Raw genomic sequence first — 175,977 nt, 5'->3', positions numbered from 1 at the left:
GTGAAATTTACCATCCGGCCGAGCCTCTGGACGTGCCGGATGGTAAATTTCACGTGAAACGTCGCGGGGTAGGTAGCGGCGGCGAGGAGGATCGACAACGGGCGCCGGCCCGGATCTCGGCGCGCCGTCCCGCCGGTGCGTAATTCGGATCAGGTGTCGTTCAGGCAGCGACCGCTATCTCGGCCTCACGAACACGAGAACAAGGTTCGAGGAGACCGACCGGTGAAGCGCTTCACGCTCGCGGCTCTCGCCGCACTGACGCTGGGAACCACCCTGGCCGCCGTGCCGGCCAGCGCGCAGTACTATGACGACGGACCGCGCCGCTGGGACCGCGGCTACGAGGACCGCTACGAGCGCCGCCGCCGGGACGACTATTACGAGGACCGCTACGAGCGCCGCCGGGATTTCGGCCGGCGCGGCGGCAGCATCTGCGTGACCTCGCGCGGCAATTGCCCGACCCGCCCCGCTCCGTTCAACGCGCCCTGCGGCTGCGAGATTCCGGGCTTCGGCTTCAAGCGGGGCGCGATCGGCGGCTGAGACGATCCCGGTTTCAGAGGGTTCGGAGAGGCGCCCGATCGCTCGGGCGCCTCTTCTGCTGTCTCAGGCCCGCACGCGCTCGATCCGGGCACCGCAGCGGCCGAGCTTGGCCTCCAGCGCCTCGAAGCCGCGGTCGAGGTGATAGACCCGGTTGATCTGGGTCTCCCCCTCGGCGGCGAGCCCTGCGATCACCAGCGAGACCGAGGCGCGCAGATCCGTCGCCATCACGGGCGCGCCCTTAAGGCGCTCGACGCCCTCCACGATCGCCGCGTCGCCGTCGAGGCGGATCTTCGCGCCGAGGCGGGCGAGCTCCTGCACGTGCATGAAGCGGTTCTCGAAGATCGTCTCGCGGATGCGGGAACTCCCCTTGGCGAGCGTCATCAGCGCCATGAACTGCGCCTGCAGGTCGGTGGGGAAGCCTGGGAACGGGTCGGTGGTCACGTCCACCGCCGCGATGCCGGCGCCGTTGCGGCGGACCCGGATGCCGTCCGGCACCTGCGTCACCTCGGCGCCGGTGGTCGCCAGCACGTCGAGGGCCGCGTGCAGCAGGTCGGCGCGGGTGTTCTCCAGGACCACGTCGCCGCCCGTCATCGCCACCGCCATGGCGTAGGTGCCGGTCTCGATCCGGTCGGGCAGCACCTCGTGGCGGGCGCCGTTGAGCCGCGCCACGCCCTCGATCTCGATGCGCGGCGTGCCCGCGCCCTTGATGCGCGCGCCCATCTTGGTGAGGCACTCGGCGAGGTCGACCACCTCCGGCTCGCGGGCGGCGTTCTCGATCACGGTGGTGCCGTAGGCGAGCGCGGCCCCCATCAGGGCGACGTGGGTGCCGCCGACCGTGACCTTCGGGAAGCTGATCTCGGCGCCGCGCAGGCCGTTCTTGGTCTTGGCCACCACGTAGCCGCCATCGATCTCGATCTGGGCGCCAAGACGCTCGAGCGCCATGATCAGCAGGTCCACGGGCCGCGTGCCGATGGCGCAGCCGCCCGGCAGCGAGACCTTGGCCTCGCCGAAGCGGGCGAGCAGCGGCGCCACCACCCAGAAGCTCGCCCGCATGGTCGAGACCAGCTCGTAGGGCGCGGTCGTGTCGATGACGTTCGAGGCGGTGAGCCGGATCGTCTGGCCGGCCTCGGTGGTCTGGCCCGGGCGCTTGCCCACCACCATCTGGTCGACGCCGTGGTTGCCGAGGATGCGGGTCAGCGCGTTGATGTCGGCGAGCCGCGGCACGTTGACGAGCTCGAGCGTTTCGCCGGTCAGCAGGCTCGCGATCATCAGCGGCAGCGCCGCGTTCTTGGCGCCCGAGATCGGAATGGTGCCGTGCAGCTCGGTGCCACCGGTGATGTGGATGCGGTCCATACTCGTTCCCTGGGCCGCCCCGCGGACTCGCGCGGCGCCTGTCGTCCCGTCGGGCGCGACAGTGCGCCCATGCTTGGCCGCAGGCTATAGTCCAGTTTTGTCGGAATCGGGACCGGTCCCGGACGCATCGCCGCCCAGCGAATCATCCGCGGCGGGCGGGGCGGCCCCGGCGGCGGCTCGGCCCTGCTCTTTTCCGCGCTCCTGCGCCTTGCGCCGCCGCAGGTTGTCGCGCAACGCCGCTTTCAACCGCTCCGCGCGGCTTTCGCCCGTATCCGCCATCGTCATCCCGTCATCGCGCGGCTTCGGGCGAGATTCGCGCGCGGCGCATCGTCACCCTGGCGCGCGCTTCCGCCCTGCACAGGGCAGGAATGTTAGAACTCACCTTGAACCCATTCCAGATCCGCCTGTATCTTCCGCCTCGACAGCGCCCGAAGACGCTGCCGCAAGAACGCTCAAGGAAACCGCCAGCCCGCGTCCGGGACCTCCTAGGGTTCAGAGGACGTCAATCCAAACGTCCGATGCTCGCCGGAGACCCGCGTCGGTCTCGCGTGCCGAACGATCCCGCGCATCGACGGCCCGTCCGTCCCTGCCAGCCACCCGAAGGATCCTCATGCCCGTGACCCGGATGCCCGCTGCCCCGAAGACCGCATCCTCCGGACCCGGCATCAAGACCGACTTCGAGGGCTACTTCCGCGCCGCGCTGGACAAGCTGCACGGCGAGCGCCGCTACCGCGTCTTCGCCGATATCGAGCGCGTGGCCGGCCGCTTCCCGCAGGCGAACTGGCGCCGCCAGGACGGCTCGATCCGCGAGATCACCGTGTGGTGCTCGAACGACTATCTCGGCATGGGCCAGCACCCCGAGGTGGTGAACGCCATGACGGAGACGGCCAAGCGCTGCGGCGTCGGCGCGGGCGGCACCCGAAACATCGCCGGCAACAACTCGCCGCTGGTCGATCTCGAGCGCGAACTCGCGGATCTGCACGGCAAGGAGGCGGGCCTCGTCTTCACCTCGGGCTACGTCTCGAACCAGGCCGGCATCTCGACGATCGCCCGGCTGATCCCGAACTGCCTGATCCTGTCGGACGCCTTCAACCACAATTCGATGATCGAGGGTGTGCGCCACTCGGGGTGCGAGAAGCGCATCTTCCGCCACAACGACCTCGCGCATCTCGAGGAACTCCTGATCGAGGCTGGCGACCGGCCCAAGCTCATCGTGTTCGAGTCCGTGTACTCGATGGACGGCGACGTCGCGCCGATCGGCAAGATCTGCGACCTCGCCGACCGCTACGGCGCCATGACCTACCTCGACGAGGTCCACGCGGTCGGCCTCTACGGCGAGCGCGGCGCCGGCATCTCCGAGCGGGACGGCGTGATGCACCGGGTCGACGTGATCGAGGGCACGCTCGCCAAGGGCTTCGGCTGCGTCGGCGGCTACATCACGGGCACGAGTGCCGTGCTCGATGCGGTGCGCTCCTTCGCGGCCGGCTTCATCTTCACCACCGCGCTGCCGCCCGCGGTAGCGGCGGCGGCGCGCGCCTCCGTGCGCTACCTCAAGCGCTCGCAGGTCGAGCGCGAGGCGCACCAGCGCCAGGCGGCGCAGACCAAGGCGGCTCTTGAGGCGGCGGGCCTGCCGGTACTGCACACCGAGACCCACATCGTGCCGGTGATGGTGGGCGACGCGGAGCTGTGCAAGGCCGCCGCCGACCACCTGCTGGAGTGCCACGGCATCTACATTCAGCCGATCAACTACCCGACCGTGCCCCGCGGCACCGAGCGCCTGCGCATCACGCCCTCGCCGTTCCACGACGCGGCGCAGATCGAGAAGCTCACCGCGGCGCTCGCCGAGACCTGGGACGCCCTCGACCTGCCGCGCGCCGGTACGGTCTTCGTCGAGGCGGCGGAGTAGAACGCCGGGCGCCCTCTCCCTCTGCGGGGGAGGGAGGGCGACGGGCTCACAACTCCAGGACGAGCCCGTCCTCCGCCGCGATGTAGCCCTCGGCCGGATGGGCGATCATCTCGGGGCTCATGTGGGTGAGCATGAGCCGCCTCGGCGCGATCTCGGGCAGGTTGCGGTTCAGCGTCGCCCAGTCGAGGTGGAACCTGACGGGGCGCTCCACCGTGTAGCCCTCGGCGATCATCAGGTCGGCATCGCGGCCCGCGGGGATCAGCGCCTCGACCCACTGCGTATCGCCCGTATAGGTCACGACCCGGCCCGCATGGGCGAGTCGCAGCGCGTGCGCGGGCGCGCCCGAGGGGTGCTCGACCGCGAAGGCCTCCACCTCCACTCCGCCGAACGCCCCCGGCTCACCGGCCACGATCTCCCGCACCGCGACTGTGAAGGCCCGCTTCGCCGTGCTGGAGCCGGGGAACAGCACCTCCATGGCGGCCGGCAGCCGCTCCCGGATCCCGGGCGGCCCGACGATGGTCAGCGGTGTCCGCCGATGGCTCACGAGCTGCCCGTCGAGGATCAGCCAGGGCAGGCCGCCGAAATGATCGCCGTGGAGATGGGTGAGGAACACCGTATCGATCCCGTTCGGATCGACGCCGAAGCGGCGCATCGCGATCAGCGCCGAGGCGCCGCAATCGATCAGGAATCCGGTGCCGTCCCCCGCGACATGGAAGCAGGTGTTGAGGCGCCCGCCCGAGCCGAAGGCGTCGCCGCAGCCGAGAACCGTCAGTCGCATCGTCGAACCCTCCCTGCTCCAAAACCAACGCGGCGATGCGCGCCCGTGCTCCCCCGACTCCCCCTTCGGCGGTTGCACCGCCGCACGGGATGCGCTGTAGCTCCCCCGCTCAGGAATCAGGGGGATCGGGCATGTCGGGCGGTCACGGGGCGGTCGAGGGTTCGAACAAGCGGGTGGCGCTGCTGATCTCGGTGCTGGCGCTGTTCCTGGCCTTCAGCGAGACGCTGGGCAAGGCAGCGCAGACCGACGCCATCGGCTCCAATATCGAGGCCGCCAACCAGTGGGCCTTCTTCCAAGCGCGGACCATCCGCAGCACGGTCCTGAAGACCGCCGACGAGATGGTCGCGCTCACGCCGCCGGGGCCGAACCAGGAGGCGGTGCAGGCCAAGCGCGCCGAGTGGGCCAAGACCATGGCACGCTGGGACTCGGAGCCGGCCACCGGCGAGGGCCGCAAGGAACTCGCCGAGAAGGCCAAGGCGAACCAGGAGAAGCGCGACCTCTCGCTCCACCGCTACCACCATTACGAGCTTGCCTCGGCGGCCTTCCAGATCGGCATCGTGCTGGCCTCGGCCCAGGTCATCACCGGGATCGTGGCGCTCGCCGTCGCGGGTGGCCTGCTCGGCGCGGCCGGCGCCGTGATGCTGGGCTTCGGCTTCCTGGCGCCGCACGCGCTGCATCTTTTCTGAGACGGCACGCGCCCACAGCAACCGGGGGCGGCTTTAACGAACCCTTCATCGGCCTGAGGCGGCATGGACGGATGACCCGAACCGCATCCGGATCCCGCCTCATGCGCACGCGTCGCGCTTCGGCCCTTCTTCTGGCGGCCTGCACCTCCGCCACGGCGGTCCAGGCCTCCCCGTTCCGCGACGCCCTCGCGGCGAACGGCGGCTGCGGCCGGCACCGCGCGCTCGCCGCCGACCAGCTCGGACCGCTCGAGGGCGGCCCGGGCCCGCGCACGGGGCGGGACGCCGACCTGTTCGGCAAGCCAGCGGGTGCGTGGAGCGAGGCCGAGATCCGCGACGCCCGCGCAGTCTTCGCGGCCTGCGAGGCACGGGCGTCCGGCGCTCCCGCCGATCCCGAGCGGATGCGCCGATTCGAGACGGCCCTGCGCCGGGCCGTGGTCATCGCCCGAGCCCGCGAACCCGCCGAGGAATCCTCCGAGGTCCTGCAGCAGCGGGCTTCCGACGGGAGCGCCCGGACGGCGGCCGGCACGGGCGGACGCGGCCTGCTGCGCGAGGGGCCCGCCTTCATCCCCGCCAAGGCCGGCTCCGCCAAGGCAGGCCCTGCCACGGCCGGGGCGCCTGCGCGCGAGCCGGGACAGCAGGCCGCGGAGGTCTTCCGGGACGCGGAGCGGATCGAGCGGGCCGGAGCCGTGGCGGCAATGCCGGTCGAGATGGCGGTCGCCGCGCCGGAGGCGGGGAGAATGTCGGCCGGGGCAGGCCGGGAGCGCGGCGAACGCCTCGCCCTCTCGGCGGCCTTCGGGGCGCCGCGGGACGCGGCCTTCGCGCCGGATGCCGGCGCGTCCCGGCCGGCCGGGAGTCCGAACTGCGTCGTCAACTTGCGCAGCTTCGAGCTGCTTCAGGCGGACATGCGGATGCCGGAGGTCGAGAGCTTGCTCGGCTGCCGCGGTGCGAGAGACGGCAGCACGACGATCCCGGGACTCGGCGCCTTCGAGACCTACAGCTGGACCGACCGCGGCGGCACCTTCTCGGTGACGCTGGTCTTCCAGGGCCAGCGCCTGAAGTCGAAGGTCCAGCGCGGGCTCGTCAACTGATCATCGGCCCCGCGGCTTGCCCTCGGCGGCCCGGCGCAGGGCATCGGCCAGCGCGCCCGCCGGCTCGGGCCTCGACGCCTGCGGGCGCTCGGCCTGGGGACGCGGCGCCGGCCGGCCCGGGGCCTGGGCGGGGCCATCGCGGCGCGCGGGCCGTGCCGCCTCGTCCGAGCGCATGCTGAGGGCGATGCGCTTGCGGGCGGCATCGACCTCCACCACCCGCACCTGCACCACGTCGCCGGGCTTCACCACCTCGCGCGGATCCTTCACGAAGCGGTCGGCCAGCATCGAGATGTGCACCAGCCCGTCCTGATGCACGCCGATGTCCACGAAGGCACCGAAGGCCGCGACGTTCGTCACCACGCCCTCCAGGCGCATTCCGGGCCGCAGGTCGCCGATCTTCTCGACGCCCTCCGCGAAGGCCGCGGTGCGGAAGCTCGGGCGCGGATCGCGGCCGGGCTTCTCCAACTCGGCGATGATGTCGGTCACCGTCGGCAGGCCGAAGCTCTGGTCCACGAAGGCGCTCAGTGCGAGGCCGCGCAGCGTCGCGCCGTCGCCGATCAGGGCCTCGATCGGCTTTCCCGTCGCCGCCAGGATCTTCTTGACCACCGGGTAGGCCTCGGGGTGGACGCCGGAGGCGTCGAGCGGATCCGCGCCGCCGCGGATGCGCAGGAAGCCCGCGGCCAGCTCGTAGGCCTTGGGCCCGAGCCCCGGCACCTTGCGTAAGTTCGCCCGCTTGGCGAACGGCCCGTTGGCGTCGCGGTGGACGACGATGTTGGAGGCGACCCGCTCGGAGAGGCCGGAGACCCGGGCGAGCAGTGGGGCGGAGGCGCTGTTCACGTCGACGCCGACGCTGTTCACGCAATCCTCCACCACCGCGTCGAGGGAGCGGGCGAGCTTCCCCTCCGCCAGATCGTGCTGGTACTGCCCGACGCCGATCGCCTTCGGCTCGATCTTCACGAGCTCGGCCAGCGGATCCTGCAGGCGGCGCGCGATCGAGACGGCGCCGCGCAGCGTCACGTCGAGGTTCGGCAGCTCGGCGGAGGCGTAGGCCGAGGCCGAGTAGACCGAGGCACCGGCCTCTGAGACCAGCACCTTGGTGAGCTTGCGGTCGGGGAGCTTGGCGACGAGCTCGGCGGCCAGGCGGTCGGTCTCGCGGGAGGCCGTGCCGTTGCCGATCGCGATCAGCTCGATCTTGTGGGCGAGCACCAGCTTGGCGAGCGCGGCCAGGGCACCGTTCCAGTCGCGTCGCGGCTCGTGCGGGTAGATCGTGTCGGTCGCCACGACCTTGCCGGTGGCATCGACCGCCGCGACCTTCACGCCGGTGCGGTAGCCCGGGTCGAGCCCGAGGGTCGGTCGCGCGCCGGCGGGCGCCGCGAGCAGCAGGTCGCGCAGGTTGCGGGCGAAGACCGTGACGGCGCCCTCCTCGGCCACCGTCCAGAGGCGGCTGCGGAGATCCGTGTCGGTGGCGGGTTTCAGGCGCTTGCGCCAGCACTGCCGCACCGTCTCCATCAGGAAGCGGTCGCCCGGCCGGCCCCGATCCGCGACGCCGAGCGTCTGCGCGATGCGGGCTTCCTGCCATCCGAGCGCGCCGGGCCGCGGCTCCTCCCCGTCCGTGATGTCGAGGTCCAGCACCTCCTCCTTCTCGCCGCGGAACAGGGCGAGGATGCGGTGCGAGGGAAGCTTGGTCAGAGGCTCGGAGAAGTCGAAATAGTCGGCAAACTTTTCGCCGGCCTCGCGCTTCCCCTTGCGCACCGCGGCCGTCACGTGGCCCCGTTGCCAGCCGGTCTCGCGCAGGGAGCCGACGAGTTCCGCGCTCTCGCAAGCGCGCTCGATCAGGATGGCGCGCGCGCCCTCCAGCGCCGCATCGGCGTCCGAAATACCCTCTTTGCCGGCAAACTGGCCCGCCTGCACGGTCGGGTCGAGGTCGGGCCGGGCGAGCAGGGCGTCGGCCAGCGGCTCGAGCCCGGCCTCGCGGGCGGCGAGCGCCTTGCTGCGGCGCTTGGGCCGGAACGGCAGATAGAGGTCCTCGAGCCGCGCCTTGGTGTCCGCCCGGGCGATCTGCGCGGCGAGCTCCGCGTCGAGCTTGCCCTGCTGGCGGATGCTGTCGAGGATCGCGGCGCGGCGTCCTTCGAGGTCGCGCAGATAGGTGAGGCGCTCCTCCAGGGTCCGCAACTGGGCGTCGTCCAGCGCGCCCGTGGCCTCCTTGCGGTAGCGGGCGATGAACGGCACCGTGGCGCCGCCGTCGAGGAGATCGACCGCCGCCTTGACCTGGCTCTCGGCCACGCCGAGTTCCGCCGCGATGCGCCCGTTGATGCCGGTCATGGTCCCTCCTGGCTGGAGCGTGGGTGTGGCGCCGGCCTCGGGGATGCGTCAAGCAGGTGTCAGTTGAGGCGCAGGATCGCGGCGTTGAGCAGGCTCGCGAAGGCGACCCAGCCGGCATAGGGCACGAGGAGCCACGCGGCGATCCGGTCGAAGCGCCAGCTCAGCCGGATGGTCCAGAGCACCATCACGAGGAGCGCCACGACGACGACGAGCGCCGCGCCGACCGCGTGGGCGGTGAAGAAGACCGGTGTCCAGACGGCGTTCAGCGCAAGCTGGACCGCGAAGGCGAGGATCGCGAGCCACCAGCCCTGCCGCGAGGGCCCGGTGCGCGGCATCGTGCCGAGCAGCCGCCAGGCCGAGAGCGCGATCATCGTGTAGAGGATGGTCCAGGCGACCGGGAACACCCAGTTCGGCGGGTTGAAGCTCGGCTTGTTCAGGCCGGCATACCAGCCGGGGATCTCCGCCTGCGTCGAGGCGGAGCCGAGTGCGGCGGTGGCGGCGACGGGCAGCACGGCCGCGGCGAGCCGCAGCCAGGGCCGCAGGGCTGGCTCTTCGGGAACGTGAAGGGCGGTGCTCATGGTGTGCCGCTCGCGAAAGGTCGTCTCGGGCGCCCGCCTTGCCGTCCCGGGGCGGATCGTGTCAGGCGCCGTCCCTGCCGCCACCTAGCGCGCCGACCGCCGCTCGGGCAGGGGCCGACATCGAGACAAGGATCGACGGGAGACCGCCATGTCACGGACCAACGCACCTGCCGACCCCTCGGATGCGGGCGAGCCGGCGCAGGCATTCTCCCGCCGCAGCCGCGCCGCGCAGGCTCTGGGCCGGATCGATCCGGTCACCAGGGGCGTGGTGCCGCCGCTGCACGTCGCGACCACGTTCATCCGCGACCCCGACAACGCGTACTCGTCGGGCTTCTCCTACGCGCGGCCGGACAACGCCACGGTGCGGGAGGCCGAGGCCGTGCTGGCGATGCTGGAGGAGGCGGGGGCGGGCGCGCTGCTGTTCGGCTCCGGCATGGCGGCCGCGACCGCCGTGTTCGGGGCGCTGGAGCCCGGCGACCACGTGGTGGCGCCCAACGTGATGTACTGGGCGCTGAAGCGCTGGCTGCGCGAGGAGGGCCCCCGCCGCGGCCTCGCGGTCGACTTCGTGGACGCCGAGGATTCGGAGCGGCTGCGCGCCGCCGTCCGGCCGGGGCTGACGAAGCTCATCTGGATCGAGACGCCCGGCAACCCGCTCTGGACCGTCACCGACATCGCGGCGGCGGCGGAGATCGCGCACGCGGCGGGCGCCCGGCTCGCGGTCGATTCGACCGCCGCCTCGCCGGTCCACACCCGGCCGCTCGCGCTCGGCGCCGACATCGTGATGCACTCGGGCACCAAGATCCTGAACGGGCACTCGGACGTGGTCGCGGGCGTGCTCGCCGCGCGGGAATCCGACGCCTTCTGGGCGCGGATCGGCGCGATCCGGGCGAGCGGCGGCGCCATCCTCGGGCCGTTCGAGGCCTACCTGCTCATGCGCTCGCTGCGCACCCTGCACCTGCGGGCGGAGCGGCAGGCGGCGGGCGCCATGGCGCTCGCGACCCGGCTCGGCGCGCACCCGCACGTGGCCCGCGTGCTCTATCCCGGCCTGCCCGACGATCCGGGCCACGCGGTCGCCGCCCGGCAGATGGCGGGCGGGTTCGGCTACATGCTGTCGATCCGGGTGCGGGGCGGGGAGGGGGCGGCGATCGCCACCGCCGCCCGGGTCGCGCTCTGGAAGCGGGCGACCTCGCTCGGCGGGGTCGAGAGCCTGATCGAGCACCGCGCGTCGGTCGAGGGGCCGGGCACGCCCTGCCCGCCGGACCTCCTGCGCCTCTCCACCGGCATCGAGGATCCGACGGATCTGTTCGCCGACCTCGACGCGGCGCTCCGAGCGGCCCACGGCTGAGCCGGGAGCGCCGGACCGGTCAGCGCCGTTCCAGGCGGCGGCGCGCCTCCGAGCGCCCGTGCGCCTCCGTGGCGAACAGGGTCGCGCCGGCCACCGCGCCGAGCGCGGCCGCGAGGCCGAGCTTGAGCCAGCGCGGGCTCGCGGCTGGGACCGCCTCGCGCGAGCGGCTGTCGAAGCGGCCGTGCGCGCCGGGATCGGTGTCGACCGGCTCGTAGAGGTTGTCCGGACGGTTCCTCGCGGCGCGCATGTCGGTCATCTCCCCGTGATAGCCGTGCCGGGCGAGGTAGTGGTCGATCCAGCCCGGGATCAGCATGTTGCCGACGATCGCCTTCCAGGCCGAGGCGCCGATCCAGAGCTCGCGCGGTGCTTCCCGAGCGGCCCGGTAGACGTGCCGGGCGATCGCCTCCGGCTGGTAGATCGGCGGTACCGGCTCGAGCTTGCGCGGCAGGCGCGAGCGGGCCCAGTCGAATTGCGGCGTGTTCACCGCCGGCAGTTGCACCATGGTGAGCCGCACGTGGGCGCCGTCGTGCAGCAGTTCGCTCCGCAGGGAATCCACGAAGCCGCGCACGGCGGCCTTGGCGGCGCAGTAGCTCGCCTGGAGCGGGATCGAGCGGTAGGCCAGAGCCGAGCCGATATACACGATGGTGCCCCGGTCGCGCGGCCCCATGTGCTTGAGCGCGGCGAGCGTCCCGTGCACCTGCCCGAGATAGGTCACCGCGGTCGTGCGCCGGAACTCCTCGGGCGGGGTCTCGCGCACGGGCGCGTAGACCGTGACCATCGCGTTGTTCACCCAGACGTCGATGCCGCCGAAGAACGCGGCGATCTCGTCCGCCGCCTGCTCGACCTGATCCGCCTCGGCGACGTCGACCGCGAAGGCCAGCGGCGTGCCGCCCGCGCGTCGCACATCCTCCGCGGCCCCGCGCAGGCCCGCCTCGCCGCGGGCGATCAGGCCGACATTCCAGCCGTGGCGCGCGAATTCGTGGGCGATGGCGCGCCCCACGCCCGCGCTCGCCCCCGTGACCACGACGGTGCGTCCCCTGGTTCGTCCCGACATCGGATCTCCCCGCGACCCGGATGGCCGCTCCGGAGCGGGAACGTCCGGCGCCTGCATTCTTTCCGTCCGCCGCCGATCACCGGCGCGCGAGGCGCCCCGCATGGCCTCGCGCGTTGCCTCCCCGAGGAGCGCCGGCCTATAACCTGCGGATCCGCACTCGTGCGGCGTCGAGGGCCTCGTTCTCTCCGCCGCGGCAGACAGCCTGAAGAGACATGGCCGGCCATTCCCAGTTCAAGAACATCATGCACCGCAAGGGCCGCGTCGACGCGGTCCGCTCGAAGGTGTTCGGCAAGCTCGCCCGCGAGATCACGGTGGCGGCCAAGCTCGGCACGCCGGATCCCGCGATGAACCCGCGCCTGCGGGCGGCCATCCTGGCCGCTCGGGCCGAGAACATGCCGAAGGACAATATCGAGCGCGCCATCAAGAAGGCGGCGGGCGCCGAGGGCGAGAACTACGAGGAGATCCGCTACGAGGGCTACGGCCCGGGCGGTGCCGCGCTGATCGTCGAGGCCCAGACCGACAATCGCAACCGCACCGCCTCGGACGTGCGCTCGGCCTTCACCAAGTCCGGCGGCAGCCTCGCGGAGACCGGCGCGGTCGCCTTCATGTTCGACCGGGTCGGCGTGATCGCCTTTCCCGCCTCGGTCGCCGACGCCGACACGATGCTGGAGGCGGCGATCGAGGCGGGTGCCGACGACGTGCGCTCGGACGAGAACGGCCACGAGGTCACCTGCGCGCAGGACGCCTACGGCGAGGTCGGCAAGGCGCTGGAAGCCCGCTTCGGCGAGCCCGCGCGCACGGGCCTGGTCTGGAAGGCCCAGAACACGATCGACGTCGACGACGAGACCGGCGAGAAGCTGGTCCGCCTCGTCGAGGTGATCGAGGACCAGGACGACGTCCAGAACGTCTACGTCAACTTCGCGCTCTCCGAGGCGCTGATGGCCAAGCTCGAGGCCTGACCGGGGAGGGCCGCTCGCAGCCTCTTGGACGGTCTGCGAGCGGTTCTGAACGAGGGGTAGGCCCCTCTCGCCCTCCGGGCTTCGCGGATCCGATGCCGGTCGGAGGGACACGCTCCTCCCACGGGGAAGGAGAGTGCGTCGCTTCGTGTGAGAGGGTTCGGTGGGGCGGCGGGAGCGCCTCCGCCGGGCCTTCCACGCTTGTATTGTCCGCAGGCGCGCGACCGCCGGTTCTGCCGAGCTGGGACCGGAAGCCTGCCTGAGGATGCAGGGCCGGCGATTCCTGGACGTCCAGGATTGAATCCCGTACGACCGAGATGTTCTGCGACCCGATCGGCCCCCGATGGAGCTTCGCCATCTCCGCTACTTCGTCGCCGTAGCCGACCGCCTCAGCTTCACCGCGGCGGCCGAGAGCCTCGGCGTCTCCCAGCCGCCGCTGAGCCAGCAGATCCGCGACCTCGAACGGGAGATCGGCACACCGCTGTTCCGGCGCACGAGCCGGCGCGTGGCGCTGACCGAGGCGGGGGTGGTCTTCCTCGGCCACGCGCGCGCGATCCTGGCGCAGGTGCGCCAAGCCGCCGAGGCGACGCGCTCGGTGGGGGAGGGGCAGACCGGCGTGATCCATGTCGGCCTGACCGGCTCGGTCCTCACCGGGCCGCTCGGGGGGGTGATCCGCGCCTTCGAGGCGCGCTTCCCCGAGGTCGAGGTGCGGCTGCATCAGGCCCCGCCCGAGGAGCAGCGCGCGGCCCTGCACGCGGGGCGGATCGATCTCTGCCTGATGCGCGGGCCGCCCGAGGATCCGGAGCTCGCCGCGGTGCCGGCTTGGTCCGAGCCGGTCGGCGTCGCGCTGCCCGCCGCACACCCGCTCGCCGCGCGGGACAGCCTCGTCCTGAGGGACCTCGCCGGCGAGCGCTATCTCTCGCTGCGGCGCACGGATTCCCACTTCGCCAACCTGCTCTGGGCCGCCTGCCTCGCCGAGGGCTTCGTGCCGCTCCTCGCGCACGAGGTGGTGGAGGCGCAGGCGCTCCTCAGCCTCGTCGCCGCGGGGCTCGGCCTCGCCCTGGTGCCGGAGCAGGTAGGCCGGCTCGCCCATCCGGGCGTCGCCTACCGGCCGCTCGCCGGGCCCGTCCCAGCCGCCGATGTCAGCGCCCTGCACCGGAGCCCGGCGAGCTCCCGGGTCGCGAACTTCCTCGCTGTGCTGCGCGCCGAGACCGGCGGGCTCTGAGGTTCCTCAGCCGGCCGCCCTCCGCGCCTGTGGCGGGCCAGCGTCGAGGCCGTCCGCGTAGCGGTTCAGGGCCTCCAGCGTGGCCGCGAAGGTCGCCGAGACGCGCTCCGCCGTCCCGCCGGGGGGCAGATCGCCCGCCTCGCGCGCCGCGCACTCGATCCGGCCAAGATCGGCCGCGAGCGCCGCCGCGCCGATATTGGCGCTCATCGACTTGAGCCCGTGCGCGGCGCTGGCGACCGCCCGCGGATCCCCAGCGGCGAGGGCCTGTTCCAGCGCCTCCAGCGCCGCCGGACCCTGACGCGTGTAGAGGCCGAGCACCCGTCCGAAGAAGGCGCCGTCGCCCATCTCGCAGAGGCCCTGCAGAACCTGCGCGTCGAGGAGCGTGTCGGGCGTGGCCGGGCCTGCCGCGCCCTCGGCCGCGCTCGGCTCGGGGAGGGTCCGGACACCGGGGGCCAGGATGCCGCCGAGCAGCTCGGCGAGCTGGGCCAGGGTGAAGGGCTTGGCGAGTGCCCCGTCCATGCCGGCCTCGCGCCAGGCCACCGCACCGTCGCCGACGACGTGGGCGGTGAGCGCCACGATCGCCACGCGGGGCAGGCCTCTCGCCGCCTCGCACTCGCGGATGGCGCGCGTGGCCGCGAAGCCGTCGAGCAACGGCATGTTGCCGTCCATCAGGATCAGGTCGAAGGGCGCCTCGGCCTGCGCCAGCACGGCCGCCGCGCCGTCCTCGACGGTGACGACCGCTGTGACGCCGCAGCGCGCCAGCGCCTCGACCGCGACCTCGCGGTTGACCGCGCTGTCGTCGGCGACGAGCACCCGCGCCCGCGGGAATTGCGGCAGCGCCTGCGCGGCGGCCTGGGCGCCCTGGGCTGCTGCCCCTTGCGCGAAGGGCTCGCCGGTCGCGAGCGCCGCGAGCGCGGCGCGCCACTCGGTCTGCACCACGGGCCAGCGCATGAGCTCGTCCGCGAGGCCGGCCCGCAGCACCTGGGAACCCGCCGGCTCGCCCATCGGGCAGAGGGCGATCACCCGGTTCGCCCCGCTGGGCCGCGAGCCAGCGCGCAGCAGGGCCTCGGCGTCGGCGATGCGAGCGGGGGCGTCCGCCGGGCCGGGCACGAAGCCCGCAGCCGCGAGGCTCTCGGCGAGCGCCGCCTGCGTGGCGGACCCGAGGCCGACGAGCGCGACCGCTTCCGGCACGGTCTCGCCCCGCCGGATCAGGGGCAGGCCTTCCGCCTCCGCGACCGGGATCCGCGCCCAGAAGGTGGAGCCCGCCCCGACCTGGCTCTCGACGCCGACAGCGCCGCCCATAGCCTCGATCAGGCGCTGGGCGATCGAGAGGCCGAGGCCGGTGCCGCCGAAGCGGCGCGTCGTCGACTGGTCGGCCTGCGAGAAGGCCGCGAAGATCGTCGGCAGCTTGTCCTCCGGGATGCCGATGCCCGTATCCTCGACGCGGATGAGCAGGGTGCGGCCGGCCTCCTCCACGCCCATCCGCACCAGCACGTGGCCGCTTTCCGTGAACTTGAGGGCGTTCGACACGAAGTTGCCGAGCACCTGGCCGAGCCGCACCGGATCACCCAGCATGCGCCGCGGCACGTCGGGCGCCACGCTCGCCGCGAGGTCGAGGCCGGCGCCGCGCGCGCGCTCGCCGAACAGGGTCACGACGGTGTCGGCGACCTCGCCCGGATCGACCGGGATCCGCTCCAGCTCCAGCTTGCCCGCCTCGACCTTCGCGAAATCGAGGATGTCGTTGATGATGGCGAGCAGGGACTGCCCGGAGCGGGCGATGACCTCGGCGTAGCGGCGCTGGCGCGGCGGCAGGTCGGTGCCGGCGAGCAACTCGGCCATCACCAGCATGCCGTTCATCGGCGTGCGGATCTCGTGGCTCATCGTGGCCAGGAAGGTCGATTTGGCGGCGTTGGCCGCCTCGGCCGCGAGCATCGCGTCGCTGAGGTCGATGGTGCGGACGCGGACCTCCTCCTCCAGCCGGGCGCCGTGCTCGGCCAAGCGCCGGTCGCGCTCGTTCACGGCCCCGAGCAGGGCGTTGAAGGTGCCGGCCAGCGCCCCGACCTCGTCGTTGCCCGCCACCGCTGCGCGGCGCGTGTAGTCGTGCTGGAGGCGCACAGCGTCCATGGTGGTGGCGAGCTCCGCCAGCGGGCGCGTCACCGAGCGCTGGAGCCGGGCCGAGACGGCGAGGCCGAAGACGAGGGCGAGCAGGCCCGCGAGCGCGGCGCTCAGCGCCACCCCGCCGACGCGCTCGGCGAGGTCGCCGGTCTGCGCCACGAGGACGACGCGCCCGACGGCCCGGGCGTTCTCCTTGACCGGCGCGCTGATCCGGAGCGAGCGGGTGAAGAGGAGGTCGTGGAGGCCGACATCCCGCCCGTCGAGATCAATGTCGCGGGTCAGCCGCAGGCCGATGCCCTGCTCGGCGAGCACCGCGCCGTCCAGGCGCTCGACCGCCGCGTAGACGATGGTCGGCGTATGGGCGATCGCCCTGATCACGGTCTCGGCCGCCCGCGCGTCGCCCGCCGCCACCGCCTCGGCGCTCGAATAGGCGAAGACCTGGGCCAGCGCGCTCAGCGAGGCGCGCTTGTCGGCGACGTAGCGGTCGACCTCGCGCCAGACGGAGAGCATCGTGGCGAGCACCAGCGCCGCCGCCACGGCGCCGACGACCGCCCAGGCGAGGCGTCCGGCGAGCGAGCGCCGGGGACTGAGCGAACCGAGGCGCATCGATCGGTGTCCCTGCTTCGAATGATGCGGCCGGTCAGGCCGCGAGCCTGCGGCGGCACTGGTCCTCGACCTCGTCCCAGCCTGCCAGGAAGGCGTCCACGCAGGCCGGGTCGAAATGCTGGCCGGCCTGCTCGCGCAGGTACGCCTTCGCCCGCTCCAGCGGCCAGGCCTGCTTGTAGGGCCGGTCCGAGACGAGCGCGTCGAACACGTCGGCGACCGCCACGATCCGGCCCGGGAGCGGGATCGCCTCGCCCTTCAGGCCTGCCGGGTAGCCCTGTCCGTCCCAGCGCTCGTGGTGGCTCGCGGCGATCTCGGCGGCCAGTTGCACCACCTCGGAGGTGCTGCCCTCCAGGATGCGGCGCCCGCGCTCGGCGTGGGCCTGCATCTCGACCCGCTCCTCCGCCGTGAGGGGACCGGGCTTCAGCAGGATCGCGTCCGGCACGCCGATCTTGCCGACGTCGTGCATGCTGGCGGCGAGCTGGAGCGCGCGCACCGCCGCGGGATCGAGCCCGAGGCGCCCGGCGATGATGCCCGTATAGGCCGAGACGCGGGCGACGTGGCTGCCGGTATCGGTGTCGCGGTGCTCGGCCGCCCGCATCAGCAGCGCGATGATCTCGCGCTCGCGCGCCTCGATCACCGCGACGGCGGCGGCGACCTCGCGCGCAAGCCAGGCGGCCCGGTCCTGCTCCTGCCGGTGGGCGGCCGAGATCTTCATCAGGTTCGTCACCCGAGCCCGGATCTCGACCGGATCGCAGGGCTTGCCCAGGAAGTCGGTCGCGCCCGCGGCCAAGGCTGCGCGGCGCAGGCTCTGCTGATCGAGGCTCGTCACCATCACGATCGGCACGTGGGCGAAGCCCTCGACCGCCCGGGCGGCCCGGACGACATCGAGACCTGTCAGGCCCGGCATCTCGTAGTCGGTGATTACGATGCCGATCCGCTCGACGTTCTCGCGCAGATAGGCCAGCGCCTCCACGGGGCAGGTGAAGGCGACCGGTGCGCAATCGGGGACGGCCTTCAGCGCCTGCATCATCAGCAGGTTGTTCATCTCCGAATCGTCGAGGATCAGGGCGAGCATCGGGGTTTCCGGCGGACGATCGCTACTGGCTCAGCATCAGCTTGCCCGAGAGCGGACCGACGCCCTTGGGCACCGGCACGCTCGTCTGGTCGTAGTTCGCGTTCAGGTAGAGGTTCGGCCCTTCATAGAGATTGACCTGCTGGGCCACCACGACCGTGTAGGCGGACCGGTGCCCCACGGGCTTGTTGGCATCGACCACGAGGCGCCCGCTCGGCAGATAGATCGTGCCCAGCATGGTGCGGGCGTTGTCGCTGATGATGCGGTAGACCCGCATCGGCTTGCTCATGCCGAGCGCCTCCGGCGTCGGCGGCGGCGGCGGATCCTCGAGAAGCGTGGGGTCGCTGGCGAGATCGGTGAGGTTGTCGAAGGCGCCCTTGAACAGATCGCGCAGGATCTGAGCGGGATCGACCGGATTGTTCACGGCGCGGTCCTCGGACATCAGCAGCCCCGCCATGACGCCGCCGGTGGGTGCCGCGAGGCTGACCGTGCTGCCCTTGCTGAACAGGAGGCCGGCCCGGTCGCCGGTGAAGTAGAACCCCACGCCCTCTCCGGTGAGCGATCCCTTCAGGTCGACGATCAGCGGCCCATCCTTCATCACGTAGATCCCGGGCCGCAGCGTGACGACGGCCTTCTTGGTGATGCGCAGGCCGCCGCAATAGGTGCCGGGCTCGAGCGTGACGCTCTGGTTGACCTCGTTCTTGCTGGTGTCGCCCTTCTTGTTGGCGGAAGCCGGGATCGCGGTGCAGGCGCCGACCGGCGGGGCGGGGCGGTCCTTCAGCGGGTCCTCGATGACGGGGCAGCCGGTCTGAGGTGGGGGCGCGAAGTTCGCTCGCAGACCGAGATAGCCGCCCGCCGAACAGATCGTGTCGGCCCGCGCCATCGCGCTGTCGCCGCCCACCATGCCGGTCGCGTTCGTCGAGTTCGAGTAGAGCGAGCAGGCGTTGGCGGTGACCTGGGCGCTCTTCTGCAGGTTGAAGGCGCCCGTCGCCGACGGATCCAGGGTGAGCATGCAGAGGCGTATCTTACCCACCACGTTCACCCGCGCCTGCGCCGCGATGGTCTGCGTGCCGAGCCCGACGAGGCCGCCGAAGCCGAGGCGGATCGTCTCCTCGGCGCGGGCGAACACGCTGGTCTTCTCCGCCGGCACCTCGACGCGCAGGCCGAAGGCGCGCTCCGGCGGGGACTTGGCGGCGTCGCGGATCGTCTGCTCGGTCACGCCCCGGACCGACTCCGTGCTGGAGGCGGCGAGCTTCAGCGCGTTGCCGCCGGCCAGCACGCCGGCATCGACCGCCGCCTGAAGCTGGCTGCGGCGCATCGAGATCCGGGCGTAATCGATGCCGCCACCCACGAGCCCGACCAGCACCGTGGCGCTCAACCCGAAGATCAGCGCGACCGAGCCCCGGCGGTCGGTGCGAAAGGCCGCGAGGGCGCCGCGTGCGCGATCGCCCCGCGCCCTCCTGTGCAGAACCCCCCGCATCACATCGTTCGCCCGCACGCAGATCTTCGCAGGCGACATCATTAGGGCCGGGCCGGTTAATGAACCGCGCATCCTTGCCAGGTTGCGCAGATCTGCGGTCATGCAACTCTTGGTGCAGTAAACGCGGGCGCCGACCGCGCAATCGCCGCGGGAAAATCTCACGGGTTGTAAAGGGTGGCCGGCGTAGAACTGCCGATCATATCCGGCGGCCCGATGGGACGACCCACCGGATCCCGCAACCGGCCCTCGAATATGCCTGCCCCACGCGGACTTCCCGCCTTCCCGTCGCGAGGCCGATCGACACTCCTGCTGGCGCGCCTGCTCGGTGCCGGCCGCGGCTTCGCGCGGGCCCGCTCGGGAGCTGGGGCGGTCGAGTTCGCGCTGCTGGCGGTGCCGTTCCTGCTGCTGCTCTGCGTGGTCGTGGAAGCGGCGATGATGACCCTGTCGCAGCAGACGCTGGACAGCGCGGTCGATCGCGCGACGCGCGCGCTGCGCACGGGGGCGTTCCAGGACGCGGCTGATGGCAACGACCCGGCCGGCCGCCTGCGCCAGGTGATGTGCGGCCGCGCCGCGGTGCTGTTCCGCTGCCAGGATCTCAAGCTCGACGTGATGCGGGGAACGAGCTTCGCCTCGGTCCGCCCGGCCGAGCCCTACGACAGCCAGAGGAAGGACTGGGCCCCGAGCTTCGGCAGCACCTTCCAGTGTCCGCTCGGCGGCGACATCGTCGCCCTGCGGGCGGCCGTACCCGTGCTGCGCCTCTTCAACGCGCTCGACTTCACTCGCCATCCGATGGGCGCGAACAGCCAACTCCTCGTGGCCACGGCGATCTTCTCCACCGAGCCCTATAGCGGGAAGAGCTGCCAGTGAGGCCGGGTCCGTCCATCCGGCGCTTCGGCCGGGCGTGCTCCGGCGCCAGCGCGGTCGAGTTCGCCATCATCGTGCCGATCCTGCTCGGCCTGTTCATGGCCGCCGTCGAGTTGCCGCGAGCGTTCTCGACGGCCAAGCGCCTCGATCTCGCGTCGAGCACCATGGCGGACCTGATCTCCAGCACGAACCCCTCGCTCGACGAGGTCTACGCGGCGGCGCAGGCCGTGGCGACGCCCTACGACATCCGGGCGGCGGGCATCGTGCTCACGGCGGCGGGCGTCTACCTGGAGGGCGGCGGCGCCGTGGCGCGGGTCTGCTCGAGCGCTGCCCAGAAGGACCAGGCCCGCACCGTCGGCTCGGTGATCGGACCCGCGCCGACGGGCACGGCGGCGGGCGCCCGCTACGTGATGGCGGAGGTGCGGATGCGCTACGCCGCCCTGTTCCGGGTGTTCCCGACCCTCAGCAGCTGGACCTTCTCCTACACCACCGTCTGGCCGGTGCGGGAGGGCAAGACCTACTGGGGCAATGCCGAGGTCGTGCTGCCCGGCGGGCAGCCCTGCCCGCCGGTCTGAGCGGCGGAGCGCCGGTCCGAGCCGGCCTCCGACTTCGGGCGGCGTGCGCTCTAGCCCGGCGGCAGCACCTCGATCTGCAGGCCGCCGTAATAGGCCGCGAGGTTGTCGATGTCGGCGTCCGTGAGATCCTTGGCGACGACGTTCATCACCGCGTTGCTACGCGTGCCGTCCCGGTACTCTCGCAGGGCCTTGACGAGGTAGACCTCGACCTGGCCGGCGAGGTTCGGCGCCTCCGGCAGCTTCGAGAGCCCGTCGAGCCCGTGGCAGGCCTGGCAGGCCGCGGCGCGCTTGCGGCCCGCCGCGGCATCGCCCCCGGCCGTGGCCGGGAGCGCGCCGAGGACCAGCGCCGCGAGGGCGAGGCCGACAGCCTTCTTCGGCCCCCTCATTTGTCCCCAGCCTCGTAGGAGATGCGGTAGACCGCGCCCGCGGTATCGTCCGAGACGAGGAGCGAGCCGTCGAGCAGCACCGCCACGTCGACGGGGCGGCCCAGATACTCGCCATCCTTCGTCAGCCAGCCCTCGGCGAAGGGCTTCACCGAGGCGACCTTGCCGTCGGCTCCGAGCGTCGCGAACATGATGCGCGCGCCAACCGGCGTGGTGCGGTTCCACGAGCCGTGCTCGGCGATGAAGATGCCGCCCTGATAGGCCTTCGGGAATTGCTTGCCCGCATAGAAGGTCAGGCCGAGATCGGCCGCGTGTGGCGGCAGCTCGGCCTGCGGCGCCACGACGCCCGCGGGCGGGGTCTGGTCCTTGTACTCGGTGGTGCGGATCTGGCCGCCGCCGTACCAGGGGAAGCCGAAATTCTCGCCCGCCTTGGTGGCGCGGTTCAACTCGCCCGGCGGCGTATCGTCGCCCATGCCGTCGACTTGGTTGTCGGTGAACCAGAGACTCTTGTCGGCGGCGAAATCGATGCCGACCGAGTTGCGGATGCCGGTGGCGAAGACCTCGCGGTTCTTCCCGTCCGCGTCGACCCGGATGATGCCGCCGATGCCGGTCTTCGCGTAGAGGTCGAGCTTGTCGGCGGGCGGCACGTTGTAGGGCTGGCCGAGCGCGATGTAGGTCTTGCCGTCCGGCCCCACCCGGCAGACGCGTGCGGTGTGGTTGTAGCTTTCCTCGGAAGTCGGGATCAGCTCGCCCTGCTTGACCACGATGCCGGCGGCGACGTCCGGGTTCTCGTAGAAGAACTCCGCGGCCGGGAAGGCCAGCACCCGGTTCTGCTCGACGACGGTCAGCACGCCGTCGCGCGAGAAGCAGACCCCGTTCGGCACCTTGAAGCCGATGCCGGGCGCGAAGGCCCGCACCTCGTCGGCCACCCGGTCCTTGTCGCGGTCGGTGACGGTGTAGACCTTGCTCTTGCGAGTGCCGACGAAGAGTACGCCGGCATTGGGGCCGACCGCGATGGAGCGGGCATCCGGCACCACGGCGTAGAGATCGATCTTGAAGCCCGCCGGCAGCGTGATCTTGGCGAGCGTCTTGCGGATGGCGTCGGCGCGGCGCCCGGTCTGCGGCACCTCGGGCGCCGGCTCCGTGCCCGTGCTCTTGAAGGCCTGGAGCTTCTCCAAGTCGTCGGTCTTGCCCTTGGTCTCGCCGGGATGGGCACCCTGCGCCAGCGCGCCGACGGTGAGGGCCGCGCTCGTCAGGAGCGCGGTGAGGATCTGGGATCGCATGGGCTTCTTCCCCTGGGCCGCCCCGTGATCGGGCGTTCGGGGGCAAGTCTTGCGCGCGAGACAGCCGCGCGCAAGATGATCCTGTGACGGCCGGACGCCCCTGTCCGCGCGGGGGCGACGCCCTCGCGGATCCGTGACGGCGGCCCGGCTCAGGCCACCTTGCGCGGCACCAGCCGCTCGCTCCCCAGGGCCGCCTCGGCACCCGAGATTCCGGCCTCGGTGTACTCGGCATCCTCGTTGACCCGCCAGACGTCGTGGCGGCGCTGGCCGGCCAGGATGTTCTCGACGGTCAGCATCGCCGTCATCATGGCGTGGTCCTGGTTGTTGTACTTGTGCATGCCGTTGCGGCCGACGAGGTGCAGCGTCGGGAAATCCCGCTCTAGCTCCATGCGAACCATCGCGACGTTCGAAGCGTAGGTCTCGTCGTAGACCGGGTAGGCCTTGGGCTGGCGCACCACGCAGGCATCGACCACGTCGGCCGGATCGATCAGGCCGATCTTGCCGATCTCGGCCTTGGCGAGCGCCACGAGATCGGCGTCGGAGCTGTTCCAGAGCCCGTCGCCCTCGAAGCAGAAATATTCGAGCCCCAGGCAGGTGTGCCCCTCGTCCGGCACCATCTCGGGCGACCACGACAGGAAGTTCTGCACCCGGCCGACCTTCACGGACGGGTCGTGGATGTAGATCCAGTTGTCGGGGAAGGTCTTGTCGGACTTCGCGATGAGCGCGACCGTGAGGAAGTCGCGGTACTGCAGCGCGCGGGCGTGGAAGGTGCTCAAGGGCCGCGGGCGGATCGCGTCGACGAGCTCGCGCACGGGGGCCGAGGAGACGAGGTTGCGGGCCGTGTAGGTCTCGCGGCTGCCGTCGCCCATGAGCACGCTCACCGTCCAGATGCCGGTGGCGGGATCGTAGCTCAGCCCATCGACGCCGCGGTCGAGCAGCACCCGGCCACCCTGCGCCTGGATCTTCGCGGCGGCCGCCTCCCACATCATGCCGGGACCGCGGCGGGGATAACGGAAGGACTCGATCAGGGTCTTGATCACCGGCTCGTCGGTCTTGCCGCCTGCCTTGCCGCCTGCCTTGGGCTTTCCCCGCAGCCCGAGCGAGCGCATGAGCGCGTCGCGGATCGCGGCGCCGAGGTCGAGCCCCTTGATGCGCTGGGCCGCCCAGTCGGCCGAGATCGCGTCGCAGGACATGCCCCAGACCTTCTCGGTATAGGTCTTGAAGAAGATCGAGAATAGGCGCTCGCCGAACTGGTTGCGCACCCAGTCGTGGAAGCTCCGCGGCGTCTCGATGGGCTTGGCGCGGGCGTACAGGTAGGAGAGCACGCAGGCCGTGCTGGTGAGGAGCCCGAGGTTCCGCAGCGCCTCGAAGGCCTTGAGCGGGTAGGCGTAGTACTTGCCCTGGTAGTAGATCCGCGACAGGCGCGGGCGCTCGATGAAGTCGTCGGGCAGGATCTCGTCCCAGAGATCGACCACCGCCTTCGACTTGGAGAAGAAGCGGTGCCCGCCGATATCGAACAGGTAGCCGTTGTGGGAGACCGTGCGGGAGATGCCGCCGACCTGGGCGGGATCGCGCTCCAGCACCGTGACGGAGCGGCCGTGCTTCGACAGCAGGTAGGCGGCGGTCAGCCCCGCTGGCCCTGCGCCGACGACCAGCGTCTCGGTGTGATGGCTCATTCCCGGCTCCGGCGGGGCGATCCCCCCATCAGGTCCGCCCGAATGCGCCAGAGTATCCCCCCGAAGGGTTAACGAGCGCTGTCCCGGGAGCCGCTCCGGGCGCGAGCAGGCGCCACGCGGTGGCGAACAGGGCACCCGGAACCAGCGCGCAGAGGATCGGCTGGTCGAAGGTGATCAACACGAGGGCGAGGGGGATCAGGAGCCATACGGCAATCGCGAGCGGCGCGGCCGGGCGGCCGAGCGCCACGAGCGTCAGGCCCGGCGCGACGGCGGCGAGTTCGTAATGGCTCGCGTAGGGCTGCATCACCACAGGCGCGAGCAGCACGACGAGGAGCGCCACCGGATCCAGAGGCCGCGCAGGGCCCGGACCGCGATCCGGATCCGCCCGGCGTAGGACGAGCACCGCCGCCGCGAAGGCCAGGGCGGTCACAGCCCCCTGGATCGCCCAGGCCAGGGCCGCCGGCACGCCCAGGAAGCGCGCGCCGAAATAGGGCGTGACGGCGTGCGCGATCCAGCCCGCCTGGAAGGTGGTGATGAAGGCGCTGTGAGTCGGCATCGTCGTGCCGACGAAGCGTGCCCAGGCCTCCACGCCGAAGAGCGCGGCCGAGAGAGCCGCGAGGGTGGCGGTGCCGAGCAGCGCGGCCGGCATCCAGCGCCAGCGGCCCGCGCCGATGAGGATCAGCCCAAGCGCCAGCGCCAGCTGCGGCTTGATCGAGAGCGCGGCGAGGCAGAGCCCGGCGATCCAGGGGCGGCGCCGGCTCTCCAGCACGGCGAGTGTGCCGGCCAGCGCGATGAGGCCGCCGAAATGGCCGCAGAGCACCATCGCGCCGACCGGCGGCGCCGTGCAGACCACCAGGACGAGGCCGGGCCGCGCCGCCGGGCCGAGCCAGAGGCGCGTGGCGGCCGCGAGGGCGGCGAGGTTCAGGGCCGTCCAGGCGAGGAGCCCGGGCAGGAAGGGCAGGGCCGCCAGGGGCGTCAGGAAAAGCAGCGCGTGCGGTGGGTAGACGAAGAGCAGCCGCGGGTCGCGCGGAAGCGCGAAGGCGGCCATGACTGCGTCGCGATAGGCCGCGATGTCCGCGACGACGGCGCCCTTTCCGGCGAGGAACAGCCGCGGCGCCATCCAGAAGTTCACGAAGTCCCGCCCGAACGGGGCGCCGATCGTCCAGCCCTGGAGATCCCAGGGCCGGACGCTGAGCCACGCCAGCAGCGAGAGGAGGCCGCCGAGCGCCACGAGGAGGCGCTGGCGGGCCGAGAGGGAGGAGGGGACCATGACCGGGGCTCCGCGGAGCCGCAAGGTTAGGCCGGTCTGCCTGCCGGCCCCTTAACGCCGCCCGCGGCCCGGCTTGACCCGGCGTTAAGCGGCCTGCGCGATGCTGGCGGACGGTGCGGCCGTTGCGGGGCAGGGGCGGGATGGCGACGACTGGGATCCGGGCCGGGGCACCCGCGGCGGCGCGCGTCGACGTCCAGCTGCTGCTCTGGCTCGCCGTCGGGTTCTCGGTGCTCACCCTCAATGGGTCGGCCGATCTCTGGGACACGATCACCCGCCTGCGGGTGGCCGACCCCGACGACGCGATGCGCCTCGTGGGCGTGCGCGACCTGCTCGCCGGACAGGGCTGGTACGACAACACCCAGTACCGTTTCCTGCCCCCCGGCGGCGTGCCGAGCCACTGGTCGCGCCTCGTCGACGCGCCCATCGCTGGGCTGATCCTGCTGCTCACCCCCCTGGCCGGCCGGCCGCTGGCCGAGGGGCTGACGGCGGTGCTCTGGCCGCTGCTGCTGTTCGGCCTGTTCTGCCTGATGGTCCATCGGGGCGTGCGCCGGAGCTTCGGCCCGCGCGCGGCCGTTCTGGCGGTGTTCGCGGCGACGCAGACCTTCGGCATCCTCGTCCAGTTCCATGCGGGCCGGGTCGATCACCACAACCTCCAGATCCTGGCGGCCTTCGGCCTCGCCCTCTGCATCGTCCGCGGCGGCCTGCGCCCCGGCCTCGTCGGCGGAGGGCTCGCCGCGCTCTCCCTGGCGATCGGCCTGGAGGCGCTGCCCTACATCGCGCTCGGCGGCCTCTTCCTCGTGGGCGACTGGGTGCTGCGCGGCCGCTCGGCCCTGCCGGCCTTCCTGGGCTTCGGCCTCGGCCTGTCGGCGGCCTTCCCGCTCTTCGCTGCCCAGACCGCGCCCGGCCTGTGGGGGACGTCCTACTGCGACGCCCTCTCGCCGCCCTGGCTCTGGCTCGCCGCCGGCGGCTGCGCCACCGCGCTGGTCTGCGCGGGCCTCGACCGGCGCCTAGCCACGGCGGGCGCCCGCCTTGGGCTCGCCGCCCTCTGCGGCGGCCTCCTGCTCGCCGGGTTCGGCGCCCTGTTCCCCGCCTGCCTCGGCGGTCCCTTTCCGGGGATGACGCCGCTGGTGCGCGAGCACTGGCTCCACACCGTCAACGAGATGGCCCCGTTGTCGAAGTTCCTGGCCAGGCGGCAATGGGAGATCCTGGCCTTCTACCCCATCCTCGTCGTGGCGGCGGCTGCGGCCTCGGGCCTCGCCCTGCGCGGGCCCGAGCGGCGCCACTTCGGGGTCGCCGCCCTGTTCCTCTGGCCCGGTGTTGTGCTCGGCTTCTTCCAGCTGCGCGGCATCTACGTTGCGGTGGCCTTCGTGCCCCTGGTGGCGGGCCCGGTGATCGACCGCGCGCTCGCGGCCGCGCCGTCCTTGCGGGGCGCGCGCCTCTGGGGGGCCTTCGCGCTCAGCGCCGGCCTGATCGGCTCGTGCTGGACGGGGCTCGCCCTGCTGGCGGGAGCGCTCACGCCGACGGCCGGCAACGGCCGCGACCCGGCGGGCGCAGTCAATTGCCATGCGGACGCCGCCGTGGCGCCGCTCGCCGCCCTGCCGCCGGGCACGGTGCTGGCCTCCATCTTCATCGGCCCCTCGATCCTGCTGCGGACCCCCCATTCCGTGGTGGGCGCGCCCTATCACCGCGCCATCCCCGGCCTGTCCGCCGTCATCGAGGGTCTTGGCGGGACCGAGGCCGACCTCCTGCGGCAGGTGCGGGCCCACGACGTCCGCTATCTGGCGACCTGCCCGACGCGGCCGGGCGACGACCTTCAGGCCGAGACCGCCTTCGCGACGCGCCTCACCCGCGGCGAGGTCACCGTGCCGTGGCTGGAGCCGGTGGAGCTTCCGGGCAGCGCCCTGCGGGTCTGGCGGGTGCGCTAGAGCTGTTCCGACGCGCTCGCCTGCGCCGAGCCGGCCGCCGCTTCGGCAGAGAGTGCTCCGGTGCGCGGCTCAGGGTCCCTACGACTTCACCACCCGGTCGAGCCGGTTGTTGACGAAGAAGTAGAGCTCCTTCGCGCCGGGCTCAGTATAGAGCACCTGCACCTCCCGGCCCGCACGGCCCTCGCCGATCAGCACGTCGGTCGGCGCGCGGCCCTTCAGGCGTACAAGCTCGCACTCGCCGATGCCCGGCTCAATCTCCGCGGCGGCGCCGGGCACCGCCCCCGTGCAGCCACCCTCCGGCGTCAGCACCGGGCCGGTGAAGCTCGGCGGCGGTGCGGGCGGGCGCGGCGGCACAGGCGCGATCTCGCTCGGCGTCGGCGGCGTCCGGTCGGCGACGGTGCAGCCCGCGAGCGCGGCCACCGCGAGGACGGCCGCGAGGGCGAGATCGGCCCGGTTCATCGGGCCGCCTGCCCGCCGGCCGCCTCGCGCGCCTTCAGCGCGGCGGAGAACAGGGCGGCGGCGTCGCGCTTGAACGCCGCGCGCGAGTCCGGGCGCGAGTAGAACATGTGGCCGCCCGGATAGACCGCCAGACTCAGGCGCGGTCGCTCACCGTAGGACGGTATCTGGTCGATCAGCAGCTTCGAGGCGAAGTAGGGCGTGACGAGATCGGTGTAGCCGTGAGTGACCAGCACCCGCATGGTGCCGTCGAGCGCCAGCACGCTGCGCAGCTGCCCGAGCGCTTCCGGAGCCGAGCGGCCGGAATTCCAGCCCCAGCTCCGGTTCACCGCGCCGTTCAGGAGCTCGTAGCGTAGGTTCGGCACCCGCCAGTTCAGGCGCTTCGTGTAGAGGTCGATCATCGCGCTGGTGAGCGGCGCCTGGAGCGCGGTCAGCAGCGGGTCGTCGAAGCCCGAATGCGGGGCGGTCGGGTCCGGATCCCAGCCGGTCACCCCCGTGTCGTAGGCACTGGCGACGCGGCCCGCGGCCCGGTCGGCCTCGCGCTGGACGGTGCCGGTGGACAGGCGCCCGGCCTGCTGCCGCACGAGGGTGGGATCGAGCCCGGTGAGCGCGGCCACGCGCTCGGTGAGGCGGGCGACGGCTTGCGCGTCGTTCGGACCCTTCAGGAGGTCGGCGAGGTAGGGGCCGGTGGCGTAGCTCTCGGCGTCCCGCATCAGGTCCGGCGTCGGCCCCCGGCCCGAGCGCTCGAGGGCCGCGGCCGCGAAGGAGGGCAGGCGCAGCACGTGGCCCCAGGGGTTGGCCCGGGGCTGCTGCAGCCACGCGAAATCGAGCACCGGCGAGAGCAGCACCATGCCCGACAAGCCGACGCCAATATCCTCTTGGAGCTTCGCCGCGATCAAGGGCCCGCGGAAGCCGCCGTAGCTCTCGCCGACGAAGAATTTCGGGCTCGCCATGCGGTCGTTGGTGCGCAGGTACCGGGCGATCGCCGCGGCGAGCACGGAGCTGTCGGACTCGACGTTCCAGTAGGACTTGCCGTCCCCGTCCGCCGCCCGGCTGTAGCCGGTGCCGACCGGATCGATGAAGACGAGGTCGGTGAAATCGAGCCACGTGCCGTCGTTCGGCACCAGCGCCACGCTCTGCGACGGGCTGATGCTCGGCCCGTCGGCGGGCAGGCGCCAGGGGCCGATTGCCCCAATGTTGAGATAGGCCGAGGCCGCGCCGGGCCCGCCGTTGAGCGCGAAGGTGACCGGGCGCTCTTGGCCCGCCTCGGCCGGCCGCGTGTAGGCGATGTAGGCGATCTCGGCCTGGAGCTTCCCGGATTCGTCGACCAGCGGCAGGCTGCCGGCGGTCGCGGTGAAGTCGAGGTGCTTGCCGTCCGGCAGGGTGACGCTCTGCTGCGTCACCGCGTCGGCGGGCAGCTTGCGCCCCTCGCGCGATTCGGCCGCCGGGCGCTCCGGCCCGCGGCGGCCGCCCTCCCCACGCCCGGCTTCCTGGGCGTGCAGGGGCGCCTGCAACGGCGCGAGGCCGACGAGGAGGGCTGCGAGCAGCGCGGCTGTGCGTCCGGTCAAATGCGTCACGCCTTCTTGTTCCAGCGGCCGTCCTCGTCCTGCTGCCAGTAGGCGACCGCGTGGCCGGCGGCCTTGGCCTGGCGCCACTGCTCGCGGGCGCGCAGCAGCGCGTCCTGGTCGGTGCCGTCGAACAGGATGCAGATGCGCGCGTAATCGGCCGCGTCGGGGGGCAGGTCGGCGCCCTCCACGAGGAAGCGGATCGAGGCGCCGTTCGGGTTGAGGTCGCGCAGGGTCAGAACGACGGGCTGCGTGCCCGCATCGGGGTCCCGGTCGGTGCCGTGGGGCAGGAAGCTCTCGTCTGCGTAGGTCCAGAGCCCGTCGTCGAGGGCGGCGAGCCGCTCCTCGCTCACGGCCTGGATCGCGGCCTGCCAGCCGCGCTCCAGCGAGCGCTCGACGAGGTTGGGCAGCACCCGCTCCAGGGGCTGGCGCTGCATGTGGTAGAACAGGATCTCGGTCACGGCCCGCTAGAGATAGGCGCGCGCCCGCGGAGTGCGAGCGCGCCCGGGCGTCACACCGGGATCCGTCACACCAGACGGCTCTGCTCGATCGCCGCGCCGATGAAGCTCTGGAAGAGCGGGTGCGGCTCGAAGGGGCGCGACTTCAGCTCCGGGTGGTACTGCACGCCGATGAACCAGGGGTGGCCGACATGCTCCACGGTCTCCGGCAGGAGGCCGTCCGGCGAGGTGCCGGAGAAGCGCAGGCCCGCCGCCTCCAGCCGCTCGCGATAGGCCATGTTGACCTCGTAGCGGTGGCGGTGGCGCTCGGAGATCTCCGTGTCGCCGTAGATCTCGGCGATCTTGGTGCCGGCCCCGAGGCGGGCCTGATAGGCGCCCAGCCGCATCGTGCCGCCGAGATCGCCGGCGGCCGCGCGCTTCTCCAGCTCGTTGCCCTTGAGCCACTCGGTCAGCAGGCCGACCACCGGCTCGGAGGTCTCGCCGAACTCGGTCGAGTTCGCGTCCGCGATGCCGGCCAGCGCGCGGGCCGCCTCGATCACCGCCATCTGCATACCGAAGCAGATGCCGAAATACGGGATCTTGCGCTCGCGGGCGTAGCGGGCCGCGCGGATCTTGCCCTCGGCGCCGCGCTGGCCGAAGCCGCCCGGCACCAGGATGCCGTTGATGCCTTCCAGGAACGGCGCCGGATCCTCGCGCTCGAACACCTCGGACTCGATCCACTCGAGGTTCACCCGGCAGCGATGGGCGATGCCGCCGTGAGTGAGCGCCTCGGTGAGCGACTTGTAGGCGTCCTTCAGCCCCGTGTACTTGCCGACGATGGCGATGGAGACCTCGCCCTCGGGGTTCCGCACCCGCTCCGAGATGGTGCGCCAGCGGGTCAGGTCCGGCTCGTCCTTCGGCTCCAGGCCGAAATGGGCGAGCACCTCGCGGTCGAGGCCGGCCTCCCGGTAGGAGAGCGGCACGTCGTAGATCGAGGCCACGTCGCGCGCCTCGATGACCGCCGATTCGCGCACGTTGCAGAACAGGCCGAGCTTCCTCCGCTCGTCGGCCGGGATCGGCCGGTCGCAGCGGCAGAGCAGGAAGTCGGGCTGGATGCCGATCGAGCGCAGCTCCTTCACGGAGTGCTGGGTGGGCTTGGTCTTCAGCTCGCCCGCCGACGGGATGTAGGGCAGGAGCGTCAGGTGCATGAAGGCGGTCGTGCCGCGCGGCAGCTCCTGGCCGAGCTGGCGGATCGCCTCGAAGAAGGGCAGGCCCTCGATGTCGCCCACCGTGCCGCCGATCTCCACGAGCACGAAGTCGTAGGCCTCGTTGCCGTCGAGCACGAACGCCTTGATGGCGTTGGTGACGTGCGGGATCACCTGGATGGTCGCGCCGAGATAGTCGCCGCGGCGCTCCTTGGCGATGATGTCCTGATAGATCCGGCCCGTGGTGATGTTGTCGGCGCGCGTGGCCGGCAGGCCGGTGAAGCGCTCGTAATGGCCGAGGTCGAGGTCGGTCTCGGCGCCGTCGTCGGTGACGAAGACCTCGCCGTGCTGCGTCGGGCTCATCGTGCCCGGATCGACGTTGAGGTAGGGGTCGAGCTTGCGCAACCGCACGCGGTAGCCGCGTGCCTGAAGCAGAGCCGCGAGAGCGGCCGAGGCGAGACCTTTGCCGAGCGAGGAGACCACGCCGCCGGTGATGAAAACGTACCGCGTCATGGGCCTCGGTCCATAATCAAAGCGTGAGACTTTGCCAAACGGAACGCGGCCCGCGCCCCCCGTTTCCTGTGCTCGGGCGGCGCGGGACCGGGCCGCGTCGGCGGCATGGGTCTAGGTGGTGTCCGGCGGGCGCCTCGGCCCACCGGTCGTCGCTGCGCCGGTGCGGGCGGCGCCTCAGCGGGATTGCGGCGCCTCGGGCGGGCCGGCGGGCTGGCTCGGGGCGGGCGCCGGCGCGGCGGGCGCGCCCGGCGCCGTGGTCTGGTTCTGCTGCTGGCGCAGGGTGTCGAGCAGGTTGTCCGCGCCGCCCGGCTGCTGGCGCGCCGGCTGGCTCGTGCCGGCCCCGTCGAGGATCGAGCGCGGGCCAGCGGCGCGGTGCGACATCACGGCGAGCGTCATGCTGGTGACGAAGAACAGGGCGGCCAGGACCGCGGTGGCGCGGGTAAGCGCGTTGGCCTGGCCGCGGCCGGTCATGAACCCGGAGACGCCGCTGCCCCCGCCGCCGAGCCCGAGCCCGCCCTCGGAGCGCTGCAGCAGCACGACGCCGATCAGCGCGAGCACGATGATGAGGTGGACGACGATCAGGACGGTCTGCATCGGGGTTCCGGGGTCTTACCTGTCTGGCGCCGATCCCGAGAACGCTCGCGATGCTCAGGGATCAGAGGCGGGCGCGCCGCCGGCCGGTGCTCCAGCGCGCCGCCCGCATAATCGGCCGGGCCATACACCAGAAGCGGGCGCGCGCCAACAGGAAGCCGCTTGGCGCGTCCGCTTCGCGGGATACCCGCCAAGGCTTGCTGCGCGTCTCAGGCGTAGGCGTTGCAGATGCCCAGGAAGTCCTCGGCCACGAGGCTCGCGCCGCCGACGAGCGCGCCGTCGACGTTCTCGACCGCCATCAGCTCGCGCGCGTTGCCGGGCTTGACCGAGCCGCCGTAGAGGATGCGGATCTTGGCCGCCTCCTCGCCGACGAGCTTGTCGAGCATCTCCCGCAGGCTCGCGTGGACCTCGGCGATCTCGGCCGGCGTCGGGGTGCGACCGGAGCCGATCGCCCAGACCGGCTCGTAGGCGATCACCGTGTCCTCGGCGGTCGCGCCCTTGGGGATGCCGATGGCGAGCTGCGCCCGCACGATGCTGAGCGCGCGGCCCTGCTCGCGCTCCTCCATGGTCTCGCCGACGCAGATGATGCCGCAGAGGCCCGCGCGCCGGGCGCCCAGCGCCTTGGCGTGCACGCCGTCGTCGGTCTCGTGGTGGTAGGCGCGCCGCTCGGAATGGCCGACGATGACGTACTTGGCGCCGAGATCGGCCAGCATCTCCGCCGAGATCGAGCCCGTGAAGGCGCCGCTCGGGCGGGCGTGCAGGTTCTGGCCGCCGATGGCGATGGGCGAGCCGTAGGTCGCGGCGACGCAGGAGCCGATCAGCGTCGCGGGCGGGCAGATCAGCACGTCGATCGCCTCGACCAAGGCCGGCGAGAGCCCGTCGCGGATCGCCTCGACGGTCGCGAGCGAGGCGCGCGTGCCGTTCATCTTCCAGTTGCCCGCAACCAGAGGACGCCGCCCCGAACCCGCCATGCCCGTTCCCTCGATCGTGTCGTGCCGCCCGGATGGGGCGGGCCTAGCAGAGCAAGCTTGGGCGCGCAAACCGATCCGGTGACGCCGCCGCAGCCGGCGTTGCGGCTTCATCGGTAACTTGGCGAGGCGCCCGCGGATGGGCTATCGCGAATGCAAATGCGCGCACGCACATGAACGAGCAAGCGCGCGAACGGGTGACGGCCCCTGCGGCCCACGGGCGCGGGGAGGACGCGGGACAACGATGCTCCAGAACATTCGCGACGCCAGCCAGCACTGGCTCGGCAAGATCGTCCTGACGGTCATCTTCACCCTGCTGATCGCAGGCATCGGCATCTTCGGCGTCGAGGAGTTCTTCCGCGGCGGCTCCAGCACGACGGTCGCCACCGTCGGCAAGACGCAGATCGGCGCCGAGGCGGTGCGCAGCGCCTACCAGAACCAGCTCCAGCGCTTCCAGGCGCAGTTCCGCCGCAACATCACGCCGGACCAGGCCCGCGCGCTCGGCATCGAGCGGCAGGTGCTGCAGCAGCTCGTCACCGAGGCGGCCCTCGACCAGAAGACGAGCGATCTCGGCCTCGCGGTGTCCGACGCCGCCGTGCTGCGGGCGATCCAGGAGGAGAAGAGCTTCCAGAACGCGGAAGGCCGCTTCGACCGGGCGCAGTTCTACCAGACCCTGCAGCGGGCGGGCCTGAACGAGCAGCTCTTCGTGCGCGAGCAGCGGGCCGTCATCGCCCGCCTCCAGCTCGCCGAGGCGGTCTCGGCGGATCTGCCGGTGCCCCAGGCGATGCGCGAGGCCGTGCACCGCTACTCGACGGAGCGGCGCGCGGCCGCCTACCTCATCCTCACGCCCTCCGTGGCGGGCGAGATCCCGGCCCCGAGCGAGGACGATCTGAAGGCCTATTACGAGGCCGGCAAGGCGGCCTACCGTGCCCCCGAGACCCGCGCCGTGAACCTGCTGGTGCTCGACCCCGAGGCGCTGGCCAAGCCCGACGCCGTCTCGGCCGAGGAGGTGCAGAAGATCTACGACGCCCAGAAGGGCACGTTCGGCAAGCCGGAGCGTCGCACCATCCGGCAGATCGTCTTCCCCGACGAGGCCTCGGCCGAGGAGGCCCGCAAGGCGATCGAGTCCGGTGAGAAGAGCTTCGAGGCGGTGGCCAAGGAGCGCGGCACCGATGACAAGGACCTGACGCTGGGCACGCTGACGAAGGCCGAGCTGTTCGACCCGGCGGTGGCGGACGCCGCCTTCGCGCTCCAGCAGGGCAAAGTCAGCCAGCCGGTGAAGGGCCGCTTCGGCACCGTGCTCCTCGACGTCACGGCGATCGAGCCCGGCACGGTGAAGCCGCTGAGCGAAGTCGAGGGCGAGATCCGCCGGCAGGTCGCCCTGACCCGCGCCCGCGAGGGCATCGACAAGACCCACGACGCGGTCGAGGACGAGCGCGCGAGCGCCAAGCCGCTCGCCGACATCGCGAAGGAGCGCGGGCTCGCCCTCGTGACCGTGCCGGCCGTCGACGCGCAAGGGCGCGACCCGGCGGGCGAGAAGGTCGCGGGCATCCCGGAGACCGAGACCACGCTGCCGGCCGTGTTCCGCGCCGAGATCGGCGGCGACAACGAGCCGCTGCGCACCAAGGCCGGCGGCTACGTCTGGTACGACGTCACGAAGGTGGACGCCGCCCACGACAAGCCGCTCGAGGAAGTCCGCGACGCGGTCGCCGCCGGCTGGCGGGCGGCCGAGGTCGAGAAGCGCCTCCAGGCCAAGGGCCGGGAGCTCGCCGAGCGCCTCGACAAGGGCGAGACCATCGAGGCCCTGGCCACCGAGGCCGGCCTGAACCCGCACACGGCCGAGGACATCGCCCGCAACCAGCCCAAGGACCAGCTCACCGCCGACGTGGTGGCTCGCGTCTTCGCCACGAATGTCGGCAAGGCGGGCTCGGCCCAGGCCGGCGAGAACCGGGCCGTGTTCAAGGTCACGCAGGCGACCATGCCGGCCTACGTGCCGGGCAGCCCGAGCGACAAGACCGTGGAGGGCAACTTCCGCACGGCGATCGCCGACGACGTGCTCGGCGCCTACATCGCCGAGGTGCAGAAGAGCGCGGGCGTGAGCGTCAACCAGGCGGCGCTCCGCCGGGCCATCGGCGGCGAGTACTGATGTCCTCGCCCAGCGACTTCGACACCGTCCGGGCGGCCTACGAGGCGGGACGCCCGACGCTCCTCAGCCTGACCCTTGTGGCGGACCTAGAGACCCCGGTCGCCGCCTTCCTGAAGCTCCGGGCCGGGCATCCGGGTCCGGCCTTCCTGCTCGAATCCGTCGAGGGCGGCGCGGTGCGCGGGCGCTACTCGATGATCGGCCTCGACCCCGACTTGATCTGGCGCTGCCGGGACGGCCGGCCGGAGCGCACCACTGGCCCCGACCTCGCCCGGTTCGAGCCCGACGAGCGGGCGCCGCTGGCGAGCCTCCGGGCGCTGATCGCCGAGAGCGCCATCTCCGACGAGGGCGCGGATCTGCCGCCGATGGCGGCCGGCCTGTTCGGCTATCTCGGCTACGACATGGTCCGGGCGATGGAGCGGCTCCCCGAGCCGAACCCCGACCCGCTCGGCGTGCCGGACGCGGTGATGATCCGCCCGCGCACCATGGTGGTGTTCGACGCGGTGCGCGATCTGATCACCGTGGTCTGCCCGGTGCGGCCCGCCGAGGGCGTGCCCGCGCGCGCGGCCTACGAGGACGCTCTCGCCCGGCTCGACCGGGTGGCAGCGGCCCTCGAAGGGCCGCTGCCGATCGAGGCGCGGATCGACCTCTCCGAGGTAGCCCCTCCGGAGCCGGTCTCGAACACGCCGCCGGCCGATTACGCGGCGATGGTCGCCAAGGCGAAGGAGTACATCGTCGCGGGCGACATTTTCCAGGTGGTGCTCTCGCAGCGCTTCGAGGCGCCGTTCACGCTGCCGGCCTTCGCGCTCTACCGGAGCTTGCGCCGCACGAACCCGGCGCCGTTCCTGTGCTACCTCGATTTCGAGGCCTTCCAGGTCGTCTGCTCCAGCCCCGAGATCCTGGTGCGCCTGCGCGACGGTACGGTGACGATCCGGCCGATCGCCGGCACGCGCCGCCGCGGCGCCACGCCCGCCGAGGACCGGGCGCTTGCCGAGGAGCTTCTAGCCGACCCGAAGGAGCGCTCCGAGCACCTGATGCTGCTCGATCTCGGCCGCAACGATGTCGGCCGGGTCTCCAGCATCGGCAGCGTGCGGGTCACGGACTCGTTCTTCCTCGAGTACTACAGCCAGGTGATGCACATCGTCTCGAACGTCGAGGGCGACCTGGATCCCGCCCACGACGCGCTCTCGGCGCTGGCCGCGGGATTCCCGGCCGGCACGGTCTCAGGCGCCCCGAAGGTGCGGGCGATGGAGATCATCGACGAGTTGGAGCGCGAGAAGCGGGGGCCCTACGGGGGCTGCATCGGCTATTTCGGCGCGCGCGGCGAGATGGACACCTGTATCGTGCTGCGCACCGCGATCGTGAAGGACGGGCGCATGCACGTTCAAGCGGGCGCGGGCATCGTCTACGATTCGGACCCGGCCTCCGAGCAGCAGGAATGCGTCAACAAGGCCAAGGCCCTGTTCCGGGCGGCGGAGGAGGCGGTGCGCTTCGCCGCGCAGGCGCGGCGGGGACAGTAGGGCGCAGGACCCGCCCGTTCCCATCGAGCGGATCCGATCCCATATCCAGCCCGCTCGCAGCGCCGGTCCCGAGGTCTCGAATCCGCGTTCCCGTTGTTCGGGCGGAAGATGTGAGGCGGTGATGAGTGCGAGCGATCTTGCCGAGACCGGTCAGCCGGTCCGCACCGGCCTGATCCGGTCGATGGGCCGTGGCTTTCTCGGGCGCTGCCCGCATTGCGGCGCGGGGAAGATCTTCGGCCGCTTCCTCAAGGTGCGCCCCGCCTGCGAGGCCTGCGGGCTCGAATTGCACCACCATCGGGCCGACGACCTGCCGCCCTATCTGGTGATCTTCATCGTCGCCCACCTCGTCGGCTACCTGATTCTGGAGCTGGAGATGGGCTACGACGTGCCGCTGTGGTTCCAGCTCAGCTTCTGGCCGGTTGTGACGCTCGGGCTGGCGCTCGGGCTGCTCCAGCCGGTGAAGGGCGCGGTGGTCGGGCTGCAATACGCACTTGGCTTACACGGTTTCGCCGGGCTACCCGGAGTGCGCTCCGCGACGGAGGGAGGCCCAGCCATTGGACAGAACGGCGCCGGACAGGGCGGACACGGACGGGCCGATCTCGGCCGCGCCTGAAACGGCGGAGGCGCCCCCGGCGGCCAAGCCGCGCGCGCTGCGCCCGCGCGACGCCGCCACGCTGATCCTCATCGACCGCCGCCGGGGCGGTCCCCGCGTGCTGATGGGCCGGCGCAATCCCGGCCTCGCCTTCATGCCGGGCAAGTTCGTGTTCCCGGGCGGGCGCACGGAGCCCGGCGACCGGCGCATGCCGGTGGCGCACGCGCTGCCGGACTACGCCGAGGCCGCACTGGTGCGGCAGGTCTCGCGCCCGCCGCAGGATCTCGGGCGGATGCTGGCGCTCGCCGCCATCCGCGAGACCTTCGAGGAGACGGGCCTCGTCGTCGGCACCACCGAGTACGGGCCCCCCGAGACGGTGCCGCAGGGCTGGGAAGCCTTCGGCCGGCACGGCGTCCTGCCGGATCTGGAGGCGCTGCACCTCGTCGCCCGGGCGATCACGCCCCCGAAGCGCGTGCGGCGCTTCGATACCCGCTTCTTCACCGCCGAGCGCGGCGCCGTCGCGGCCGAGGAGCCGGGGCGGATCGGTCCGGAGGCCGAACTCGTCGAACTCGAATGGCTGCGGCTCGACGCGGCGCGCAAGCTCGACCTGCCCTTCATCACGCGCGCGATTCTCGACGAGCTCGAGGCCCAGATCGCGGTCGGTTTCGCGCCCTATCGCCAGATCCCGTTCCACTTCGAGCGCCATGGGAAGCGGGAGCGGGTGGCCCTGTAGAACGCTGTGGGTCTTGACCCAAGGGGCCGGATCGGGCATTGACCCGCGCGTATTCCGGCCGGGGGCAAAGCCCGGCCCTTTTCGTTTTCGCGTTTCGCTTACGCGGAATGCCGCGAAGCTCAGGAGCGCCTCCCCATGGCCAAGGCCGTCACCGTCAAGATCAAGCTCGTCTCCACCGCGGACACGGGCTACTTCTACGTCACCAAGAAGAACTCGCGCACGCAGACCGAGAAGCTGACGATGCGCAAGTACGATCCCGTCGCGCGCAAGCACGTCGAGTTCAAGGAAGCCAAGATCAAGTAATCCAGGCTTCTTCGTCAGACGCTTTCGAGAGCCGCTCCGGGCACGGGGCGGCTCTCTTCGTTCGGGGATCCCGAAGGACCTCGGGCCTTTTGGCCGCGCTCCGAGGTCACAGCTCCTGCGGAAACCCGTAGACTGTGCCGTCAAGCGTCGGGTCGAGCGTCCGGGTCAGGCCGCGGGCGATGGCCACGAGGGCGGTGACCATCGGGGTCGAGGGCTCACGCTTGGCCGCCACGAGGCCGATCGTGTGCTCCAGGCTCGGCGCGGTGATGGGGAGCGCCCGCACGCCCTCCATCGGCCCGAGCGCGTCGATCAGGATTTCCGGCAGCACGCTTGCCCAGCGCAGCGTGCGCACATGGGTCATCAGGACGATCATCGAGTTCGATTCTAGGGTGGTCGAGGGCTCCTGGCCGGCGGCCCGGATCTGCTGGTCGATGATGCGCCGGTTCTGCATGTTGGGTGTCAGCAGGCAGAGCGGGATGCGACCGACTTCCGCCCAGGTCACCGAGGCGCGCTCGGCGTAGGGGCCGCCTGCGGAGGTGAGCAGGCGGTAGCGCTCGCGGTAGAGCGGCACCGCAATGACGCGTCCTAGGGGCTCGTTGTCGAGGTAGGTCAGGCCGGCATCGGCCTCCAGGTTCTCGATCAGCGAGAAGATGTCCGTCGAGGTGGTTGACTCGACCGTCAGCCGCACGTCCGGATGGCGGGCGCGGTAGGGGGTCGTCAGGCTCGCCGCCATCGGCAGCGCCGTCGGGATCGCGGCGATGCGGAGATGCCCGGTCAGACCCTTGCGCAGCGCCGAGACGTCCTCGTGCATGGCGCGGGCGTCGGCCACGATCCGGCGGGCCCATTCGAGCACCCGCTCGCCCTCCGGCGTGAAGCCCTGGAAGCGCGAGCCGCGCAGCACGAGCTGCACCCCGAAGCGGTTCTCGAGCTGCTTCACCCCGGCCGAGAGGGTCTGCTGGGTCACGCCGCAGACCTCGGCGGCGTGACCGAAATGCTGCTCGCGGGCAAGGGCGAGCAGGAAGTCGAGCTTGTCGATCACGGGGTCTTCCGGCCGGCGCGCGGAGGGGCGCCGAACGCAGGGTAGTCCGCCAAGTCCTGGCCCTCAACCGGAGGGCATGGACGGCCTCAATCGAAGAGCGGCGCGAAGTTCTTCGCGAGCGGGAGCGAGGCCGGGTGGATCGGCCGGTAGCGCCCACCGTCACGCGCGGGCCGCCCGCGCCGCCGCACCACCTCGCGCTCGAAGGCGATGAAGGCTTCCGGCGTCCCGTCACGCCGCCGCAGAGCGCGCACGTCGATCTCGCAGAGATAGGCCTCGCCGTCCTTGCGGTAGTTCTGGAGGCAGCCCATGAAGCGGCCCTCGAGGCGCAGCGCCCGCTGGATCTGCCGGGTTGCCTCGCGGCTGGTGCCCGGCCCCTGCAGCACGCGTGGGGAGCGCCCGAGCACCTCGTCCGATCCGTAGCCGGTCATCCGGATGAAGGCCGGATTGGTGTACAGGACCGTCGGCCCGGGGCGATCGAGATCGATATCGGTCAGGACCACCGCGACATCGAGCGGCTCCGCGAACAGGCGGACGAGTTCGATGATGTTCATGGCTCCTTCCCCTCTCGGCGAGCCTATATCATGGTTAAGCAAATCCAAACAAATCGTTAACGACCCTTTATTCGGAGCGATTCCGTCGAGCAAGATAGAAGTAATTTGGCTGGAAATTCTGCCGTGGTGAGCGGATTATTCCGTGCCGCCAACCGGATCGATGCATAGGGGTTGACATTACTTTTGGTTGAATGGGTCTTGCGCAAGTGTATCGCGCAGCCTGCGGGGGCGACCATGCGGTGATCGGCATCGCGACCCGCCGCCCCGAGGCATGACGTTGCGTGCCCGTGCCGGCCCTTGCGGCGACGCCCGGACGTGGTCGGCGGGCACGCGGACACGGCAAAGCCCGGGCTCCTCTCGGGGCCCGGGCTGCGGATGTCGGCGGATGCGGCGCGCGTGCGCGTCAGCCGGCGTCGCTGGCGCCCGCGCCGAGAAGCTGCGGGTCGCGGGTGGCTGCGCGGACCGGGCTCTCCGCCCGCGGCTCCGCCCCGGTGAGGGCCCGGACCACGAGCTCGTCGACCCGCTCGCCCTGATCGGGCAGGGCGTTCTCCAGATGGGCGATCATCTTCGGCGTCCAGAAGGCCCGGATGTGCTTGTCGATCCCGGCGACCGCCTCCTCCTCCGGGTAGGAGCGGAAGAAGGCGGCGATCTGGTTGGCCATGCGGACGAGCTTGTCCGCCTGCGTGAGGGCGCTCATCCGGGCTTACTCCGCGGCCTTCAGCGACTGGGCGATGCGCGTCAGCGAGAAATCCTCCTCGTAGAACTTCGCCTGCCAGTCGGACGGCCGGTTTGTGCGCCGCACCTGCACCGCCGTCACCTTGTATTCGGGGCAGTTGGTCGCCCAGTCCGAGTAGTCGGTGGTAATGACGTTGGCGCCGGTCTTGGCGTGGTGGAAGGTGGTGTAGACCACGCCCGGCTGCATGCGCTCGGAGACCTTGGCCTTCAGGGCGATGTCGCCCGAGCGGCTCTCCAGGGCGACGAGATCGCCGTCCACGATGCCGCGCAGCTCCGCGTCGAAGGGGTGGATCTCCAGCACGTCCTCCTCGTGCCAGCGCGAATTGTGGGTCCGCCTTGTCTGCGCGCCGACATTGTACTGGGAGAGGATGCGGCCGGTGGTGAGGATGAGCGGGAACTTCGCCCCCGTGCGCTCCTCGGTCGGCACGAACTCGGTGATCATGAACCGGCCCTTGCCGCGCACGAAGCGGTCCACGTGCATCATCGGGGTGCCGAGCGGCGCCTGCTCGTTGCAGGGCCACTGCACGGAACCCAGCTCCTCGAGCTTGGCATAGGACACGCCCGTGAAGCTCGGGGTGAGCGCCGCGATCTCGTCCATGATCTCGGACGGGTGGCTGTAGTTCATTGGGTAGCCCAGCGCGTTGGAGAGCAGCACCGTGCCCTCCCAGTCTCCGTAGCCGCCCATCGGGGACATCACCTTGCGAACGCGGCTGATGCGGCGCTCGGCGTTGGTGAAGGTGCCGTCCTTCTCCAGGAACGAGGCGCCCGGCAGGAAGACGTGGGCGTACTTGGCGGTCTCGTTCAGGAACAGGTCCTGCACGACGATGCACTCCATCGCCATCAGGCCCGCGGTGACATGGTGCGTGTCGGGGTCGGACTGCGCGATGTCCTCGCCCTGGATGTACAGGCCCTTGAAGGCGCCATCGACGGCCTCGTCGAGCATGTTGGTGATGCGAAGCCCCGGCGCGTTGTCGAGCTTGGCGCCCCAGAGGGACTCGAAGCTCTCGCGGGTGGCGTCGTCCGAGACGTGGCGGTAGCCCGGCAGCTCGTGCGGGAACGAGCCCATGTCGCAGGAACCCTGCACGTTGTTCTGGCCGCGCAACGGGTTCACGCCCGCGCCCAGCATGCCGATATTGCCGGTGGCCATGGCGATGTTGGCCATGCCCATCACCATGGTGGAGCCCTGGCTGTGCTCGGTGACGCCGAGACCGTAGTAGATGCCGGCCGCGCCCCCGGTGGCGTAGAGGCGGGCGGCACCCCGCACCTGCTCAGGATCGAGGCCGGTGAATTGCTGCTGGTTCTCCGGTGCGTGGCGCTCGTCGGCGATGAAACGCGCCCAGGACTCGAACTCGGCGAGGTCGCAGCGCTCGCGCACATAGGCCTCGTCGATCAGCCCCTCGGTGACGATGACGTGCGCCAGCGAATTGATGAAGGCGACGTTGGAGCCGGGCTTCAGGGGCAGGTGATAGTCGGCCTTGATGTGGGGCGACTTCACGAGGTCGATCCTGCGCGGGTCGGCGACGATGAGCTTGGCGCCCTCGCGCAGGCGCTTCTTCATGCGCGAGCCGAAGACCGGGTGGCCGTCGGTCGGGTTGGCGCCGATCACCAGGATCACGTCGGAATGCGCCACGGAGGCGAAGTCCTGCGTGCCGGCGGAGGTGCCTAGCGTCGACATCAGGCCGTAACCGGTCGGCGAGTGGCAGACGCGGGCGCAGGTATCGACGTTGTTGTTGCCGAAGGCTGCGCGCACGAGCTTCTGGACGAGGTAGGCCTCCTCGTTGGTGCAGCGCGACGAGGTGATGCCGCCGACCGAGTCTTTTCCGTACTTCGCCTGGATGCGCTTGAACTCGGAGGCCGCGCGCTCGATCGCTTCCTCCCAAGAAACCTCGCGCCACGGATCCGTGATCTTCTCGCGGATCATCGGCTTGGTGATGCGGTCCTTGTGGGTGGCGTAGCCGTAGGCGAAGCGGCCCTTGACGCAGCTATGGCCCTCGTTGGCCTTGCCCCCCTTGTAGGGCACCATGCGGACGACCCGGTCGCCCTGCATCTCGGCCTTGAAGGAGCAGCCGACGCCGCAATAGGCGCAGGTCGTCACCTCGGCGTGCTCGGGCTGGCCGAACGCGTGGATCGACTTCTCCTGAAGCGTCGCGGTCGGGCAGGCCTGCACGCAGGCGCCGCAGGAGACGCACTCGGATTCGAAGAAGTTCGTCGGACCCGCGGCGACGCGCGAGTCGAAGCCGCGACCACTGATCGTCAGCGCGAAGGTGCCCTGCACCTCCTCGCAGGCGCGGACGCAGCGGTTGCAGACGATGCACTTCGATGGATCGTAGGTGAAGTAGGGGTTGGACTCGTCCTTCGGCAGGTACTTCTCCGAGGTCGGCCGGACGTGGTTGTCGCCCTCGTAGCCGTAGCGCACGTCGCGCAGGCCCACGATTCCCGCCTGGGTCTGCAACTCGCAGTCGCCGTTCGCCGCGCAGGTCAGGCAGTCGAGCGGGTGGTCGGAGATGTAGAGCTCCATCACGCCCTTGCGCAGACGCGCGAGCTTGTCCGACTGCGTGCGCACCACCATGCCGTTCTCGGCGGGCGTGGTGCAGGAGGCGGGCGTGCCGCGCCGCCCCTCGATCTCGACGAGGCAGAGGCGGCAGGAGCCGAAGGGCTCGAGCGAGTCGGTGGCGCAGAGCTTCGGGATCTGCGTGCCCGCGTTCATCGCGGCCGCCATCACCGAGGTGCCGGCCGGGACCGTCACGGACATGCCGTCGATGGTCAGCGTCACCGTCTGCGCGCTGACGCGGATCGGCGTGCCGTAGTCGATTTCCTTGATCAGGCCCATCGACGCCTCCTCACTCGGCCGCCACCGGGAAGTCCCCGGCGCGCCTGAAATCCTCGGGGAAATGGGTGATCGCGCTCATCACGGGCATCGGGGTCAGCCCGCCCATGGCGCAGAGCGACCCATCGGTCATGACCTCGCAGAGATCCTCGACCAGCTTCAGGTTCTGGTCCGGCCGGATGCCGGAGATCACCTTGTCCATCGTCTCGACGCCGCGGGTCGCGCCGATGCGGCAGGGGGTGCACTTGCCGCACGATTCCGCGGCGCAGAACTCGAAGGCGAAGCGGGCCTGTTTGGCCATGTCGACGGTGTCGTCGAAGACCACGATGCCGCCGTGGCCGACGAGGCCTTTCTTCGCCGCCATCGCCTCGTAGTCGAGGGGCGTGTCGAGGAGCGCGTCCGGGAAGTAGGCGCCGAGCGGGCCGCCGACCTGCACGGCCCGGACCGGTCGGCCGGAGCGGGTGCCGCCGCCGAAATCCTCGATCACCTCGCGCAGCGTGATGCCGAAGGCCACCTCGATCAGGCCGCCGTGCCGGATGTTGCCGGCGAGCTGGATCGGCAGGGTGCCGAGCGAGCGGCCCATGCCGTAATCGGCGTAGGCCTTGGCGCCGTGCTCGAGGATCCAGGGCACGGCCGTGAAGGTCATCACGTTGTTGACGAGCGTCGGCCTGCCGAGGAAGCCCTTCAGCGCCGGGATCGGGGGCTTGGCCCGCACGATGCCGCGGCGGCCCTCCAGGCTCTCCAGCAGCGAGGTCTCCTCGCCGCAGATATAGGCGCCGGCGCCGAGCCGCACGTCCAGGTGGAAGGCCTTGCCCGAGCCCATGACGTCGTCGCCCAGCACCCCGGCCTTCACGCCGTTGGCGATGGCCTCCTTCAGGGTCTCGAAGGCTTGCGGGTACTCGGAGCGCAGGTAGATGTAGCCCCGCGTGGCGCCCGTCGCGATGCCCGCGATGGTCATGCCCTCGATGAGGTTGAAGGGGTCGCCCTCCATCATCATCCGGTCGGCGAAGGTGCCGGAATCGCCCTCGTCGGCGTTGCAGACCACGTATTTCTGGTCCGCCTCGGCGAGCATCACGGTGTTCCACTTGATGCCGGCCGGGAAGCCCGCGCCGCCGCGGCCGCGCAGGCCCGACTCGCGCACCTCGGCGACGATGCCCTCGGCGTTTGTCTTCAGCGCGGCCTCGAGCCCGCGATAGCCGCCATGGGCCCGGTAATCCTCGACCGAGACGGGATCGACCACGCCGCAGCGGTGGAAGGTTAGGCGCTGCTGCCGGGCGAGGTAGGGGATCTTTTCCGGATCGCCGAGGCGCAGGGCGTGCTCCCCACCCGTCGTGATGCCGGCCTCGAGCAGGGCATCAACGTCCTTGGGGGTGACCGGTCCGTAGGCGACCCGGCCCTCCGGCGTCTCGACCTCCACCATCGGCTCAAGCCAGAACAGGCCGCGCGAGCCGGTGCGCTTGATGGCGACGTCGAGGCCGCGGCGCTCGGCACCGGCGAAGAGGGTGCGGGCAACCTTGTTGGCGCCGAGCCCGAGCGCGACGGCGTCGCGCGGAACGGTGATCGTGACGCTCACTGGCGCACCTCCGTCAGGGCGGCCTCGAGGGCGTCGGCGGTCAGGTGGGCGACCGGCTCGCCATCGACGAGGGCGGCCGGACCGTTGGCGCAGAGGCCGAGGCAGTAGACCGGCTCGACGGTGCAGGAGCCGTCCGCCGTGGTGCCGTGCCACCCGGTGCCGAGCCGCCGGAGGATGTCGGCGTGAAGGCTGTCGCATCCGACCGCCTGACAGGCCTCGGCGCGGCAGAGCTTCACCGTATGACGGCCCGCCGGTGCGCTGCGGAAATCGTGGTAGAAGGTGATGCAGCCGTGGACCTCGGCCCGCGACAGATTCAGCGCGTCGGCGATGAGCGGCACGGCACCCGCATCGACGTAGCCGAAGGTCTCCTGCAGGGCGTGCAGGATCGGCAGCGTCGCCCCTTCGAGATGGGTGTGCTCTGCGATGATCCCGGCGGCGCGCGGGGCGCTCCAGGGCTCGAAACGCGGCATCGTTTCCTACCTACATTGTTCCTGTTCTAAGCCCTGAGAGGAACAGAAATGCAGGTCGGCTTCAATCAAGCGCTCGGGTGGTCCGACAAAGGACGCCTGTCGAGGTGTAACTTCCCAATTTGCTGAGCCGCTCTGGAAGGTTGCTGCCAGAGCTGGGCGATGCGTATGCGCGTCACCTCAGCTTCGCGCGTCGATCAATCGCGCAATAAAATGCAGGTTGGTCCCGGGGGCCGGCAGAACCGGCCGCCCGATCAGAATTCCATGTCGAGTTCCTCGATCTCGTCCGGCTCCTCGGCGGCGGCCTCGGCCCACTCCATCATCAGGGGCCAGCGCAGGATCGTGTCGCGGTAGGCGCTCGCGCGCGGCGGCAGGGCGACATCGTAGGTGCGGAAGCGCGTGCAGACGGGGGCGTACATGGCGTCGGCCAGTGTGGGACGCTCGCCGAACAGGAAGGGACCGTCGTAGCGGGCCAGGCAATCGTCGAAGATCGTGACGATGCGCTCGATGTCGGTCCTGGCGCCGTTGAAGATCCGGAAGTTCGGGTGGAAGGCCTTCAGGTTCATCGGCAGGGCCGAACGCAGGTTGATGAAGCCGCTGTGCATCTCGCCCGCGATGGAGCGGCAATGGGCACGCGCCGCCCGATCCTTCGGCAGGAAGCCCGCGTCGGGGAAGGTCTCGTTGAGGTACTGGGCGATGGCGAGCGTGTCCCAGACCACGATGCCCTCGTGGCGCAGACGGGGCACGAGGAACGAGGGCGAGAGATGGAGCAGTTCGGCCCGGCTGGCGGCGTCGTCGCCGGCCAGGATCTCGGTCGCGAAGTCGAGTCCGGCCATCCGGCAGACCAGCCAGCCGCGCAGCGACCAGGACGAGTAGTTGCGGCTGGAGATCGTCAGCGTCGCCGTCATGATCGTCGCCTCCCGGATGATCGGTTCTGTCCGATTCGCCGCATCCAAAAGTCGTGCCGGAGCGGCCCTCCGGGCAAGCGGGCCGGGCGCGTTGTGCGCAGATGTCATGGATTCCAGAGGTCGAGACCTTTGGCGGGTGCAGGGCAGAGCCTGCTGCTTGGCTGCGCCAAGGATGTGGCTGCGCCACCCCGGGGCTTCGCGCCCCGGACCACGCCCAAGGGGCTTGCCCCTTGGGGATCCCGGGATCAGTCGCGCCTGAGCAGCGCGGCGACCTCCGCCTCCTCGGCGGGGCTCAGGCGGCGCTCGGGCGGGGGCGCCCGACGGCGGGCGAGGCGCCAGATGCCGAAGCCGCCGAGCAGCACGGCCAGCAGCGGCGTTGCCCAGAGCAGCAGCGTGTGCAGGCCGAAGACCGGGCGCAGCAGCACGAACTCGCCGTAGCGGCGGACGATGAAGTCCTCGGCCTCCTGGTTGGTGTCGCCGGCCTTCAGCCGGTCGCGCACCAGCACCCGCAGGTCCTTGGCGAGCGGCGCGTCGGAATCGTCGATCGACTGGTTCTGGCAGACGAGGCAGCGCAGGCCCGCCGAGATCTCGCGGGCGCGATGCTCCAGGGCGGGGTCCTTCAGGACCTCGTCCGGCTGAACGGCGAGCGCCGGGCTGGCCGCGAGAAGCGCCGCGAGGATGAGGGCCGCGCGCCTCATTCGGCCGGCACCGCGTTGGGGAGCGGCTTCGCCTTCGCCCGCACCGGCGCGCCGACGCGCATGCGCCGGTCGGTGAGCGAGACGCCGCCGCCGAGCGCCATGATCACGGCACCGATCCAGATCAGCAGCACGAAAGGCTTGTAGTAGAGCCGCAGGCCGACGCCGTCCGGTTGGATCTCGCCGAGGCTGGCATAGACCTGACTCGCGCCGACCGTGAGCAGGCCCGACTCGGTCACCGCCATCTGCCGGCTCGGGTAGAAGCGCTTGCCGGTATCGACATGGCCGATCACGTCACCGGCCCTGTTGCGGATGGTCAGGAAGGCCGCGGTCTCCTCGTAGTTCGGGCCAGGCCGGGGGGCGACCCGGTCGAGGGTCGCGACGTAGGGACCGGTGGCGAGGGTGCCGCCGGGCTTCAGCGTCGCGAGCCCCTCGGTCGCCCAGCCCTGCGCGGCGATGCCCAGCACCGCGACGCCGACGCCCGCGTGCGCCAGCGCCGTGCCCCAGGCCGAGCGCGGCAGGCCGGCGGCGCGCCGCCAGATCAGGCCGGCGCCGCGCACCCGGTTCGCGCCGTAGCCGCGGGCGCGGGCGACGATCTCCAGCGCCGACCCGACGATCAGGTAGGCGCCGAGCCCGACCCCGACCGGGGCGAGGACCGGCCCGCCCCAGGTCAGCGCCAGCGCCGCGAGCCCGACCACGAGGGCGGCGGCCATCGCGACGAACAGGCGCTGGCTGGCTGCGAGCACGTCGCCGCGCTTCCAGGCGAGCGCCTGCCCGAAAGGCACGATCAGGAGGAGCGGGATCGCCAGCGGGATGAAAGTGGCGTTGAAGAAGGGCGGACCGACCGAGATCTTCTCGCCAGTCAGCATCTCAAGGAGCAGCGGGTAGAGCGTGCCGACGAAGACGGTCGCGCAGGCGGCCACCAGGAACAGGTTGTTGAGGACGAGGCTGCCCTCGCGCGAGATCGGCGCGAACAGGCCGCCCTGGCGCAGCAGCGGCGCCCGCCACGCGAACAGGGTCAGCGAGCCGCCGATGAACAGGACCAAGATGGCGAGGATGAAGACGCCGCGGGTCGGGTCGGTGGCGAAGGAGTGCACCGAGGTCAGCACGCCCGAGCGCACGATGAAGGTGCCGAGCAGCGAGAGCGAGAAGGTGAGGATGGCGAGCAGGACCGTCCAGACCTTCAGGGCGTCGCGCTTCTCCATCACGACGGTCGAGTGCAGCAGCGCCGTGCCGGCGATCCACGGCATCAGCGAGGCGTTCTCGACCGGGTCCCAGAACCACCAGCCGCCCCAGCCGAGCTCGTAATAGGCCCAGTACGAGCCCATCGCGATGCCGAGAGTCAGGAAGCTCCAGGCGATGAGCGTCCAGGGCCGCACGGCCCGCGCCCAGACCGCGTCGATGCGTCCGTCGATGAGGGCGGCCACCGCGAACGCGAAGGTGATCGAGAAGCCGACATAGCCGACGTAGAGCAGCGGCGGGTGGATCGCGAGGCCGGGATCCTGCAGCAGCGGGTTGAGGTCGTTGCCCTCCAGCGGCGCAGGAGTGACCCGCGTGAACGGGTTCGAGGTCGTGATCAGGAAGAGCACGAACACGAAGGTGACGAAGCCCTGCACGCCCAGCGTGTTGGCGCGCAGCACCGGCGGCACGGCGTTCCGCGCCACCGCCACCAGGGCCCCGAACAGCGTGAGGATCAGGATCCAGAGGAGCATCGAGCCCTCGTGGTTCCCCCAGACGCCGGAGAGTTTGTAGATGAAGGGCTTGGCGGTGTGCGAGTTCTGCACCACGTTCAGGACCGAGAAGTCCGAGGTGGCGTGGGCGTAGGTCAGCGCCGCGAAGGCGAAGAGCACGCAGGCGAAGCTGCCGAGCGCGGCCTGCACGGCGACCTGCCGCAGCGCGGGCTCGCACACGCGGGCCGCCCAGAGCGGCATCACCGCCTGGACGAGGGAGAGCGCCAGCGCCAGCGCCAGCGCGAAGTGACCGGTCTCGACGAGCACGGGCTTCTAAAACCTTCTGTTGTGTCGCGGCCCGCTCAGCGCTCGCTGCGCGGTCCGAGCGTCTTGTCGGTGGTCGTGGCCGCCTGCGGAACGGTCTTCGTGTCCGGAGCCGCCTTGCCGCCCCCCTCCTGCCAGCGCCCCTGCGCCTTCAGCGCGTCGGCGACTTCGCGCGGCATGTAGGATTCGTCGTGCTTGGCGAGCACGGTGTCGGCCCGGAACAGGCCGCCGGGCTCGAGGCGCCCCTCTGCCACCACGCCCTGGCCCTCGCGGAACAGGTCGGGCAGCAGGCCCTTGTAGTGCACGGGCACCGTCGCGTTGGTGTCGGTGACCGTGAAGTCGACCGTCTGGTCGGGTCCGCGCCGGACCGAGCCCGCCTCGATCAGGCCGCCGAGGCGGAAGCGCACGCCGGGGCCGACGCCCTGCGCCGCCACGTCCGAGGGGGAGCGGAAGAACACGATCGACCCGCTCATCGCGGTGAGGATCAGGCCCACGGCGAGCACGAGGACGCCGCCGCAGACGCAGATCAGGATCAGGCGGCGGCTCTTGCGGGTCACGGCTCCATCCCCTCGCGTGGCCGGGCTTCGGCCGGGCTCCGACGCCCGGCGCGACCGCGGCCGTTCTGAATTGCTCTAAACGGTGTCGGCTCCGGCGCCGCCGGGGTCAAGCCCGCCTGCCGGGACCGATTGTCAGGGGGAGTGGGGGCCGCCCGGAACGGGTTCAGGGCTTGCCGCGCACCGGCAGCCCGAGTTCCCGGGCGAGCCCGTCGAGCCGCCCCGTACTCCCCGCATCGGCGGCGAGCGCCATGCGGGCGCGCTCCAGAGCCTGTGCAGCGTGGTCGCGGTCGCCGAGCGCGCTGTAGGAGCGCACCAGCCGCATCCACTCGTCGGCGCTGCCGCCCTTGGCGGCGAGCCGCCGGTCGAGCCCGGCCACCATGGCGCGAATCGCCGCATCGCGCTCGGCCGGCGGCATCGCCGTGACGGCGGCGATGGTGGACTCGGTGTCGGCCCGGGCCGCGGGCTCGGGCACCGCAGCCCGCGGCCCGAGATCGCGCGCGCCCGCCTCCAGGCGCTCCAGCGCGGCAGGATCGTCCTTCAGCGCCTTGCGGGCGCGCTCTAAGGCCTCGTGGGCGCGGTCGCCTTCGCCCAGCACGGCGCGGGACCGGGCGAGGCGCAGCCACTCCTCCGGCGTGCCGCCCGTCTCGGAGAGGCGCCGGTCGAGCCCGTCGACCATGCCGCGGATCGCCGCCTGCTGGTCCTCGGGCCGGGCGCCCTTCGGCGCGGCGGCCTCTTTCGGAGGGGCCGGCTCGCCCTTGAGACGGGCGAGGCTCTCGCGCACGAGGCCGAGCCAGGGCGCGTCGGCGGGGCTCGCCTCCTCGATCGCGGTGAGCTGGCGGATCGCCTCGTCCGTGTCGCCCGCCTGCTCGGCGGCCCGGGCGAGATAGAAGCGGGGTTTCGGCGTCTTCGAGTCGAGGGCCAGCGCCCGCTCGAAGATCGGCTTGGCCTCCGGTGTCACGGTGCCGTTGGCGGCCGCAACCAGCGCCTCGCCCCAGTCGGAAAGGGTCCCGGACGTCTCGCCCTTGAGGCGGGCCACGGCTTCGTAGGCGTGGGCGGCGTCGGTGAAGCGGCCCAGCCGCATGTAGACGGGGGCGAGCACCGCCCATCCGCGTGCATCGCCCGGATTGCTCGCGAGCTTCGCCTCGATCTGGCCGATCGCCTTCATCAGATCCTGGTTGCCGGCCTGTTGGGCGTGGCGCTCGGCCTGTGTCTGGGCGGGCAGGTCGGGCGAGCCGTAGAGCCCGTAGGCCAGCAGCGCGACGAGGGGGATCATGGAGAGGGCGAAGGCGGAGGCCGCGCGGCGCTGGCGCAGGCGGGGCTCGGCCACGCCCGGGTCATCGCCCGCCTGCGCGGCCCGGTTGGCGCGCAGGAGCCGGCGCGCGGCCTCGGTGCGGGCGGCCTCGGCCTCGTCGGGCGCGATCAGCCCGCGGGCGAGGTCCCGCTCGATCTCGGCGAGCTGGTCCTCGTAGAACCCGGTCTCGGTCGACGCGGTGCCGGCCTCGCCCTGCCCGGTCCGGATGCGTCGGGACATCGGCCAGAGCAGCGCGAGCACCGCCGCGGCGGTCATGCCCGCCATTATGAACCAGATCGGCGTCATCGGACCCTGTCGACCGGGCCCCGATCGGGCCCCTCTTCAAGGGTACGTACGGTCGGGTAGGCCCCGGCACGATCCCCTGTTCTGGCGGCACGGTGTCACGCAAGTTCGGGCCCATGACAAGAGCGGGGCCCTCGGCACCGTCCTGGGCGGAGCCCCCGTGCTCAGTGGCCCGCCGCGCCCGCCGGCGCGTCGCCCGGCACCTCCAGCACCGCGCGCAGGCCGCCGAGCGCCGCCTCCTCAAGGCTGAAGCGCCCCCGGTAGAGCGCGGCGAGATCGGCCACGATCGACAGCCCGAGACCCGAGCCAGGCTTCGACTCGTCGAGGCGGCGCCCGCGCCCGAGCACCGCCTTGCGGGCATCCGGCGGCAGGCCCGGCCCGTCATCCTCGATCGACAGGAGGAGATGCGGGTAGTCGTCCTTGGCGACTGCCTCGGCCCGGATCGCGACGCGGCCGTGCGCCCATTTCGAGGCGTTGTCGACGAGGTTGCCGACCATCTCCTCGAAATCCTGCCGCTCGCCGCGGAAGCGCAGGCCCGGCGGCACGTGGACCTCGTAGGCGATGTCCTTGTCGCGGTAGATCTTGCCGAAGGTGCGCACCAGCCCGGCCAGCGCCGGCTCGACCTCGGTCGAGGTGCCGAGCGTGCCCGCGAGCGCGGCGGCGCGCGCCCGGTCGAGGTGGTAGTTCACCTGGTCGCGCATCACCGCGGCCTGTTCGCGGATCTTCTGGCTGAGATCCTCCGGCGCGTCGGCGGCGCCGACCTCGTTCACGATGATCGAGAGCGGAGTCTTCAGGGCGTGGGCGAGGTTGCCGACCTGGGTGCGGGCGCGTTCCAAGATCTCGCGGTTGGTCTCGATCAACAGGTTGATCTCGCCCGCGAGCGGCGCGATGTCGCTGGGATAGGCCCCGGTGATCCGGTCGGCCTCGCCGCGCCGCACGGTGCCGAGCGCCGCCCGCATCTTCTTCAGGGGCAAGAGGCCGAAGCGGATCTGCAGCAGGGTGGTGAGCGCCAGCGAGAGCCCGAGCAGCCCGAAGGTGACGTAGAGGGAGAAGCGGAAGCGGTCGACGTCGTTGACGATCTCGTCCGCCGGCCCCGCCACCCGAACGGTGTAGCGGCCCTCCTCGCCGAGATCGACGTCGCGCTCGATGATGCGCAGCAGCCGGTCGTCCTGTCCCTTGCCGTAGCCCTGGCGGATCTGGCCGATTCCGGCCTTGTTGTCCGGGTCGGTCGCGGGCTTCAGCGGCACGCCGACGAGCGAGCGCGAGGTACGCAGGTCCCGCGGGCGCGCGTCCGGCCGGCCGACCTGCCAGTACCAGCCCGAGAGGGGCAGATCGAAGCGCGGGTCGCCGAGCGAGAAGGAGCGGCTCTCCGGGTCGCTCGGCGAGACAAGGTCGGTGGCGAGGTTGTTGGCGAAGACGAGCAGCCGGCTGTCGAAGGCGCGCTCGGTGTTCTCCCGGTAGAGCGTCGTCAGGATCCAGGCCGCGATCAGCAGGATCGCCGAGGAGGCTAGGAAGGCCGAGACGGCGAGCCGCACCGCGATCGAGCGGCGGCGCAGGGAGAGGAGCCGGAGGAGGGCGGTCATGGATGAAGAGCCACGCGTGGACTGCATCTGTCTTTCGGAGGGCAGATGATCTGTGTAGAATGACCGGACATGCCGTGTACACGCTTCAGGCGGGCAGAACAGCGATGGCTTTGCATATTCGGGACGCAGAAGCGGATCGCCTCGTTCGAGACTTGGCCGACCGCAAGCGCATCCCTCTGACCGAAGCGATCAAGTTGGCGGTCCGCAACGAACTCCGTCGCGAGGACGAGAAGAAGAGTCTGTGGGAGCGCTTGAAACCGCTCCACGAGCGTGTGGCCGCCCGTCCCGAGACAGGCCTTCCTGCCGACAAAGCCTTCTACGACGGCCTGAACGACGAGTGATGTTCATCGCCGCCTCCGCCCTCGTCGCCATCACGCTCAACGAGCCGGAGGGCGCGGCGCTGGCAGCCGAGCTGGATGCAGCCACCGACCCGATCACGACGCCGCTGGCCATCTACGAGGCTGTCCTGGCGGTCGCCCGAAAGCGACAAGGTGGCCCGCAGGCCGCACGCGCCGACATTCAGTTCCTTCTCACCGAAGCACGCATCCGGTGTGTGCCCATCGTGCCGGAGGACGGCGACGCGGCCCTCGAAGCCTTCGGGCGCTACGGCAAAGGGCAGGGCCATCCGGCACAGCTTAACCTGGGCGATTGCTTCGCCTACGCAGTCGCGAGGCGGTACCGTGTCCCACTCTTGTTCACGGGTGACGACTTCTCGCGGACCGACGTGAATGCCGGCTCCGCCTGATGCGGTGCCCTACACCCGCGCGGGCGGCTGGTTCGGATCCACCAGATAGCCCAATCCCCGCACGGTCTGGATCAGGTCCACGGCGAGCTTCTTCCGGAGCCGTCCGACGAAGACCTCGATCGTGTTCGAGTCCCGGTCGAAATCCTGGTCGTAGAGGTGCTCGGTGAGCTCGGCGCGGGAGACCACGCGGCCGGTATGGTGCATCAGGTAGGAGAGCAGCCGGTACTCGTGGCTCGTCAGCTTCACCTGCGCGCCGTCCACGAACACCTTGCCGGAGCGGGTGTCGAGCGTGACCGGCCCGCAGGCGATCTGGCTGGAGGCGTGGCCGGCCGCGCGGCGCAGCAGCGCGCGCACCCGGGCCAGCAACTCCTCCATGTGGAAGGGCTTGGTCACGTAGTCGTCTGCGCCCGCGTCGAAGCCGTCGACCTTGTCCGACCAGCGGTCGCGGGCGGTGAGGATGATCACGGGGGTCTTCACGCCCGCGCGGCGCCACTTCTGCAGGACGCTGACGCCGTCGGCCTTGGGCAGGCCCATGTCGAGGATGATCGCGTCGTAGGGCTCGCTCTCGCCGAGATAGCCGCCCTCCTCGCCGTCGTAGGCCTTGTCGGCGACGTAGCCGGCCTCCTCCAGCGCGGCGACGACCTGCCGGTTGATGTCCTTGTCATCCTCCACGACGAGCAGGCGCACGACGCGACTCCCTCAATATTGGCCTGCAACCTGGCCAGTCTTGGCATCCACCATCACGTGCACGAAGTGCCCGTCCCGGCGCAAGGCCGTCAGCATGTAGACGAGCCCGTCCTCGTGGCGGCACAGGCTGGCGCGCTGGATCTCGGCGCGGGGAATCACCGTGCGGGCGGCGCGGATCGCCGCGACCGGTTCGATGACGCGCTTCTCCGAGACCTCCTCGCGCAGGTCGGCGGCCGAGAGGCAGGCGTCGAGCCGCGGCGGCGGTCCGGCGGTGGCCTGTGCGAGGCGCGGGGCGCTCTCCGCGGGTTCCTCGGCCATCGTGCCCGGGCCGCCCGCGACGAGCGCCGCCGCGGTCAGGCTCAGGGCGAGAAGGGCGAGGGCGTGGCGCATGGGCAGGACTTGTGGTCCGGGGGCACTGAATGCGCCCTGAATACCATCGCCGGGCAACGCTGCCGACCGCCGTCCGGGCGGGGCGGCCACGCTGCGGGCGCGGTCCGGGAGGCTGGTATCGCGGCGGTTCGTCATCGGTGGTGCGGCGGAACGCGACAGGGTGGCGCGGGCGGGGTTCGGAGCGGGTGTGGCGAGCCCTTACATGCGAGCGGCCCCGCGGTTCCCGCGCGGCCGCCGGTTCAGCCGGGACAGATCGGATTCGCCGCCCGTTCCGGGCCCGGCTCCGCCCGGTGGCGCGCCCCGGCCGTGTAGGAGGCGACGCCGCAGGTGGCCAGGAACAGCCCGGCCGCGACGAGACGGCAGAGATGGGCCAGCCGGCGCCGGATGGCCCGGCGGCACGGGACGGGGGCCGGACTCGTCCGCATCGCAGCCCTGATCGCAGCCCTCATCGCAGCTCCCCCCGTAGCAGGCGCCAGACCTGGCGCACGACCGGCAGCCGGTCGATCCCGAACTGGGCCACGGCGAAGCCCGCGACCGTGATCGCCACCGCCGCGTTGCGCACCCGCCGGTAGAAGCGGGCGAGCGCCCGGCGCTCGATCTGCCCGTCGATCAGCGCGTCGAGGGCGGCGAGCCGGTCCGGATTCTGGCGCCGGATGAAGGTCCGCCACTCCGTACCGAAGCGCACGACGAGGCGGTCCTCCTCGGTCTCCTCGCCGGGCTTCTCCCCCAGCGCGCGCCGGACGAGGCTCTCGCCGAGCCCGTCCGCGGGCGGGGGCAGGGCGCGCCCGACCTCGCGGCCGAGCGCGTCGAGGGCCGCCCGGGGGCAGGCGGGGCCCGGCGGCGTTCGCGTGGTCTGCATGGCGCTCCTCCGGGCCGGGTGTTCGGATCCGCGACCGCCGCGCGCCTAGCGCCGCGCCCGCCCGCGGTCCACGGCGTCGAGGGCGGGCGCCAGGGTGTTGGCGGCGGTGGCGCCCTCCTCCAAGTCGAGGCGGCGGAACACCCGCTCGGCGAGGCCCGGCAGGCCGCCCGCGGCCCGGATCACGAAGCCCGGCACCTGATCGGCGGCCCGCTGCACGGCTGCGGCGATCACCGCCGAGCCCACCGGCACAGTCAGCACCCGCCCCTTGGCGGCGCCCGCGACGGCGTTCAGGGCGTAGTCGGTGACGCGGGCGACCATGCCCTCGACCATGCCGCGCGAGACGACGTAGCTGAGGAGCGGCGCGAAGCGGGCGATTAGGCCGGTGACGAGGCCGATGAGCATCGGCGTCAGCACCGCCTGCAGCGTCTGGGCGAGGGCGATGAGCCAGTCGCCCCAGGGCAGGATCACCGCGGCGTCGGCCGCCAGGGCGGCCGTGGGCAAGAGGACGAGCGGGGCGGACAGGCCGGCGAGCGCGGTCGCCGCGAGCGTGAGCGTGCGGGGCATGGAATCCTCGGCTGTGATGGGGTGCGCGGCGGGCCCGGCCGGCTCGGGAGACGTGTCAGGCGCGGCGCGGACCGATCCGGAGCGCGTCGAGCCGGGCCATGAGGCGCGCGAGCAGGCCGGGTGGGGCGGCGACCGGCCGGAGGGCGGGCGTCGGCATCGCGGGATCCGACACCGCCGCTGCCGCGACCGGACGGGCGCCCGCCACCGGCCGGGGCAGCGCCTGCGCGTAGGGCGTGACGAGCTGCTCGGCTTCCGCCGCGCGCCGGCCGCGGATCGCGGCGGGCTTGTCCCACCAGAGCAGCGCCGCGCGGGCGCCCGGGAGGTCGCCCGCGTTGAGCCGCTTCAGGAAGGTGGAGCGGGCGAAGGCCGCCGGGCCGATGTTGAAGCAGACCGAGACCAGGGCGTCGAAGGCGTGCTGGCCGACCGCGCCGGTCAGGCCCTCCCGTACGGCCGCGACGTAGGCCTCGACGTCGCGCGCGAAGAGGGCGTCGCTCTCCGCCGCCGTGATGGTGAGGCCCGGCACGACGCGCGGCGGCCCGGCCGAGGAGGTGTGGCCGATGCCGATCGTCCAGACGCCGACGCTGTCGCGGTAGGCGGCGAGGCGCCGGCCCTCGCGCGCGACGAGGACGGCCTCGCCGATGGGGCTGAGGTTCATCGGTCTCTCCGGAGATCTGGACCGGGGGATCAGGGCAACTGGGCGCCGTGGAAGGCGGACTCGGCCGCGGCCGCGTAGCCGTCCGCGCCGGTGAGGCGGGCGAAGACCTCGACCGTCTCGCCCGCCGCCAGCGGCAGCACGGCGTCGAGCCGGAGCCCGGTCACGCCGTCCGCGAGGGGGCCGGCCGCCGCGGCCCGGCCGTGCCCGGCGGGAGTGCCGCCGCGGTGGAAGCGCGCCTCGAACAGGCTCGGCTGGCCCGTGCCGTTGCGGCGGTAGGTGAGGGCCGCCCCGAGCCGGTAGAGCCCGGCCTCCGGCGCGACGAAGCGGTTCTGCGCCGCCCGGAACGCGCCCTGGTCGTTGCTGACGGCCTCGTTGAAGGCGATTCGGGTCCAGGTCCCGGCCGGGACGTAGTTGTCGTAGTTCGTGCGGGCGGTGAACTTCGCGAGGTTGGCGATCCGCGCCCACCGTGCGCCGTCGAACCACTTCAGCGCGCCGTCGGTGCCGTTGACCGCGACCTGCCCGAGCGCGCCGCCCGCCGGGTCGGCGGCCTCCGGCACCAGCGCGAGGGCCGAGAAGCGCCCGGCGGCCGGGTCGGCGGCGCCGACGGGCGTGCCGTCGAGCCCCGCGGGCAGGCGCACGCGCCCGCTCGCCGCCGCGACGGTGAGCGCGGTGACGAAGGCGGCACCGTCCGCGGAGACCTTCAGGGCGAGGTCGTCGTCCCCGAGGAGGCCCAGCAGCGCCCGGGCCGAGAACCCGGCCTGGAAGCTCAGCGCGGCGTCGCGCCCCGCCGCCCGCTTGTTCAGCGCGAGCCGGACGTCGCCCGCCTCCGCCCGGGTCTCGTCCCAGGAGAACAGGGCGCCGTCCGCCTTCACGGCGAGGCGGTTCTCCGCGTCCGGCACGGTGTTGACGCCGAGCCCGGCGAGATCCCGCAGGGTGCGCAGCGTCGCCGCGAGCGGCGTCCACCCTGAGCCGGTGAACAGGTAGGCCTCGCCTTCGTCCACGAGCCAGGCGAGCCAGCCGGGGCGCGGCGCGAGCCCGATCCACACGCCGCCCTGGAAACAGGCGATCTGTCCGCCAAGGCCGGTCCAGGCGCCGCCGGGATCGGCCGGCACGAGGTATCGGTCCCCCTCCGCCGGGGCCGATGGAGGTTCCGACCTGTCCTTGTCGAGGCAGGCGATCTGCACCAGGGCGTCGAGGAGCCCCAGCGCCTCGTTGTGGGTGACGTGCTTCTGCGCCTGCGCCGCCGCGATCAGCGGCAGCGCGAGGTTGCGGGTCGTGGACATCGGGGTGGACATCGGGGGCTCCTGGGGGTGACCGGATGCATGGGGTGCGTCGACCTCCGCGCCGATGCGGGGGCGTCGGACCGGGCCGGGCGAGGGCGGTTCAGCCCGCGCGCACCGGCACCCGCGCTTGGGCCGGCGCGCCCGGCCCGGCGAGTGCGCCGGCCTGCTCCACCGCGACCGTGAGCGCCGCCTGGGCTGCGCCGAAATCCGCGCTCTCGTCGGCGGCCGGGTAGAGCAGCGCCGGCTCGGCGGTCGCAACCGCGCGCAGGGTGCGGCCGTCCGGCCCGAGGATCGCGACGCGGTAGGCCTCCGGCTCGTCCAGCGGGATCTCGGCGGGCTCCCAGCTGTCGGAGGCGCCCCGCGCCCGGCGGATCCAGGTGAGGCGGATGCCCGCCGCCTCCCGCCGCGCCCGGAGATGGACGGGGCTGAGCGGTCGGAACGCGCCGAGTCCCGCGCTCGCCGAAACCTCCGCGAAGGCCGGGTCGCCGGGATCGCGCGCGGCCGGTCCGATCCGGTAGCGGAAGCTGCGCCCCGCCTCGTCGAGCCGGTCGACCAGCGGGACCACGGCGCCGCCGTCGAGGCGCACGATGAGGCTGCCCGCGGGCGCGCCGCGCGCGGCCGCGGCCTCGCTGTTGCCGAGCCCGCGCAGCATTCGGGCGAGCCGCCAGGTCTCAGGGCCGGTCAGGGGCGCCTCGGCCGCCGACAGGATCTCCACTGTGCCGTCCGGCGCCACAACCGCGAAGGTGTTGCCGCCGGAGAGCCACGCGGCCTCGTCCAGGCTCGCCAGCGCGCCCGCGTGGCGGAGCGTGACGTCGAGGCGCGCCGCCCGGTCGATGCGCCAGAGTGGCCCCGGCGGGAGCGCGGACAGGGTGCGCCCGAGGCAGGCCGGATGGTCGAGGGTGCGGTGGAGGGCGAGCGGGCCGTCCGCGCCCGCGCCGCGCCAGACCGCGACCGCGCCGGGCCAGGGATCGGCCGCGACGGCGAGCCATTGCAGGGCGGCGGGCTCGCCGCGCTCCGCCGGCAGGTCGAGCACCGCGCAGAAGGGCCGCCCCGGGAGCGCCGGGGCCGGCACGCTGCCGCCGAGGCGCACCGCTGCGCGCCGGGCCGGGCCGGCACCGTGCAGCGGCACGCCCCGCGTCTCGAGGCGGCGGCCCGCCGGGCCATCGTCGATGCGGGTGACGCGCTGGAGCGCCGGCCCGGCCGCCCGCGCGGCCGGCAGCGCCACGAGATCGCCGGGCTCCAGCGCGACGAGGCGGGGGCTCAGCGTGAGGCGGGCGGTGTCGCGGCCCGCGATGGTGCGGTCGAGCAGGGCCTCCGTCAGCGCCTCCGCGCTCGCGCGCCGGGTGACGATCGCCGCCTCGATCCGGCTCTCCCGGCGCCGCCCGCCGGCCGGGCGCGACGCGGCGGCGGTGGCGCGCCGGTAGCCGGGGCTCTCCGAGTCGGTGAAGCCGAGCTCGACGCTGCGGGGCAGGGCGCTCTCCTCCGCCCGGACCTGGGCGAGGGGCGCCTCGGTCTCGGCGAGGCGCACCAGATCGTCCTCCGACAGCGCCAGCGCGGTCTCGCGGCGCGGGCCCCGCAGGCGCAGGGTGCCGGCGACCGCCGAGACGTCGAGCCCGTAGAGCTGGGCCAGCGGCTCCAGCGCGGCGCGGGCCGAGAGCGGGCGGTCGATCACGTAGCCGTCGAGGAAGGCGGCCGCCTCGATCCGGGCGGTCGCGTCCACGCCGAGATCGGCCAGGATCGCGGCGACCAGCCGGTCGAGGTCGCAGCCCTCGATCCGGCCGGTGATCCAGTGCCCGACCCGCCAGTTGCCGGTGTCGGCCCAGACCGCGTCGGTCTCCGGAAAGGCCGGGAAGGGCCGCGCGTCCCAGGCCCAGACGAAGATCGCGGCCGGATCGACCATGCGCCCGCCGTAGAGCGGCGAGACCGGGTTGTGCGCCTCGGAGAACCCCGGCGCCGCCGGGTCGAAGCGCGTCAGGATCGCCTCCAGGCCGCGCAACTGGATCAGCTCGTCGCGCGTGCCCGCCGAGCCCGGCGGGGCGGCGCTCTCGGAGGATTTCGGGTCGGGGAAGACGTTCGGCCCGTTGGTGCCCTTGTCGACCGCCGGCACGCCGATCTCGGTGAGCCAGATCGGCTTTCCTCGCGGCACCCACGGCGTCGGCCCGGTCTCGACGCCGCCGACGCGCTCGACATGGCGGTTCGACCACCAGCCGACGAGGTCCTTGGCCCGGTAGAGCCACGGCTTCCCGTAGCGGCCGTCCGTGATCGGGACACGGCTCTGTGCGGCGCGGGCCTCCGCATCGGGATAGTACCAGTCGAAGGCCTCGCCCCGGCCGCAGGATCCGGTGAGGTAGGCGCGGTCGTGGATCGTGTCGGCGAGGGCGGCGTCGGCGTGCCCGGGGGCGTTGCGCCAGTCGGTCAGCGGCGGGTAGTAGTCGATGCCCACCGCCGCGATGTTCGGGTCGGCGAAGAGCGGGTCGAGGGGGAAGCGGATCTCCGCGCCGCCGTCGCGGACATGGGCGCCGTACTCGGTCCAGTCGGCGGCGTAGACCAGGGGCACGGCAGGCCCGAGGATCGCCCGCGCGTCCGCCGCGAGGCCCCGCAGCGCGTCGACCGCCGGGTAGCCGGCGGCGCCCCGCACTCGGGTCAGCCCGACGAGTTCGCTGCCGATCACCAGCCCCGCGAGCGGCGTGCCGGCGGCGGCCCAGCCGGCGGCGAGGGTCGCGTAGTGCAGCACCTGCCGCCGGTAGCCCTCGGGGCCCCCGAAGAAGGCCGCCACCTGGGCCGAGGCCGCCGCGGTGCCGTCCGGGCTCCCCGGCGCGCCCGGGGCCGGGTGGCAGGTGATGCGCCCGCGCCAGGGATAGGGCGGCTGCCCGGCGGCGGCCGCGTCGTGCGGGTCCGGCAGGCCGTTGCCGTGGGGGATGTCCATCATCACGAAGGGGTAGAGCACCACCGCCAGGCCGCGGCGGGCCAGTTCCGCCACCAGCCGGGTCAGGCCGGCATCCGAGGGGGTACCGCCGAAGGCCGGCGTGCCGTCCGGGGCCCGGCTCATCACGGCGGCGCCCGCGCGGGGGATGCCCGCCACCTGCCAGAGGTCGCCGGTCGTCGCCCTGCCGCCGTCCTCGACCTTCGGCACCACCCGGCAGGTGCCCGCCCGCAGGTCGTCTCCGAACCAGGACACCACCACGGCGACGCGGGCGAGATTCGGGCAGAGCGCCTGGAGCGCGTCGAGCGAGGCGGTGACGTCGGTCGCCGCCTGGACCTGATGGCGGTTGGCGGGCCGCGTGCGGCCGAGGCCGAGATCGACCGTGACGAGGTTCGGATCGAGCGCGAACTCGCTCGCCCCCGGAATCAGGTCGACCGCGCGCACCAGCGGCGCCAGCCCGTTGACCGGCCGCACCACCTCGAAGGCGAATTGCGGGATGCGGTTGCCGAAATCGGCGAGGGGCAGGCCCTCGAACACCACGTAGGCGAGGCCGCGATAGCCGGGCGCGTTCTCCGGCCCCTCCTTGGCGACGACGAGCGGGTCGGGCGCCTGGTCCGTCCCGCCCCGGTGGACGCGCAGCGTCAGGCCGGTCTGGTCGAGTTCGCGCCCGTCCGCCCAGATCCGGCGGATGCAGGCGATCTCGCCCTCGCAGAGGCCGACCGCGAGGTTGGCGAAATAGGCGTAGGCGGTGCGCACCGTGCGCTGCCCGCCACCGCCCTTGGCACCGGCACCGGCGCGCTCGACCGCGGTGTTGGCGACCTCGAGCGGCCGCGTCGCCCAGATCAGGGTGCCGCCGATGCGGGCGCGGCCGTAGACCCGGGGCACCGGATCGCCCTCGGTCGAGCCGAGGCCCGCCACGTCGGCGAGCCGCGGGCCCGCGACGTGGCGCGGTCCGGACCGGCCGCCGAGCAGCGCCCCGTCGATCGCCCCACCCGCCGCGGCGCCGAGCGTCTGCCCGATGACGCCGCCGATCGGCCCGCCGAGCGCGGTGCCGACGACCGACCCGGCCGTGGACAGGATCAGCGTTGCCATGGGGCGCTCCGGGCAATGAGAGACGAGACCGGCCGTATCCGGATGCGCCACCACAAGGAGCAGGCACAATCCAGGGTAGGCAGGATCGAGTACTGAACCAGAAATCTCAGGCTAAAGCCGGCGTTAACGCAGGATGCTGTAGCTTTTAGGCTCTGTCAGAACATCGCCGGCTACCTTCGATGAACCTGCTTTCACGCGTTCGGATCTTGCATAAGATTGCGGCAGTCGTTGCCCTGATCGGCGTCATCGTCGGCGCCTGCATCTGGCACGCGAGCGCCCGCATGGGCGCGATCGGCGAGAGCTACGACCGCTTCATCGCGCACGACGCGCGGGCGGCGGCGAATGCGCGGCGCATCAACCGGCACATCTACGAGATGTACTACGCGGTCTACCGCACGATCGCCGAGACCGACGCCGAGGAGATCCGGAAGGCGTCGGCGCAGTTCGAGGGGACGGTGCCGGGCCTGCGCCAGCTCTTCGCCGAGATCGCGGCCGACATGCCGGCCTTCGCCGGGCGGATCGAGGAGGTCCGCGCCCGGGCGGAGAGCTTCGTGTCCAACGTCTCGGAGGCGCGCTCCCTCGGCGAGGCCAACCTCAACGCGGAGGCGCTCGCCCTCATCCACCGGGACGTCGATCCGAGCTTCACGGCGCTCACCGGCAGCGCCTCGAAGCTCGGCGCCGACATCGCGGCCAGCATGGAGGCCGGCGCGCAGACCCTTGCCCGGGAGAGCGCGTCGACGCGCCTCAGCCTCTGGCTCTTCAGCGGGCTCGGGCTCCTCGCCGGCATCGTCGCGGCGGCCCTGGTGGCAATCCTCGGCATCAGCCGGCCGCTCGGCCGTCTGGTCGCGGTGCTGCAGCGGATGGCCCGCGGCGAGATCGAGGCGGAGATCGCGGAGGCGCGGCGCGGGGACGAGATCGGCGCGGTGGGCCGCGCCGTCGAGGGCATCAAGGCGATGGTGGCGCAGAAGGCCGCCGAGCAGGCCGAGATCCGGCGCATCGCGGATGCGGCCGCCGCCGCGGAACGCCGCCGCACCATGGTCGAGCTCGCCGACGGCTTCGAGCGCGCGGTCGGCGGCATCGTCGGCACCGTCTCCGCCTCCGCCACCGAATTGCAGGCCACCGCCCAGACCATGAGCGCGACGGCCGCCGAGACGGCCGGGCGGTCGATGACGGCCGCGACCGCGGCCGAGGAGGCCTCCGTGAACGTGAACACCGTGGCGGCGGCGGCCGAGGAGCTCGGTGCCTCGGTCGGCGAGATCGGCCGGCAGGTCGACGGCTCTGCGGACCTCGCCCGGCGGGCCGTCGGCGAGGCCGATCAGACCGCCGCCCTGGTGCAGGCCCTCAACGGCTCTGTCGCGCGGATCGGCGACGTGGTGGCGCTGATCTCCTCGATCGCGGGCCAGACCAACCTGCTGGCCTTGAACGCCACGATCGAGGCGGCGCGCGCCGGCGAGGCGGGCCGGGGCTTTGCGGTGGTGGCGGCCGAGGTGAAGGAGCTGGCCGCCCAGACGGCGCGGGCGACGGAGGAGATCACCCAGCAGATCGGCCGGATTCAGGGAGCGACCGGTCAGGCGGTCGGTGCCATCGGCGACATCACGGGCCGGATCCGCGAGATCTCGGGCGTGGCGACCTCGATCGCGGCGGCGGTAGAGGAGCAGGGGGCGGCGACCCAGGAGATCGTGCGCAACGTCTCCCAGGCCTCGGCCGGCACCGGCGCGGTGACGCAGAACATCGCGGGCGTGGCGGGCGCCGCCGAGGAGACGGGCGCGGCGGCGAGCCAAGTTCTCGCCGCGGCCTCCGAGCTGTCGCGCCAGTCCGAGCATCTCACCGGCGAGGTCGCGCGCTTCCTCGCCACCGTCAGGGCGGCGTGAGCCCGCGGCGTGCCGGGAAGCGAAACACGCCCGCGAGGTGGCGCCGCCACCAGGGCGTGAGCGCGACCTCAGCGACGCGGGCGCGGTCGTGGGCGTGGATCATCCGGTCCGGCCCGGTCGCGATGGCGCAGTGCCGGGCGGGCAGGTGGGCGCGGAAGCGGAAGAGCAGCACGTCGCCCGGCGCCGCCCGGTAATCGGCGAGCGGCCCCGGCACGGGGACGAGGTGGCGGGCGGCCGCCTCCAGAAGCGGCTCGCCGCCGACCGGGGTCGACTCGGCCCAGGTGCCCGAATAGGGGGGCGGCGCCTCCGGCTCGGGCCCGAGCATGCCCTGCCAGACGCCCCGCACCAGCCCGAGGCAGTCGCAGCCCACGCCCCGCAGGGCGGCCTGATGGCGGTAGGGCGTGCCGAGCCAGAGCCGCGCCTCGGCGGCGACGTCCGCGCCCGCGATTTCCGCGCCCGCGATCGTCGGGCTCATCGGAACAGGCTCCCGCCGTCGAGGCCGGCCTGAAGGGTGCCCGCCACCACGAAATCGTTGCCCGGCATGTGGGGGAAGCCCTGGAAATTGACCGCGTTGGCGAAGCGGTCGCGGCAGGTGGCGAGGTGCTTGTCGCAGCCGGCGGTGAGCCGGAAGGCGTCGCCGGGCGCGACCGGGCGGGCCGGCGCCTCCCAGAGTTCGAGGCGGGCGCCGGCCTGGAGCCGCACGTCCGCGACCGCGCCCCCGTTGGCGCCCGACGTCCAGGCGAGGCGCCCGCCCGTGAACAGGCCCTCCGCGAAGGCGCCGTCGAGCGCCACCGCGAGGGTGCCGGGTTCCGCCAGCGCCGCCACCGTGCCGCGGGTGCCGAACGCCACGAGATCGACGCGGCAGCGCGCGTCGCCGAGCTCCGCGCCGCAGGTCGCCCGGAAGCTGCGGCCGCGCTCGGCGTCGAGGCGGTCGGCCAAGCCCCGGAGCTCCGCCACGAAGGCGTCGCCCGCGCGCCGGATCTCGCCCAACGTCGCCACGTCGAGGAGGAGGCGCGTCTCCGGCGCGCGCCAGTCGACCAGCCAGGTCTCGACGGAGGCGCCGTCGTAGAGGCCGCCCGCGATGTCCGCCTCGGTGAGGCCCAGCGCGGTCAGCGCGCCCGCCACGTCCCCGCCCGAGACGGCGAAGCCCAGCTCGGCGCTGGCCTCGGCGGCCTCCAGGCCGGTGCGGGCCGCGTGGGTCAGGCCGTTGAGGACGAGGTCGCGGTCGTGGTCGGTGAAGCCGAGGCGCATCCCGTCGCGGCGGGCGAGCGTCCAGCAGCGGCAGAGGGTGGTGACGCCCTCCGCGAGGTGGGCCGCGAAGGCGGGGGGCAGGTCGCGCAACGGAACCTCCTTCAGGGCACGATCTCGACCAGCGGCACCCGCGGGATCTCGCCCGCCGTGAAGGCTTCGAGGTTCACCGTGAGATCGTCGGTGTCGAAGCGGACCGGCACGTCGAAGGCGAAGCCGGCCGTGACGGCGGCGCCCGGCGCCGGGGCCGCCGTCAGGGTGACGAGGCCTGTCATGGGATCGCAGGTGAAGTCCCCGGCCGCGAGCGCGCGCCCCGCCACCGCCACCCGCACGCTGCCGGCGACCGGCTTGGCGATGAGCCGCCGGTAGGCGGACGCGCCGGTGCCGTAGGTCTTGGCAAGGGGGAACGCCGTGCGGGCCCCGTCGCCGAGACCGAGGGGCTGGTCGGTGGGGCCGGGCTCCCGGCTCGGCGGGCCGGAGCGCCCATCGACCCGGTCGCGGTAGCGGAAGCCGTGGAGCCGACCCCGGCGCTCCTCGAAGAAGGCCAGCACCGCGTGCAGCGCGTCGAGGCTGCGCACCCCGAACCCGGCATCGTAGCGGCGACGCGAATCCGCCCAGCGGCTGTTGCGGTGCTCGCGCCCTGAGGCCAGCGCGACGATCTCGGTGAGCCGCACCGGGCCGCCGCTGCCGCGCACACTGACGTCGAGGGGGAACAGCACCTCGTGGAACTCGGCGGGCATGGGCGTCCCCTTCAGAGCGCGCGCTGGCCGCGGGCGACCGCGCGGGCGAGCTGGGCGGCGACCTGCGCCTCGGAGCGGCGGAAGGCGTTCGGGTCGGGCGTCGCGATGGTGACGGTGACCGAGACCGGCCGGGCGGAGCCGCCCCCCGCGACGCCGAGACGCCCGTCGGGCCCCCGGCGGAGCGGCAGGATGGCCTCGGGTCCGGCCTCGCCCATCAGGCCGGTGCCGCCGCGCATCGGGAAGTAGGTGGGCGCGGCCACGATCCCGCCCTCCGCGAAGGGGCGGACCCGTCCTGCCTGCACCACGCCGCCCCGGGCGAAGGCCGTCGTGGACGTGCTGAGCAACTGGCTGACGAGGCTGGCGAGGCCGCTCTCGACCGGCTTCAGCGCCGCCTTCACGGCCGCGCCCGCGAGCTTGGAGCCGAGCGAGCCCAGCAGGCTGTCGAGCTGGCGCCCCGAGCCGAGGCTGCCGGCGAGCGCCGTCGAGAGGCTGCGCCCGAAGCTCTTGGCCAGCCCGTCGAGTTTTTCGAGTTGCCGGATGCGGCTCGCATTCGCCCGGTCGGTGTCGTCCTCGGCCATGGCTCAGCCTCCTCAATCGCTGGACGTGTCGGGATGGGCGGCGATCAGCCGGTCGAGGGCGCCCCGGTCGAGGGCCGCCGGGGGGCGCGGCAGGGTGGCGGCCAGCTCGCGGGGGGTGGCCGCCCAGAAGTCGCGCGGGCGCCAGCCGAGGCGTCCGAGCCCCAGCGCCAGCGCCGCGTCCCACGGGAAGGCGGGCCAAGGGGCGGACCCGGGGCCCGGCGCGCTCCCGCCCGTGGGGGTCAGGGGCGGGGCGGACCCTCCTCCGGCTCTCCGAAGGCCGCCACCAGGGCCTCGCCGAGGGCCCCGGTGACGGCCTCCAGACGCCCGGCGAGCGGAAGGCGGGCGACCGCGCGGTCGTCGAGGTCGTGGCCGCCGCCGCGGAGCGCCGCGCCCAGCAGCGCGATCAGATCGCGGGCGGCGAGCCGTCCGCCGGAGAAGCGCTCGGCGAGGCCGGCGAGGTCGCCGGCCTGCAGGGCGTCCTCAAGCTCGGCGAGGGCCCCGAGCGTGAGGCAGAGGGTGTAGCGCTCACCCCCGAGATCGAGCGGCACCTCGCCGCGGCGTCGGTTGGCCATCGGTCAGGCCGCCGAGAAGGCGAGAAGGCCTGCCGAATCCAGGCTCATGTCGAAGGTGACCTCACCCGCATGGTCGCCGCGGTACTCCAGAGCCGTGATCTGGAACGGACCCTCGATCGTGCCGAAGCCCGGCACCACGACTTGGAACGCCTCGATCAGCCCCTCGAAGAAGAGCTGGCGCAGGCGCAGGTCCGAGGCCTGATCGCGGAACACGCCAGCGCCCGAGATCGCGGCGCGCCGCACGCCCGCGCCGGCGAGCAACTCGCGCCAGCGCCCGGCGGAATCCGCGTTCGTGACGTCCACCGTCTCGGCGTTGAAGGCGATCTGCCGGGCGCGCAGGCCCGCCACCGCCGCGAACCCGCCCGCGCCGTCCCCGGCCCGGATCAGCAGGTCCTTCCCCTTCTGCGCACTCATCGATCTCTCCAGGTGATGGGGACCCCCACGGGCCTCAGGCCCTTTCGGCGCCCAAGGGCGCTGTGGACGAGGCTCGGGAGCCGACAGCAGGGCTCTGCCCTGCACCCGCGAAAGGCCTCAGGCCTTTCGAAACCGGGACGGGTGGTCCTCAGGGCGTTTCCGTGACGGCCTCGAGCGTCAGCGTCGCGCGGGCCTCGCCCGAGCGCTCGTCGCGGCGCACCGCGATGCCGGTGGCGTGCAGGAGCACCAGCGTGTGGCCGGCAGGCCGGGGTGGGCGCTCCGCGACGAGGGCCGCCATGCGGTCGGCGACGTCGAGGGCGGTGCGGGCCGAGCCCGGACGGGCGACGAGGATCAGCGCGTGGCTGTGCCGGTGGCGCAGAGCGCCGTCGGCGGAATCGTCCCGCACCGCGGCCTCCCCGAACAGGGCGTAGACCGGCGGCGCCCCGGGAGGCGGCTCGTCGTGGATGCGGACCCGGCCGCCCATCAGGCGGGCGAGCTCCGCGTCGGCCGCGAACAGCCCGATCAGGGCGGCGCGCAGCGCGAGCAGCGGGCCGCTCACGGGGCGCTCCCGATCGCGGTCCGGTCCTCGACCAGCTCCTCGACGTGGCAGACGAGGTCGCGCGCGCCGGTCTCCACATGCCGTACGGCGAAGCGGCGGGGGCCTGCCGCGAGCCGCGCCGCCGGGGAGACGCCCAGGCGCGCACGCAGGGTGATGCGGTGGGTCGGCAGCCGATCGGCTCTGCCGCCCCGCAGGCGCTCCGCCGCGCCGACCGGGCTGATCGCCCCCCAGAGCACCGGCCCGGCGACGTAGCGCCGGAGCACGCCGCCGAACCCGTCGGGCTCCTCGACCGGGAGTTCGAGCACGAAGCGTCGCCGCCGCGCCCCGAGGGGCGGACGGGCGTCAGCGTGAGCCATGGATCTCTCCGGGGAACGTCAGAGGCGCAGGCGGCGGAAGGGAGCGGCGAGCCCGGCCGGGTCGGGCGGGTCGGCCTCGTCGCCGCGGTGCTCGTAGCGGGCGGCGGCGAGCCGCAGGATCGCGAGACGGAGCGGTTCGGGCAGCGCCGGGCCGTCGCCCCCGTAGCCCGCCGCGACCTCGATCAGGATGGTCCGCCCGCCGGGCTCGGGCGCGGCCGCATCGACAGCGAGGCAGGGCGCCTCGACCGGATCGGGCCCGAGGCGCAGCAGCCCGGATTCCAGCGCCTCGACCGCGCCGTTCGGGCCCGCGAGGCCGAGGCGGACGATGCCGACGAGGGGGCTCAGCGGCAGCGCGATCCGCCGGTCGCGCGGCCAGGCGGCGAGCACCACCCGGAAGCGGGCGGGCTTGAGGAGGCGCCACGTCTCGGCCTCCAGGCTCGCCCGCGCGGCAGCGATCAGGGATGCCACGAGGGCGTCCTCGCTCGCGTCGTCGGGGTCGAGCCGCAGGTAGAGCCGCATCTCGGCGAGCGTCACCGGCTCCGGCGCCTCGACGCCGCCGGCCTCCACGCGTATCGGCACCATCGGGCCGCTCCTCGGTTCAGCTTGCTTAAGGGTTTGTCGAATGGCCCGGACCACGCGCCGCCTCGCGCCGCCGCTCAGCACGGGATTCGTGATCGCGGCGCTGGCCTCGGTGCCCGCCGGGGCGGTGGTCGGCGGCGCCGAGGTGCCGACGGGGAGCGCCGTGATGGTGCTGTCCTCGAACGGCAGCCTCTGCACCGGCGTGGTCGTGGCGCCGGACGCGGTGCTGACCGCCGGCCACTGCGCGGCGCCCGGGCTGGAGCAGCGGGTGCATTACCGGGACGAGGCCGGGCAGCCGGTCCTCGCCGAGCTGAAGGCCCGCGCGGTCCACCCGGGCTACGATGCGGGCGCCATCGCGGGCCGGCGCCGCTCGATCGACCTCGCGCTCGTGCGAACGGCCGCGCCCCTGCCCGCGCGCTTCGTGCCCGCCACCTTGAGCGCCGCGATGCCGCGGGCCGGCGAGAGCCTGGATCTGGCGGGCTACGGCGCCGCCAAGGCCGGCGATCCGCGCTCCACCGGCACCTTCCGCAGCGTAGCCCTGCCGGTGGTCGAGCCCCACGGGCCGAGCCGCATCCTGGTCTGGCTCAAGGCGGCGGGCGCGCGGGCCGGCGCCTGCGCGGGCGATTCCGGCGGGCCGATCGCGGTGTCCGGCGGCGCGGTCGTGGCGGTGAGCGCCTGGATCGGCGGCGCCTGCGGCGGTCTCACGCAGGGCGTGCTGCTCGGTCCCCAGCGCGACTGGATCGACCGCACGCTCACGGGCTGGGGGCTCGCCGCGCGCTGGCAGGCGTGAGCGCTGCGGTGCGGAACCCCAGCTTGGCCGGGGAATTGGCTTGGGCTAGGCTCGACGACCGATCCCCGGGGAACGCCTGATGCTCGCCACCACCCTCCGCACGGCCGCGCTCGGCGCCCTGCTCGGTCTGCTCCCGGGCACGGCCCAGGCGGTGATCCAGGGCGAGGTCTCGCGCGACCCGAACGGCGCCCGCGCCTTCGTGGTTCGGATCGAGAGCACGCAGGGCGAGATCTGCTCCGGCACCCTCATCGCGCCCGACCTCGTGCTCACCGCCGCCCACTGCGTGATGCACCGGGCGGGCTACAGCGTGATCGCGGTCGATCGCGCCTTCCGGCAGCGCCGCATCGGCGTCGTGGCCGCCACGATGCATCCCGAATTCGTGCCCGGCACCACGCCGGAGGAGCAGCCCGGCGTCGATCTCGCGCTGGTGAAGCTCGCCCAGCCGCTCGGGGCCGACTTCATGCCGCTCGATCCGCGCGGTGCCGGCTCGATCGGCACCGGGGACGCGGTCGACATCGCGGGCTTCGGCGTCGTCGCCGAGAACCGGCGCAACACCGCCCGGACGCTGCGCCAGGCGCATCTCGTCTCGATCGGCTCGCTGCAGGTTGCCAACCGGGTCACGGTGGTGACCGACCGGCGCCGCTTCGCCGAGACGGCGGGCGCGGGGGCGTGCCTGGGCGATTCCGGCGGGCCGATTCTCAGCGGCGGCCCCGGCGGCTACCGCATCGTCGGCGTGGTGAGCTGGTCGAGCGGCGCGCTGCAGCAGAACGGCCGCCGCCGCACCGCCTGCGGCGGCTTCACGGCGGTGACGCCCGTGGCCGAGCACACGGGCTGGATCTCCGCCCGCTCGGCCGAGCTCTCGCAGGTGCAGGTCGGAGCCGCCGAGCCGGCGCGCGGCAACCGGTCCGACTGGGCAGCCCGGCCGCCGCGGCGGCGCTGACGCAAGGCTCGACGCCGCGCTGCACCCCCGACGCGCGGGGCGCCGAGGCCGCTCCGCCCCGGACGCCGCGTCAGTAGCTGACGGCCGCCGTCGCGACGCTGACTTCGACGTCGAAGTTCTGGAACTTGGCCGGAAGATTCTCGGCCGCGCTCGGCGAGTGCGCGAAGACCTTGACCGCCCAGTGCTCGCCCGTCTCGTCGAGGCCTAGCCCGACCGATCTGTCCGGGCGGCCCGTCGCGTATTGCGAGGTGAAGGCCTCTTTGGCGGCCAGGGCCGCTGGTTTGGAGGCCAGCAAACGTTCGCGCTGTTCAGACATGCGAACCTCCTGAGGAACCAGTGTAGAGGTCGATCTCAAGCGCATCAAGGACCGCCTGGATCGGGTTGGCGAAGGTTATTCCGTGTCCAAAATCGCCGCCGGACGAAGCACCGGCAAACAGGAGGCCGACCGGATTGCCGTCCTTGATGTAGATCAACGAGCCGCTGTCGCCAGGCTTCGAGAAACGCCGCTCGACGCCGCTGATGGCGATCTGCCTATGAAACAGAGCGTAGCGTGATCTCGGGCCGGATTCCATTTGGACGGTGAGGTTATCCACGCTGATCGCCTGGACGAAACCTTTTGTCGGGCCGGTCGTGCGGCCCACCTTGCGGACTTCGACTCGGTCGAAGATCAGTTCTTCGCAAGCGCCCATGGGCTGGTCCGGCTCCGACCGGTCGAGTGGCCCGATCGTGCTCCCGTCGTGCCCGGGTGATCCGGCCAGCGGCGCGAAGGCGCAATCGACGTAGTTCGGCGCATTCGGAGTAAAGTCGATCGGCACGAACGCGCCCAGGCTCGCGATGCGGTTCAGGCTGCGGCCGTCGCGGACGCCGTCGATCCGGCCCGGCTGCAGCACGTCGTCGCCCGCGGCGGCCTGGTTGGAACGGGCCAGCACGTGGTTGTTCGAGACGAGGCCCACCATCCCGCTCTTCCGGCAGATCGCGAAGCAGCCGATCGTGCCGGCCGTCGCCCGGTGATGACCGACCGAGGCGCCGATGCGCAGCGGGCGGCAGCGGCCGGTATTGGCGGCTTGGCCACGCACCGGTCCGGTGACGATGATGCGGACCTCGTCGCGTGCGATCCGCCGGGCCGCTTCCACAATGCGGTGATCGATCAGCCTCTTGCGTTGGACGAAGATTCCGATCTCGGCCGCCCGGCCTCGCCGGTCGGCATCCCGTGGACGCAGGATGCCGACCGCGATCTGCTCGGACCGCGCCAGCGTTCTCTGCCGCCGGGCCTCACGGATCCGCTCGCCCGCGGCACTGTCCGGCGCGGCCTCGAAGATCGGCGCGCCGTCCTGCGCGTCCTGCGCGCCCGGCACCTCCGCGTAGCCGAAGGCGCGCTGGAAAATCTCCGCCTTCGCGTTCTCGGCGCCGTCCCTGTCCATATCCGCCCCCCCTTTTAAACCTGAACGATATTTATCGGCGGTTTGAACGCCGTTGAGAAGCTTCAGGTTGCCGTCTGGATCGGAAAAGGTAGGATTTCTGGCTCGATCGATCGCGTGAAGGTTCGGGTGTGGCCGCCGGAGCGCAGGTGCCTCCCCTTACGGCCATCGCCCGAGAGCAGCACAAGGCCGGTGCGTCAGCCGTGCTGCCGCCGATCCGTGCCGATGCCACAGCCGGATTGAACCTCGGGCAAGAAGTTATGTCGCCGCCCGGTCAGGCTAATCCCTCAGGCTGGATCAATTCCAGACTGAAGAGCGTATTGCAATACACCGTCCTTCGAAGCCGGCGGTAGGTGCTGAGTTTGGGCTGTTCGTTGCTGCGGAGCTACGTTACCTTAGCGTGCGGACCCGGCTTCTCCGGGCGGCTTGAGCAGTCCCGGACGACGTGCCCCGATGACCGACCGATCCTTTCCCCCCGCTCTGGAGGCGGCGGGCATCATCGGCACATGGCAGACCGACGTCGCGGCCGGCCGGTCGATCCTCGACGACGGGGCCGCCGCGCTGATGGCGGGCGATGCGGGCTTGGCGGGCAAGCCGCTCACCCTCGACGTCGCGCTCGGCCGCATCCACCCGGACGACCGGGACTGGGTGTTCGCGCAGATCCGGCGGGCCCGGCGCGCGGGCGGCCCCTTCGCCGCGGAGTTCCGCGTGCAGGCACCGGGAGGCTCCGTGCGCTGGGTGCTGAACCAGGGCCGCCTGCCCGAAGAGGGAGCGGGCGGGTTCGGCTACGGCACCTACATCGACACCACGCACCGCCACCGGGATCCCGCCGAGGCGCCGGGCGGGGAGAGGCGCGACTGGCTGGAGGTCGCGGCCGACCACTGCATCGCCGCGCGCGAGGCGATCGACCGGAGCGGCAAGCCGTTCCTGCGCCTCCTCATCGACGCGCTGCTCCTCGAGATCGGCCGCCACCTGGTGCGCCGCCGCTCGCACTGAGCGGTTCCGCGGCGGCGCCGCGCCCTCAGGCGAACTTCAGGAGCTTGATCGCCGCGAAGTCCTGCACCCCGCCGCCGACCCGCTTCGTGGTGTAGAACAGCACGTAGGGCTTGGCGGAGTAGGGGTCGCGCAGCACCCGGAGGCCGGCCCGGTCGACCACGAGGTAGCCGCGCCGGAAGTCGCCGAAGGCCACCGCGAGGCTGTTGGCCGCGATGTCGGGCATCGCCTCGGCCTCCGTGACGGGAAAGCCCATCAGGGTCGCCGGCGTGCCAGCGGTGGCGGGCGGCTGCCAGAGGTAGTTGCCGTCCCCGTCCTTCAGCTTGCGGATCGCGGCTTGCGTGCGCCGGTTCATCACGAAGCCCGCGTTCTGGCGGTAGCCGCCTCTGAGCGCGTAGACGAGGTCGATCAGCACGTCGGCCGGGTTGGCGCTCGGGAAGGCGCCGGACGAGCCGGTGCCGACGAGGCCGAGCTTGCCCGGAACCCAGGCGGCGTTGGCGACCGTATCGTAGGCGAGGAAGCCCTTCGGCCGGCTCACCCCGTTGCCGGTGATGAAGGCCGCGCTCTCCTGCTCGGCGAAGGCGGTCTCGACCTCGTCGGCGAGCCACGCGTCGAGATCGACCACCGCGTCGTCCAGCAGGGTCTGGGTCGCCGCCGGCATGGCGTAGAGCTCCATCGCCGGGAAGGCGATCTCGGTGAGCCCCGCCCCGGCGGTCTCGGGGCGCGGCGCGGTCTCGGCGACCCAGCCGGCGCCCGGCGCCGCGGTCGCGACCGCGCGCCGGTAGGAGCCGCCCGAGATGGTGCGCTGGCCGGCGATGGCCCGGATCGGCGAGCGCTCGGCGAGCCGCCGCAGTACCTCCCGCTCGACCGTCTCGGGCACGAGGTAGCCGCCGTCGGGCCCCGAGCCCGCCGACATCGCCTTCGCCTCCAGACCCTTGAGGCCGCCGCTCTCGCCGGCCCGCACGTAGAGGTCGAAGGCCGCCTTGTGCTCCTCGGCGATGCCGTCGCCGCGGGGTGCGCCGCCGCCGAGCAGCGGGGGGCGCGCCCGGTCGAGGCTGAGCCAGTCGAGGCGTGCGCGGGCCTGGTCGAGGGCGGCGTCGATGCGGGCGAGCTTCTCCTCGGTCAGCGGGTCGACGCCGGTGCGGCGCTCGATCTGACCGAGGCGGGCGTCGTTCTCCGCCTTGAAGGCATCGAAGGCGCGGGCGAGGTCGTCGAGGGCGCCGTGCGCCTCGGCACCGGGGAGCACGGCCTTGGTCTCATACGGGTTCATCGGGACGTTCATCGGGGCGCTGGTCTCGGCGTGCGTCATGCTCTCTCTCCGGTGAGGCTGGCGGGCGCGATCCGCCGGGCGAGGTCGCGCATCTTGAGACCGAGGGGGGCGTCGAGCCGCGCCCCCGGCTGAAGCGGGAAGGTGACGAGCGAGATCTCCCAGAGATCGACCGCTCGCAGGTGCCGGAAGCCGGCCCGGTCCGGCGCGGCGCTCCGCGTGCGGAAGCCGATCGAGAGCCCGTCCAGCGCTCCCTGGCGGATCAGCGCGTCGAGCTCGCGGGCGCGCCGCACCGCCGGGTTGAGCCGGCCGGCGACGCGCAGGCCCCGCGCATCCTCCCGGATTGCGAGCCAGATTCCGACGGGCTCGGCCGGATCGTGCTGGAACAGCATGCGCACGCCGGCAGGCCCGCGCGCCCGCAGGCTCTCCGCGAAGGCGCCCGGCGCAACGATGTCGCGGCCGAGATCGGGCTGACCGAACAGGCTGGCATAGCCGGTGACGTGGCCGTCGGCGTGCAGCCTCATCACGGCGCCTCCCCGCCGGCGGCCGGCCCGTAGCCGACTGCCTCGCGCTTCTCCTCGGCCGAGAGGAACGCGGCCGCACCCACCCGCCGCCAGAGCGATTCCCGCTCGGCGGCGAGGGCCTCGATCCGGTCGAGGTCGGGCTCCAGGCCGGCCGCACCGAAGGCGGGCGCGAGCCAGTGCGCGAGGCTCTCGGCCGTGCGGCGCACCAGCGGGATCAGGGTCTGGCGGTAGAAGGCACGGTTGGCCTCGGCGTAGTTCGCGTGGGTGTTGTCGCCGGGCAGCCCCAGCAGGAGCGGGGGCACCCCGAAGGCGAGTGCGATCTCGCGGGCGGCGGCGTGCTTGGCCTCGACGAAGTCCATCTCCTTGGGCGAGAGCGCGAGCGGCTTCCAGTCGAGCCCGCCCTCCAGCAGGAGCGGCCGGCCGGCATTGGCGGCGCCCTGGTAGTTCGCCTCCAACTCGCCCTTGAGCCGGTCGAACTGCGTCTCGGAGAGATGGGCCTGGCCGCCGAAGACCAGCGCGCCGGAGGGCCGGGCGGCGTTGTCGAGGAGCGCTTTGTTCCAGGCGCCCGCGGCGTTGTGGATGTCCAGCGCGGTCGCCGCCGCCTCGATCGGCGCAAGGCCCAGGAGGTCATCCTCCGGGTTGAACAGGGCGAGGTGCAGGATCGGCGGCACGGGCCCCGTCTGCTCGTAGCGGCGGGCCCGGGCCCCGTCGCCGTAGAGGTAGGCCGCCGGCCAGCCGTCCGGACCCGGCAGCGCCCGCACTCGCTCGGGCCGCAGGCCGAACAAGGCGCGTGGGCTCCCGTCGAGGCTGACCTGCTCCAGATAGGCGTTCCCGCCGAGCAGCAGCCGGGCGTAGAGCGTCTCCAGGAGCCGGGTGCCGCCCTCGCGCGGGTTCGGCCGTGCGACGAGGGCGGCGAGCGCGTCGCCCCCTTCGCCCGTCGGCACCAGCGGCACGCTCGCGGCGCTCTCGGCGACGAGCCGCACCGCGCGGTGCACCACAGCGTTGCGGCCGTAGCCGGCCCGGGCGAGGGCCGTGGCGTCGCGGGCGGTCCATGAGGGCCGGCCGCCGCCGTAGAGAGCGACCTGCGGGCCTGCGAGGGCGGCCCCCTTCGTGACGAGGGTGTCGGGCGCGGCGCGTGCGGGGACGTAGCCGGCGGCCCGCGCCAGCCGGGTGAGCAGGGTAGGCATGCGGGTCTCGACCTCTTCGGTTGGGCGGAGCGAGGCGCTGGGCGGGCCGCCGATCGCGCAACCGTGACGGGTTGCCGCGCTGACCGGCCGGATCCTTTGCGCGCGATCGATGTTCTCGGTCCGGGCGCGCGCGGAGACTGAATTCCTCCGCGGCCGCAGACGTGAAAGACCCACCGATGAAGATGATTCTCCTGGCCGCCGTCGCCGCGGCCTCTCTCGCCACGCCCGCCTCGGCGCAGGCGGTGATCGAGACCCCGACCGGCACCGCGGTTGTCGTCCCGCCCGGTGCGCCGGGCGTGGTGACACGGCAGACCGGCTCGACCGGCGAGCCGGGCGTGATCAACGTCTCGCCGACCGGCCAGCCGGCGGACGTGATCTCGAACGACTCGGCAGCGGCCGGCAATGCCGGTCAGCCCTCCCGCGTCGCGCCGCAGGGCGGCGGCGGCGGGCGCTGAGATCCAGGCGGGCGCGGCCGCTGCGCCGCGCCCCCTGACCTGTTCTGGCCGAGAGTTGATAGCGAGCGCAGGCGATGCCGTGAGAACGACCGTGCCGTGCGCCTTTTAAAATAAAGTTGTGTAAATATAGAACACTTCATCGCACGGTGTAAGAATATCTTTCAGGATCTGCTGAACCTGTATAGGTTTCGGTGTTAAATATCGAAGCGTATAGAGGTTCATCAATATCAGATTATGCAAGATGCGTATCGTGTCGGTGAGGGCGCGGTTGATCGCGATCATTTCCGTTCGGGGCGCCTTCGCTCTCTTCACGAGCTATCGTGACCTGTACGACGCCTACACGCGCTGGCGCGGGCCTCGGCGGAGGAGCAGCGCAAGGCCGGCATGCGGCAGATGGCCGACGGCTTCGAGGCGGCGGTCGGCGGCATCGTCGGCATGGTCTCCTCGGCAGCCAGCGAGCTGCAGGCCACCGCCCAGAGCATGAGCGCCACCGCCGGCCAGACGGCCTCCCAGTCCACCAGCGTGGCGGCCGCCGCCGCCCAGGCGGCGGCCAACGTCAACACGGTGGCGGCCGCGGCCGAGGAGCTCGGCTCGTCGGTCCAGGAGATCGGCCGGCAGGTCTCGGGCTCGGCCGATCTGGCGCAGGCGGCGGTGGCGGAGGCCAACGCCACGGCGGGCCTGGTACAGGATCTCGCGCAGGCGGCCAGCCGCATCGGTGACGTGGTGGCGCTGATCTCGCAGATCGCCGGTCAGACCAACCTGCTGGCGCTCAACGCCACGATCGAGGCGGCGCGCGCCGGCGAGGCGGGGCGGGGCTTTGCGGTGGTGGCGGCCGAGGTGAAGGAGCTGGCCGCCCAGACGGCGCGGGCGACGGAGGAGATCACGACGCAGATCGGCCGGATCCAGGGCTCGACGGATCAGGCGGTCGGCGCGATCGGCGGGATCGGCACGCGCATCCGGGAGATCGCGGGTGTGGCGGCCTCGATCGCGGCGGCGGTGGAGGAGCAGAGGGCGGCGACCCAGGAGATCGTGCGCAACGTCTCCCAGGCCTCGGCCGGCACGGGCGAGGTGACGCGCAGCATCGCGGGCGTGGCGGGCGCGGTCGAGGAGACGGGTGCGGCCGCCTCCCAGGTGCTCGGCGCGGCGTCCGAGCTGTCGCGCCAGTCCGAGCACCTCTCGGCCGAGGTCAGCCGCTTCCTCGCGAGCGTCCGCGCCGCCTGAGCGGGGCGCGGGGTCCTTTGCCGCCGTGGCGGGTCCTTGCCGCCGTGGCGGGTCCGATCCATCGTGCGGCCTCGCGAACCTGCGGGATGGGAACGACCATGGCGGCACCCCTGCGCTTCGGCATTCTGATGTTTCCGGACCTGATGCAGCTCGATCTGGCGGGGCCGGCCGAGGTGTTCGGCGCAGTGCCGGGCGCCGAGCTGCACCTGATCTGGAAGACGCTCGCGCCCGTCACGAACAGCGCGGGCTGGGGCATGGTGCCGACGACGACCTTCGCCGATTGCCCGCCCCTCGACGTGATCTGCGTGCCGGGCGGGCGCGGCCAGGTCGCGCTGATGGACGACGACGAGACGCTCGGCTTCCTGCGACGCCAGTCGGCGGAGGCGCGTTTTACCACGTCGGTCTGCACCGGCTCGCTGGTTCTCGGCGCCGCCGGCTTGCTGCGCGGCTACCGGGCGGCCTGCCACTGGATGTCGCGCGACCAGCTCGCTCTGCTCGGCGCCGTTCCGGTGGCCGAGCGCGTCGTGCGCGACCGCGACCGGATCACCGGCGGCGGCGTGACGGCGGGCATCGATTTCGGCCTCGCCGTCGTCGCCGAACTCTGCGGGCCCGAGACCGCCAAGCTCGTGCAGCTCGGGCTGGAATACGATCCGGCCCCGCCCTTCGCGGCGGGTTCCCCGGAGGGCGCTGGCCCGGCCCTGGTTGCGGAAGCGGAGGCGCGGGCAAGAGCGCGCCAGGAGCAGCGCTTGGCCGCGACGCAGGCCGCGGCGGCGCGTCTGGGCGGCTGAACGACGCGGGGCCGCCGGCCGGGGTCAGGCCGCGGCGCAGTCGCTCCGGTCGTCGGCCGTTCCTGCGGCCGCAAACCCCGCAGCGGCCCGCGCCGAGAGCCGCGCCACCCGCTCCGCGTCGCGCGGGTGCGGTTGAGGGCGGCCGAGCAGGTAGCCCTGGACCTCGCTGCAGCCCTCCGCGGTGACGAGGGCGAGGTGCGCCTCCGTCTCGACGCCCTCGGCCACCGTGGTCACGCCGAGGCGGCGGCCGAGATCGGCGACCACGCCGACGATCGCCGCGCAGTCCGGGCGGCTCGTCGCGTCGCGCACGAAGGATCCGTCGATCTTGATCTTGTCGAATGGAAAGGCGCGCAGATGCGCCAGCGACGAGAAGCCGGTGCCGAAATCGTCGAGCGCGATGCGCACGCCGAAGCCGCGGATCCGGCGCAGCTCGCCCAGGCAGTCGACGTGCTCGCTGAGCAGCGCGCTCTCGGTCACCTCCAGCTCCAGGCGCTGCGGCGGCAGGCCGCTCGCCACCAGAGCGGAGAGCACCGCCTGGGTCAGCCGGCCGCTGCCGAGCTGGCGCGGGGAGACGTTCACGGCGACCCGTGCCCCGTCCTCCCAGCCCATCGCGTCCGCGCAGGCCCGCTGCAGGACCCAAGTGCCCATCTCCTCGATCAGCCCGCTCTCCTCGGCGATCGGGATGAAGTCGCCGGGCGGGATCCAAGAGCGTACCGGGTGGTGCCAGCGGATCAGCCCCTCGCGTGCCGTGACCCGGCCGGTGCGGATGTCGGTGATCGGCTGGTAGAACAGGAACAGCTCGTCCTCGCGCTCCAGGGCCCGGCGCAGCTTCGCCTCCAGGCGCACGCGCTGCGTCATCCGCCGCTCCATCTCGGGCTCGAACAGCCGGAAGGTGTTCTTGCCGGCGGCCTTGGCGGCGTAGAGCGCCATGTCGGCCCGCGACAGCAGCGTCTCGGAATCGCTCCCGTGCAGGGGCGCCACGGCGACGCCGATGCTCGCTCCCACCTGCAGGCGCCGCTCGTCCGCGACGTGGAACGGCTCCACCAGGGCCTCGACGAGGTCTCCGGCGAGCCGGGTCGCGGCCGCGCCGTCACCGTCCTCGATCAGGATCGCGAACTCGTCCCCGCCGAGCCGCGCCACCATCACGTCCGGGGCGCCGCAACGGTCGCGCAGGCGCTCGGCGACCCGCTGGAGCAGGGCGTCGCCGACGAGGTGGCCGTTGGCGTCGTTGACGAGCTTGAACCCGTCGAGGTCGATGAAGAGCAGGCCGAGGCGGGGCTGCGCCCGCTCCAGGACGGCCTCGAGGTGCTCGCGGAATGTCGCCCGGTTGGCGAGCCCGGTGAGCGTGTCGTAGTGGGCGAGCTGCTGGATGCGCGCCTCGGCGGCCACCTGCTGGGTGATCACCGACCATGTCAGCATCGGGCCGATATAGTCGCCCTCCGTCCCGGTGACCGCCGAGACCTGAAGGTCCAGCACCTCCGGCCCAAGCTTGATCCGGGCGCGGTGGGGCAGGTTCTCCGGGGAGGCGAGCAGCCGGCGCTGATGCTCCGGGTTGCGGTGGAAGATGTCGATCGACGCGCCGAGCAGCGCCTCCGGCTTGGCCGGCAGCAGGGTCTCGATCTGCGAGAGCGTGCGCTTCGAGGTCTCGTTCAGGTAGGTGATCGCAAAGGTCGTGGGATCGACCGTCATCACCGCCACCGGCATGTCGTCGATCATGCGCAGGAGCTTGTACTCCTCGTTCTCCTTGGCCACCTCCGCGGTCGCGATCGCCCAGACCAGGAGCGCGCGCACCACGCGGCCCTGCGAATCCGGCAGCGCGTGGATGTGCAGGTCGAGCCACTCGTCGCCGAAGCGGATGCGCGCCTTGTGGGGCAGGCTCGCCGGGTCCGAGAGCAGGCCGCGCTGGTAGCCCGGGTGGCGGTGGAACACGTCGATCGAGGTGCCGACGATCCGTTCCGGATCGATGCCCAGGCTGTCGCGGATGGAGTGGAGCAGGCGGATCGAGCAGGTATTCGCGTAGTCGATCGTGAAGGTGCGCAGGTCGCAGGTCATCGCGCCGACCGGCAGCACCTCCAGCATGGTCTCGAACGAGAGCGGCTCGATCGTTTCCGAGGCGGGAATGGAGCAGGCCAGGTGCGGGCAGGACGGCATGGTTGTGGGCCCATGTGGTGGCCGGCGTGTATCGCGGCGATATCGCCTCTGCCGGACCGTTATTGGGATGGGTGGTATCGATCCCTCCTGAAGGCATGGTTAATGATGTACGTTCTGACGAAGATCTTGTGATTGTTGTATTGGCGAATAGCAATCATCGGTTGCATACTTGGAGGCCGTACGCCCCTCACAGGCGCCGGATTCGCGGTGAATCCGTGCCGGACAGCAGCAGCGCCGTCACCGCCCAGACCAGGGCGTCGAGCCTGTCGGGCGAGCGGCCCCCGCCCAGGCCCTGCGGTCCGAAATCGCAGAGTTCGTCCTCGAGCGCCGGAAGCGCGCCCACATGGTGGACGCGGCCCTGGCCGTAGAGCAGCGAGACGGGCTCGGCACGCAGGAACTTGCCCCGCATCGCCCGCACGGGCGTGATCGGGACGGCTGGGTCGCACTGGCGCAGCACGGCTGCCGCCATCTCGCCGCCCTGATTCACCTCGACCACGAGGGCATCCGCCGCGAGGCGGTGGTAGAGCGCCAGCGCGGCGCCTGCCCAGGCTTCGGGCGTGGCCCGCCGCAGGCTCGCGTCGGCCAGCACGTAGGCGTGGCCGTTCGCGGAGCCTGAGGCCACCCCTGCGGCGACGATCCCACAGGCGTCCGAGCGCGCGCCCGAGGTGGCCGGCGGATCGACCGCCACCACGATCCGGGCGAGTTCCGGCGCCTCCGTCACCCGGGCGGCCTCGATCCTGGGCCGGCTCCAGAGGGCGTCGGGCCGGTCCTCAATCAGCTCGCCGTCGAGTTCCTGCCGGCCGAGCCGGGTGCCGGCGTAGCGCGCGACCACCGTCTCCAGGAAGGCGGGGGCGAGGTTCTCGGCATTGTCGTGGGTCCGGGCGCGGCTCACCGCCGTGCGCGGATCGGCGAGCAGGCGCCGCAGCAGGGGGATCGGCCGCGGCGTGGTGGTGACGAGGGTGCGCGGGTGGGTCCCGAGGCGCAGGCCGAACTGCAGCATGTCGAAGGCGGCCTCCGGATCGGGCCACTTCGCCAGCTCGTCGCACCACGCGGCGCCAAATTGCGGCCCGCGCAGGGAATCGGGATCTTCCGCGGAGAAGCCCTGCGCCACCGCGCCGTTCGGCCAGGTGAGCCGGCGCCGGCTCGGCTGCCAGCGCGGGCGCGGGCCCCTGGCCGGGATGCCGAGCAGCCCCGACGGCCCCTCGACCATCACCTCGCGCAGGTCCGCGAAGGTCTCGGCCACCAGAGCGATGCGCCCGACGGGCTCCGCCGTGAAGGCCGGATCGCCCCGGGCCAGCGCGTCGACCCACTCCGCCCCCGTGCGGGTCTTGCCGCAGCCGCGCCCGCCGACGACCGCCCAGAGTGTCCAGGGCGCGGCCGAGGGCCCGTGATGGCCACAGGGAGGCAGGCAGGGGGGGAGCTGGTCGGGTCGGGCCTGGAACAGCCAGTCACGCGCCAGCGCCCGCAGCGCCGGGGGCGGCAGGGCCCCGAGCGCGCGGGCGAGGTCCGCCTCGCCGAGATGCGCCGGCCAAGCGGCGCGCCAGTGCCGCGCGCAGGGCCGGCAGGTCGTCGGCGCCACGCTCGCCGCCATCGCCGTCCTCCCGCTCAAGGCTCAGTTCGTCGAGGAGCCGCTTCAGCCCGCCGAGGTCGCGCAGGACCCGGGCCGAATCGACCACCGCCGCGCCTTCCCCGGAGAGCGCGGCATCGAAGGCCGCGATCTGGCGGGCGACGTGGCCGCGCAGGGCGGCCCGCAGGGCCGGCCCATCGACCGCCGAGGTCGGATCGAGCGGGACGGGGGGCGCCGCCCCGGCCCTCCGGCGCCGAACGCCGAAGCCCAGCGTCCGGAAGAATGCGGCGGCCGAATTTCGCCCGACTCCCAGCGCCCGCGCCAGATCCGCAGGGGCCACGCGGGGCTCGTCGTAGAGGCGCGCCACCGCTTCGCGGCGGGCCTGCGGCCAGTTCGTCGGGTTCAGGTGCGCGAGCCGCGGCGGCACCGTGCGCCAACCCCCGCAGACGTTCCAGCGCCCCAGGGTGCTGGGCGGGAGGCCGAGTTCGCGCGCGATCGAGAGCTGCGTCCGGTCGGTCTCCCGCATGAGGCGCTCGGCCTCGGCGCGAAGCTCCGGCGCGTAGGGGCTGTCCAAGCGCATCCCCGCCTCTTGTCACACTTCTGGAGAATGCCTGAACCCTACCCTGGGAGCGTCGCGCTGTCAATGACTATTTTCTAATAATAGGTCTTAAAGCCAGAGGCGCAGGTGCGTCTGGTGGCGCAGGGGGGACAGGAAGCCTCAACCTATGTTAGGATGAGTGCCGCTTGTGCCGGCGCGGGCGGTGCGGGGAACGGGGCTCCCCCCGGGACGTTGACCGGCGCCCACCCCGCTCATGCCGGTCTGGGCGCGGGCGTCCGAGTCGGGAACAGCATGACGGTCGAGACATCAGGAGGCGCGGGGTCCGGCGAGGCCGTCGCTCTGAGCGACAGCTTTCGGCGCTTCGCCGATTCGGTGCCGCTGATGATGTGGCGCTCCGACGCCGATGGCCGGGCGATCCATCACAACGAGTGCTGGCTGGAATTCACCGGGCGCAGCCTCGACGAGGAGCTGGCGCGGGACTGGCGCCAGGGCCTGCACCCGGACGATTTCGAGCGCCATGCCCGGGTGGTGGCGGACGCCTTCGCGTCGCGAAAACCGTTCACGGTGGAGTTCCGCCTGCGCCGACACGACGGAGCCTACCGCTGGCTGCTCGACACGGCGCGCCCGCTCGTGGAGGAGGGCGGTTTCCGGGGCTATCTCGGCTCCTGCTTCGACATCACCGACCGCAAGCACGCCGAGGAGCATATCGAGCACGCGCTCGCCGAGAAGGAGACGCTGCTGGCGGAGGTCTACCACCGGGTGCGCAACAACCTTCAGGTGATGGTGAGCTTGATCGGCCTCTACGGCCGGGCCGCGCCCGATCCCTGCCGCGGCTCGTTCGAGGCGCTCGGCCAGCGCGTCCGCGCGATCGCGCTGGTGCAGCAGCACCTGCACGAGGCGCCGCACATCGCGAGCATCGATCTCCGGGACTACCTCCACCGACTGGCCTCGGGCCTCGGGCAATTGCGGCGCGCGGGGCGGATCGGCGTGCAGGTCGGCGGCGCCGGGACCGGCCTCGTCGAGCCGCGCACCGCCAACGCGCTCGGCATGATCGTGGCCGAGATCGTGGCCGAGTGCCTGGACGCGACGGCGGAATCGGTCGCCTGCGCGATCGCCATCGACATTCACGCGGAGGCCGGCGGGCCGGTGCGGCTCTCGATCGTCTCGGGCGCCGGCGAGGGGGACGAGCCCGGGCGGCCCAACGTGCCCAAGCTCGGGCCGCGCCTGATCACCGCCTACGCGGCCCAGGCCGAGATCGCCGTCACGGGCAGCGCGACGGCACAGGATCCCCTGCTCCTGCAACTGCCCGAGGCGCGCGTGGTGACCTGACCCGGTTCGCAGCGGACGCGGGCCGCCTATATAGGTCCCGACCCCCGCAGGACGACGCAGGCCCGGATGCTTCCCCCGATCGCGACGATCATCGAGAATTTCGAGTTCATCGAGGACGACTACATGCGCCTCGAATACCTGATCGAGCTCGGTCGTGCCCTGCCCGACATGCCGGACGAGTTGCGCCGGGAGGAGAACCGCGTCCACGGCTGCGAGAGTCAGGTCTGGATCGACACGGCGGTCGCGGACACGCCGGAGGGGTCGCGCCTCGTCCTGCACGGCTCGAGCGATTCCTTCGTGGTGAAGGGCTTCGTGGCGCTGATGGTCGCCCTCTACACCGGCAAGAGCCCGCGGGAGGCCGCCGAGATGGACGGGTTCGACCTGTTCCGGCAGCTGCATTTCGGCGCCCACGTGACCTCGAAGCGCTCGAACGGCGTGCGCGCGATGGTCGAGCGCATCAACCGCGACGCGGCGCGGCTCGCGGCCGCGTGAGATGGAAAACACGTCATGGCGCATCCGGTGGAGAGAGAGGCGATCTCATCTGGCCGAACAGGCCGGATTGCGCTGAGGGCAGTCCGGACACCGTAGAAGGCGCGGGTCCCCTCTCCTGTCGGGAGAGGGGGCGCGGCGCGGCTCAGGTGCAATCCGCGGCCAGTGGCCCACATCCGCGATTGCCCTGGCCGCAGAGGGGGGAGGGGCACGCTCTGTCCGCCGGCCCTTGAGGATCCTCAGGCGGTCTCCCGCCACAGGCGCATCCGGGCGCGGTCCGGGCCGGTGGCGGCGCGCTCCAGGCCGTAATGCTCGGCAAGCCGGCCGAGAGCGATGCGCGCCACCACCTTGGCGGAGCGGGCCGGCCAGCGCCGCTCGGCCTCGATGCGCTCCAGGCCCTTCAGCTCGCCGCAGAGGTCGATCAGCAGGTTGGCGAGGTCGCCCCCGACCGCGTCGAGCGCGCCGCGCACCCGCTGGCGGGCCGCGACCACCGCGTCGGAGGCCGAGGCCGGGTCGCGCGGGCCGGATCCGTCGACCCGCTCCGAGCCCCAGGCCACGCCGAGCCGCGGCGTCATCCGGGCCACTGTGATGTCGCGGCGCAGGCGCTCGCCCGCCTCGAAGGCGGCCGGCTCGATCAGCGGCCGTCCGTCGCTGCCGCGGCGCCGGGCCATCCAGGCGACCGGGCTCTCGGAGGCGTCGCGCAGGCGGGGCGCCTCGGGCGTCCCGTCCGCCGCGCCGTCCGGTGACTTCTCGGGTGCTTCCTCCGGCACGAGATCGAGATGCTGGGCCAGGAAGGCGCTTCCCTCGGGGCCCGCCTGCCGCCGCAGGCGGGCGCGGCCGGCCGGGCTCAGCACGAGATGGCGGCGGCCCCCCGGCTCGGTCCGGACCAGGTCCTGGGCCAGGAGCTGCTCCCCGGCCGAGACCGGAAAGCGCCCGCCGCCAAGCGAGATGCCGGCCCGCCCCGCCCGCACGATCAGCGCGGATCCATCGATCGGGTCCGCGAAGGCGTAGGCGCCGGGCTGCGCGAGTGCCGCGAGCAGCCGTTCCGCCGCCCGGGTGATCTGGCGCTCGGCCGGCAGGGCCGGGCCCCGGGCGGGCCGGCAGCCTCGATCGACGGTTCTTTTGTTCATGTTTTGTTCCAAAGCAGAACGCGCTGTGTGGGCGACCGTAGGTTGCTGGAAGGTCGTCCCAAGTCAAGACTTGACGCATTCCGGTTATGCACAGGCGCGCTGCCGAAGGGGGATCTGGAGTTGCCGGACTTGGCCGGGAAGGGATGGAGGAGCAGAGGCGGCCCCGGCCGTTCTCAGGTGCAGATCTCCGGCAACCTCAGCGATACGGAATCCTGAGGGCAGACCGCTTTCCGTCTCCGTTCACAGCGCAGGCTTTCCCGGACGCCCGGAGCGCCGGCGGAGGGTGATCCGGGAGCCAGAGCACGATGGCACGCAGCGTCAAAATCCTGCGACGGCGCCGACGGTCGCGCCGCTCCGCGGCCCTTCATCCTCTGGGTCCCGGGTCGCATTCCGCTCGCGCTCCATGCGCCCCGGAAAGGTGGTGCGTCATCCATCGGGGTCGGCGAGTCCGGCGGCGACCAGTGTTCCGTCCGCCCCCTTCCTGAACCCAACCGCCCGCTCACATCTTGTCCTCGGGCGCGGACGGGTTCACCTCTCGGGCTCCCGCATCCGGATCCGGTGAGCGACAGCCCAGCATGGCCCCGACGACCTCAGCCTTCCCGCACCGCGCCGACGCGCCCGTCGCCGAGCGCCGGCCGCACACCTACGCGGTGCACGGCCGCCAGATCACCGACGACTACGCGTGGCTGAAGGCCGAGAACTGGCAGGCGGTGCTGAAGGACCCGGGGGCGCTGCCCACCGACATCGCCGCCTATCTCAACGCCGAGAACGCCTACGCGGAGGCGATGCTGGCGGACGCCGCCGGCTTGCGGAAGACGCTGGTGGCCGAGATGCGCGGGCGCATCCGCGAGGACGACAGCGGCGTGCCGGACCCGGACGGGCCCTGGAGCTACTACACCCGCCACCGCGAGGGCGGGCAGCACCCGCTGGTCTGCCGCCGCCCGCGAGACCCGGCCCGGCCGGACGATCTCGGCGCCGAGGCCGACGAGGTGATCCTGATCGACGGCGACCGCGAGGGGGCGGGGCTCGCCTTCTTCGAGATCGCGGCGGCCGTCCACGCCGACGATCACGGACGTCTCGCCTGGAGCGCCGACACCAAGGGCTCCGAGCTCTACACGATCCGCGTGCGCGACCTCGGGGCGGGCCGGGATCTCGACGACCGGGTCGAGGCGACCTCCGGCGAGGCCGTGTGGGCGGGTGACGGAGCAAGCTTCTGGTACGTCGCGGTCGATGCCAACCACCGCCCCGCCAAGGTGATGCGCCACCGGGTCGGCACGGCGCAGTCCGAGGACGAGACCGTCTACAGCGAGCCGGATCCCGGCTACTTCGTCCATATCGGGCAGACGCAATCCGGCGCCTATCTGGCGGTGACGGCGAGCGACCACGAGACCTCGGAGGTCCACCTGCTCGACCGGCACGCCGCCCACGCCCCCCTGACGGTGGTGCAGCCGCGCGAGCCGTTGCTGATCTACTCGGTCGAGCACCGGGCGGACGCGCTCTACATCCTCACCAACGCGGACGGGGCCGAGGACTTCAAGATCGTCACCGCGCCGCTGGCCACGCCCGGCCGCGCGCACTGGCGCGACCTCGTGCCCTACCGGGCCGGCGTGATGATCCGCCATCTCCACCTGCTGGCGGACCACCTTGTCCGGCTGGAGATCGAGAACGCCCGGCCCCGCATCATCGTGCGCGACGTGACGACGGGCGAGGAGCACGCCGTCGCCTTCGCCGAGGAAGCCTACTCGCTGGGGCTGCAGTCCGGCCACGCCTTCGCCACGCCGGTCATCCGCTTCGTCTACTCCTCGATGACGACGCCGGCCGAGACCTGGGACTACGATTGCGCCACCCGCGAACGGACGCTCCGCAAGCGCCAGAGCGTGCCGAGCGGCCACGACCCGGCGGCCTACGTGACGCGCCGCCTTTTCGCGACCGCGCCGGACGGCGCGCAGGTGCCGATCTCGCTGCTGCACCGGCGCGATCTCCCCCTCGACGGCAGCGCGCCGCTGCTGCTCTACGGCTACGGCTCCTACGGCACGCTGATGCCGGCCGCCTTCCGCACGAACCTGCTCTCTCTGGTCGACCGCGGCTTCGTCTACGCCATCGCCCATGTCCGCGGCGGCACCGAGAAGGGCTGGCGCTGGTATCTCGACGGCAAGCGCGAGAAGAAGCCGAACACCTTCTCGGATTTCGTCGCCTGCGCCCGCGCGCTGGTCGAGGCCCGCTACACATCCGAAAAGAGCATTGTGGCGCATGGGGGTAGCGCGGGCGGCATGCTGATGGGGGCGGTCGCGAACCTCGCCCCCGAGCTCTTCGCCGGGATCGTCGCCGACGTGCCCTTCGTGGACGTCCTCAACACCATGCTCGACGCCGACCTGCCGCTGACCCCGCCCGAATGGCCCGAATGGGGCAATCCGGCCGAGAGCGAGGAGGCCTTCCGCACCATCCTGTCCTACTCGCCCTACGAGAACGTCGAGCCGAAAGCCTATCCGGCGATCCTGGCACTCGGCGGCCTGACCGACCCGCGCGTGACCTACTGGGAGCCGGCCAAGTGGGTGGCGCGCCTGCGCGCGACCATGACGGGGGGCGGTCCCGTCATCCTGCGCATCAACATGGAGGCCGGCCACGGCGGGGCTGCCGGGCGCTTCGACCGGCTGGAGGAGGTCGGCCTGATCTACGCCTTCGCGCTGATGGCGGTCGGCAAGGTGTGAGCCGTCACGGCTGAACCTGCGCCGGGCTGCCCTCCGGCACGGCCTCGGCCGGCGGGCTCACCTGGCTGCGCCGGGCGGCCTCCCGGGCTGCTTCTTCGGCCTCGCGGGCCCGCGCCTGCCGGGCGGCCTCCTCGGCGGCCGCCTGCTGCGCCTTCGCCCGGGCCTGGCGCGCGGCCTCCTCGGCCTCGGCTGCGGCCTTGAGGGCGGCGGCGCGGGCCTGATCCAACTCGATGCGGGCGCGGCGGCGCTGGCGCTCGACCTGATCGGCCTCCAGAAGCTCGATCCGCTCAAGCTCGCGCTGCAGCACCACGGCCGCGAGGCCGGTCGCGAGCGGGCCGGTATCGAGGGAGCGCTCCGGTGCGCCGAGCGGTCCGGCCAGCCCGAACCCGGCCACGGGCGTGCCCGCGCTCCAGCCGCGGGGGGGCGCGCCGCCCGCGAGCGTGCCGCGCGCGTCGAGCCGGCCGGCGCCCAGGTCGTACGCGAGGCTGCCGCTCCAGCGCGCCGGTCCGAGATCGAGGTCGAGTGGACCCGCCCGCACGATGCCGCCGATGATCGTCGCGGGTGCGGAGACCGACCCGCGCGCCTGGGCGGCGGCGCGGCCCAGCTCCTCGCCGACGATCTGGGGGAGGCGGCCCTCTCGCAGGGGGTCGTCCGCCTCAAGCGCCCGGCCGAGCGCCCGCCCGAGGGCGGCCGGGTCGGCGTCCGGCACGCTGAGATCCGTGAGCGTCAGCGTGCCGGATCCCGCGAGGTTGGCCGCGAGCGCCGCCGCATCCGCGCCGGACGTGCCGAAGCGGAGCTTGGCCGAGAGCCGCCCGCTGAGCGGGCCGCGGGCCAAGGCCTGCAGGCTCGCATCCTCCAACGTGCCCTCGCCCGAGACGGCGAGGCCGCCCGCGCGCCGCGCGAGGGAGGCGGTGCCCGTGAGCCGTCCCTCGGCGAGGCGCCCGCCGAGGTCGCGCAGGCCGAGGTCGCCATCCGCGTAGGCGAGCTTGAGCCCGGCTCCGGTGAGGCTCAGGCCGCGGCCGAGATCGAGCGCCTCGACCCTGAGGTCGAGGTCGAGGGGCGGCGCGGGCACGGCACGGTCCGGCACGGGCAGCGCGGCGGCGAGTTGCGGCAATGAGAGCCGCGCGAGGCTGACGCTGCCCGTCACCGGCCCGTCGTCGGCGCGCCGCAGGTCGGCGCTGAGGCTCGCGCCGGCGATCTGTCCCCTCAGGCTGGCCCGCAGGCCCGCCGCGTTGTCCGCGCGCGCCAGCGCCAGGGTCAGCTCGGCAGGCCACGGACCGGGTGCCAGCGCCGCGGCGCCCGCGAGCGTCAGGAAGGGGCCGAGATCGGCCCCTGCCGCCCGGAGCTCGCCCTCGTCCGGCCGGCCCTCCGGGTCGAGCCGGAGCGGGCGGACCGTCGCCAGCTTCAGGCCGGCCACCGTGCCGTCGAGGGTCAGTGCGAGGCGCGCGTCCTCCCCGGTCGCCTGGGCATAGGCCGAATCGTGCTGGCGCGTGGCGAGGATGCGCAGGCTCGCGGGCTGCTGGAGGCCGGCGATGTCGGGCCGCTCGAACCAGCTTCCGGCCCGGGGCGTGACCAGGCCGATCTCGGCCCGGTCGATCCGGCCGGCACGGCTTGTCAGGGAGAGGTCGAGATTGCTCCCGGCGACGCTGCCGCGGGCGCTCGCCCGCAGGGCGTCGCTGCTGCCGGCCTCGCGCTCCAGGGCGACCGCCAGGTCGAGGGCGCCCGCCCGCAGGAAGGCCGGGATCAGCCGGGTCTCGCCGGTCCAGACCCGGTCGAGCAGTGCGATCAGCGGCGCCGCGACCGGGGCGGTGAGCCGGCCCGAGACCTTGCCGGCACCGTCCGGGCCGATCCGTCCGGCGAGCGTGGCGTTCGCGCCCGCCAGATCGCGGATCTCCAGGGTGTCCACGACGAGGCTCGGTCCGTCCGAGGCGATGCGGGCCGCGATCGTGCCCGCGCCCGATCCGGTCTGGCCGTAGCGGACGTCCCGGGCCTCGAGGGTCAGGCCGAGATCGTGGCCGCGCAGCTCCGCCACGGTGCCGCCCAGCGGCGGCAACGCGGCGATGTCGAGCCCGCGGGCCGCGATCTGTGCCTCGAAGCGGCCGCGGGCAGGGCCTTCGGGCGCGGTGTAGCGGGCGAGCCCGGTGAGCCGGGCGGTGCCGAGGGTGAGGTCGAGGTTGCTCAACGACAGCGTCGCGGCGGCGGCCGAGACGGTGGCGCTCGCCGCGACCGGCCGCCCGTCGAGCACCGCCACCGCCGGGCCATCCAGCCCGAGCTTGCCGAGATAGCGGCCGAACCCCTCCGAGCGGGGCGCCGACAGGGTGACGGGGCCGTTGAAATGGGGCGCGGGTGCCACCTCCAGCGTCCCGCTCGCCGTGAGGGCGGCAGCACCCGGCGCGGTCGCGCGGAAGCTGCGCAGGACGAGCCCGCCCGCGCGGTCGAGCGTGCCGACGAGCGCGAGGTCCGACCATTCCTCCAGTCCGAGTGCGAGGCTTTCGACCGCGAGATCGAGGTCGAGCAGCACCGGAAGGCCCGGCGCCTTCTTCGGCAGGCCGCGGGCGATCAGCGCCCGGCCCGCGCCGGAGAGCAGGAAGGCGTCGAGGTCGAGCCGGCGCGCCTCCAGGCTCAGGCCGGCGCGCCACTGGCGCAGGTCGAGCCGGCCGCTGCCGGAGAGGCGCAGCGGGCGTCCGGCCGGATCGATCTCGGCGGTCACCGTCTCGAACCGGACCTGCGACCCCTGCGCCCTGAAGCGTCCGCCGAGCGTGAACGGCAGATAGTCGCCCGCGGCCTGCGTCGGCGGCCCGACGACGAGGCGGGCGGAGCCCTCCGCCTGCACCGCGAGCGCCTGCCGGCCGCCGGAGCCGGCGCTGCGGCCGGGCGCGGGCACGAGGCTGAGGCGCGCGTCGGCCTCGAAGCGCGGGCGCGTGTCGCCGCCCCCCGAGAGCTTGACCGGTAGGCTGCCGTCGGCGCCGACTTCGCCGCTCGCCAGCCGGAAGGGCACTCCGGCGCTCGTCCCCTCCACGCGCCAGGGGCCGGCCAGCGCAGGCGCCTGGAGGCGCAGGTCCTCGGCGTAGAGCTGATCGGTCCGCCCGGTCGCCGGCACGGTGGTGGTGAGCAGGAACTGCTGGATCTGCAGATCCTCGATCGCGAGGTCGCGCCCCGGCCCTGCCTCGCCCAGCCCAGGCGGCAGCAGCAGCGCCTCGCCGCCGGTCACCGGCAGCCTGACCTCCGCCCGGCCGACCCGGGTCTCGGTGAAGCGGATCTCGCCGCCGAGCAGCGGCGTCAGCGCGATCTCGGCCTTGACGAAGCGGGCGTCCAGGCCGGGCGCTTCGTCCGCGCCGCCGATCCGCAGCCGGTCGAGGCGCAGGCGCGGGGAGGGGAGGAGGCGCACGTCGAGCCGCCCCTCGCTGCGGGCGGGCAGGCCCAGCGAGCGGCCGATCGCCCGGTCGACCAGGGCGCGGTGCGCCGTCCAGTCGATCAGGGGCGGCGCGGCGAGCGCCGCCACGAGGACGAGGATGACGGCGCCCGCGAGCGCGGTCAGGAGGTCACGCACCGATCTGGCCCCGCTCTCGATCCGCCCGCGGCGGCGGGTTCAGGGACAGCCGTGCGCGCACCGCACGAGGCGGGCGCGTCGTTTGCCCCGGCGGGGACATAGCACGGTGCGGGCCGGCCCGCGCCAGGGGTGGTGCGGCGGGCCTAGCGCCGCGGGACGCCGACGACGCCGCTGGGCGGGGCGGGCGGCTGGGCGCTCTGACTCCGCTGCATCTCCATGCGGGCGGCGTTGTTCTGGCTCGTGGTACCGAGCTGATTGCTGCGGCTGTTGCTCTGGTTGGTGAGCGCTTGGTTGGTCGAGCTCGGGTTCGACAGGACCTGCGCGGCGGCCGGTCCGGCGGTTCCGAGCGCCAGGGCGGTGGCGAGGGTGACGTGTGCGAGACGCATGGCGATCCTCCTGTTGCCGTGATCGTATGCGGAAACGACGTGCGAGCCCCGGCCGGGTTCCGGCGCGTTTGCCGACGGGCTACCCGCGGGCCGCCCGCGAAATCCCGCAGGACGCGCCGGCCCACCCGCGACGACCCGGCCGCAGCCCTCGACGCCGTTCGCGTTTTGGTCCAGGGAGGATCCCATGCAGAACCCTCCGCACGCCGCCTCCAGAGCCGACGGGCCCGCCGGGTCCCAGGGTGCCGGCACCTCGATCTCGGCCCGCGCCATGGGGGCCCTGCGGCCGGACGCGGCCGCCTATCTGGAGGGGCTGAACCCGGAGCAGCGCCGCGCCGTCGAGACCACGGAGGGGCCCGTCCTCGTGCTGGCGGGCGCCGGCACCGGCAAGACCCGGGTGCTCACCACCCGCATCGCGCATCTCATCGCGACGAACCGGGCGCGGCCCTACGACATCCTGGCGGTGACCTTCACCAACAAGGCCGCCCGGGAGATGAAGCACCGGATCGGCGCGCTGATCGGGCCGGCCGGCGAGGGCATGCCCTGGCTCGGCACCTTCCACGCCATCGGCACCAAGATCCTGCGCCGCCACGCCGAGCTCGTCGGGCTGAAATCCGACTTCACGATCCTCGGCACCGACGACCAGCTTCGCCTGATGAAGCAGGTCATCCTCGACCAGAACGTGGACGAGAAGCGCTGGCCCGCCCGCGCGCTTAGCCACGCCATCGACGGCTGGAAGAACCGGGGCCTCGGTCCCGAGCAGGTGCCGGCCGGCGAGGCGCAGGCCTTCGCCTTCGGCAAGGGGGCCGCGCTCTACACCGCCTACCAGGCCCGGCTCGCCACCCTCAACGCCGTCGATTTCGGCGACCTCCTGCTGCTCTGCCTGAAGCTCTGGCGCGAGAACCCGGACATCCTGCAGACCTATCAGAGCCGCTTCCGCTACATCCTGGTGGACGAGTACCAGGACACCAACGTCGCCCAGTACCTCTGGCTGCGGCTGCTGGCGCAGGGGCACCGCAACGTCGCCTGCGTGGGCGACGACGACCAGTCGATCTACGGCTGGCGCGGCGCCGAGGTCGACAACATCCTGCGCTTCGAGCACGACTTCCCGGGCGCCGTGGTGGTGCGGCTGGAGCGCAACTACCGCTCGACCGGCCACATCCTCGCCGCCGCCTCGGGGCTGATCGCGCGGAACGAGGGGCGGCTCGGCAAGACGCTCCGCACCGACGACGAGCCGGGCGAGCGCGTCACCGTGACGGGCGCCTGGGATTCGGAGGAGGAGGCGCGCCAGATCGCCGAGGCGATCGAGCGGCTGCAGGGCAAGAAGCACCCGCTCTCCGAGATCGCCGTGCTGGTGCGCATCTCGGCCCAGATGCGCGAGATCGAGGACCGCTTCGTCCAGCTCGGACTGCCCTACCGGGTGATCGGCGGCCCGCGCTTCTACGAGCGGGCCGAGATCCGCGACGCGCTGGCCTATCTGCGGGTCACCGCCAACCCCGCCGACGACCTCGCCTTCGAGCGCATCGTCAACACGCCCAAGCGCGGCCTCGGCGACGCGACGCTCCAGCAGCTCCACGCCTACGCCCGCGCCGAGCGCGTGCCCTTGCTGCTCGCCGCCCGCCGCCTCTGCGAGACCGACGAGCTGAAGCCGCGCGTGCGCTCGACGCTGCGGGCGCTGACCGAGAGCTTCTCCCGCTGGGCCCGCTCCGTGGAGACCCAGCCCCATTCCGAGGTCGCCCAGACCATCCTGGAGGAATCGGGCTACACCGAGATGTGGCAGAAGGACCGCTCGGCGGATGCGGCCGGGCGCCTGGAGAACCTGAAGGAGTTCGTCCGTTCCATGGAGGAGTTCCCGGATCTGGCGGGCTTCCTGGAGCACGTCTCGCTGGTGATGGAGGCCTCGGAGGCGGAGGGGGCCGAGCGCGTCTCCCTGATGACGCTGCACGCCGCCAAGGGGCTCGAATTCGACACCGTCTTCCTGCCCGGCTGGGAGGACGGCCTCTTCCCGAACCAGCGGGCGCTCGACGAGAGCGGGCGCGCCGGCCTGGAGGAGGAGCGCCGGCTGGCCCATGTGGGGCTCACCCGGGCGCGCAAGCGCGCCAAGCTGTCCTTCGCGGTCAACCGCCGCATCCACGGGCTGTGGTCCTCGACCATTCCCTCGCGCTTCATCGACGAGTTGCCGGAAGCCTCCGTCGACGTGGTCGAGGCGCCGGCCCACTTCTCGGCCGGCGCCTCCCGCTTCGGCCGCAACCCGGCGCCGTTCGGCTCCTCCTACGGCACGCCCGGCTGGCAGCGGGCGCAGGCCGCGATCAGCGGGCGCGGCTTCGGCGCCTCGGCCGGCGGCGGCCGCTCCGGGGGACCTTCCGGCGGTCCCCGCCAGATCGAGGGCGAGCTGGTGGCCAAATCCACCGGCAGCCCCTCCGCCTTCCAGGGCGGCCAGCGGGTCTTCCACACCAAGTTCGGCCCCGGCACCGTCGCGGGCGTCGACGGCAACAAGCTGACCGTTGACTTCGACAAGGCCGGCCGGAAGATGGTGCTCGACAGCTTCCTCCAGCCGGGGTGAGCTGTCCCGCCGGCTCAAGCCCGGACTTTTCAGGGCGGCAGGACCGGCCGGAATCGCCTTCGGGCGAGTCAGGATCGAGGGCGTGACGGATGCGGTGCCATCCCGTGACCACCCCGGGGCGCCCAGGCGCCTGATCCGACGCCTCCCGCAAGATCGTCTCCGAATTGCAACAGTCGCCCTCGAGCTTGCGCGCCGGCGCCGGTTTGGTGCGGCCGTTGCTTGCCGGAATCCTGCCGGTTTGCACAGGCATCTGAGGCCACGATGGAACCCGCCAACCGGGTCCACCATTGAGGTGCAAGGGGCGAAGTGGGTCTGAATAAAAGGTTTACCTCTAAAGCGCAGTGACAGTTCCAGATTGGCAAGTCCAGGTGGAGTGTTGATCGATGAAAAGACGGCGCGCACGACTTGAGCTGGTAGAAGATCGCGGTGCCCGGGTGCACCGGACCCGGTTCGACGAGGAACGTTGTTTAAGCCCGATCCAACCACTGACCGACCGACAGGGCGAATATCTCGACGCTCTCGCCAAGCACGCGCAAGTCATCGTCCTGGGCCCCGCCGGAACCGGCAAGACCTTCATCGCCGGCACCCGCGCCGCCGACCAGCTCCGCCAACGCCGGATCGCCAAGGTCGTCATCACCCGCCCGAACGTGCCCTCGGGCCGCTCGCTCGGCTTCTTTCCCGGCACGCTCGAGGACAAGATCGCCCCCTGGGTGGCGCCCCTCACCGAGGCCATGAAGGAGCGGATGGGCCAGGCCGCCTTCGAGATCGCGCTCAAGACCGGCGACATCGAGATCGTCCCCTTCGAGGTGATGCGCGGGCGCACCTTCAAGAACTGCCTGGTGATCCTCGACGAGGCCCAGAATACCACCACCGCCGAGATCAAGATGTTCCTCACCCGGATCGGCGACGATTGCCAGGTGATCATCAACGGCGACGTCTCGCAGACCGACCTGCGCGAGACCTCCGGCCTGCGCACCGTGATCCACCTCGTGAAGAGCCGGATGATGCCGATCCCGGTGGTGGAGTTCACCCGCGACGACATCGTCCGCTCCGGCATCTGCGCCGAATGGGTGAAGGCCTTCGAGGAAACCAATCTCTGATTGAAGGGTTGGGCACGACGGATCTCTGCGGTGGTCCGTCGTGCCCGCTCGGGCACGAGAAACTGCTCCGAACCTCCCGAATGGGAGGATGAACCGGGTTCCGCGCCCGGCAATTCGAGACCAGGAATCTCTCGTGAGGAAACTGACCTTCGCCTTCGCCGTCGCCGCTGCGCTGGGTGCCGCCGCCCTTGCCGGCCCGGCTTCCGCCGCTCCCGGCATGCCCGCGGGCGTGAGCGCGCCCGACGCCGTGACCCACGTCCAGATGACGCCGATGGAGCGCCGGATGGAGCGCCGCGCGATGCGCCGGCACATGGAGCGCCGGATGGAGCGCCGGATGATGCGCCGCCACATGGAGCGCCGGATGATGCGCCGGCACATGATGCGCAACATGTGAGCAGCCCGTCCCATCCGGGACGGTTCGGGGCCCCGCGGGGCCCCGTTTCCGTTTCGGGCTGGGGAACCCGCGGATGGGCCGGCGGATCGGTTTCGGGACTGTACCGGCGGGTCGGAACGCCGGTCCTGGGATCTTCCGACCCACGCGCCGTCATTCCGGGGCGCCGCAGGCGAGCCCGAAATCCATGAACACCGCCGTTACAGATCCTGAGGCTTCGGTGTTCATGGATCCCGGGTTCCGCTGCGCGCCCCGGAATGACGCCGGGGATGGCAGAAGCCGGCGCGCGAGCCCGGCAGCCGGCCCGGAAGAGGGGTGCGCCTCGTCCGGGGAGCGTCGCTGACGGCCTCGGATGTCCGGCATCCGCGATCGGCCCGACATTTGGGGCTGGCGGACCCGCGCCTGTGGGTGCAGGCAGATTGCCGCGGCCGGGCGGGATTCCCTTCAGGGCCGCGCGCGTGAGATGCCGAGCGGCCGATCATGCCGCAGATCTGGTTTCCTGGGAGACGACCATGCCCCCCTCCAACCGCCTGTTCGACGACTTCGCCCGGATGATGACCGACGCGGCCGGCGCCGCGCAGGGCGTGCGCCGGGAGGCCGAGACCGTGGTCCGGGCCCAGTTCGAGCGCCTGATCCGCGACATGGACATCGCCTCGCGGGAGGAGGTCGACGTGCTGCGCGATCTCGTGAGCACGCTGCGCACCCAGAACGAGGCGCTCGCCGCCCGCGTCGCGGTGCTCGAGGGCAAGCTCGGAGACAGGGCCGGGAGCGCGGGCGCGGGGGCGAGCGAGGGCGTCTGAGGCGGGCTGCCGGGCGCTTCGGCTTTTGCACAGGGAAGCGGAGCCGCCGGTTCCGTTTCCTGTTCACCGGGCGGGCGGCCCGCTTTGTGTCGCGAGTCCCGCCCGGTCTATAGTCGGTCAGGTTCTGATTCGCCCGAGCGCACCGATGACCGCCAGCACGTGACCCGCCGCATCATCGCTCAAGACCCCGAATGGTCGAGCTTTACTGCGTTGGGGCGCGTTTGGACGCTCGGTTGCTTTACCAACATCATGCCACTGCGGTCGGTCTCCGGCCGCCAGTCCGGATCGTCATGCCCCAGCTTCACGTCGACATCGAAGACCAGGACCGGATCGAGCACCCGCTCGACGTGGTCGAGCGCCTGGCATCCCTGCGCGACTGGATCTTCGACCGGGCCGAGACCGACGAGATGTCGGTCACCAGCCCCGGGCGCTGGACGGACTACCACCTCGCCTTCACCTGGATCGAGGACATGGAGGCGCTGCACGTCGCCTGCGCCTTCGACCTGAAGGTGCCGGAGCGCCAGCGCGTCGAGGTGCTGCGGCTGATCGCGCTCGTCAACGAGCAGCTCTGGATCGGCCATTTCGACCTCTGGTCGAGCGACAACGTGGTGATGTTCCGCCACGCGCTGCTGCTCACGGGCGGCGTCATCCCGACCCACCCGCAATGCGCGACCCTGATGAAGTCGGCGGTCGATGCCTGCGAGCGCTACTATCAGGCCTTCCAGTTCGTGCTCTGGGCGGGCAAGACGGCCCGCGAGGCCCTCGACGCCGTGCTGTTCGAGACCGAGGGCGAGGCCTAAGGATCCGTCACCCGCGATGACCGCCCCTGCACGTCTGCCCGCCTCCCTCACCCTCGTCGGCGCCGGCAAGATGGGCGGCGCGATGCTGACCGGCTGGCTAGAGGCCGGGCTCGACCCGCGCGCCACCACGATCCTCGATCCGGCGCCCTCGGAGGCGATCACCGCGCTCTGCGCGGAGCGGGGCATCGCGCTGAATCCGGCCGAGCCCGCGCCGGCCGCGGTGCTGGTGCTCGGCATCAAGCCGCAGGGGCTGGAGGCGGCCTCGGCGGCGCTGGCGCCGCTCGTGGGCCCGGACACGCTCGTCCTCTCGATCCTGGCCGGCAAGACCATCGCGGACCTGAAGGCGCGCCTGCCCGGGGCCCGGGCCGTGGTGCGGGCGATGCCGAACCTGCCGGCGAGCATCGGGCGCGGGGCGACCGGGGCGGTGGCGAGCCCGGAGGTCTCTGCCGATCAGCGCGCCGTCGCGGAGGCGCTGCTCTCGGCCGCTGGGCTCACCGAGTGGCTCGAGGCGGAGGCCGCGATCGACGCGGTCACGGCCGTCTCCGGCTCGGGCCCGGCCTACGTTTTCCTGCTGGTCGAGGCGCTGGCCGAGGCCGGCGTCGCGGCCGGGCTCGCGCCGGACATCGCGGGCCGGCTCGCGCGGGCCACGGTCACCGGCGCGGGCGCCCTCTTGGAGGCGAGCCCCGAGGAGGCGGCGCAACTGCGCCGGAACGTCACCTCGCCCGGCGGCACCACGGCCGCCGCGCTGGAGGTGCTGATGCGCGCCGACGGCCTCGGCGGCCTGATGCGCGAGGCCGTCGCGGCGGCCAAGCGCCGGGCGGGCGAGCTGTCGGGCTGATCGGTCCGGGCCATGCACTCTCCTTCCCCCGCAGAGGGGAACGGAAGCGGCGAGCTGACTAGCCCGAATGTCAGGACCGAGTGTGAGGAACCGGGAGCCTTTGGGGCGCAAAGCCGGGCCCTGAAGAAGACCTCAGCTGCTGCCCGGATCCGTCTCGTCGCGCTGCGTGCCACCGCCCTGCGGGCCCTTGCCCGGGTGGCCTTCCGTCTTCTCGTTCGGGTCCTTCACCGCGTCCGGGGCGATGTTGGCGGGCTTGTCGTCGGGCTTCTTGGCGTCGTCGCTCATGCACCCTCCTCGCGCTCGGGCTTGCTCAGGCCCCCGGCGACCTTGCGGTCGGCATCGGGGCCGCGGGCGGCTTTCTGGTCGGAATGGCCTCCGGACGAGCCGCCGAGCGCCGGCGGGGACTGGCCGGCGGCGCCCGCGTCCCAGCCGGCGTTGCGCTCGGCGTCGCTGCGGCCGCCCGACTCCATGTCGGTGATCGCGGCCTGATCCGGGGTCTGGCGGCCGCCGCCCGCCGGGGGCGTGCCGGGCGTGCCGACAGCGTCGTCGGGCTTGCGGGTGACGGTCTCGGGCTCGCGCGGGCTCATCAGCGCTTCCCGTCGTCCTGGCCGACCGCGGCGGTCGCGCGCTCGATCGCCTCCTGGGTGGCATCCGACTGTCCCGCGCCGCGCAGGCGGTCGAGGTTCGCCTCCGGCGTCTCCGCCTCCGTCGCGTCGGTGGCGTCCTGGCCCGGCGTGCCCGAGGCGATGCGGGCGGTCTCGGCCTGCCCCTGCGGGTCGCGCTTCAGGTCGTTCTGCGTTCGCTCCGGCACGCCGACGTCGCGGGGCGAGACCTGACCGAGGTCCTGGCCGTTTCGGTCGGCGTAGGCGTCGAATTCCTTGAGCGTCGGGCGCTCGCTGCTCGCTTCCGTCATCGCGGCTCCTGCATGTCTCTGGCCGGGACAACAGGCGCCGCGCAGCGAGGTTGCGTCCGCGGCAGGGTGCCGCCGCGGACGCGGGCTTGCCTCCTGGCCGATCCTTACTGGCCGATGCCCTCGAAGAGCGCCGAGGAGATGTAGCGCTCGGCGAACGAGCAGGCGACGGTGACGATGCGCTTGCCCTTGAACTCGGGCCGGCTCGCCAGCTCCAGCGCGGCCGCGACGTTGCCGCCGGTCGAGATGCCGCCCGGGATGCCCTCGAGCTTGGCAAGGTCGCGCGCGGTCTCGAAGGCGGTCTGGTTCGAGACCTTGAGCACGCCGTCGAGGATGTCGGTGTGCAGGTTGCCCGGGATGAAGCCCGCGCCGATGCCCTGGATCTTGTGGGGGCCGGGCTGGCCGCCGGAGATGACCGGGGAATCCTCGGGCTCGACCGCGAAGACCTTCAGGTTCGGCAGGCGCGGCTTCAGCACCTCGCCGACGCCCGTCACGGTACCGCCGGTGCCCACGCCCGCCACGAAGGCGTCGAGCTGGCCGTTGGTGTCGGCCCAGATCTCCTCGGCGGTGGTCTTGCGGTGGATCTCCGGGTTGGCCGGGTTCTGGAACTGCTGCGGCATCACCGCGCCGGGGATCGTGTTCAGCAGTTCCTCGGCCTTGGCGATCGCGCCCTTCATGCCCTGCGGGCCGGGGGTGAGCTCGAGCTCGGCGCCCAGGAAGGCCAGCATCTTGCGGCGCTCCAGCGACATCGTCTCGGGCATGACCAGGATCAGGCGGTAGCCGCGGGCGGCGGCCACGAAGGCCAGCGCGATGCCGGTGTTGCCCGAGGTCGGCTCGACCAGCGTGCCGCCGGGCTTGAGCTGACCGGAGGCCTCGAGCGCGTCGATCATGTTGACGCCGATGCGGTCCTTCACGCTGGAGATCGGGTTGAAGAACTCGAGCTTCAGCAGGATCTCGGCCTCGACGCCCCGCGCCTGGGGCAGCCGGTTCAGGCGCACCAGCGGGGTGTTGCCGATCGTCTCGGTGATCGAGCCGTAGACCCGGCCGTGCCCGACCTGTCGTGTCCCGGTGGTCTCTGCGCTGCCGGCCATTGCGATCTCCCTCTGTCGAACCGTCTCGGAGGCGGGCGCGCCGGATCTCGTCCCCGGGCCGCCCGCCGCGAAGGCAGGCGATATCGCGTCGCCTCGCGCCGGGCAATCGGGCTAACTTGAGGATTCGACAAATCTTTTCCCCGGCGCGGCGAGATCTCGCGATGCGGGGAAGAGTATTGCTGTGCGCGCCATCGAGGCTGGAATTTCGTTCTCCGGCGCCGGCCGGTGCTTCAGCCGGAGATCCGCGCGGCGAGGAGCAGCAGCGTCGCGGCGAGCGGGGCGGCGGCGGCGAGCCAGAGCGCGCCGGGATGCGTGCTGCGGGGGGCGACGAAGCGCGGATCGCGCGCCGCGCCGACGCGCAGGGGGGCCTCGCTCCCGAACCCGATCCTGCCGGCCGAGATCCTGTCCATGCACGCAACTCCGCCCGTGGATCACGGGCGGGAGAAGGCGGTCTCAGCGGTCAACGGGGGCTGAATCGGGCCGGACGAGCCGGCCGCATGGTCAGCGAAGCGTTAAAGCGCCCGGTCGAAGCGCAGCTCGCCGTTCGGGCTCTTCAGCACGAGCTGCGAGCCGACCATGTCCCACTGGGCGGCGGTGCGCAGGGCGACGAAGAAGGCCTGCTCGGTGGCGGCCAGCCCCTTGTCGCAGGGCTTCTTGGTCAGCGCGAGCGGGCCGACCGCGAGGTGCTGGTCGCGCAGCGGGAAGGCGGTGGCCGCGAAGGTGTTGCAGCCGCCGTAGCCGCGGGCGCGGTACTGCTTGTCGATGATGAAGCTCGGCCGGTCGCCGCCCGCGAAGGGCTTGCCGTTGATGCTCACCGCCGTCCAGGTGGAGTCGAGCGGAAAGATCTTCTCCGTCTGCTTCGTCGGCGGCACGTACTGGGGCTTCTTCTCCTCGCCGCCCGGCGTGCGGTTGGCGCGGCCGAAGCCCGAGATGTTCGGGCTCTGGGCCTGGACCGCGACGGCGGATAGGCCGGCGGCAAGAGCCGCGCAGGCCAGCGCGGCGGTCCGGATCGTTCTCATCGTTCACGCCCCTCTCGCTCGGCCGCCTCTCCGCCTGCATCAGCGGTCTGCGGGCCGAGCCGCACGTGGTTTCGCCAGGTGGTCCGCCAACACGTGGCTCGCCAAGCGGGCCGCGCGGGCCCACTGCACGCCACCGTGGATCGGATGCCAGATGGCCGGTTCGGATTCGGGACGTGCGCCAGCGCCAATCCGATAGAATTTCAGCACAATTATGGTCAAGGCGCGCCGGAGCCTGGGCGGGGCGCCGTCCCCGGCTTCCGCGCGCTGCGCCGCCCGGCGCGGAACCGAACCGCGCCGCATCGGCGTTGTGCGAGGAGCGAGATGCGGGAGACGGGTCGTGGCGGGATCGGACGAGGGCGGTCAGAGCGGGGCGACGAATCGGCCGATGGCGCCCGAGCAGTCGCGCGCGGCCCGCGGCCTGCTCGGCTGGTCGGAGGCGGATCTCGCCCGCAAGGTCGGCCTCGACGAGCGGCTCGTGCGCGACTTCGAGGCGGGCTACGGCGACCCGCCGGCCGGGCAGATCGAGGCCCTGCGCAGCGCGCTCGCGAGCGCGGGGGCCGTCTTCACCGACCTGCCCTCGCCGGGCGTACGCCTCGACGCCAGGGGCCAGGGCGAGGGCACGCGGCTGCAGGACCTGACCACCGAGAACGACCGCTAGGGACAGGCCCGTCGCGCGGGCCCCTCAGGCCGCATTCATCTGGCCGCTCCTAAGGACGGCGCATCTCGCCTCCGAGGGTGCGCCATGCGTGTCGACGACTTCCTCTCCGCCGCCGATCGACTCCCCGTCGCGGATCTCGCCACCCTGGTGGGCGCGGGCGGGATCGTGGTGGTGGCGCCGCATCCGGACGACGAGAGCCTCGGCTGCGGCGGCCTGATCGCGGAGGCGCGCCGGCTCGGCCGGCCCGTCCGCCTCGTCGTGGTCAGCGACGGTTGCGGCTCGCACACCCACTCGAAGCTCTACCCGCCGGAGCGCCTGCGCGCCTTGCGCGAGGACGAGACCCGGCGCGCCGTGGCCCAGCTCGGCATGGGCCCGGAAGACGTGACCTTCCTGCGCCTGCCCGACGCGCACGTGCCGAGCGACGGCCCGACAGCCCAGGCCGCCGCTGACGCGGTGGCCGAGGCCGCCCGGGCCTGCGGGGCGGGCGCGGTCTTCGTGACCTGGCGGCACGACCCCCACTGCGACCACCAGGCCTCGGCGGCGATCGTGGCGCTGGCCCGGCCCCGGCTCGGGACGGCCCGCCTCTACGAGTACCCGGTCTGGGGCTGGACCCTGGCGCCCGAGACCGAGGTGGGCCCCGAGCCGCGGGGCTACCGCCTCGACGTCTCCGCGCACCGGGCGGCCAAGGTGCGGGCGGTCAACGCCCACGCCTCGCAGACGACCGACCTGATCTCCGACGATCCCGAGGGTTTTCGCCTGGAGCCGCAGATGATCGAGCGGCTCTGCGGCCCGCACGAGCGCTTCGTCGTGGTCTGAGGGCGGAGCGGGTTCCCATGCGCACCAGCGTCATCACCCTGAACAAGGGCCGCCGGGCCCACCTCGTGCGCCTGCTCGAAGGGCTCGGGCGCGGCGACCACCCGGCCGAGTGCGTGGTGGTCGAGATGGGCGGCGACGACGCGCCCCTGCCCGATCACGGCTTCCCGCTGCGGCGGATCATGCTCGACGGCGACGGCCTGCCGCTCGCCGCTGCCCGCAACGCAGGGCGGCGGGCGGCATCCGCCGAGATCCTGATCTTCCTCGACGTGGACTGCATTCCCTCGGCCGACCTCGTCGCCGGCCTCGGGGCCCGCGCGGCCGCGCACGACGCGCTGATCTGCTGCGCGGTCTCCTACCTGCCGGCGGGCGCCGTGCGGGATGGCTGGCGGGCGGCGGATCTCGACGCGGCGGGGCAACTCCACCCGGTGCGCAGCTTTCCCGAGACCGGTATCGTGCCGGCGCCGCAGCCCGGCCTGTTCTGGTCGCTGGCCTTCGCGGTGCGGGCCGCGACCTACGACCGACTCGGCGGCTTCGACGAGGGCTTCGACGGCTACGGTGCCGAGGACACCGATCTGGCCTTCCGGGCGGCGGAGGCCGGGGTGCCGGTGCTGTTCGCCGCCGAGGGCCGCGCCTGGCACCAGCACCACCCGGCCTACGACCCGCCGGTGCAGCACGTCGCCGACATCGTGCGCAACGCCAACCGCTTCCACGCCCGCCACGGCTTCTGGCCGATGGACGGCTGGCTCGACGCCTTCGCGGGGCTGGGGCTGGTCGAGGCGGACCGGAGCGAGACGCTGGTCCTGCGCCGCCTGCCAAGCCCTGAGGAGATCGCGGCGGCGCGCCTGCCGGATTCGCGGCCGTTCTAGGGTCCGGAGCCCGATCCGTTCAACTGTGCGAGGGGCTGCTTGCGACCGATCTCGTTGAACAACTCGGGACTGGCCCGAAGTTGCACCGGGAGCCGCGCCTACCGGAGAAAGTCCTGTTACTGTATCGCTCAAGATACGTTGTAATCGCGGCATCGCTTCAACGACGAGCGGCAAGCATTCTCCGGCGACGTCTGCTGAGCGACGCTTGGCGTGCCGCCTGGGGGTTGTTCAACAATCGACCCGTTGCGGACCCTGGGAAGGTCCGCTTTCAGGCTGATTACTGAAGCAGAGCGCACCGCCGAGTCGACGGCTGTGCGGGGAACGGTTGGCGAGGGTCAGGATCGTACCGCTCATGCATGCGACCGCCATGGTCGCTATGTCATCGTCCGCGACGTGAGGCGGGCCGGTTCGACGCGTGTGTGCCTTACGGCAAGGGCTTAGGGCCGCTCCCGGACGCAGCGGAATTGTAACCCGTGCTAGCGGCGCACCATCCCGTATTCGGGACGCTGGGCGCGGCGCCAGCGCAGATAGGCCTGGTAGACTTCCTCCTTGTCGGCGGCGGCGCCCTGCGGCTGCTCGCTGAGGAACCGCTCGACCTCTGTCTGGGATGGCGTGTCCTCACGGTGGCTGTCGAGCCAGTCCTGCGCCGGCTGGAAGCGGGTCCAGCCCGGGACGGAGGCCGCGAGGTTCACCTCCCGCCATTTCGGGTGGTGCTGGGGCGCCAGGAACCGCTCGAACCGATCGAAGAAGGCGGTCGTGAAGCGCTCCAGCTTCCTGTACCGCTCCGAGCTCTTCGGATGATTGTAGACGCCAAGGATCGTGCCGACCGCGAGCGTCTCGACGGGTTTGGAGCCGTCAACGAGTTTCGGATAGTCGGCACCGGTCAGCGTGGCGGGCACGTAGGCCTCGCCGATCCGGTCACTATAGGGCACCGTTACGAGGTGGAACCTGCCGGCCGGCTCGAAGCCCGCGATGATCCCGACGGGTCTGGCAGCCACTGAGACGACCGCCTCAAGCTCGCCGCGGCGGAGCATCTCGAGAGCCGTCGGCTGGTCCACATTGACAGCCTCTACCGCGAGGCCGAGCTCGCGGAACATGGCGCGGCCGCTGTAATCCGTGCCGCTGCCCTTCACGTCGAAACTGACGCGCTTGCCCGCGAGATCACTGATCGCACTGATCTCCTTCGGGGCGATCACGTGGAGCTCGTCGTTGAAGAGCTTGGCGACGTAGTGGATCCGCTTCTCGATCTCCTTGAGGCGCTTGTCCTGGCGTAGCTGATCGAGGGTGTCGGTGCGCACGAAGCCGAGATCGACCCCTTTCAAGAAGCGGAGGTCGTAGGCGTTGGCTCCTGCCCCACGGCCCAGAATGGGCAGGATGCGGAGCTTGTCGCCGTCGTCGAGGACGAAGGCGAGATCGGCACCGGTGCGGAAGTAGGTCCCACCCGGCGTCCCGGTGACGATCGAGACTGTGTTGGCGTTCAGCGTCTCGCTGAGCGTTGCCTCGGTCGCCGAGTCCTGGGCTGCGGACCGCTTCTGCGCAGCGGCTTCTCGCGCCTGCCCGGCCTGCTCTCCAGCCAGGAGCAGGCCGAAGCTCATCACACAAGCCCCGATCCAGGCCATCGCGCAGGATTGGACTGCCCTCATGCTCCTCATCCCCATGCCCCTCGTCCCCATCGCCCTGCTCCCTCGACTTGATGGCTCAGCGCGCCGACTCGGCGACGCTCTTCGGATCGCGAAGTCCGGCCTCGGCCGCACGGGCGTAGAGCGCGCTTGCGCGCTCTGGATCGGGTCGCAGGCCGTGGACCCGCCAAGCGCGAAGCATTCGCGGATCGCAGGTCTGGGCGAGGAGGAAGGTCGCGCGCGCGTCGCCCCGCTCGACCAGATGTTCGAGCACGAGTCGGGCGCCGCTGATGTCGCCCGATCGGATGAGCCGCTCCGCCCGTGCCAGCAGAGCCGCGCTCTGGGGTGGTGCGGACGGGCTTGCCGCCTGTGGGGCCGCCGAGAGTGGTCCGCCAGGGGTTGGCGCGCGCTCGGCTGCGCCGGCGGGTGCGACGGCGGGACTACCGGCGATGGCCTCCCGCACCGGAGCGGGAGACCCGGTCTCGTGCGCCTGCCGCTGGAGCGGCCGGAGGGGCTGTGGCTCCGGCAGGGCGATCGCCGCCTGGTGGCGCGCGGCCGGTGCGAGGTTGGGCGCCTCGGCGCTCGCCACCGCGGGTCGGATGTCGGCAGAGGGTCCAGGCGAGGGCTCCGGCACGGCGCGCGCCGGTCTCGGCTGGACCCGTAGCGTGAAGACCGATCGCGCGATTGGCAGCGGGCGCCCCGATTCCGTGAGCGAAAGGGCCGCGACCGCCAGCGTGAAAGCGCCGGTCTGTTCTGGCTGCAGCGTGACGGTGAGTTCGGCGAGGTTCCAGTCCGTCACCTCTACAAGGGATCGCTCCTCGGTGGCGGTGACCATATGGGCCGCATCGCTGAGTCGCGCGCCCTTTGGTAAGCCCAGGATGTAGGTGCTCCCGTGGGGCCGACCAGCGCGGTGGTGCACCTCGACGAGAAGGGGAATGGCCGCGCCCTGCTCGCCGGCCACGTCCCTTGCGAAGACGCGCGGCTCGGCTAGGTCGGCAGCTCCCGGCCTCACCTCGTCCACCCGGACGGGCGCGGGAGTCTGGGCGCGTACCCCCGGGACGCTCCCCGCACAGGCATGAAAGGCAATCAGAGCGATCGGTAGGCGGATCCTGCGCGCATCCCAGCGATGCGGAACGATGGACATCACGATCGACATCGAGACCTCTCCAGCGGTCGACCGCACCGCGGCGTCCGGCCCGGCTTTGAGGTGCATCGCTCCGGCGCGCAGACACCGCGGACCACAACGTCAATTTTCGTCGTACGGCACAGCGCCTTGCTCGTTAACGACAGTCTTTGTTTCGCACGGATTCGATATTTTCATTAACATGTGCAACAAGCCATTGATGTTGCGCGATCCTGTGATCGACCATCCGACGGCCTGCTGCCGTCGCGGAGCTCAATGCCCGCGACTCACCTCGAACATCCCTTCGCACGGCCAAGCTGATGGCGTTTGGACCCTGGCGCCCCCGACCCACTGCCGCACGGGCAGGATGATGGCATCTGGCGGTCTGATCCTCTCCGCCGTCGTTCCGGGGCGCTCGCCGAGCGAGCACGGACCTGCAGGGGCGTGCGGAGCGTGCAATCCAAGAACACCGCAGTATCAGGACTTGCCGCTCGGGTGTTCATCGATCCCGGGCTCCGCGACCAAGGAAGCCTTGGCGGCCCCGGGATGACGGTGCGGAAGCGGGAGGCGCCATGCGCGGTCGCCCTGCCTCTGCCAGAGGAGGGAGATCGCGTTCATCCCCCCTGCGCCAGCGGCAGCTTCACCTTGACCATCCCGGCATCCTCCGGGTCCGGGTGCTGGCCGAAGCCGAGGCGACGGCAGACCGCGAGCATCGGGCGGTTCTCGGCAAGCACCGAGCCCTCCACGCAGGCGATGCCCTCCGAGCGCGCCCAGTCGATCATCAGCCGCATCAGCGCGTAGGCCAGACCCGTGCCGCGGGCCTCCGTCCGGACCAGGATGGCGAACTCGCCGCTCTCGCCGTTGGCGTCGGCGTGGAGCCGCACCGCGCCGAGCATCCGGCGGCCCTCGTCGGTGGCCGATTCATCGAGTGCCACGAACGCGATGGCGCGGGCGTAGTCGAGCTGCGTCAGCCGAGCCAGGAAGGCGTGGCTGAACTCGCGCACCGGCGCGAAGAAGCGCAGGCGCACGTCCTCCGGATCGATCGTGGCGAAGAAGGCGCGGAACAGCGGCTCGTCCTCGGGCCGGACTGGGCGCACGTGGATGGCGCGGCCTTTCAGCGACATCGTCCGCATCCAGGCGGTCGGGTAGGGGCGGATGGCGAAGCGCGGATGGCCGCGCCCGACCCGGCGATCAGGGTAGCCGCGCCCGATCCGCACCCGCGCGTCGAGGGCCACGACGCCGGTCTCGTCGGCCAGGAGCGGGTTGATGTCGAGCTCGCGCACCTGCGGCAGGTCGGCGGCGAGCTGCGAGAGCTTGACGAGCGTCAGCGCGATGGCGCGCGTGTCTGCGGCCGGCACGTCGCGGTAGGCCTCGAGGCGGCGCGCCACGCGGGTGCGCGAGATCAGGTCCTCGGCAAGCCCCAGATCGAGGGGCGGCAGGCCGAGCGCCCGGTCGTCGATCACCTCGACCGCGGTGCCGCCGCGCCCGAACACCACCACGGGCCCGAAGGTCGGGTCCTCGGCGAGCCCCGCGATCAGCTCGCGGCGGCGCCCCCGCCGCACCATCGGCTGCACGGCGAAGCCCGTGATGCGCGCCTCCGGCCGCTCGCGGCGCGCCCGGGCCAGGATCGCCCGCGCCGCGCCCCGCACGTCGGCCTCGCTCACGAGGTCGAGATGCACGCCGCCGATATCGGATTTGTGCACCACGTCGGGCGAGACGACCTTCAGCGCCACCGCGCCGCCGGCGGCGATCACCGGCCAGGCGGCGGCGGCCGCCGCGTCGATGTCGGGGGCGAGCGTCAGGGGCACCGAGGCGATGTCGTAGGCCTCCAAGAGCTCCATCACCGAGATCGGGTCGAGCCAGGTCGCGCCCTGGCGCAGCGCCCTGGCGACGATACCGCGGGCGGCCTGGGTGTCCGCGTGGAAGTCGCGCGGCAGCGAGTCCGGCGTGCGCATCAGGTCGTCCTGCGCCTCGCGGTAGCGCACGAGGTGGAGGAAGCCCTCGATCGCCTCGGAATCCGTCGAGAAGCGCGGGATGCCGGCGGCCGAGAGCGCCGCGCCCTCCGCCTCGTCCGCGCCCAGCGAGACCGCGAAGACCGGCTTCTTCCGCGTCGTGCCGGCGCGCGCCGTCCGCACCGTCCCGGCCACCGCCTCGGCCACCGCGGCGGCGTTCGAGCGGGCGGTCGGCACGTGGATCGCCAGCACCGCATCGTTCTCCCGGTCGGCCAGCAGCGGCGTCAGCGCCGCCGCGAAGGCCGGCCCGTCGGCGTCGATGCCGAGATCGATCGGGTTCTCGGCCCTGAACCCGGCCGCCGGCGTCACCGCGGCGAGCGTGCCGCCGCGCTCGGCCAGCCTGTCGGCGGCGAGCTGGCCGACGCCCCGCCCGTTCGTCAGGATGGCGAGCCGCCGGCCCGGGAAGGGCCGCTGGCGCCCCAGCGTCTCGACCGCCGAGAACATCTCGTCGAGATCCTGCACGGCGAGCAGCCCCGCCCGCCGGAAGGCGGCGGCGTAGACGGCGTCGGGCTTGGCGAGCGCGCCCGTATGGGTCTCGGGCGCGTGGCCGCCGGCGGCCGTGCGGTCGGGCAGGTGGCGCCCGCTGCGGAGCACGACCACGGGCTTCGAGCGCGCCGCCGCGCGGGCGGCCGACATGAAGCGGCGGGCGTTGTCGATCTGGTCGAGGCAGAGCAGGATCGCCCGGGTGCGGTAATCGCCCGCGAAATGGTCGAGGCAGTCGGCGACGTCCACGTCGCAGGCGCTGCCGAGCGCCAAAGCCGCCGAGAGCCCGATCCCGTGCCGGCTCGCCCAGGCGACGATCGCCGCCGCCACGGTGCCGGAGGTCGAGACCAGCGCGAGGTCCCCCGCCTGCGGCATGTGGGCGAACAGGCTGACGTTGAGGCGGGCCGAGGGCACCACCAGCCCGGCGCTGTCGGGCCCGAGCAGGCGCAGCCCGTGGGCGCGGGCGAGTCGCCGCGCGCGCGGGCCCGGGTCGTCCGGGCCTGTGCCGAGATGCGCGGTCAGGATCGCGGCCGCACGAGCCCCGATCCGGCCCGCATCCGCCACGATCTCCGGCACGGCGGCGGGGGGCGCGGCGATCACCACGAGGTCGGGCGTCTCGGCGAGGTCCGAGACCTGGGCGACGCAGGGGTAGCCCGCCACGCTCGCGTGGCTCGGGTTGACCGGAAGGACGCGGCCCGGGAAGCCCGCCGCCCGCAGGTTCTCCAGCACGGCCCGCCCGAGCGAGCCCTCGCGCTCGCCCGCACCCACCAGGGCGACGGTGCGCGGGTTCAGCAACGCGTCGAACCGATAGGTGCTCAAGGCGGCCGCTCCCGTCCGCGGGCCGGAGCCCGCTTCCCGTGCCAGGCCGAGCTGCGGAGGCAACGCGGCTTAGGCCTTGTTTTTACGTCGTTTCTCTCGCCGGACCTGTGACCGCTCCGGCGCAGGATGCTTAGCCCATCGCCGCCCCGGATGCACCTGTGCCCGGTCGCCCGCGGTTGCCGGTGCCGGGCGCGTCCGCGGCCGGATCCTGTTGTTCCTGCAACAGTCGAGGCCTCTTTAGAGCGCCTCCCGCTTTTCATGGTTGCTTTAATAGAGCCGAAACCATAGTACCCCGCGTGGGACAACCTTGAATGTAGCGCCTGTTTCAGGGCGGCCCGCCGCCGCGTGGCGGGCCACGTGTTGTCTTCGAGGGGGGAGAGCCCGGGAATGCGTACCGAGACCGGCTTGGAGCCGGATTACGTCGTTCTGACAACAGAGATCGTCTCGGCCTTTATCAGCAGAAACGCGGTCGCGCCGGCCGAGCTGACGGCCCTGATCGGCACGGTCCACGCAACCCTGAGTCAGCTTGCCCGCGGGTCGGAGGCCGGGACCGCGCCGGCCCTCGTCCCGGCCGTGCCGGTCAACCGTTCGATCCGGCCCGAATACCTGATCTGTCTCGAGGACGGAAAGAAGTTCAAATCCCTGAAGCGCCACCTGCGCGCGCGCTACAACCTCACCCCGGAGCAGTATCGGGAGCGCTGGAACCTGTCGCCCGACTATCCCATGGTGGCGCCGAACTACGCCGCCGCCCGCTCGGACCTCGCCCGCGCTATGGGGCTCGGCCAGCAGCGCCGCAAGGGCCGGGGCGGCAGCGGGGCCTAGCGCGCGATCCACAGGGATCGGGGGCATCCGCGGCACTGGGCCCGCGGCCGTTAGAGATCGGGCAAGCCCCGGCTGCGAAGACCGTCCGGTCGCGCGGTCCGCCGCGGTCTTGCCTGCTCTCCTACCCGTTCTCCCGCCCGCTCTCCCGTGAGGGTTCATGCCCGGCCAGCCCAGCCTCGTCGCCCGCCTGTTCTGGACGAGCGTGGCGGGCCTCGGCCTCGGCCTCGTCTACGGCCCGCCCGCTCTGGCCGCGACCGTGGCCGGGCTGGGCCTCGTCGTGCTGCGCCATCTCGGCCGGCCCGGCCGCTTCCGCTCCCGGGTGCGCCGGATCGCGCGCCGGCACGCCGAGACCCTGGCGCTGCGCCGCCGCCAGGAATGCTTCGTGGACGCCTACGGCAACGAGATCCGCGACGGCTGGCTGCGCGAGTGCGACTACTTCCTCGACCGCACGGTCATGCCTCAGCTGGAGGCGCGCTTTCCCGACTATGTCGCCACGCGCCGGGCCGAGGCGCTGGCGATCGTCGAGGCGGTGGCCGAGGCCGCCGACGTCCCCGAGGAGGACGGCCCGCCCGAGGACGGGATCGGCTACGAGCTTTTCTGCCTGGGGCGGCTGAAGGCGGCGGGCTGGCGCGCCCACCCGACGCCCGCGAGCGGCGACCAGGGCGCCGACATCGTGGCGACGCGCGGGCGCACCCGCCTCGTCGTGCAGTGCAAGCGCTACGGCAAGCCCGTCGGCAACGCCGCGGTGCAGGAGGCCGCCGCCGCTCGCCGCTACTGGGAGGCGCAGGCCGCCGCGGTGGTCTCGAACGCGGGCTTCACGCCCGCCGCCCGCAAGCTCGCCGCCGCCACGGGCGTCGCGCTGCTGCACCACGACGCGCTCGGGACGCTGGCGGAAGAAGATCTGCTGGCGGAGGCGTGAGGTCGGCCGGGGCGCCGCCCCGGCACCCCGCCGAAGGGACTCGTCCCTTCGGGATCCCGGAACCTCAATCCGTCTCGCCGTCGAGCCCGAGCCAGTGGCGCCCGTCGCGGGCCAGCAGCGCGTCCGCCTCCTCGGGCCCGTCGCTGCCGACGGGGTAGAAGGCGACGTCGGCCTGCGGCCAGCCCTTCAGCAGCGGATCGACCGCCGCCCAGCCCGCCTCGATGTTGTCGGCGCGCTGGAACAGGGTCGCGTCGCCGGTCATGCAGTCGTAGAGCAGCGTCTCGTAGCCGACATTCGGCTGGTTCTTGAAGAAGTCGGCGTAGCGGAAGCTGGTGCGCACCCGGCCGATGCGCATCTTCGGGCCCGGCACCTTCACGTTGAGCTCGGTCGCCGCGCCGTGCTGCGGGTCGATGGTGATGCGCATCACGTTCGGCGTCAGCGGGTCGATGCCGTGGCCCTCGAACAGCCGGAAGGGCGCGGGCTTGAACAGCACCGCGATCTCGGTGCGCCGGCTCGCCATGCGCTTGCCGGTGCGCAGGTAGAACGGCACCCCGGCCCAGCGCCAATTGTCGATCTCCAGCTTCAGCGCGACGTAGGTCTCGGTCACGGAATCGCGCGCCACGTTGTGCTCGTCGCGGTAGGCCGGGAGATCGTGCCCGTCGAGCCGCCCGGCCGTGTACTGGCCGCGCACCGCATCCGTCGGCGGGATCGGCTTCACGGCCTCGGCGAGCTTCGCCTTCTCGTTGCGCACCGCCTCCGCGTCGAAGGAGTTCGGCGGCTCCATCGCCACCATGCAGAGCAGCTGGAACAGGTGGTTCGGCACCATGTCGCGCAGCGCCCCGGTGGGCTCGTAGAAGCCGCCCCGCTCCTCGACGCCCACCGTCTCGGCGGCGGTGATTTGCACGCTGTCGACGTATTCGCGCCGCCAGATCGGCTCCAGCATGCCGTTGGCGAAGCGCATCGCCATGATCGACTGCACCGTCTCCTTTCCGAGGAAGTGGTCGATCCGGTAGAACTGGCTCTCGTCGGCGCATTTCAGGATGCGGGCGTTGAGGGCCTTCGCGGAGTCGAGATCCTGGCCGAAGGGCTTCTCGATCACCACCCGGCGGAAGGCGCCGTCCGTCTGGCGTAGCAGGCCGGCCTTGCCCAAGCCCTCCACCACGCTGCCGAAGAAGCGCGCGGCGACCGCGAGGTAGAACACCACGTTGTCCTGCAGCCGCTCGCCGAGCGCCGCGAACAGGGCCGGATCCTCGAAGTCGCCTTTCAGGAAGTGGATGCGCTCGCGCACGAAGCCCCAGCTCTCCGGGTCGATGCGGTCGGCGTGGAACTCCGAATCTGGGTCCTTGGCAAAATCCTCCAGCGCCTCGGAGAGCGCGCTGCGCAGGCCCGCGTCGGTGTTGTCGTTGTGGTCGACGCCGAGGATGCTGAAGTCCTGGTCGAGCAGGCCGCCGCCCGCGAGATTGTAGAGCGAGGGCATCAGCAGGCGCTTGGTCAGGTCGCCCATCGCGCCGAAGATCACCAGGGTGCAGGGTGGTGCCGGTGCGACGCCGCAGGCGGCATCGTCCTTCAGTTCGGCCTCGTTCTCGGGTTCGGGCATGGTCGGGCTCCCGCACGCGCGGCCGGGCAGGGGACCGCACTGCAAAACTGCACCGTCAACAAGGTGGGGGTGCGGGTGTTCCGGGTCGCCGATACGCGCGCCTGGCCGGGTCAGGGACCCTTCCCGTCAGGACGCCTGCCCGCCCCCGGGTGCTGCGCGTGGCCCTCGCCCAATCTCTATCGAAAGTTGCGGGATATGATGCAGAACAATTTATGCGATATAACGGGTTTAATCATTGCTCAATCAATCAAAAGTAAGTGATGTCCCTATACGGGGGTCAAGAAAATGTGGTTTCGCCGCGCTCTATTGTCTTCCTGCTGCGCCCTGCTCGTCTGCCTCGGGACGGCGCGGGCGGAGGCTCAGATCTCGGACACGCTCAAGGAGCCGTACAGGCGCCCGAGCGCGATCCCGTTCCCCGAGTCGGCGCCCTACGCGCCCCAGATGGCGACGCTCGGCAAGATGCTGTTCTTCGACCCCCGCCTGAGCGGCAAGCAGAACCTCAGCTGCGCGAGCTGCCACAACCCCTCCTTCGGCTTCGAGGTGCCGGTGCCCGGCGCGATCGGGGCGACCAACAAGCCGCTGCCGCGCAAGGCGCCGACCGTGCTCAACGCGGCCTGGACGCCGGTGCTGTTCTGGGACGGCCGCGCCCCCGACCTCGAGACGCAGGCGGCGGGGCCGATCACCGCCGATGCCGAGATGGACGGCAAGTTCCCCGAGATCGTCGCCCGCCTCAAGGCCACGCCCGAATACGCCGCCTGGTTCGGCCGGCTGTTCCCGCGGGACGGCGTCACGCAGGCCAACATCCTGACGGCGATCGCCACCTACGAGCGCACGATCGTCTCGGGCTGGGCCCCCTTCGACCGCTGGATCGAGGGGGACGCGACGGCGATCTCCCCGGCCGCGCAGCGCGGCTTCGCGCTGTTCACCGGCAAGGCGGCCTGCGCCAGCTGCCACAGCGGCTGGAACTTCACCGACAACAAGTTCCACGATCTCGGCATCCCGACCCGCGACATCGGCCGCGCCGCCTTCGAGCCCGACAATCCCCTGGCCAAGCACGCCTTCAAGACGCCGGGCCTGCGCAACCTGACCTACCGCGCGCCCTTCGGCCATGCCGGCCAGTTCCCCGACCTCGAGGCGATCGTCGCGTTCTACGAGACCGGCGGCCTGGCGCGCCCCTCGAAATCGCCGCTGATGAAGCCGATCAGTCTGACCGGCGAGGAGCGGGCCGACCTGCTGGCCTTCCTGCGCTCGCTCACGGCCGAGCAGACCCGCACCGCGCTGCCGAACCTGCCGAACTGAAAATTTGCCGAACTGAAGCCTCTTCCTCCCGTCCGACCGCACGGCTCTGGGGCCGGCGGAGCGAGGTCCGCCATGCCGAGATTTCCCGCGAACGGATCCCTGTCGATCCGGTACCAGATCCTGCTGCCGCTCCTCGGCTTTCTGCTGCTGGCGGGATTGATGGCGGCGATCACCGGCCTCGTGGGCCTGAAGGTCTCCGCGGACCTCTCGGCGCTCGCCGAGCGCACGGTGGCGGCGAACGAGGCGAGCCAGGCCGCCCGCGACCGCTTCCGCCGCGCCGACGCGGTGGTGGCCCGGGTGACCGCGATGACGGACCTGCTCGACATGGCACCCGTCACCGCCGAGTTCCGGACGGCCGCCGACGCCCTCGGCGGGCTCTTGGGCGAGCTGCGCGCCGCGGCCCTGTCCGAGCGGATGGGCGCCGTGGCGCAGGCGGCGGACGCGGAGGCGCGGCAGTGGCGCGCCGACGCCGAGGTGCTGCTCGGCCTGAGCCCGGCCCGGGAGGTGCCGACGCTCGAGCGGATGGCCCGGCACAGCGAGCGCCTGCGCCAGCACTTCGACGAGGCGGTCGCCCTGGCGGGCGCGGATGCGCGGGCGCAGATCCGCGCGACCGAGGCGGCGGCGGGCGGACAGATCTGGACGATCCTCGGCCTCGCGGGCGTCGTGGTCCTGGTCGGTTCGGGCACGGCGTGGTGGCTCGCCCGCAGCCTGTCCCGGCCCATCGTCGATCTGACGGCCGCGACCACGCGGCTCGCCGAGGGCGATACCGGCGTGGTGCTGGCCGAGGGCCGGCGCGACGAGATCGGCGCGATGATCGCCGCCGTGCGGGTGTTCCGGGACACCATCCTGCGCAGTCGCGCCATGGAGGCCGAGACGGCCCAGGCGGGCGCCGCGGCCGAGCGCCGCGCGATGGTGAACGGCCTCGCCGACAGCTTCGAGCGGCGGGTCGGCGGCATCGTCGGCCTCGTCGGCGCCTCGGCCGGGCAGCTCCAGGCGACGGCCGAGGGCATGAGCACGAACGCCCAGGAGACGGCGGACAAGTCCGGCCGCATGAACCGCGCCGCGGGCGAGGCCGCGGCCAACGTCGACACCGTGGCGGCCGCCGCCGCGCAGCTCGGCGCCTCGGTCGAGCAGATCGGCCGGCAGGTCCAGGGCTCGGCGGGCCTCGCCCAGACCGCGGCCGCCGAGGCCGGGCGGACCGCCGAGGTGGTCCAGGCGCTCAACGGGGCCGCCGCCCAGATCGGCGACATGGTGGCGCTCATCACCCAGATCGCGGGCCAGACCAACCTGCTGGCGCTCAACGCCACGATCGAGGCGGCGCGGGCCGGCGAGGCGGGGCGCGGCTTCGCGGTGGTGGCCGCCGAGGTGAAGGAACTCGCCAACCAGACCGCGCGCGTCACCGAGCAGATCACCGCCCAGATCGCGCGCATCCAGGGGGCGACCGGCGAGGCGGTCGGCGCCATCGGGGGCATCACGGGCCGGATCGGGGAGATCAGCGCGGTGGCCGTCGCGATCGCCGCGGCGGTCGCGGAGCAGGGCGCGGCCACGCAGGCGATCGTGCGCAACGTCGCCGAGGCGGCGTCCGGCACGCGGCAGGTCTCGGGCCACATCACGGGGGTCGCCCAGGCGGCCGGGCAGACCGGACTCGCCGCGGATCAGGTCCTCGCCGCCGCCGCCGGCCTCGCGCACCAGTCCGAGCAGCTGAAGGACGAGGTCGCGGCCTTCCTGGTGAGCGTGCGCGCGGCCTGAGGGGCGCCGCGCGGGTCGCGGATCACTCCTCGACCCGCACCGCCGGGCTGAGGTCGATCGGCAGGCGCGCACCCTTCAGCTCGGCGTCGCTCGGCAGGGCGCGCGCGTCCCAGCCGCCGCCGAGCGCGCGGATCAGGGTGATCGCCGTGGTGAAGCGGTTGAGCCGGATCTGGAGCGCGGCGACCTCGTTCGTGAGCTGCAGGTTCTGGGCGGTCACGACCGTGGTGAAGTTCTGGGTGCCGGCCCGGTACTCGTTCAGCGTGATCTCGACGGCGCGGCGGGCCGAGGTGACGGCCTCGTCCTGCGCCGCCTGCTGGCGGGCGAGGATGCGCACCCCCGCGAGCCCGTTCTCGACCTCCGCGAAGGCCGCGAGCACCACCTGCCGGTAGTTGGCGACGGCCGCCTCGTAGCCCGCCCGCGTCGCCTGAAGCGCGGCCGAGCGGGCGCCGCCGTCGAACAGCACCTCGGTGCCGGCGGCCGCCACCGACCAGACCTGGTTGGTGGCCGACAGGAGCCCGTTGCGGGTCGCCCCCGAGATGCCGCCCGAGGCCGAGAGCGTCACGGTCGGGTAGAAGGCCGCGACCGCCACGCCGATCTGCTCGCTCTGCGACTGCACGAGGCGCTCGGCCTGGGCGACGTCCGGGCGGCGCTCCAAGAGGTCGGACGGGATGCCGACCGGCACCGCGGGCGGGCGGTTCGGCAGGAGGTTGACCGGCAGCGTGAGCTCGGAGGGCGGGCGCCCGATCAGCGTCGCGATGGCGTGCTCGAAGGTCGCCCGGGTGAGGCCGACCGCGACCGCGGAGGCCTGCGTGGTCTGGACCTGGGTCTGGGCGGTGATCACGTCGGAGCGGGCGGCGACGCCCGCGTTGTACTGGTTCTCGGTGATCTGGAGCGTGCGCTTGAAGTTCTCGACGTTCTCGTTGAGCAGCTTCTGCAGCGAGTCGGCGTAGCGCAGAGAGAAGTAGTTCGCCGCGACCTCCGCCTGGATCGCCAGCCGGGTCAGGGCGAGCTGCGCGGCGTCGGCCTGGGCCAGAGCCGTCTGGCTCTCGAGATTGCGCCGGATGCCGCCGAACAGGTCGAGCTCCCAGCTCGCCTGGCCGAGCAGCGCGACGCTGGTGCGCTCCGTGCCGGCGATGCGCTGGCGGGTGATGGAGGGCGCGCCGACGACGGTCGGGTAGAGCGCCGCGCGCGCCTGCTCGACGATGGCGCGGGCCTGCCGGTAGGCGGCGACCGACTGGCGGAGCGTCTGGTTGTCGACGTCCACGAGCCGGATCAGCCGGTCGAGCGCCGGATCGTTGAACACGCGCCACCAGTCGCCGCGCTCGGCGTGGTCGTTGGGGGCGGCGGCGCGCCAGTTCTTCTTCGCGGCGACCTGCGCCACGCTGTCCTCGCGGGCGCCGCCCTGCTTGAAGGCGAGCGGGGTCTCGACCGAGGGGCGCGAATAGTCCGGGCCGACGACGCAGCCGGTGAGGGCGAGAAGCATGAAGCCCGCCGCAAGCAATCGCCACTGGCCCGCGCTGCGCGCAGGCCTCTTCGCAGCCTCCGACACGCTCACTCCCCCGCCTGCAGCACCGCGGGTCCGCCCCGCCGGCGGCGCCGGGCGTTCACCCGGTGCCGGAGCCGGTCGAGGGCGAGGTAGACGACGGGGGTGGTGTAGAGGGTCAGGATCTGGCTCACGATCAGGCCGCCCACGATGGCGATGCCGAGGGGCTGGCGCAGCTCCGCGCCCTCGCCGCCGCCGACGATCAGCGGCGCCGCCCCGAGGAGTGCGGCCAAGGTTGTCATCATGATCGGGCGGAAGCGCAAGAGGCAGGCCTCGGTGATCGCCTCCGCGGGCGCGAGCCCGCGGGTGCGCTCGGCGTCGAGGGCGAAGTCGACCATCATGATCGCGTTCTTCTTCACGATGCCGATGAGCAGGAACACCGCGATGAGCGCCACGATCGAGAACTCGGTGCCGGTGACGAGGAGCGCCAGCACCGCGCCGATGCCGGCCGAGGGCAGCGTCGAGAGGATGGTGAGCGGGTGCACGAAACTCTCGTACAGGATGCCCAGCACCGCGTAGACGGCCAGGATCGCGGCCAGGATCAGCAACGGCTGGCGCGAGGCCGAGGACTGGTAGTTCTTGGCCGCGCCCGAGTACGAGCCGTGGATGGTGGCCGGCAGGCGCAGCTCCGCCATCGCCCGCTCGATCGCCGCGGTCGCGTCCGACAGGCTCTTGCCCGGCGCCAGGTTGAACGAGATCGTGGTCGCCACGAACAGGCCCTGGTGGCTTACCTGCACGGGGGCGTTGCCGGTCTCGAAGCGGGCAAACGCCGAGAGCGGGATCATGGTCTCCTTGGCGGAGGAGACGGGCGCGGCCGAGGAGGCGCCGCCCTTCGAGGCCGCGATGGCGTTGGCCGCCGCGTTGCGGGCGGAATCGGCCGCGATGGCCGAGGCGGTGTCGGTCGTCGTCGCGGCGCCGGTGGTCGTCGCGTTGACGTTGGCGGTCCCGCCCGCCGCCACCGTGCCGGCGACCGCGTTGGTGGTGGCCGAGCCCCGCGCCTTGCCGCCCGAGGTCGAGACGAAAATCTGCTTCAGGCTCTGCGGCGTCTCCAGGTAGCGCGGGTCGATCTCCATCACGACGTGGTACTGGTTCAGCGGGTTGTAGATCGTCGAGACCTGCCGCTGGCCGAAGGCGTCGTAGAGGGTGTTGTCGATCTTGTCGGGCGTGATGCCGTACCGGAAGGCCGTGGCCCGGTCGATGACGATACGGCTCTCCAGGCCGCCCTCCTGCTGGTCGGAGGTGACGTCGGAGAAGGTCGGGTCCTTCTGCAGCATCGCGACGAGCTTGGGGGCCGCCGCGTAGAGCTCCTCGGCCGTGTCCCCCTGGAGGCTGTACTGGTACTGGGCGAAGCTCTGGCGCCCGCCCATCTGCAGGTCCTGGCGCGGGAAGACGTAGAGCCTGGCGCCCGCCACGCGCGCGAGCTTCGGGCGCAGCCGGTTCATCACGGTCGCGATCGGGTCGCGCTCGGCGCGGGGCTTCAGGCCGATGAAGGCGTTGGCCGAGTTCGTGCCGCGCCCGCCCGTGAAGGCGACGACGCTGTCCACCGCCGGGTCCGCCTGCACGATTGCCGCGGCCTCGCGCATCTTCTTCTCCATGGACTGGAACGAGATGCGCTGGTCGGCCTGGATGCCGCCCATCATCTGCCCCGTATCCTGCTCGGGGAAGAAGCCCTTCGGCACGATGACGTAGAGGTAGACGTTGAGGCCCACCGTCGCCAGCAGCGAGAGCAGCACGAGGCGGGGATGGCGCAGGGCCACCTCGAGGCTGCGCGCGTAGGCCCGCAGCATCGCCTCGAAGCCGCCCTCCAGCGCCCGCAGCACGATGTTCGGGCGTGCCGCGTGCCGCTCGGGCCGGAGCAGCCGGGCGCACATCATCGGCGTGGTGGTGAGCGAGAGCACCAGCGAGATCAGGATCGCGAGCGACAGGGTGAGCGAGAATTCGAGGAAGATGCGCCCGACGAGGCCGCCCATCAGCAGGATCGGCAGGAACACGGCGACGAGCGACAGGCTCATCGAGACCACCGTGAAGCCGACCTCGCGCGCGCCCGCGAGCGCCGCCTCGACGCGGGACTTGCCCATCTCGATGTGGCGCTGGATGTTCTCCAGGACGACGATGGCGTCGTCCACCACGAAGCCGGTGCCGATGATGAGCGCCATCAGCGACAGGATGTTGAGCGAGAAGCCCAGCAGGTACATCGCCGAGAAGGTGCCGACGATCGAGATCGGCACCGCGACCGCCGGGATCAGCGTTGCGCGGGCCGAGCGCAGGAAGGCGTAGACCACCAGGATCACCAGGGCGACGGCGATCAGCAGGGTCTCCTCGGTGGCCGCGAGCGTCGCCCGGATGGTGGCGCTGCGGTCGCCCGTGAGCTTGATCTCGATGCCCCCGGGCAGCGCCGCCGCGATCTGCGGCAGGGCCTCCTTCACGCCGTTGATCGTCTCGACGACGTTCGAGCCCGGCTGCTTGTAGACGAACAGGATCACGCCCTGTCGGCCGTTGACGAGGCCGAGATTGCGCCGGTCCTCGACCCCGTCCCGGATCTTGCCGACATCGGTGAGGCGCACCGCCGCCCCGTTGCGGTAGGCCACCACGATGTCGCGGTAATCCTCGGCCTTGCGGCCCTGGTCGTTGGCGTAGAGCTGGTAGCGGCGGTCCCCGACGTCGATGTCGCCCTTCGGCGAGTTGGCGTTCGCCGACGCCAGCGCCGCCCGGATGCCCTCCAGGCCGATGCCGTAGTTGAACAAAGCGGTCGGATCGAGCTCGACGCGCACGGCCGGGAGCGAGGAGCCGCCGATATCGACGTTGCCGACGCCCGGCAGCTGCGAGAGCTTCTGCTGCACGACCGTCGCGGCGGAATCGTAGAGCTGGCCCGGCGTCAGCGTGTCCGAGGTCATGCCGAGAATGATGATCGGCGATTCGGCGGGGTTGAACTTGCGGTAGGTCGGGTTAGTGCGAAGGGCCGTGGGCAGGTCGGCGCGCGCGGCGTTGATCGCCGCCTGCACGTCGCGGGCGGCCCCGTCGATGTCGCGGTTGAGGCCGAACAGCAGGACGATGCGCACCGTGCCGAGGGAGCTCGTGGACGTCATCTCGTTGACGTCGGCGATGGCGCCGAGCCGGCGCTCGAGCGGCGCGGCGACCGTGGTGGCCATGGTCTCGGGGGAGGCGCCCGCCATCTGCGCCTGGACGAGGATGACGGGGAAATCCACCTGCGGCAGCGGCGCCACCGGCAGCTTCAGGAAGGCGAAGATGCCGGCGAGCAGCACGCCGATGGTGAGCAGCGTGGTGGCCACCGGGCGCCGGATGAAGGGCTCGGAGATGTTCACGGGAGGGAGCTCCCCGCGCCGCGCGCCTTCCCTCCCCCCTCTGCGGGGGAGGGTGGGCCGGCCGTCAGGCCGGGTCGGGAGAGGGGAGCGACGCTGCCGGACAGATCGCGACCCTGCCGCGCCGCAACGGCCGCCCCGACCGCATCGAGGACGAGACTGAGATTGCCGAGCACGAGATCGTTCGGGAAGCGCAGGATCTCAAAATCCTGGGCGCGGAGCCAAGCATCGCGCGCGGCATCGCGGTCGCGGCGCTCGGCCGCTCCATGTGGCGCTCCGTCGAGTTCGACGATCAGGCGGGCGGAGGCGCAGAGGAAATCGGCGATGTAGGGCGGAAGCGGAACCTGCCGCCGGAACTTCAGCCCGCGGAAGCGTCCGCCGCGCACCTGCTGCCAGAACGCGTCCTCGGCCTTGGTGCGAAGCTGGCGCTGCTCACGGGCGAAGGCGCGCAGGTGCGGGGTGGGCTTGGCGGGCTGCCCTGCATCACGGTCGGCGCTCGTGCCGGAAGCTGGGGTCCCCTCTCCCCCCCTGCTTCGCAGGGTACCCTCCCCCGCAGAGGGGGGAGGGGGATCCGCGGGGATGTGGCGCCGAATCACGGCAGCGCCTCGCTCGCGCCGAGATCCGGCCCCCGCCGCCCCGTGACGCGGCGCTCCAGGCGGTCGAAGGCGAGGTAGATCACGGGCGTCGTGAACAGCGTCAGCACCTGGCTGACGATCAGGCCGCCCGCGATGCAGATGCCGAGCGGCTGGCGCAGCTCGGAACCGACGCCCGTGCCGAAGATCATCGGCAGGGCCGCGAAGAGGGCGGCGAGCGTCGTCATCAGGATCGGGCGGAAGCGCAGCAGGCAGGCCTGGTAGATGGCCTCGCGCGGGTCCATCCCGTCCTCGCGCTCGGCCTGGAGCGCGAAGTCGATCATCATGATCGCGTTCTTCTTCACGATGCCGATGAGCAGCACGATGCCGATGATCGCGATGATGTCGAGGGAGAGCCCGAACAGCATCAGGCCGAGCAGCGCCCCGATGCCGGCCGAGGGCAGCGTGGACAGGATCGTGATCGGGTGGATGAAGCTCTCGTAGAGCACGCCCAGCACGATGTAGACGGTCACGATCGCGGCCATGACCAGGAACAGCTCGTTGCCGAGCGCCGCCTCGAAGGCGAAGACCGAGCCCTGCGGCACCACCCGGAAGGAGGCCGGCAGGCCGATCTCGGCCTTGGCCCGGTCGATCGCCGCGATCGCCTGCCCCAGTGCGGCGCCGGGCGCGAGGTTGAACGACACGGTGGTGGCCGGGAACTGGCCGAGATGCGAGATCAGGAGCGGCGCCCGCCGCTCCGAGACCCGCGCCACCGCCGAGAGCGGCACCTGCCCGTTCGTCGCGGTCGAGGAGGGCAGGTAGATCGTGTCGAGGCTCTCCAGCGTCCGGTGCAGCGCCGGATCGGCCTCGAGGATCACCCGGTACTGGTTCGACTGGGTGAAGATCGTCGAGATGATGCGCTGGCCGAAGGCGTCGTAGAGGGCGTTGTCGATGGTGGCCGGCGTGATGCCGTAGCGGCCGGCGGTCGGCCGGTCGATGGTGATGTAGGCTGCCAAGCCCTGGCCCTGGTAGTCGTTGGCCACGTCCGCCACCACGGGCGAGCGCGCCAGCGCCTCGGTGAAGCGCGGCACCCAGGTCTCGAACTCCTCCAGTTTCGGGCTCTCCAGGATCACCTGGTACTGCGTGGCCGAGACCGCGGTGTCGATGGTCAGGTCCTGCACCGGCTGCAGGAACAGGCGCACGCCGCCGATCTCGGCGCTCGCCCGGTTGATGCGCCGGATGATCTCGGAGGCGCCGGCCGTGCGCTCTTCCCGGGGCTTCAGGTTGATCAGGAAGCGGCCGGAATTGAGCGTGACGTTCGAGCCGTCGACCCCAATGAACGAGGTCAGGCTCTGCACGTCCGGGTCCTGCAGGATCACCCGTGCCAGGGCCTGCTGGCGCTCGGCCATCGCGCCGTAGGAGACGGACTGGTCGGCCTGGCTCACGCCCTGGATCACGCCCGTGTCCTGCACGGGGAAGAAGCCCTTCGGGATGACCACGAACAGGTAGGCCGTCAGCGCCACCGTGCCGAGGGTAACGACGAGCGTCAGGCCCTGGTGGGCCAGCACCACGCGCAAAGCCCGGCCGTAGGCCGCGATCGTGCCCTCCGTGGCCTGCCGGCCGAGGTGGGCGAGCCGGCCCTCGCGCCGGTGCGCCCGCGGCTCCGGCTCGTGCTTGAGCAGCCGCGCGCAGAGCATCGGCACCAGCGTCAGCGAGACCACCGCCGAGATCACGATGGTGGCCGCCAGCGTGATGGCGAACTCGTGGAACAGGCGCCCGACCACGTCGCCCATGAACAGGAGTGGGATCAGCACCGCGATCAGAGACACGGTGAGCGAGATGATGGTGAAACCAATCTCGCGCGAGCCCTTCAGGGCCGCTTGCAGCGGCGACTCGCCCTCCTCGACGTGGCGGGCGATGTTCTCGATCACCACGATGGCGTCGTCCACGACGAAGCCCGTCGCGATGGTGAGCGCCATCAGCGAGAGGTTGTCGAGGGAGAAGCCGTAGAGGTCCATCACCGGGAGCGCGCCGATCAGCGAGAGCGGCACCGACAGGCTCGGGATCAGCGTCGCGGAGAGCGAGCGCAGGAAGAGGAAGATCACCATCACCACGAGCGCGATGGCGAGCCCGAGCTCGAACTGCACGTCGTGCACGGAGGCGCGGATCGTGGTGGTGCGGTCGGTGAGCAGGCTGATCTGCACCGCCGCGGGCATCGAGCCCTGGAGCTGGGGCAGGAGCGCCTTGATCTTGTCGACGGTCGCGATGACGTTGGCGCCGGGCTGGCGCTGGATGTTCAGGATGACGGCCGGGGTCTCGTCGGCCCAGGCGCCGAGCTTGGTGTTCTCGGGCGCGTCGACCACCTCGGCCACGTCCGAGAGCCGCACCGGCGCGCCGTTGCGGTAGGCGATGATCGCGTCCCGGTAGGTCGCCGGGTCGCGGATCTGGTCGTTGGCGTTGATCGCGTAGGACTGGGTCGGCCCGTCGATGTTGCCCTTCGGCGTGTTGACGTTGAGGTTGGTGATGGTGGTGCGCAGGTCGTCGATGTTGAGCCCGTAGGCGGCGAGCGCGCGGGAATTGAAGCGCACCCGCACGGCCGGGCGCTGGCCGCCCGAGATGCTCACCAGGCCGACGCCCGCCACCTGGCTGATCTTCTGGGCGAGGCGCGTCTCGGCGAGATCGCGCACCTGGATCAGCGGCAGGGTCTTGGAGGTGAGGGCGAGCGTCAGCACCGGCGCGTCGGCCGGGTTCACCTTGGCGTAGATCGGCGGCGCCGGCAGGTCGGAGGGCAGGAGGTTGCCGGCCGCGTTGATCGCCGCCTGGACCTGCTGCTCGGCGATGTCGAGGGGCAGATCCAGGCTGAACTGGAGCGTAATGACCGAGGCGCCCGCCGACGATTGCGAGGTCATCTGGTTGAGGTTGGCGAGCTGCCCGAACTGCCGCTCCAGCGGCGCGGTCACCGCCGAGGTCATCACCTCGGGGCTCGCGCCCGGATAGAAGGTCTGGACCTGGATCGTCGGGTAATCGACGGACGGCAGGGCCGAGACCGGCAGGTTCAGGTAGGACACCCCGCCGACGATCAGGATCGCCAGCATCAGGAGCGTGGTGGCGACCGGCCGCAGGATGAAGAGGCGGGAGGGGTTCATGGCAGGGCTCCCCCGCCGAAGCTCTCCCTCCCCCCGCTGCGGGGGAGGGTACCCTGCGAAGCAGGGGGGGAGAGGGGAGCGACGGTGCAGGATGTGGTTCTGCCCTGCATGAAGGCCGTGCCCATACCGGAAGCCGGGCTCCCCTCTCTGCGGGACTTCGTCCCGACCGACCCCTGCTCACGCAGGGGCCACCCTCCCCCGCAGAGGGGGGAGGGGGCGTCGGCGGTGAGCGCGCGTCCCATCGGAATCACTGCGCCTGCCGCCGACGGCCCCGGCGCTCCCCGCCCTCGCTCGGGCCCGCGGTGGGCGTCTGGGCCGGCGCCGCCTCGGCCGCGTGACCCGCCTCTCCGGACGGTCCCCCCTGCGCCGTCGCGCCGCTCGTCACCCGCACGGGCGCGCCCTCGCGCAGGCGGTCGGTGCCGTCCGTGACCACCCGGTCGCCGGGCTTCAGGCCGGACAGAACCACGGTGCGGGTGCCGTCGGTCTCGCCGGTCTTGATCGGCCGGACCGTGACCTTGCTGTCCCCGTCCATCAGGTAGACGTAGGTGCCGGGCGTGCCCTGGAGGAGCGCGGCGTTCGGCACCAGGGGGGCGTCCTTCACCGTCTCGACGGTCAGCTTGGCGTTGACGAACTGGTTCGGGAACAGGGCCTCGTCGTCGTTCTGGAACAGGGCGCGCAGCTTCACGGTGCCGGTCGTGGTGTCGATCTGGTTGTCGACCGTGTCGAGGCGGCCGGTGGCGATCTCGTGGGCGTCGCCCCGGTCGTAGGCCCGGACAGTCAGCTTGGCGCCGGCCCGCACCTGCCGCATCACCCGCGCGACGTCGTCCTCGGGCAGGGTGAACACCACCGAGATCGGGTGGAGCTGCGTCACCACCACGATCGCGGTGTTGCCGGCCGTGACGTAGTTGCCGACATCGACCTGGCGCAGGCCGACGCGCCCGTCCACCGGCGAGACGATGCGGGTGTAGGTGATGTTGAGCCGCTGCTGATCGACGAGCGCCTGGTCAGCCGCGACCGTGCCCTCGTTCTGCTTCACCAGCGCCCCTTGCGTGTCGACGTTCTGCTTCGAAATCGAGTCCTGCTGCGAGAGGCGCCGGAAGCGCTCCAGGTCGAGCCGCGAGTTCTGCAGCAGCGCCTGGTCGCGGGCGAGCTGGCCCTGGTACTGGGCGAGCAGGGCCTCGTAGGGGCGCGAATCGATCTGCGCGAGATAGTCGCCCCGCTTGACCATCTGGCCTTCGCGAAAACCGATCTCGGTGAGGTAGCCGCTGATCTGCGAGCGCATGGTCACGGTGGCCAAGGGCGTCACCGTGCCGAGGCCCTGGAGCACCACCGGGACGTCGCCGGTCGTCACCGCGGCGATGCCGACGGCCTGCGGCATGTCGTGGGGGCCGCGCCCCCCGCGCCCGCCACGGCCGGAGGTGGCCGCGACCTCGCCCTCGGGCTTGGACTGCCGCGCCTCGTACCAGCGGTGCCCGACCGCGCCGAGCCCCAGCAGGGCCAGGACGAGCAGCATCCAGCGCAGCGGGCGGAAGCGCCGCCGCGTGGGGGCCGAGGGCGTCTCCGGCTGGAAGGCCCGCGCCCGGTCGGTGCGGATCGGTGAACTCTCGTTCATGCCCTGTGAGAACTCTTACATCCCGCGGCCCGCCCCGGCCGCTCTCCCCCGTCCCGCGCGCGGCGGCCGGCCCATCATCCTGCGCATATGGGCGCGAAACGCGCGATGCCGGACCAATACGGTGTCAGTACGGCGCCGACGTTTCGCGCATATTGCCGGATTCGCCCGCCGGCCGGTCCGCGCCGTAGTAGCGCACCACCGCGCGGAAGGCGGCGTCGGCCGGAATCACCGGCAGAGCGTGCCGCAAGGCGAGACCCAGCAGGCCGGTCGCGAGGGCGAGGAGCAGGCAGGTCCGCATCGGGGTCCGCTTCGATCGTGTCCCGGGGCTTGTAGCCCGGATCGACCGCGGACGCGAAAAGGGCCGCCAACGGATTGGCGGCCCTATCCACGACCGGAGCGGCGCTTCAACGAGGCTGGACGAGGGGGCAAAGTCCCGCCCCGCGAAGCGCCGCCCCAGCCGTGTGTCAGGACAATCGGCTCACGACTGATGAAAGTCAACAATCGTCAGCGCGCCCGGCCGGGCGTGGACGGTGCAACGTGCGGTGGCGCACGTGGGCGTTGCGTTTCCCGGCTCCCGCGCACCCGTGGTAAGGGCGAGATCGCCCGCCGCGCCCTGCTCACGAGCCGCGTCCCCATGAGCCGCCCCGTCAATCCGGTCTTCGCAGACCTGCCGACCACGGTGTTCGAGACCATGTCGGCGCTTGCCCGGGCGCATGGGGCGATCAATCTCGGGCAGGGCTTCCCGGACGATCCGGGCCCGGACGACATCCGCGCCGTCGCCGCGCGGGCGCTCGTCGAGGGCTACAACCAGTACCCGCCGATGATGGGGCTGCCCGCCCTCCGCGAGGCGGTCGCGGCACACTACGCCCGCCACCAGGGGCTCGAGCTCGATCCGGTCTCCGAGGTGATGGTGACCTCGGGTGCCACCGAGGCGCTGGCCGGGGCGCTGCTCGCGCTGGTCCAGCCCGGCGACGAGGTGGTGCTGTTCGCACCCATGTACGACGCCTACCTGCCGCTGGTGCGGCGCGCGGGCGGCGTTCCGCGGATCGTGAACCTGCAGCCGCCGGACTTCCGCCTCGCCGAGGACGCGCTCGACGCGGTCTTCTCCGAGCGCACCCGGGTCGTGATCCTCAACAACCCGCTCAACCCGAGCGCCACGCTGTTCGGGCGGGACGATCTCGAACGGCTCGCCGGGTTCTGCCGCCGCTACGACGTCACGGCGATCTGCGACGAGGTCTGGGAGCACGTGGTCTTCGACGGCGCCGCGCACGTGCCCCTGATGGGCCTGCCGGGCATGCGGGCGCGCACGGTGAAGATCGGCTCGGCCGGCAAGATCTTCTCGCTCACCGGCTGGAAGGTCGGCTTCGTGATGGCCGACGCCGCCCTGATGCGGGTGCTGGCCAAGGCGCACCAGTTCCTCACCTTCACCACGCCGCCGAACCTGCAGGAGGCGGTGGCGCACGGGCTCGCCAAGGAGGACGGCTACTTCCGCACCATGCGTGCCGGCTACGCGCGCTCCCGTGACCGGCTGGCCGCGGGCCTCGCCGCGCTCGGCTACCCCGTGCTGCCGGCGGGGGCGACGTGGTTCCTCAACGTCGATATCGGCGCGCTGGGCCACACCAACGACGTCGCCTTCTGCGAGGATCTGGTGCGGCGGCACGGCGTGGCGGCGATCCCCGTGAGCGCCTTCTACCCGGACGGGTCGGTGCGCAGCCTCGTGCGCCTGTGCTTCGCCAAGTCCGACGCCACCCTCGACGCGGCGCTGGAGCGGATGGCTGGAGCCCTGGCGAGCGCCGCCTGAGGGGCGGAGCTCCGCATCCCTGGATGCGAGACCCTAGCCCGAGCGGTCGCATCCTTGCGGCACCGCGGGGCCGGGGCCACATCCTGGGTCATGAGCGCAACCCGGATGACCCCGATGGACTTCACCGAGGCCCGATCCCGGACCGGACGGCCGCAGCCCGACCTCCGCCAGGAGGCGTTCCAGGGCGCCTTCCGGCAGGCGGCCGGCCGGCTCTCGCTCGCCGACGCCTCGCCCGAGGCGAGCCTTGTCCGGCTGGAAGCCTTGGCGCACCTCCTCGACTCGGCCTTCCTGATCCCCGGCCTCAACCGGCGGGTCGGCCTGGAGGCGGTGATCGGCCTCGTGCCGGTGATCGGCGACATCGCCGGCATGGTGATCTCGTCCTACATCGTCTACGAGGCGAAGCGTCTCGGCGCTCCGCGCTGGCTGATCGGCCGCATGGCGCTGAACGTCGCCTTCGACGGCGCGATCGGCGTGGTGCCGCTGGCCGGCGACCTGTTCGACGCGGCCTTCAAGGCCAACCGGCGCAACGTGCGCCTGCTGCGCCGCTGGCTGGAGCGCAGCGGCAAACTGCGCCCGAACGAGATCGAGGGCACGGCCGTCCGGCTCGACGGCTGAGCCCTCCGTGAAGGAGGGGCGGAGCCGTTGAACGAACACACCCGGCCCGACCCCGCCCGTCCCGCCGAGGCCGGGGCGCTCGCCGTCCCGGTCACCGCTCCGGTCGCCGCCCCGATGCCGGGCGCGCAGGCCCCCGTTCTGCGGCCGGGGGGTGACGAGCCCTTGGACGAGCTGCTGGACGGCCCGCCCGCCGAGCCGCCCGCCGCCCCCGCCCGGCACGGCTTCCTCTCGCCGCTCAACCGGCGGCGACTGCGCAACTTCCGCGGCAACCGGCTCGGCTACTGGTCCTTCCTGATCTTCACGGCGCTCTTCGTCGTCAGCCTGTTCGCCGAATTCATCGCCAACGACCGGCCGATCCTCGTCTCCTACAAGGGCGAGTGGCTGACGCCCGTCTTCGTCGACTATCCGGAGGAGAAGTTCGGCGGCTTCCTGGCGCAGACCGACTACCGCTCGCCCGAGATCGCCCGGGAGATCGCCGAGAACGGCTGGGCGCTCTGGCCGCCGATCCCGTTCTCCTACAACACGATCAACAACGACCTGCCGACGCCGTCCCCGTCGCCCCCGACCTGGATGCTGACGGATGCGCAATGCAAGGCCGCCGCGGAGGCGCGCGGCGGCAGCACCTGCCGCGACATCCCCTGGCACTGGCTCGGCACCGACAACACCACCCGCGACGTGCTGGCGCGGGTGATCTACGGCTTCCGCATCTCGGTGCTGTTCGGGCTGATCCTGGCCGCCGTCTCCTCGGTCATCGGCGTGATCGCGGGCGCGGTGCAGGGTTATTTCGGTGGCTGGGTGGACTTGAGCTTCCAGCGCTTCATCGAGATCTGGGGCGGGATCCCGACCCTCTACCTGATCATCATCATCTCGGCCTTCATCGCGCCGGGCTTCTTCGTTCTGCTCGGCATCATGCTGCTGTTCTCTTGGGTGGCGCTCGTCAGCGTCGTCCGGGCCGAGTTCCTGCGGGCGCGCAATTTCGAGTACGTGCGCGCCGCCCGGGCGCTCGGCCTCTCGAACCTGCGGATCATGACGGTTCACCTGCTGCCGAACGCCATGGTGGCGACGCTGACCTTCCTGCCCTTCATCCTGAACGGCTCGATCACCACGCTGACCTCGCTCGATTTCCTGGGCTTCGGCCTGCCGCCGGGCTCCCCCTCGCTCGGCGAGCTGCTGGCGCAGGGCAAGGACAACCTCAATGCCCTCTGGCTGGGGCTGACCGCCTTCTTCGTCATCGCCGCGATGCTGAGCCTGCTCGTCTTCGCGGGCGAGGCGGTGCGCGACGCCTTCGATCCGCGCAAGACCTTCTCCTGAAGACTGTCTCCTGAAGATCCTTTCCTGATAGCCGGCTCCCGGGCGGCCGTGGCCGTCCCGGCCGCGCCACCTCTTCGGGATGATCCGGATCGCGCGCGGCGTGCGCGCAGTTCCGCCGCGCGGGGTTGCCGCTTCGACAGCAATGCGCCGGACGAAGCGATGCGGGATCCGGGAGTGCGCCCGTCTTTGCCCGCACAGACCGCGCGGATGCGGTCGCATCCGTTATAAGAGCGAGCCGAAGCAAAGGCTTAACAATCTCCCGGCGCACGAAAAGCAGGGCCCCCGTGCGCGGTTAACATTCACCTCGATGAGACGGCTGGAATGGGCATCCCCGATACCAACTGATGCCACCCGATCGAAGCTCGGCCGGCACGTTGTTCGGTGATATCGGGTCTAATCACAAGGAAATGTCATTTGATCCTTGCTTTCCGAGGCAATTAACATAACTCGGGTTGCTGGGGGTGCCCTGCATCAAGGGTTATTGCACGAGGGACGCACGAATGTCGGAAACCGCAGCACTATCGCAACCCAGCTACATCGAGCGTACCGTCGACGTCGTCGCGGCCTATGTCTCGAACAACTCGATCCCCACGACAGAACTGCCGGCCCTCATCGCCAGCGTGCACGAAGCCCTGCACGGGGTCGCGGCTGGAACCTCCAAGCCGGAGGTCGAGGCTGTCGAGAAGCCGAGCCCCGCCCAGATCCGTAAGTCGATCCGCCCGGACGGACTGGTCAGCTTCATCGACGGCAAGTCCTACAAGACCCTCAAGCGCCACCTGACCAAGCACGGCCTCGACCCGCAGAGCTACCGCGAGCGCTACGGCCTGCCGGCGGATTACCCGACCACCTCGGCGAACTACTCGGCCCAGCGCTCCGCGCTCGCCAAGAGCCTCGGGCTCGGCCAGCCGGGCCGCGCCGCCACGGCTCCCGAGCCGGAGCCCGAGCCGACCCCTGAGCCGGAGCCCGCTCGCGGCCGCCGCAAGGGCACGACCGGCGCCAAGGGCCGGACGCGCAAGGCGACCGAGGCGGCTTGAGGCGCCTGGAAGCGTCCTGAGATGTCTGTCGCGCGGGCCGACCGTTCGGCTCCGCGCGCCCGCCGCCTCACAAGGAGGCGCGTCGGCCGAGAAGCCAGCCACGCGCCCGCGCCACCAGCGCCGGGCGCGCCTGGTCCGCCTCCTCGGCGTCCAGCATCGGCGAGGCCGCCAGCGCCGCCAGGTAGGCGGTCTCCGTCTCCCGGCAGATCCGCAGGGCCGCGTCCGCGGCGAGCACGGGGCTCGTGAGGGTAGCCTGCAGGGCGAAGTTCCGGTCGAGGCAGCCGCGCCAGGACGCGTAGTGCCCGCCGGCCTCACCCGCCTGCGCTGCGCCCGCGAGAAGGAGCAGGAGGGATCCGGCGAGGCTGATATGTCGGATCATGGTGAAGACGCCGCTCAGGTTAAGCGGCAGTTTCGCGCGCGAAGCCTTAAGATCCCGCTAACCCTCGCCCGTCCGGACCCGTCCCGGATCGGGGATCAGCGGTTGGCCGTGGTGACGGGCGAGGAGACGCCGCCGAGGGAGACCCAGGCGGTAGCCTCCTGGCTCTCGCGCTTGACGAAGACGTAGCCGGTGCGGTGCCAGGGCAGGATCTGGCTGGTCTTGTTGTCGAGCACGAGGTCGCCGCGATCGGTGATCAGGGTGAGCACGGCGTGGCCCTCGCCCTTCTCGTCGATCACCACCGTCATGCGCATGGCGCGCTTGGGCAGGCCGGCGGCGGCCAGCAGGTGGCGCTTGAGGAGCTGGAAGTCCTCGCAATCGCCGATGCCGTCCTCGGCGAGGTCCCAGCGGTCGGGCGTGCCGAGATGGTCCTGGTCGGTCATCGCCTGCACGCTCTTGTTCACGCGCTTGTTGACCGCGACGATCGTCGACCACAGAGCCGGCGTCAGGCTGATCCGCGCCGGCTCGGCCCGGTCCACCGCGCACTCCGCCGCGTAGCCCTGGCAGAACGTCACCCACGCCGCGATCGGCTTGGCCGCGCCGGTCGGCTGGGCCACGCTCGCCACGCTCGGCAGCGCCGCGAAGGTCTGGGCGTCGGCGGGTGCCGCAGCCGCGAGAGCCAGGGCGAGGCCCGCTGCCAGGAAGCCCGCGCGGCTGCCGCGCCCCCGGGCCGTCGCCACATCCCGCCGCTTCGAAACCGGGAACCGCATGGCTTTTGATCCAACCCGTTAAGCTCTCGTTAACGAAAGCTCGCACGGGTCCGGCCGCGCGGCAATCGGCGCCTTAACAAAAGGTTAACACTGTGGGCAAGTCGGAGCGGAAGAGCCTGCCCGGACCCGACCGGGAGCTGTGCCGGACCTTCGAAGGCGCGCGAGAGCGCGGGCGCGGGCGACGTTCCCGGGTACTGCGGTCGATGGCCGGGACCGGTGCCGTTTCGGCGAGCGGTAATGTGCGAGCGGAGTCGGCGGGCCGCCCGGCGGCCACCGGAGCGAGACCGAGGGCCTCGCTCCGCGCGGCCGGGCGCCGAACGCGGCGTCCTAAACCGCCGGCGCGTTGTGGATCTGCTCGAAGTCGAGCGCGGCCGTGTCGATCACGATCTGCGTGCGGCTGATCACCTCGAGCTTGCGCAGGATCTCGGAGACGTGGGCCTTCACGGTGGAGTCGCCCACCTGCAGCTCGTGCGCGATCTGCTTGTTGAGCTTGCCCTGGCGGATCATCATCAGCACCCGCAATTGCTGCGGCGTCAGGCGGGCGATGCGCTCGGGGAGCGGCGCCTTGCGTGATTTCGGCCCCGCGGCCGGCGCCTCGGCGAGCCCCGGCGGGATCACCAGCGCGCCGCTCAGCACGTCGCTGATGGCGCGCGTCAGCGTCGCCTTGTCGACCGCCTTCGGCACGTAGCCGGCGGCGCCGTGCTGAAGCGCCTCGCGCATGATGCGCGGATCCTCGTGGCCCGAGACGATCAGGATCGGCACGCGGGGAAAGCGGGTGCGCAGTGTGACGAGCCCGTCGAAGCCGCTGATCCCCTGCATCGAGAGGTCGAGCAGGACGAGGTCGATGCCGCGGTCCTCGGCGAGGCGCGCGGCCGCCGCCGCGATCCCGTCGGCCTCGTGCAGGACGGCGTCCGGATAGGCGAGCCGGATGGCGCCGGCCAGCGCGTCGCGGAACAGGGGATGGTCGTCGACGATCAACAGCTGCATGGGCGCGCTCCCACCGCGCTCGGCCGTCCCGGGTGAGGGGGATCGACCGGGCGCCATTGTCCATGATGCGCGGGGGCCGGACAATGGCGGCCGGATTGGCCATTGGGTGGAGAGCGGACCGCCGGGATCCGCGCCGTTGCACGCATCGATCGCGCGCGACATACTCTTGCTGCGAGAACGGGCAGGACATGCCCGCCGCAGTGACCGGACGGGGGTGGAGACGTGGGGCAGGGTACGCGGATGCGCGCGCATCTGTGCGGTATCAGGACCGCCTGGACCGGGGCGGCATCGCCCGTGGCGGCCGCTGCCGAGATCGCGCGCGCTGTCGGTCCAGGTATGGATGGCGGGCTGGCCCAGATCGTCCTGTTCTTCTCGCCCGATTACGATCCCGAGACCCTGCTGCGCGCGCTCGAGGCTGCGCTGCCGGGTGTCGCGATCGCCGGCTGCACCACCTCCGGCAACATCTGCCCCGAGGGCGGGCTCGACCGCGGCCTCGTGGCGATCGCCTTCCCGGTCCAGGGCTTCCGCATCGTCTCGACGCTTCTCGACGGGATTGACGATCTCGACGTCGAGCGTACGGCCTCGACCGTCCGGGCGCTGCGCCGCAGCCTCAACCCGCGCGGCGAGACGGTGCCCGAGCGCTGCTTCGCCCTCTCGCTGATCGACGGCCTCGCCAACGCCGAGGAGACGGTGGTCTCCGGCATCGCCTGGGCGCTCGACGGCATCCCGCTCGTCGGCGGCTCGGCGGGCGACGACCTCACCTTCCGCGACGCGGTGGTGCTGCACGGCGGGCGCATCCACCGCCGGGCGGCGGCGCTGATCCTGGTCGAGACCGACTTTCCGGTTCAGATCTTCAAGAGCGACAATTTCGAGCCAACCGAGAAGAAGTTCGTCGTCACCGCCTCGGACGGCGAGCGGCGCATCGTGCACGAGCTCAATGCCGAGCCCGCCGCGCGGGAATACGCCATGGCGGTCGGGCTCGACCCAGAGGGGCTCTCGCCGATGAGCTTCGCCGCCTACCCGCTCGCCGTGAAGGTCGGCGGCGAGTATTTCTGCCGCTCGATCCGGCGCCTCAACCCGGACGGCTCGTTGAGCTTCTTCTGCGCCATCGACGAGGGCGTGGTGCTGACGCTGGCCGAGCCGCGCGACATCGTCGCGACGACGCGGGACGAGCTGACCCGGCTCGACGCCGCGCTCGGCGGCATCGACCTGATCATCGGCTTCGAGTGCGTGCTGCGCCGGCTCGATGCCGAGAGCCGGCAGGTGCGCCAGGGCATCGCCGACCTCTATCGCCGCTTCAACGTGGTCGGATTCGAGACTTACGGCGAGCAGTACCGGGCGATGCACCTCAACCAGACCTTCACCGGCATCGCCATCGGCAAGCGGGCCCAATGAACGCGCATGTCGAGCCGGTCCGGGAGCCCGAGACCGAGGCGGATCTGCGCCGCCGCGTTGCGAAGCTCGAGCGCATCAACGCCGCGCTGATGGCCTATGTCGAGCGCTCGACCGACCAGCAGGGTGGCGCCTACGCGCTGTTCCAGACGGCCATCACCCTGGAGGGCCGGGTCCGCAGCCGCACCGAGGCGCTGACCGGGCTGATGCGGGACCTCGAGAATTCGAACGCCGCGCTGGTGGCCGCCAAGGAGGAGGCCGAGACCGCCAACCGCTCGAAGACGCGCTTCCTCGCGGCCGCCAGCCACGACCTGCTCCAGCCGCTCAACGCCGCCCGGCTCTCGCTCTCGGCGCTGGCCGACCTGCCGCTCGCGCCCGAGGCCGGTGCCATCGCGGGCCAGGTCGAGCGCGGCCTTCAGACCATCGAGGACCTGATCAAGACGCTCCTCGACATCTCGAAGCTCGACGCCGGCATCGTCCGGCCGGAGGTGCGGGCGCTCGCCCTGCCCGACCTTCTGGCGGAACTCGCCGAGAGCTTCCGCCCGTTCGCCGAGCGCAAGGGCCTGCGGCTCGCGGTGCGCTGTCCGGACGTCACGGTGGCGAGCGACGGCGTGCTCCTGCGCCGCATCCTGCAGAACCTCGTCTCGAACGCGGTGCGCTACACCGCCTCCGGCGGCGTGCTGCTGGTCGCCCGGCCCCGCGGCGGCGCGATCCGCATCGACGTGATCGACACCGGCTGCGGCATCGGCGCGGAGGAGCGGACCCTCGTCTTCGACGAGTTCTACCGCGGCGGCGGCAAGGGGAGCGGCCCGGAGGGACCGGGCGAGCCGGGCCTCGGCCTCGGCCTCTCGATCGTGCGCCGCATGGCGGCGGCCCTCGACCACCCGCTCGACCTCGCCTCGCGGCCCGGCCACGGCACCAGGGTCTCGCTGACCCTGCCGCTGAGCGAAGCGCCGGTCGAGCCGAGGCCCGCGCCCGCGCCCGTGGCGACGCGCCTGTCGGGTGCGCATGTCCTCATCGTCGAGAACGACGCCTCCACGGCCGAGGCGATGCGCCGCCTCCTGCAAAACTGGGACGCCGAGGTCTCAGCCTTCCGCGACCTCGGCGAGGTGCGGGCGGCGCTTGCGGCGGGCCTGCGCGAGCCCGACATCCTCGTCCTCGACTACCACCTCGACGACGGCGCCTGCGGCCTCGACGTGGCCACCTATCTGCGCGCCGTCTGCCCCGCTCCGCTACCGGTGATCCTGACGACCGCCGATTACGCGCCGGAGATCGAGGCGCGGACGGACCTCCTCGGCATCGAGCTGATGCGCAAGCCGGTGAAGCCGGCGCAGCTGCGCTCGCTGCTCACCTACATGCTGGCGTGAGCATGCTGGCGTGAGGCGGTTCCTGAGCGACCGGCGCGCCGCAGCCCGAAGGAGACGCGGATCCCCTCTCCCATAGGCAGAGGCGGCGCGGTCGCGGGCTGTCGGCTCCCGCCATGGATGCGCGATGGGACGCCCGGACCGGTGCGGCGATTGCGGGCGCGCGGCAAAATGCTACGGTCCGGCGCGCGCCGCCGGGATTCGGGCGCGGCGCGGGTGACGCAGAACAGCCGCGGAGCAGGTCATGGCGCGTTCGTCGAGGCTCCGGCGCCGATGGGCCCTGCTCGTGGGCGCCCTCGCTCTGGCGGCCCCCGTCCCCACACCGGCCTCGGCCCAGACCCCACCCGCACCGGCGGCCCGCCTCACGGCGAAGCCCGCCCCGAAGAAGAGCTTCGTGCGCGAGGATCTGGCCAGCGCCGGCGTGCGCCTGGAGGCCGCCCTCGCGGCCGAGGCCCGGGGCGGCGGGCGCAATCCCGCCCAGGCCCGGCGGGACGGCGAGGCCTTCGTGCAGGCGGGCCGCCCGGCCCAGGCGCTGCCGCTGCTGGCCGCCGCCCTCGTGGCCGAGCCCGCCGACCCGCAGAGCTGGCTCGCCTACGCCCGGGCCGCGGACGCTCTCGGCAACGACGAGCAGGCCGGCCCCTACAGCGAGCGCTACCGCCGCCGGCAGGCCGCGCTGGCGGCCGCCTACACGGCCTATCTGCGCGCGGGCACGCCGCAGGCGGAGGCGCGGGCGCTGGCCTTCCTGGGCGAGGCGCAGGGACGGCAATCCGCCTGGCGGCCGGCGCTCGAGGCCTACCGGGCGAGCCTCGCGCTCGACGACCAAGCCAATGTGCGCGAGACCTACGAGGAAGTGCGGGCCGAGCACGGCTTCCGCATCCTCGACTACAAGGTCGATTCGGACGCCGCCGCGCCCCGCGCCTGCTTCACCTTCTCGGAGGCGCTCGCGCCCAAGACCGACTTCGCGCCCTTCGTCGCCGTGGCCGGCGCGGCGAACGCCGCTGTGACGGCTGAAGCGCAGCAGGTCTGCGTCGACGGGCTGAAGCACGGCAGCCGCTACAGCATCGTGCTGCGCCAGGGCCTGCCCTCCGCGGTCGGCGAGAGCCTCTTGAAGGCCGCCGATTACGAGATCTACGTGCGCGACCGTGCCCCCCAGGCGCGCTTCACCGGTCGCAACTACGTCCTGCCGCGCACCGGCCAGGCCGGCGTGCCGCTGCTCTCGGTCAACGCGCCGAAGCTTGAGGTCGAGGTCCTGCGCATCGGCGACCGCGGCCTCTTGCCCGCGCTCCGCTCCGAGGAGTTCCTGAGCCAGCTCAGCGGTGCCAGCGCCCAGGCCATCGCCGAGCAGAAGGGCATCCGCGTCTGGAAGGGTGAATTGGAGACGGCGAAGGCCGAGCTGAACCAGGAGGCGGTGACCGCCTTCCCGGTGCTCCAAGCGGTCGGCCGGCTGGAGCCCGGCCTCTACATCATGCAGGCGCGGCCCGCCGGCACGGGCACCGAGGACGGGGACTACGAGCAGCGCGCCACCCAGTGGTTCGTGGTCTCGGATCTGGGGCTCACCGCCTTTAAGGGCCGCGACGGCGTCCACGTCTTCCTGCGCTCGCTGGCCTCGGCGGATGCGGTGGCGGACGCCGAGATCCGGCTCATTGCCCGCAACAACGAGGTGCTGGCGACCCGGCGCACCGACCGGCGCGGCTACGCCGCCTTCGATCCGGGCCTCGCCCGTGGGGAGGGCGGGATCGCGCCGGGCCTCGTGGTGGCTCAGGTCGGCGACGATTACGGCTTCCTCGACCTCAACCTCTCGGCCTTCGACCTCACCGACCGCGGCGTGAAGGGCCGCGCCGATGCGGGGGCCGTCGAGGCCTACGTCTTCCCGGAGCGCGGGGTCTACCGCTCGGGCGAGACGGTGCAGATCACCGCGCTCTTGCGCGACGCGCAGGGCGCCGCGATCCCGAACCTGCCGCTGACCCTCGTGGTCAAGCGGCCGGACGGCGTCGAGTACCGCCGAGTCCAGGTGGCCGACCAGGGGCTCGGCGGCCGGGCACTGTCCCTGCCGCTGCTCTCGGGCGCCCAGCACGGCACGTGGCGCATCGCGGCCTACACCGACCCGAAGGCGCCGGCGGTCGGCGAGGCGAGCTTCCTCTTGGAGGATTACGTCCCCGAGCGCCTCGAAGTCGATCTGAAGCCGGCGCACCCCGCCCTCCGGCGCGACGAGCCCGCCGAGATCGCGGTCGCGGCGCGCTACCTCTACGGCGCCCCGGGCGCGGGACTGGAGGTCTCGGGCAGCGTCGCGGTGCTGGCGGCGCAGGGCAGCGGCATCCCGGGCCTCGACGGCTTCTCGGTCGGCCTCGACGACGAGCCCTTCGAGGCGGTGAGCCAGGAGATCGAGGCGCGCGCCACAACGGACGCGGCCGGCCGCACGAGCCTGACGGTGCCGATCCCGGCGGCGGCGAGCCCGCGCCCGCTGGAGGCGAAGGTGACGCTGGCGGTCGGCGAGCCCGGCGGCCGGGCGCTCTCGCGCAGCCTCACCCTGCCGATCCTGCCGCCCGAGCCGGTGCTGGCGATCCGCAAGGGATTCCGGGAACTGGCCGAGGGCACGCCCGCCACCTTCGACGTGGTGATGGCGGCCCCCGACGGGCGGCGCCTCGCGCAGGACGGCGTCGCCTGGACCCTGTCGCGGATCGACCGGACCTATCAATGGTACCGGGCGGACGGGCGCTGGTCCTTCGAGCCGGTGAAGCAGGTGCGCCGCCTCGCGAACGGGACCCTGAACCTCAGGGCCGACGAACCCGCGAAGGTCTCGGCGCCCGTCGGCTTCGGCACCTACCGGCTGGAGGCGAGCGTGGTCGGCCGGCCGGGGGCGACGGCGAGCGTCACTTTCCAGGTCGGCTGGAGCGGCTCCGAGACCGCGGACGTGCCGGACCTCCTCGACCTCACCATCGATAAGGGCGCCTACGCTGCTGGCGACACCCTGCGGGCCCGCCTGAACCCGCGGTTCCGCGGCCGGGCGACGCTGGCGGTCGTCGGCGACCGGGTGCAGGAGGTCCTGGACGTCGCGGTGCCGGAGGGCGGCACCACCGTCGAAATTCCGGTGAAGGCGGCCTGGGGCTCGGGTGCCTATCTGGTCGCCACCGCCTACCGGCCGCTCGATCAGGCCGCCAAGCGCCTGCCGGGCCGGGCGCTCGGGCTGGCCTGGTTCTCGGTCGACCGGGCCGCGCGCGCGCTCGACGTCTCCCTCGACGCCCCGCAAAAGATCCGGCCGCGGCAGGACCTCACCCTGCCGGTGCGGCTCGCCGGGCTGAAGGCCGGCGAGGCGGCGCGCATCACCGTCGCGATGGTCGATGTCGGCATCCTCAACCTCACCCGCTACGAGGCGCCGGACCCGACGCGCCACTTCTTCGGCCAGAAGGCGCTGGGCCCCGAGATCCGCGACGTCTACGGCTACCTGATCGACGGGATGCAGGGCACGCAGGGCGCGATCCGCTCCGGCGGCGACGGGGCCGGCGGGGAACTCGCCGACGCGCCCCCGACCCAGGCGCCGCTGGCGCTCTATTCGGGCGTCGTCGCGGTGGGGGCGGACGGCACCGCCCGGGTGACCTTGCCCGTGCCCGCCTTCAACGGCACCGCCCGCGTGATGGTGACCGCCTGGAGCGCCGGCCGCACCGGCCAGGCCCAGGCCGACGTGATCGTGCGCGACCCCGTGGTGCTCACCGGCACCCTGCCGCGCTTCCTCAACGTCGGCGACCGCTCGCGCATCTTCGTGGCTTTGGACAATGTCGAGGGCGCGGGCGGCGACTACACGGTCGATCTCGACCTCGCCGGCCCGGTCCTCGTTGGCGCCGAGGCGGTGCACAGCGCGCTGCGCCTGGAGGCCGGCGCCAAGGGCCAGCTCGTCCTGCCGCTCACCGCGGCCGGCCCCGGCCTGGCGCGCCTCGACCTCACGCTCTCGGGGCCGGGCCTGCCCGGCGGCGTCGGCCAGAGCTTCGCGCTCAACGTCGGCCCCGGCACCGGGCCGATGCTGCGCCGGAGCGTGCAGAATCTGGCGCCGGGCGCCGCTCTCACTCTCTCGCCGGACCTGCTCGCCGACATCCTGCCCGGCACCGGCACGGTCTCGGTCGCGGCGTCCGCACTGCCGGGCCTCGACGTCCCGGCGCTCCTCCAGGCGCTCGACCGCTACCCCTACGGCTGCTCCGAGCAGGTGGTCAGCCGGGCGATGCCGCTCCTCTACGTCAACAAGCTCGCGGCCCTCGACAAGCTGGCGCTCGACGACACGCTGGACGAGCGGGTGCGCGACGCGATCGACCGGGTGCTGGCCCGCCAGGATTCGAGCGGCAGCTTCGGCCTCTGGTCGGCGCAGGGGTCGAACGACCTCTGGCTCGACGCCTACGTCACCGACTTCCTGACCCGGGCCCGCGAGCGCGGCTTCGCGGTGCCGCAGACGGCCTTCACCCTGGCGCTCGATCGCCTGCGCAACGCGGTCGCCAACACCACGGAGGTGCGCGACGGCGGCGCCGACCTCGCCTACGCGGCCTACGTGCTGGCCCGCAACGGCCGCCCTGTGATGGGCGACCTGCGCTACCTCGCCGACACCAAGATCGGTGAGTTCGCGACGCCCTTGGGCCGCGCCCAGATCGCCGCCGCGCTGGCGCTGCTGGGCGACCGGACGCGGGCCGGCAAGGCGCTCGACTCGGCGCTCGGCGCGCTGCGCGCGGCCCGCGACGGGCGGGACTACCGGGCCGATTACGGCTCGCGCCTGCGCGACGGGGCGGGGCTGATCACGCTGGCGGCCGAGACCGGCCTAGCCCGCGACGCGCTTCCCCCCGTCGCCGCGGTGATCAGTGAGGAGCGGGCGCAGGGGCGCACCACCAGCACGCAGGAGAATGCCTGGATGGTGCTGGCCGCCGCCGGCCTCACGAAGGAGGCGGAGGCCCTGTCCTTCACGGTCGACGGCGCGGCCCAGACCGGGCCACTCGCCCGCAGCTTCCGCGGGGCGGCCCTGGAGGCGCGCCCGGTCAGCGTGGTGAACACCGGACAAGCCCCCGTTCAGGTGGCCCTCGGCATCAACGGCAACCCGCTGGCGCCCGAGCCCGCCGAGTCGCGCGGCTACAGCGTGGAGCGGACCTACCACCGCCTCGACGGCTCGGTGGTCGATCCGGCCCGCGGCATCCGCCAGAACGACCGGCTCGTCGTTGTGCTGAAGGTGACGGAGGCCAAGGCCAGCGCCGCCCGCCTGCTGCTGGTCGACCGCCTGCCCGCCGGGCTGGAGATCGACAACCCGAAGCTCCTCGACGCCGACGCGCTCACCGGCCTCAGCTTCGCGAAGAGTGACGTCGCGCCGGTCCACACCGAGTTCCGCGACGACCGCTTCGTGGCGGCCTACGACCGCACGCCGGAGCAATCCGCCTTCTTCACCGTGGCCTACACGGTGCGCGCGGTCTCGCCGGGGCGCTACCTGCATCCGGGCGCGCTGGTGGAGGACATGTACCGCCCCGACCGCTACGGCCGCACCGGTTTCGGCACGGTCGAGGTCGGGGCCGCGAAGTAGGGCAGGGGGAGGCGAGGGAGGACGATGCCCGAGCCGACGGATCTCCCTCCCCCCTCTGCGGGGGAGGGTACCCTGCGAAGCAGGGGGGGAGAGGGGAGCGACGCTGCAGGATCGAGCTGTGCCCGGCATGAAGGCGGCGCCCTCTCCGGTCGCTGGGGTCCCCTCTCCCGGCCCCTGCTGACGCAGGGGCCACCCTCCCCCGCAGAGGGGGGAGGGAGGGTGTGGCGTGTCCTCGCCCTCGCGGCCGTGCCGCTTGCCGCCGCCCTCTGGGCCGCCTGGCCTGCTCCCCTGCCGCCGCTCGACCTCGCCCCGGCCAACCTGCGCTCCACCATCGTCACCGACCGCGTGGGCCAGCTCCTGCGCCCCTTCGCCACCGCGGACGGGCGCTGGCGCCTGCCGGTCGCCGTGGAGGGCGTCGATCCCCGCTTCCTCGCGATACTCAAGGCCTACGAGGACCGGCGCTTCGCCGAGCACGCGGGCGTCGATCCGGCCGCCCTGGCCCGGGCGGGCTGGCAGTGGCTGCGGCATGGGCGCATCGTCTCGGGCGGATCGACCCTGTCGATGCAGGTCGCCCGCCTTGTCGAGCCGCGGCCCGAGCGCTCGCTGGCGGCGAAGCTCCGCCAGATCCGTCGCGCCCGTGAACTGGAGACGACCCTCGGCAAGACCGGCGTGCTCGACGCCTATCTGGCGCTCGCGCCCTATGGCGGGCCGGTCGAGGGCGTGCGCGCCGCCGCGCTCGCCTATCTCGGCCGCGAGCCGGCCCGGCTCTCCACGGCGGAGGCGGCGCTCCTCGTCGCCCTGCCGCAGGCCCCCGAGGCGCGCCGGCCCGACCGCCACCCCGAGCGCGCCCGCCGCGCCCGCGATCGGGTGCTCGACATCGCCGCCGCCCGCGGCGTGATCACCCCGGCCGAGGCGCGGGCGGCCAAGGCCGAGCCGGTGCCGAGCGAGCGCCGCCCCTTCCCGATGCGCGCCGCCCACGCGGCCGAGGCGGCTTTGGCGGCCGATCCGGCGAGCCCGGTGATCCGGCTCAGCCTCGACGGCCGGCTGCAGGCGAGCCTGGAGGCGCTCGCCGCCGAGCGTGCGGCGGCCGCGGGCCCCGGCCTGTCGGCGGCGATCCTCGTGCTCGACAACCGCACCGGCGCGGTGCTGGCCCAGGTCGGCAGCCCCGGCTACCTCGACGCCTCCCGGCGCGGCGCGATCGACATGACGCTGGCCGTGCGCTCGCCGGGCTCGGCGCTGAAGCCCTTCATCTACGCGCTCGCCTTCGAGAACGGCCTCGCCCATCCCGAGACTCTGCTGGAGGACCGGCCCGCGCGCTTCGCCGCGACCTACGCGCCGGAGAATTTCGACCTCACCTACCAGGGCACGGTGACGGCGCGGCGCGCGCTTCAGCTCTCGCTGAACGTGCCGGCGGTCGAGCTGCTGGAGGCGGTGGGGCCCGCCCGCTTCATCGCCCGCCTGCGGGCGGGCGGCGCGAGCCTCGTCCTGCCGCGGGAGACCGCGCCCGGCCTGCCCGTGGCGCTCGGCGGGCTCGGCATCACCCTCACCGACCTCGCCCGGCTCTATGCCGGCCTCGCCCGCGGCGGCGCAGTGCCGGAGATCGTCCGGCGGGCCGGCGTGGACGCGCCCGAAGCCGAGCGGCGCATCGCCGAGCCGGTGGCCGCCTGGTACGTCGCCGACACCCTGCGCGGCGCGCCCCCGCCCGAGAACGCGCTGCCGAACCGCATCGCCTACAAGACCGGCACCTCGTTCGGCTACCGCGACGCCTGGGCGATCGGCTTCGACCGGCGGATCACCGTCGCGGTCTGGCTTGGGCGGGCGGACGGCGCGGCGGTGCCCGGGCTCGTCGGACGGAGCGTGGCGGCACCGGTCCTGTTCGATGCCTTCAGCCGCTACGGCGGCGAGCCGGAGCCGGTGGCCCGGCCGCCGGGCACGCTGAGCGCCAGCAGCGCCGCCCTGCCGCCGCCGCTGCGGCACCTGCGCGCCGACGTCCCGCGCGGTCCCGGTCAGGCCGCCGCGCCGCTCCGGATCGCCTACCCGCCGGACGGCTCGCGCATCGATGTCGGCCACGGCGAGGCCGCGCCCGCCGGCCTCGCTCTCAAGGCGCTCGGCGGGGTGCCGCCGCTGACCTGGATGGTGAACAGCCTGCCCGTCGAGGTGAGCGCCCGGCGCCAGTCCGCCTGGGTGCCGGACGGCAGCGGCTTCGTCCGGATCTCGGTCATCGATGCGGCCGGCGGCAGCGACAGCGTCGTCGTCCGCCTCGAGTAACCGGCACCCTCTGCGGCCGGACGACGCAGCCAGGCGAACCCAGAGGTGCGTTTACGGCTCGCTAACCCGTGCGGCGATACGGACTGGGCGTGAGGTCCCCGATGGCATGGAAGGTGGGTGCCGCGCTCACGGCGGCTCTGACGATGGGCATCGCGGGCTCGCTCCCGCAGGACCCGTCCCCGCAACGCGCCGCGTGGCGCGCGCAATACCGTGCGCCCGAGGCGATCCCGTTCCCCGAGAACAACCCCTACAGCCGGGCCAAGGCCGAGCTCGGGCGCCGGCTGTTCTTCGATTCCATCCTCTCGGGCGACCGCACGCGCTCCTGCGTGAGCTGCCACCAGCCCGATCTCGCCTGGACCGACGGGCGCCGCCGCGCCCTCGGCCGGGCGGGCGGCGATCTGGAGTTCCACACGCCGAGCCTCTTCAACCTCGCCTGGCAGGATGGCCGGTTCGGCTGGGACGGCAAGTTCCGCGATCTCGAGGCCGTCGCCTTCGGGCCGATCAGCGCGCCCAACAACATGAACCTCGGCGCGGAGGAGGCCGTGGCCCGCCTCGCGGCCGATCCCGACTACGCCGCCGCCTTCGCGGGCGCCTTCCCGGAGCCCGGCCCGGCGGTGACGCGCGAGCGGATCGAGGCGGCGCTCGCCACCTTCGAGCGGTTGATCGTCTCCGCACCCGCACCCTTCGACCGTTGGATCGCGGGCGACGAGCGCGCGATCACAGAGGCGGCCAAGCGCGGCTTCGACCTGTTCAACGGGCGAGCGAACTGTGCGGCCTGCCACAGCGGCTGGAGCTTCAGCGATGGATCCTTCCACGATGTCGGCGTCGGCCGCGGCGACGACATCGGCCGCGGGCGGTTCGTGCCGACCTCCCAGGCGCTGCGATACGCCTTCAAGACGCCGGGCCTGCGCGAGATGCGCGGGCGGGCGGCCTTCATGCACGACGGTTCGCTCGACAGCCTCGCGATGGTGATCGACCTCTACGACCGCGGCGGCATCGACCGCCCGAGCCGCTCCCGCGAGATCCGCCCGCTGAACCTCAGCGCCGCCGAGAAGGCCGACCTTCTGGCTTTCCTCAACACGCTGAACGCCGACACGACGCTGTCGGTCGCCGTCGCGGACCTTCCGGCCGACGCGCCGAAGCCCTGACCGGTCTCACCGGAACAGCGGCAGGCAGGATCCGAGCAGCGCCAGACCCGAGATCAGGAACAGGCCGCCGCAGGTCTCGCAGGTCGCGGCCCTGAGACCCGCCCGGGGGGCGAGCGCGGCCAGCGTCGCACCGAGGCCGAGGCTCGCGAGACTTGCAAGACCGATCATTCCGGACCTCCTCCGTGCAACCTGTGCCGCGATGCCCAGGCGCAGGCTCGCGGGAACTCTCTCCAACAAGGCCTGAGGGAAGTCTTACGTTCACGCGCGGGCGGCGGGGGCTGTGGACAAGATCCATCCGTCCGAGAGGCCGGCATTCCGGCTTCTTCACGCAACTCACAGCGTTAACTGTTTCCCTAAGGAGGCGTTAACACCACCTTGGCGATCAAGATGAACCGTCCGTAAATAGGCCCGTCAGCTTTCGACGGACTTACCTTTTTCCGAGGCCATCATGCGCTCGCCCAAGGGGAACGGGTTTCGTTTCGGTCTCGCCTCGGCTCTCGCTCTGCCCCTTGTTCCGCTCGCGACGGAGGCCAGCGCCCACGTGAAGTGGTTCTGCGCCTTCGACGTCGCCGGTCAGCCCCGCGGCCTCGAGCAGGTGCTGTGCGCCGATTTCGAGTGGCTCGTCGCGCTCTCGGTGCTCTGCCTGATGTTCGGCTGCCTCGCCGAGGGCACGCCGCTCGGCACCGCCCTCCTCAACGCCTTCGACCGGGTGACCTCCCGGGTCCGGGCCGACACGGAGACCCTGGTCCGGGCGACGCTGGGCTTCTTCTTCGTCTCCCTCTGGTCGCTCGGCGGCGTCATCCTGACGCCGGAGCTGAAGACCGATGCGGCCTGGATCCCGTGGTTGCAGCTCGGCCTCGCCACCTTGCTGATCTGGCGGCAGACCATGGCGCTGACCGGCCTCGGCATCGTCTTCCTGTTCGGCTACGCGACCTGGAATTACGGCGTCTTCCATCTCGCCGATTATCCGGTCTTCCTCGGGGTCGCCGCCTACCTCGTCCTCACCGGCACCGGCCGCACCCTGTTCGGCATCCGCCCTCTCGACGTGGTGCGCTACGCCGCCGCCGTCACGCTGATGTGGGCCTCGGTCGAGAAGTGGGCCTATCCGGACTGGACCGCGCCGCTCATCGCCGCCAAGCCGCAGATGACCATGGGCGCCTCGCCGGAGCTGTTCATGAAGGCCGCAGGCGTCATCGAGTTCACCCTGGCCTTCGCCTTGATCTGGACGCCGCTGGTGCGCCGGATGAGCGCCGTGATCCTGGCGGCGGTCTTCGTCTCGGCGGTGTTCGAGTTCGGCAAGATCGACGCGATCGGGCATTCCGGCATCATCGTGGTTCTGCTCGGCATCGCCGCCGACGATGCCCGCAGCCCCGTCCGGGTCCGCGACGCGGTGCTGGCCCCGGCCTGGTACGGGGCGGCGCTCGCGGGCTTCCTCGCCCTCTACTATGTGGGCCACGCCCTCCTGTTCGGGGCGCCGGCCGGGCTCGCCGGGGTGCCGGTGATCTGACGATGGTCCGAGAGGCCGCTGCGGCCCCATGGTCTCCGGAGCGCTCTCAGCGCCCGGCGAACATCGGGCCGAACACGTCGGTGATCCCGCTGATGGTGATCTGGGTCCCGACGCAGAGGAGCAGGAAGGCGAAGAGGCGCCCGAGCACCCGGGCGCCCACGGGCCCGATCAGGCGCACCACCCGGTCGGCCGAGGCGTAGAGCAGGGCGGCCGTGAGCGCCACGCAGAGCGCGGCGGCCGAGACCGCGAGGTAGAAGCCGAGCCGGTCCGCCACCGGCCCGGGCCGGTTCGAGCCCAGCGTGATCGCCACTGCGATCGTGCCGGGACCGGTGGTGAAGGGCAGGGTCAGCGGGAAGAAGGCGATCTCGGCGAGCGCGTCGCGGCTGCGCACCGCCTCCTTGGGGCCGACCTCGCCCGTCACCTCCGCCTGCTTGCGGGCCTCCCGCGCCTCCGGCCGGTTGAGCAGGCCCCAGGCGGAGGCCGCCACGACGAGGCCCCCCGCGATCCGCAGCGCGCCGAGCGAGACGCCGAAGAAGTTCAGGATCGGCGCCCCTGCCCAGAGGGCTGCCAGCATGACGAGGGCGGCGTAGACCCCGATCCGCCGCGCCAGCTCGACGCGCTCGGCGTGGCTGTTGGCCGCCGTGACCTGCGCGAAGATCAGCGCGCCGCCGACCGGGTTGACGATCGAGAACAGGCTGGAGAGCGCGAACAGGAAGCTCTGGACGGCCGATTCGATGCTCATCGCTGCGCGCGCTCTCCGGTGATGCGGGCGCCTATAGCATCCCGGACCGGGTGCGGATCGGGCGGCCCTGCAGGTCGCAGTTTCCGGCCGGGCGGGGGCGTGCTAGCTAACGCCTCACGATCCCTTCATGCGCCGGCCCTCAAGCCGCGCGACCGGCCAGCTTTTCGCGTCTCCGTCGCATCCTCCCGCGAGGATCCCGATCACTCCAGCGAAGCGCCGGACAGGCCCGAGCCTCGATCACATCCGATGACGCAAACCGCCATTCCGAGCGTCCCGGCAGACCCCAAAGCCGCGGACCAGCCTGCCCCTGCGCCCGGCTCTCGCCCGGTGCCGGGCGAGAGCCGGGCGCCGGAGGCCGGCCCTGCCGAGACCCTGACGACCGCCGCGGGCGCCGTCGACGGCGAGGGCGGCCACCGGCCCGCCGGCTTCTGGGGCCTCGTCGTCGGCTCGGTCGGCGTCGTCTACGGCGATATCGGCACGAGCCCGCTCTACGCCTTCCGCGAGGCGCTCGTGCCCTCCCGCGCCGACAACATCCTGCTGCCCGACGAGGTGCTGGGCACCGCCTCGCTGATCCTCTGGGCGCTCTTCCTGATCGTCACGGTCAAGTACGTCGCCATCCTGCTGCGCATGGACAACAACGGCGAGGGCGGCATCCTCTCGCTGATGGCGCTCGCCCGCAAGGCACTCGGCGGCTCGCGCATCGTGCTGACGCTGGGCCTGCTCGGCGCCGCCCTGTTCTACGGCGACGCGGTGATCACGCCGGCGATCTCCGTGCTCTCGGCGGTGGAGGGCCTGAAGCTCGTCACCCCGGCCTTCGAGCATTACGTCCTGCCGATTACGGTGGTGATCATCGTGGCCCTGTTCCTCGTCCAGAGCCGGGGTACCGGCAAGGTCGCGGCCTTCTTCGGGCCCGTGATGGTGGTGTGGTTCCTGGCGCTGGCGGCGGCCGCCCTGCCGCACGTGATCCGCAACCCCGTGGTCTTCGCGGCCTTCAACCCGTGGTACGCGGTGCACTACCTGCTCGGCCACGGCAGCGGGGCGCTGGTCGCGCTCGGCGCCGTCTTCCTGGCGGTAACCGGCGCCGAGGCGCTCTTCGCCGATCTCGGTCATTTCGGGCGGAAGCCCATCCAGTTCGCCTGGATCGGCCTCGTCTTCCCCGCGCTCGCCCTGAACTACTTGGGCCAGACGGCGCTGGTGCTCGAGAAGCCCGACACCTCCGACCCGTTCTACCAGCTCGTGCCCGAATGGGGCCTGCTGCCGATGGTCATCCTGGCAACCCTCGCCACCGTCACGGCGAGCCAGGCGGTGATCACCGGTGCCTTCTCGCTCTCGCGCCAGGCGATCCAGCTCGGCCTGCTGCCGCGCATGGAGATCCGCCACACCTCCGAGTCGCATTCGGGCCAGATCTACCTGCCGCAGATCAACACCCTGCTGCTGCTGGGCGTGGTGGCGCTGGCGGTGGTGTTCCGCACCTCCTCGTCGCTCGCCTCCGCCTACGGCATCGCGGTCACCGGCACGATGCTGCTCACCGCCACCATGACCTACCTGGTGATGTGGCGGATGTGGCGCTGGTCGCCCTGGCTGTCGGCCGCGGTGATGCTGCCCTTCATCGTGATCGAGTTCCTGTTCCTGCTCTCGAACCTGTTCAAGGTCGTCGAGGGCGGCTACGTGCCCCTGATCCTGGCGGGCGGCCTGATCGTGCTGATGTGGACCTGGGTGCGGGGCGTCACGATCCTGTTCAACAAGACCCGCAAGACCGACGTGCCGATCCAGGAACTCGTCGGCATGCTGGAAAAGAGCCCGCCGCACCACGTCCGCGGCACCGCGGTCTTCCTGACGAGCGATCCCGAGATCGCTCCGGCGGCGCTGCTGCACAACCTGAAGCACAACAAGGTGCTGCACGAGAAGAACGTCGTGCTCACCGTGGAGACGGTCGACACGCCGCGCTCGAACGAGGCGGACAAAGTCCGGATCGAGCCGATCGGGCCGCACTTCTTCAAGGTGGTGATGAAGTTCGGCTACATGGAGACGCCGAACATCCCCAAGACCCTGACCCTCCTGCGCCGCCAGGGCTTCAAGTTCGACATCATGGCGACGTCGTTCTTCCTGTCGCGCCGCTCGATCCGCCCGGCGGCCCATTCCGGCATGCCCCTCTGGCAGGACCGGATCTTCATCACGCTGGCCAAGAACGCCAACGACGCCACGGACTTCTTCCAGATCCCGACGGGGCGCGTGGTCGAGGTCGGCACGCAGGTGACGGTCTAGGCCGCGCGCTTGGCCCTCCCCCTCCGCGGGGGAGGGCGGGTTACGAGCTCAGGACCGCGCCGCCCGGGCTCGCGGGCCCTCGCCCGCATCCACCGCCACGCGGCACGCCTCGCTGAGGCTGGCCCGCTGGGCGCGCAGGCAGGTCCTGATCGCGCCGACATTCGGGATGGCGGAGGCGCACAGGCGCATCACATCGGGCGTGCAGGCGGCGCGCTGCGCCTCGCTCGGCTCGGCGAGCGCCGGGCCGGCGGCCAGGAGGGAGAGCAGGGTGAGGGCGCCGAATGCCTTCATGGTTAGGGAGCTTTCCGTTCGCGATGCAGGGTTCGCCGTCCCGCGGCGCCGCAGGATGCGTGGGAGAGGATGATCGATTGCTTGCCGAGCCGAGGGACGGGGCGGGATTCCTGTTGATGCCGCGCCGGTCTCCAATGGCCGAGCTTGCGTTTCCGGATAAACGCGGTCGCCCCGGTGCGGGTTGCCTCCGATGCGCGGTCGCGTGCACGCTTCCGGGCTCGGCATGGCGTGTGCGCAACGGCACATACCATGTCCCACACGCCGGGCTGACGCCGCAAAGGGCTACCCGCCTGCGTTGCACCGCGGTGAGGGGCTGCCCTAAAACTCTTCTTATTCTGACTTGAGGGCGCGGCGGGGGCTCGTGGCCGAGGCGGCGCCCGTGCCGCGGACTCGGCTTCGGCGCGGATCCGCGCGGCGGGGCAGGACCCCGTTCGCATCGCGCCGGTTGGATCGAGTGAGCGCCGCCCTCGCGGCGGAGCCGTCAGCGGGCCCGTGCATGGCGGGCGAGAAGGACGAAGCGATGATCAAACTCACCGTGAACGGGGCGCCGCGAAGCTTCGACGGCGATCCCGACATGCCGCTCCTCTGGTATCTCCGCGACGAGCTCGGCCTCGTCGGCAGCAAGTTCGGCTGCGGCGCGGCTCTCTGCGGCGCCTGCACGATCCATCTCGGCGGCACCGCCGCCCGCTCCTGCGTCACGCCGGTCTCGGCGGCGGAGGGCCAGGAGGTCGTCACGATCGAGGGGCTCTCGCCCGACGGCAACCACCCGGTCCAGGCCGCGTGGCGCGACCTCAACGTCGCCCAGTGCGGCTACTGCCAGTGCGGCCAGATCATGCAGGCCGCCGCCCTCCTCAAGGACACGCCGAAGCCCTCGGATCAGCAGATCGACGAGGCGATGAGCGGCAACATCTGCCGCTGCGGCACCTACCCGCGCATCCGTGCGGCGATCCATCAGGCCGCCGGTCAGGCGCCCGCCAACAAGGGAGAGCGCCTGTGATCCACGATCTCAAGACGATGGCCGAGAGTGCCACCAAGGGCGCCGGCGAGACGCCCGCCGCCCCGATCCTCGCCAATGCCAGCCGCCGCGCCGTGCTCGGCGGCCTCGGTGCCCTCGTGCTCGCCCTCACGCTGCGCGACGAGGCCCGGGCCGAGGACAAGGCCGAGCCGAAGAAGTTCGGCGCCGACGCCATGCCGCACGGCTGGCGCGACGACCCCAAGATCTTCGTGGCGATCGCGCGTGACGGCACCGTCACGGTGACGAACCACCGCTCCGACATGGGACAGGGCGTGCGCACCTCGGTCGCCCTCGTGGTGGCCGACGAGCTCGAGGCCGACTGGTCGAAGGTGCGGGTCACTCAGGCCTACGGCGACGAGGAGCGCTTCGGCAACCAGGACACCGACGGCTCGCGCTCGCTGCGCCACTTCTTCCCGCATTTCCGCCACGCGGGCGCCGCCGCGCGTCTGATGCTGGTCCAGGCCGCCGCCAAGCAGTGGGGCGTGCCGGAGGGCGAGGTCAGGGCCGAGAACCACCAGCTCGTCCACGCCAAGTCGGGCCGCAAGCTCGGCTACGGCGAGGTGGCGGAGGCCGCGGCCGGCCTGCCGGTCCCGGCCCGCGAGAGCGTCAAGCTGAAGGACCCGAAGGCCTTCCGCTACATCGGCACCGGCAAGATCGGGCTGATCGACAACCACGACATCACCACCGGCAAGGCGGTCTACGGGGCCGACATCAAGCTCGACGGGATGCTCTACGCGGTGATCGCCCGCCCGCCGGTCTACGGCGGCAAGGTGAAGAGCGTGGACGATGCGGAGACCCTGAAGGTCGCGGGCGTCGTCAAGACCGTGCGGATCGAGGGCGGCGAGATCCCCTCCGAGTTCATGCCGCTCGGCGGCGTCGCGGTGATCGCGAAGAACACCTGGGCGGCCATGAAGGGCCGCGAGGCGCTCAAGATCACCTGGGACGACGGCCCGAACGCCACCTACGACACCGATGCCTTCCGCAAGGAGCTGGAGGCCGCCGCCCGCCAGCCCGGCAAGGTGGTGCGCAACCAGGGCGACGTGGACGGGGCGATGGCCAAGGCCAAGTCGCGGCACGAGGCCGAGTACTTCGTGCCCCACCTCGCCCAGGCGCCGATGGAGCCCCCGGCCGCGGTCGCGCGGGTGAAGGACGGGCAGTGCGAGGCCTGGGCCTGCACGCAGGGGCCGCAGGCGGCCCATGACCGTCTGATGAAGCGGCTCAACCTGCCCGCCGACAAGGTCAAGGTGAACGTGACGCTGCTCGGCGGCGGCTTCGGCCGCAAGTCGAAGCCCGACTACGTGGTCGAGGCGGCGCTCTGCTCCCAGGCCGTCGACGGAGCCCCGGTCAAGCTGACCTGGACGCGCGAGGACGACCTGCACCACGGCTACTACCACACGATCTCCGTGGAGCGGATCGAGGCGGGGCTCGACGAGAAGGGCATGCCGGTGGCGTGGCTCCACCGCTCCGTCGCGCCGACCATCGGCTCGATCTTCGCCCCCGACCCGAAGCACGAGCTGCCCTTCGAGCTCGGCATGGGGCTCGTCAACAACCCGCTCAACATCAAGAACATCCGCCTGGAGAACCCGGCGGCGCCCGCCCATGTCCGCATCGGCTGGTTCCGCTCGGTCTCGAACATCCCGCACGCCTTCGCGATCCAGTCCTTCGTGGCCGAGCTCGCCCACAAGGCGGGCCGCGACCCGAAGGAGTACCTGCTCGAGCTGATCGGACCGGCCCGGAAGATCGACCCGGTCGAGATCGGCGACGTCTGGAACTACGGCGAGGATCCGCGCCGCTATCCGATCGAGACCGGGCGCCTGCGCCGGGTGATCGAGGCGGTGGCGGACGGGGCCAAGTGGGGCCGCAAGCTGGACAAGGGCCGCGGTCTCGGCATCGCGGGCCACTACAGCTTCGTCACCTACACGGCGGCGGCGGCCGAGGTGGAGGTCGATGCCAAGGGCGAGGTGAAGGTCAACGCCATCGACATCGCGGTCGATTGCGGGCCCCAGGTGAACCCGGAGCGCATCCGCTCGCAGATGGAGGGCGCGGTGATCATGGGGATGGGCCTCGCGCTCACCTCCGAGATCACCTTCAAGGACGGTCGCGCGCAGCAGAACAACTTCGACGGCTACGAGATCGTCCGGATCGACGCCGCCCCGAAGGAGGTCCGCGTGCACCTCATCCCGTCCGCCGGCTACGACGGCCCGCTCGGCGGCGTCGGCGAGCCGGGGGTGCCCCCGATCGCGCCGGCCATCGCCAACGCGGTCTTCGCGGCGACCGGCCGGCGCGTGCGCCAGCTGCCGATCCGCGCCCAGGCCACCAGCGCCTGATCGGGGACCTGCAAGGCAGTCCGGAACGTTGATGGGCCGCGGGATCCTTCGATCCCGCGGCCCCTTTGTTTTTCGTCTCCAAGAGGATTGTTCGGGATGAAGCGTAACGCGTGGCTCGCGGCGGCCCTGGCCTGCACCCTCTGCGCCCCGGCGCTCGCCTCGCCCTGCTCGCAGCGGATCGACGCCCTGTCGAAGCAGGTGAAGGGCGAGGCGACCGAGGCGATCTCGGCCTCCACCAGCGGCAAGGAGACGGCGGCGCGGCGCGAGGGCGAGGGCGTCACCGGCACGGCCGGCGCCAGCGACCCGCGCTCGGCGCCGGCCGACAAGGCGGCCCAGGCCGGTAAGGGCGCGGACGCCGCCCAGCAGGCCAAGGTCGCCCTCGACGAGGCCCGCACCGCCGATTCGAAGGGCGATGCCAAGGGCTGCGAGGCGGCGGTCGCGCGGGCCGAGCAGCAGCTGAAGGCGGCGCCCTGACGGCGCCTGCGGTGCGCCCGCTCAGGGGCGGCGCGCGGGCTCCAGCCAGCTGATCTCCAGCACGAACTTCTGGCGCAGCGCCCGCGCGAAGTCGCCGTAGCCCCGCGCCGCCAGCAGGAAGCTGCCCGGGCCGCCGACGACGTGGGCCCGGTACCAGCCGTCCAGGGTGGTCTCCTGGCCCTGTCCGGGACCCGCGGGGCGCAGGCCGTAGCCCGGTGCCCGGAAGGCGCCCGCGCCCACCACGTCGTTCTCTCCCGGCACCAGGATCGGCAGGCCGTTGATCGTGGCGCCGGCGGACAGCAGCGCGTCGCGCGCGGCGTCGAGGGCGTCCGGCTCGGTGCAGTTGTCGATGCCGTCGCCCGAGACGTCGACCACCACCCGGTCGGCGGGCAGCGGCAGGGCCGGGAGCACCTGCGCCGTCACGCTGCGCATCATCTGCCCGACGCAGGTGAACTCGCCCGCCTGCCGCGGCACGGCGCGCACCTGCGCGGCGGTCGCCGCGGCCTCGGCCCGCGAGGCGATCCTGCGCCAGCCGAGCGCGAGCTGTGCCCGGTCCGCCCAGGTCACCAGGGCGAACAGGATGCCGCCGGGATTGCCCGTGATGGCCGAGACCACGGCTGGATCTTCAAGCGCCCCGGCGATGCCCTCCATCTGCAACCGGAACCGTTCCGCATCGACCGATTGCGAGACGTCCACCGAGACGACGAGCGCCGTGGCGACGGTCTCTTCCGCGGCCCGGGCCGGCGCCAGGGACGCCAGCAGCGCGAGGACGCCCACGCCCAGGCGCCTCACCGTGGGGCGCTTCACCATCCGGGTCATCCTCGGGCCCACCCTTCCCGCGCCGTCGCGTACGGCCGGTTTCGGCCCCGCCGCCACGCCTATCATGGACGGGCCGATCGGGCGCTGCACGAAACAGAGCGTGGCCGCGACGCAATCCTGCGGAAAAGGAGGGCGCCTAAACCCCGTCCCAACGACGAGCCCGGGCACCGGGACGAGACGAGGGGACGAGAACGATGCGCGACCTGTTGAAGATCCTCGCCGCCGGCGGCCTGCTGACGGTCTACGCGCTCGCGGCGCCGGCGCTGATCGGGGAACTCACCGACGCGCCCCGGCGGACCGGGGCGCCGATGGTCGCGGAGGCGCCCGAGCCGTTCCTGCCGGCCGGTGCGCCGCGCGCCGCGGTCCCTGTGGCGGGACCGGCCTGAGAAGGGGGTGCGTGGCGGGGCGGGCGGACCGCTCGCCCCAGGATCAAGCCTCGGGAACAGGGGTCGGGCCGCGCCGTGGTCCCGCCTCGATGTACGCCCGACCGGCTGCGCCGCGGGATCCGGCGGCGTCTAGGCGTTGACGGCGAGCGCGTGCTCGTTGCCGTTGAGACCGGCGCAGAGGTCGTCAACCTCGGCAAGGTCGAGAGCCTCGCCCGTGTGGCTGGCGATGGCGTCGATGAGGTGGTCCTGGCGCGGATCGAAGGGATGCCCCTGCATCCGGTAGAACTGGTAGTAGCGCAGGGCTGCCAGAACGGTATCGCGCTCGCGGGCGGTTACGGTGAAGTTCTGCATGGGTTTTCTCATCCCCCTGTGGCTTCAACGAAGGCCTGGGCGCGACCGCGACGACTCGCCCAAGCTCGACGGTTGTAACCCCCGCGACACAAACCGGTCCATGTCTTGACAGTTGGCCGACCCATGATTCGGGCTGAAAAAGCGCATCGTGCGCAAGTCAGTGGCGCGGTAGAGCAAGCAAGGTGCATGTTCTATCAAGCATCTAGCTGCCGATTACCCCTATAGTTCTAGTTCCGCCAGGAAGGCCGGAACGGTCTCGCTCGCCAAGCCGTAGCGCGCCGCGTCGAAGGCGTCGGCGTTGTCGGAGGGGTCGAGGTTCAGCTCGCAGGTCGGGATGCCGCGCGCCCGCGCGTGGCCGACATAGCCGGCTGCCGGGTAGACCGCACCGGAGGTTCCGACGGCCACGAACAGGTCGGCCCGCGCCAGCGCCGCCTCGATCCGGTCGAGGTGCTTCGGCATCTCGCCGAACCAGACCACGTCGGGCCGCAGGGCCGCCGCGCCGCAATGCGGGCAGGCATCGGCGCGCAGGATGTCGGTGCGCCGCTCCGAGACCGACCCGCAGGCGGTGCAGCGCGCCTTCATCAACTCGCCGTGCATGTGCACCACCTCCGCCGAGCCCGCGCGCTCGTGCAGGTCGTCCACGTTCTGTGTGCAGAGGAACAGGCTGCCGCCTCGCGCCGCCAGGGCCTGGGCGCCGCGGGCGAGGGCCCGGTGGGCGGCGTTCGGCTCGGCCGCGCGCGCGTCGCGGCGGCGATGGTTGTAGAAGTCGAGCACGAGATCCGGGTCGGCCGCGAAGGCCTCGGGTGTGGCAAGCCTCATCGGGTCGAAGCGGCTCCACAGGCCGCCGCGGTCCCGGAACGTGCCGAGCCCGCTCTCGGCCGAGATCCCGGCTCCGGTGAGGATGAAGATCCGTCGCGCCTGTCCGATCATGTCCGGCAGCTATAGCATGGCGGCCGACCCACAAGGCGCCGCGGCGCCGCGGCCCGATCGAGTCTCGCCCGCATGAACGTTCTCGGCCGCCTGTTCGTGGCAAGCCTCGCCCTGCTCCTCGCGATCCCGGCCGGCGCGGGCATCCTCGTCCTCGCGCTGGTGCTCGACCCGGTGGCGGGCACGTGGATCACCGCGGGCGCGCTGGCCGGCCTCGAAGGGGCGCTCGCGGACCTCTCCGCCGGCCTGCCCCCGGAAGGGCTGGCGCTGCTGCTGGCGGGCCTCGCCCGGGTCCTGTTCTGGCTCCTCGTCGTGCCGCCGGTCCTCGTCGCGGTGATCGGCGAGATCCTGCGCCTGCGCGGCCTCGCCTGGTACGGGCTCGGCTGTGGGCTGCTCACCGCTGCCCTGCCCTGGCTCGGCCGGGGCGCCGTCCGGCCCGGCAGCGCGCCGCTCGCCGAGGCGCGGCTGACCGCGATCCTGTTCCTCGCGGGCGCCGGTGCCGGCCTCGTCTACTGGCTGATCGCGGGCCGGCATGCCGGGCCGGACGAGCCCCGCCGGGGCTGAGCGGGGCCCGCGCGCTCCCGGTGCGAGCGTGACGGTTCCGTGTCGTTGCGCACGCCTTGGCCGCGACGTGGGGATGCCGTGTCCCCCGGCGGCCGTCCAACCTTGACGGGAGCCCGCTGGACGGCGCCCGGCAAGGGGGACACGATGACCGGATCCGGCTCGAACCTGCGCGGCGGCGCGCGGGCGGCGCTCCTCGCTTGGTCCATCGCTTGGCCCGTCGCCTGGCTCGCCGCGGCGGGCGGCCCCGCGCTCGCCGCCTCGGCGGCCCAGCCGGGCCAGACGGTCGGCCTGCCGGTCGGCGCACAGCTTCCCGTGGGCCTCTACGTCGTCAACCTGTCGAGCTTCGGCGTCCGCGGGACCCGGCCGCGCGATTCCGCGACCAACGTCAACCTGCCGACCTTCGCCTGGGCGACACCCTGGACCGTCGCGGGTGCGCGGCTGCAGTTCTTCTTCACGCAGCCTGTCGCGGCCGCGAGCGCGCAGGGCGCGCCCTATCAGAGCGGTATCGGCCAGCCGCTGCTCGCTGCCCAGCTCGCCTGGGACCTCGGGGGCGATCTCGGCGTCAGTTACCTGTTCGGCGGCTACCTGCCGATCGAGACCCGCTTCCTGACGCAGTCGGCCTCGCTCAGCCATCGCTTCGCGGCGAGCTACACCGGCAACGACTGGAACCTGACCGCGAACCTCCTCTACGGCGTCTTCCTCGACACCCGCTCGCCCCTCGGCACCCTCTATCCGGACTACCTCAACCTCGATCTCACGGCGACGCGGAAGTTCGGCCGGTGGCAGGTCGGCGCGGTCGCCTTCGGCTCGACCGATCTGCCGACCGGCGTGGCGCGCTACCGGCCGCAAGGCCAGATCGCGGTGGGCGGCCTCGTCGGCTACAATTTCGGGCCCGTGAACCTCCAGGCCTACGTCACGCACGATGTGGTCGAGCGCAACTACGGCGGCCGCGAGATCCGCGGCTGGCTGCGCGTCATCGTGCCCCTCTACCAGGACAAGGGTGAGGTCGAGCCGAACCGCACCCTCGTGACGCGCCGGCAGGCGGAGTAGCGTGCCCTCGCCCTCGGCCGGCCGCTCGGATCCGGTGCGGCCGCACGGTTTCATCGAACAGCGTCCCGATCTACACCCGCTGCGGGCCGCAGAGCGGGCGCGCGTCCGATCTCGGCCGGTTCCCCGGCCAGAGCGCGGCCGACGTCGACACCCCCGCCAACCCGGTCCGCACGGCGTCGCAGGCCGACACCGTGCAGGTGCGCGCCCGCGTATGGCGGGCTTCCTGCGGCGGGATTTCTGAGGTCGATCCGGGAGGGGCGTGATGGACGAGGGACAGGGAAGCGGACCGGATCGCGCAGCGATCCGCGCCCATTACGGCGCGCCCACCCCGCGCTCGCAGGTCAAGCAGCTCGACCGGATCGACGGGCACGCCCGCGCCTTCATCGCGCTCTCGCCCTTCTGCGTCGTCGCCTCCGCGGACGCGCAAGGGCGCTGCGACGCCACCCCCCGTGGGGATGCGCCGGGCTTCGTCGCCGTCCCGGACGCGCGCACGCTCCTCCTCCCGGACCGTCCCGGGAACCGCCGGGTCGACACGATGCTGAACGTGGCCGAGAACCCCGCGATCGGCCTGCTGTTCTTCGTGCCCGGCCTTCAGGAGACCCTGCGGGTCAACGGACGGGCGGAGATCGTCACCGATCCGGATGTGCTCGCCCTCCTCTCGGCGCAGGGGAAGATGCCCTGCGCCGCGCTGCGGGTGCGCGTGGAGGAGGCGTTCTTCCACTGCGGCAAGGCCGTGATCCGCTCGGATCTCTGGACGCGCGGGGCAGGCCCGCGGCCGGACTTCCCGACGCTCGGGCAGATCTTCGCCGACCAGATCGCCGGGACGGACGCCGCCGAGAACGACCGCTCGATCGAGGACGGCTACCGCAACAGGCTGTACTGACCGAGGATCGCTCCGGGGCTTTCCTCAGGCCGGCGCGAGGCGGGTGCCGTACCAGTCGTCGACCCGACCGCCGTAGCCCGGATCCGCGAAGGCGTCCTCGCCGGGCCCGTGGCTCGGGGCGCCCGCGAGCGCGCCCGGGTCGATATCGACCACGTAGCCGCCGAACTCGGTGCTGTAGGTCAGCGCCCGCCAGGGCAGGGGATGGTGGTTCTCGCCGAGGCCGAGGAAGCCGCCGAAGGCCAGCACCGCGTAGGCGACCTGGCCCGACACCTTGTCGACCATGAAGTTGTGCACCGTGCCGAGATGCTCGCCGCGCCGGTCGTAGACGTCGGTGCCCTCGACCTTGTTCGAGGCGATCAGGCGTGCGGTCTCGTCGATCGCCACCGGCTCGGCGGTGGGATCGAGCTCCATCGATCCGGGCTTCCTGATGGCGCGCTCGTTCGGCAGGTCCGTGGGCATAGGGGCATCCGCGAGGTGGGTGTTCCGGTCCTCCGATGGGGCGGACCGGGGGGTAAGCGCGCGAGCGGCGGGCGCGGTTCCGCTCCGCGGAGCGCTCTCGGATCACCCTGTCCGGCTCCTCCATCGCCACCACGGTGCCTGGGCGGCCGCCGCCTCCGGCGCCTGAGAGCCGCTTGCGCTGTGGATGAGCGGGATTCCACTGCAGCTTTCCCCTTGGAACGCCGGCCGCACGGCTTAGTTGTTGCTGCTATGCTGCCCCGGCTGTGGTCCCATCGTCCGGGTCCGCGGCCCGTGAAGCGGAGGAATTCCATGGCGACCAAGACGACGGACAAGGCGAAGAAGGCGGCGCCCGAGGCTGGCAAGGCCGCCCCGAAGGCGACCAAGGCCGAGGCCGGCGCCAAGCCGAACGCCCTGCAGCAGCCCCTGAAGCCGTCGGCCGAGCTCGGCGCCATCGTCGGCACCGATCCGCTCCCGCGCGGCGAGGTGGTCAGCAAGGTGTGGGACTACATCAAGAAGCACAACCTCCAGAACCCGGAGAATAAGCGCGAGATCGTTGCCGACGACAAGCTCAAGAAGGTCTTCGGTAAGGACAAGTGCACGATGTTCGAGATGAACAAGCATCTCGCCGCACACCTCAAGTCCTGAATCTGATCCGCGAACGATCGATCGTTCGCGGGACCGTTCCGGGCGGCCGCCACCGCGGTCGCGCTCGGACGGCGATGCCGGCCGCTTCCTAGGTCCGGCCTGCGACCGGAGCCCCTGAGGCTGCCGGTCCTTCTTTTGCGCGGGGCGCGCCGCCGCTAGCGCTCGGGCCTGTGCCGCAGCACGCTGGTGACGATGCCGGCGAGCGCCAGCATCACGGCGCACCAGAGCGAGACGCCGATGGCCGCGTCCGCGCCGCGCCCATGCGTCAATCCGAACACCACCGCCACCAGGGCGGCCCCCAGCGACTGCCCGGTCAGGCGGGCGGTCGATTGCATGCCGCTGGCGCCGCCGCTGCGCTCCCGCGGGGCGGCCGTGATGATGACGCGGTTGTTCGGCGACTGGAACAGGCCGAAGCCGAGCCCGCAGAGCACGAGGCGCCAGACGATGTCGAGGGTGGCGGGCTCGGGCGGCAGCAGCGCCACGGCGGCGAGGCCCGCCGCCATCACGGCGAGACCGAGGCCGCCGAGCAGCCCCGGCGGGTAGCGGTCGGCCAGCCGCCCGGAGATCGGGGCCGCGATGGCGATGGCGAGCGGCCAGGGCGTCAGCAGGAAGCCGGCCTGCGTGCTCGAGAGGTGCAGCACGTCCTGGAAGTAGAAGGGCAGGGCGATGTAGGCGATGAGCTGCGCCGAGAAGGCCAGGATCGAGGAGGCCATCGACAGCGCGAAGGCCGGGATCCGCAGGAGATCGACCGGCAGGAGCGGCGCGGCGAGCCGCATCTGCCGGCGCACGAAGATGGTGCCGATGACGAGGGCGGCCGCGAGTTCGGCGAGCGCCTGGGGCCGCCGCGCCGGCTCGCCGAGTCCGTCGATGCCGACGATCAGCAGGCCGAAGGTCAGCGCGTTGAGGCCCGCGCTGATCCAATCGAAGCGTCGGCCGTTGCGGGGCGTCGCCGGCAGGGTGCGGGAGGCCACCGCCAGCGCCAGCAGCCCGACCGGGATGTTGACGAGGAACAGCCAGGGCCACGAGGCGACCGAGAGGAGTGCGGCCGCGACCGTCGGCCCGGCCGCGGAGGCCACCGCCACCACCAGGGCGACGTTGCCGACGCCGCGCCCGATCATCCGGTGCGGGTAGACGAAGCGCACCAGCGCGATGTTCACGCTCATCACCCCGGCCGCCCCGAGCCCCTGCGCGATCCGGCCGAGCACCAGGAGGTCGAGGCTGGGAGCCAGCGCACAGGCAAGCGAGGCCGCGACGAAGACCGCGAGTCCCCCGAGATAGACCCGCCTGTATCCGAGGATGTCGCCGAGCGAGGCCAGCGGCAGCAGCGCGGCGGTCACGGCAATCTGGTAGGCGTTGACCACGAAGATCGCGTCGCCGGCCGAGACCGAGAGGTCGCGCGCCATCACCGGCAGCGCCACGTTGACGATGGCGCCGTCGAGCACCGCCATCGTCATGGCGAGCGCGATCGCCAGCATGGCGAGCAGCCGCTCGCGCACCGGCAGCCCGTCCTGAGCGCCGCCCGGAGACCCGCTCACTGCCTGCCCGGCCGACTCGGCCATCCTGCCCGCGCTCCGTGATGGGGGTGATCGTTTCCCTGTCGCCGACAGGGGGCCTCCCGTCGAGGCGGGAGATGTGCCCTATGTCACCCCGCGCGCGAGGCGACGGGTGCCGTGTCGCCGGGCGCAGACCGAACCGGAGCCGACATGCGCCGTCCCCCCTTGTTCCCCGCCCTCTGCGTCGCCCTCGCTCTGGCCCTGCCAGCCGCCGCGCAGGCCCCCGAGCCGCTCGGCATCGCGCTCGAGGGCTTCGCCTACCCGTATCCGGTCTCGTATCTGCCGCTGACCCGCGACGGCGAGGCGCAGCGCCTCGCCTACATGGACGTGGCCCCGCAGGGCACGCCGAACGGCCGCACGGTCCTGCTCCTGCACGGGCGCAATTTCCCGTCGAGCTACTGGGCGCCGGTGATCGCGGCGCTCTCGGGCGCGGGCTACCGGGTGGTGGCGCCCGACCAGCTCGGCTTCGGCAAGTCCGCCAAGCCCGTCGGGCCCTTCACCTTCGACCGGATGGCCGCCGACACCGTGGCCCTCCTCGACGCGCTGGGTCTGCGCCGGGTCGACGTGGTGGCCCACTCGATGGGCGGGATGCTCGCCGTGCGGCTCGCCCGCAACGCGCCGGAGCGGGTCAACAGCCTCGTGCTGGAGGCGCCGATCGGGCTGGAGGATTACCGGTTCAGCGTGCCGCCGGTCGGTAACGACGTGCTGCTGAAGCGCGAGGGGGATCTTAGCGCCGCGGCCTACCGCCGGCAGCTCATGACGTCCTACGCGCTCTCCCTGCCAGAATCAGCGATCGAGCCCTTCGTGGAGATCCGCGAGCGGGTGAAGGGCTCGGGCGAGTATCCGCGCTGGCTGCAGTCCTTCGTGAACTCCTATCAGGCGATCTGGGGCCAGCCGGTGGTGCACGAGATCCCGCTGGTGCAGGCGCCGACCCTGTTCCTGCTGGGCGCCAACGACCACAACGCCCCCGGCAAGCCCTACGCCCCGCCGGAACTCGCCGCGAAGATGGGCCGCAACGCCGAGAACGCGCGGGCGCTCGCCGCCCGGATGCCGAACGGGCGGGCGGAGGTGTTCGACGGGATCGGCCACCTCGTCCACATGGAGGCCACCGACCGCTTCAATGCCCGGGTGCTGGACTTCCTCGACGGGCATTGAGGGGCGGGATCGGTGCGCCGGGGCCCGTCACCGCTCCCCGGCCGCGCCGTCGCGCCGGAGCAGGAACACCCCCTGCGCGCCGATCAGGTTCCAGAACCACCAGGGCATCGCAAAGCGCATCGGGCGCCCGCGCGCGTCGAGCGCCGCGGCGGTCTCGATCTTCGCGCCGACGAGCCGGCACAGGCCGACGAAGTCGCGGATGGTGCAGTGGTGGATGTTGGGGGTCTCGTACCAGGCTTCCGGCAGGATCTCGGTCACCGGCATCCGCCCGCGAAACGCGAGCTCGGCTCGCACCCGCCAATGCCCGAAATTCGGGAAGGAGATGATCACCTGCCGGCCGATGCGCAGCAGGTGCTCCAGCACGATCCGGGGGTTGCGCGTCGCCTGGATGGTCTGGGACAGAACCACCACGTCGAAGGCGTCGTCCGGATAGGCGGCCAGATCCGTGTCGGCGTCGCCCTGGATCACCGAGAGGCCCCGGGCGAGGCAGGCGTTCACGCCCGCGCGGGACAACTCGATGCCGCGCCCGTCCACGCCGCGCCGGTCACGCAGCAGCGCCAGCAGGGTGCCGTCGCCGCAGCCGATGTCGAGCACCCGCGCGCCGGGGGACACGAAGCCGAGCACCACGAGGTGGTCGACGCGCGCGCCGCCCTCGCTGCCCTCGCGCGGCAGGGACTGGGTCGCGTCCCAGGGCACGTCGGCCGCCGCCGGCCCGTTCACAGCCCGCGCGCTCATAGCCCGCGCGCCCGCGCGGCGGCGTCGATGAAGCCCTTGGCGGCGGAATACATTGCCGGTTCGTCGAGCAGGAAGGCGTCGTGGCCCTTGTCGCTCTCGACCTCCACGAAGGCGACAGGCGCCGAGGCGGCGTTCAGCGCGTGCACGATGGCGCGGGACTCCCGTGTCGGGAACAGCCAGTCGGAGGTGAAGGACATCACGCAGAACCGCGTCTTGGTGCCCCGGAAGGCGTTGGCGAGCACGCCGCCATGGTCCTCGGCCAGATCGAAATAGTCCATCGCCCGGGTGAGATAGAGATAGGCGTTGGCGTCGAAGCGCTCGACGAAGCTGACGCCCTGGTGGCGCAGGTAGCTCTCCACCTGGAAGTCGGCGCTGAACGAGAAGGTCGGCGCGCTGCCGGCCTGGAAGCGGCGCCCGAACTTCCGGTGGAGCGCGGCCTCCGACAGGTAGGTGATGTGCGCGCCCATCCGGGCGACGCCGAGCCCCTTGGTCGGCCGCTTGCCGGCCTCGAGGTAGCGCCCGTCCGCCCAGGCGGGATCGGCCATGATCGCCTGCCGGCCGACCTCGTGGAAGGCGATGTTCTGGGCCGAGTGCCGGGGGCCCGTGGCGATCGGCATCGCGGCGAAGACCCGCTCTGGGTAGAGCGCCGCCCATTGCAGAACCTGCATCCCGCCCATCGAGCCGCCGATGCAGAGGAACAGGTCCCGGATGCCCAGATGCTCGATCAGCATCGCCTGGGCCCGGACCATGTCGCGGATGGTGACGAGCGGGAAATCCGGGCCGTAGGGCCGGCCGGTCGCCGGGTCGAGGGAAGCCGGACCGGTCGAGCCCATGCAGGAGCCGATCACGTTCGAGCAGACCACGAAGTAGCGGTCGGTGTCGACGGGCTTGCCGGGACCCACCAGCGTCTCCCACCAGCCAGGCTTGGCGGTGACCGGGTGGCGGTGGGCGAAGTGCTGGTCGCCGGTGAGCGCGTGGCAGATCAGCACCGCGTTGGAGCGGTCGGCGTTGAGCGTGCCCGCGGTCTGGTAGGCGATCTGGAAGGGGCTCAGGTTCACCCCGGCATCCATCGCCAGCGGCCGGTCGGGACCGAAGCGGGCGACCGGGCTCTGCGGCTCCAGGGCCTGGCTGGTCTCCGGGCTCGGGCGCATCCCGCGGCCGGACTCCACCGCGGGAGCGGACCTCAGGGCGGTGTCGGGGGCGTTGTCCATGACCGTTCGTCTGGCGGGCGCGCCCTTTCGGAGAGCACGTGCAGGGCGCGCGGCACGTTCGTTTGACCGCCGGAGGTAGTATGCGGGGCGGGGGGCGTCAACGAAAGGGCAGGCCTGCGCGCGCGATGCGCGCGCTCGACGCGTTCCGGAGGCTGCCCGGCCCCGCGGCCGGGTGCGGGGTTGTTAAGAATAAAGTCTGACCGGCGGACGGCTTTTTCTGTTTCTTCACTGTCGTCGGACGGGAATGGCGGACCGGGAGATTGCTCTTCCCGATCGGTGGGGGCGTCCGATGCGCGTAATCTCACTATCCGCCGCAGATCCGGCCGTGCCAGAGCGCACGCCACTCGCCTGGGTCGAGATCGCCAAGGGCCTGTGCATCGGCCTCGTGGTGCTGATGCACGCCACCCTCGGCCTGGAGGACGCCCTGGGCGAGCGCGGCTACGCCCACGCGATCGCCGATTTCGCCCAGCCCTTCCGGATGCCGACCTTCTTCGCGCTCTCAGGCCTGTTCCTCGGGCGCGCCCTGGCCTCGGACTGGCGCCCCTTCCTCGAGCGACGGGTGTTCCACTACCTGTACTTCTACACGCTCTGGCTGCTGATCCAGGAGGTGATCCGCTTCCCGCACCTCGGCGGCGGCACGCTCGCCGGCACCCTGAGCCATGTCGCGTGGTCCTACGTCGAGCCGTTCTCGACCCTGTGGTTCCTCTACGCGCTCGCCCTGTTCGCGCTGGTGACGCGGCTCGTCGAGGGCGTGGCCGCCCCGGTGGTCCTGGGCGTGGCGCTCGGTCTCGCCGGGAGCGACGTCACGACCGGCTGGCATATCCTCGACGTCGCCTGCGACACCTACCTGTTCTTCTACGCCGGCTACCGCCTCGCCCCGCAGATCCGCGCCTTCGGGGCGCGGATGCGCGCCCGCCCGGCCCTCGCCGCCGGGGTGACAGGGGGCTGGCTCGTCGTCAACGCGGTCCTGATCTTCACCGTCGTCCCGGCCCTCGGCCACACCATGGTCGCCGAAGCCCCGCTCGTCGCGATGCCCCTCGGTGCGCTGGGCGTGTTCGGGGTGATCGCACTCGCGACGCTGCTGGAGCGCAGCGTCGCCGGACCGGCGCTCGCCTATGCGGGCTACCGGTCCATCGTGATCTACCTCGCGGCCTTCGCCCCGGTCGCCGCCTTGCGCGCGCTGATGGTGCGCTACGGGCTGCCCTTCGACGTCGGCACCGCGAGCCTCGCGCTCACGGCTGCCGGCATCCTGCTGCCGCTCGCCCTGGAGCGCGTGCTGCGAGGCACGCCGGCTGCCTGCCTGTTCGTGCGACCCTCGGCGGCCCTGCGCGCGCCGGCCACCATCCTGCGGCGTGGCCGGTCGCTGCTCGACGGCGCGGCCGCGGCCTCGGCGGCTTCCGTCGCCTCCGTGGCGGAGGCCGGAACCTCGGTCGCGTCGGCGCTCGCCGCGCCGCCCGTGCACCGCGGCGCGCTTGTTCCCGCCGGCGGGTCGCTGCCGCTGGCCCTCGGCCCGCGGGAATCGTAAAGGAGGGTTTCACGACGGAGGCCCGGCCGCGATCCGGCCGCACACGCGAGCACGATGCGCTTCTCCAGCAAAGCCAATCCGGGTGCGGACCTCGCGGCGCTGCGGGCGGAGATCGACCGGATCGACGCCGAGATGCACGCCCTGCTGATCCAGCGCGGCACGATCATCGACCGGCTGATCGCCGTGAAGGGCACCACTGCCTCGGGCTCGGCCTTCCGGCCGGGCCGCGAGGCCTCGATGATGCGCCGGGTGGCCGAGCGCCACCGGGGCCTGCTGCCGCTCGACACCGTCGAGGGAATCTGGCGGGTCATCATCGCCACCTTCACCTACGTGCAGGCGCCGTTCTCGGTCCACGCCGACGTCTCGGCGGGCGACTCGGCGATGCGCGACTCCGCCCGCTTCCATTTCGGCTTCACGGTGCCCTACCGGCCGCATCCGACCTGCGCGGCGGTGATCGAGGCGGTGGCCGCCTCCCGCGGCGACCTCGGCATCTTCCGCTTCGAGAGCCGGGCCCCGAACGGCGCCGCGCACCCGCCGAAGGGCGAGGCCTGGTGGGAGGGCCTGATCGGCGAGGGACGCCCGAAGGTGATCGCCCGCCTGCCCTTCATCGAGCGGCCCGCCCACCCCGCAGGCACGCCGGTCTTCGTGGTCGCCAAGCCCCTCGACGACCCAAGTGCGGCCCAGCGCGACTGGGTGCTCTACGCGGTCCGGGCTGAGGCCTGGCCGGACGAGGCGGAGCGGGCGCTCCACGACCTCTACGGCGAGGTGGTGGGGCGGGCCAAACCCCGGGGCGAGACCGAGCGCCTGCTGCTGGCCCTGCCGGGTGGCGTGGGGACGCGGCAGCTGCACGAGGCGCTCGACCGAGCCGGCGCGGGCGTCACGACGCTGGACGAGACCGGCAGCCACGCCGCGCGCTTCCGGGTCTGAGCGCAAGGTCAGGGGATCCCAAAGGGTCTCAGGCCCTTTCGGCGCCCAAGGGCGCTGCAGGCGGGGTTCGGGGCGCGCAGCCCCGAATTCGGCTTCCGGACCCGGCCATGCCGGGTCCGGAAGCCGACAGCAGGGCTCTGCCCTGCACCCGCGAAAGGTCTCGACCTTTCGAAACCAGGACTTCCGGTTCGTACCGTCAGGACCGCAGCGGGTCGTTTTCCAGGCGGATCGGCTGGCCGTGCGGCGTCGCCGCAGCCGCGCGCAGCCACGCGTCGCGGCGGGCGTCCACGCCCTCCGGGGCCGCGATGCCGCGTTCCGTCAGCAACGCCTCCAGCGCGGCGAGCCAGCGGCCGTAATCGGCCGCCGCCTCCGGGTCGTCCCCGGGGCGGATCGCCCGGCCGAGCGCCGCGGCCCACTCGGCCCACGTGAATACGCCCGCGTCGCGCAAGCTCACCACCAGGGCGAAGACCTGCGCCTCCCAGGGGGCCGCGAAGGGGCCGGGCTCCGGCGCGCTCACGCGGCGACCGGGTCGAGATAGGGCTCGAACATCTCGACCATCACCCGCTGGTTCGGATCGGCGTCCGGCCCCCACAGCTCGGCGGCGGCGAAGGCCACGGTGTAGAGCCAGGCCGGGTTCTCGCCCGCGCCGGTCGCGTTGCTGTCCGGCAGCACGAAGGCGCCGTGCACCCGCTCGACGCGGCCGGGACGGCCCCGGACGTAGCGCGGCAGGCGCGTATGGCCGGCCGGATGGAGGTTGCGGGCGCGCACCGCGTCACCCACGGCGAAGCGCGCGGGTGCCTGCGCCGGCCGGTCGCTCGGGAAGCCGGCGCGGAAACGCGGGCCCAGAACCTCGGCCGTCAGCACCCGCGCCACCGGTCGGGCCGGCGCCTCGGAGACGCCGCGCGCCATCTCCTCCGGACTGGCGAGGCCGTGGGCGGCGACTTGGCGCTCCAGCGCCCGCAGCCAGATCGCGTAGTAGCTCGACGCGAGGTACTCGGCCGGCGGCAGCGATTCGCGGGCGGCGCGCGAGCCGTCGAGATTCCACGTGCCGGTGAAGCCCATGGCGAGCGCCAGCGCGAAGACGCGGCGCTCCCAATCGGCATGAAAGACCGGCTCGTCGGGCTCCGGCCGCACGGGGCCGAGCCCGTGCATGCCGCCGAGATCCTGGGCGCCGTTCATGCGGCCTGCTCCGGAGCCTTCGCCAGGCCGGTGCCGATCATCGCGTCGCGGGTGACCAGCGCGGCGAGCCGCGTCTCGTCCCAGCCCTCGGTGCCGGCCGGGCGCTCGGGCAGGACCATGTAGCGGGTCTCGGCGGTCGAATCCCAGACCGTGATGCGGGTGCTCTCGGGCAGGTGCAGGCCGAATTCGGCCAGCACCCCGCGCGGGTCGATCACGGCGCGTGCCCGGTAGGGCGGCGCCTTGTACCAGACCGGCGGCAGGCCGAGCACCGGCCAGGGATAGCAGGAGCAGAGGGTGCAGACGACGAGGTTGTGCTCGCCCGGCGCGTTGGCCACCACCACCATGTGCTCGCCGCCGCGCCCGCCGATGTCGAGCTCGGCGATGGCCGGCGTGGCGTCGGCGAGGAGCCGCGCCCGGAAGGCCGGGTCGGTCCAGGCTCGGGCGACCACCCGGGCGCCGTTATGCGGGCCGACCTGCGTCTCGTACATCTCGACGAGCGCGTCGAGGGCGGCCGGCTCCACGTAGCCTTTCTCGACCAGGAGCGATTCGAGCGCCCGCACCCGCGCCTCGACCGGCGTCAGGTCGCTGCCGTGCGGGTGATCATGCGTGTGATCGTGCGGGTGCTCATGATCGTGGTGGTCGTGCGCCATGGCCGCCCCTGTCTCACCTCAGCCAGAGATACCCGGCGGCAGGCGCAGGTGCCAGTCCGTAGCCCCCTGGTAGGCCTGGCCGATGCGCAGCGCCGTGGCCTCGTCGTAGCCGCGGCAGACGATCTGCAGCGAGAGCGGCAGGCCGGCCTGCGTGTAGCCGCTCGGCAGGGCGAGCCCGCAGAGGTCGAGCAGGTTGCCGAAGCGGCAGAAGCGCGAGGGCAGGTGGTCCTCGTCCACGCTGTCGAGCGGGATGGCGGGCGTCTCGGTGGTGGGGGTGAGCAGGGCGTCGAAGCCCTCCAGGGCCGCGCCGAGGGCCCGCTTCATCGCCTCGCGCCGCCGGATCGTCGCGAGATAGTCCTGCGCCGAGAGCTTCGCCCCGGCGAGGATGCGCGCCCGCACCGCGTCGCCGAGCGGGCTCGCCGGGTCCTCGGCCAGCGCCCCGTTGGTGAAGTAGGCCTCGGCGTTGGTGATCGCGCTCAGGGCGAACAAGTCGGCGAAGCGGAAGGGCAGGCTGATCGTGACGATCCGGCGGCGAGATCCGCGAGGGTGTCGAGCGCCCGGTCGTAGGCGGCGAGGACGGCGGCATCCACGCCGTCGCGCTCGGATTCGGGCATGCGGGCGAGCCGCAGGCCCCGCACGCCGCGGTAGAGGGTGGGGAGCGGGTCGTGGGGTTCGATGCCCCGCGTGGTCGGGTCGAGCGGATCGGGGCCGGACATCGCCCGGTAGAGCAGCGCCGCGTCCTCGACGGTGCGGGCCATCGGCCCGGGCGTGTCGAGGGTGGTCGAGAGCGGCACGATGCCGTGGGTTGAGATGCGCCCGACCGTCACCTTGAGGCCGCTGAGCCCGCAGAAGGAGGCCGGCAGCCGCACCGAGCCGCCCGTGTCGGTGCCGAGCCCCCAGGGCGCCATGCGGGCGGCGACCGCCACGCCCGTGCCGCTGCTGGAGCCGCCGGGCGTGCGGGGCGTCTGCAGGTCCCACGGGTTCCAGGGCGTGCCGAGATGCTGGTTGGTGCCCCAGCCGCCATAGGCGAACTCGACCGTGTGGGTCTTGCCCAGCACGATCATGCCCTGTGCGATCAGCCGCCGGGCGACGGTGGCGGTGCCGGCGGCGACCCGCGCCCGGTGGGCGGCCGATCCCCCCATCGTGATGCGCCCGTCGAGGTCCACGAGGTCCTTCAGCGCGACGGGCACCCCGTGCAGCGGGCCGACCGTGTGTCCGGAGCGGATCGCCCGGTCGGCGCCCTCGGCGGCGAGCCGGGCGTCGGCGGCGTAGACCGCCGTGAAGGCCCGGAACTTGGGATCCTGCGCCTCGATGCGCGCGAGCAGCGCCTCGACCGCGTCGACGGGGGAGAACCGCTTGGCGGCGATGCCCTCCGCCAGGGCCTTGGCGGACAGGAGGGAGAGATCGGTCGGGGTATCGGTCATCGGGTTGCCTTGTTGCGTTGAAGCGCGCCGAGCGCGCTCCCTCCCCTTCCGCGGGGAGGGCAGTCTCTCGACGCGCTACTTCATTCCCACCCGCGTCAGGTCGAGGAACCAGGATTGGGGGGAGACGAAGCCGGTGACCCGGGGCGACATCGCCCGGGCGTTGAGGTCGTGCACCACGTAGAGCCAGGGCGGGTCGTCCACGAGGCGCTCGTGGGCCGCGCGGGTCGCGGCGGCGACCGCCTGCGGATCGGTCGATCCGGCGAGCTGCGTCATCGCGGCGTCGAAGGCCCCGTCCCGCCAGTTCGGGAAGTTGAAGCCGTTCGGCGGGAAGCGGTCGGAGGCGAAGTAGCGGGCCATCACCCCGGCATCCGAGGAGGGCGACGAGATGTTGAGGGCCATCGCGCCCTGCAGGCTCGGGCTGTCGGGCCCCGCCCGGCCGGAATTGAGCAGCACCTGCCACTCGACCACGGTGAAGGACACCTCGACGCCGCAGGCCTGTTTCAGGTTCTCCTGCAGGTACTCGTTCATCGGCATCGGCAGCATCTGCCCCGAGCCCGAGGTCGAGACCATCACGCCGAAGCGCAGCGGCTTGGCCGCGTCGAAGCCGGCCTGCGCCAGCAGCGCCCGGCCCTTGGCCGGGTCGAAGCCGTAGCGGTTCTGGGGTGCGCCGAAATTCGGGTCGCCCGCCTTGAGCCAGCCGAGCGCCGGCTCGGCCGTGCCGTTGAGCAGCGCCACGATGCCGTCGCGGTCGATGCAGTAGTTCAGCGCTTGGCGCACCCGCACGTCCTTCAGCGGGCTGTCCTTGGCGCCGATATTGTACATCCACGGCCAGACATGCGGGTAGGAGCCGGTGGCGACCGCGAAACCCGCCGCCTTCAGCGACGGGATGCCGTCCGAGGCCGGCACCTCGATCCAGTCGACCTGACCCGCGCGGAGCGCGGCCAGCCGCGCATTCGCCTCCGGGATCGGCATCAGGCGCACGCGCTCGACCCGGGCGCGCCGGTCCGCGTCCCAGTAGGCGTCGTTGCGGGCGAGATCGACCGCCTCGCGCGGGGCGACGCGGGTGATCCGGAACGGGCCGGTGCCCGCGGCCGGCAGGGCCGCGACCTTGCTCCAGTCGCCCCCGGCCGCCGCGAAGGAGCGCGGCGAGGTGAACAGGATGTAGACCGCCATGTAGGGGAAGTACGAGGCCGCCTGCGTGGTGGTGATCGCCACCGTGCGGTCGTCGATCTTCCGGTAGGTCGCGAGCAGCGGCACCCGTGCCCGGGTGATGCCGGCCGCCGGGGCCTCGAAGTGCGGGCTGTCGTTCCGGAAGTAGCGGTCGAGGTTCCAGATCACCGCGTCGGCGTCGAAGGGCGCGCCGTCGTGGAAGGCGACGCCCTCGCGCAGGTGGAAGATCCAGGTCTTCGGGTCGTCCGCCGCCTGCTCCCAGCGGGTGGCGAGGCCGGGCCGCAGTCCCGCGGGGCGGTCGGTCCGGTCGAGGTCCCAGAGCACCAGCGATTCGAAGACCGGGTAGCCGAGGAAGCGCATCCCCTCGAAGCCGTTGTTCGGCATGCCGGTGGCCGTCGGGATGTCGCTGGCCGTCATGGCGATGCGCAGCGTCATCTGGGCCTCGGCCGGTGCGCCGAGGCCGCCGAGCAGAGCGAGGGCGGCCAGTGCACGTTTGAGCGTCATGGAAACTCGACGGTGGGTTGCGGGCGCCACGCATCCGCAAGTTGCAGGCCAAGCTTCCCGCGGCCGGTGCAGGGCCAGCCATGCGGCAGGGGCTTGCCGGGCCGCGCCGCCGCGCGCCACCATGCGCGTGGAGCCGGATCAGCCGGCGCGAGGAGAGCCGAGCCGTGTCCGAGCCGATGAACGGGGCCGAGAGCCTCGTGCGCACCCTGGTGGCGGGCGGGGTCGAGGTCTGCTTCACCAATCCGGGCACCTCGGAGATGCATTTCGTGGCGGCCCTCGACCGGGTCGCGGGCATGGAATGCGTGCTGTTCCTGTTCGAGGGCGGCGCGACGGGCGCGGCGGACGGCTACGCCCGCGTCGCCGACAAGCCGGCCTCGACGCTGCTCCATCTCGGCCCCGGCCTCGCCAACGGCTGGGCCAACCTCCACAACGCCCGCCGCGCCCGCTCGATGGTGGTCAACATCGTGGGCGAGCACGCGACCTATCACCGGCAATACGACGCGCCCCTGACCTCGGACATCGAGGCGCTGGCCGCCACCGTCTCGGCCTGGACCCGCACCGGCACGCGCGCGGCGGAAGTCGCGGCCGACGGCGCGGCGGCGATCCAGGCCGCCCGCACCGCCCCGGGGCGGATCGCCACCCTGATCCTGCCCGCCGATACCGCATGGCAGCCGGGCTCCGGAATCGCCCCCGTCCCGCCGTCGCCCGAGCGGGCGCGGGTGAGCGACGACGCGGTGGCGGCCGCCGCTGCCGCGCTCGCGAGCGGCGAGCCGGCCCTGCTCCATCTCGGCGACCGGGCGGTGCGCGGTGCGGGCAAGCGCATCGCGGCCCGGATCGCGGCCAAGACCGGCGCGAAGCTCCTCGCCATGCAGGCCAATGCCCGCATCGACCGCGGCGCGGGCCAGGTGCCGGTCGAGCGGCTGCCCTACCCGATCGACCAGGCGATCGCGGTGCTGGCGCCCTATCGCCGGGTCGTGCTTGCGGGCGCCACCCGGCCGGTCGGCTTCTTCGCCTATCCGGGCAAGCCGAGCGTTCTCACCCATCCCGATTGCGAGACGGTGACGCTGGCCACGCCCGAGGAGGACCAGGTCGAGGCGCTGGAGCGGCTGGCCGAGGCGGTCGGCGCGCCGGACGATATCGACGTGGTCCCGCCGCCGCGGCCGGAGCTTCCGGGCGCGGGCCGGCTCGAGGACGACGCGATCGGCCGCGTGCTCGGCGCGCTGATGCCGGAGGGCGCGATCGTCTGCGACGAGTCGCTGACCACGGGCCGCAACTTCTTCGCCGCGACCCACGGCGCCGCGCCGCATAGCTGGCTCCAGCTCTCCGGCGGCGCGATCGGCGTCGGCATCCCGATGGCGACGGGTGCCGCGGTCGCGGCGCGCGACCGCAAGGTGATCAACCTCCAGGCGGACGGGAGCGCGCTCTACACCGCCCAGGCCCTCTGGACCCAGGCGCGCGAGCGCCTCGACGTGGTGACGCTGATCTGGTCGAACCGCGCCTACGCGATCCTGCGGGGCGAACTCGCCAATGTCGGGGCGCACAATCCCGGTCCGAAGGCGCTCGGCATGCTCTCGCTCGACAACCCGCCGGTCGACTGGGTCAGCCTCGCCCGCGGCTACGGCGTCGAGGCCCGCCGCGTCGAGACGCTGGAGGCCTTCACCGACGTGTTCGCGCACGCGCTGGCGCGGCGGGGGCCCTTCCTGATCGAGGTGGCGCTGTAGGTCGGGCGCCCGTCGCCGGGACGTCATGGGATCCGGGTTAGACTGGCATTCCGGGCGCGTCGGGCGGGTGCGTCGGCTTTACTGCACTGCAGCGGAAATACTTGCGCGGACGGCCGGAGAATCACTTGCGTCCGGTTCTCGTTGAGTTAACGTTCCAACTTCGCAGACCGTTTCAAGGAGACACAAGGAGAATAATTCCTCCGCGCCCGGCGCGTTGGAAGAAGTGCGTCGTCCAGAGGCAAGATCCAACACAGGATGGCTCCGATGTCCGAGATGATTCGCGTTCGACCCACCCAGGACGGAACCTATACTGTTTACCGCGGCATGACGGCGTTGATCTCCGGCCTGACCCGATTGCAGGCCGAGCGGTACGAGGCGAGCATCGCCCGTCAGCAGCAGGGCCTCGTCACAGCGGGCGCTTGACCCGCTCGCGGCGCCGCGCAAGGGCGGCACCGCATTCTCTCACATCCTCTGAAGATCGATGCGGTTATGTGGCCGCCAGCCGCGCCACTTACCCAGAGCTGAGCCGCGGCCGGGCCGATAGCCCGGGTTGCTCCCCACGTCGCTCGCAGGGCTTCCCGTCTGTCGTAGGAGGCGCGGGTCCCCTCTCCGGCACGGGAGAGGGGCGCGGCCTGGTTCGACGCCATCCGGTTTATCCGTCCGCGTGTCCTTGAGGTCTTCTCAGACCGCGCCGTCGAGCGCGAGCTCCCCGAGATCCCCGACGCGTCCCTCCGCATCGAGGCCGCGCTGGCGGGCCGAGATCACGTGGCGGTCGCCCGCCTGCTCAAAGCTGAACAGCAGGTAGGCCGCGCGCCGCGGCAGCGAGGGCCCGTGCGCACCGGGCCGGGCGGAGGCCGATGCGGCACCGACGACCGGCACCCGCCCGCCGCCCGGCCCCGGCACCGCGGCAAGGCTCGCCACATGGTTGTGGCCGTGCAGGATCAGCTCCGCACCGGCCCGGGCGATCATCGCCGTGAAGGCCTGCGCGTCCCGCAACTCGCGCCCCGCCGAGGCGCCGCCCGGATGGGGCGGGTGGTGGATCATCACCACCCGGCAGGGCCGGCCGGGCTCCGTCGCGAGCGCCCGCAGGAGCGCCTCGGCGGCCGCGATCTGCGCCTCGCCGAGGCGCCCGCTCGCCACGAAGGGGATCGTCGGGATCGCGGTCGAGAGGCCGACGAGCGCCAGCGGCCCGCGTCGCCGCAGGTAGGGGAAGCGGCTGCCGCAGCCGCCGTCGTCGGCCGTCCAGCGGTCGCACTGGCCGAGCAGGCCTTCCAGCGAGCCGCGCACGTAGGCGTCGTGGTTGCCCGGCACGAAGCTCACCGCATCGGGCGTGCCCAGGGCCTCCAAGAAGGTGCGCGCCGTCTCCCACTCGCTCGGCAGGCCGATATTGCAGAGGTCGCCCGTGCAGGCGACGTGGTCGGGCGCCTGCGCCCGCAGGTCCGCCACCAGGGCGGAGAGCACCGCCATGTCGTGGCTGCGCGAGCGCCCGCGCCGCCAGTTGGCGTAGCCGGTCGCCCGCTTGCCGAACAGCTGGTGCAGGCGCGGGCGCGATAGCGGCCCGACATGCGGGTCGCTGAGATGGGCGAGGCGGAAGGGCGTGGGATCCGGCATCGCTCCCGCGCATCGCGGCTCCGGCGGCGCGCGTCAAGCCGCCCGGCGGCTGCGTCAGGCGCTGCCGATCGCTATGCCGGTCGCGAGCACGAGCGCGCCGCCGAGCAGAACCTGCAGCGCTGCGCGCCCGAAGGGCGTCGCCATGTAGCGGGTGCGGATCGCCGCGATGGCGACGAGCTCGACCGCCACCACCAGCATCGCCAGGCCGGTGGCGAGCCAGAAGGCGTTCGGCCAGGGATCCGGAAGCGCGTCCGGGATCGCGTACGGCAGGGTGTGGCCGAGGCCGCCGAGGGTGGTCATCGCCCCGCAGACGAGCCCGCGCATCCACGGATCGCCCCGCCCCGTGACCAGGCCGTCGTCCGAGAGCGCCTCGGTCAGCCCCATGCTGATCCCGGCCCCGAGCGACGCCGCGAGCCCGACCAGGAAGGTCGGGCCGTTCTGATGCGTCGCGAAGGCGGCGGCGAAGATCGGCGCCAGGGTCGAGACCGAACCGTCGATCAGGCCCGCGAGCCCCGGCTGCACGATGCGCAGGACGAAGGCGCGGTGGCGCTCATCCGGATCGTCGAGAGGAGCTGGATTCGCCGTGATCGCCATCTGCGCACCTGTCTGGAACTGTTCCAAT

At 72.4% G+C, this 175,977-nt stretch carries 160 protein-coding genes and 1 pseudogene; 64 read left to right on the top strand and 97 right to left on the bottom strand.

The annotated features are described in order from the left end of the window. The first annotated feature begins 222 nt into the window (after positions 1-222). Positions 223-537, top strand: coding sequence for a hypothetical protein (locus tag MFF54_RS00895; protein WP_238300557.1), 315 nt, complete (start codon positions 223-225; stop codon positions 535-537). 63 nt (positions 538-600) lie between these two features. Here MFF54_RS00895 and murA read toward each other — a convergent pair whose 3' ends face one another. Together murA and MFF54_RS00885 are read right to left on the bottom strand one after the other, a co-directional pair. Next, positions 601-1,890 (bottom strand): UDP-N-acetylglucosamine 1-carboxyvinyltransferase, encoded by a 1,290-nt coding sequence (gene murA, locus MFF54_RS00890; RefSeq protein WP_238300555.1) that lies wholly within the window; start codon positions 1,888-1,890, stop codon positions 601-603. Between the two features lie 84 nt (positions 1,891-1,974). Continuing rightward, entirely contained in the window at positions 1,975-2,175 is a 201-nt protein-coding gene (locus tag MFF54_RS00885; RefSeq protein WP_306423938.1) for a hypothetical protein, read from the bottom strand. A gap of 325 nt (positions 2,176-2,500) precedes the next feature. Between MFF54_RS00885 and hemA the strand changes: the two genes are divergently transcribed. Then, the gene (hemA, locus tag MFF54_RS00880) at positions 2,501-3,796 is read left to right on the top strand and encodes a 5-aminolevulinate synthase (protein ID WP_370880160.1); all 1,296 of its coding nucleotides are present in this window, start codon (positions 2,501-2,503) and stop codon (positions 3,794-3,796) included. Positions 3,797-3,842: 46 nt separating this feature from the next. Here the strand turns inward: hemA and MFF54_RS00875 are convergent, their stop codons facing one another. After that, complete coding sequence (locus MFF54_RS00875; protein ID WP_238300553.1) at positions 3,843-4,574, bottom strand: MBL fold metallo-hydrolase; 732 nt, start codon at positions 4,572-4,574, stop codon at positions 3,843-3,845. A 131-nt stretch (positions 4,575-4,705) separates the two neighbouring features. On the opposite strand from MFF54_RS00875, the gene MFF54_RS00870 reads away from it, so the two are divergent. Together MFF54_RS00870 and MFF54_RS00865 are read left to right on the top strand one after the other, a co-directional pair. Next, positions 4,706-5,260, top strand: coding sequence for a DUF4337 domain-containing protein (locus MFF54_RS00870; protein ID WP_238300551.1), 555 nt, complete (start codon positions 4,706-4,708; stop codon positions 5,258-5,260). A 101-nt stretch (positions 5,261-5,361) separates the two neighbouring features. Beyond that, entirely contained in the window at positions 5,362-6,348 is a 987-nt protein-coding gene (locus tag MFF54_RS00865; RefSeq protein WP_238300549.1) for a hypothetical protein, read from the top strand. Here the strand turns inward: MFF54_RS00865 and MFF54_RS00860 are convergent, their stop codons facing one another. Together MFF54_RS00860 and MFF54_RS00855 are read right to left on the bottom strand one after the other, a co-directional pair. Continuing rightward, complete coding sequence (locus MFF54_RS00860) at positions 6,349-8,670, bottom strand: Tex family protein (protein ID WP_238300547.1); 2,322 nt, start codon at positions 8,668-8,670, stop codon at positions 6,349-6,351. A gap of 59 nt (positions 8,671-8,729) precedes the next feature. After that, the gene (locus tag MFF54_RS00855) at positions 8,730-9,248 is read right to left on the bottom strand and encodes a TspO/MBR family protein (protein ID WP_238300545.1); all 519 of its coding nucleotides are present in this window, start codon (positions 9,246-9,248) and stop codon (positions 8,730-8,732) included. 148 nt (positions 9,249-9,396) lie between these two features. Between MFF54_RS00855 and MFF54_RS00850 the strand changes: the two genes are divergently transcribed. Further along, a complete protein-coding gene (locus MFF54_RS00850; protein ID WP_238300543.1) occupies positions 9,397-10,593 on the top strand; it encodes a trans-sulfuration enzyme family protein in 1,197 nt (398 codons plus the stop codon). 19 nt (positions 10,594-10,612) lie between these two features. Here the strand turns inward: MFF54_RS00850 and MFF54_RS00845 are convergent, their stop codons facing one another. Beyond that, positions 10,613-11,647: an SDR family oxidoreductase gene (locus MFF54_RS00845; RefSeq protein WP_238300542.1), complete on the bottom strand. Its 1,035-nt coding sequence runs from the start codon at positions 11,645-11,647 to the stop codon at positions 10,613-10,615. 212 nt (positions 11,648-11,859) lie between these two features. Between MFF54_RS00845 and MFF54_RS00840 the strand changes: the two genes are divergently transcribed. Together MFF54_RS00840 and MFF54_RS00835 are read left to right on the top strand one after the other, a co-directional pair. Next, positions 11,860-12,606 (top strand): YebC/PmpR family DNA-binding transcriptional regulator, encoded by a 747-nt coding sequence (locus tag MFF54_RS00840; protein ID WP_066926293.1) that lies wholly within the window; start codon positions 11,860-11,862, stop codon positions 12,604-12,606. Between the two features lie 340 nt (positions 12,607-12,946). After that, entirely contained in the window at positions 12,947-13,828 is an 882-nt protein-coding gene (locus MFF54_RS00835) for a LysR family transcriptional regulator (protein WP_238300540.1), read from the top strand. Between the two features lie 6 nt (positions 13,829-13,834). On the opposite strand, the gene MFF54_RS00830 is transcribed toward MFF54_RS00835, so the two are convergent. The 3 genes from MFF54_RS00830 to MFF54_RS00820 are packed head-to-tail and all read right to left on the bottom strand — an operon-like array spanning position 13,835 to position 19,101. After that, positions 13,835-16,549, bottom strand: a complete 2,715-nt coding sequence (locus MFF54_RS00830) for an ATP-binding protein (RefSeq protein ID WP_238300538.1) — start codon at positions 16,547-16,549, stop codon at positions 13,835-13,837. 34 nt (positions 16,550-16,583) lie between these two features. Then, positions 16,584-17,624: an HD-GYP domain-containing protein gene (locus MFF54_RS00825; RefSeq protein WP_238300536.1), complete on the bottom strand. Its 1,041-nt coding sequence runs from the start codon at positions 17,622-17,624 to the stop codon at positions 16,584-16,586. 22 nt (positions 17,625-17,646) lie between these two features. Then, positions 17,647-19,101, bottom strand: coding sequence for a TadE/TadG family type IV pilus assembly protein (locus tag MFF54_RS00820; protein ID WP_370880167.1), 1,455 nt, complete (start codon positions 19,099-19,101; stop codon positions 17,647-17,649). Positions 19,102-19,353: 252 nt separating this feature from the next. On the opposite strand from MFF54_RS00820, the gene MFF54_RS00815 reads away from it, so the two are divergent. Together MFF54_RS00815 and MFF54_RS00810 are read left to right on the top strand one after the other, a co-directional pair. Next, positions 19,354-19,968 carry a TadE/TadG family type IV pilus assembly protein gene (locus tag MFF54_RS00815; protein ID WP_238300532.1) on the top strand — a complete coding sequence of 205 codons (615 nt, stop codon included), beginning with the start codon at positions 19,354-19,356 and terminating at the stop codon, positions 19,966-19,968. Beyond that, positions 19,965-20,540, top strand: coding sequence for a TadE/TadG family type IV pilus assembly protein (locus MFF54_RS00810; RefSeq protein ID WP_238300530.1), 576 nt, complete (start codon positions 19,965-19,967; stop codon positions 20,538-20,540). Before MFF54_RS00815 ends, MFF54_RS00810 begins: the two co-directional genes overlap by 4 nt. Positions 20,541-20,590: 50 nt before the next feature. Here the strand turns inward: MFF54_RS00810 and MFF54_RS00805 are convergent, their stop codons facing one another. The 4 genes from MFF54_RS00805 to MFF54_RS00790 all read right to left on the bottom strand — a co-directional run bounded on the left by MFF54_RS00805 (position 20,591) and on the right by MFF54_RS00790 (position 25,152). After that, entirely contained in the window at positions 20,591-20,926 is a 336-nt protein-coding gene (locus MFF54_RS00805) for a c-type cytochrome (RefSeq protein WP_238300528.1), read from the bottom strand. Further along, positions 20,923-22,206 carry a PQQ-dependent sugar dehydrogenase gene (locus MFF54_RS00800; protein WP_238300526.1) on the bottom strand — a complete coding sequence of 428 codons (1,284 nt, stop codon included), beginning with the start codon at positions 22,204-22,206 and terminating at the stop codon, positions 20,923-20,925. The genes MFF54_RS00805 and MFF54_RS00800 overlap by 4 nt, the downstream gene beginning before the upstream one ends. Before the next feature lie 149 nt (positions 22,207-22,355). Next, on the bottom strand, positions 22,356-23,882 hold the full coding sequence (locus MFF54_RS00795; protein ID WP_238300524.1) for an NAD(P)/FAD-dependent oxidoreductase: 1,527 nt from the start codon (positions 23,880-23,882) through the stop codon (positions 22,356-22,358). 28 nt (positions 23,883-23,910) lie between these two features. Further along, positions 23,911-25,152: a glycosyltransferase family 87 protein gene (locus MFF54_RS00790; protein WP_238300522.1), complete on the bottom strand. Its 1,242-nt coding sequence runs from the start codon at positions 25,150-25,152 to the stop codon at positions 23,911-23,913. A gap of 140 nt (positions 25,153-25,292) precedes the next feature. On the opposite strand from MFF54_RS00790, the gene MFF54_RS00785 reads away from it, so the two are divergent. Then, positions 25,293-27,077, top strand: coding sequence for a hypothetical protein (locus MFF54_RS00785; RefSeq protein ID WP_238300520.1), 1,785 nt, complete (start codon positions 25,293-25,295; stop codon positions 27,075-27,077). A 78-nt stretch (positions 27,078-27,155) separates the two neighbouring features. Here MFF54_RS00785 and MFF54_RS00780 read toward each other — a convergent pair whose 3' ends face one another. From MFF54_RS00780 to tpiA, 6 genes are all read right to left on the bottom strand, one after another. Further along, a complete protein-coding gene (locus MFF54_RS00780; protein WP_238300518.1) occupies positions 27,156-27,536 on the bottom strand; it encodes a hypothetical protein in 381 nt (126 codons plus the stop codon). Continuing rightward, complete coding sequence (locus MFF54_RS00775) at positions 27,533-29,110, bottom strand: S10 family peptidase (RefSeq protein ID WP_238300516.1); 1,578 nt, start codon at positions 29,108-29,110, stop codon at positions 27,533-27,535. Before MFF54_RS00775 ends, MFF54_RS00780 begins: the two co-directional genes overlap by 4 nt. After that, positions 29,107-29,559, bottom strand: a complete 453-nt coding sequence (locus MFF54_RS00770; RefSeq protein ID WP_238300514.1) for a DNA polymerase III subunit chi — start codon at positions 29,557-29,559, stop codon at positions 29,107-29,109. Before MFF54_RS00770 ends, MFF54_RS00775 begins: the two co-directional genes overlap by 4 nt. Positions 29,560-29,624: 65 nt before the next feature. Then, positions 29,625-31,253: a CTP synthase gene (gene pyrG / locus MFF54_RS00765; RefSeq protein ID WP_238300512.1), complete on the bottom strand. Its 1,629-nt coding sequence runs from the start codon at positions 31,251-31,253 to the stop codon at positions 29,625-29,627. 174 nt (positions 31,254-31,427) lie between these two features. After that, positions 31,428-31,847 carry a preprotein translocase subunit SecG gene (gene secG / locus MFF54_RS00760; protein ID WP_238300511.1) on the bottom strand — a complete coding sequence of 140 codons (420 nt, stop codon included), beginning with the start codon at positions 31,845-31,847 and terminating at the stop codon, positions 31,428-31,430. A 206-nt stretch (positions 31,848-32,053) separates the two neighbouring features. Then, positions 32,054-32,815, bottom strand: coding sequence for a triose-phosphate isomerase (gene tpiA, locus MFF54_RS00755; RefSeq protein ID WP_238300509.1), 762 nt, complete (start codon positions 32,813-32,815; stop codon positions 32,054-32,056). A gap of 241 nt (positions 32,816-33,056) precedes the next feature. On the opposite strand from tpiA, the gene MFF54_RS00750 reads away from it, so the two are divergent. The 5 genes from MFF54_RS00750 (at position 33,057) to rpmG (ending at position 38,103) form a co-directional block, all read left to right on the top strand. After that, positions 33,057-34,958 carry a SurA N-terminal domain-containing protein gene (locus tag MFF54_RS00750; RefSeq protein ID WP_238300507.1) on the top strand — a complete coding sequence of 634 codons (1,902 nt, stop codon included), beginning with the start codon at positions 33,057-33,059 and terminating at the stop codon, positions 34,956-34,958. After that, positions 34,958-36,475 (top strand): anthranilate synthase component I, encoded by a 1,518-nt coding sequence (gene trpE, locus MFF54_RS00745; protein ID WP_238300504.1) that lies wholly within the window; start codon positions 34,958-34,960, stop codon positions 36,473-36,475. Before MFF54_RS00750 ends, trpE begins: the two co-directional genes overlap by 1 nt. 121 nt (positions 36,476-36,596) lie before the next feature. Continuing rightward, entirely contained in the window at positions 36,597-37,088 is a 492-nt protein-coding gene (locus MFF54_RS00740; protein WP_238300503.1) for a DUF983 domain-containing protein, read from the top strand. After that, on the top strand, positions 37,072-37,800 hold the full coding sequence (locus MFF54_RS00735; RefSeq protein WP_238300570.1) for an NUDIX hydrolase: 729 nt from the start codon (positions 37,072-37,074) through the stop codon (positions 37,798-37,800). Before MFF54_RS00740 ends, MFF54_RS00735 begins: the two co-directional genes overlap by 17 nt. A gap of 135 nt (positions 37,801-37,935) precedes the next feature. Beyond that, positions 37,936-38,103: a 50S ribosomal protein L33 gene (rpmG, locus tag MFF54_RS00730; RefSeq protein WP_238300501.1), complete on the top strand. Its 168-nt coding sequence runs from the start codon at positions 37,936-37,938 to the stop codon at positions 38,101-38,103. 106 nt (positions 38,104-38,209) lie between these two features. On the opposite strand, the gene MFF54_RS00725 is transcribed toward rpmG, so the two are convergent. The 12 genes from MFF54_RS00725 to MFF54_RS00670 all read right to left on the bottom strand — a co-directional run bounded on the left by MFF54_RS00725 (position 38,210) and on the right by MFF54_RS00670 (position 52,626). Continuing rightward, a complete protein-coding gene (locus MFF54_RS00725; RefSeq protein ID WP_238300499.1) occupies positions 38,210-39,142 on the bottom strand; it encodes a LysR family transcriptional regulator in 933 nt (310 codons plus the stop codon). Positions 39,143-39,228: 86 nt separating this feature from the next. Next, on the bottom strand, positions 39,229-39,693 hold the full coding sequence (locus MFF54_RS00720; protein ID WP_238300497.1) for a PAS domain-containing protein: 465 nt from the start codon (positions 39,691-39,693) through the stop codon (positions 39,229-39,231). A gap of 403 nt (positions 39,694-40,096) precedes the next feature. Beyond that, positions 40,097-40,390, bottom strand: coding sequence for a formate dehydrogenase subunit delta (locus MFF54_RS00715; RefSeq protein WP_238300494.1), 294 nt, complete (start codon positions 40,388-40,390; stop codon positions 40,097-40,099). A gap of 6 nt (positions 40,391-40,396) precedes the next feature. After that, a complete protein-coding gene (gene fdhF / locus MFF54_RS00710) occupies positions 40,397-43,258 on the bottom strand; it encodes a formate dehydrogenase subunit alpha (RefSeq protein WP_238300492.1) in 2,862 nt (953 codons plus the stop codon). Positions 43,259-43,268: 10 nt separating this feature from the next. Further along, positions 43,269-44,828, bottom strand: coding sequence for a formate dehydrogenase beta subunit (locus tag MFF54_RS00705; RefSeq protein WP_238300490.1), 1,560 nt, complete (start codon positions 44,826-44,828; stop codon positions 43,269-43,271). Next, positions 44,825-45,298 (bottom strand): formate dehydrogenase subunit gamma, encoded by a 474-nt coding sequence (locus tag MFF54_RS00700; RefSeq protein ID WP_238300488.1) that lies wholly within the window; start codon positions 45,296-45,298, stop codon positions 44,825-44,827. Before MFF54_RS00700 ends, MFF54_RS00705 begins: the two co-directional genes overlap by 4 nt. A 251-nt stretch (positions 45,299-45,549) precedes the next feature. Continuing rightward, the gene (locus tag MFF54_RS00695) at positions 45,550-46,206 is read right to left on the bottom strand and encodes a glutathione S-transferase family protein (protein ID WP_238300569.1); all 657 of its coding nucleotides are present in this window, start codon (positions 46,204-46,206) and stop codon (positions 45,550-45,552) included. 242 nt (positions 46,207-46,448) lie between these two features. After that, positions 46,449-46,901, bottom strand: coding sequence for a cytochrome c-type biogenesis protein (locus MFF54_RS00690; protein ID WP_238300487.1), 453 nt, complete (start codon positions 46,899-46,901; stop codon positions 46,449-46,451). Continuing rightward, positions 46,898-48,895, bottom strand: a complete 1,998-nt coding sequence (locus MFF54_RS00685; protein ID WP_238300484.1) for a heme lyase CcmF/NrfE family subunit — start codon at positions 48,893-48,895, stop codon at positions 46,898-46,900. The genes MFF54_RS00690 and MFF54_RS00685 overlap by 4 nt, the downstream gene beginning before the upstream one ends. 35 nt (positions 48,896-48,930) lie before the next feature. After that, positions 48,931-49,449 (bottom strand): cytochrome c maturation protein CcmE, encoded by a 519-nt coding sequence (ccmE, locus tag MFF54_RS00680; RefSeq protein WP_238300482.1) that lies wholly within the window; start codon positions 49,447-49,449, stop codon positions 48,931-48,933. Between the two features lie 163 nt (positions 49,450-49,612). Next, a complete protein-coding gene (ccmI, locus tag MFF54_RS00675; RefSeq protein ID WP_238300480.1) occupies positions 49,613-51,046 on the bottom strand; it encodes a c-type cytochrome biogenesis protein CcmI in 1,434 nt (477 codons plus the stop codon). Positions 51,047-51,207: 161 nt separating this feature from the next. After that, the gene (locus tag MFF54_RS00670) at positions 51,208-52,626 is read right to left on the bottom strand and encodes a sensor histidine kinase (protein WP_238300478.1); all 1,419 of its coding nucleotides are present in this window, start codon (positions 52,624-52,626) and stop codon (positions 51,208-51,210) included. A gap of 104 nt (positions 52,627-52,730) precedes the next feature. On the opposite strand from MFF54_RS00670, the gene MFF54_RS00665 reads away from it, so the two are divergent. Together MFF54_RS00665 and MFF54_RS00660 are read left to right on the top strand one after the other, a co-directional pair. Beyond that, positions 52,731-52,967 (top strand): type II toxin-antitoxin system VapB family antitoxin, encoded by a 237-nt coding sequence (locus MFF54_RS00665; protein WP_238300568.1) that lies wholly within the window; start codon positions 52,731-52,733, stop codon positions 52,965-52,967. Beyond that, the gene (locus MFF54_RS00660; RefSeq protein ID WP_238300476.1) at positions 52,967-53,371 is read left to right on the top strand and encodes a type II toxin-antitoxin system VapC family toxin; all 405 of its coding nucleotides are present in this window, start codon (positions 52,967-52,969) and stop codon (positions 53,369-53,371) included. Before MFF54_RS00665 ends, MFF54_RS00660 begins: the two co-directional genes overlap by 1 nt. Before the next feature lie 9 nt (positions 53,372-53,380). On the opposite strand, the gene MFF54_RS00655 is transcribed toward MFF54_RS00660, so the two are convergent. The 8 genes from MFF54_RS00655 to MFF54_RS00620 all read right to left on the bottom strand — a co-directional run bounded on the left by MFF54_RS00655 (position 53,381) and on the right by MFF54_RS00620 (position 61,824). Continuing rightward, a complete protein-coding gene (locus MFF54_RS00655) occupies positions 53,381-54,058 on the bottom strand; it encodes a response regulator transcription factor (RefSeq protein ID WP_066924366.1) in 678 nt (225 codons plus the stop codon). A gap of 12 nt (positions 54,059-54,070) precedes the next feature. Next, positions 54,071-54,448, bottom strand: a complete 378-nt coding sequence (locus MFF54_RS00650; RefSeq protein ID WP_238300474.1) for a PepSY domain-containing protein — start codon at positions 54,446-54,448, stop codon at positions 54,071-54,073. 239 nt (positions 54,449-54,687) lie between these two features. Continuing rightward, complete coding sequence (locus tag MFF54_RS00645) at positions 54,688-54,873, bottom strand: hypothetical protein (protein WP_238300472.1); 186 nt, start codon at positions 54,871-54,873, stop codon at positions 54,688-54,690. Positions 54,874-54,893: 20 nt separating this feature from the next. Then, a complete protein-coding gene (locus tag MFF54_RS00640; RefSeq protein ID WP_238300470.1) occupies positions 54,894-55,307 on the bottom strand; it encodes a hypothetical protein in 414 nt (137 codons plus the stop codon). Positions 55,308-55,352: 45 nt separating this feature from the next. Then, the gene (locus MFF54_RS00635) at positions 55,353-55,871 is read right to left on the bottom strand and encodes a hypothetical protein (RefSeq protein ID WP_238300468.1); all 519 of its coding nucleotides are present in this window, start codon (positions 55,869-55,871) and stop codon (positions 55,353-55,355) included. 55 nt (positions 55,872-55,926) lie between these two features. After that, complete coding sequence (locus MFF54_RS00630; protein ID WP_238300466.1) at positions 55,927-56,526, bottom strand: lysozyme; 600 nt, start codon at positions 56,524-56,526, stop codon at positions 55,927-55,929. A gap of 29 nt (positions 56,527-56,555) precedes the next feature. Then, positions 56,556-57,821 (bottom strand): DUF2793 domain-containing protein, encoded by a 1,266-nt coding sequence (locus tag MFF54_RS00625; RefSeq protein WP_238300464.1) that lies wholly within the window; start codon positions 57,819-57,821, stop codon positions 56,556-56,558. 88 nt (positions 57,822-57,909) lie between these two features. Continuing rightward, positions 57,910-61,824, bottom strand: a complete 3,915-nt coding sequence (locus MFF54_RS00620; protein WP_238300462.1) for a baseplate multidomain protein megatron — start codon at positions 61,822-61,824, stop codon at positions 57,910-57,912. A 179-nt stretch (positions 61,825-62,003) separates the two neighbouring features. Here MFF54_RS00620 and MFF54_RS00615 point away from each other — a divergent pair, with 179 nt between their 5' ends. Then, positions 62,004-63,695 (top strand): methyl-accepting chemotaxis protein, encoded by a 1,692-nt coding sequence (locus MFF54_RS00615; protein ID WP_238300460.1) that lies wholly within the window; start codon positions 62,004-62,006, stop codon positions 63,693-63,695. Here the strand turns inward: MFF54_RS00615 and MFF54_RS00610 are convergent. The 10 genes from MFF54_RS00610 to MFF54_RS00565 all read right to left on the bottom strand — a co-directional run bounded on the left by MFF54_RS00610 (position 63,682) and on the right by MFF54_RS00565 (position 68,744). Continuing rightward, a complete protein-coding gene (locus MFF54_RS00610; RefSeq protein WP_238300458.1) occupies positions 63,682-64,170 on the bottom strand; it encodes an NlpC/P60 family protein in 489 nt (162 codons plus the stop codon). The two genes, MFF54_RS00615 and MFF54_RS00610, sit on opposite strands and share 14 nt — an antisense overlap. Beyond that, positions 64,167-65,036, bottom strand: coding sequence for a phage/gene transfer agent baseplate hub protein (locus tag MFF54_RS00605; protein WP_238300457.1), 870 nt, complete (start codon positions 65,034-65,036; stop codon positions 64,167-64,169). Before MFF54_RS00605 ends, MFF54_RS00610 begins: the two co-directional genes overlap by 4 nt. 11 nt (positions 65,037-65,047) lie before the next feature. After that, the gene (locus tag MFF54_RS00600; protein WP_238300456.1) at positions 65,048-65,683 is read right to left on the bottom strand and encodes a DUF2460 domain-containing protein; all 636 of its coding nucleotides are present in this window, start codon (positions 65,681-65,683) and stop codon (positions 65,048-65,050) included. Between the two features lie 11 nt (positions 65,684-65,694). Beyond that, a complete protein-coding gene (locus tag MFF54_RS00595) occupies positions 65,695-66,261 on the bottom strand; it encodes a phage tail tape measure protein (protein ID WP_238300455.1) in 567 nt (188 codons plus the stop codon). Positions 66,262-66,273: 12 nt separating this feature from the next. After that, on the bottom strand, positions 66,274-66,504 hold the full coding sequence (locus MFF54_RS00590) for a phage tail assembly chaperone (RefSeq protein ID WP_238300567.1): 231 nt from the start codon (positions 66,502-66,504) through the stop codon (positions 66,274-66,276). Continuing rightward, positions 66,501-66,833 carry a gene transfer agent family protein gene (locus MFF54_RS00585; protein ID WP_238300454.1) on the bottom strand — a complete coding sequence of 111 codons (333 nt, stop codon included), beginning with the start codon at positions 66,831-66,833 and terminating at the stop codon, positions 66,501-66,503. The genes MFF54_RS00590 and MFF54_RS00585 overlap by 4 nt, the downstream gene beginning before the upstream one ends. A gap of 3 nt (positions 66,834-66,836) precedes the next feature. Then, the gene (locus MFF54_RS00580) at positions 66,837-67,247 is read right to left on the bottom strand and encodes a phage major tail protein, TP901-1 family (RefSeq protein ID WP_238300453.1); all 411 of its coding nucleotides are present in this window, start codon (positions 67,245-67,247) and stop codon (positions 66,837-66,839) included. Between the two features lie 148 nt (positions 67,248-67,395). Then, entirely contained in the window at positions 67,396-67,806 is a 411-nt protein-coding gene (locus MFF54_RS00575) for a DUF3168 domain-containing protein (RefSeq protein WP_238300452.1), read from the bottom strand. Next, positions 67,803-68,162, bottom strand: coding sequence for a head-tail adaptor protein (locus MFF54_RS00570; protein WP_238300451.1), 360 nt, complete (start codon positions 68,160-68,162; stop codon positions 67,803-67,805). The genes MFF54_RS00575 and MFF54_RS00570 overlap by 4 nt, the downstream gene beginning before the upstream one ends. Positions 68,163-68,180: 18 nt before the next feature. Then, positions 68,181-68,744, bottom strand: coding sequence for a head-tail connector protein (locus MFF54_RS00565; RefSeq protein ID WP_238300450.1), 564 nt, complete (start codon positions 68,742-68,744; stop codon positions 68,181-68,183). Between the two features lie 40 nt (positions 68,745-68,784). On the opposite strand from MFF54_RS00565, the gene MFF54_RS00560 reads away from it, so the two are divergent. Continuing rightward, positions 68,785-69,531 carry a trypsin-like serine protease gene (locus MFF54_RS00560; RefSeq protein WP_238300449.1) on the top strand — a complete coding sequence of 249 codons (747 nt, stop codon included), beginning with the start codon at positions 68,785-68,787 and terminating at the stop codon, positions 69,529-69,531. A gap of 79 nt (positions 69,532-69,610) precedes the next feature. Then, positions 69,611-70,471, top strand: coding sequence for a S1 family peptidase (locus tag MFF54_RS00555; RefSeq protein WP_238300448.1), 861 nt, complete (start codon positions 69,611-69,613; stop codon positions 70,469-70,471). Between the two features lie 70 nt (positions 70,472-70,541). Here MFF54_RS00555 and MFF54_RS00550 read toward each other — a convergent pair whose 3' ends face one another. Both MFF54_RS00550 and MFF54_RS00545 read right to left on the bottom strand, forming a co-directional pair. Further along, entirely contained in the window at positions 70,542-70,787 is a 246-nt protein-coding gene (locus MFF54_RS00550; protein WP_238300447.1) for a hypothetical protein, read from the bottom strand. Further along, positions 70,780-71,892, bottom strand: a complete 1,113-nt coding sequence (locus tag MFF54_RS00545; RefSeq protein WP_238300446.1) for a chymotrypsin family serine protease — start codon at positions 71,890-71,892, stop codon at positions 70,780-70,782. The genes MFF54_RS00550 and MFF54_RS00545 overlap by 8 nt, the downstream gene beginning before the upstream one ends. A gap of 450 nt (positions 71,893-72,342) precedes the next feature. Here MFF54_RS00545 and MFF54_RS00540 point away from each other — a divergent pair, with 450 nt between their 5' ends. Further along, entirely contained in the window at positions 72,343-72,885 is a 543-nt protein-coding gene (locus MFF54_RS00540) for a PAS domain-containing protein (RefSeq protein ID WP_238300445.1), read from the top strand. A 25-nt stretch (positions 72,886-72,910) separates the two neighbouring features. On the opposite strand, the gene MFF54_RS00535 is transcribed toward MFF54_RS00540, so the two are convergent. Genes MFF54_RS00535 through MFF54_RS00525 form a run of 3 tightly spaced genes read right to left on the bottom strand, consistent with a single transcriptional unit; the run spans position 72,911 to position 75,860 of the window. Then, on the bottom strand, positions 72,911-74,191 hold the full coding sequence (locus MFF54_RS00535; protein WP_370880159.1) for a phage major capsid protein: 1,281 nt from the start codon (positions 74,189-74,191) through the stop codon (positions 72,911-72,913). Next, positions 74,188-74,673: an HK97 family phage prohead protease gene (locus MFF54_RS00530; RefSeq protein ID WP_238300444.1), complete on the bottom strand. Its 486-nt coding sequence runs from the start codon at positions 74,671-74,673 to the stop codon at positions 74,188-74,190. The genes MFF54_RS00535 and MFF54_RS00530 overlap by 4 nt, the downstream gene beginning before the upstream one ends. After that, a complete protein-coding gene (locus MFF54_RS00525; RefSeq protein WP_238300443.1) occupies positions 74,673-75,860 on the bottom strand; it encodes a phage portal protein in 1,188 nt (395 codons plus the stop codon). The genes MFF54_RS00530 and MFF54_RS00525 overlap by 1 nt, the downstream gene beginning before the upstream one ends. A gap of 176 nt (positions 75,861-76,036) precedes the next feature. On the opposite strand from MFF54_RS00525, the gene MFF54_RS00520 reads away from it, so the two are divergent. The 3 genes and pseudogenes from MFF54_RS00520 to MFF54_RS00510 all read left to right on the top strand — a co-directional run bounded on the left by MFF54_RS00520 (position 76,037) and on the right by MFF54_RS00510 (position 78,324). Continuing rightward, on the top strand, positions 76,037-76,315 hold the full coding sequence (locus MFF54_RS00520) for a hypothetical protein (RefSeq protein WP_238300442.1): 279 nt from the start codon (positions 76,037-76,039) through the stop codon (positions 76,313-76,315). A 342-nt stretch (positions 76,316-76,657) separates the two neighbouring features. Next, positions 76,658-77,536 (top strand): annotated as a pseudogene (locus tag MFF54_RS00515) (methyl-accepting chemotaxis protein); the annotation flags it as partial. 98 nt (positions 77,537-77,634) lie between these two features. Continuing rightward, positions 77,635-78,324, top strand: a complete 690-nt coding sequence (locus tag MFF54_RS00510; protein ID WP_238300441.1) for a DJ-1/PfpI family protein — start codon at positions 77,635-77,637, stop codon at positions 78,322-78,324. Positions 78,325-78,348: 24 nt separating this feature from the next. Here the strand turns inward: MFF54_RS00510 and MFF54_RS00505 are convergent, their stop codons facing one another. The 3 genes from MFF54_RS00505 to MFF54_RS00495 form a co-directional block, all read right to left on the bottom strand. Continuing rightward, the gene (locus tag MFF54_RS00505; protein ID WP_238300440.1) at positions 78,349-80,475 is read right to left on the bottom strand and encodes a putative bifunctional diguanylate cyclase/phosphodiesterase; all 2,127 of its coding nucleotides are present in this window, start codon (positions 80,473-80,475) and stop codon (positions 78,349-78,351) included. Positions 80,476-80,662: 187 nt separating this feature from the next. Continuing rightward, positions 80,663-81,919: a DNA-packaging protein gene (locus tag MFF54_RS00500; protein ID WP_442412698.1), complete on the bottom strand. Its 1,257-nt coding sequence runs from the start codon at positions 81,917-81,919 to the stop codon at positions 80,663-80,665. A gap of 4 nt (positions 81,920-81,923) precedes the next feature. Continuing rightward, positions 81,924-82,622: a hypothetical protein gene (locus MFF54_RS00495; protein WP_238300439.1), complete on the bottom strand. Its 699-nt coding sequence runs from the start codon at positions 82,620-82,622 to the stop codon at positions 81,924-81,926. A 270-nt stretch (positions 82,623-82,892) separates the two neighbouring features. On the opposite strand from MFF54_RS00495, the gene MFF54_RS00490 reads away from it, so the two are divergent. Both MFF54_RS00490 and MFF54_RS00485 read left to right on the top strand, forming a co-directional pair. After that, positions 82,893-83,930, top strand: a complete 1,038-nt coding sequence (locus tag MFF54_RS00490; protein ID WP_238300438.1) for a sensor histidine kinase — start codon at positions 82,893-82,895, stop codon at positions 83,928-83,930. Between the two features lie 66 nt (positions 83,931-83,996). Next, positions 83,997-84,422 (top strand): SufE family protein, encoded by a 426-nt coding sequence (locus MFF54_RS00485; protein ID WP_238300437.1) that lies wholly within the window; start codon positions 83,997-83,999, stop codon positions 84,420-84,422. Between the two features lie 236 nt (positions 84,423-84,658). On the opposite strand, the gene MFF54_RS00480 is transcribed toward MFF54_RS00485, so the two are convergent. Then, positions 84,659-85,549 (bottom strand): DUF6456 domain-containing protein, encoded by an 891-nt coding sequence (locus MFF54_RS00480; RefSeq protein ID WP_238300436.1) that lies wholly within the window; start codon positions 85,547-85,549, stop codon positions 84,659-84,661. A gap of 575 nt (positions 85,550-86,124) precedes the next feature. Here MFF54_RS00480 and MFF54_RS00475 point away from each other — a divergent pair. Then, positions 86,125-88,257, top strand: a complete 2,133-nt coding sequence (locus MFF54_RS00475; protein ID WP_238300435.1) for a S9 family peptidase — start codon at positions 86,125-86,127, stop codon at positions 88,255-88,257. A 4-nt stretch (positions 88,258-88,261) separates the two neighbouring features. Here MFF54_RS00475 and MFF54_RS00470 read toward each other — a convergent pair whose 3' ends face one another. Together MFF54_RS00470 and MFF54_RS00465 are read right to left on the bottom strand one after the other, a co-directional pair. After that, positions 88,262-91,807 (bottom strand): AsmA-like C-terminal region-containing protein, encoded by a 3,546-nt coding sequence (locus MFF54_RS00470; RefSeq protein ID WP_238300433.1) that lies wholly within the window; start codon positions 91,805-91,807, stop codon positions 88,262-88,264. A 143-nt stretch (positions 91,808-91,950) separates the two neighbouring features. After that, positions 91,951-92,193, bottom strand: a complete 243-nt coding sequence (locus tag MFF54_RS00465; RefSeq protein WP_238300431.1) for a hypothetical protein — start codon at positions 92,191-92,193, stop codon at positions 91,951-91,953. Between the two features lie 184 nt (positions 92,194-92,377). Between MFF54_RS00465 and MFF54_RS00460 the strand changes: the two genes are divergently transcribed. The 6 genes from MFF54_RS00460 (at position 92,378) to proC (ending at position 98,682) form a co-directional block, all read left to right on the top strand. Next, a complete protein-coding gene (locus MFF54_RS00460; RefSeq protein WP_238300429.1) occupies positions 92,378-94,753 on the top strand; it encodes an ATP-dependent helicase in 2,376 nt (791 codons plus the stop codon). A gap of 383 nt (positions 94,754-95,136) precedes the next feature. Further along, positions 95,137-95,853 carry a PhoH family protein gene (locus MFF54_RS00455; RefSeq protein ID WP_238300427.1) on the top strand — a complete coding sequence of 239 codons (717 nt, stop codon included), beginning with the start codon at positions 95,137-95,139 and terminating at the stop codon, positions 95,851-95,853. A 133-nt stretch (positions 95,854-95,986) separates the two neighbouring features. Beyond that, entirely contained in the window at positions 95,987-96,247 is a 261-nt protein-coding gene (locus tag MFF54_RS00450; RefSeq protein WP_238300425.1) for a hypothetical protein, read from the top strand. A 509-nt stretch (positions 96,248-96,756) separates the two neighbouring features. Then, the gene (locus MFF54_RS00445) at positions 96,757-97,044 is read left to right on the top strand and encodes an accessory factor UbiK family protein (protein WP_238300423.1); all 288 of its coding nucleotides are present in this window, start codon (positions 96,757-96,759) and stop codon (positions 97,042-97,044) included. Between the two features lie 290 nt (positions 97,045-97,334). Further along, the gene (locus tag MFF54_RS00440) at positions 97,335-97,844 is read left to right on the top strand and encodes a type III secretion system chaperone family protein (protein WP_066924356.1); all 510 of its coding nucleotides are present in this window, start codon (positions 97,335-97,337) and stop codon (positions 97,842-97,844) included. 16 nt (positions 97,845-97,860) lie between these two features. Next, on the top strand, positions 97,861-98,682 hold the full coding sequence (gene proC / locus MFF54_RS00435; protein ID WP_238300421.1) for a pyrroline-5-carboxylate reductase: 822 nt from the start codon (positions 97,861-97,863) through the stop codon (positions 98,680-98,682). Positions 98,683-98,814: 132 nt separating this feature from the next. On the opposite strand, the gene MFF54_RS00430 is transcribed toward proC, so the two are convergent. The 6 genes from MFF54_RS00430 to MFF54_RS00405 all read right to left on the bottom strand — a co-directional run bounded on the left by MFF54_RS00430 (position 98,815) and on the right by MFF54_RS00405 (position 101,702). Continuing rightward, positions 98,815-98,967: a hypothetical protein gene (locus MFF54_RS00430; protein WP_238300419.1), complete on the bottom strand. Its 153-nt coding sequence runs from the start codon at positions 98,965-98,967 to the stop codon at positions 98,815-98,817. Next, entirely contained in the window at positions 98,964-99,269 is a 306-nt protein-coding gene (locus MFF54_RS00425; protein WP_238300417.1) for a hypothetical protein, read from the bottom strand. The genes MFF54_RS00430 and MFF54_RS00425 overlap by 4 nt, the downstream gene beginning before the upstream one ends. Further along, positions 99,269-99,595, bottom strand: coding sequence for a hypothetical protein (locus MFF54_RS00420; RefSeq protein ID WP_238300415.1), 327 nt, complete (start codon positions 99,593-99,595; stop codon positions 99,269-99,271). Before MFF54_RS00420 ends, MFF54_RS00425 begins: the two co-directional genes overlap by 1 nt. A gap of 104 nt (positions 99,596-99,699) precedes the next feature. Beyond that, positions 99,700-100,683 (bottom strand): cysteine synthase A, encoded by a 984-nt coding sequence (gene cysK, locus MFF54_RS00415; protein ID WP_238300413.1) that lies wholly within the window; start codon positions 100,681-100,683, stop codon positions 99,700-99,702. 230 nt (positions 100,684-100,913) lie between these two features. Continuing rightward, complete coding sequence (locus MFF54_RS00410; RefSeq protein WP_238300411.1) at positions 100,914-101,093, bottom strand: hypothetical protein; 180 nt, start codon at positions 101,091-101,093, stop codon at positions 100,914-100,916. 102 nt (positions 101,094-101,195) lie between these two features. Next, positions 101,196-101,702 (bottom strand): META domain-containing protein, encoded by a 507-nt coding sequence (locus tag MFF54_RS00405; RefSeq protein WP_238300410.1) that lies wholly within the window; start codon positions 101,700-101,702, stop codon positions 101,196-101,198. A 385-nt stretch (positions 101,703-102,087) separates the two neighbouring features. Here MFF54_RS00405 and MFF54_RS00400 point away from each other — a divergent pair, with 385 nt between their 5' ends. The 3 genes from MFF54_RS00400 to MFF54_RS00390 all read left to right on the top strand — a co-directional run bounded on the left by MFF54_RS00400 (position 102,088) and on the right by MFF54_RS00390 (position 104,042). Beyond that, positions 102,088-102,360 carry a helix-turn-helix domain-containing protein gene (locus tag MFF54_RS00400; RefSeq protein WP_238300564.1) on the top strand — a complete coding sequence of 91 codons (273 nt, stop codon included), beginning with the start codon at positions 102,088-102,090 and terminating at the stop codon, positions 102,358-102,360. A gap of 84 nt (positions 102,361-102,444) precedes the next feature. Next, positions 102,445-103,176 carry a PIG-L deacetylase family protein gene (locus MFF54_RS00395; protein WP_238300408.1) on the top strand — a complete coding sequence of 244 codons (732 nt, stop codon included), beginning with the start codon at positions 102,445-102,447 and terminating at the stop codon, positions 103,174-103,176. A gap of 17 nt (positions 103,177-103,193) precedes the next feature. After that, positions 103,194-104,042: a glycosyltransferase family 2 protein gene (locus MFF54_RS00390; RefSeq protein WP_238300406.1), complete on the top strand. Its 849-nt coding sequence runs from the start codon at positions 103,194-103,196 to the stop codon at positions 104,040-104,042. A gap of 476 nt (positions 104,043-104,518) precedes the next feature. On the opposite strand, the gene MFF54_RS00385 is transcribed toward MFF54_RS00390, so the two are convergent. The 3 genes from MFF54_RS00385 to MFF54_RS00375 form a co-directional block, all read right to left on the bottom strand. Beyond that, the gene (locus tag MFF54_RS00385) at positions 104,519-105,685 is read right to left on the bottom strand and encodes a TAXI family TRAP transporter solute-binding subunit (RefSeq protein WP_370880158.1); all 1,167 of its coding nucleotides are present in this window, start codon (positions 105,683-105,685) and stop codon (positions 104,519-104,521) included. 55 nt (positions 105,686-105,740) lie between these two features. Then, on the bottom strand, positions 105,741-106,673 hold the full coding sequence (locus tag MFF54_RS00380; protein ID WP_238300404.1) for a hypothetical protein: 933 nt from the start codon (positions 106,671-106,673) through the stop codon (positions 105,741-105,743). A gap of 725 nt (positions 106,674-107,398) precedes the next feature. Then, a complete protein-coding gene (locus MFF54_RS00375) occupies positions 107,399-110,098 on the bottom strand; it encodes a bifunctional acetate--CoA ligase family protein/GNAT family N-acetyltransferase (RefSeq protein ID WP_238300403.1) in 2,700 nt (899 codons plus the stop codon). A gap of 387 nt (positions 110,099-110,485) precedes the next feature. Between MFF54_RS00375 and MFF54_RS00370 the strand changes: the two genes are divergently transcribed. Continuing rightward, positions 110,486-110,920 (top strand): Ros/MucR family transcriptional regulator, encoded by a 435-nt coding sequence (locus MFF54_RS00370; RefSeq protein WP_238300400.1) that lies wholly within the window; start codon positions 110,486-110,488, stop codon positions 110,918-110,920. Between the two features lie 157 nt (positions 110,921-111,077). Further along, positions 111,078-111,839, top strand: a complete 762-nt coding sequence (locus MFF54_RS00365) for a restriction endonuclease (protein ID WP_238300399.1) — start codon at positions 111,078-111,080, stop codon at positions 111,837-111,839. A 64-nt stretch (positions 111,840-111,903) separates the two neighbouring features. Here the strand turns inward: MFF54_RS00365 and zwf are convergent, their stop codons facing one another. Next, the gene (gene zwf, locus MFF54_RS00360; protein WP_238300397.1) at positions 111,904-113,436 is read right to left on the bottom strand and encodes a glucose-6-phosphate dehydrogenase; all 1,533 of its coding nucleotides are present in this window, start codon (positions 113,434-113,436) and stop codon (positions 111,904-111,906) included. A 285-nt stretch (positions 113,437-113,721) separates the two neighbouring features. Between zwf and MFF54_RS00355 the strand changes: the two genes are divergently transcribed. Both MFF54_RS00355 and MFF54_RS00350 read left to right on the top strand, forming a co-directional pair. Further along, positions 113,722-114,735: a cytochrome-c peroxidase gene (locus MFF54_RS00355; RefSeq protein ID WP_238300395.1), complete on the top strand. Its 1,014-nt coding sequence runs from the start codon at positions 113,722-113,724 to the stop codon at positions 114,733-114,735. Positions 114,736-114,807: 72 nt separating this feature from the next. Further along, positions 114,808-116,484 carry a methyl-accepting chemotaxis protein gene (locus MFF54_RS00350; RefSeq protein ID WP_238300393.1) on the top strand — a complete coding sequence of 559 codons (1,677 nt, stop codon included), beginning with the start codon at positions 114,808-114,810 and terminating at the stop codon, positions 116,482-116,484. Positions 116,485-116,506: 22 nt separating this feature from the next. Here the strand turns inward: MFF54_RS00350 and MFF54_RS00345 are convergent, their stop codons facing one another. The 6 genes from MFF54_RS00345 to MFF54_RS00320 all read right to left on the bottom strand — a co-directional run bounded on the left by MFF54_RS00345 (position 116,507) and on the right by MFF54_RS00320 (position 126,975). Further along, the gene (locus tag MFF54_RS00345) at positions 116,507-117,967 is read right to left on the bottom strand and encodes an efflux transporter outer membrane subunit (protein WP_238300391.1); all 1,461 of its coding nucleotides are present in this window, start codon (positions 117,965-117,967) and stop codon (positions 116,507-116,509) included. Between the two features lie 68 nt (positions 117,968-118,035). Beyond that, on the bottom strand, positions 118,036-121,350 hold the full coding sequence (locus MFF54_RS00340) for an efflux RND transporter permease subunit (protein WP_238300389.1): 3,315 nt from the start codon (positions 121,348-121,350) through the stop codon (positions 118,036-118,038). After that, positions 121,347-121,943 carry an endonuclease domain-containing protein gene (locus MFF54_RS00335; protein ID WP_238300387.1) on the bottom strand — a complete coding sequence of 199 codons (597 nt, stop codon included), beginning with the start codon at positions 121,941-121,943 and terminating at the stop codon, positions 121,347-121,349. The genes MFF54_RS00340 and MFF54_RS00335 overlap by 4 nt, the downstream gene beginning before the upstream one ends. Further along, positions 121,940-125,065, bottom strand: coding sequence for an MdtB/MuxB family multidrug efflux RND transporter permease subunit (locus tag MFF54_RS00330; protein ID WP_238300385.1), 3,126 nt, complete (start codon positions 125,063-125,065; stop codon positions 121,940-121,942). The genes MFF54_RS00335 and MFF54_RS00330 overlap by 4 nt, the downstream gene beginning before the upstream one ends. Before the next feature lie 247 nt (positions 125,066-125,312). Further along, entirely contained in the window at positions 125,313-126,677 is a 1,365-nt protein-coding gene (locus tag MFF54_RS00325) for an MdtA/MuxA family multidrug efflux RND transporter periplasmic adaptor subunit (RefSeq protein WP_238300383.1), read from the bottom strand. 124 nt (positions 126,678-126,801) lie between these two features. Next, positions 126,802-126,975, bottom strand: a complete 174-nt coding sequence (locus MFF54_RS00320; protein WP_238300381.1) for a hypothetical protein — start codon at positions 126,973-126,975, stop codon at positions 126,802-126,804. Positions 126,976-127,311: 336 nt separating this feature from the next. Here MFF54_RS00320 and MFF54_RS00315 point away from each other — a divergent pair, with 336 nt between their 5' ends. The 4 genes from MFF54_RS00315 (at position 127,312) to MFF54_RS00300 (ending at position 131,438) form a co-directional block, all read left to right on the top strand. After that, positions 127,312-128,478 carry an aminotransferase gene (locus MFF54_RS00315; protein WP_238300379.1) on the top strand — a complete coding sequence of 389 codons (1,167 nt, stop codon included), beginning with the start codon at positions 127,312-127,314 and terminating at the stop codon, positions 128,476-128,478. 114 nt (positions 128,479-128,592) lie between these two features. Next, positions 128,593-129,093 carry a DUF4112 domain-containing protein gene (locus MFF54_RS00310; RefSeq protein ID WP_238300378.1) on the top strand — a complete coding sequence of 167 codons (501 nt, stop codon included), beginning with the start codon at positions 128,593-128,595 and terminating at the stop codon, positions 129,091-129,093. Between the two features lie 27 nt (positions 129,094-129,120). Further along, the gene (locus tag MFF54_RS00305) at positions 129,121-130,404 is read left to right on the top strand and encodes an ABC transporter permease (RefSeq protein ID WP_370880157.1); all 1,284 of its coding nucleotides are present in this window, start codon (positions 129,121-129,123) and stop codon (positions 130,402-130,404) included. A 500-nt stretch (positions 130,405-130,904) separates the two neighbouring features. Then, positions 130,905-131,438 carry a Ros/MucR family transcriptional regulator gene (locus MFF54_RS00300; RefSeq protein WP_238300376.1) on the top strand — a complete coding sequence of 178 codons (534 nt, stop codon included), beginning with the start codon at positions 130,905-130,907 and terminating at the stop codon, positions 131,436-131,438. A 67-nt stretch (positions 131,439-131,505) separates the two neighbouring features. On the opposite strand, the gene MFF54_RS00295 is transcribed toward MFF54_RS00300, so the two are convergent. The 3 genes from MFF54_RS00295 to MFF54_RS00285 all read right to left on the bottom strand — a co-directional run bounded on the left by MFF54_RS00295 (position 131,506) and on the right by MFF54_RS00285 (position 133,571). Next, positions 131,506-131,817 carry a hypothetical protein gene (locus MFF54_RS00295; protein ID WP_238300374.1) on the bottom strand — a complete coding sequence of 104 codons (312 nt, stop codon included), beginning with the start codon at positions 131,815-131,817 and terminating at the stop codon, positions 131,506-131,508. Positions 131,818-131,912: 95 nt separating this feature from the next. Further along, on the bottom strand, positions 131,913-132,584 hold the full coding sequence (locus MFF54_RS00290; RefSeq protein WP_238300373.1) for a transglutaminase-like cysteine peptidase: 672 nt from the start codon (positions 132,582-132,584) through the stop codon (positions 131,913-131,915). A 327-nt stretch (positions 132,585-132,911) separates the two neighbouring features. Further along, positions 132,912-133,571 carry a response regulator gene (locus MFF54_RS00285; RefSeq protein WP_238300371.1) on the bottom strand — a complete coding sequence of 220 codons (660 nt, stop codon included), beginning with the start codon at positions 133,569-133,571 and terminating at the stop codon, positions 132,912-132,914. A 240-nt stretch (positions 133,572-133,811) separates the two neighbouring features. On the opposite strand from MFF54_RS00285, the gene MFF54_RS00280 reads away from it, so the two are divergent. The 5 genes from MFF54_RS00280 to MFF54_RS00260 all read left to right on the top strand — a co-directional run bounded on the left by MFF54_RS00280 (position 133,812) and on the right by MFF54_RS00260 (position 145,285). Then, on the top strand, positions 133,812-134,966 hold the full coding sequence (locus MFF54_RS00280) for an FIST N-terminal domain-containing protein (protein WP_238300369.1): 1,155 nt from the start codon (positions 133,812-133,814) through the stop codon (positions 134,964-134,966). Beyond that, complete coding sequence (locus MFF54_RS00275) at positions 134,963-136,330, top strand: ATP-binding response regulator (protein ID WP_238300367.1); 1,368 nt, start codon at positions 134,963-134,965, stop codon at positions 136,328-136,330. The genes MFF54_RS00280 and MFF54_RS00275 overlap by 4 nt, the downstream gene beginning before the upstream one ends. A gap of 241 nt (positions 136,331-136,571) precedes the next feature. Continuing rightward, the gene (locus MFF54_RS00270) at positions 136,572-141,869 is read left to right on the top strand and encodes an alpha-2-macroglobulin family protein (RefSeq protein WP_238300365.1); all 5,298 of its coding nucleotides are present in this window, start codon (positions 136,572-136,574) and stop codon (positions 141,867-141,869) included. A 24-nt stretch (positions 141,870-141,893) separates the two neighbouring features. Continuing rightward, positions 141,894-144,137 (top strand): penicillin-binding protein 1C, encoded by a 2,244-nt coding sequence (gene pbpC / locus MFF54_RS00265; protein WP_370880156.1) that lies wholly within the window; start codon positions 141,894-141,896, stop codon positions 144,135-144,137. A 101-nt stretch (positions 144,138-144,238) separates the two neighbouring features. After that, a complete protein-coding gene (locus MFF54_RS00260; protein ID WP_238300361.1) occupies positions 144,239-145,285 on the top strand; it encodes a cytochrome-c peroxidase in 1,047 nt (348 codons plus the stop codon). A 6-nt stretch (positions 145,286-145,291) separates the two neighbouring features. On the opposite strand, the gene MFF54_RS00255 is transcribed toward MFF54_RS00260, so the two are convergent. After that, the gene (locus MFF54_RS00255) at positions 145,292-145,453 is read right to left on the bottom strand and encodes a hypothetical protein (protein ID WP_204165278.1); all 162 of its coding nucleotides are present in this window, start codon (positions 145,451-145,453) and stop codon (positions 145,292-145,294) included. 280 nt (positions 145,454-145,733) lie between these two features. Between MFF54_RS00255 and MFF54_RS00250 the strand changes: the two genes are divergently transcribed. Further along, entirely contained in the window at positions 145,734-146,792 is a 1,059-nt protein-coding gene (locus MFF54_RS00250) for a hypothetical protein (protein ID WP_238300359.1), read from the top strand. Positions 146,793-146,838: 46 nt separating this feature from the next. On the opposite strand, the gene MFF54_RS00245 is transcribed toward MFF54_RS00250, so the two are convergent. Next, complete coding sequence (locus MFF54_RS00245) at positions 146,839-147,534, bottom strand: MarC family protein (protein ID WP_238300357.1); 696 nt, start codon at positions 147,532-147,534, stop codon at positions 146,839-146,841. A 246-nt stretch (positions 147,535-147,780) separates the two neighbouring features. On the opposite strand from MFF54_RS00245, the gene MFF54_RS00240 reads away from it, so the two are divergent. After that, positions 147,781-149,799: a potassium transporter Kup gene (locus MFF54_RS00240; RefSeq protein WP_238300355.1), complete on the top strand. Its 2,019-nt coding sequence runs from the start codon at positions 147,781-147,783 to the stop codon at positions 149,797-149,799. A 48-nt stretch (positions 149,800-149,847) separates the two neighbouring features. Here the strand turns inward: MFF54_RS00240 and MFF54_RS00235 are convergent, their stop codons facing one another. Beyond that, positions 149,848-150,090 carry a hypothetical protein gene (locus MFF54_RS00235; RefSeq protein ID WP_238300352.1) on the bottom strand — a complete coding sequence of 81 codons (243 nt, stop codon included), beginning with the start codon at positions 150,088-150,090 and terminating at the stop codon, positions 149,848-149,850. Positions 150,091-150,610: 520 nt separating this feature from the next. On the opposite strand from MFF54_RS00235, the gene MFF54_RS00230 reads away from it, so the two are divergent. From MFF54_RS00230 to MFF54_RS00220, 3 genes are all read left to right on the top strand, one after another. Beyond that, on the top strand, positions 150,611-151,087 hold the full coding sequence (locus tag MFF54_RS00230; protein WP_066919932.1) for a (2Fe-2S)-binding protein: 477 nt from the start codon (positions 150,611-150,613) through the stop codon (positions 151,085-151,087). Next, the gene (locus tag MFF54_RS00225) at positions 151,084-153,432 is read left to right on the top strand and encodes a xanthine dehydrogenase family protein molybdopterin-binding subunit (RefSeq protein ID WP_238300350.1); all 2,349 of its coding nucleotides are present in this window, start codon (positions 151,084-151,086) and stop codon (positions 153,430-153,432) included. Before MFF54_RS00230 ends, MFF54_RS00225 begins: the two co-directional genes overlap by 4 nt. Before the next feature lie 96 nt (positions 153,433-153,528). Next, positions 153,529-153,906 (top strand): hypothetical protein, encoded by a 378-nt coding sequence (locus MFF54_RS00220; protein WP_238300348.1) that lies wholly within the window; start codon positions 153,529-153,531, stop codon positions 153,904-153,906. A gap of 21 nt (positions 153,907-153,927) precedes the next feature. Here MFF54_RS00220 and MFF54_RS00215 read toward each other — a convergent pair whose 3' ends face one another. Further along, positions 153,928-154,716 carry a DUF1194 domain-containing protein gene (locus tag MFF54_RS00215; RefSeq protein WP_238300346.1) on the bottom strand — a complete coding sequence of 263 codons (789 nt, stop codon included), beginning with the start codon at positions 154,714-154,716 and terminating at the stop codon, positions 153,928-153,930. 203 nt (positions 154,717-154,919) lie between these two features. On the opposite strand from MFF54_RS00215, the gene MFF54_RS00210 reads away from it, so the two are divergent. Continuing rightward, positions 154,920-155,111, top strand: coding sequence for a hypothetical protein (locus MFF54_RS00210; RefSeq protein WP_238300344.1), 192 nt, complete (start codon positions 154,920-154,922; stop codon positions 155,109-155,111). A gap of 129 nt (positions 155,112-155,240) precedes the next feature. On the opposite strand, the gene MFF54_RS00205 is transcribed toward MFF54_RS00210, so the two are convergent. Then, on the bottom strand, positions 155,241-155,462 hold the full coding sequence (locus MFF54_RS00205) for a hypothetical protein (RefSeq protein WP_238300342.1): 222 nt from the start codon (positions 155,460-155,462) through the stop codon (positions 155,241-155,243). 219 nt (positions 155,463-155,681) lie between these two features. Next, entirely contained in the window at positions 155,682-156,392 is a 711-nt protein-coding gene (locus tag MFF54_RS00200) for an NAD-dependent deacylase (protein ID WP_238300340.1), read from the bottom strand. A gap of 72 nt (positions 156,393-156,464) precedes the next feature. Here MFF54_RS00200 and MFF54_RS00195 point away from each other — a divergent pair, with 72 nt between their 5' ends. From MFF54_RS00195 to MFF54_RS00185, 3 genes are all read left to right on the top strand, one after another. Beyond that, positions 156,465-156,953 (top strand): hypothetical protein, encoded by a 489-nt coding sequence (locus tag MFF54_RS00195; RefSeq protein ID WP_238300338.1) that lies wholly within the window; start codon positions 156,465-156,467, stop codon positions 156,951-156,953. 144 nt (positions 156,954-157,097) lie between these two features. Then, positions 157,098-158,003 carry a transporter gene (locus MFF54_RS00190; RefSeq protein ID WP_238300336.1) on the top strand — a complete coding sequence of 302 codons (906 nt, stop codon included), beginning with the start codon at positions 157,098-157,100 and terminating at the stop codon, positions 158,001-158,003. 262 nt (positions 158,004-158,265) lie between these two features. Beyond that, complete coding sequence (locus MFF54_RS00185) at positions 158,266-158,886, top strand: pyridoxamine 5'-phosphate oxidase family protein (RefSeq protein ID WP_238300334.1); 621 nt, start codon at positions 158,266-158,268, stop codon at positions 158,884-158,886. A 24-nt stretch (positions 158,887-158,910) separates the two neighbouring features. On the opposite strand, the gene MFF54_RS00180 is transcribed toward MFF54_RS00185, so the two are convergent. Then, positions 158,911-159,345, bottom strand: coding sequence for a PRC-barrel domain-containing protein (locus tag MFF54_RS00180; protein WP_238300332.1), 435 nt, complete (start codon positions 159,343-159,345; stop codon positions 158,911-158,913). Between the two features lie 309 nt (positions 159,346-159,654). Here MFF54_RS00180 and MFF54_RS00175 point away from each other — a divergent pair, with 309 nt between their 5' ends. Next, on the top strand, positions 159,655-159,990 hold the full coding sequence (locus tag MFF54_RS00175; protein WP_238300330.1) for an SWIB/MDM2 domain-containing protein: 336 nt from the start codon (positions 159,655-159,657) through the stop codon (positions 159,988-159,990). A 155-nt stretch (positions 159,991-160,145) separates the two neighbouring features. Here MFF54_RS00175 and MFF54_RS00170 read toward each other — a convergent pair whose 3' ends face one another. Continuing rightward, positions 160,146-161,549, bottom strand: coding sequence for an MFS transporter (locus MFF54_RS00170; protein ID WP_238300328.1), 1,404 nt, complete (start codon positions 161,547-161,549; stop codon positions 160,146-160,148). Between the two features lie 144 nt (positions 161,550-161,693). On the opposite strand from MFF54_RS00170, the gene MFF54_RS00165 reads away from it, so the two are divergent. Continuing rightward, positions 161,694-162,698 (top strand): alpha/beta fold hydrolase, encoded by a 1,005-nt coding sequence (locus MFF54_RS00165; RefSeq protein WP_283206233.1) that lies wholly within the window; start codon positions 161,694-161,696, stop codon positions 162,696-162,698. 27 nt (positions 162,699-162,725) lie between these two features. Here MFF54_RS00165 and metW read toward each other — a convergent pair whose 3' ends face one another. Together metW and metX are read right to left on the bottom strand one after the other, a co-directional pair. Further along, positions 162,726-163,433, bottom strand: coding sequence for a methionine biosynthesis protein MetW (gene metW, locus MFF54_RS00160; RefSeq protein WP_238300326.1), 708 nt, complete (start codon positions 163,431-163,433; stop codon positions 162,726-162,728). Further along, entirely contained in the window at positions 163,430-164,644 is a 1,215-nt protein-coding gene (gene metX / locus MFF54_RS00155) for a homoserine O-acetyltransferase MetX (protein ID WP_238300324.1), read from the bottom strand. The genes metW and metX overlap by 4 nt, the downstream gene beginning before the upstream one ends. Before the next feature lie 325 nt (positions 164,645-164,969). On the opposite strand from metX, the gene MFF54_RS00150 reads away from it, so the two are divergent. Together MFF54_RS00150 and MFF54_RS00145 are read left to right on the top strand one after the other, a co-directional pair. Next, entirely contained in the window at positions 164,970-166,169 is a 1,200-nt protein-coding gene (locus MFF54_RS00150; RefSeq protein WP_238300322.1) for an acyltransferase family protein, read from the top strand. A 54-nt stretch (positions 166,170-166,223) separates the two neighbouring features. Beyond that, complete coding sequence (locus tag MFF54_RS00145) at positions 166,224-167,096, top strand: chorismate mutase (RefSeq protein WP_238300320.1); 873 nt, start codon at positions 166,224-166,226, stop codon at positions 167,094-167,096. Between the two features lie 196 nt (positions 167,097-167,292). Here the strand turns inward: MFF54_RS00145 and MFF54_RS00140 are convergent, their stop codons facing one another. The 6 genes from MFF54_RS00140 to MFF54_RS00120 form a co-directional block, all read right to left on the bottom strand. Then, positions 167,293-167,613 carry a nitrile hydratase accessory protein gene (locus MFF54_RS00140; protein WP_238300319.1) on the bottom strand — a complete coding sequence of 107 codons (321 nt, stop codon included), beginning with the start codon at positions 167,611-167,613 and terminating at the stop codon, positions 167,293-167,295. After that, complete coding sequence (gene nthB / locus MFF54_RS00135; RefSeq protein ID WP_238300317.1) at positions 167,610-168,275, bottom strand: nitrile hydratase subunit beta; 666 nt, start codon at positions 168,273-168,275, stop codon at positions 167,610-167,612. The genes MFF54_RS00140 and nthB overlap by 4 nt, the downstream gene beginning before the upstream one ends. Beyond that, positions 168,272-168,925 carry a nitrile hydratase subunit alpha gene (gene nthA, locus MFF54_RS00130; RefSeq protein WP_238300315.1) on the bottom strand — a complete coding sequence of 218 codons (654 nt, stop codon included), beginning with the start codon at positions 168,923-168,925 and terminating at the stop codon, positions 168,272-168,274. Before nthA ends, nthB begins: the two co-directional genes overlap by 4 nt. 18 nt (positions 168,926-168,943) lie before the next feature. Further along, the gene (locus MFF54_RS27570; protein ID WP_283206232.1) at positions 168,944-169,414 is read right to left on the bottom strand and encodes an amidase family protein; all 471 of its coding nucleotides are present in this window, start codon (positions 169,412-169,414) and stop codon (positions 168,944-168,946) included. Continuing rightward, positions 169,402-170,349, bottom strand: coding sequence for an amidase (locus tag MFF54_RS00125; RefSeq protein WP_283206231.1), 948 nt, complete (start codon positions 170,347-170,349; stop codon positions 169,402-169,404). Before MFF54_RS00125 ends, MFF54_RS27570 begins: the two co-directional genes overlap by 13 nt. 75 nt (positions 170,350-170,424) lie before the next feature. Continuing rightward, the gene (locus tag MFF54_RS00120; protein ID WP_238300313.1) at positions 170,425-172,023 is read right to left on the bottom strand and encodes an ABC transporter substrate-binding protein; all 1,599 of its coding nucleotides are present in this window, start codon (positions 172,021-172,023) and stop codon (positions 170,425-170,427) included. A gap of 176 nt (positions 172,024-172,199) precedes the next feature. Here MFF54_RS00120 and MFF54_RS00115 point away from each other — a divergent pair, with 176 nt between their 5' ends. Then, complete coding sequence (locus MFF54_RS00115; RefSeq protein WP_238300559.1) at positions 172,200-173,744, top strand: acetolactate synthase large subunit; 1,545 nt, start codon at positions 172,200-172,202, stop codon at positions 173,742-173,744. A gap of 264 nt (positions 173,745-174,008) precedes the next feature. After that, positions 174,009-174,167 (top strand): hypothetical protein, encoded by a 159-nt coding sequence (locus MFF54_RS00110; RefSeq protein ID WP_238300312.1) that lies wholly within the window; start codon positions 174,009-174,011, stop codon positions 174,165-174,167. 258 nt (positions 174,168-174,425) lie between these two features. On the opposite strand, the gene MFF54_RS00105 is transcribed toward MFF54_RS00110, so the two are convergent. Together MFF54_RS00105 and MFF54_RS00100 are read right to left on the bottom strand one after the other, a co-directional pair. Next, a complete protein-coding gene (locus MFF54_RS00105) occupies positions 174,426-175,355 on the bottom strand; it encodes a metallophosphoesterase family protein (RefSeq protein WP_238300310.1) in 930 nt (309 codons plus the stop codon). A gap of 54 nt (positions 175,356-175,409) precedes the next feature. Continuing rightward, positions 175,410-175,977, bottom strand: a 568-nt coding sequence (locus tag MFF54_RS00100; RefSeq protein WP_506289935.1) for a VIT1/CCC1 transporter family protein, incomplete at its 5' end; no start/stop codon positions are given.

Origin of the sequence: Methylobacterium gregans (genome assembly GCF_022179245.1) — a bacterium.
GTDB classification, from domain to species: Bacteria; Pseudomonadota; Alphaproteobacteria; order Rhizobiales; family Beijerinckiaceae; genus Methylobacterium; species Methylobacterium gregans.
Note: the sequence above shows the minus strand (reverse complement) of the source record. Positions and strands in the feature narration are given on the sequence as shown.

Bases quoted from the DNA above. Each gene is read 5' to 3' on its own strand.
- MFF54_RS00170 (WP_238300328.1), bottom strand. From the start codon at position 161,549: ATGGCCGAGTCGGCCGGGCAGGCAGTGAGCGGGTCTCCGGGCGGCGCT.
- MFF54_RS00285 (WP_238300371.1), bottom strand. From the start codon at position 133,571: ATGCAGCTGTTGATCGTCGACGACCATCCCCTGTTCCGCGACGCGCTG.
- MFF54_RS00240 (WP_238300355.1), top strand. From the start codon at position 147,781: ATGACGCAAACCGCCATTCCGAGCGTCCCGGCAGACCCCAAAGCCGCG.
- MFF54_RS00440 (WP_066924356.1), top strand. From the start codon at position 97,335: ATGCCCCAGCTTCACGTCGACATCGAAGACCAGGACCGGATCGAGCAC.
- MFF54_RS00565 (WP_238300450.1), bottom strand. From the start codon at position 68,744: ATGGTGCCGATACGCGTGGAGGCCGGCGGCGTCGAGGCGCCGGAGCCG.
- MFF54_RS00610 (WP_238300458.1), bottom strand. From the start codon at position 64,170: ATGAGCCCGACGATCGCGGGCGCGGAAATCGCGGGCGCGGACGTCGCC.
- MFF54_RS00260 (WP_238300361.1), top strand. From the start codon at position 144,239: ATGGCATGGAAGGTGGGTGCCGCGCTCACGGCGGCTCTGACGATGGGC.
- MFF54_RS00620 (WP_238300462.1), bottom strand. From the start codon at position 61,824: ATGGCAACGCTGATCCTGTCCACGGCCGGGTCGGTCGTCGGCACCGCG.
- MFF54_RS00870 (WP_238300551.1), top strand. From the start codon at position 4,706: ATGTCGGGCGGTCACGGGGCGGTCGAGGGTTCGAACAAGCGGGTGGCG.
- MFF54_RS00315 (WP_238300379.1), top strand. From the start codon at position 127,312: ATGAGCCGCCCCGTCAATCCGGTCTTCGCAGACCTGCCGACCACGGTG.
- pyrG (WP_238300512.1), bottom strand. From the start codon at position 31,253: ATGACGCGGTACGTTTTCATCACCGGCGGCGTGGTCTCCTCGCTCGGC.
- fdhF (WP_238300492.1), bottom strand. From the start codon at position 43,258: ATGGGCCTGATCAAGGAAATCGACTACGGCACGCCGATCCGCGTCAGC.
- MFF54_RS00495 (WP_238300439.1), bottom strand. From the start codon at position 82,622: ATGCGCTTGGACAGCCCCTACGCGCCGGAGCTTCGCGCCGAGGCCGAG.
- MFF54_RS00110 (WP_238300312.1), top strand. From the start codon at position 174,009: ATGTCCGAGATGATTCGCGTTCGACCCACCCAGGACGGAACCTATACT.
- MFF54_RS00660 (WP_238300476.1), top strand. From the start codon at position 52,967: ATGTTCATCGCCGCCTCCGCCCTCGTCGCCATCACGCTCAACGAGCCG.
- MFF54_RS00845 (WP_238300542.1), bottom strand. From the start codon at position 11,647: ATGTCGGGACGAACCAGGGGACGCACCGTCGTGGTCACGGGGGCGAGC.
- MFF54_RS00190 (WP_238300336.1), top strand. From the start codon at position 157,098: ATGACCGGATCCGGCTCGAACCTGCGCGGCGGCGCGCGGGCGGCGCTC.
- MFF54_RS00410 (WP_238300411.1), bottom strand. From the start codon at position 101,093: ATGGACAGGATCTCGGCCGGCAGGATCGGGTTCGGGAGCGAGGCCCCC.
- MFF54_RS00195 (WP_238300338.1), top strand. From the start codon at position 156,465: ATGAACGTTCTCGGCCGCCTGTTCGTGGCAAGCCTCGCCCTGCTCCTC.
- MFF54_RS00835 (WP_238300540.1), top strand. From the start codon at position 12,947: ATGGAGCTTCGCCATCTCCGCTACTTCGTCGCCGTAGCCGACCGCCTC.
- MFF54_RS00595 (WP_238300455.1), bottom strand. From the start codon at position 66,261: ATGGCCGAGGACGACACCGACCGGGCGAATGCGAGCCGCATCCGGCAA.
- zwf (WP_238300397.1), bottom strand. From the start codon at position 113,436: ATGCCCGAACCCGAGAACGAGGCCGAACTGAAGGACGATGCCGCCTGC.
- MFF54_RS00580 (WP_238300453.1), bottom strand. From the start codon at position 67,247: ATGAGTGCGCAGAAGGGGAAGGACCTGCTGATCCGGGCCGGGGACGGC.
- MFF54_RS00320 (WP_238300381.1), bottom strand. From the start codon at position 126,975: ATGCGGACCTGCCTGCTCCTCGCCCTCGCGACCGGCCTGCTGGGTCTC.
- MFF54_RS00480 (WP_238300436.1), bottom strand. From the start codon at position 85,549: ATGAACAAAAGAACCGTCGATCGAGGCTGCCGGCCCGCCCGGGGCCCG.
- MFF54_RS00355 (WP_238300395.1), top strand. From the start codon at position 113,722: ATGTGGTTTCGCCGCGCTCTATTGTCTTCCTGCTGCGCCCTGCTCGTC.
- MFF54_RS00525 (WP_238300443.1), bottom strand. From the start codon at position 75,860: ATGCCTACCCTGCTCACCCGGCTGGCGCGGGCCGCCGGCTACGTCCCC.
- nthB (WP_238300317.1), bottom strand. From the start codon at position 168,275: ATGAACGGCGCCCAGGATCTCGGCGGCATGCACGGGCTCGGCCCCGTG.
- MFF54_RS00400 (WP_238300564.1), top strand. From the start codon at position 102,088: ATGGCGCCCGAGCAGTCGCGCGCGGCCCGCGGCCTGCTCGGCTGGTCG.
- MFF54_RS00860 (WP_238300547.1), bottom strand. From the start codon at position 8,670: ATGACCGGCATCAACGGGCGCATCGCGGCGGAACTCGGCGTGGCCGAG.
- MFF54_RS00520 (WP_238300442.1), top strand. From the start codon at position 76,037: ATGAAGATGATTCTCCTGGCCGCCGTCGCCGCGGCCTCTCTCGCCACG.
- MFF54_RS00865 (WP_238300549.1), top strand. From the start codon at position 5,362: ATGCGCACGCGTCGCGCTTCGGCCCTTCTTCTGGCGGCCTGCACCTCC.
- MFF54_RS00445 (WP_238300423.1), top strand. From the start codon at position 96,757: ATGCCCCCCTCCAACCGCCTGTTCGACGACTTCGCCCGGATGATGACC.
- MFF54_RS00815 (WP_238300532.1), top strand. From the start codon at position 19,354: ATGCCTGCCCCACGCGGACTTCCCGCCTTCCCGTCGCGAGGCCGATCG.
- MFF54_RS00185 (WP_238300334.1), top strand. From the start codon at position 158,266: ATGGACGAGGGACAGGGAAGCGGACCGGATCGCGCAGCGATCCGCGCC.
- rpmG (WP_238300501.1), top strand. From the start codon at position 37,936: ATGGCCAAGGCCGTCACCGTCAAGATCAAGCTCGTCTCCACCGCGGAC.
- cysK (WP_238300413.1), bottom strand. From the start codon at position 100,683: ATGGCCGGCAGCGCAGAGACCACCGGGACACGACAGGTCGGGCACGGC.
- MFF54_RS00885 (WP_306423938.1), bottom strand. From the start codon at position 2,175: ATGACGATGGCGGATACGGGCGAAAGCCGCGCGGAGCGGTTGAAAGCG.
- MFF54_RS00345 (WP_238300391.1), bottom strand. From the start codon at position 117,967: ATGCTTCTCGCCCTCACCGGCTGCGTCGTCGGCCCGGACTATTCGCGC.
- MFF54_RS00200 (WP_238300340.1), bottom strand. From the start codon at position 156,392: ATGATCGGACAGGCGCGACGGATCTTCATCCTCACCGGAGCCGGGATC.
- proC (WP_238300421.1), top strand. From the start codon at position 97,861: ATGACCGCCCCTGCACGTCTGCCCGCCTCCCTCACCCTCGTCGGCGCC.
- MFF54_RS00350 (WP_238300393.1), top strand. From the start codon at position 114,808: ATGCCGAGATTTCCCGCGAACGGATCCCTGTCGATCCGGTACCAGATC.
- MFF54_RS00830 (WP_238300538.1), bottom strand. From the start codon at position 16,549: ATGCGCCTCGGTTCGCTCAGTCCCCGGCGCTCGCTCGCCGGACGCCTC.
- MFF54_RS00310 (WP_238300378.1), top strand. From the start codon at position 128,593: ATGGACTTCACCGAGGCCCGATCCCGGACCGGACGGCCGCAGCCCGAC.
- MFF54_RS00720 (WP_238300497.1), bottom strand. From the start codon at position 39,693: ATGAACATCATCGAACTCGTCCGCCTGTTCGCGGAGCCGCTCGATGTC.
- MFF54_RS00475 (WP_238300435.1), top strand. From the start codon at position 86,125: ATGGCCCCGACGACCTCAGCCTTCCCGCACCGCGCCGACGCGCCCGTC.
- MFF54_RS00425 (WP_238300417.1), bottom strand. From the start codon at position 99,269: ATGAGCCCGCGCGAGCCCGAGACCGTCACCCGCAAGCCCGACGACGCT.
- MFF54_RS00295 (WP_238300374.1), bottom strand. From the start codon at position 131,817: ATGATCCGACATATCAGCCTCGCCGGATCCCTCCTGCTCCTTCTCGCG.
- MFF54_RS00280 (WP_238300369.1), top strand. From the start codon at position 133,812: ATGCGCGCGCATCTGTGCGGTATCAGGACCGCCTGGACCGGGGCGGCA.
- MFF54_RS00750 (WP_238300507.1), top strand. From the start codon at position 33,057: ATGCTCCAGAACATTCGCGACGCCAGCCAGCACTGGCTCGGCAAGATC.
- pbpC (WP_370880156.1), top strand. From the start codon at position 141,894: ATGCCCGAGCCGACGGATCTCCCTCCCCCCTCTGCGGGGGAGGGTACC.
- secG (WP_238300511.1), bottom strand. From the start codon at position 31,847: ATGCAGACCGTCCTGATCGTCGTCCACCTCATCATCGTGCTCGCGCTG.
- MFF54_RS00245 (WP_238300357.1), bottom strand. From the start codon at position 147,534: ATGAGCATCGAATCGGCCGTCCAGAGCTTCCTGTTCGCGCTCTCCAGC.
- MFF54_RS00850 (WP_238300543.1), top strand. From the start codon at position 9,397: ATGTCACGGACCAACGCACCTGCCGACCCCTCGGATGCGGGCGAGCCG.
- MFF54_RS00465 (WP_238300431.1), bottom strand. From the start codon at position 92,193: ATGCGTCTCGCACACGTCACCCTCGCCACCGCCCTGGCGCTCGGAACC.
- MFF54_RS00115 (WP_238300559.1), top strand. From the start codon at position 172,200: ATGAACGGGGCCGAGAGCCTCGTGCGCACCCTGGTGGCGGGCGGGGTC.
- MFF54_RS00250 (WP_238300359.1), top strand. From the start codon at position 145,734: ATGCGCTCGCCCAAGGGGAACGGGTTTCGTTTCGGTCTCGCCTCGGCT.
- MFF54_RS00785 (WP_238300520.1), top strand. From the start codon at position 25,293: ATGGCGACGACTGGGATCCGGGCCGGGGCACCCGCGGCGGCGCGCGTC.
- MFF54_RS00840 (WP_066926293.1), top strand. From the start codon at position 11,860: ATGGCCGGCCATTCCCAGTTCAAGAACATCATGCACCGCAAGGGCCGC.
- MFF54_RS00165 (WP_283206233.1), top strand. From the start codon at position 161,694: ATGCGCCGTCCCCCCTTGTTCCCCGCCCTCTGCGTCGCCCTCGCTCTG.
- MFF54_RS00235 (WP_238300352.1), bottom strand. From the start codon at position 150,090: ATGAAGGCATTCGGCGCCCTCACCCTGCTCTCCCTCCTGGCCGCCGGC.
- hemA (WP_370880160.1), top strand. From the start codon at position 2,501: ATGCCCGTGACCCGGATGCCCGCTGCCCCGAAGACCGCATCCTCCGGA.
- MFF54_RS00290 (WP_238300373.1), bottom strand. From the start codon at position 132,584: ATGCGGTTCCCGGTTTCGAAGCGGCGGGATGTGGCGACGGCCCGGGGG.
- MFF54_RS00635 (WP_238300468.1), bottom strand. From the start codon at position 55,871: ATGCCCCGCACGCTCACGCTCGCGGCGACCGCGCTCGCCGGCCTGTCC.
- MFF54_RS00395 (WP_238300408.1), top strand. From the start codon at position 102,445: ATGCGTGTCGACGACTTCCTCTCCGCCGCCGATCGACTCCCCGTCGCG.
- MFF54_RS00550 (WP_238300447.1), bottom strand. From the start codon at position 70,787: ATGTCTGAACAGCGCGAACGTTTGCTGGCCTCCAAACCAGCGGCCCTG.
- MFF54_RS00800 (WP_238300526.1), bottom strand. From the start codon at position 22,206: ATGCGATCCCAGATCCTCACCGCGCTCCTGACGAGCGCGGCCCTCACC.
- MFF54_RS00220 (WP_238300348.1), top strand. From the start codon at position 153,529: ATGAAGCGTAACGCGTGGCTCGCGGCGGCCCTGGCCTGCACCCTCTGC.
- MFF54_RS00530 (WP_238300444.1), bottom strand. From the start codon at position 74,673: ATGAGGCTGCACGCCGACGGCCACGTCACCGGCTATGCCAGCCTGTTC.
- MFF54_RS00460 (WP_238300429.1), top strand. From the start codon at position 92,378: ATGCAGAACCCTCCGCACGCCGCCTCCAGAGCCGACGGGCCCGCCGGG.
- MFF54_RS00805 (WP_238300528.1), bottom strand. From the start codon at position 20,926: ATGAGGGGGCCGAAGAAGGCTGTCGGCCTCGCCCTCGCGGCGCTGGTC.
- MFF54_RS00665 (WP_238300568.1), top strand. From the start codon at position 52,731: ATGGCTTTGCATATTCGGGACGCAGAAGCGGATCGCCTCGTTCGAGAC.
- MFF54_RS00125 (WP_283206231.1), bottom strand. From the start codon at position 170,349: ATGACCGATACCCCGACCGATCTCTCCCTCCTGTCCGCCAAGGCCCTG.
- MFF54_RS00645 (WP_238300472.1), bottom strand. From the start codon at position 54,873: ATGCGGACGAGTCCGGCCCCCGTCCCGTGCCGCCGGGCCATCCGGCGC.
- MFF54_RS00485 (WP_238300437.1), top strand. From the start codon at position 83,997: ATGCTTCCCCCGATCGCGACGATCATCGAGAATTTCGAGTTCATCGAG.
- MFF54_RS00455 (WP_238300427.1), top strand. From the start codon at position 95,137: ATGAAAAGACGGCGCGCACGACTTGAGCTGGTAGAAGATCGCGGTGCC.
- MFF54_RS00855 (WP_238300545.1), bottom strand. From the start codon at position 9,248: ATGAGCACCGCCCTTCACGTTCCCGAAGAGCCAGCCCTGCGGCCCTGG.
- metW (WP_238300326.1), bottom strand. From the start codon at position 163,433: ATGAGCGCGCGGGCTGTGAACGGGCCGGCGGCGGCCGACGTGCCCTGG.
- MFF54_RS00650 (WP_238300474.1), bottom strand. From the start codon at position 54,448: ATGCGCCACGCCCTCGCCCTTCTCGCCCTGAGCCTGACCGCGGCGGCG.
- MFF54_RS00255 (WP_204165278.1), bottom strand. From the start codon at position 145,453: ATGATCGGTCTTGCAAGTCTCGCGAGCCTCGGCCTCGGTGCGACGCTG.
- MFF54_RS00540 (WP_238300445.1), top strand. From the start codon at position 72,343: ATGACCGACCGATCCTTTCCCCCCGCTCTGGAGGCGGCGGGCATCATC.
- murA (WP_238300555.1), bottom strand. From the start codon at position 1,890: ATGGACCGCATCCACATCACCGGTGGCACCGAGCTGCACGGCACCATT.
- MFF54_RS00545 (WP_238300446.1), bottom strand. From the start codon at position 71,892: ATGGACAGGGACGGCGCCGAGAACGCGAAGGCGGAGATTTTCCAGCGC.
- MFF54_RS00555 (WP_238300448.1), top strand. From the start codon at position 69,611: ATGCTCGCCACCACCCTCCGCACGGCCGCGCTCGGCGCCCTGCTCGGT.
- MFF54_RS00740 (WP_238300503.1), top strand. From the start codon at position 36,597: ATGAGTGCGAGCGATCTTGCCGAGACCGGTCAGCCGGTCCGCACCGGC.
- MFF54_RS00490 (WP_238300438.1), top strand. From the start codon at position 82,893: ATGACGGTCGAGACATCAGGAGGCGCGGGGTCCGGCGAGGCCGTCGCT.
- MFF54_RS00825 (WP_238300536.1), bottom strand. From the start codon at position 17,624: ATGCTCGCCCTGATCCTCGACGATTCGGAGATGAACAACCTGCTGATG.
- MFF54_RS00600 (WP_238300456.1), bottom strand. From the start codon at position 65,683: ATGCCCGCCGAGTTCCACGAGGTGCTGTTCCCCCTCGACGTCAGTGTG.
- MFF54_RS00300 (WP_238300376.1), top strand. From the start codon at position 130,905: ATGTCGGAAACCGCAGCACTATCGCAACCCAGCTACATCGAGCGTACC.
- MFF54_RS00390 (WP_238300406.1), top strand. From the start codon at position 103,194: ATGCGCACCAGCGTCATCACCCTGAACAAGGGCCGCCGGGCCCACCTC.
- MFF54_RS00330 (WP_238300385.1), bottom strand. From the start codon at position 125,065: ATGAACCCCTCCCGCCTCTTCATCCTGCGGCCGGTCGCCACCACGCTC.
- trpE (WP_238300504.1), top strand. From the start codon at position 34,958: ATGTCCTCGCCCAGCGACTTCGACACCGTCCGGGCGGCCTACGAGGCG.
- MFF54_RS00120 (WP_238300313.1), bottom strand. From the start codon at position 172,023: ATGACGCTCAAACGTGCACTGGCCGCCCTCGCTCTGCTCGGCGGCCTC.
- MFF54_RS00270 (WP_238300365.1), top strand. From the start codon at position 136,572: ATGGCGCGTTCGTCGAGGCTCCGGCGCCGATGGGCCCTGCTCGTGGGC.
- MFF54_RS00145 (WP_238300320.1), top strand. From the start codon at position 166,224: ATGCGCTTCTCCAGCAAAGCCAATCCGGGTGCGGACCTCGCGGCGCTG.
- MFF54_RS00640 (WP_238300470.1), bottom strand. From the start codon at position 55,307: ATGCAGACCACGCGAACGCCGCCGGGCCCCGCCTGCCCCCGGGCGGCC.
- MFF54_RS00215 (WP_238300346.1), bottom strand. From the start codon at position 154,716: ATGGTGAAGCGCCCCACGGTGAGGCGCCTGGGCGTGGGCGTCCTCGCG.
- MFF54_RS00175 (WP_238300330.1), top strand. From the start codon at position 159,655: ATGGCGACCAAGACGACGGACAAGGCGAAGAAGGCGGCGCCCGAGGCT.
- MFF54_RS00420 (WP_238300415.1), bottom strand. From the start codon at position 99,595: ATGACGGAAGCGAGCAGCGAGCGCCCGACGCTCAAGGAATTCGACGCC.
- ccmI (WP_238300480.1), bottom strand. From the start codon at position 51,046: ATGACGCCGATCTGGTTCATAATGGCGGGCATGACCGCCGCGGCGGTG.
- MFF54_RS00670 (WP_238300478.1), bottom strand. From the start codon at position 52,626: ATGACCGCCCTCCTCCGGCTCCTCTCCCTGCGCCGCCGCTCGATCGCG.
- MFF54_RS00275 (WP_238300367.1), top strand. From the start codon at position 134,963: ATGAACGCGCATGTCGAGCCGGTCCGGGAGCCCGAGACCGAGGCGGAT.
- MFF54_RS00365 (WP_238300399.1), top strand. From the start codon at position 111,078: ATGCCCGGCCAGCCCAGCCTCGTCGCCCGCCTGTTCTGGACGAGCGTG.
- MFF54_RS00325 (WP_238300383.1), bottom strand. From the start codon at position 126,677: ATGAACGAGAGTTCACCGATCCGCACCGACCGGGCGCGGGCCTTCCAG.
- MFF54_RS00630 (WP_238300466.1), bottom strand. From the start codon at position 56,526: ATGAACCTCAGCCCCATCGGCGAGGCCGTCCTCGTCGCGCGCGAGGGC.
- MFF54_RS00585 (WP_238300454.1), bottom strand. From the start codon at position 66,833: ATGGCCAACCGACGCCGCGGCGAGGTGCCGCTCGATCTCGGGGGTGAG.
- nthA (WP_238300315.1), bottom strand. From the start codon at position 168,925: ATGGCGCACGACCACCACGATCATGAGCACCCGCACGATCACACGCAT.
- MFF54_RS00715 (WP_238300494.1), bottom strand. From the start codon at position 40,390: ATGAGCGCCCTCACGCAGGCGGACAAGCTCGTCCGCATGGCCAACCAG.
- MFF54_RS00180 (WP_238300332.1), bottom strand. From the start codon at position 159,345: ATGCCCACGGACCTGCCGAACGAGCGCGCCATCAGGAAGCCCGGATCG.
- MFF54_RS00790 (WP_238300522.1), bottom strand. From the start codon at position 25,152: ATGGTCCCCTCCTCCCTCTCGGCCCGCCAGCGCCTCCTCGTGGCGCTC.
- tpiA (WP_238300509.1), bottom strand. From the start codon at position 32,815: ATGGCGGGTTCGGGGCGGCGTCCTCTGGTTGCGGGCAACTGGAAGATG.
- MFF54_RS00535 (WP_370880159.1), bottom strand. From the start codon at position 74,191: ATGACGCACGCCGAGACCAGCGCCCCGATGAACGTCCCGATGAACCCG.
- MFF54_RS00405 (WP_238300410.1), bottom strand. From the start codon at position 101,702: ATGAGAACGATCCGGACCGCCGCGCTGGCCTGCGCGGCTCTTGCCGCC.
- MFF54_RS00370 (WP_238300400.1), top strand. From the start codon at position 110,486: ATGCGTACCGAGACCGGCTTGGAGCCGGATTACGTCGTTCTGACAACA.
- MFF54_RS00505 (WP_238300440.1), bottom strand. From the start codon at position 80,475: ATGCCGTCCTGCCCGCACCTGGCCTGCTCCATTCCCGCCTCGGAAACG.
- MFF54_RS00780 (WP_238300518.1), bottom strand. From the start codon at position 27,536: ATGAACCGGGCCGATCTCGCCCTCGCGGCCGTCCTCGCGGTGGCCGCG.
- MFF54_RS00570 (WP_238300451.1), bottom strand. From the start codon at position 68,162: ATGGCTCACGCTGACGCCCGTCCGCCCCTCGGGGCGCGGCGGCGACGC.
- MFF54_RS00385 (WP_370880158.1), bottom strand. From the start codon at position 105,685: ATGAGGGCAGTCCAATCCTGCGCGATGGCCTGGATCGGGGCTTGTGTG.
- MFF54_RS00210 (WP_238300344.1), top strand. From the start codon at position 154,920: ATGCGCGACCTGTTGAAGATCCTCGCCGCCGGCGGCCTGCTGACGGTC.
- MFF54_RS00510 (WP_238300441.1), top strand. From the start codon at position 77,635: ATGGCGGCACCCCTGCGCTTCGGCATTCTGATGTTTCCGGACCTGATG.
- MFF54_RS00700 (WP_238300488.1), bottom strand. From the start codon at position 45,298: ATGCCGCGTTTCGAGCCCTGGAGCGCCCCGCGCGCCGCCGGGATCATC.
- metX (WP_238300324.1), bottom strand. From the start codon at position 164,644: ATGGACAACGCCCCCGACACCGCCCTGAGGTCCGCTCCCGCGGTGGAG.
- MFF54_RS00690 (WP_238300487.1), bottom strand. From the start codon at position 46,901: ATGAGGCGCGCGGCCCTCATCCTCGCGGCGCTTCTCGCGGCCAGCCCG.
- MFF54_RS00105 (WP_238300310.1), bottom strand. From the start codon at position 175,355: ATGCCGGATCCCACGCCCTTCCGCCTCGCCCATCTCAGCGACCCGCAT.
- MFF54_RS00875 (WP_238300553.1), bottom strand. From the start codon at position 4,574: ATGCGACTGACGGTTCTCGGCTGCGGCGACGCCTTCGGCTCGGGCGGG.
- MFF54_RS00625 (WP_238300464.1), bottom strand. From the start codon at position 57,821: ATGTCCACCCCGATGTCCACGACCCGCAACCTCGCGCTGCCGCTGATC.
- MFF54_RS00795 (WP_238300524.1), bottom strand. From the start codon at position 23,882: ATGAGCCATCACACCGAGACGCTGGTCGTCGGCGCAGGGCCAGCGGGG.
- MFF54_RS00615 (WP_238300460.1), top strand. From the start codon at position 62,004: ATGAACCTGCTTTCACGCGTTCGGATCTTGCATAAGATTGCGGCAGTC.
- MFF54_RS00430 (WP_238300419.1), bottom strand. From the start codon at position 98,967: ATGAGCGACGACGCCAAGAAGCCCGACGACAAGCCCGCCAACATCGCC.
- MFF54_RS00205 (WP_238300342.1), bottom strand. From the start codon at position 155,462: ATGCAGAACTTCACCGTAACCGCCCGCGAGCGCGATACCGTTCTGGCA.
- MFF54_RS00820 (WP_370880167.1), bottom strand. From the start codon at position 19,101: ATGCGGGGGGTTCTGCACAGGAGGGCGCGGGGCGATCGCGCACGCGGC.
- MFF54_RS00230 (WP_066919932.1), top strand. From the start codon at position 150,611: ATGATCAAACTCACCGTGAACGGGGCGCCGCGAAGCTTCGACGGCGAT.
- MFF54_RS00560 (WP_238300449.1), top strand. From the start codon at position 68,785: ATGGCCCGGACCACGCGCCGCCTCGCGCCGCCGCTCAGCACGGGATTC.